This window comes from Stappia indica, from assembly GCF_001696535.1.
Classification (GTDB): Bacteria; Pseudomonadota; Alphaproteobacteria; order Rhizobiales; family Stappiaceae; genus Stappia; species Stappia indica.
Map to the genome: position 1 here is coordinate 1 of NZ_MBQE01000003.1, position 223,708 is coordinate 223,708.

At 67.7% G+C, this 223,708-nt stretch carries 213 protein-coding genes, 2 tRNA genes and 1 riboswitch (1 of these 216 cut by a window edge); of the genes, 126 read left to right on the top strand and 89 right to left on the bottom strand.

Translation table 11 applies throughout. The features are described from left to right. Positions 1 to 59 precede the first annotated feature (59 nt). Positions 60 to 2,495 (bottom strand): methyl-accepting chemotaxis protein, encoded by a 2,436-nt coding sequence (locus BBX35_RS23785; RefSeq protein WP_067220026.1) that lies wholly within the window; start codon positions 2,493 to 2,495, stop codon positions 60 to 62. A 190-nt stretch (positions 2,496 to 2,685) separates the two neighbouring features. Then, a complete protein-coding gene (locus BBX35_RS11305) occupies positions 2,686 to 4,401 on the bottom strand; it encodes a methyl-accepting chemotaxis protein (RefSeq protein WP_067220029.1) in 1,716 nt (571 codons plus the stop codon). Between the two features lie 513 nt (positions 4,402 to 4,914). Between BBX35_RS11305 and BBX35_RS11310 the strand changes: the two genes are divergently transcribed. Then, positions 4,915 to 5,148, top strand: a complete 234-nt coding sequence (locus BBX35_RS11310) for a (2Fe-2S)-binding protein (protein ID WP_067220031.1) — start codon at positions 4,915 to 4,917, stop codon at positions 5,146 to 5,148. Then, positions 5,138 to 5,623 carry a bacterioferritin gene (gene bfr, locus BBX35_RS11315; RefSeq protein WP_067220033.1) on the top strand — a complete coding sequence of 162 codons (486 nt, stop codon included), beginning with the start codon at positions 5,138 to 5,140 and terminating at the stop codon, positions 5,621 to 5,623. Before BBX35_RS11310 ends, bfr begins: the two co-directional genes overlap by 11 nt. Before the next feature lie 13 nt (positions 5,624 to 5,636). Here the strand turns inward: bfr and BBX35_RS11320 are convergent, their stop codons facing one another. The 4 genes from BBX35_RS11320 to BBX35_RS11335 all read right to left on the bottom strand — a co-directional run bounded on the left by BBX35_RS11320 (position 5,637) and on the right by BBX35_RS11335 (position 9,820). Beyond that, positions 5,637 to 6,272, bottom strand: a complete 636-nt coding sequence (locus BBX35_RS11320) for an ATP-binding cassette domain-containing protein (RefSeq protein ID WP_067220036.1) — start codon at positions 6,270 to 6,272, stop codon at positions 5,637 to 5,639. Further along, on the bottom strand, positions 6,269 to 7,951 hold the full coding sequence (locus BBX35_RS11325) for an ABC transporter permease (RefSeq protein WP_067220038.1): 1,683 nt from the start codon (positions 7,949 to 7,951) through the stop codon (positions 6,269 to 6,271). Before BBX35_RS11325 ends, BBX35_RS11320 begins: the two co-directional genes overlap by 4 nt. Positions 7,952 to 7,982: 31 nt before the next feature. Continuing rightward, positions 7,983 to 9,230: an ABC transporter substrate-binding protein gene (locus BBX35_RS11330; RefSeq protein ID WP_083206232.1), complete on the bottom strand. Its 1,248-nt coding sequence runs from the start codon at positions 9,228 to 9,230 to the stop codon at positions 7,983 to 7,985. Between the two features lie 104 nt (positions 9,231 to 9,334). Continuing rightward, entirely contained in the window at positions 9,335 to 9,820 is a 486-nt protein-coding gene (locus tag BBX35_RS11335; protein ID WP_067220041.1) for an Lrp/AsnC ligand binding domain-containing protein, read from the bottom strand. 158 nt (positions 9,821 to 9,978) lie between these two features. Between BBX35_RS11335 and putA the strand changes: the two genes are divergently transcribed. Then, positions 9,979 to 13,122 (top strand): bifunctional proline dehydrogenase/L-glutamate gamma-semialdehyde dehydrogenase PutA, encoded by a 3,144-nt coding sequence (gene putA, locus BBX35_RS11340; protein WP_067220043.1) that lies wholly within the window; start codon positions 9,979 to 9,981, stop codon positions 13,120 to 13,122. 26 nt (positions 13,123 to 13,148) lie between these two features. Here putA and hrpB read toward each other — a convergent pair whose 3' ends face one another. The 4 genes from hrpB to BBX35_RS11360 all read right to left on the bottom strand — a co-directional run bounded on the left by hrpB (position 13,149) and on the right by BBX35_RS11360 (position 18,202). Continuing rightward, positions 13,149 to 15,650, bottom strand: a complete 2,502-nt coding sequence (hrpB, locus tag BBX35_RS11345) for an ATP-dependent helicase HrpB (RefSeq protein WP_067220046.1) — start codon at positions 15,648 to 15,650, stop codon at positions 13,149 to 13,151. Further along, a complete protein-coding gene (gene glk, locus BBX35_RS11350) occupies positions 15,647 to 16,702 on the bottom strand; it encodes a glucokinase (RefSeq protein WP_067220048.1) in 1,056 nt (351 codons plus the stop codon). The genes hrpB and glk overlap by 4 nt, the downstream gene beginning before the upstream one ends. Further along, positions 16,702 to 17,112, bottom strand: a complete 411-nt coding sequence (locus BBX35_RS11355; protein ID WP_256431572.1) for a methylglyoxal synthase — start codon at positions 17,110 to 17,112, stop codon at positions 16,702 to 16,704. Before BBX35_RS11355 ends, glk begins: the two co-directional genes overlap by 1 nt. 217 nt (positions 17,113 to 17,329) lie before the next feature. Continuing rightward, positions 17,330 to 18,202, bottom strand: a complete 873-nt coding sequence (locus BBX35_RS11360; RefSeq protein WP_083206233.1) for a DUF1194 domain-containing protein — start codon at positions 18,200 to 18,202, stop codon at positions 17,330 to 17,332. Between the two features lie 578 nt (positions 18,203 to 18,780). Here BBX35_RS11360 and BBX35_RS11365 point away from each other — a divergent pair. The 19 genes from BBX35_RS11365 (at position 18,781) to BBX35_RS11455 (ending at position 37,471) form a co-directional block, all read left to right on the top strand. Next, positions 18,781 to 19,758 carry a sugar-binding transcriptional regulator gene (locus BBX35_RS11365; RefSeq protein WP_208979827.1) on the top strand — a complete coding sequence of 326 codons (978 nt, stop codon included), beginning with the start codon at positions 18,781 to 18,783 and terminating at the stop codon, positions 19,756 to 19,758. Positions 19,759 to 19,794: 36 nt separating this feature from the next. Beyond that, entirely contained in the window at positions 19,795 to 20,787 is a 993-nt protein-coding gene (locus BBX35_RS11370; protein ID WP_067221440.1) for a BMP family lipoprotein, read from the top strand. 79 nt (positions 20,788 to 20,866) lie between these two features. Next, positions 20,867 to 21,862 (top strand): BMP family lipoprotein, encoded by a 996-nt coding sequence (locus tag BBX35_RS11375; RefSeq protein WP_067220053.1) that lies wholly within the window; start codon positions 20,867 to 20,869, stop codon positions 21,860 to 21,862. Next, entirely contained in the window at positions 21,859 to 23,397 is a 1,539-nt protein-coding gene (locus BBX35_RS11380) for an ABC transporter ATP-binding protein (RefSeq protein WP_067220054.1), read from the top strand. The genes BBX35_RS11375 and BBX35_RS11380 overlap by 4 nt, the downstream gene beginning before the upstream one ends. Further along, positions 23,394 to 24,500 carry an ABC transporter permease gene (locus BBX35_RS11385; protein WP_067220057.1) on the top strand — a complete coding sequence of 369 codons (1,107 nt, stop codon included), beginning with the start codon at positions 23,394 to 23,396 and terminating at the stop codon, positions 24,498 to 24,500. The genes BBX35_RS11380 and BBX35_RS11385 overlap by 4 nt, the downstream gene beginning before the upstream one ends. Before the next feature lie 13 nt (positions 24,501 to 24,513). Further along, the gene (locus tag BBX35_RS11390) at positions 24,514 to 25,482 is read left to right on the top strand and encodes an ABC transporter permease (protein WP_067220060.1); all 969 of its coding nucleotides are present in this window, start codon (positions 24,514 to 24,516) and stop codon (positions 25,480 to 25,482) included. 20 nt (positions 25,483 to 25,502) lie between these two features. Continuing rightward, on the top strand, positions 25,503 to 25,913 hold the full coding sequence (gene cdd / locus BBX35_RS11395) for a cytidine deaminase (protein ID WP_067220061.1): 411 nt from the start codon (positions 25,503 to 25,505) through the stop codon (positions 25,911 to 25,913). Beyond that, positions 25,910 to 26,722 carry a purine-nucleoside phosphorylase gene (locus tag BBX35_RS11400; protein WP_067220064.1) on the top strand — a complete coding sequence of 271 codons (813 nt, stop codon included), beginning with the start codon at positions 25,910 to 25,912 and terminating at the stop codon, positions 26,720 to 26,722. Before cdd ends, BBX35_RS11400 begins: the two co-directional genes overlap by 4 nt. Next, complete coding sequence (gene deoC / locus BBX35_RS11405; RefSeq protein WP_067220065.1) at positions 26,715 to 27,491, top strand: deoxyribose-phosphate aldolase; 777 nt, start codon at positions 26,715 to 26,717, stop codon at positions 27,489 to 27,491. The genes BBX35_RS11400 and deoC overlap by 8 nt, the downstream gene beginning before the upstream one ends. A 4-nt stretch (positions 27,492 to 27,495) precedes the next feature. After that, the gene (gene deoA / locus BBX35_RS11410; protein WP_067220069.1) at positions 27,496 to 28,818 is read left to right on the top strand and encodes a thymidine phosphorylase; all 1,323 of its coding nucleotides are present in this window, start codon (positions 27,496 to 27,498) and stop codon (positions 28,816 to 28,818) included. Positions 28,819 to 28,902: 84 nt separating this feature from the next. Next, positions 28,903 to 30,123 (top strand): phosphopentomutase, encoded by a 1,221-nt coding sequence (locus tag BBX35_RS11415; RefSeq protein WP_067220072.1) that lies wholly within the window; start codon positions 28,903 to 28,905, stop codon positions 30,121 to 30,123. A gap of 91 nt (positions 30,124 to 30,214) precedes the next feature. Then, positions 30,215 to 31,078, top strand: a complete 864-nt coding sequence (locus BBX35_RS11420; RefSeq protein WP_067220074.1) for a phytanoyl-CoA dioxygenase family protein — start codon at positions 30,215 to 30,217, stop codon at positions 31,076 to 31,078. Positions 31,079 to 31,081: 3 nt separating this feature from the next. Beyond that, on the top strand, positions 31,082 to 32,104 hold the full coding sequence (locus tag BBX35_RS11425) for an adenosine deaminase (protein ID WP_067220077.1): 1,023 nt from the start codon (positions 31,082 to 31,084) through the stop codon (positions 32,102 to 32,104). A gap of 141 nt (positions 32,105 to 32,245) precedes the next feature. Then, on the top strand, positions 32,246 to 32,875 hold the full coding sequence (upp, locus tag BBX35_RS11430; protein ID WP_067220079.1) for a uracil phosphoribosyltransferase: 630 nt from the start codon (positions 32,246 to 32,248) through the stop codon (positions 32,873 to 32,875). Between the two features lie 48 nt (positions 32,876 to 32,923). Next, positions 32,924 to 33,688 (top strand): SDR family NAD(P)-dependent oxidoreductase, encoded by a 765-nt coding sequence (locus tag BBX35_RS11435; RefSeq protein WP_067220081.1) that lies wholly within the window; start codon positions 32,924 to 32,926, stop codon positions 33,686 to 33,688. A gap of 49 nt (positions 33,689 to 33,737) precedes the next feature. Then, positions 33,738 to 34,661: a ribokinase gene (locus tag BBX35_RS11440; protein WP_067220084.1), complete on the top strand. Its 924-nt coding sequence runs from the start codon at positions 33,738 to 33,740 to the stop codon at positions 34,659 to 34,661. A 148-nt stretch (positions 34,662 to 34,809) separates the two neighbouring features. Next, on the top strand, positions 34,810 to 35,322 hold the full coding sequence (locus BBX35_RS11445) for a retropepsin-like aspartic protease family protein (protein WP_067220086.1): 513 nt from the start codon (positions 34,810 to 34,812) through the stop codon (positions 35,320 to 35,322). 95 nt (positions 35,323 to 35,417) lie between these two features. Further along, a complete protein-coding gene (locus tag BBX35_RS11450) occupies positions 35,418 to 36,443 on the top strand; it encodes an aldose epimerase family protein (RefSeq protein WP_067220088.1) in 1,026 nt (341 codons plus the stop codon). Next, positions 36,440 to 37,471, top strand: coding sequence for a histone deacetylase family protein (locus BBX35_RS11455; protein WP_067220091.1), 1,032 nt, complete (start codon positions 36,440 to 36,442; stop codon positions 37,469 to 37,471). Before BBX35_RS11450 ends, BBX35_RS11455 begins: the two co-directional genes overlap by 4 nt. Before the next feature lie 8 nt (positions 37,472 to 37,479). Here the strand turns inward: BBX35_RS11455 and BBX35_RS11460 are convergent, their stop codons facing one another. Then, on the bottom strand, positions 37,480 to 38,097 hold the full coding sequence (locus tag BBX35_RS11460; RefSeq protein ID WP_067220093.1) for an HAD family hydrolase: 618 nt from the start codon (positions 38,095 to 38,097) through the stop codon (positions 37,480 to 37,482). A gap of 326 nt (positions 38,098 to 38,423) precedes the next feature. Here BBX35_RS11460 and BBX35_RS11465 point away from each other — a divergent pair, with 326 nt between their 5' ends. Continuing rightward, positions 38,424 to 39,263 (top strand): phosphate/phosphite/phosphonate ABC transporter substrate-binding protein, encoded by an 840-nt coding sequence (locus BBX35_RS11465; RefSeq protein WP_171901440.1) that lies wholly within the window; start codon positions 38,424 to 38,426, stop codon positions 39,261 to 39,263. A 7-nt stretch (positions 39,264 to 39,270) separates the two neighbouring features. Here the strand turns inward: BBX35_RS11465 and BBX35_RS11470 are convergent, their stop codons facing one another. Genes BBX35_RS11470 through BBX35_RS11480 form a run of 3 tightly spaced genes read right to left on the bottom strand, consistent with a single transcriptional unit; the run spans position 39,271 to position 40,989 of the window. Beyond that, entirely contained in the window at positions 39,271 to 39,885 is a 615-nt protein-coding gene (locus BBX35_RS11470) for a TadE/TadG family type IV pilus assembly protein (protein WP_171901441.1), read from the bottom strand. A gap of 2 nt (positions 39,886 to 39,887) precedes the next feature. After that, a complete protein-coding gene (locus BBX35_RS11475; protein WP_067220098.1) occupies positions 39,888 to 40,460 on the bottom strand; it encodes a TadE/TadG family type IV pilus assembly protein in 573 nt (190 codons plus the stop codon). 49 nt (positions 40,461 to 40,509) lie between these two features. Then, entirely contained in the window at positions 40,510 to 40,989 is a 480-nt protein-coding gene (locus BBX35_RS11480) for a pilus assembly protein N-terminal domain-containing protein (RefSeq protein ID WP_067220100.1), read from the bottom strand. 397 nt (positions 40,990 to 41,386) lie between these two features. Between BBX35_RS11480 and BBX35_RS22880 the strand changes: the two genes are divergently transcribed. The 9 genes from BBX35_RS22880 (at position 41,387) to BBX35_RS11520 (ending at position 50,483) form a co-directional block, all read left to right on the top strand. Beyond that, a complete protein-coding gene (locus BBX35_RS22880) occupies positions 41,387 to 41,563 on the top strand; it encodes a Flp family type IVb pilin (RefSeq protein WP_083206236.1) in 177 nt (58 codons plus the stop codon). A gap of 221 nt (positions 41,564 to 41,784) precedes the next feature. Beyond that, complete coding sequence (locus BBX35_RS11485) at positions 41,785 to 42,291, top strand: A24 family peptidase (RefSeq protein ID WP_067220102.1); 507 nt, start codon at positions 41,785 to 41,787, stop codon at positions 42,289 to 42,291. Between the two features lie 253 nt (positions 42,292 to 42,544). Further along, entirely contained in the window at positions 42,545 to 43,321 is a 777-nt protein-coding gene (gene cpaB / locus BBX35_RS11490; protein WP_067220105.1) for a Flp pilus assembly protein CpaB, read from the top strand. Positions 43,322 to 43,360: 39 nt separating this feature from the next. Continuing rightward, positions 43,361 to 44,770: a type II and III secretion system protein family protein gene (locus BBX35_RS11495; RefSeq protein WP_067220108.1), complete on the top strand. Its 1,410-nt coding sequence runs from the start codon at positions 43,361 to 43,363 to the stop codon at positions 44,768 to 44,770. Positions 44,771 to 44,781: 11 nt separating this feature from the next. After that, entirely contained in the window at positions 44,782 to 45,543 is a 762-nt protein-coding gene (locus BBX35_RS11500; protein WP_083206237.1) for a CpaD family pilus assembly protein, read from the top strand. An 18-nt stretch (positions 45,544 to 45,561) separates the two neighbouring features. Further along, entirely contained in the window at positions 45,562 to 46,884 is a 1,323-nt protein-coding gene (locus BBX35_RS11505) for a CpaE/TadZ family protein (RefSeq protein ID WP_067220111.1), read from the top strand. A 46-nt stretch (positions 46,885 to 46,930) separates the two neighbouring features. Then, positions 46,931 to 48,445 (top strand): TadA family conjugal transfer-associated ATPase, encoded by a 1,515-nt coding sequence (locus BBX35_RS11510; protein ID WP_067220114.1) that lies wholly within the window; start codon positions 46,931 to 46,933, stop codon positions 48,443 to 48,445. Further along, the gene (locus BBX35_RS11515) at positions 48,438 to 49,460 is read left to right on the top strand and encodes a type II secretion system F family protein (RefSeq protein ID WP_067220117.1); all 1,023 of its coding nucleotides are present in this window, start codon (positions 48,438 to 48,440) and stop codon (positions 49,458 to 49,460) included. The genes BBX35_RS11510 and BBX35_RS11515 overlap by 8 nt, the downstream gene beginning before the upstream one ends. A 42-nt stretch (positions 49,461 to 49,502) precedes the next feature. Further along, positions 49,503 to 50,483, top strand: a complete 981-nt coding sequence (locus BBX35_RS11520; protein ID WP_067220119.1) for a type II secretion system F family protein — start codon at positions 49,503 to 49,505, stop codon at positions 50,481 to 50,483. 93 nt (positions 50,484 to 50,576) lie between these two features. Here the strand turns inward: BBX35_RS11520 and BBX35_RS11525 are convergent, their stop codons facing one another. Then, entirely contained in the window at positions 50,577 to 51,404 is an 828-nt protein-coding gene (locus BBX35_RS11525) for a tetratricopeptide repeat protein (RefSeq protein WP_067220122.1), read from the bottom strand. A gap of 245 nt (positions 51,405 to 51,649) precedes the next feature. Between BBX35_RS11525 and BBX35_RS11530 the strand changes: the two genes are divergently transcribed. From BBX35_RS11530 to BBX35_RS11545, 4 genes are all read left to right on the top strand, one after another. Next, positions 51,650 to 53,041 (top strand): leucyl aminopeptidase family protein, encoded by a 1,392-nt coding sequence (locus BBX35_RS11530; protein WP_067220123.1) that lies wholly within the window; start codon positions 51,650 to 51,652, stop codon positions 53,039 to 53,041. A gap of 114 nt (positions 53,042 to 53,155) precedes the next feature. Next, the gene (locus BBX35_RS11535) at positions 53,156 to 53,506 is read left to right on the top strand and encodes a MarR family winged helix-turn-helix transcriptional regulator (RefSeq protein WP_067220126.1); all 351 of its coding nucleotides are present in this window, start codon (positions 53,156 to 53,158) and stop codon (positions 53,504 to 53,506) included. 61 nt (positions 53,507 to 53,567) lie between these two features. Continuing rightward, positions 53,568 to 54,449 (top strand): C40 family peptidase, encoded by an 882-nt coding sequence (locus BBX35_RS11540; protein ID WP_067220128.1) that lies wholly within the window; start codon positions 53,568 to 53,570, stop codon positions 54,447 to 54,449. Positions 54,450 to 54,826: 377 nt separating this feature from the next. Beyond that, a complete protein-coding gene (locus BBX35_RS11545; RefSeq protein ID WP_067220130.1) occupies positions 54,827 to 55,258 on the top strand; it encodes a response regulator in 432 nt (143 codons plus the stop codon). Positions 55,259 to 55,293: 35 nt separating this feature from the next. Here the strand turns inward: BBX35_RS11545 and BBX35_RS11550 are convergent, their stop codons facing one another. After that, the gene (locus BBX35_RS11550; protein WP_067220132.1) at positions 55,294 to 56,238 is read right to left on the bottom strand and encodes a 2-hydroxyacid dehydrogenase; all 945 of its coding nucleotides are present in this window, start codon (positions 56,236 to 56,238) and stop codon (positions 55,294 to 55,296) included. Here BBX35_RS11550 and BBX35_RS23420 point away from each other — a divergent pair. Both BBX35_RS23420 and BBX35_RS11555 read left to right on the top strand, forming a co-directional pair. Beyond that, a complete protein-coding gene (locus BBX35_RS23420; RefSeq protein ID WP_141687852.1) occupies positions 56,237 to 56,506 on the top strand; it encodes a hypothetical protein in 270 nt (89 codons plus the stop codon). The genes BBX35_RS11550 and BBX35_RS23420 overlap by 2 nt on opposite strands. After that, complete coding sequence (locus tag BBX35_RS11555; RefSeq protein WP_067220135.1) at positions 56,503 to 56,829, top strand: hypothetical protein; 327 nt, start codon at positions 56,503 to 56,505, stop codon at positions 56,827 to 56,829. The genes BBX35_RS23420 and BBX35_RS11555 overlap by 4 nt, the downstream gene beginning before the upstream one ends. A gap of 135 nt (positions 56,830 to 56,964) precedes the next feature. Here the strand turns inward: BBX35_RS11555 and BBX35_RS11560 are convergent, their stop codons facing one another. Continuing rightward, positions 56,965 to 58,236: a DNA recombination protein RmuC gene (locus BBX35_RS11560; RefSeq protein ID WP_067220138.1), complete on the bottom strand. Its 1,272-nt coding sequence runs from the start codon at positions 58,234 to 58,236 to the stop codon at positions 56,965 to 56,967. A 205-nt stretch (positions 58,237 to 58,441) separates the two neighbouring features. On the opposite strand from BBX35_RS11560, the gene def reads away from it, so the two are divergent. From def to truA, 5 genes are all read left to right on the top strand, one after another. After that, a complete protein-coding gene (gene def / locus BBX35_RS11565) occupies positions 58,442 to 58,960 on the top strand; it encodes a peptide deformylase (protein ID WP_067220139.1) in 519 nt (172 codons plus the stop codon). A gap of 41 nt (positions 58,961 to 59,001) precedes the next feature. Then, complete coding sequence (locus BBX35_RS11570) at positions 59,002 to 59,634, top strand: MarC family protein (RefSeq protein WP_067220142.1); 633 nt, start codon at positions 59,002 to 59,004, stop codon at positions 59,632 to 59,634. Between the two features lie 101 nt (positions 59,635 to 59,735). Then, positions 59,736 to 60,671, top strand: a complete 936-nt coding sequence (gene fmt, locus BBX35_RS11575; protein ID WP_067221450.1) for a methionyl-tRNA formyltransferase — start codon at positions 59,736 to 59,738, stop codon at positions 60,669 to 60,671. A gap of 100 nt (positions 60,672 to 60,771) precedes the next feature. Further along, positions 60,772 to 61,299 carry a GNAT family N-acetyltransferase gene (locus tag BBX35_RS11580; RefSeq protein ID WP_067220145.1) on the top strand — a complete coding sequence of 176 codons (528 nt, stop codon included), beginning with the start codon at positions 60,772 to 60,774 and terminating at the stop codon, positions 61,297 to 61,299. A 30-nt stretch (positions 61,300 to 61,329) separates the two neighbouring features. Beyond that, positions 61,330 to 62,160 (top strand): tRNA pseudouridine(38-40) synthase TruA, encoded by an 831-nt coding sequence (truA, locus tag BBX35_RS11585; RefSeq protein WP_067220147.1) that lies wholly within the window; start codon positions 61,330 to 61,332, stop codon positions 62,158 to 62,160. Here the strand turns inward: truA and BBX35_RS11590 are convergent. From BBX35_RS11590 to BBX35_RS11600, 3 genes are all read right to left on the bottom strand, one after another. Next, positions 62,100 to 62,990: a DUF2189 domain-containing protein gene (locus tag BBX35_RS11590; protein ID WP_083206238.1), complete on the bottom strand. Its 891-nt coding sequence runs from the start codon at positions 62,988 to 62,990 to the stop codon at positions 62,100 to 62,102. The two genes, truA and BBX35_RS11590, sit on opposite strands and share 61 nt — an antisense overlap. Positions 62,991 to 63,129: 139 nt before the next feature. After that, a complete protein-coding gene (gene dapE / locus BBX35_RS11595) occupies positions 63,130 to 64,302 on the bottom strand; it encodes a succinyl-diaminopimelate desuccinylase (RefSeq protein WP_067220149.1) in 1,173 nt (390 codons plus the stop codon). A 50-nt stretch (positions 64,303 to 64,352) separates the two neighbouring features. Next, a complete protein-coding gene (locus BBX35_RS11600; RefSeq protein ID WP_067220152.1) occupies positions 64,353 to 64,781 on the bottom strand; it encodes a DUF805 domain-containing protein in 429 nt (142 codons plus the stop codon). A gap of 206 nt (positions 64,782 to 64,987) precedes the next feature. On the opposite strand from BBX35_RS11600, the gene BBX35_RS11605 reads away from it, so the two are divergent. Beyond that, positions 64,988 to 65,653 carry a class I SAM-dependent methyltransferase gene (locus tag BBX35_RS11605; RefSeq protein WP_067220155.1) on the top strand — a complete coding sequence of 222 codons (666 nt, stop codon included), beginning with the start codon at positions 64,988 to 64,990 and terminating at the stop codon, positions 65,651 to 65,653. Positions 65,654 to 65,695: 42 nt separating this feature from the next. Here BBX35_RS11605 and dapD read toward each other — a convergent pair whose 3' ends face one another. Then, the gene (gene dapD / locus BBX35_RS11610) at positions 65,696 to 66,556 is read right to left on the bottom strand and encodes a 2,3,4,5-tetrahydropyridine-2,6-dicarboxylate N-succinyltransferase (protein ID WP_067220158.1); all 861 of its coding nucleotides are present in this window, start codon (positions 66,554 to 66,556) and stop codon (positions 65,696 to 65,698) included. A 164-nt stretch (positions 66,557 to 66,720) separates the two neighbouring features. Here dapD and BBX35_RS11615 point away from each other — a divergent pair, with 164 nt between their 5' ends. Further along, complete coding sequence (locus BBX35_RS11615; protein ID WP_067221455.1) at positions 66,721 to 67,626, top strand: EamA family transporter; 906 nt, start codon at positions 66,721 to 66,723, stop codon at positions 67,624 to 67,626. Positions 67,627 to 67,660: 34 nt separating this feature from the next. Here BBX35_RS11615 and BBX35_RS11620 read toward each other — a convergent pair whose 3' ends face one another. The 4 genes from BBX35_RS11620 to BBX35_RS11635 form a co-directional block, all read right to left on the bottom strand. Next, positions 67,661 to 68,185, bottom strand: coding sequence for an alkylphosphonate utilization protein (locus tag BBX35_RS11620; RefSeq protein WP_083206307.1), 525 nt, complete (start codon positions 68,183 to 68,185; stop codon positions 67,661 to 67,663). A 106-nt stretch (positions 68,186 to 68,291) separates the two neighbouring features. After that, complete coding sequence (locus BBX35_RS11625) at positions 68,292 to 69,308, bottom strand: zinc-binding alcohol dehydrogenase family protein (RefSeq protein WP_067220159.1); 1,017 nt, start codon at positions 69,306 to 69,308, stop codon at positions 68,292 to 68,294. A 5-nt stretch (positions 69,309 to 69,313) separates the two neighbouring features. After that, positions 69,314 to 69,670: a cupin domain-containing protein gene (locus tag BBX35_RS11630; RefSeq protein WP_067220162.1), complete on the bottom strand. Its 357-nt coding sequence runs from the start codon at positions 69,668 to 69,670 to the stop codon at positions 69,314 to 69,316. Further along, entirely contained in the window at positions 69,667 to 70,770 is a 1,104-nt protein-coding gene (locus BBX35_RS11635; RefSeq protein ID WP_067220165.1) for an alkene reductase, read from the bottom strand. Before BBX35_RS11635 ends, BBX35_RS11630 begins: the two co-directional genes overlap by 4 nt. 131 nt (positions 70,771 to 70,901) lie before the next feature. Here BBX35_RS11635 and BBX35_RS11640 point away from each other — a divergent pair, with 131 nt between their 5' ends. Beyond that, positions 70,902 to 71,822 carry a LysR family transcriptional regulator gene (locus BBX35_RS11640; protein WP_067220168.1) on the top strand — a complete coding sequence of 307 codons (921 nt, stop codon included), beginning with the start codon at positions 70,902 to 70,904 and terminating at the stop codon, positions 71,820 to 71,822. Here the strand turns inward: BBX35_RS11640 and BBX35_RS11645 are convergent. The 9 genes from BBX35_RS11645 to rpmH all read right to left on the bottom strand — a co-directional run bounded on the left by BBX35_RS11645 (position 71,782) and on the right by rpmH (position 81,098). After that, positions 71,782 to 72,681 (bottom strand): DUF817 domain-containing protein, encoded by a 900-nt coding sequence (locus BBX35_RS11645; protein ID WP_067220169.1) that lies wholly within the window; start codon positions 72,679 to 72,681, stop codon positions 71,782 to 71,784. The genes BBX35_RS11640 and BBX35_RS11645 overlap by 41 nt on opposite strands. Positions 72,682 to 72,696: 15 nt before the next feature. Beyond that, positions 72,697 to 73,434: a pyrimidine 5'-nucleotidase gene (locus BBX35_RS11650; protein ID WP_083202480.1), complete on the bottom strand. Its 738-nt coding sequence runs from the start codon at positions 73,432 to 73,434 to the stop codon at positions 72,697 to 72,699. Next, positions 73,431 to 74,345 (bottom strand): acetylglutamate kinase, encoded by a 915-nt coding sequence (argB, locus tag BBX35_RS11655; protein WP_083202481.1) that lies wholly within the window; start codon positions 74,343 to 74,345, stop codon positions 73,431 to 73,433. Before argB ends, BBX35_RS11650 begins: the two co-directional genes overlap by 4 nt. Before the next feature lie 112 nt (positions 74,346 to 74,457). Then, complete coding sequence (locus BBX35_RS11660; protein WP_171901442.1) at positions 74,458 to 76,707, bottom strand: putative bifunctional diguanylate cyclase/phosphodiesterase; 2,250 nt, start codon at positions 76,705 to 76,707, stop codon at positions 74,458 to 74,460. 196 nt (positions 76,708 to 76,903) lie between these two features. Beyond that, positions 76,904 to 77,614 carry a ribosome biogenesis GTP-binding protein YihA/YsxC gene (yihA, locus tag BBX35_RS11665; protein ID WP_410176289.1) on the bottom strand — a complete coding sequence of 237 codons (711 nt, stop codon included), beginning with the start codon at positions 77,612 to 77,614 and terminating at the stop codon, positions 76,904 to 76,906. Between the two features lie 37 nt (positions 77,615 to 77,651). Further along, positions 77,652 to 78,290 (bottom strand): CatB-related O-acetyltransferase, encoded by a 639-nt coding sequence (locus BBX35_RS11670; RefSeq protein WP_067220175.1) that lies wholly within the window; start codon positions 78,288 to 78,290, stop codon positions 77,652 to 77,654. Positions 78,291 to 78,597: 307 nt separating this feature from the next. Beyond that, complete coding sequence (yidC, locus tag BBX35_RS11675) at positions 78,598 to 80,463, bottom strand: membrane protein insertase YidC (protein ID WP_067220177.1); 1,866 nt, start codon at positions 80,461 to 80,463, stop codon at positions 78,598 to 78,600. 18 nt (positions 80,464 to 80,481) lie between these two features. Next, complete coding sequence (gene rnpA, locus BBX35_RS11680) at positions 80,482 to 80,928, bottom strand: ribonuclease P protein component (RefSeq protein WP_228187138.1); 447 nt, start codon at positions 80,926 to 80,928, stop codon at positions 80,482 to 80,484. Between the two features lie 35 nt (positions 80,929 to 80,963). Then, complete coding sequence (rpmH, locus tag BBX35_RS11685; RefSeq protein WP_067220180.1) at positions 80,964 to 81,098, bottom strand: 50S ribosomal protein L34; 135 nt, start codon at positions 81,096 to 81,098, stop codon at positions 80,964 to 80,966. Between the two features lie 411 nt (positions 81,099 to 81,509). On the opposite strand from rpmH, the gene BBX35_RS11690 reads away from it, so the two are divergent. The 5 genes from BBX35_RS11690 to BBX35_RS11710 all read left to right on the top strand — a co-directional run bounded on the left by BBX35_RS11690 (position 81,510) and on the right by BBX35_RS11710 (position 86,630). Further along, complete coding sequence (locus tag BBX35_RS11690) at positions 81,510 to 82,361, top strand: DUF547 domain-containing protein (protein WP_083206241.1); 852 nt, start codon at positions 81,510 to 81,512, stop codon at positions 82,359 to 82,361. 43 nt (positions 82,362 to 82,404) lie between these two features. Continuing rightward, on the top strand, positions 82,405 to 83,199 hold the full coding sequence (locus BBX35_RS11695; protein ID WP_067221473.1) for a TVP38/TMEM64 family protein: 795 nt from the start codon (positions 82,405 to 82,407) through the stop codon (positions 83,197 to 83,199). A gap of 59 nt (positions 83,200 to 83,258) precedes the next feature. Continuing rightward, positions 83,259 to 84,689, top strand: a complete 1,431-nt coding sequence (locus BBX35_RS11700) for a dihydrolipoyl dehydrogenase family protein (RefSeq protein ID WP_067220183.1) — start codon at positions 83,259 to 83,261, stop codon at positions 84,687 to 84,689. A gap of 102 nt (positions 84,690 to 84,791) precedes the next feature. Further along, positions 84,792 to 86,363 carry a sensor histidine kinase gene (locus BBX35_RS11705; protein WP_208979829.1) on the top strand — a complete coding sequence of 524 codons (1,572 nt, stop codon included), beginning with the start codon at positions 84,792 to 84,794 and terminating at the stop codon, positions 86,361 to 86,363. 190 nt (positions 86,364 to 86,553) lie between these two features. Next, positions 86,554 to 86,630 (top strand) — tRNA-Arg (locus tag BBX35_RS11710). 111 nt (positions 86,631 to 86,741) lie between these two features. Here the strand turns inward: BBX35_RS11710 and BBX35_RS11715 are convergent. Both BBX35_RS11715 and BBX35_RS11720 read right to left on the bottom strand, forming a co-directional pair. After that, complete coding sequence (locus BBX35_RS11715) at positions 86,742 to 87,422, bottom strand: class I SAM-dependent methyltransferase (protein WP_067220188.1); 681 nt, start codon at positions 87,420 to 87,422, stop codon at positions 86,742 to 86,744. Further along, positions 87,419 to 88,321 carry an NAD(P)/FAD-dependent oxidoreductase gene (locus BBX35_RS11720; protein ID WP_067220191.1) on the bottom strand — a complete coding sequence of 301 codons (903 nt, stop codon included), beginning with the start codon at positions 88,319 to 88,321 and terminating at the stop codon, positions 87,419 to 87,421. The genes BBX35_RS11715 and BBX35_RS11720 overlap by 4 nt, the downstream gene beginning before the upstream one ends. A 194-nt stretch (positions 88,322 to 88,515) precedes the next feature. Here BBX35_RS11720 and BBX35_RS11725 point away from each other — a divergent pair, with 194 nt between their 5' ends. Then, complete coding sequence (locus tag BBX35_RS11725; RefSeq protein WP_067220193.1) at positions 88,516 to 88,974, top strand: Rrf2 family transcriptional regulator; 459 nt, start codon at positions 88,516 to 88,518, stop codon at positions 88,972 to 88,974. Positions 88,975 to 88,997: 23 nt separating this feature from the next. Here BBX35_RS11725 and BBX35_RS11730 read toward each other — a convergent pair whose 3' ends face one another. Both BBX35_RS11730 and BBX35_RS11735 read right to left on the bottom strand, forming a co-directional pair. Next, positions 88,998 to 89,408 carry a hypothetical protein gene (locus BBX35_RS11730; protein WP_141687853.1) on the bottom strand — a complete coding sequence of 137 codons (411 nt, stop codon included), beginning with the start codon at positions 89,406 to 89,408 and terminating at the stop codon, positions 88,998 to 89,000. A gap of 147 nt (positions 89,409 to 89,555) precedes the next feature. After that, positions 89,556 to 90,449: a LysR family transcriptional regulator gene (locus BBX35_RS11735; protein ID WP_067220198.1), complete on the bottom strand. Its 894-nt coding sequence runs from the start codon at positions 90,447 to 90,449 to the stop codon at positions 89,556 to 89,558. Positions 90,450 to 90,592: 143 nt separating this feature from the next. Here BBX35_RS11735 and BBX35_RS11740 point away from each other — a divergent pair, with 143 nt between their 5' ends. The 3 genes from BBX35_RS11740 (at position 90,593) to BBX35_RS24040 (ending at position 94,375) form a co-directional block, all read left to right on the top strand. Beyond that, positions 90,593 to 91,246, top strand: coding sequence for a hydrolase (locus BBX35_RS11740; RefSeq protein ID WP_067220200.1), 654 nt, complete (start codon positions 90,593 to 90,595; stop codon positions 91,244 to 91,246). A gap of 110 nt (positions 91,247 to 91,356) precedes the next feature. After that, a complete protein-coding gene (locus tag BBX35_RS23910; protein ID WP_244271622.1) occupies positions 91,357 to 92,085 on the top strand; it encodes a nuclear transport factor 2 family protein in 729 nt (242 codons plus the stop codon). A 1,648-nt stretch (positions 92,086 to 93,733) separates the two neighbouring features. After that, positions 93,734 to 94,375: a ZinT family metal-binding protein gene (locus tag BBX35_RS24040; RefSeq protein WP_425274590.1), complete on the top strand. Its 642-nt coding sequence runs from the start codon at positions 93,734 to 93,736 to the stop codon at positions 94,373 to 94,375. Between the two features lie 60 nt (positions 94,376 to 94,435). Here the strand turns inward: BBX35_RS24040 and BBX35_RS11755 are convergent, their stop codons facing one another. Both BBX35_RS11755 and BBX35_RS11760 read right to left on the bottom strand, forming a co-directional pair. After that, on the bottom strand, positions 94,436 to 95,506 hold the full coding sequence (locus BBX35_RS11755; protein WP_067220203.1) for a D-alanine--D-alanine ligase family protein: 1,071 nt from the start codon (positions 95,504 to 95,506) through the stop codon (positions 94,436 to 94,438). Between the two features lie 135 nt (positions 95,507 to 95,641). Further along, the gene (locus BBX35_RS11760; RefSeq protein WP_067220205.1) at positions 95,642 to 96,538 is read right to left on the bottom strand and encodes a LysR family transcriptional regulator; all 897 of its coding nucleotides are present in this window, start codon (positions 96,536 to 96,538) and stop codon (positions 95,642 to 95,644) included. 87 nt (positions 96,539 to 96,625) lie between these two features. Between BBX35_RS11760 and BBX35_RS11765 the strand changes: the two genes are divergently transcribed. Beyond that, a complete protein-coding gene (locus tag BBX35_RS11765) occupies positions 96,626 to 97,369 on the top strand; it encodes a sulfite exporter TauE/SafE family protein (RefSeq protein ID WP_067220207.1) in 744 nt (247 codons plus the stop codon). A gap of 43 nt (positions 97,370 to 97,412) precedes the next feature. Here BBX35_RS11765 and BBX35_RS11770 read toward each other — a convergent pair whose 3' ends face one another. Continuing rightward, the gene (locus tag BBX35_RS11770) at positions 97,413 to 98,321 is read right to left on the bottom strand and encodes a LysR family transcriptional regulator (protein WP_067220210.1); all 909 of its coding nucleotides are present in this window, start codon (positions 98,319 to 98,321) and stop codon (positions 97,413 to 97,415) included. A gap of 186 nt (positions 98,322 to 98,507) precedes the next feature. On the opposite strand from BBX35_RS11770, the gene BBX35_RS11775 reads away from it, so the two are divergent. Next, the gene (locus tag BBX35_RS11775) at positions 98,508 to 99,692 is read left to right on the top strand and encodes an MFS transporter (RefSeq protein ID WP_067220213.1); all 1,185 of its coding nucleotides are present in this window, start codon (positions 98,508 to 98,510) and stop codon (positions 99,690 to 99,692) included. Positions 99,693 to 99,742: 50 nt separating this feature from the next. Here the strand turns inward: BBX35_RS11775 and BBX35_RS11780 are convergent, their stop codons facing one another. From BBX35_RS11780 to BBX35_RS11810, 7 genes are all read right to left on the bottom strand, one after another. Beyond that, entirely contained in the window at positions 99,743 to 100,498 is a 756-nt protein-coding gene (locus tag BBX35_RS11780; RefSeq protein WP_067220215.1) for a GntR family transcriptional regulator, read from the bottom strand. Between the two features lie 22 nt (positions 100,499 to 100,520). Beyond that, the gene (locus BBX35_RS11785) at positions 100,521 to 101,687 is read right to left on the bottom strand and encodes an alpha/beta hydrolase family protein (protein ID WP_067220218.1); all 1,167 of its coding nucleotides are present in this window, start codon (positions 101,685 to 101,687) and stop codon (positions 100,521 to 100,523) included. An 18-nt stretch (positions 101,688 to 101,705) separates the two neighbouring features. Next, positions 101,706 to 102,803: an ABC transporter ATP-binding protein gene (locus BBX35_RS11790; protein WP_067220221.1), complete on the bottom strand. Its 1,098-nt coding sequence runs from the start codon at positions 102,801 to 102,803 to the stop codon at positions 101,706 to 101,708. Then, entirely contained in the window at positions 102,800 to 103,903 is a 1,104-nt protein-coding gene (locus BBX35_RS11795) for an ABC transporter ATP-binding protein (protein WP_083206243.1), read from the bottom strand. Before BBX35_RS11795 ends, BBX35_RS11790 begins: the two co-directional genes overlap by 4 nt. Then, positions 103,903 to 104,808, bottom strand: a complete 906-nt coding sequence (locus BBX35_RS11800; RefSeq protein ID WP_067220223.1) for an ABC transporter permease — start codon at positions 104,806 to 104,808, stop codon at positions 103,903 to 103,905. The genes BBX35_RS11795 and BBX35_RS11800 overlap by 1 nt, the downstream gene beginning before the upstream one ends. After that, positions 104,805 to 105,770, bottom strand: a complete 966-nt coding sequence (locus BBX35_RS11805; RefSeq protein ID WP_067220226.1) for an ABC transporter permease — start codon at positions 105,768 to 105,770, stop codon at positions 104,805 to 104,807. Before BBX35_RS11805 ends, BBX35_RS11800 begins: the two co-directional genes overlap by 4 nt. Positions 105,771 to 105,880: 110 nt before the next feature. Then, on the bottom strand, positions 105,881 to 107,506 hold the full coding sequence (locus BBX35_RS11810) for an ABC transporter substrate-binding protein (RefSeq protein ID WP_067220229.1): 1,626 nt from the start codon (positions 107,504 to 107,506) through the stop codon (positions 105,881 to 105,883). 259 nt (positions 107,507 to 107,765) lie between these two features. On the opposite strand from BBX35_RS11810, the gene fahA reads away from it, so the two are divergent. The 3 genes from fahA to BBX35_RS11825 are packed head-to-tail and all read left to right on the top strand — an operon-like array spanning position 107,766 to position 110,616. Further along, complete coding sequence (gene fahA, locus BBX35_RS11815) at positions 107,766 to 109,043, top strand: fumarylacetoacetase (RefSeq protein WP_067220231.1); 1,278 nt, start codon at positions 107,766 to 107,768, stop codon at positions 109,041 to 109,043. Continuing rightward, complete coding sequence (locus BBX35_RS11820; RefSeq protein WP_067220233.1) at positions 109,043 to 109,894, top strand: fumarylacetoacetate hydrolase family protein; 852 nt, start codon at positions 109,043 to 109,045, stop codon at positions 109,892 to 109,894. The genes fahA and BBX35_RS11820 overlap by 1 nt, the downstream gene beginning before the upstream one ends. Positions 109,895 to 109,920: 26 nt before the next feature. Then, positions 109,921 to 110,616, top strand: coding sequence for a fumarylacetoacetate hydrolase family protein (locus BBX35_RS11825; RefSeq protein ID WP_067220236.1), 696 nt, complete (start codon positions 109,921 to 109,923; stop codon positions 110,614 to 110,616). A gap of 85 nt (positions 110,617 to 110,701) precedes the next feature. Here BBX35_RS11825 and BBX35_RS11830 read toward each other — a convergent pair whose 3' ends face one another. The 7 genes from BBX35_RS11830 to BBX35_RS11860 form a co-directional block, all read right to left on the bottom strand. Then, positions 110,702 to 112,402 (bottom strand): FAD-dependent oxidoreductase, encoded by a 1,701-nt coding sequence (locus BBX35_RS11830; RefSeq protein WP_067220238.1) that lies wholly within the window; start codon positions 112,400 to 112,402, stop codon positions 110,702 to 110,704. Next, complete coding sequence (locus BBX35_RS11835) at positions 112,399 to 113,160, bottom strand: SDR family NAD(P)-dependent oxidoreductase (RefSeq protein WP_067220240.1); 762 nt, start codon at positions 113,158 to 113,160, stop codon at positions 112,399 to 112,401. The genes BBX35_RS11830 and BBX35_RS11835 overlap by 4 nt, the downstream gene beginning before the upstream one ends. Before the next feature lie 26 nt (positions 113,161 to 113,186). Continuing rightward, positions 113,187 to 113,921, bottom strand: coding sequence for an SDR family NAD(P)-dependent oxidoreductase (locus BBX35_RS11840; protein ID WP_067220242.1), 735 nt, complete (start codon positions 113,919 to 113,921; stop codon positions 113,187 to 113,189). 82 nt (positions 113,922 to 114,003) lie between these two features. Beyond that, complete coding sequence (locus BBX35_RS11845) at positions 114,004 to 115,125, bottom strand: C4-dicarboxylate TRAP transporter substrate-binding protein (protein ID WP_067220245.1); 1,122 nt, start codon at positions 115,123 to 115,125, stop codon at positions 114,004 to 114,006. Between the two features lie 69 nt (positions 115,126 to 115,194). Continuing rightward, positions 115,195 to 116,499, bottom strand: a complete 1,305-nt coding sequence (locus tag BBX35_RS11850) for a TRAP transporter large permease (protein ID WP_067220246.1) — start codon at positions 116,497 to 116,499, stop codon at positions 115,195 to 115,197. Between the two features lie 10 nt (positions 116,500 to 116,509). Further along, positions 116,510 to 117,034: a TRAP transporter small permease subunit gene (locus BBX35_RS11855; RefSeq protein ID WP_088946094.1), complete on the bottom strand. Its 525-nt coding sequence runs from the start codon at positions 117,032 to 117,034 to the stop codon at positions 116,510 to 116,512. 2 nt (positions 117,035 to 117,036) lie between these two features. After that, positions 117,037 to 117,795 (bottom strand): SDR family NAD(P)-dependent oxidoreductase, encoded by a 759-nt coding sequence (locus BBX35_RS11860; protein WP_067220251.1) that lies wholly within the window; start codon positions 117,793 to 117,795, stop codon positions 117,037 to 117,039. 141 nt (positions 117,796 to 117,936) lie between these two features. Between BBX35_RS11860 and BBX35_RS11865 the strand changes: the two genes are divergently transcribed. Both BBX35_RS11865 and BBX35_RS11870 read left to right on the top strand, forming a co-directional pair. Next, the gene (locus BBX35_RS11865) at positions 117,937 to 118,680 is read left to right on the top strand and encodes a GntR family transcriptional regulator (protein ID WP_067220253.1); all 744 of its coding nucleotides are present in this window, start codon (positions 117,937 to 117,939) and stop codon (positions 118,678 to 118,680) included. 20 nt (positions 118,681 to 118,700) lie between these two features. Next, the gene (locus tag BBX35_RS11870) at positions 118,701 to 119,315 is read left to right on the top strand and encodes a glutathione S-transferase (protein ID WP_067220255.1); all 615 of its coding nucleotides are present in this window, start codon (positions 118,701 to 118,703) and stop codon (positions 119,313 to 119,315) included. Positions 119,316 to 119,395: 80 nt separating this feature from the next. Here BBX35_RS11870 and BBX35_RS11875 read toward each other — a convergent pair whose 3' ends face one another. Next, complete coding sequence (locus tag BBX35_RS11875; protein WP_083206244.1) at positions 119,396 to 120,049, bottom strand: LysE family translocator; 654 nt, start codon at positions 120,047 to 120,049, stop codon at positions 119,396 to 119,398. A 469-nt stretch (positions 120,050 to 120,518) separates the two neighbouring features. Here BBX35_RS11875 and BBX35_RS11880 point away from each other — a divergent pair, with 469 nt between their 5' ends. The 13 genes from BBX35_RS11880 to BBX35_RS11940 all read left to right on the top strand — a co-directional run bounded on the left by BBX35_RS11880 (position 120,519) and on the right by BBX35_RS11940 (position 136,749). Next, positions 120,519 to 121,496: an acyl-CoA desaturase gene (locus tag BBX35_RS11880; RefSeq protein WP_244271623.1), complete on the top strand. Its 978-nt coding sequence runs from the start codon at positions 120,519 to 120,521 to the stop codon at positions 121,494 to 121,496. A 33-nt stretch (positions 121,497 to 121,529) separates the two neighbouring features. After that, complete coding sequence (locus BBX35_RS11885; protein ID WP_067220260.1) at positions 121,530 to 121,817, top strand: acyl carrier protein; 288 nt, start codon at positions 121,530 to 121,532, stop codon at positions 121,815 to 121,817. 11 nt (positions 121,818 to 121,828) lie between these two features. After that, a complete protein-coding gene (locus tag BBX35_RS11890) occupies positions 121,829 to 122,716 on the top strand; it encodes an SAM-dependent methyltransferase (protein WP_067220263.1) in 888 nt (295 codons plus the stop codon). Between the two features lie 118 nt (positions 122,717 to 122,834). Further along, positions 122,835 to 124,127: a cytochrome P450 gene (locus BBX35_RS11895; protein WP_083206245.1), complete on the top strand. Its 1,293-nt coding sequence runs from the start codon at positions 122,835 to 122,837 to the stop codon at positions 124,125 to 124,127. Further along, positions 124,124 to 124,954, top strand: coding sequence for a thioesterase II family protein (locus BBX35_RS11900; RefSeq protein ID WP_067220268.1), 831 nt, complete (start codon positions 124,124 to 124,126; stop codon positions 124,952 to 124,954). The genes BBX35_RS11895 and BBX35_RS11900 overlap by 4 nt, the downstream gene beginning before the upstream one ends. Then, the gene (locus tag BBX35_RS11905; protein ID WP_067220271.1) at positions 124,930 to 126,729 is read left to right on the top strand and encodes a fatty acyl-AMP ligase; all 1,800 of its coding nucleotides are present in this window, start codon (positions 124,930 to 124,932) and stop codon (positions 126,727 to 126,729) included. The genes BBX35_RS11900 and BBX35_RS11905 overlap by 25 nt, the downstream gene beginning before the upstream one ends. 74 nt (positions 126,730 to 126,803) lie before the next feature. Then, a complete protein-coding gene (locus tag BBX35_RS11910; RefSeq protein ID WP_067220273.1) occupies positions 126,804 to 127,229 on the top strand; it encodes a PaaI family thioesterase in 426 nt (141 codons plus the stop codon). Positions 127,230 to 127,268: 39 nt separating this feature from the next. Continuing rightward, a complete protein-coding gene (locus BBX35_RS11915) occupies positions 127,269 to 128,294 on the top strand; it encodes a TauD/TfdA family dioxygenase (RefSeq protein ID WP_067220275.1) in 1,026 nt (341 codons plus the stop codon). Between the two features lie 71 nt (positions 128,295 to 128,365). After that, the gene (locus tag BBX35_RS11920) at positions 128,366 to 129,175 is read left to right on the top strand and encodes a class II aldolase/adducin family protein (protein WP_083206246.1); all 810 of its coding nucleotides are present in this window, start codon (positions 128,366 to 128,368) and stop codon (positions 129,173 to 129,175) included. A 51-nt stretch (positions 129,176 to 129,226) separates the two neighbouring features. Further along, on the top strand, positions 129,227 to 130,171 hold the full coding sequence (locus tag BBX35_RS11925) for a Pnap_2097 family protein (RefSeq protein ID WP_141687855.1): 945 nt from the start codon (positions 129,227 to 129,229) through the stop codon (positions 130,169 to 130,171). A 316-nt stretch (positions 130,172 to 130,487) separates the two neighbouring features. After that, on the top strand, positions 130,488 to 133,520 hold the full coding sequence (locus BBX35_RS11930; protein WP_083206247.1) for an AMP-binding protein: 3,033 nt from the start codon (positions 130,488 to 130,490) through the stop codon (positions 133,518 to 133,520). A gap of 174 nt (positions 133,521 to 133,694) precedes the next feature. Then, complete coding sequence (locus tag BBX35_RS11935; RefSeq protein WP_067220282.1) at positions 133,695 to 135,407, top strand: type I secretion system permease/ATPase; 1,713 nt, start codon at positions 133,695 to 133,697, stop codon at positions 135,405 to 135,407. Position 135,408: 1 nt separating this feature from the next. Further along, positions 135,409 to 136,749, top strand: a complete 1,341-nt coding sequence (locus BBX35_RS11940) for an HlyD family type I secretion periplasmic adaptor subunit (RefSeq protein WP_083206248.1) — start codon at positions 135,409 to 135,411, stop codon at positions 136,747 to 136,749. A 21-nt stretch (positions 136,750 to 136,770) separates the two neighbouring features. On the opposite strand, the gene BBX35_RS11945 is transcribed toward BBX35_RS11940, so the two are convergent. After that, positions 136,771 to 137,199 carry a type II toxin-antitoxin system VapC family toxin gene (locus BBX35_RS11945; protein WP_067220284.1) on the bottom strand — a complete coding sequence of 143 codons (429 nt, stop codon included), beginning with the start codon at positions 137,197 to 137,199 and terminating at the stop codon, positions 136,771 to 136,773. Next, positions 137,199 to 137,444, bottom strand: a complete 246-nt coding sequence (locus BBX35_RS11950) for a type II toxin-antitoxin system VapB family antitoxin (protein WP_067220287.1) — start codon at positions 137,442 to 137,444, stop codon at positions 137,199 to 137,201. The genes BBX35_RS11945 and BBX35_RS11950 overlap by 1 nt, the downstream gene beginning before the upstream one ends. Positions 137,445 to 137,573: 129 nt before the next feature. Beyond that, a riboswitch (TPP riboswitch) is annotated at positions 137,574 to 137,677 on the top strand. Between the two features lie 210 nt (positions 137,678 to 137,887). On the opposite strand from BBX35_RS11950, the gene thiD reads away from it, so the two are divergent. The 9 genes from thiD to BBX35_RS11995 are packed head-to-tail and all read left to right on the top strand — an operon-like array spanning position 137,888 to position 144,467. Continuing rightward, entirely contained in the window at positions 137,888 to 138,691 is an 804-nt protein-coding gene (thiD, locus tag BBX35_RS11955; RefSeq protein WP_067221489.1) for a bifunctional hydroxymethylpyrimidine kinase/phosphomethylpyrimidine kinase, read from the top strand. Further along, positions 138,688 to 139,698, top strand: coding sequence for a glycine oxidase ThiO (thiO, locus tag BBX35_RS11960; RefSeq protein WP_067220289.1), 1,011 nt, complete (start codon positions 138,688 to 138,690; stop codon positions 139,696 to 139,698). The genes thiD and thiO overlap by 4 nt, the downstream gene beginning before the upstream one ends. Then, positions 139,667 to 139,864 (top strand): sulfur carrier protein ThiS, encoded by a 198-nt coding sequence (thiS, locus tag BBX35_RS11965; RefSeq protein WP_067220291.1) that lies wholly within the window; start codon positions 139,667 to 139,669, stop codon positions 139,862 to 139,864. Before thiO ends, thiS begins: the two co-directional genes overlap by 32 nt. A 3-nt stretch (positions 139,865 to 139,867) precedes the next feature. Beyond that, on the top strand, positions 139,868 to 140,641 hold the full coding sequence (locus BBX35_RS11970) for a thiazole synthase (protein WP_067220293.1): 774 nt from the start codon (positions 139,868 to 139,870) through the stop codon (positions 140,639 to 140,641). Continuing rightward, positions 140,638 to 141,240, top strand: a complete 603-nt coding sequence (locus BBX35_RS11975; RefSeq protein ID WP_067220295.1) for a thiamine phosphate synthase — start codon at positions 140,638 to 140,640, stop codon at positions 141,238 to 141,240. Before BBX35_RS11970 ends, BBX35_RS11975 begins: the two co-directional genes overlap by 4 nt. 32 nt (positions 141,241 to 141,272) lie before the next feature. Then, positions 141,273 to 142,208: an ABC transporter substrate-binding protein gene (locus BBX35_RS11980; protein WP_067220298.1), complete on the top strand. Its 936-nt coding sequence runs from the start codon at positions 141,273 to 141,275 to the stop codon at positions 142,206 to 142,208. Next, entirely contained in the window at positions 142,205 to 142,933 is a 729-nt protein-coding gene (locus BBX35_RS11985; protein WP_067220301.1) for a TenA family protein, read from the top strand. The genes BBX35_RS11980 and BBX35_RS11985 overlap by 4 nt, the downstream gene beginning before the upstream one ends. After that, on the top strand, positions 142,930 to 143,688 hold the full coding sequence (locus BBX35_RS11990) for an ABC transporter ATP-binding protein (RefSeq protein ID WP_171901443.1): 759 nt from the start codon (positions 142,930 to 142,932) through the stop codon (positions 143,686 to 143,688). Before BBX35_RS11985 ends, BBX35_RS11990 begins: the two co-directional genes overlap by 4 nt. Then, complete coding sequence (locus BBX35_RS11995) at positions 143,685 to 144,467, top strand: ABC transporter permease (protein WP_067220304.1); 783 nt, start codon at positions 143,685 to 143,687, stop codon at positions 144,465 to 144,467. Before BBX35_RS11990 ends, BBX35_RS11995 begins: the two co-directional genes overlap by 4 nt. Here the strand turns inward: BBX35_RS11995 and BBX35_RS12000 are convergent. Further along, on the bottom strand, positions 144,464 to 145,120 hold the full coding sequence (locus tag BBX35_RS12000) for a thiamine diphosphokinase (protein WP_067220307.1): 657 nt from the start codon (positions 145,118 to 145,120) through the stop codon (positions 144,464 to 144,466). The two genes, BBX35_RS11995 and BBX35_RS12000, sit on opposite strands and share 4 nt — an antisense overlap. 93 nt (positions 145,121 to 145,213) lie before the next feature. Here BBX35_RS12000 and BBX35_RS12005 point away from each other — a divergent pair, with 93 nt between their 5' ends. After that, complete coding sequence (locus tag BBX35_RS12005) at positions 145,214 to 146,557, top strand: NAD(P)H-dependent oxidoreductase (RefSeq protein WP_067220309.1); 1,344 nt, start codon at positions 145,214 to 145,216, stop codon at positions 146,555 to 146,557. An 11-nt stretch (positions 146,558 to 146,568) separates the two neighbouring features. On the opposite strand, the gene BBX35_RS12010 is transcribed toward BBX35_RS12005, so the two are convergent. Then, positions 146,569 to 147,951: an L-serine ammonia-lyase gene (locus tag BBX35_RS12010; RefSeq protein WP_067220313.1), complete on the bottom strand. Its 1,383-nt coding sequence runs from the start codon at positions 147,949 to 147,951 to the stop codon at positions 146,569 to 146,571. Between the two features lie 195 nt (positions 147,952 to 148,146). Beyond that, a complete protein-coding gene (locus BBX35_RS12015) occupies positions 148,147 to 148,854 on the bottom strand; it encodes a GntR family transcriptional regulator (protein WP_067220315.1) in 708 nt (235 codons plus the stop codon). Between the two features lie 128 nt (positions 148,855 to 148,982). Between BBX35_RS12015 and kynU the strand changes: the two genes are divergently transcribed. From kynU to BBX35_RS12055, 8 genes are all read left to right on the top strand, one after another. Further along, a complete protein-coding gene (gene kynU, locus BBX35_RS12020) occupies positions 148,983 to 150,245 on the top strand; it encodes a kynureninase (protein ID WP_083206313.1) in 1,263 nt (420 codons plus the stop codon). 17 nt (positions 150,246 to 150,262) lie between these two features. Next, positions 150,263 to 151,120, top strand: a complete 858-nt coding sequence (gene kynA, locus BBX35_RS12025; protein ID WP_067220317.1) for a tryptophan 2,3-dioxygenase — start codon at positions 150,263 to 150,265, stop codon at positions 151,118 to 151,120. Positions 151,121 to 151,199: 79 nt separating this feature from the next. Further along, on the top strand, positions 151,200 to 151,829 hold the full coding sequence (kynB, locus tag BBX35_RS12030) for an arylformamidase (RefSeq protein WP_067220320.1): 630 nt from the start codon (positions 151,200 to 151,202) through the stop codon (positions 151,827 to 151,829). Between the two features lie 95 nt (positions 151,830 to 151,924). Then, entirely contained in the window at positions 151,925 to 152,695 is a 771-nt protein-coding gene (locus BBX35_RS12035; protein WP_067220323.1) for an ABC transporter ATP-binding protein, read from the top strand. Further along, positions 152,692 to 153,399, top strand: coding sequence for an ABC transporter ATP-binding protein (locus BBX35_RS12040; RefSeq protein ID WP_067220326.1), 708 nt, complete (start codon positions 152,692 to 152,694; stop codon positions 153,397 to 153,399). The genes BBX35_RS12035 and BBX35_RS12040 overlap by 4 nt, the downstream gene beginning before the upstream one ends. A gap of 5 nt (positions 153,400 to 153,404) precedes the next feature. Further along, positions 153,405 to 154,277, top strand: a complete 873-nt coding sequence (locus tag BBX35_RS12045; protein ID WP_067220328.1) for a branched-chain amino acid ABC transporter permease — start codon at positions 153,405 to 153,407, stop codon at positions 154,275 to 154,277. 14 nt (positions 154,278 to 154,291) lie between these two features. Next, complete coding sequence (locus BBX35_RS12050; RefSeq protein WP_067220330.1) at positions 154,292 to 155,275, top strand: branched-chain amino acid ABC transporter permease; 984 nt, start codon at positions 154,292 to 154,294, stop codon at positions 155,273 to 155,275. A gap of 187 nt (positions 155,276 to 155,462) precedes the next feature. Next, positions 155,463 to 156,662, top strand: coding sequence for an ABC transporter substrate-binding protein (locus BBX35_RS12055; RefSeq protein WP_067220332.1), 1,200 nt, complete (start codon positions 155,463 to 155,465; stop codon positions 156,660 to 156,662). Between the two features lie 125 nt (positions 156,663 to 156,787). On the opposite strand, the gene rirA is transcribed toward BBX35_RS12055, so the two are convergent. Next, positions 156,788 to 157,273: an iron-responsive transcriptional regulator RirA gene (rirA, locus tag BBX35_RS12060; RefSeq protein WP_067221496.1), complete on the bottom strand. Its 486-nt coding sequence runs from the start codon at positions 157,271 to 157,273 to the stop codon at positions 156,788 to 156,790. 729 nt (positions 157,274 to 158,002) lie between these two features. On the opposite strand from rirA, the gene BBX35_RS12065 reads away from it, so the two are divergent. From BBX35_RS12065 to BBX35_RS12085, 5 genes are read left to right on the top strand one after another with little or no spacing between them, the layout of a single operon-like run. Next, positions 158,003 to 158,602, top strand: coding sequence for a TetR/AcrR family transcriptional regulator (locus BBX35_RS12065; protein ID WP_067220334.1), 600 nt, complete (start codon positions 158,003 to 158,005; stop codon positions 158,600 to 158,602). Continuing rightward, complete coding sequence (locus BBX35_RS12070; RefSeq protein ID WP_067220337.1) at positions 158,599 to 159,405, top strand: enoyl-CoA hydratase/isomerase family protein; 807 nt, start codon at positions 158,599 to 158,601, stop codon at positions 159,403 to 159,405. The genes BBX35_RS12065 and BBX35_RS12070 overlap by 4 nt, the downstream gene beginning before the upstream one ends. Continuing rightward, positions 159,405 to 160,940 (top strand): AMP-binding protein, encoded by a 1,536-nt coding sequence (locus BBX35_RS12075; protein ID WP_083206249.1) that lies wholly within the window; start codon positions 159,405 to 159,407, stop codon positions 160,938 to 160,940. Before BBX35_RS12070 ends, BBX35_RS12075 begins: the two co-directional genes overlap by 1 nt. Next, a complete protein-coding gene (locus BBX35_RS12080) occupies positions 160,937 to 161,311 on the top strand; it encodes a MaoC/PaaZ C-terminal domain-containing protein (protein WP_067220341.1) in 375 nt (124 codons plus the stop codon). The genes BBX35_RS12075 and BBX35_RS12080 overlap by 4 nt, the downstream gene beginning before the upstream one ends. Beyond that, positions 161,308 to 161,676, top strand: a complete 369-nt coding sequence (locus BBX35_RS12085; RefSeq protein ID WP_067220343.1) for a hotdog family protein — start codon at positions 161,308 to 161,310, stop codon at positions 161,674 to 161,676. Before BBX35_RS12080 ends, BBX35_RS12085 begins: the two co-directional genes overlap by 4 nt. Before the next feature lie 98 nt (positions 161,677 to 161,774). Here BBX35_RS12085 and BBX35_RS12090 read toward each other — a convergent pair whose 3' ends face one another. The 7 genes from BBX35_RS12090 to BBX35_RS12120 all read right to left on the bottom strand — a co-directional run bounded on the left by BBX35_RS12090 (position 161,775) and on the right by BBX35_RS12120 (position 168,024). After that, positions 161,775 to 161,987 carry a cold-shock protein gene (locus BBX35_RS12090; protein ID WP_067220344.1) on the bottom strand — a complete coding sequence of 71 codons (213 nt, stop codon included), beginning with the start codon at positions 161,985 to 161,987 and terminating at the stop codon, positions 161,775 to 161,777. Between the two features lie 257 nt (positions 161,988 to 162,244). Next, positions 162,245 to 163,069, bottom strand: coding sequence for an alpha/beta fold hydrolase (locus tag BBX35_RS12095; protein WP_067220347.1), 825 nt, complete (start codon positions 163,067 to 163,069; stop codon positions 162,245 to 162,247). Further along, the gene (locus BBX35_RS12100) at positions 163,066 to 164,124 is read right to left on the bottom strand and encodes a branched-chain amino acid ABC transporter permease (protein ID WP_067220348.1); all 1,059 of its coding nucleotides are present in this window, start codon (positions 164,122 to 164,124) and stop codon (positions 163,066 to 163,068) included. The genes BBX35_RS12095 and BBX35_RS12100 overlap by 4 nt, the downstream gene beginning before the upstream one ends. A 7-nt stretch (positions 164,125 to 164,131) precedes the next feature. Further along, positions 164,132 to 165,115 (bottom strand): branched-chain amino acid ABC transporter permease, encoded by a 984-nt coding sequence (locus BBX35_RS12105; RefSeq protein WP_208979843.1) that lies wholly within the window; start codon positions 165,113 to 165,115, stop codon positions 164,132 to 164,134. A 41-nt stretch (positions 165,116 to 165,156) separates the two neighbouring features. Continuing rightward, entirely contained in the window at positions 165,157 to 165,882 is a 726-nt protein-coding gene (locus BBX35_RS12110) for an ABC transporter ATP-binding protein (protein ID WP_067220354.1), read from the bottom strand. Next, on the bottom strand, positions 165,875 to 166,663 hold the full coding sequence (locus BBX35_RS12115) for an ABC transporter ATP-binding protein (RefSeq protein ID WP_067220356.1): 789 nt from the start codon (positions 166,661 to 166,663) through the stop codon (positions 165,875 to 165,877). The genes BBX35_RS12110 and BBX35_RS12115 overlap by 8 nt, the downstream gene beginning before the upstream one ends. A gap of 164 nt (positions 166,664 to 166,827) precedes the next feature. Beyond that, positions 166,828 to 168,024 (bottom strand): substrate-binding domain-containing protein, encoded by a 1,197-nt coding sequence (locus tag BBX35_RS12120; RefSeq protein WP_067220359.1) that lies wholly within the window; start codon positions 168,022 to 168,024, stop codon positions 166,828 to 166,830. 311 nt (positions 168,025 to 168,335) lie between these two features. Between BBX35_RS12120 and BBX35_RS12125 the strand changes: the two genes are divergently transcribed. Further along, positions 168,336 to 168,677, top strand: coding sequence for a BA14K family protein (locus BBX35_RS12125; protein WP_067220361.1), 342 nt, complete (start codon positions 168,336 to 168,338; stop codon positions 168,675 to 168,677). 76 nt (positions 168,678 to 168,753) lie between these two features. On the opposite strand, the gene BBX35_RS12130 is transcribed toward BBX35_RS12125, so the two are convergent. The 3 genes from BBX35_RS12130 to BBX35_RS12140 all read right to left on the bottom strand — a co-directional run bounded on the left by BBX35_RS12130 (position 168,754) and on the right by BBX35_RS12140 (position 171,680). Continuing rightward, the gene (locus BBX35_RS12130; RefSeq protein WP_067220364.1) at positions 168,754 to 169,998 is read right to left on the bottom strand and encodes a BaiN/RdsA family NAD(P)/FAD-dependent oxidoreductase; all 1,245 of its coding nucleotides are present in this window, start codon (positions 169,996 to 169,998) and stop codon (positions 168,754 to 168,756) included. Between the two features lie 28 nt (positions 169,999 to 170,026). Then, positions 170,027 to 170,800: an FkbM family methyltransferase gene (locus tag BBX35_RS12135; protein ID WP_067220366.1), complete on the bottom strand. Its 774-nt coding sequence runs from the start codon at positions 170,798 to 170,800 to the stop codon at positions 170,027 to 170,029. A 67-nt stretch (positions 170,801 to 170,867) separates the two neighbouring features. Then, complete coding sequence (locus tag BBX35_RS12140; RefSeq protein ID WP_067220369.1) at positions 170,868 to 171,680, bottom strand: glycosyltransferase family 2 protein; 813 nt, start codon at positions 171,678 to 171,680, stop codon at positions 170,868 to 170,870. Positions 171,681 to 172,086: 406 nt separating this feature from the next. Between BBX35_RS12140 and BBX35_RS12145 the strand changes: the two genes are divergently transcribed. The 3 genes from BBX35_RS12145 (at position 172,087) to BBX35_RS12155 (ending at position 176,229) form a co-directional block, all read left to right on the top strand. Next, positions 172,087 to 173,277 carry a porin gene (locus BBX35_RS12145; protein ID WP_067220371.1) on the top strand — a complete coding sequence of 397 codons (1,191 nt, stop codon included), beginning with the start codon at positions 172,087 to 172,089 and terminating at the stop codon, positions 173,275 to 173,277. 294 nt (positions 173,278 to 173,571) lie between these two features. Further along, positions 173,572 to 174,762 carry a porin gene (locus BBX35_RS12150; RefSeq protein WP_067220373.1) on the top strand — a complete coding sequence of 397 codons (1,191 nt, stop codon included), beginning with the start codon at positions 173,572 to 173,574 and terminating at the stop codon, positions 174,760 to 174,762. Between the two features lie 300 nt (positions 174,763 to 175,062). Then, positions 175,063 to 176,229: an acetyl-CoA acetyltransferase gene (locus BBX35_RS12155; RefSeq protein WP_067220375.1), complete on the top strand. Its 1,167-nt coding sequence runs from the start codon at positions 175,063 to 175,065 to the stop codon at positions 176,227 to 176,229. 82 nt (positions 176,230 to 176,311) lie between these two features. On the opposite strand, the gene BBX35_RS12160 is transcribed toward BBX35_RS12155, so the two are convergent. After that, a complete protein-coding gene (locus tag BBX35_RS12160) occupies positions 176,312 to 177,013 on the bottom strand; it encodes an HAD family hydrolase (RefSeq protein ID WP_067220378.1) in 702 nt (233 codons plus the stop codon). Positions 177,014 to 177,577: 564 nt separating this feature from the next. Between BBX35_RS12160 and cysG the strand changes: the two genes are divergently transcribed. From cysG to BBX35_RS12205, 9 genes are all read left to right on the top strand, one after another. Further along, on the top strand, positions 177,578 to 179,023 hold the full coding sequence (gene cysG / locus BBX35_RS12165) for a siroheme synthase CysG (protein WP_067220379.1): 1,446 nt from the start codon (positions 177,578 to 177,580) through the stop codon (positions 179,021 to 179,023). 21 nt (positions 179,024 to 179,044) lie between these two features. Beyond that, entirely contained in the window at positions 179,045 to 179,350 is a 306-nt protein-coding gene (locus BBX35_RS12170; RefSeq protein ID WP_067220382.1) for a DUF2849 domain-containing protein, read from the top strand. Between the two features lie 76 nt (positions 179,351 to 179,426). Beyond that, the gene (locus tag BBX35_RS12175; RefSeq protein WP_067220384.1) at positions 179,427 to 181,085 is read left to right on the top strand and encodes a nitrite/sulfite reductase; all 1,659 of its coding nucleotides are present in this window, start codon (positions 179,427 to 179,429) and stop codon (positions 181,083 to 181,085) included. After that, on the top strand, positions 181,072 to 181,827 hold the full coding sequence (locus BBX35_RS12180; RefSeq protein WP_067220386.1) for a phosphoadenylyl-sulfate reductase: 756 nt from the start codon (positions 181,072 to 181,074) through the stop codon (positions 181,825 to 181,827). Before BBX35_RS12175 ends, BBX35_RS12180 begins: the two co-directional genes overlap by 14 nt. Positions 181,828 to 181,829: 2 nt before the next feature. Then, the gene (locus tag BBX35_RS12185) at positions 181,830 to 182,354 is read left to right on the top strand and encodes a DUF934 domain-containing protein (RefSeq protein ID WP_067220389.1); all 525 of its coding nucleotides are present in this window, start codon (positions 181,830 to 181,832) and stop codon (positions 182,352 to 182,354) included. 73 nt (positions 182,355 to 182,427) lie between these two features. Next, on the top strand, positions 182,428 to 183,249 hold the full coding sequence (locus BBX35_RS12190; protein ID WP_410176282.1) for a ferredoxin--NADP reductase: 822 nt from the start codon (positions 182,428 to 182,430) through the stop codon (positions 183,247 to 183,249). A gap of 78 nt (positions 183,250 to 183,327) precedes the next feature. After that, positions 183,328 to 183,957: an NUDIX domain-containing protein gene (locus BBX35_RS12195; protein WP_083206251.1), complete on the top strand. Its 630-nt coding sequence runs from the start codon at positions 183,328 to 183,330 to the stop codon at positions 183,955 to 183,957. 40 nt (positions 183,958 to 183,997) lie between these two features. Next, on the top strand, positions 183,998 to 185,002 hold the full coding sequence (locus tag BBX35_RS12200; RefSeq protein WP_083206252.1) for an NADP-dependent oxidoreductase: 1,005 nt from the start codon (positions 183,998 to 184,000) through the stop codon (positions 185,000 to 185,002). 73 nt (positions 185,003 to 185,075) lie between these two features. Continuing rightward, a complete protein-coding gene (locus tag BBX35_RS12205; RefSeq protein ID WP_083206314.1) occupies positions 185,076 to 186,323 on the top strand; it encodes a lytic murein transglycosylase in 1,248 nt (415 codons plus the stop codon). Between the two features lie 35 nt (positions 186,324 to 186,358). Here BBX35_RS12205 and BBX35_RS12210 read toward each other — a convergent pair whose 3' ends face one another. The 3 genes from BBX35_RS12210 to BBX35_RS12220 form a co-directional block, all read right to left on the bottom strand. Continuing rightward, positions 186,359 to 187,612 carry a diguanylate cyclase gene (locus tag BBX35_RS12210; RefSeq protein WP_067220393.1) on the bottom strand — a complete coding sequence of 418 codons (1,254 nt, stop codon included), beginning with the start codon at positions 187,610 to 187,612 and terminating at the stop codon, positions 186,359 to 186,361. 497 nt (positions 187,613 to 188,109) lie between these two features. Continuing rightward, positions 188,110 to 188,745: a CoA transferase subunit B gene (locus tag BBX35_RS12215; protein WP_067220394.1), complete on the bottom strand. Its 636-nt coding sequence runs from the start codon at positions 188,743 to 188,745 to the stop codon at positions 188,110 to 188,112. 17 nt (positions 188,746 to 188,762) lie between these two features. Then, positions 188,763 to 189,458 carry a CoA transferase subunit A gene (locus BBX35_RS12220; protein ID WP_067220397.1) on the bottom strand — a complete coding sequence of 232 codons (696 nt, stop codon included), beginning with the start codon at positions 189,456 to 189,458 and terminating at the stop codon, positions 188,763 to 188,765. A gap of 273 nt (positions 189,459 to 189,731) precedes the next feature. On the opposite strand from BBX35_RS12220, the gene BBX35_RS12225 reads away from it, so the two are divergent. Next, a complete protein-coding gene (locus tag BBX35_RS12225) occupies positions 189,732 to 191,507 on the top strand; it encodes an AsmA family protein (RefSeq protein WP_141687857.1) in 1,776 nt (591 codons plus the stop codon). 22 nt (positions 191,508 to 191,529) lie between these two features. Here the strand turns inward: BBX35_RS12225 and BBX35_RS12230 are convergent, their stop codons facing one another. The 5 genes from BBX35_RS12230 to BBX35_RS12250 form a co-directional block, all read right to left on the bottom strand. Further along, complete coding sequence (locus BBX35_RS12230) at positions 191,530 to 192,351, bottom strand: ABC transporter permease (protein ID WP_067220401.1); 822 nt, start codon at positions 192,349 to 192,351, stop codon at positions 191,530 to 191,532. Between the two features lie 52 nt (positions 192,352 to 192,403). Continuing rightward, positions 192,404 to 193,330, bottom strand: coding sequence for an ABC transporter permease subunit (locus tag BBX35_RS12235; protein ID WP_067220403.1), 927 nt, complete (start codon positions 193,328 to 193,330; stop codon positions 192,404 to 192,406). A 51-nt stretch (positions 193,331 to 193,381) separates the two neighbouring features. Continuing rightward, on the bottom strand, positions 193,382 to 194,530 hold the full coding sequence (locus BBX35_RS12240; RefSeq protein ID WP_067220405.1) for an ABC transporter ATP-binding protein: 1,149 nt from the start codon (positions 194,528 to 194,530) through the stop codon (positions 193,382 to 193,384). Positions 194,531 to 194,596: 66 nt separating this feature from the next. Then, the gene (locus tag BBX35_RS12245) at positions 194,597 to 195,688 is read right to left on the bottom strand and encodes a polyamine ABC transporter substrate-binding protein (RefSeq protein WP_067220407.1); all 1,092 of its coding nucleotides are present in this window, start codon (positions 195,686 to 195,688) and stop codon (positions 194,597 to 194,599) included. Positions 195,689 to 195,909: 221 nt separating this feature from the next. Then, on the bottom strand, positions 195,910 to 197,301 hold the full coding sequence (locus BBX35_RS12250) for a glutamine synthetase family protein (RefSeq protein WP_067220409.1): 1,392 nt from the start codon (positions 197,299 to 197,301) through the stop codon (positions 195,910 to 195,912). A gap of 108 nt (positions 197,302 to 197,409) precedes the next feature. Between BBX35_RS12250 and BBX35_RS12255 the strand changes: the two genes are divergently transcribed. The 4 genes from BBX35_RS12255 to BBX35_RS12270 all read left to right on the top strand — a co-directional run bounded on the left by BBX35_RS12255 (position 197,410) and on the right by BBX35_RS12270 (position 202,415). Next, positions 197,410 to 198,126 (top strand): GntR family transcriptional regulator, encoded by a 717-nt coding sequence (locus BBX35_RS12255; RefSeq protein WP_083206253.1) that lies wholly within the window; start codon positions 197,410 to 197,412, stop codon positions 198,124 to 198,126. Positions 198,127 to 198,208: 82 nt separating this feature from the next. Next, positions 198,209 to 199,633, top strand: a complete 1,425-nt coding sequence (locus BBX35_RS12260) for a glutamine synthetase family protein (RefSeq protein ID WP_088941719.1) — start codon at positions 198,209 to 198,211, stop codon at positions 199,631 to 199,633. A 57-nt stretch (positions 199,634 to 199,690) separates the two neighbouring features. Continuing rightward, on the top strand, positions 199,691 to 201,088 hold the full coding sequence (locus tag BBX35_RS12265; protein ID WP_067220416.1) for an aspartate aminotransferase family protein: 1,398 nt from the start codon (positions 199,691 to 199,693) through the stop codon (positions 201,086 to 201,088). A 34-nt stretch (positions 201,089 to 201,122) separates the two neighbouring features. After that, positions 201,123 to 202,415: an NAD(P)/FAD-dependent oxidoreductase gene (locus BBX35_RS12270; protein WP_067220418.1), complete on the top strand. Its 1,293-nt coding sequence runs from the start codon at positions 201,123 to 201,125 to the stop codon at positions 202,413 to 202,415. 13 nt (positions 202,416 to 202,428) lie between these two features. Here the strand turns inward: BBX35_RS12270 and BBX35_RS12275 are convergent, their stop codons facing one another. The 4 genes from BBX35_RS12275 to BBX35_RS12290 form a co-directional block, all read right to left on the bottom strand. Further along, entirely contained in the window at positions 202,429 to 204,141 is a 1,713-nt protein-coding gene (locus BBX35_RS12275; protein WP_083206254.1) for an ABC transporter permease, read from the bottom strand. Between the two features lie 159 nt (positions 204,142 to 204,300). After that, on the bottom strand, positions 204,301 to 205,353 hold the full coding sequence (locus BBX35_RS12280) for a Fe(3+) ABC transporter substrate-binding protein (RefSeq protein WP_067220420.1): 1,053 nt from the start codon (positions 205,351 to 205,353) through the stop codon (positions 204,301 to 204,303). Positions 205,354 to 205,573: 220 nt separating this feature from the next. Then, the gene (locus BBX35_RS12285; RefSeq protein ID WP_067220422.1) at positions 205,574 to 206,536 is read right to left on the bottom strand and encodes a threonine dehydratase; all 963 of its coding nucleotides are present in this window, start codon (positions 206,534 to 206,536) and stop codon (positions 205,574 to 205,576) included. A 132-nt stretch (positions 206,537 to 206,668) separates the two neighbouring features. Further along, complete coding sequence (locus BBX35_RS12290; protein ID WP_067221511.1) at positions 206,669 to 210,967, bottom strand: ATP-binding protein; 4,299 nt, start codon at positions 210,965 to 210,967, stop codon at positions 206,669 to 206,671. A 439-nt stretch (positions 210,968 to 211,406) separates the two neighbouring features. Here BBX35_RS12290 and BBX35_RS12295 point away from each other — a divergent pair, with 439 nt between their 5' ends. The 4 genes from BBX35_RS12295 (at position 211,407) to BBX35_RS12310 (ending at position 213,466) form a co-directional block, all read left to right on the top strand. Beyond that, on the top strand, positions 211,407 to 211,793 hold the full coding sequence (locus BBX35_RS12295) for a phasin (RefSeq protein ID WP_228187052.1): 387 nt from the start codon (positions 211,407 to 211,409) through the stop codon (positions 211,791 to 211,793). A 287-nt stretch (positions 211,794 to 212,080) separates the two neighbouring features. Then, positions 212,081 to 212,614 (top strand): phasin, encoded by a 534-nt coding sequence (locus tag BBX35_RS12300; RefSeq protein ID WP_067220425.1) that lies wholly within the window; start codon positions 212,081 to 212,083, stop codon positions 212,612 to 212,614. Between the two features lie 181 nt (positions 212,615 to 212,795). Further along, positions 212,796 to 212,872, top strand: a tRNA-His gene (locus tag BBX35_RS12305). Between the two features lie 186 nt (positions 212,873 to 213,058). After that, positions 213,059 to 213,466, top strand: a complete 408-nt coding sequence (locus BBX35_RS12310) for a hypothetical protein (protein ID WP_067220427.1) — start codon at positions 213,059 to 213,061, stop codon at positions 213,464 to 213,466. Positions 213,467 to 213,487: 21 nt separating this feature from the next. On the opposite strand, the gene BBX35_RS23665 is transcribed toward BBX35_RS12310, so the two are convergent. Further along, positions 213,488 to 213,625 carry a hypothetical protein gene (locus BBX35_RS23665; protein ID WP_171901444.1) on the bottom strand — a complete coding sequence of 46 codons (138 nt, stop codon included), beginning with the start codon at positions 213,623 to 213,625 and terminating at the stop codon, positions 213,488 to 213,490. Positions 213,626 to 213,638: 13 nt separating this feature from the next. On the opposite strand from BBX35_RS23665, the gene BBX35_RS12315 reads away from it, so the two are divergent. The 4 genes from BBX35_RS12315 to BBX35_RS12330 all read left to right on the top strand — a co-directional run bounded on the left by BBX35_RS12315 (position 213,639) and on the right by BBX35_RS12330 (position 217,329). Next, complete coding sequence (locus BBX35_RS12315; protein WP_141687858.1) at positions 213,639 to 214,061, top strand: helix-turn-helix domain-containing protein; 423 nt, start codon at positions 213,639 to 213,641, stop codon at positions 214,059 to 214,061. 251 nt (positions 214,062 to 214,312) lie between these two features. Next, positions 214,313 to 214,843 carry a GcrA family cell cycle regulator gene (locus BBX35_RS12320; protein WP_067220432.1) on the top strand — a complete coding sequence of 177 codons (531 nt, stop codon included), beginning with the start codon at positions 214,313 to 214,315 and terminating at the stop codon, positions 214,841 to 214,843. A gap of 307 nt (positions 214,844 to 215,150) precedes the next feature. Continuing rightward, positions 215,151 to 215,531, top strand: a complete 381-nt coding sequence (locus tag BBX35_RS12325) for a hypothetical protein (RefSeq protein ID WP_067220435.1) — start codon at positions 215,151 to 215,153, stop codon at positions 215,529 to 215,531. A 124-nt stretch (positions 215,532 to 215,655) separates the two neighbouring features. Beyond that, a complete protein-coding gene (locus tag BBX35_RS12330; RefSeq protein ID WP_067220437.1) occupies positions 215,656 to 217,329 on the top strand; it encodes a thiamine pyrophosphate-binding protein in 1,674 nt (557 codons plus the stop codon). 32 nt (positions 217,330 to 217,361) lie between these two features. Here BBX35_RS12330 and BBX35_RS12335 read toward each other — a convergent pair whose 3' ends face one another. Together BBX35_RS12335 and BBX35_RS12340 are read right to left on the bottom strand one after the other, a co-directional pair. Next, a complete protein-coding gene (locus BBX35_RS12335) occupies positions 217,362 to 220,073 on the bottom strand; it encodes a bifunctional acetate--CoA ligase family protein/GNAT family N-acetyltransferase (protein ID WP_067220439.1) in 2,712 nt (903 codons plus the stop codon). A 253-nt stretch (positions 220,074 to 220,326) separates the two neighbouring features. Beyond that, positions 220,327 to 221,157, bottom strand: a complete 831-nt coding sequence (locus BBX35_RS12340; RefSeq protein WP_067220442.1) for a universal stress protein — start codon at positions 221,155 to 221,157, stop codon at positions 220,327 to 220,329. 331 nt (positions 221,158 to 221,488) lie between these two features. On the opposite strand from BBX35_RS12340, the gene BBX35_RS12345 reads away from it, so the two are divergent. Next, a complete protein-coding gene (locus BBX35_RS12345) occupies positions 221,489 to 221,977 on the top strand; it encodes a fasciclin domain-containing protein (RefSeq protein ID WP_067220444.1) in 489 nt (162 codons plus the stop codon). Positions 221,978 to 222,059: 82 nt separating this feature from the next. On the opposite strand, the gene BBX35_RS12350 is transcribed toward BBX35_RS12345, so the two are convergent. Continuing rightward, the gene (locus BBX35_RS12350; RefSeq protein ID WP_067220446.1) at positions 222,060 to 223,214 is read right to left on the bottom strand and encodes an acyl-CoA dehydrogenase family protein; all 1,155 of its coding nucleotides are present in this window, start codon (positions 223,212 to 223,214) and stop codon (positions 222,060 to 222,062) included. 62 nt (positions 223,215 to 223,276) lie between these two features. Between BBX35_RS12350 and BBX35_RS12355 the strand changes: the two genes are divergently transcribed. Then, positions 223,277 to 223,708: the beginning of an ATP-binding protein gene (locus BBX35_RS12355; RefSeq protein ID WP_067220448.1), read on the top strand. It continues 1,503 nt past the right edge of the window; the window shows 432 of its 1,935 coding nt (coding positions 1–432); its start codon is at positions 223,277 to 223,279; the stop codon falls past the right edge of the window.

The window sequence follows — 223,708 nt, forward strand, 5'->3', positions numbered from 1 at the left end:
CGGGTGGATAAACCACCCGGGCTGTCTTGTATTCTCAAGCCGCTATCAGCTGACCGGGATCACGCCGCCGCAACGTCGTTCAGGAAGCGGTCGATCTGGGCGCGCAGCTGACGCGTCTTCTCGCCGACATCGCTGGACGCGACGAGAACCATGTCCGCCGAAGCGTTGGTTTCGGCGACCGCATTGGCCAGTTCGCCCATGTTGCTGGTGACCGACGTCGTGCCCTCGGCCGCGTTCTGGACGTTGCGCGAGATCTCGTTGGTCGCCGCACCCTGCTGCTCGACGGCAGCGGCGATGGCGGAGGTGTAGCTGTCGACCTCCTGCATCGTCTGGGTGATCGCGGCGATGGCCTCGACGGCCTCCTTGGTCTCGCCCTGGATCGCGGCGATCTGGGCGCCGATCTCCTCGGTGGCCTTGGAGGTCTGGTTGGCCAGTTCCTTGACCTCGGCCGCGACCACCGCGAAGCCCTTGCCGGCTTCACCGGCACGTGCCGCCTCGATGGTGGCATTGAGAGCAAGCAGGTTGGTCTGCTCGGCAATCGCCTGGATCAGGGTCACGACCTCGCCGATCTTCTGCGCGGCAGCTGCAAGACCGGAGATCTTCTCGTTGGTCTGGCGGGTGCCGTGGCTCGCCTGGTTGACGACCTCGGTGGTCTGGCCGACCTGGCGGGCGATCTCGGCGATGGACGCAGCGAGTTCCTCGGCGGCAGTGGCGACGCTTTCCACATTGTGGGTGGCCGCGCCGCTCGCCTGGGTGGTCTCCTCCGCGCGCCCGGCGCTTTCGCCGGCAATGCGCGTCAGGTCACGAGCGGTTGCTTCCATGCCGGCGGCGGTGTCGCCGACGGACGACAGCAGCTCCTGGACCTGCGCGCGGAAGGAGCCGATCAGCTCGTCGACGCGCGCCTGGCGGGCGGCGGCGGCCTGCTGCTCGAGCTCCTGCTCTTCGCGCATGCGGGCACGCTCGCGGGCATTGTCGCGGAACACTTCGACCGTGCGGCTCATCGCGCCGATCTCGTCGCCGCGCTCGGTTCCGTCGATCTCCACATCGGTGTCGCCTTCGGCAAGCCGACCCATGATCTCGGTCAGGCGGCGCGTCGGGCGGGTGATGGCGAGCGACAGGACGATGGCGACGGCGATGCCGAGGCCAACCACGCTGGCCAGGGTGACCGCAATGGTCCAGAAGCTGGCAGCGCCGGAGCTGGCAGCCCGCTCGGCCTGCTCGCTGGCGAGCGAGGTGATCTGGCCGCGCATGTCGGCGGTGACGCCGGCCAGCTGCTGCGACGACGTGCGAACGGCCTCAAGGCTCTTGAGCATGTTCTCGAAGGACGTGCGGTAGCCGTCGATCTCGGTCTGTGCGAGCTGGACCTTCTCGGCAACTTCCGGGAACTGGCTGGCCGAGGCGGCGAGCGTTCCGGCGACGAAGCTGAGTTCGGAAATGTCGCGCATCACGCCCTCGGCATCCGTGTCGCCGAAGCCGGAGAGGAAACCGAGCGTCGTCGACTTCACCGCAAGGGCCTGGCGCGACAGATCGCTGGCATTGGCCGAAACGAGGTCGACCTTGATCAAGGCGATGTCGCGGGACTGGACATCCTGCTGGATCGCATCGATGGCCTTGTAGGCGGAGGTCTGGACCTCCTTGGCCGCGGAGACGATGTCCTCCAGGGTCTTGTTGACCTGGCCGCGCAGCTTGTGAACGTCGGCGAAGGACGTGGTTGCGGCAAGCTGGGTGAACTGCTCCTGCAGTTCGCCGGACCGGCTCGCCAGCAGCTCGACGCTCGCCTGGTCGACGCCGTCGACGCGGGCATTGGTCAGCGCACGCGCATTGTCGCGCAGCTTCTGGGCTTCGGCCATCGCCTCTTCCAGCAGGCCGTCGGCGGTCGAGGTGGTCGAACGCAGGAACATGTACTGAGTGCGCAGCGCCTCTTCGCGCAGGGCCACGACGAAGCGGATGATGTCGTCTGCCTTGCGGCGGGTGGCGGCGGCCCGCAGGCTTTCGCGCTTGGCATCGCGGCGGACGATCTGCATGTCGCCGTTGATCTGCTTGGACAGCTCGCCGAGGCGGGCAATCGAGGCGGCCAGTTCGCCGTTCAGCTCCTGCTGGCGGCTGGTCTCGGTCCCGACGTCGGAGAAGTTGCTGCGCATCACCGAGACGGACTCGATGGCGGTGGACACTTCGCGGCTGGCGGTCTCATCGCCGGCAACCGAGGCCTTGAGAGCTTCCAGCTCCTTGGCGAGGTCACTCACGGCAGCCTGGGTCTTTTCGGCATCTTCCGCCTTGCGGCTCTGGAGGAAGCTTTCGCGTGCCGCGGAAACTTCCTGCAGGCTGGCGACGACGCCGGTTGCGATTCGCGACGTGTCCATCTGGCTGGTCAGGCCACCGATGGCCATGGTGCCGACACCACCGAGAACGGCTGCGAGAAGCAGCACGATTGCAAAGCCACCGCCGATCTTGGCGGCAAATCCGAGATTGCCAATGAGGCGCAACAGCCGGGACATTCATGATCCTCCACACCCGTTCGTTGTGGAACCCTAGGCGGACGTCTGTGAATCTTCGGTAAAATGCTGGCGAATTTTCTCCGGAAAACAACTTTAGCGATTCCAAGGGCTTGAAAAGGAACGGCGCGCCCGGGATGGGGCGCGCCGCATGATGCTGGATATAATCGGGGGTTGTCCCCGCAGGCGTGGCTCAGGCAGCGGAAACCCGTGCCAGGAACCTGTCGATCTCGCCGCGCAGAGCATCGGTGTTGCGGGCCATGGCGCCGGATGCGTCGAGGACGTTGTCGGCGGCGGCCGAGGTGCTGTCGACGGTATGCGCGAGCAACTCCATGTTGCGGGTCACCGCGCCGGTGCCTTCGGCCGCCTGCTGCACCGAGCGGGAGATGTCGCTGGTGGCGGCGCCCTGCTGCTCGACGGCGGAGGCGATGGAGGCGGTGTAGCCGTTCACTTCCTGCATGATCTGGGCGATCTCGCCGATGGCGGCGACCGCCTCGCCGGTCGAGCCCTGGATCGCGGCGATCTGGGCGCCGATCTCCTCGGTCGCCTTGGAGGTCTGGTTGGCCAGCTCCTTGACCTCGGCGGCGACGACGGCAAAGCCCTTGCCGGCCTCGCCGGCGCGGGCTGCCTCGATGGTGGCGTTCAGCGCCAGCAGGTTGGTCTGCTCTGCGATCGCCTGGATCAGCGAGACGACCTCGCCGATCTTGTTGGCGGCGGCGGCAAGGCCTGCGACCTTCTCGTTGGTGGAATGGGTGCCCTGGGTGGCCTGGTCGACGACCTGGGTGGTCTGGCCGACCTGGCGGGAGATCTCGGCGATGGAAGCGGAGAGCTCCTCGGCGGCGCTGGCGACGGTCTGGACGTTGCCGGTGGCGGCGGAGCTGGCCTCCGAGGTCTCGCTGGCACGCTCGGCGCTTTCCTGGGCGGAGGCGGAGAGGGCGCGGGCGGTCTCGTCGAGGCCGTTCGCCGTCTCGCTCACCGTGCCGATCAGCGACTGCACCTTGTCGCGGAAGTCCGCGATGAGCCCGTCGATCTCGCTCTGGCGACGACGGCTTTCGCCGACGGAGGACTCGCGGTCGGCCGCGAGCTTCTGCCGCTCGAGAGCGCGGGCCTTCAGCACGTCGATGGCCGAGCCGAGCTGGCCGATCTCGTCCTTGCGGGCGGTGTAGGGCACCTCGACGGCAAGGTCGTCGTCGGCGATGCGATGGGCGACTTCGGCGAGCTCGGGGATCGGCTTCAGCAGGCGGCGCGTCAGCAGCGCCATCGAGCCGACGGCAACGAGAAGGATCGGCAGGAAGGCGATGGCCAGCTTGGTGGTGACGGCGTCCATCAGCGCATTGATCGTCGACTTGCGCACGCCGGCATAGAGAATGCCGGAGATCTCGCCCGACGGCGAATAGATCGGTTCGTAGATCGTGTAGTAGGGCGTGCCGAGAATTACCGCCTCGCCGCGAAAGGTCTGGCCCTTGGTGACGACCGGGTAGACGGCGCCGTTCTGGCCGAGGGGAGTGCCGACGGCGCGCTTGCCGTCAGGCTTGATGATGTTGGTGGTCTTGCGCCAGAAGTCGCGGCTTTCTCCATCCCACTTGAATACGGTGACGGTCTCGCCGGTCATCCGCCCGATCGAGTCGATCATCGAATGCTCGGCGACCTCGTCGGGAATGCTTTCCATCACCACGCGCTCGACATTGCCGTCCGCGCCCCAGGTCACGGATGTGCCGGGCATGTCGCGGCTGACGATGGTTGCCGCGACGCGCAGGCTCGCATCCTGCCGTGCAACCGCGTCCTGCGTGATCCTGTCGGAGATGACCATGTAGATGACGGTGCCTACCGTGCCGAGTGCGGCAACAATCATCAAGGCGGCGGCCATCGAAACGATGGAGACCAGATTCAGGCGCGAAAGCAGGCCCATGACCGTTCTTCCCTTCCTTGCAGGATCATTCGTAATTCCACTAGGGAGAGAGTTATGGTGTCGAAGTGTAAAATTGTAGTTATTGCTTGAAAGCTTGCTTTGTTTGCCGAAAAGCGCCGCGATGCAGCATTCGGCCAGCCGCCTTGCACGCTGCTGCCGCACAGTTCCGGCGTCTCTGTATGAACAAGAGCAGTTCGATAAGCACTTGAAGACAGGACAATATTGCGCTCACTCTACGCTTGGAGGCAGGCAAGACGGCGAGCGGCACGGCGAATGCCGCGGCGCCGAAGGCCGGGCGAGCAGTCGCCTGTGATCCCTGCGGTTGTGAGCGTGAAGGAAAGTGCGACTTGGCGCTTTCGAGACCGGATGAGGCGGCATCGGTATCGCCGCGCGGCATGGTGTTGCGACAGACGCAAGGCAACGGGTTTGCATCGCGGCCGAGCGTCCCATATGTAGTGTCGAAAGTTCAACTTTATAAAGAGGGCCGGCCGGAGAGGCTGGCCGTGACCCAACGTGATCGTCTGTTCCTGCAATGTCCTGACGGACAAGGAGTTGCGCAAGGCCGCGCGCGAACTGCAATCGGGTCCCGACCGGGTGGTCGTGACGCCGGGGGCTGTTTTCCGTGCACTCGGCAAGCGTCCGCGTTGCGGCAGCTGCTTCAGCACCATTATACCGATCATTCACGAGGAAGCACCGGCGGACAAGGGCACGCCGCCGGCAGCGGGGGAGAACCGCGATGAAGGGTGATGCCAGGGTAATCGAGTATCTGAACAAGGCCCTTCGGCATGAGCTGACCGCCGTCAACCAGTACTGGCTGCACCATCGCATGCTGGACGACTGGGGCTACGGCAAGCTGGCAGCGAAGGAGCTGGAGGAGTCGATGGAGGAGCGGGCGCATGCCGACCGGCTCATCGCACGGATCCTGTTCCTGGGCGGCTTCCCCAACATGCAGAGCCTCGATCCGCTGCGCATCGGCCAGTCGCTGAAGGACGTGATGGAGGCGGATCTCGCCGGAGAGTATTCCGCCCGGGCCCTCTACAAGGAGGCGCGCGAGGTGACGCTTGCGGCCGGCGACTACGTCTCGAAAGTGCTCTTCGAGGAGCTCCTGACCGACGAGGAGGCCCACATCGACTATCTGGAGACGCAGCTCCAGCTGATCGAGCAGATCGGCATCGAACGCTACGGCCTGCTGCAGTCGGAGCCTGCCGACGCGGCCGGCTGAGCCGAAGGGCTTCTCAGGCGTATTCGACCACCGGGCCGCCAGCGGCGTCCGCATCGGCCCGGTCATGGGTGACGAGAAGCACGGGCAGGCCGCGCTCGCGCGCCTTGGCGAAGACGAGTTGGCGGATCTGGTCGCGCAGCGCGGCGTCCAGCCGGGAGAACGGTTCGTCGAGCAGCAGCGCCCGCGGCTGTGATTCCAGCACACGCATCAGGGCGACGCGGGCCTTCTGGCCGCCCGAGAGAGTGGCCGGATCGCGCGCCTCAAAACCGGCAAGGTCGACATCGGCAAGCGCGGCGGCGACCGCCTGTCGCCGCTTCGCCCGCCCGTGCAGTGCGGGCGGCAGGGCGAAGGCGATGTTCTCGCCGACGCTCATATGCGGAAACAGCAAGGGATCCTGAAACAGCAGCCCCAGCCGGCGCCGGTAAGGCGGCAGGCTGGTGAGATCCGTGTCGCCGGAGAGCACCCGGCCGCCGGCGGTGAAGGCTGGGTCGAGAAAACCGGCCGCGTGGGCGAGCAGCGTCGACTTGCCGATGCCGGAGGGACCCATCACCGTCAGCACTTCGCCGGGCGCAATCGCGCGGTCGAGCGAGATGAGGTCACGCCCTGCGAGTGTGATTGCAACCTTGTCGAAGATGAGGGCATCGGTCATGCGGTGGTCTCGTTCTCCCGCCGGCGCCGATGGGCGACACTGGGAACTGCCGCTGCCAGCAGGAAGGCGGCAAAGGGAAGCAGCATCTGCAAAAGAGCGTAGATGCCGACCAGTTGCCGGTTGCCGCCGGCGGCCAGCGCCACGGCCTCGGTCGTGACTGTCGACACCCGCCCCCCGCCGATCAGCAGCGTCGGCAGATACTGTGCGACGGAAACGGCAAAGCCGAGCGCGGCGGCGGTCGCCACCGCCTTGCGCGCCAGCGGCAGCCGGACCCGCCAGAAGGTGCGCGCGGGCGAGGCGCCGAGCGCCCCGGCCATATGGCCGTAACGGGGGTCTACCGCGCGCCAGGGGTCCGACAGGGCCAGAAAGACATAAGGCAGCACGAAGACCATGTGGCCGAGTGCGACGGCAAGGAGAGTGTCGTGTAGCCCGGCCATCAGGAACAGGACCTGCAGGCCGAAGACGAAAGCGATTTGCGGCACGATCAGCGGCAGATAGAGCAGCAGCAGCGACCGGCGCGGCCTGGCCCGGCCTTCGCGCGTTTCGTTCTCGAGACTGGCAAGCACGAGAGCGATGGCGACGGCGATCACCGGCAGTGCGATGGCAATGGTCGTGGCAATCGCATCGACTGCCGCATATCCGTGCATCGTCCAGGCGCGAAGAGTGAAGGAGAGCGGGAAGGTGTCCGGAAACCGCCAGGGGCCGGCCACCGACCACAGGGCCAGAAGCGCAAGGCCTGAGAGCATTGCCGCGGCGAGCAGCGCCATGGCGCTCCCTGAAAGGGCGGTTGCCAGATGCTCCGCCGCGCTGCGACGGCCGCTCTCGATCCAGCGGCGGCCGAGTTTCACCGCAAGTCGCTCGCCGACGATCCACACTGCTATGGCGAAAAGGCTGAGGCCGAGTTGCACCAGCGCACCGGCGGAGGCCATGAAGCGCAGCGACAGGTCGGGGTCGTTCATCCATGCGGTCAGGCGCACGGCCAGCGGCGGCGGTGTGGTGGGTCCGAGAATCAGCGCGACGTCGACGACGGAGGTGGCGTAGGCGAGCACGGCGAAGACCGGCAGGCGGATCTGCGGATAGATGCGCGGCAGCACGGTGGTCAGCCAGGCGGCGACCGGCGCATAGCCGAGGCTTGCCGCCACCCGCCGGCTGCGCACAGGGTCTGCCTGCGGTAGGGCGGCAAGAAGCATCAGGAACAGGAACGGGACTTCCTTCGCCATCAGCCCGAGCGTCATCGTCAGCCCGAGCGGGTCGCCGACGATCAGCACGTCGGGCGGGCGCTGGAAGCCGGTTGCCCAGGGCGACAGCAGCCGCATGACGAAGCCGGAAGGGGTGATGAGGAATGCGAGGCCGAAGGCGGCCGCCGCATGCGGCACGGCCATCAGCGGCGAAAGAAGCCGGCGCATCGCGCGAAAGAAGCGGGTGCCTTCGAAGGCGGCAGTGAACAGGACAACGGCTGCGAAGGCGCCGAGCGTTGCCGCCAGCCCCGTGCCGAGCGAGAGCGCGGCTGAAAGGCCGATACCGGGCTGGGCGAGGAACATGCGTAGCGGCGCGAGCGACACCGTCTCACCGCCGAGCGCCGGCACATAGCCGACGGCCGGCAGCAGCGTGCCGAAGAGCCCGGCTGCCACCGGTCCCAGCATCAGGGCCAGCGCAAGGAGGGGTGCCAGCCTCAACATGACCGGCCGGACCTGTCAGCGGGCTGCCGGCTCACTGCGAGGCGTAGCGAGCGGTCCAGGCGCGCTCCAGCTCCACCATCCAGCTGGCGTGCGGCTCTTCGATCACCGGCCCGAGCTCCTCCGGAGACAGGGTGGCGATGCCGAGATCGAGTGCGGCGAAGCGCTCGCGCTCCGCCGCCTCCAGCCGTTCGACCGCGAGCACGGTCGGGTCGCCCCAGATCGCCGGGTCCTGCTTGCGCGCCTGCGCTTCCGGCGACAGCAGGAAGTCGGCAAGGACGAGCGCGCCGGCCTTGGCATTGGCGTTGAACGGAATGGCGAGGAAATGGGCGTTGCCGATGGTGCCGCCGTCCAGCACGAAGGTGCGCACCGTCTCGGGCAGCTCGCCGGCGGCGATGGCCGCGGAGGCACCTGCGGGATTGAAGGTGAAGGCGATGTCGATCTCGCCGTCGGCCAGCAGCTGGCGCAGGGCCGGTTGGTTCTGCGGGAAGGCGCGACCCTGCCGCCACATGTTCGGATGCAACGCGTCGAGATAGGCGAAGAGCGGGGCGACATCGGCCTCGAAGCTTGCCGGATCGACAGGGCGCGACAGCTTGGCCCGGTCGGCGATGGTGGTGGCCAGCACCTGCTTCAGGAAGGTCGAGCCGTGGAAGTTGGGCGGCTGCGGATAGGTGAAGCGCCCCGGATTGGCCTTCACATGCTCGGCCAGCGCGTCCAGCGTCTTCGGCGGCTCCGCCAGTGTCGCCGTGTCATGCATGAAGACGAGCTTGGCCATGCCCCAGGGGCTTTCCTGGCCGTCGGTCGGCTCGGTGAAGTCGGTGACGACCGCGGGCTTGTTCTCCACGTCGACCAGCGGCCAGTTCGGCAGCTTTGTCGCCCAGCCCGGCGACATCAGCAGACCCGCCTTCTTCAGCGATACGAAATTCTCGCCGTTGATCCACACCAGATCGACGGCGCCGCCGCTCTCCTGGCCGGCGGCCTTCTCGGCGACGATGCGCGCGACCACATTGGCGGTGTCGTCGACCTTCACCTGCTCCACCTTGATGCCGTGGCGCTGCTGCAGCTGTTCGCCCGCCCAGGCGATATAGGCGTTGATGCGCGGCTCTCCGCCCCATGCGTGGAAGTAGACGGTCTGCCCTTTCGCCTTTGCCAGCACCTCCGTCCAGTCGGCCGGATCCACGGTCTCGTCGGCACGGCTTGCGAGAGGTGCGAGCGGCAGGGTCAGCGCTGCGGCCAGCAGGGCGCCGCGCACAGGCCGCGACAGCAGGCGAATGATGGTCATCTGGAGTTCCCCTTCCCGTTTCGCATGGTGTCGCAAGCGCTTGCGTTGACGGTCAACACACGGCTTCGTGACGCTGCCGTTCCTGCTTCCGGCACGGCCGGCAGCTACAGGGGCAGCACATGCGTGTCCTTGATCTCTTCCATCACCGCATAGGTATGCGTTTCGCGGACGCCGGGAAGATCCAGTACCGCATCCGCCAGCAGCTTGCGATAGGCGGCCATGTCGGAGACGCGCGCCTTCACCAGATAGTCGAAGCCGCCGGCCACCATGTGGCACTCCAGAACCTGCGGCACGCGCTTCACCGCCCGCGCGAAGGCGTCGAAGACGTCCGGCGTCGTCCGGTCGAGCTTGACCTGCAGGAACACCAGGAGCCCCTGGCCGAGACGCAGGGGGTCGAGCTCGGCGGAAAAGCGCAGGATGTATCCCTCGCGTATCAGCCTCTTCATCCGTTCGGCCGTGGCGGTCGGGGAAAGGTTCACTTTCGCGGCAAGGTCCGTGGTGGTGATGCGCCCGTCGACCTGCAGCACTTCGAGGATACGGCGGTCGATCCGATCAAGTTCCGTGGATTGTGCGGCAGTTTCCGATTTCACGGGTTATATTCCATTATGAATGCCAATCTTTGCCGGAATTCACGGCATATACGGCAGTATAATGGGATAAACCCCCGGGAGGCGAGCGTTTCTTCGGGGGTAATGCGGCCGGACGGATCGTCCGCCGCCTGCGTGTCCTCCCTTGTCCTGGAGCCGTCATGAGCCCTGCCCCGGAACGTGCGCCTGCTGCACTGTCGCAGACCGATATCTCTCCCTTCCGCGCCACTTTCGCGCCGTCCGACGACAGCGCCGTGCGCAGCCTGCTCGGCAAGGTCGCCTTCGACGAGGCGACCGAAGCACGGATCGACGACATCGCCTCCGGCTACATCCAGTCGATCCGCTCGGCCATTGGCGGTCTCGGCGGCGTCGAAGACTTCCTGCGCGAATACGGCCTGTCGACCCGTGAGGGCCTGGCGCTGATGGTGCTGGCCGAGGCGCTGCTGCGCGTGCCGGATGCGGCCACTGCCGACAAGCTGATCGAGGACAAGCTGGCCGCCGCCCGGTTCGACGAGTCCGAGGGCGGCCCATCCGACACCTGGCTGGTGTCCGCCTCGTCCTGGGCGCTTGGCGTTACCTCGCGCCTGCTGCATCCAGGCGAGCAGCCCAACACGATCCTCGCCTCGCTGGTCAAGCGCATGGGCATGCCGGCGGTGCGTGCGGCGACGCGTCAGGCGATGCGCATCCTCGGCCACCAGTTCGTGCTCGGCGAGACCATCAAGGGCGCCTTGTCGCGGGCGAAGGGGCAGGAAGCCAAAGGCTACCGTTACTCCTACGACATGCTGGGCGAGGGCGCCCGCACGGCTGGCGACGCCGAGCGCTACTTCCGATCCTATGCAGATGCGATCGAGGCCATCGGTGCGGCCGCCGGCAAGGGCGAACTGCCCGCCCGTCCCGGCATTTCGGTCAAGCTCTCCGCGCTGCATCCACGCTACGAGGCGGTCAAGGGCACCCGGGTGCGCGATGAACTGGTGCCGCAGCTGCTCAAGCTCGCCCAGGCGGCCAAGCGCCATAACCTGAACTTCACCGTCGATGCGGAAGAGGCCGACAGGCTGGAGATCTCGCTCGACATCTTCGCGGCTGTTGCGGCCGATCCCTCGCTCGCCGGCTGGGACGGCTTCGGCCTTGCCATCCAGGCCTACCAGAAGCGGGCGCTGGAAGCGGTCAACTGGATCATCAGCCTCGCCGAGCGGCTGGATCGCCGCTTCATGGTGCGCCTCGTCAAGGGTGCCTATTGGGACACAGAGATCAAGCGCGCGCAGGAGCGTGGCCTTGAGGACTTCCCGGTCTTCACGCGCAAGGCGGCGACGGACCTCTCCTATCTCGCCTGCGCCCGGGCGATGCTCGGCGCCCGGCCGCGCATCTATCCGCAATTCGCCACCCACAATGCGCTGTCGGTCGCGCAGATCATCGCCATGGCCGGCAACGAGGGCGGCTTCGAGTTCCAGCGCCTGCACGGCATGGGCGAGAGCCTGTACAAGACCGTGACCGAGCGCGACGGGCATCCCTGCCGCATCTACGCGCCGGTCGGCGGCCATCGCGATCTGCTCGCCTATCTGGTCCGCCGCCTGCTGGAAAACGGCGCCAACTCGTCCTTCGTCTCGGCGGTGGGCGATTCCTCCGTGCCGATCTCGCGGCTGCTGGCCCGCCCGCACGACCTCCTGGCCGGGGGTACCCGCGCCCGCAATCCACGTATCCCGCTGCCGGCCGCGCTCTACGGCGAGAGCCGCAACAACTCGAAGGGCCTGGAGTTCGGCCTTGCCCGCGACCGCTCCCGGCTGGTCGAGGACATGGCCAAGGCCCCGCGCCAGGTCGAGGGCGCAGGCCCGCTCTATCCAGGCGCCAAGGCGCGCGGCAACGAACGCTCGGTCCTGTCCCCGGTCGATGGCGCGACCCGCGCGGGCACCGTGCGCGAGGCCTCGGCCGACGAGTTGCCGGCGATGTTCGATGCAGGGCTGAAGGGCTTTGCCCGCTGGTCGCGCACGCCCGTCGACCAGCGCGCGGCGGCCATTGCCCGGCTCGGCGACATGCTGGAGGCGGAAACGCCCAGGCTGATGGCGCTGCTCGCCCGAGAGGCCGGAAAGACCTTGCCCGACGGACTGGCCGAAGTGCGTGAGGCGGTGGACTTCTGCCGCTACTACGCGGCCGAGGCGGTGAAGCAGTTCGGCGAAGGCACCTTGATGCCTGGACCGACCGGCGAGGAAAACCGCTACCGTCTGCGCGGCCGCGGCGTCTTCGTCTGTGTCTCGCCCTGGAACTTCCCGCTGGCGATCTTCCTCGGCCAGATCACCGCAGCGCTGCTGGCCGGCAATGCGGTGATCGCCAAGCCAGCGGAGCAGACCCCGCTGATCGCCTTCGAAGCGGCGAAGCTGATCCATGCCGCGGGCGTGCCGGAAGACGTGTTCATTCTTGCGCCGGGCGGGCGCGAGCTGGGCGCGGCGCTGGTGGCCGAGCCGCGCGTTGCCGGCGTCGCCTTCACCGGCTCGACCGAGACCGCCTGGGCGATCAACCGTTCGCTCGCAGCCAAGCGCGGTCCCATCGTGCCGCTGATCGCCGAGACCGGCGGCATCAACGCCATGCTGGTCGACGCGACGGCATTGCCCGAGCAGGTCTGCGACGATGTGATGATGTCGGCCTTCCGCTCCGCCGGCCAGCGCTGCTCCGCGCTCCGCCTGCTCTATCTGCAGGAAGATGTCGCGGACAAGCAGCTGGAAATGCTGAAGGGCGCGGCGAGCGAGCTGTCGCTCGGGGATCCGGCGGATCCGGCGACCGATATCGGCCCGGTGATCGATCTCGAGGCCCGCGACCGCCTGCTGACCCATGTCGAAGAGATGCGCCGGAGCCAGAAGGTGCTTTACGCCGGCGAGGCGCCCGGCGGCACCCTGGCGCGCGGAACCTGGGTGGCACCGCATATCGTCGAGCTCGACCGGCCCGACGCGCTGACCAGGGAGACCTTCGGCCCGATCCTGCATGTGGTGCGTTACAAGGCGTCCGACCTGCCGAAGATGCTGGAGACCATCGCGGCGACCGGCTACGGCCTGACGCTCGGCGTGCACAGCCGCATCGACGCGACGGTGGCGGCCGTCGTCGACCGGCTTTCGGTCGGCAATGTCTATGTCAACCGCAACACCATCGGCGCGGTGGTGGGCACCCAGCCCTTCGGCGGATCCGGCCTGTCCGGCACCGGCCCGAAGGCCGGCGGCCCGGCCTATCTCGGCCGCTTCGCGCTCGAACAGGTGGTCTCGATCAACACGGCGGCAGCCGGCGGCAATGCCAGCCTGATCGCCATGGCTGAGGAAGACTGAAAGACGCCGACCGGGCCAGGCTTGCGCTACTTGCGCGGCTTGGCCCGGTTGGTCGCGGCCGCCGACAACGGGTCGTCCGGCCAGGGATGCTTGGGATAGCGCCCCTTCATTTCCGCTTTCACCGCGGCCCAGGATCCGCGCCAGAAGCCGGGCAGGTCGCGGGTGATCTGGATCGGCCGGTGGGCCGGCGACAGCAGCTCCAGGATCAGCGGCACGCTGCCTCCCGCAATTGCCGGATGCCGGTCGAGGCCGAAAAGCTCCTGCACCCGGATGGGCAGAGTGGGCCCTTCCTCGCGGTCGTAGTCGATCGGGACATGCGATCCCGAGGGCGCGGAGAAATGGCTCGGCAGCAGCCGGTCGAGCTCCCCCAGCCGGTGTTGCGGCAGCAGGGCCGCGAGCGCATTACCGAGGATCTCCGCATCGAGCGCCGATGCGCTGCGCAGCCCGGCGAGATAGGGGCCGAGCCACGCGTCCATGGTTTCGCTCAAGACATCGTCGCCAAGGTCCGGCCAGGCCTCGGCTTCGGCGGCCGGCAGCAGCCCGCGCAACGTGGTGACGCGAGCACGCAGGGCCGCCTGGGCCTTGCTCCAGGGCAGGGCCCGCGCGCCGCGGGTCTTGAGAAAGGCGAGAAGGGCTGAGGCTATGGTTTCCGGATCGGGATTGGGTTCTACGGCCTCGCGCAGCACCAGCCGGCGATAACGGCGCACCCGCCGGGCCCGGACAGAGCCGGAGGCCTCGCAGGCGACCTGAACCTCGTCCTCGATCTCGCCGGCAAAAAGCTGTTCGATCTCCTCACGCGAGATCGGGGCGGCAAGCAGGATGCGTCCGCGCGCGGCATTGCCTTGCAGGTCGGCGACGACGAGAAACGGCTCGCGGGCCAGCGGATCGGCTTCGTCGACGCGGCCGCCCCGGCCATTGGCCATGCGAAAGCCGCCGCGCCCGTCCTGCGCCTGCGCCACACGGTCGGGATAGGCAAGCGCCAGCAGCCTGCCTGCCGCTTCCGTGTCGCCTGCCGCGGGCGGCTCGGTCTTTGCTTTCGATCCCTTGGCGATCAACGACTGCCAGCGCTGGGCCATGCCGCGCGCGGCCGTGCTGCGCGGATCGCGGGCGCGGCGGAAGTCTATCAGGCGATGGCGAATATCGGCCGAGCGCCCGCCGAGCCCCTGTTCGGAAAGGAGGGCCGCAATCTCGCAAGCAAGCCGGCCCTCTCCCGTTTCCGCTGCCCGCACCAGCATATGCGCGAGCCGGGGCGCAAGGGGCAGGGCGCGCATGCGCTCGCCCTCCGCCGTCAGGCGTCCTGTGTCGTCGAGTGCCTCCAGCCGCTGCAGCAGGCCGACCGCCTCGCTCCAGGCAGCCGCCGGGGGCTGGTCGGGAAAGCGCAAGCTGCCGGGATCGCTCACGCCCCATGCGGCCAGGTCGAGCGCCAGGCTGGAGAGGTCCGCCTCCAGGATCTCAGGCCTGTCGTCTGCCGGCAATGAGGCGGTCTGCGCCTCGTCCCACAGGCGATAGCAGATGCCCGGCTCCATGCGCCCGGCACGGCCGCGCCGCTGGTCGGCGGCGGCGCGCGAGGCCCGCACGGTCGCGAGCCTTGTCAGACCGGTTGCCGGCTCATGGACCGGCACGCGGGCGAGGCCGCTGTCGATGACGACGCGCACGCCCTCGATGGTCAGCGAGGTCTGGGCGATGGAGGTGGCGAGCACCACCTTGCGTCGGCCGTTTGCCGCCGGGCGAATAGCGGCATTCTGTTCGGCGCCGGTGAGGGCGCCGTAGAGCGGGGCAAGGTCGGCATCGGCCGGCAGTTGCGGGCCGAGCATGTCGGCGGCACGGCGGATTTCGCCCTGCCCGGGCAGGAAGGCGAGGATCGAGCCGGTCTCTTCCGCCAGCGCCTTGCGCACCGCACTTGCCACTTGAGCTGCGATGTCGCGGTCGCCATCGCGTCCGAGATAGCGGGTCTCGACCGGAAAGCTGCGACCCTTGCAATGGATCACCGGCGCACCGCCGAGATGGCTGGCAACGCCCGCCGCATCAATGGTCGCGGACATCGGTACGATGCGCAGGTCCTCGCGCAGGGCCCCCTGCGCATCGAGTGCCAGGGCAAGGCCGAGATCGCCGTCCAGCGACCGCTCGTGGAACTCGTCGAAGAGAATGGAGGCAATGCCCGAAAGCTCGGGGTCCTCGAGGATCATCCGGGTGAAGACGCCCTCGGTGACCACCTCGATGCGCGTGCGGGCCGAGACCTTCGTCTCCAGCCGCACCCTGAGGCCGACCCGTCCGCCGACCTCCTCGCCGAGCAGCGAGGCCATGCGGGCAGCCGCGGCGCGGGCCGCGAGCCGCCGCGGCTCCAGCACGATGATGCGCCCGTCGCCGCGCCATTTGGCGTCGAGCAAGGCCAGCGGCACGACCGTGGTCTTGCCTGCGCCGGGCTCGGCAACCAGGACGCAGGATGTGTGCGTATCGAGCGCGGCGAGCAGATCCGGCAGCACCGCATCGATGGGAAGCGGCGGGCGCGTTGCGGCAGTCTCGCTCATTCCGGGGTCGCGGCAGGGCCTGTTGCGCCGCCGAGGCTCCAGTGCCGGCCCTCAAGCTCCACCGCAAAGAGCGTCGGGGTGCGGGCGAAGCTTGCAAGGCCCTCCAGCGCCGGATTGCTGTGGCGGATCAGGAAGGTCGGGATCGTGGCGAGCAGCGCGGAATGCGGGGCCTTTGCCTCGAAGGAGGCGCGGAAGGCGGGATCGGCCAGATAGGTGTCGATGCGGCCGGGAATGCCGCCGCCGAGAAAGACGCCGCCACGCGCCAGGAAGGTGAGGGCGAAGTCGCCGGCGACCCGGCCGAGCGCCCGCACGAAGATGTCCATCGTGCGCAGGGCGATCTCGTCGCCGGCATCGGCAGCCTCGGTCACGTCGCGCGGGCGCTCGAAGGCGCGCTGGGTCCCAGCCTCCGCCGCCACGGCCCGCGACAGCCGCAAAAGGCCGGACCCGCTGATGATGCGTTCGGCGCCGATCCGCCCCTCCTGCCGCTCGATATGCGGCCACACCCGGTAGTCGGTCTCGGAGACGGGGCCGAGCTCCATGTGTCCGCCTTCGCCGGGGATCGGGATCCAGGTGCCGGCCGTGTGGATCATCGCCGCGGCGCCAAGTCCCGTGCCGGGGCCGAGAACCACCTTGGCTCCGTTCGCCTGTGCCGTCCCGCCGCCGATCTGGCGGACGTCGTCGCCCTCCAGTCCCGGCAGGGCCAGCGCCTGCGCCTCGAAGTCGTTGAGCACCACGACGCTTTCCAGGCCGAGCCGGCGGATCAGGTCCAGCGGTTCGATCACCCAGTCGGCATTGGTCATAGGAATGCGGTCGCCGGTGACCGGGCCCGCCACCGCCAGCACCGCGGTACGCGGCATCACCGAAGTGTGGTTCAGCACCGTGGCGATGGCGGCTTCGGCGAGGCCGGGAAAGCCGGCGGTCGGCACCGAGCCATAGACCCTGGTCGCCGCATGGGTGTCGGTGACCATCGCGAAGCGCGCATTGGTTCCGCCGATGTCGGCGACCAGCACGGGAAAGCGAAAACCGCGGAGACTGGGCGGGGAAAGGGTCATCACGCCTGGGGTATGATCTCGGGAGTTGTCGAGGTGGTGGGCAGGCCGGCAAGGCGCGCCGAGCGCAGCAGGATATCGGCCGTTGCCCGATTCAGCGCCATCGGGATGTTGTAGACGAGGGCAAGGCGCATCAACGCCTTGACGTCGACATCGTGCGGCATGGGCGACAGCGGGTCGACGAGGAAGATGAGCCCTTGCAGCCGTCCCTCGGCGATCATCGCGCCGATCTGCTGGTCCCCGCCGAGCGGGCCGCTTTTCAGCCGCTCGATGGTCAGGCTGGGACAGGCATCGAGGATCCGTCCGCCCGTGGTGCCGGTCGCGACCAGGCGAAAGGAGCCGAGCTTGTCCTCGTGCGACCTGGCGAAGGCGACCATCTCGTCCTTGCGCGCGTCATGGGCAACCAGCGCCAGTGCGGGCTTGGCGGGACGGGTGTCGGGCAGGGGGCTCGCGGGTCCGGTCAATGCGTTCCTGTTCGCTCTTCAAGGTCAGGTGCGTAAGCGGATATGTATCCTTTCCAAGGATGTACCCGCTTACGCGCCGGGTGGAAAGCCGGTCCTGCCCGGCTTCTCCTTGCGGGCCCGTCCGCAAGGCACCCTGCCTGCCGTTGCCAACAGGACAGTGCGGGGCTCAATCGTAGAGCCCGCAATTGACCGGCTTGCGTCCGCTCGCCCGGTGCACCAGCGCGGTCTCCGGCATCAGGCCGGCGATCTCCAGAACCAGCTTCATGCGGATGGCGTCGGCAAACTGCTCGCGCGAGCGCACCGGAATGAAGAAGTGGCCGGGGCCACCGATCACGCAGTCCTCGTAATAGGCGTCGACATTCAGCATGGACTGCCAGGCATCGCGCTCGGACTTCATCATCAAGGGAAGCCCGTTGATGGTGATGCCGGCGGCGATGGCCTGGTCGCGGAACAGCGCGACCTTGCCACCCTGGTTGTTGGGCCCGTCCCCGGAAATGTCGATGACCTTGCGCAGGCCCTCGAACCGGTTGGCGGCGACCATGGCGGTTGCCTGCGACAGGGCAGAAGCAATGGAGGTGCGCTGGCGCTGGCGCAGCGGGGCCTCGGCGATCTTGGCGGCAAAAGCCGCTGCGGAAGGGGCGTCGGTAATCACCGACCAGTCGGCGACGATGAACTGCTCGCCCGCGCCGCCCCATTCCATGTAGGTCACCGCGATCCGGCCGGTCGGGCCATAGCGGATCGCGTCGATCACCTGCGGCGAGGTGAGGGCAGCGACATAGCCGGCGCGCTGGACTTCCTGCTCTTCCCTGTCCATCGACTGGGAGATGTCGACGGCCAGAACCAGCTCGACATCGACCTCGCGATCGGGGTCGTAGCCATAGCCGAGCAGCGGGGCGTTGCCGGCAGCTGCGGCCGAAACGGCCGACAGTCCGGCAAGGACGAGGGCGGAGAAGAGCCAGCCGGCGAGTGCAAGGCACGAGCGGGCGATGCGGTCAGGCAGGCTGTGTCCTGCCGTCGGGGAGAGACGTGGCACGCACATGGTCGAAACTCCTTCAACCGATGAAGGGCTCCCGCCTTGTCCGACGCTCCTCGTTGTGTGCCTTATCTTGCGTCCGTTCCCTCTCCCGACCGCACCCCTGCGGCCTCCTTCCGGCGCTCTGGCGACAAGGACAGATCAGCAAGAGCCGTGCCAGACGCCGCGGAAAGCACGGGTCTGTGCGAGGGAGGGCACTCCGTCGGCGGCAGAGCCCGAGTGGCACCCTGTGCGCCTGCCAATAGCTCATGGCGATCAGCCGGTTAAGAAACCGACCCGACGATTCTCGGGCCGCATTCCGCAGCGTCCTTGGGGATGGAGGATGCCTGCCCTTTCGGCAAACTGCGGCGATCTGCAAGAAACCTGGGCAGTTCCTGCCGGGCGGTCGGCAAAATTTGCCGGGCGCCGCCAGCTTCTCTTGCGAAGGCGCTTGACCTCGGCTGGGGGCTCATGCAGTCTGAATGAAAGAAATCTCAAGAGCTGAAGAAATTTTCAGCCACGGGTGAGGGGTCCGGCGTTTCGTTCCGACGCGGCATGCGCTGCGCGGTGGCCGTCCCTGTTGATGCGGGACGACGGACACGGGCATGCAGGCTGGCGACTGGACAACAGACATGGCGATCCGCGCCGCGTGGATGTCCTTCGTCGGCGGAGCGACGCAGGGCGAGATCGCGGAGCGTCTCGGCATCTCGACAGCGCGTGTCCACCGGCTCATCGCCCATGCCCAGAAGACCGGGCTCGTCCGCTTCCAGATCGCCGACCGACCCTCGGACTGCCTGGAGATCGAAGCGGCGCTGGTGGATGCCCATGGCCTCTCCTCCTGCCTGATCGCTCCCGATATAGGCGGCGGCGACGATGCGTCCGCGATCCGGGCCATCGCCGAGGTGGCCGGCCCGCATCTTGCCAGTCTGCTTGCCAATCCTTCGCTCGTCCAGCTGGGCGTCGGCATGGGGCGCACGCTCAAGGCCGCGGTGGAGATGATGCCGCGCATCCAGCGCCCGGATCTCAGCATCGTTTCGATTTCCGGCTCGCTGACGCGAAAGCTCTCCGCCAACCCGTTCGACGTCGTCCAGCAACTGGCCGAACGCACGGGCGGCGAAGGCTACTATCTGCCCGTGCCGTACCTCGCCGAGACCGTCGCCGAGCGCGACACGTTTCTCGGCCAGCGCAGCGTCCAGGCGCTTCTTGAGCGTGCGCGCGCCTCCGATCTCTTCGTCATCGGCATCGGCTCGGTGGAGGATGACGGGCATCTCATCAGTCGCGACCTCATCTTGCGCGAGGAGCAGCGCGACCTGATCGCGACCGGCGCGGTCTGCGACCTGATGGGGCGTTTCATCGGCCGCGACGGGCGCCTTGTGCCGGCCAAGCTCGGCGACAAGGCCGTCGGGCTGCCCTTCGAGGCCGTTCGCGGCGCGCGCATCGTCGCGCTCGCCGGCGGGCTCGGCAAGCTTGAGGCCACGCGCGCGGCGTTGCGCGCGGGGCTGATCACGGACCTGATCGTCGACGAGAGCCTGGGCCGGGCCCTGTCCGTCGCGGAAGGAATCAGACAAGCCCGCTCGGCATGACGCCGGCGGCAGAACAGGTGGAGGTAAGTCATGGTGATGAAAAGCGTGATCCTCGGGGCGGCCGCGGCTGTCCTGCTCGCCGGTACGGCGCTGGCCCAGGAGATCCAGCCGGCGGTCGTCTATGATCTGGGCGGCAAGAACGACAAGTCCTTCAACGAGGCGGCCTTCATCGGCGCCGAGAAGTTCAAGGCCGACACCGGCATCGACTATCGCGATTTCGAGATCCAGAACGACAGCCAGCGCGAACAGGCGCTGCGCAACTTCGCGCGCCGCGGCGCCAACCCGGTGATCGCCATCGGCTTCCTTCATGCCAATGCGCTGACGAAGGTCGCCAAGGAATTCCCGGACACCCAGTTCGCCATTGTCGATGAAAAGGTCGACCTGCCGAACGTCCGCTCGATCGTCTTCAAGGAGCATGAAGGCTCCTATATCGTCGGCAAGCTCGCGGCGATGGCCTCGCAGAGCGGCAAGGTCGGCTTCGTCGGCGGCATGGACATCCAGCTGATCCGCAAGTTCGCTTGCGGCTACAAGCAGGGTGTCAAGGAAACCAACGCAGACATCGAGATCCTCGAGAACATGACCGGTTCGACCGGCGCTGCCTTCAACGATCCGGTCAAGGGCGGCGAGCTCGCCAAGTCGCAGATCGACCGTGGCGCGGACGTGATCTACCACGCTGCCGGCGCCACGGGTCTGGGTGTGCTGCAGGCCGCGGCGGATGCCGGCAAGCTCGGCATCGGCGTCGACAGCAACCAGAACGCCGTGCATCCGGGCAAGGTGCTGACCTCGATGCTGAAGCGCGTCGACGTTGCGGTCGAGAAGGCCTTCACTGACGCCAAGGACGGCAACTGGACCTCGGGCGTCTACTCGCTCGGTCTTGCCGAGGATGGCGTCGACTGGGCGCTCGACGACAACAACAAGGCGCTGATCACCGACGAGATGAAGGCGGCTGTCGACCAGGCCAAGGCCGACATCATCTCCGGCAAGATCGTCGTCCACGACTACATGGCGACCGAAAGCTGCCCGTTCTGACGGGAGAAGGCGCGCTGCGGGCCCCGTCCGCAGCGCGCGCTGCCTCGCATCGCGGGGCGAGCAACGCGGAACAGCGGTGATGACGCCTATCCAGAAAACCGTTGCGGTTCTCGCCCTTGCGGCAGGCCTTGTGGCGACACCCGCCCTGGGTGAGCCGGCCCTGGTCTACTCCGTCGGCGGCAAGTTCGACGGCTCGTTCAATGAGGCCGCGTTCCGTGGCGCCGAGCGGTTTTCGGCCGAGACCGGCGAGCCCTACCGGGACTTCGAGATCGTCCGCGACGCCGACAGCCTGCAGGCGCTGCGGGGCTTTGCCGCGCGCGGCGCCGAGCCGGTTGTTGCCATCGGCTACAATCAGGCCGCCGCGGTCGCGTCGGCGTCGAAGGACTTCCCGCAGACGGATTTCTCCATCGTCGACATGGTGGTCGAGGCTCCCAACGTGCGCTCGGTCGTCTTTCGCGAGCACGAGGGCTCGTATATCGCCGGCCTGCTGGCGGCGATGGCCTCGAAGACCGGGACCATCGGTTTCGTCGGTGGCATGGACATTCCGATCATCCGCCGGTTCCTCTGCGGCTACCGGCAGGGTGCGGCCTCCGTCTCCCCCGACATCCGCGTCCTCTTCAACATGACGGGCGATACGCCGGCGGCGTTTGCCGATCCGGCCCGGGGTGCCGAGCTCGCGCGCGGCCAGATCAACCGCGGCGCCGACGTCATCATCCAGGCAGCCGGCGGCACCGGCATCGGGGTTCTGCAGGCGGTGGCCGATGCCGGGGTTCTCGGCATCGGCACCGACAGCAACCAGAACGGCCTTTACCCGGGCCGGGTCCTTACCTCGATCCGCAAGCGTGTCGATGTCGCGGTCTACCGCAACTTCGCCGACGCAAAGGCCGGTACGTGGAGCGCCGGCATCGAGGTGCTCGGCCTTGCGGAAGGCGGCATGGACTGGGTGATCGACGACAACAACCGCGCGCTCGTCACCGCGCAGATGGAGGCGGCGGCCGGCGAGGCAGCTGCACGGATCGCAGACGGCACGATCACCGTGCACGATGCGGCCAGCGACGGGGAGTGCCCGCTGTGAGCGACCAGCTTGCCATCGAACTCGTCGGCGTCGACAAGCGCTTCGGACAGGTCCACGCCAACAAGGACATCCACCTGAAGGTCCGCAAGGGCTCGATCCACGGCATCGTCGGCGAGAACGGTGCGGGCAAGTCGACGCTGATGTCGATCCTCTACGGCTTCTATCACGCCGATTCCGGCGAGATTCGCGTCGACGGCAAACAGGTCTCGATCTCCTCCAGCCAGGCGGCCATCGCGCTGGGCATCGGTATGGTCCATCAGCACTTCATGCTGGTGGAGAACTTCACCGTGCTGGAGAATATCATTCTGGGCGCCGAGGGCGGAGCGCTGCTCGCCGGCGGCGTGTCCAAGGCGCGGGCCGAGCTGAAGCGCCTTGCCGACGATTACGACCTCAAGGTCGATCCCGACGCGCTGATCGAGGACCTTCCCGTCGGCCTGCAGCAGCGGGTGGAGATCCTCAAGGCGTTGTTCCGCAGCGCCGACATCCTGATCCTGGACGAGCCGACCGGCGTCCTCACCCCTGCGGAAGCCGATCACCTCTTCCGGATCCTGCGCGTGCTGCGCGACGAGGGAAAGACGGTGCTGCTGATCACCCACAAGCTGCGGGAGATCATGGCGGTGACCGACGAGGTCTCGGTCATGCGGCGTGGCGAGATCGTCGCCACCCGTCAGACATCGAAGACCTCGATGGGCGAGCTTGCCGAGCTGATGGTCGGCCGCCGCGTGCTGCTGGAGGTCGAGAAGGGGCCGGCCGAACCGGGACGACCGGTGCTCACCGTCGAGAACCTGACAGTGCGCGACACGCGCGGCGTCGATGTCGTGCGCAACGTCTCGCTGGAGGTGCGCGCCGGCGAGATCGTCGGCATTGCCGGCGTCTCCGGCAACGGCCAGTCAGAGCTGCTGGAGGCGATTGCCGGCATTCGTGCCGTGACTTCGGGAACCGTCACTGTCGACGGAACGCGGGTCGATCTTTCACGCGGAACCAAGGATCCTGCTGATATGCGCGAACTCGGGCTCGCGCATGTGCCCGAGGATCGCCACCGCATGGGGCTGGTGACCCGCTTTCCCGAATGCGAGAATGCCATTCTCGGCTATCACCGCGACCCGGCCTACGGGCGCGGTCCGTTCCTCGATTTCGACCGCATCCGCACGGCAGCGAAGGTCGAGATCGAGAAATACGACATCCGCCCGGCCGACTGCATGCTGAAGACTGCCAACTTCTCCGGCGGCAACCAGCAGAAGATCGTGCTGGCGCGCGAGATCGAGCGCGACCCGGTTATCCTGCTCGTCGGGCAGCCGACGCGCGGCGTCGACATCGGCGCCATCGAGTTCATTCACAAGCGCATCGTCGCCCTGCGCGATGCGGGCAAGGGCGTTCTGCTGGTGTCGGTCGAGCTCGACGAGATCCGGGCGCTTGCCGACCGGGTGCTGGTCATGTTCGACGGGCAGGTGGTCGGCGAGCGCGCACCGGAGACGGCGGAAAGCGAGCTGGGCTTGCTGATGGCGGGTGCAAGCGGACAGGAGGCGGCGGAATGACGGCGGGACAGCTTCCGCGCTGGGTCGACTACGGGCTGATGCCGGCGCTCAATGTCGCGGCGGCCTTTCTGGTCTCGGGCCTGGTGGTGCTGCTGATCGGCGAGAACCCGGTCGAGGCGGTCAAGGTTCTGGTGTGGGGCTCTCTCGGCTGGAACGAGGGCATCGGCTTCACCCTGTTCTACGCGACCAATTTCATCTTCACCGGCCTTGCGGTGGCCATCGCCTTTCACGCCGGCCTGTTCAACATCGGCGGTGAGGGGCAGGCGTATCTGGGCGGCCTCGGCGTTGCGCTGGCCTGTCTTGCGCTTGACCGCTACGTCCCCTGGTGGGTGACGCTGCCCGTCGCGGTGCTCGGGGCGGCCGCCTTCGGCGCGGCCTGGGCCTTCATTCCGGCGCTGCTGCAGGCCAAGCGCGGCAGCCATGTCGTCATCACCACGATCATGTTCAACTTCATCGCCGCCTCGATGATGGTCTACCTGCTGGTCAACCTGCTGTCGAAGCGGGGATCCATGCAGCCGGAAACCCGGACTTTCGAGAGCGGCGGCCGCCTGCCGCTGCTGCAGGATGTGCTTCCCGGAACGGACTTCGGATCCGCGCCGGTGAACCTCTCCTTCCTGTTGGCGCTCGCCGCCTGTCTGCTCGTCTGGGTCGTCGTCTGGCGCACCCGGCTCGGCTACGAGATCCGCACCTTCGGCGCCAACCCGGTCGCGGCCGTCTATGCCGGCATTTCGCCGCTGCGCATCACCGTCGTCACGATGCTCATGTCGGGCGGTCTCGCAGGCATGATGGCGATCAACGAGATCATGGGCTCGCAGCACCGGCTGCTCATCGAGTTCGTGGCCGGCTACGGCTTCGTCGGCATCGCCGTCGCCCTGATGGGCCGCGCGCATCCGATCGGCATCGTCTTCGCCGCCATCCTGTTCGGCATGCTCTATCAGGGCGGCGCGGAACTGGCCTTCGAGATGCCGACGATCACCCGCGACATGATCGTCGTCATCCAGGGGCTGGTGATCTTGTTCGCCGGGGCGCTGGAGCACATGTTCCGCCCGGTGCTGCTTCGCATCTTCGGCGTGCTGGCCGCCCGGCCGGCGCCGGTCGCGTGAGGGGAGGGGAGAGATGTTCGAAACCCTGATCTTCGTGCTCGACAGCACCGCCCGGCTTTCCACGCCGCTGCTGCTTGCGGCCCTTGCCGGCCTGTATTCGGAACGGTCCGGCATTTTCGACATCGGCCTTGAGGGCAAGATGCTGGGCGCGGCCTTCGCGGCCGGTGCGGCGGCCGCGGTCAGCGGGTCTGCCTGGATCGGCCTTGGCGCCGGCATTCTCGTTTCGGTGGCACTGGCGCTGGTGCACGGCTTTGCCTGCATCACCAATCGCGGCAACCAGATCGTCTCCGGCGTTGCCATCAACTTCCTGGCGATGGGGCTCACCGCCCTGCTCGGACAGGCCTGGTTCGGCCAGGGCGGGCGCACGCCGGCGGTCAGCGGGGACGGTCGCTTCGGCGACGTCACATGGCCCTTCGCGGCGGAGCTGCGCGACGTCCCGGTGATCGGCGGGCTCTATTCGGAGCTCCTGTCGGGTCACAACCTGCTCGTCTATGCCGCCTTTCTCGCAGTGCCCTTCTCCTGGTGGGTGCTCTACCGCACGCGCTTTGGCCTGCGCCTGCGCGCGGTCGGCGAGAACCCCGGCGCGGTCGACACGGCCGGGATCTCCGTAACCTGGCTGCGCTATCGCGCTGTGATCTGCACGGGCATCCTGTGCGGCTTTGCCGGCACCTATCTCTCCATCGGCCAGTCGGCGAGCTTCATCGCCAACATGACCGCCGGCAAGGGCTTCATCGCCCTGGCGGCCCTGATCTTCGCCAAGTGGAAGCCGGTGCCGGTGATGTTCGCCTGCCTGCTCTTCGGCTTCCTCGATGCCGTGGCGATCCGCCTTCAGGGCCAACAGGTCCCCGGCATCGGCGAGGTGCCGGTGCAGGCGATCCAGGCCCTTCCCTACATCCTGACCGTGATCCTGCTCGCCGGTTTCATCGGCAAGGCGGTTCCCCCGCGCGCCGGCGGCACCGCCTATGTCAAGGAACGCAGCTGAGTCACGGCAACGAGGACGACATGAGCCGTTTCGACGAATTGTTCGCCGCCGCCAGTGCGGCCCGAGAGAATGCGCATGCGAGATATTCCGGCTTTCGCGTCGGCGCAGCCCTTGTCACCCGCGACGGGCGCATCTTCGCCGGCTGCAACGTGGAAAATGCCAGCTTCCCGGAAGGCTGGTGCGCGGAAACCAGCGCGCTCGGCGCGATGGTGTCCGCCGGCGGGCGGCCGGGCGACGTCATCGAGGTGCTGGTTACCGCGAAGGCGGCGCTGTGCACCCCCTGCGGCGGTTGCCGCCAGAGGCTTGCCGAGTTCGCCGGCGACGACGTGCCGGTGCACATCTGCGACGACGCCGGGCTGCGCCGCACTCTGACCATGGCGGAACTGTTGCCGGCCCGGTTCGTTCTCAAGGACGAGGAGAGGGACGTATGAGCGGCTTCGGGACGGAATGCGCGGAGATCGTCCGCGCCGCAAGGCCCGGCGACTACCGCGTCGGAATGGTGCTGGGCTCGGGCCTCGGCCAACTGGCGGACGAGGTCGAGGATGCCGTGCGCATTCCCTATGCCAGGCTGACGGGCTTTCCGGTGTCCTCGGTCTCCTCTCATGGCAGCGAGCTGGTTGCAGGCCGCCTCGGCGACGTGCCGGTGGTGGTCCTGTCCGGCCGGGCCCATTACTACGAGGGCGGCGGTGCCGACGTCATGCGCACGCCTTTGGAGGCGCTGAAGGCGCTCGGCTGCGACACGCTGCTGCTGACCAATGCGGCCGGGTCCCTGCGCCAGGAGTTTGCGCCCGGCACGCCGATGCTGATCAGCGACCACATCAACTGGTCGGGCCTCAACCCCTTGATCGGCGAGGAAAGCGACCGCCGCTTTCTCGACATGAGCGCTGCCTACGATCCCGACTTCCGCGCCCGCTTGCGGGAGCTTGCTGCTGAAGAGGAGATCGCGCTGGGCGAAGGCGTCTACATGTGGTTTTCCGGCCCCTCCTTCGAGACGCCGGCGGAAATCCGCATGGCGAAACAGCTGGGAGCGGATGCAGTCGGCATGTCGACGGTGCCGGAAGTGATCCTCGCCCGCTATCTCGGCCTGCGCGTTGCCGCGATCTCCACCATCACCAACTATGGCGCGGGCCTGCAGGCGCACGGCCTGTCGCACGAGGAAACCAAGTCGACGGCGCTGATGGCCGTCGACGCGCTGAAGCGGCTGATCCGCCGCTTCGTCAAGGATCTTGGAAATGCCTGACATGACACCTGCCGAGGTGGCGCAGCGCGCGCTGCCGCTGGTCGACCTGACCAATCTGGACGAGACCTGCACCACCGCCGATATCGACGCGCTTTGCGCTCGCGCGGCCACGCCCCATGGTCCCGTCGCGGCGGTCTGCATCTGGCCGCGCTTTGTCACCCAGGCCGCGAGCCTGCTCGCCGGCTCCGGCGTGCGCGTTGCAACCGTCGTCAACTTTCCGCAAGGCGGTGACGACACGCTGGCCGTCGTGGCCGAGACGCGGCAGGCGATTGCCGACGGTGCCGACGAGATCGACCTCGTCATGCCGTACGGCGCCTTTGTGTCCGGCCGGCGCGGCTTTGCCGAGACGCAGATCGCCAGGGTGCGCGAGGCCTGCGGCGACCGGTTGCTGAAGGTCATTCTGGAGACCGGCGAGATCGGCGACCCGCTGCTCATCCACGCGGCCTCGCTGCTGGCCATCTCGGCGGGCGCCGACTTCATCAAGACCTCGACCGGCAAGGTGAAGATCAACGCCACGCTGGAAGCAGCCGAGATCATGCTGACCGTGATCGAGGAAATCCGCCGTGAGGCTGGTCCCGAGATCGGATTCAAGCCGGCCGGCGGTATCCGCACCGTTGCGGATGCGGCCGCCTATCTCGCGATTGCCGACCGCATTCTCGGGGCCAACTGGGTCGCCGCCTCGCATTTCCGCTTCGGCGCGAGCGGCCTGCTCGACGCCCTGCTCGCCGCGCTCGACGGGCGCGCGCCGACCACTTCCAAGGGATATTGACCGCATGCTGGCGCAGGAACTGATCCGAAAGAAGCGCGACGGCGGCACGCTTGCCGCGGACGAGATCGCCTTCTTCGTCAAGGGGCTGACCGACGACAGCGTGTCGGAGGGGCAGGTCGCGGCGCTCGCCATGGCCGTGTTCTTCCGCGGGTTGTCGCTGGACGAGCGCGTGGCGCTGACCCTGGCGATGCGCGACAGCGGCACGGTGCTGGACTGGTCGGACATCGACGCGCCGATCCTCGACAAGCACTCCACCGGGGGTGTGGGCGACAATGTCTCCCTGATGCTGGCCCCTGCGCTTGCCGCCTGCGGTGCGGCGGTGCCGATGATCTCGGGCCGGGGGCTCGGTCACACGGGCGGCACGCTCGACAAGTTCGATGCGATTCCCGGCTACAAGACGCAGCCCGACAACGCGCTGTTCCGCAAGGTGGTGCGCGAGGTCGGGTGCGCGGTGATCGGCCAGACGCCGGACCTGGCGCCGGCCGACAAGCGCTTCTACGGCATCCGCGACGTGACCGGCACGGTCGAAAGCCTCGACCTCATCACCGCCTCGATCCTGTCGAAGAAGCTCGCAGCCGGACTGCAGGGCCTCGTCCTCGATGTGAAATGGGGGACGGGCGCGTTCATGGCGACGCTGGATCAGGCCAAGGCGCTGGCCGAAAGCCTCGTGACAGTTGCCAATGGCGCCGGCTGTCGCACCAGCGCGCTGCTCACCGACATGAACGAGCCGCTCGCCTCCGCTGCCGGCAATGCGGTCGAGATGCGCAATGCGGTCGACTTCCTGACCGGCCGCACAATCGACAACCGGCTGTTCGACGTGACGGTGGCGCTCGGCGCCGAAGCCCTCGTTCTCGGCGGTCTTTGTGCCGATGCCGGGGAGGGCGCCGAGAAGATGCGCGAGGCCTTCGCCAGCGGCGCGGCAGCCGAGCGCTTCGCGAAGATGGTTGCGGCTCTCGGCGGCCCGGCGGACTTCATGGAAAAGGCGGAAGCCTATCTGGCCTCCGCCCCGGTTGAACTGCCGGTTTATCCGCAGGAGCGGGGCACGGTTGTCGGGGTCGACACGCGCGCCATCGGCGTTGCGGTGGTCGAACTCGGCGGCGGTCGTCGCCGCGCCAGCGACGTGATCGATCCGGCGGTGGGGCTGGTGCATCTCGCCGGCATCGGCCACTCGGCCGACAGCGATGCGCCGCTTGCCATCGTCCATGCCGCCGACGAGGCCTCGGCACGCCGGGCGGCGGAGGCGGTGCGCGCAGCCTATCGGCTCGGCTCGCCGCGCGACGTGGAAGATCGGCCCGTCGTCGTGGAGCGTATCGCGCCGTCTCTCTGACGGCGGCCCGGATCGGGAACCGGGTTTCGGAACTGCAACGGGGCGGGGCACAACCGCCCGGCAACGAGAGACGGGGGAAACCTCATGGCACGCGCGATCCTGTGCGTCTTGGACAGTTTCGGTATCGGCGGGGCGCCGGATGCCGCCCGCTTCGGCGATGAGGGGGGCGATACGCTCGGCCACATCGCGAGCGCCTGCATGCGCGGGCAGGGCGATCGCGAGGGCTTGCGCTCCGGTCCGCTGTCCCTGCCCAACATGACGGCGCTCGGCCTTGCCCGCGCGGCGCAGCTGGCCACCGGCAAGGTGCCGGAGGGCATGGACGGTTCCGTCGAGCCGGTCGGCATCTTCGGCGCTGCGAGCGAGACCTCGCACGGCAAGGACACACCGTCCGGCCACTGGGAAATCGCCGGCGTGCCGGTCGCCTTCGACTGGGGCTATTTCCCCGACACCGTGCCGACCTTTCCGGCCGAACTGACGCAGGCGATCATCCGCGAGGGCGGGGTGCCGGGCATCCTCGGCGACACCCACGCCTCCGGCACGGTGATCATCGCCGAGCTCGGCGAGGAGCATGTGCGCACCGGCAAGCCGATCTGCTACACAAGCGCCGATTCCGTCTTCCAGATCGCCGCGCATGAGGAGCATTTCGGCTTGGAGCGGCTTTACCGTCTCTGCGAGACGGTGCGCCGCCTGGTCGATCCCTACAATATCGGCCGGGTGATCGCGCGGCCCTTCATCGGCGACGCCGCCTCCGGCTTCGAGCGCACCGCGAACCGGCGCGACTATTCGGTACTGCCGCCGGAGCCGACCCTGCTCGACAGGGCCGTTGCCGCGGGGCGCCGGACGCTGACCGTCGGCAAGATCTCCGACATCTTCGCCCATCAGGGCGTGTCGGAAGTCCTGAAGGCGGCCGGCAACGACGCGCTGTTCGATCGCACGCTGGAGGCGATGGACAAGGCCGGCGAGGGCGATCTCGTCTTCGCCAATTACATCGACTTCGACAGCCTGTACGGCCACAGGCGCGACGTGCCGGGCTATGCGGCAGCGCTGGAGGCGCTGGACCGCAGGCTGCCGGAACTGCTGGAGCGGCTGCGGCCGGACGACCTGCTGATCCTGACCGCAGACCACGGCTGCGATCCGACCTGGCGCGGCACGGACCACACCCGCGAGCGGGTGCCGGTGATCGGCCTCGTCAAGGGCGGCGGGTCGAAGGAGATCGGTGTTCGCGACACGTTCGCCGATATCGGCGAGAGCATCGCGGCGCATCTCGGCCTTGCGCCCGGAAACCACGGGACGTCCTTCCTCTGATATCAGGCTCCGCCGAGCTGGAGCCCGTTCGGCCCTCCCGCTAGACTGTGCGGCATCGATCCGCACGAACGGTATCCCAACGGAGACGCGCATGACCGCACGATCCTTTCCTGCCCCGGCGGACGGAGTTCTGACGCCGGAGATGCAGGAGGCCTATGCGCAGGACGGCTTCCTCGTGCTGACTGGCTACAAGTCGGCGGAGGACTGCGATGCGTTGAGGGCCCGGATGTCCGAGCTGATCGACGCCTTCGATCCCGAAGAGCATGCCTCGGTCTTCGAGACCGGCGCCCAGAGCCATGCCCGCGACCGCTATTTCCGCGAAAGTGGCAACAAGATCCGCTTCTTCTTCGAGGAGGAGGCCTTCGACGAGGACGGCCGGCTGCAGCGCGACAAGCATGTGGCGCTGAACAAGGTCGGCCACGCCCTGCATGATCTCGATCCGGTGTTCGAGCGCTTCTCGCGCGATCCCCGGCTTGCGCGCACGGCAGAGGGTCTTGGCCTTGCCGCGCCGCTGCTGGCCCAGTCGATGTACATCTTCAAGCCGCCGGAGATCGGCGGCGAGGTCAACTGCCACCAGGATTCCACCTTCCTGCACACCGAGCCTTTGTCCTGCACCGGCTTCTGGTTCGCGCTGGAAGACGCCGACGAAACCAATGGCGGCCTGCTCGGCGGACCGGGCGGGCATCTGGCGCCGCTGCGCCAGCGCTTCCACTATGACGGCGAGGCGCTGGTGATGGAGCCGCTGGACGATACGCCGCTGGTCGGCGACGTGCCGCTGGTCGCCCCCAAGGGCACTTTGGTCGTGCTGCACGGTCTGGTACCGCACCGCTCGGCGCCGAACCGTTCGCCGCGCTCGCGTCATGCCTATGCTCTGCATCTCGTTGATGGGACTGCCCGCTGGTCGCCCGATAACTGGCTGGTGCGCGCACCGGAAAACCCGATGCGCGGGTTTTGAGGCATGCCGGCAAGCGCCAGCACGAAGGTGGTGGTTCCCAAGGCGGAGCTGCATGTGCATGTCGAGGGTGCCGCGCCCGCCGATCTGGTGCGCCGCCTTGCCAAGCGCCACGGTCAGGACGTGGAAGGGCTCTTCGACGAACGCGGCCGCTACCTGTGGAGCGACTTCTCGGAGTTCCTAGCCGCCTATGACCGTGCCAGCCGGGTGTTTCGCACGCCCGAGGACTACGCGCTGCTGTCCGGCACCTACCTGCGCATGCTGGCGGCGGAAGGGGCGATCTACGCCGAGCTGACGATCTCGCCGGATCATGCTGCCGGCGCCGGTCTTTCCTATCGCGACTATGTCGCCGGCCTTGCCGCCGGTATCGAGCAGGCTCGAGCCGACACCGGTATCGAGGCGCGGATGATCGCCATCGGCGTGCGCCATTTCGGGGCCCGCGCGGTCGAGCAGGTGGTGGCTCAGGTCATCGCCGCTCCCCACCCCCTGGTCACCGGCTTCGGCCTCGCCGGCGACGAGCGCGAGGGCCATCCGGCGAACTTTGCTCGCGCCTTTCGCATGGCCGGCGAGGCCGGCCTCGGCCTGACCGCCCACGCGGGCGAGGTCTGCGGTCCGGAGAGCGTGACCGCCGCGCTCGATTTTCTGCGCGTTCGGCGCATCGGGCATGGCGTGCGTGCCGTGGAGGACCGGGCCGTGGTCGAGCGGATCGCGGAAGAAGGCATCGTGCTGGAGGTGTGCCCCGGCTCCAATCTGGCGCTCGGGCTCTATTCCAACTTGCGCTTCCATCCGGTCAATCTGCTGCGCCGCGCCGGCTGCCGCATCACGCTGAATTCCGACGATCCGCCGTTCTTCGGTACGACGCTGGGGCACGAGTATCGCAGCTGCGCCGAGACCTTCGGCTGGCCGGAGGACGAGCTTCTGGCAATCACGCGCAATGCCATCGCTGCCGCATTCTGCGACGAGGACACGCGGCGCCGGCTTGTCCTGCGCCTGTCGGACCACGTGGGTCTGCGCGGCGGCGGGATCTGAGAAGGGAAGTCGGTGGACGGTACGGATGCGGCGATCTTGCGCCTGTTCCGATTGTCTGCCGGTTGATCTATGACAGGAAGGGAGCCGGATGGGGCTTCCGGGGGCGGCGGCCTCCTGACAGAACGAGCGGAGAGGCGCAAGATGAGCGGAGCAACCGTAATCGATCACCCGATGGTGCAGCACAAGCTGACGCACATGCGGATGAAGGAGACCTCGACCCAGGGCTTCCGCCGCCTGCTGCGGGAAATCTCGGTACTGCTGACCTATGAGGTGACCCGCGATCTGCCGATCACCACGGTAGAGATCGAAACCCCGCTGCAGACCATGTCCGCGCCGATCATCGAGGGCAAGAAGCTGGTCTTTGCCTCGGTCCTGCGCGCCGGCAACGGGCTGCTGGAAGGCATGCTGGAGCTGGTTCCGGCCGCCCGCGTCGCCCATATCGGCCTGTACCGCGACCCCAAGACGCTGCAGCCGGTCGAATACTATTTCAAGGCGCCGGAGGATCTCGCCGAGCGTCTGGTCGTCGTCGTCGACCCGATGCTGGCAACGGCCAACTCGGCGATTGCCGCCGTTCAGCGGCTGAAGGAACGCGGCGCCACCCAGCTGCGTTTCCTTTGTCTTCTGGCCGCGCCCGAAGGCATCGAAAAGTTCAATGCTGCTCATCCGGACGTGCCGATCTTCACGGCCGCCATCGACGAGCGGCTGAACGAGAAGGGCTATATCGTGCCCGGTCTCGGCGATGCGGGCGATCGCATGTACGGCACCAAGTAACGTCGCATCCCGGCGGCGCCGGTGTCTTGAGCTTACGGGAGGCGCGATATGACAGCCGAGGCGATCTATCCGGATCTCAACGGCCGGACGGTGCTGGTGACCGGTGGCGGTGGCGGCATCGGTGCGGAGATCGTGCGCCAGTTCGCGGCACAAGGCGCATCCGTCGGCTTCATCGATGTCGGCGAGGAAGCCTCCCTTCGTCTCGTGGCCGAGCTGGAAGGGGGCGGCGCCACCGTCCGCTTTGCCCGTGCCGATCTCACCGATATCGAGGCGACGCGCGCGGCAATCGCCGACCTGCGCGCGGAACTCGGCCCCGTCTCGATCCTCGTCAACAATGCGGCTCATGACGAGCGCCACCGGCTGGAAGAGGTAACGCCCGAATACTGGGACAGCCGCATGGCGGTGAACCTCAAGCATCAGTTCTTCTGCTCCCAGGCGGTGGTGGGCGACATGCGCGCGCTCGGCGGCGGCGCCATCGTCAATATGGGGTCGATTTCCTGGATGATCGGGCAGGGCGGCATGGCCGGCTACACGGCCGCAAAGTCTGCCGTCGTCGGCTTGACGCGTTCGCTTGCCCGCGATCTTGGTCCGGACAACATTCGGGTCAACTGTATCGCACCGGGCTGGATCATGACCGAGCGCCAGATCGCCCTGTGGCTCGACGAGGCCGGCGAGCGCGAGATCATGGACCGGCAATGCCTGAAGCGGAAGCTGGTGCCGGCGGATGTGGCCCGGGTTGTGCTGTTCTTCTGCTCGGATGCGGCCGCGGCCTGCACCAACCAGACCTACATCGTCGACGGCGGCTGGATCTGATCCGGCCACGACCGTCCCTCCCGCCAGCCAGACCGCAGGAGCAGGCCCAGTGATCACCGTATTCGGCTCCATCAACCTGGATCTCGTCGTCTCCCTGCCGCGCCTTCCCGCGCCCGGCGAGACGGTTGTCGGTCCGGACCACCAGACCTTTGCCGGCGGCAAGGGCGCCAACCAGGCGCTGGCCGCCGCACGTGCCGGCGCGCAAGTCCGGATGATCGGCGCGGTCGGGCGCGACGCGCATGCCGAGGCCGCGCTCGCCAATCTCGAGCGTGCCGGCGTTGATCTTTCCGGCGTCCGCCATCTCGACGGGACCACCGGCATCGCCATGATCGGCGTCGATGCGAAGGGCGAGAACCTCATCATGTGCGCCAGCGGCGTCAATGCCCGCGTCGTCGCGGAGTGGCTGGACGGCCGGCTCGCGCGGGGCGACCTCCTGGTGCTCCAGCGCGAATTGAGCCCGGGGCCGATTGCCGAGGCCATTGCCCGTGCGCGGCTCTGCGGTGCACGCATCCTGCTCAATGCAGCCCCCTCCGGCGATGCGGAGCTTGCCCGCCTGGTGCCGGATGTCGATGTCGTCGTGGCGAATTCGGTCGAGGCGGCCGAACTCGCCGGCGCGCTCGGAACCGGCGAAACGCCGGTGCCGGAGGCCCATTGCGCGGCGCTGTCCGGCGAAGAGCGGCTTGCTGTCGTTACCCTGGGTGCGCGCGGTCTGATCGCCCAGAAAGGCAAGACCCGCTGGCGGATTGCCGCGCCGGAGGTCGACGTGGTCGATACCACCGGTGCGGGCGATGCCTTTGTCGGTGCCCTTGCTGCTGCGCTCGACCGGGGGGCGGAGATCGCCCGTGCCCTTCAGGAAGGCACGGCGGCCGGTGCCCTTGCCTGTACGGCAAACGGCGCGCAGTCCTCCTCGCCCGACGCCAAGGCGATCGCAGCGCTTGCCGAGACGCTGGACTGCGAGACGCTGGAGGCCTGAGCGCCGCCGATCCGCTGAATTTTATCGTTTCTGGCAATGGAGCGGAAACCGCGTTTGAATGTGCCGCGCTGGGCTTCACCCCTTGCTAAGCGCTGACGTGTGATCTTTCCCGCCTGATCTTGACTGGGTAAGGGCAGGGAGCAGAGCCATGGCACGCTATCTGATGATCGCCGTAATCGCCGTCGTGGCCGCAGCTTTCGCGCCGGATTTCCTGCGCGACTATCTCGCGCAGGCGCCGGTCGTCGCGGCGGCACGTCAGGAGGCGCCCGAGCCCGAGCCCTCCTCCGGCCCGCGTACGCTTGTCTTGAAGGCGGGACGAAACGGCCATTACGAGGTCAGCGCCCATATCAACGGGCGGCCGGTCCATTCCCTGATCGACACCGGCGCATCGACGCTGGCCCTTCCGTCCGAGGTTGCGTCCCTGTCCGGCATTCGCCCGTCCCGTGCCGATTATGTCGTCAAGGTGCGCACCGCCAACGGTATCGCGCTTGCGGCACCCGTCACCTTGCGCGAGCTGCGCCTGGGCAGCATTCGCCTCAAGAATGTCGAGGCGCTGGTCATGCCGGAAGGGGCGCTGGAACTGCCGCTGATCGGCATGTCCGTGCTCGGGCGCCTTGCCAAGGTCGACATCCGCTCCGGCACGATGCGGTTGATACAGTAGCCCTTGCGGGTGATTTCGCAGCCCGTCCCGCTATAGTGTCCTGCGCCCGCGCATCGCGCGCCGGGCCGGCCAAGGCATTGCGGGAACCATCTGAAATGAGCGTCAGTCAGTTCGGCCAGCTTGCCGATGGAACGCCGGTCGAGCGCGTTGCCATCGCCCGCGGCGGGCTGTCGTTCAGCATCATGACGCTGGGAGCGGCCATCACGGACCTGCGCGTCGGCGGCCGCGGCGTGGTGCTCGGCTTCGACGACCTCGCCTCCTATCTGGCCCATTCTCCCTATTTCGGCGTGATCGCCGGCCGCCATGCCAACCGTATCGCCGGTGGTCGATTCCGGCTCGACGGCAATGAAGTCCAGCTTGAGCGCAACGACGGCGGGCGGAACCACCTGCACGGCGGAGCGCACGGTTTTGCCCGGCGGCTCTGGTCGCTGCGGGAAGCCGGGCCCGACCATGCGGTGCTGGTGCTGACCTCCGAAGATGGAGATGCCGGCTATCCCGGCCGGGTCGAGGCGAGCGTCCGCTACGAGATCCCGCCAGACGGAGACCGGCTGCGCATTGTGCTGGAAGCGTCGACCGACCGGCCGACGCTGGTAAACCTTGCGACCCACAGCTATTTCAATCTCGACGGCTCGCCCGACATCGGCGGCCATCTGCTGCAGATCGAGGCCGATGCCTATCTGCCCGTCGACGAGGAGGCGATCCCGACCGGCGAGGTGCGCCCCGTTGCGGGAACGCCGTTCGACTTCCGCCGTCTGCGCCGGATCGACGACCATGGGGACGATGTCGCCCATGACCACAATTTCTGCCTTGCTGCCGTGCCAACGTCCGAACCGCGCGTCGTTGCGCGCCTTGTCGGGCAGGAGAGCGGCCTTGCCATGGACGTTCTGACCACCGAGCCCGGCCTCCAGTTCTACGACGGCTACAAGCTCGCCGTGTCCTGTCCGGGGCTGGGTGGGCGCCGCTACGGGCCGCGCGCGGGTCTTTGCCTGGAGCCGCAGCGCTGGCCGGACAGTCCCAACCACCGGCACTTTGCCGGAGCCGTCCTGCGACCGGGCGATCTCTACCGACAGGTGACCGAGTATCGATTTTCTCAGATCGGGCATGAGGATTTGACGTCATGAAGACCGTGTTTTCCGCCGGGCAGCTGGCCCACGACCCCAAGCAGGAGATCTCCGACGGCATGTTGAAGCCGGCTGTCGAGATCCCTTCTCGCGCCGAGATGGTGCGCGAGGCAGTGCTGGCGCGTCGCCTCGGCGAGCTGCTGGAGCCGGACGATTTCGGCATGGAGCCGCTCGCGCGCGTCCATGACGCCGGCTATCTTGCGTTCCTGGAGAGCTTCTGGACCCGCTGGACCACCGCCGGGCGCAGCGGCGAGGCGTTTCCCTTCGTCTGGCCGGTGCGCGGGCTCAACATCGATCCGGTTCCCGATCACATCGACGGTCTGCTCGGCCGCTATTCCTTCGATGCCGGCACGCCGCTCGGCGAGCATACGTTCGCAGCAGCGCGTGCCAGCGCCAATTCCGCGCTGACCGGCGCCCGTCTCGTTGCCGGCGGCGAGCGCGCTGCCTTCGCCCTGTGCCGCCCGCCCGGGCATCACGCGGCGGCCGATTACTACGGCGGCTACTGCTTCCTCAACAATGCGGCGATTGCCGCGCAGTGGCTGCGCGATGCCGGCGCGGAGCGCGTTGCCGTGCTCGACGTCGACTACCACCACGGCAACGGCACCCAGTCGATCTTCTACGAGCGTTCGGACGTCATGTTCCTGTCGATCCACGCCGACCCGCGCGAGGAATATCCCTACTTCCTCGGTCATGCAGCCGAGACGGGCGCGGGCAAGGGCGAGGGCTTCACCGCCAACTATCCGCTGGAACTGGGCGTCGACTGGGATGTGTGGTCGCAGGCGCTGGCCGCCTCGCTCGACCGCATCGCGGCGTTCCGCGCCGACACGCTGGTCGTGTCCCTGGGCCTCGATGCCTACGAGAAGGATCCGATCTCGCGGTTTCGCCTCGTCCATGAGGATTTCACGCGCATGGGTGCAGCGCTCGCCGCCGCCGGCCTTCCGACCCTCTTCGTCATGGAAGGCGGCTATGCGGTCGACGCGCTCGGCACCAACTGCGTCAACGTGCTGGAGGGGTTCGAGGCCGGCTGAGCGCCGGCCTAGAGCGGGAAGCCGTGCTCGATGAGGGCCGCTTTCAGCGACACGGCATCGGTGAAGTGGATGGCATGCATCCCCACCGACCGGGCGGCTGCGACATTCGCAGGGCTGTCGTCGATGAAGACGGTGCGCTCCGGGGCGAGGTCATTGCGCGAGAACAGCACCTGGTAGATGCGCGGGTCCGGCTTGACGAGCCGCTCATGCGCGGAAACGACCACGTCGATGAAGCTGTCGGCAAGGAACGGAAAGCGCTGCTCGCACTCGGCGAACTTTTCGGACGAAAAATTCGTGATCGCGTAGAGCGGGACGCCCGCCTCCTTCAGCGCGGCGAGGATCGCGACGCTGCCGGGCACCTCGCCCGGCACCATTTCGTGCCAGCGCGTATCCCAGGCCAGGATCTCCTCGCGGTGGTCGGGACGCCGCGCCAGCGCCTCCGCGATGCCCTCGGCAAAGCTGCGGCCCCGGTCCTGCTCGAGATTCCACTCCGGCGGCAGCACCTCGGCGAGAAATCGGTCGGCATCCGCCTCGTTCTGGAAGATGCTGCGATAGAGCAGGCGCGGATCCCACTGGATGAGGACGTTGCCGATGTCGAAGACCACGGTGTCGGGGCGGTTTGCCATGCAGGGATCTCGGGATTGCGGGCGCCGCGGCCCTGGAACACACTGTCGGGATGAGAAGACTGGCGCGACGATCCGGTTCTGGGCAAGGGGTAATCGGCGGCACGGCGCGCCTCTCCCGCAGCTTTTCCCGTGGCCTTGCCGCAATGCTGCTGGGCGCGCTGGTATTCGGCGGTTCTGCCGGGCGGCCTGCGGCACAAGACGGCTCGCCTCCGCAGGCGGACGGTCCTGCCTTTCTGCCCTGGCAGGAAGACGTCGTTCCGACAGATGGCGACGGCGCCGGACAAGCGCCCGGAGAAACGCCGTTCGATCCTGCACGTCTTGTCCTGATGCCGGAGCTGCGCGTCGGCATCGTCATGGATCCGGCTGCCGGCGATTTCGGTCGTGCGGCTCCCTTTCGCGAATTGCTGGAGGCGGGCCTGCACATTCCGGTCCTGCTGATCGCCTATCGCGACCTGTCCCACCTGCAGCGGGCTGTCGTCACGGGGGAGGTGCACTATGCGCCGCTCTCGGCGTCGGCATATGCGGCAGCGCAAGGGGAGTGCGCCTGCCTGGAGCCGCTCGTTGCTCCGCGCCGGGACGATGGGGAGACAGGCTGGTACGCCATCGCACTCGCGCGGGCCGGAGAGGAGATCGACCGGCCCGCGGACATTGCGGGTCGGCGCATCGCCACCGGACCGCGCGAGGCGGTCGGCAGCCGGCTTGTCCAGCTCGCCGGCTTGTCGGCCCAAGGTGTCGATCTGGAAGGCAAGACGACCGCCGCCTCGCTCGTCGCTCATGACGATCCGCTGTCGGCCGCCTTGGCGCTGGTGCGGGGCGATGCCGATGTCGCTTTCGTCTGGTCGTCGTTGCAGGGCGCGGCGGAGGCGGGCTATTCGCGCGGCACCTTGCGCGATCTGGCCGAACGCGGCGTCGATGTCTCAGGGCTCGAAATCGTCTGGTCATCCGGCCTGATCGCCGGCGCCCCGCATGTGGTGCGCCGGGATGTGCCGCAGGAAATCCGCAGCGAGATCTCGGCGATCATGACCGGGCAGGGCGCAGCGCAGACCGCTTCCGGCGCCGGCTTCGTCGCCGTCGGCGCAGAGGACTACGCTCCCGTCCTGGCTGCTTTTCCGCCGGATGCAGGTGCGCCGCGCGGCCGTCTTCGGCCGCTGGGCGGCGGCGACTAGCGAGAGATCAGTTGCAGCACTCGACGCTCGTGCTGACGCGCGGACGCAGGTAGTAGGTGTCGCTGAGGGTGATGGTGGCGCTGTTGAACACGTCCTTCAGCACTGCCGCGAAGTTCGGGCGATGCTCGTATTCGGCATGAGCGACGACCAGGTAGGTGCCTTTCTGCCGGGTGAGTTCTTGCGGCAGCTCGATCGGCGGAGCAGAGTTGGTGCCCCACTGGGACGTGTTCATCGCCCGGCTCCACACGACGCGCGGCTGGTTCACTTCCTTCATCCAGACGCTTGCGACCACCACTTTCAGCGGCGCTTCCGGATAGGGGTCGAGCACGGCGCGCGACAGCTTCAGCAGATCGTTGACCTCCGACGACTTGAGCTTGTCGGCCTGGGCCACCAGATCGGCGACCGAGCTTGCAGCCTGGCTGACCTTGCGGTCGAGCGTCAACGCGGAGTTCAGCTCGGTCACGCCGAGGAACAGCACCAGCATGAAGGGCAGCACAAGAGCGAACTCCACCGCTGCGACGCCGCGCCGGTCGCGCATCAGGCCGCCGGCAATCCGTGCGACGGTCTTGCGCACGATGCGGCGCGGTTCCTGCTGGCGCTCCTGCCGTTTCGGGCTGCTCATGGTCACTTGCCCGCCTGTTGCGTGGTCCATGGGAAGGGTTCGTTTCTGAACACCGCGGTGGCGACCAGCAGTCGGTCGCCGGAGCTGAGGTCGCCATAGGCGGTCTTCATCATCGACGACAGCATCGGCCAGCGGTACAGCGCCCGCACTACGATGATCTGGCCGGCTTCGCCGTGATTGTAGCCGGTGTCGGCGACCAGCTCGCCGTCTTTGATGAGCGGCTTGGGAGTGAAGGACGAGAAGTCGTCGATCCGTTCGACGTCGATCGTGAGCCGATCCGAAGTGATCGGAAAGCCGGACAGATGCTCCAGCATCGCTTCCTTGAACTTGTCGGCGTTGAACCCTTGCGCATGGGCCTGGCCGGTGCGGATCATCCGCGCCGCATCCATTGTCGCGTTGCTGAGCACCTGGTTGGCGAAGAACGCCAGGCCGATCTCGATCACTCCGAACAGGAGCATCAGGAAAGGAACTGCGACAAAGGCGAATTCGATCGCCGTCGTTCCTTCGCGGTCTCGCACCACTGCACGCAGGGGACGCAGGCGAGCGAAGCGAGAAAGGAGACGATCTCTCAGCATCTGTCAGATACTCGTTGTCGGGAAGCGGTCAGGGCCGTGTGCCGGCAGGTCAGTTGGAAACGCCCGCTGCCTTTTCGGACATGTCGTTGCGCTGGTTGGACTGCTTGCTCAGCAGCTCGTAACCGGCATCGCCGTCGCCCACGCGCATCACGGGTTCGCAATTGGGTGCGCAGGAATAGCTGTAGCGCTCGCCCTTGCGCTGGACCGTCACGGTGTCGCCGGATGCGGCGGAGACCGTGATCACCTCGTCGATGATCGGCTCGCCCTTGCGGTCGAGGATCACGAGGTTCGTCGTGCCGTACAGCTTGCCGGTGACCACCACCGTCTGGCGGTCGTACATGGTCACATCGGCGATCGCCGGGTTGCCGACGATCACGGTGTCTGCGGGCGCGTCGATGCGGAACACCTTCGCCCGGTCGGTCATGACCTGGACGCCGCTCTCCTGGGCCTGGGCGCCCGTCACGGGAAGGGTAGCCAACAGGGCCGCAGCCGTGATCGACGCAAAAAAAGCCTCGCGAAAATGCGACATGGGCAAGCTCCTCAGCGAAAATTCCTTCCTGAGAGTGAAGGATATTGGTGAAGGAAGGGCTAACGCCCCGCCTGTTCCGAAGCGTTCTGCGAGCATCGTTAATGTCCGGGGGCCTCCGGCAAAGATCGCCCGACCGGCGGACTCCCCGGCCGCTTGCCGTCCTTTGCGGCAGGAACGGCGCATGAGGGAGATGCACCCTGTTTGGTTAAAATGCAGGCTCATGTATTTTTGAAGAATTAACTATAAGGTTGCTCGGTGAGAACTCCTGCATAGTCGGTGCTGAATTTAACCTTGTGGCAAGGTGTGGTTCCTATAGTGACAACATCTTCGAGCGACCGAAATAACAACAAGGTCGACGAGGTGGTGCAGACAAACAAGTGAAGTGTAGGAGCCAACCATGCAGAAGTTTCTTGCTCGTTTCGCCAAGGATGAGTCCGGCGCGACCGCCATCGAATACGGCCTGATCGCCGGCCTGATCGGCGTCGCCATCATCGCTGCGGTCACCCTCACCGGCACGAACCTCACGGGTCTTTTCAACCGTATCGCCGGCAAGCTGACGACCCCCGCCGTCTAAGGCCGGTTACCGCTTTCACGGCTTGTCCCGGCATCGCTGCCGGGACAAACGAAAGTGCTTGATGCGGGCGGCGTTAGCCGCCCGTTTCCGTTTGCGGCCGGGGTGCCTGTGCCAGATGCGGTGGCAACCGGCACATCATCAACCGGCCCTTGAGGGACACCGTTTTAGAACCGCTTCTGCCAGGGGATGCCCGGCGTGACGTCGATGCGGAGGATTGGTGCATGATCGAGGCAGCGCTGCTGGTCGTCTTTCCATGTCTCGTGGCTTTCGCCGGGGCATCCGACCTGTTCACGATGACCATCCCCAACCGGGTCTCGCTTATGATGATTGCCGGTTTCGCAATGCTTGCGCCGGCCATCGGCATGGCGCCGCTCGAAATCGGCTTCCACCTGATCGCCGCCGGCATCGCGTTGTCCTTCGGGCTCGCGTTCTTCGCGTTTGGCTGGATGGGCGGCGGCGACGCAAAGCTGATGACCGTCGTTGCACTATGGCTGGGCCTGACGCCGGCTCTTGGCGAGTTTTTGCTGCTGACGAGCGTCTACGGCGCAGTGCTGACGCTGGCCATCCTCGGATTCCGGAAAGACGTGCTGTTGCCGATCGCCGCTTACCGTGTGGAATGGATCGCGCGCCTGCATGACAACAAGACCGGCATTCCTTACGGCATCACCATCGCGATTGCCGCGTTGCAGGCCTACCCCGGATCGATCTGGTTCCGGGCGATCATGTAGGAGAAACAACGCAGTTCCGGGGTCTTGCGCGTACCCTGCGGTATCGTCGTCCTTCGGCAGCAGATGTCATAAGTTAACGAAATATAAATGATGCAGAAGCTTTGATTTCAATTTGCGAAATGTTCAAAGTCTGTTCATCGAAATTGATCATATCTGATTAACCATGTCTTGACCATTTTCCCGCCACAGTAGTCGCACGATGACCGAAGGCGCATCCGCGTCCGGTCCGCTACGATCCATGCGGGTATTGGCAATGAAGATCGCACGTTTCGCCATTCTGGGCATTTCACTCGCCGCCGGCGTACTGGTGGCGCGAATGGTGATGAGCAACAATCCCGAGCCGCCGAGCGCGCCGGTGGTCGTCACCGAGACGGTTGAGAAGGACGACGTCCTCACCGTTGCCAAGGACATCGCCCTCGGCGAGCAACTGTCGGCGGCGGACCTGTCCTGGACCAGCTGGCCCAAGGAGCTTGCCCCGGCGACGGCGGTGTTGCGCTCTCAGCGGCCCGACGCCATCACCGAGATCGCCGGCCGGATCGCCAAGGCGCCCGTCTATCAGGGCGAGCCGGTGCGCGAGGAGCGCCTGATCAGCAGCGATCGCGGCTTCATGTCGACCATCCTTCCCAAGGGCAAGCGGGCCATCGCCGTTTCGGTCGAGGCGCTTACCGCCGCCGGCGGCTTCATTCTGCCGGGCGACAAGGTCGATGTGATCCTGACGCGCCAGTCGTCCGCCCGCTCCGGCAATACGTTCACCAGCGAGACGATCCTGCAGAACGTGCGGGTGCTGGCCATCGACACCACCACCGCCGGCGAGCGCGACGAGAAGGCGCTGCCACCCGGACAGACCGCCACTTTGGAGCTCGAGCCGGCCGAGGCCGAGGTCGTCGCACAGGCCTCGCAGCTCGGCACCATCGCCCTTGTGCTGCGCTCGGCGCAGGATTCTGCGGACGATGCCGATCCGGGTCTCGTGGGCGGCGGAGTGAATTTCGTGAAGTTCGGCGTTGCCAGCCAGGCACGGACGCAGCGGTAACGGGCGTCGGGCGCGGTGATGACGGCAAGGAGTATTCGGATGTTGGCTCAACGTTTCTTCCGGATCGGTACGGCGATCTGCCTTGTCCTGACCGGCCTTGCCGGGATGGATGCAGCCCGTGCCGACGGCTATCCAAAGGCAGTCACCATCCAGGCCGGCGAGCGGGTCGCCGGTCGGTTGCTCAAGGTCGGGCTCGGCCGCTCCGTCGTCATCAATCTCGGCGAGGAAGTGAGCGACGTCATCGTCTCCAATCCGGAGGTGGCGGACGCCGTGGTGCGCTCCTCGCGCCGGGTCTTCATCATGGGCAACAAGGCGGGGCAGGCGAGCCTGTTCCTGTTCGGCCGGGCCGGAAACCAGATCGCCAGCTTCGATCTCGCCGTCGAGAACGACACGACCGACCTCAACATGATGATCCGCCGCGCCCTTCCGGGCGCCGACATCACGGCCGAGTCGGTCAATGGCAACATCGTCCTGAGCGGCACGGCCTCCAGCACCGTCGAAGCCCAGCAGGCCGCGGATCTCGCGGCGCGCTTCTCCAAGGTCGAGGGCAGCACGCTGCCGGTCCTCAACATGGTCTCGGTGAGCGGCAAGGACCAGGTGCACCTGAAGGTGACGGTCGCCGAGGTCGAGCGCTCGATCATCAAGCAGCTCGGCGTCAACCTGTCCGGCACCATCGGCATCGGCAATTACAGCGCCAATTTCAACAGCTCGCCCGGCTATTCGGTCAACTCGAACATCATCGGCCGCCCGAGTGCCGGCGGAGGCTTCCTTGCCGGCGGTTCGAGGCTGAATGCGGACCTGCAGGCGCTGCAGCGCGACGGTGTGATCCGGACCCTCGCCGAGCCGACGCTGACCGCGATTTCCGGCGAGAATGCCAGCTTCCTGGCCGGCGGCGAGTTCCCGATCCCGATTGCCGAGGACAACAACAAGCTCACCGTCCAGTTCAAGAAGTTCGGCGTCGGCCTCGACTTCACGCCGGTAGTTCTGAGCGGGGGACGCATTTCCCTGCGCATCAAGACCGAGGTCAGCGAGATCACCCAGGAGGGCGCGGTCTCGATCGGGACGCTGGTCATTCCCGCGCTGAAGGTGCGCCGGGCCGAGTCCACCGTCGAACTGCCCTCCGGCGGCACGCTGGTCATGGCCGGCCTGCTGAAGGAATCCTACAAGCAGGACCTCAACGGCGTGCCCGGCCTGATGCAGGTGCCGATCCTCGGCGCCCTGTTCAAGAGCCGCGACTTCCTGCGCCAGGAGACCGAACTCGCCGTCTTCGTGACGCCCTACACGGTCCGCCCGACGGCCCGCTCGGAGCTTGTCGAGCCGACCCGCAACCTGGCGCCGGCGACCGATGGCGAAACGATTTTCCTGAACCGTCTCAACCGCATGTACCGGGTGTCCGGCGATCCTGGACAGGGCGCCTATCACGGTCAGGTCGGCTATATCTACGAGTGAGGACCGGTCCCATGCATCCTGCATCCGCAAAGCGCACTGCCGCTTCCGCAACCCGGGTCCGCGCGCTCACGCCGACCCTCGCCGTTCTCGCCGCGCTGCTGGCGGCCGGCTGCCAGACCCAGCAGCCGACGGTGGAGACGCTTGCCACCAACGACTACCGCCTGCGTCATCCGATCGTGGTGAGCGAAGGGGTGAAGACGCTCGACCTGCCGGTGGGCAGCGACATGCGCCGCCTGTCGCCGCAGCTCTCGGCCGTCGTCTCGAGCTTCGCCGCTGAAGCCCGCTCGCGCGGCGGCGGCGCGATGGAGATTATCGTGCCGTCGGGCGCCTACAACGAGGCGGCCGTCCATGCGGTGCTGCCGCAGATCCGCACGGCCCTGGTGCAGGGCGGCGTATCGCCCAAGCGCATCGCCACCCGCGGATATCCGGTCCAGGATCCGGGCATCTCCGCGCCGGTGCGCCTGGCCTATTCCGGCCTGCAGGCCAAGACCGGTCCTTGCGGCCAGTGGCCCGACAACATCACCGGCGGCGGCGACGGCATGCGCCACAACCCGCATCTGAACAACACGCAGTACTACAATTTCGGCTGCGCCACGCAGTCCAACCTGGCCGCCATGGTCGACAACCCGACGGACCTGCTCTACCCGCGCGCCTCGACGCCGGCCGACCAGATCCGCCGTGGCACGGTCTACGGCAAGTATCGCGCCGGCGAGCAGACGGCGACCGACTACAAGGAAGGCGACGGTTCGCGCGTTTCCGACGCTGCAAACTGATCCGGAGGAGCTGGACGGATGAACACCCTCGCTTACGACCCGCCGCTCGACGAGGACGGGTATCCGCATGAGCCGGCGATGGGCGACTACCACGCCATCGCCGCGCCTGCCGATACGCTGGACATCAAGACAGTGCCGCGCATCGCCATCCAGGCCTTCTGCGAGAGCGAAGACGTCGCCCGGATGATCGAGAGCGCGGCCCAGGACCGGCGCATGGCCAAGGCTCATGTGAAGGTGCACAAGGGCGGGCTCGCCGCTGCCGTCGACTTCTACGGCTCGGCGCCGACGCCGAATCTGATCCTGCTGGAGACCCGCACGGAAGCGTCCAAGCTGATCCAGGGTCTGGAGCGGCTGGCGGAAGTCTGCGATGCCGGCACCAAGGTGATGATCATCGGCCACGTCAACGACGTGAAGCTCTATCGCGACCTGATCCACCGCGGCATCAGCGATTACCTCGTCGCCCCGATCAACCTGTTCCAGCTGATCGGCGCCATCGGCGAGCTCTACGTCAACCCGGACGCCGAGCCGCTCGGACGGACCATCGCCTTCGTCGGTGCCAAGGGCGGCGTCGGCTCGTCGACCGTGGCGCACAATGTCGCCTGGTCGATCGCCCGGGTCTACGAAAGCGACGTGGTGCTGGCCGATCTCGATCTCGCCTTCGGCACCGCCGGTCTCGACTTCAACCAGGACCCGTTGCAGGGCGTGTTCGAGGCCGTCTCCTCGCCCGAGCGCCTCGACGAGACCATGCTCGACCGCCTGCTGTCGAAATGCGCCGAGCGCCTCAGCCTTCTCGCGGCTCCCGCTTCGCTGGAGCGGACCTACGATCATGGCGAGACCAGCTTCGACGGTCTTCTCGACGTCATGAAGCAGGGTGCTCCGGCGATCGTGCTCGACCTGCCGCATGTCTGGTCGGGCTGGGTCCGTCGGATGCTGGCGGCTGTCGACGAGGTGGTGATCGTCGCCGAGCCGGATCTTGCCAACCTGCGCAACGCCAAGAACATGATCGACACGCTGCGGCAGCTGCGGCCCAACGATGCGCCGCCGCGCCTCGTGCTCAACCGGGTCAACGTTCCGAAGCGCCCGGAGATCAAGGCGGCCGAATTCGCGGACGCCCTCGAGCTCACCGCCGCTGCGGTGGTGCCGTTCGATCCGATGCTGTTCGGCACGGCCTCCAACAACGGCCAGATGATCGGCGAGCAGGATGAAAAGCACGCGACGGCTGAGATCTTCAGCCAGATCTCGCAGCTGGTCACCGGTCGCGGCGAAGTGGCGAAGCCCAAGGGCCTCGCGCTCGGTTCGCTGGTGTCCCGCTTCCTGAAGAAGGGCAAGGCCGCCGGCTGACCGGCGGTCCGGCATGTTTCTTCAAGACGATTGAAAGCAGGTAACGATGTTCGGTCGACGTGGCGCTTCCTCAGGTTCACAGACGTCCCGCCCCGCGGCGCCGCCCATGCAGGGCGAGCCGCAGGCCGCGCCGGCTGCACCGCCCCCGTCGGCCGCAGCCGATCCCGCACGGGCGCCCGAACGCGCTCCTGCTGCGGCGCAGCCCGCCGTAGCCGCCAAGCCGGCGCCGCCCCCGCCGCCGGTCGCCGAACCGCGCGCGCCGCAGCGCTCGGAAGGCTATTACGCGACCAAGTCGTCGATCTTCAACGCGCTTGTCGAGGCCATCGACCTGTCGATGCTGACACGCCTCAGCGCCGAGGATGCGCGCGAGGAGATCCGCGACGTCGTCAACGACATCATCGCGCTGAAGAACGTGGTGATGTCGATCTCCGAGCAGGAAGACCTGCTGGAAGACATATGCAACGACGTTCTGGGCTACGGTCCGCTCGAGCCGCTGCTGGCGCGCGACGACATCGCCGACATCATGGTCAACGGCGCCAACACGGTCTACATCGAGACCCAGGGCCGCATGCAGCAGACCAGCGTGCGCTTCCGCGACAACAAGCAGCTGATGAACATCTGCCAGCGGATCGTCAGCCAGGTCGGCCGCCGCGTCGACGAATCCAGCCCGATCTGCGACGCCCGCCTCGCCGACGGCTCGCGCGTCAACGTCATCGCGCCGCCGCTGGCCATCGACGGGCCGACGCTCACCATTCGTAAGTTCAAGAAGGACAAGCTGACCCTCAAGCAGCTCGTCCAGTACGGCTCGATCTCGCCCGAGGGCTCGACGGTGCTCGAGATCATCGGCCGCAGCCGTTGCAACGTGCTGATTTCCGGCGGCACGGGTTCGGGCAAGACGACGCTGCTCAACTGTCTGACGGCCTATATCGATTCCACCGAACGCATCATCACCTGCGAGGACGCGGCCGAGCTGCAGCTGCAGCAGCCGCATGTGGTGCGCCTCGAGACCCGCCCGCCGAACCTGGAAGGCGAGGGCGAGGTGACCATGCGCGATCTCGTCAAGAACTGCCTGCGTATGCGTCCCGAGCGGATCATCGTCGGCGAGGTGCGCGGACCCGAGGCCTTCGACCTGCTTCAGGCGATGAACACCGGCCATGACGGGTCCATGGGCACGCTGCACGCCAACAGCCCGCGCGAGGCGTTGTCGCGTCTGGAATCGATGATCACCATGGGCGGCTTCTCGCTGCCCTCCAAGACCCTGCGCGAGATGATCGTCTCGTCCATCGACGTGATCGTCCAGGCGCAGCGCCTGCGCGACGGTTCGCGCCGCATCACCCACGTTTCCGAAGTGATGGGCATGGAAGGCGACGTGATCATCACCCAGGACGTGTTCCTCTACGACATCCTGGGCGAGGATGCGAACGGCAAGCTGATCGGCCGGCATCGCTCCACCGGCATCGGGCGTCCGAAGTTCTGGGAAAAGGCCCGCTACTTCGGCGAAGAGCACCGCCTTGCCGCCGCCCTCGACGCCGCCGAAGCACCGGAGCCCGGACATGGCTGACCTGCAGTCCTTCCTCTCGCCGGAGGTGACGACGATCGCCATCGCCTTGCTGGCGACGTTCTCCATCGGCGGCATCATCTACGCCTTGTTCGAGCCGCAACTGAGCGGTCGGACTGCCCGCGAAAAGCGCATGAAGTCTGTCGCGGTCCGCAACAGCGCTGCCATCGACGCCACCCGCAAGGCGCGCGACGGCGACCGCCGGCGCAAGTCGGTTCAGGACCAGCTCAAGGAGTTCGAGGCCCGCGAGAAGAAGAAGCAGCAGCGCGCCGCGCGCCTGACGCTGGACGAACGCATCGACCAGGCCGGCCTGTCGTGGTCGAAGCGCGGGTTCATCGTCTTCTCGGTGATTTGCGCGCTGGTGCTGGGCCTTGTCGGCCTGACGGCCTCCGGCTCGCTGATCGTGACCCTGGGCCTGATGTTCGTCGGCGGTTTCGGCGTGCCGCGCTTCTATCTCGCGCGCCGCCGCAAGAAGCGGATCGAAGCGTTCCTCAACGAGCTTCCCAATGCGGTCGACGTGATCGTGCGCGGCACCAAGGCCGGCCTGCCGCTCGGCGAGTGCGTGCAGATCGTTGCTGCCGAGGCGCGCGAGCCGATCAAGACCGAGTTCCGTCGCATCGTCGAGGCGCAGACCATGGGCATCACCCTGGCGGAGGCCATCGCCAAGCTGCCGAGCCGCATGCCGGTCGCCGAGGCGAACTTTCTCGCCATCGTGGTGATGATCCAGTCGCAGTCGGGCGGCTCGCTGTCCGAGGCGCTCGGCAACCTGTCCAAGGTGCTTCGCGAGCGCAAGGCGATGAAGGGCAAGATCGTCGCCATGAGCCAGGAGGCCAAGTCCTCCGCCGCGATCATCGGCTCGCTGCCCTTCCTCGTCATCGGCGCGCTGTCGGTGCTCAGCCCCTCCTACATGATGCTGCTGTTTACCGATCCCGCCGGCAACATCATCATCGTCGCCAGCGGCCTGTGGATGCTGACCGGCATCTTCATCATGAAGAAGATGATCGCCTTCGACTTCTGATCTGCCGATCTCGGGCAGGAACGACGGACACGGAAAGAGACCATGGGACTGGATTTCTCCAATCTTCTCTCCCAGCAGGCGATGATCGCGATCCTGACCATGGTCGCCATCGCCGGCACGCTGTTTTCGCTCGTCGTGCCTCTGCTGGAAGGCGACAAGCTGAAGAGCCGGATGAAGTCCGTGGCGCTGGAGCGCGAGCAGATGCGCGCGCGCGAGCGGGCCCGTCTTGCCGACGACAAGGCGAATGCCCGGGTGTCCCTGCGCAACAAGCCGAAGAAGAACATGCAGAGGATCGTCGACCGGCTGAACCTCAAGAACCTTCTGTCGGACAACGAGACCAAGCTGCGGCTCATCCGCGCCGGCTATCGCGGCGTGCGTCCGCTCTACACCTATCTCTTCGCGCGGCTCGTGATGCCGGTGATCCTCTTCCTGTTCGCGCTGTTCTATACGTTCGTGGTGCTGCAGCTCGATCAGCCGGCGATGGTCAAGGTCTTCATTGCCTGCCTTGCCGCGTTCATCGGTTTCTACGCGCCCGACCTTTACCTGAAGAACAAGATTCAGAAGCGCCAGCTGTCGATCAATCGCGCCTGGCCGGATGCGCTCGACCTGATGCTGATCTGCGTCGAATCCGGCATGTCCATCGAGGTCGCCTTCCGCAGGGTCTCGGACGAGATCGGCATCCAGTCGATTCCGCTGGCCGAGGAGCTGACGCTGACCAATGCCGAGCTCTCCTATCTCGGCGACCGGCGCATGGCCTACGAGAACCTTGCCAACCGCACAGGCCTGGAAGGCGTCAAGAACGTCTCGCTGGCGCTGATCCAGGCCGAGCGCTACGGCACGCCGATCTCCACCGCATTGCGCGTGATGGCGGACGAGAACCGTATGCAGCGCATGCAGGCGGCGGAAAAGAAGGCTGCGGCCCTGCCGCCGAAGCTGACCGTTCCGATGATCGTGTTCTTCCTGCCCGTCCTGCTCGCCGTCATCATCGGCCCGGCGATCATCCAGGCTCTGGCGACCTTCTGACGGCGCGATCCCGCACCAATGAAAAAGCCACCCGCGAGGGTGGCTTTTGTCGTTTCGGCTGCCCGAAGAAGCGCCAGGCGAAGACGGGGCGTCTCAGCTGCCGGACTTTTTCTTCTTCTTGTCCTGCGCTGCGATCTCGGCCCACGAATTGCGCTGCGACAGCATCGATTTCAGATAAGCGATGTTCTGTGCCGCCTGGGCCGGGTCGATCTCGGCGGTGGCGACCTGCTCGGCCTCCTGGAAGCGGCCCTGCAGGCCGATCGCCAGCGCCAGGTTCTGGCGGATGCGGCTGTCGGCCTTGGGGCTGGCGGCGGCGCGGCGCAGCACGCCTTCTGCCTCCTTGGCCTCGCCTTCCAGCAGGTAGGACATGGCAAGATTGTTGAGCAGGCTCGGCTCGTCCGGAGCGATCTTGAGCGCCTGATTGTAGAGATCGCGCGCCTTCTGGGTGTTGCCCATCTGGTCGTGGATCGCGGCGGCCGCCGACATCAGCCGCCAGTCGGGGCGCGTCGGGGTCTGCGCGCCGTTGATCACCTGCAACGCCTCCGGCAGCCGGCCGTTCATCGCCAGCACCTTGCCATAGGCAGCGGCGATGTCGCGGTCGCTCTGATGGTCGATGATCGCCTGGCGCAGCACCGCCTCGGCCTGGTCGACCTGGCCGTTGCGGCGCAGGGCGGCGGCATAGTTGAGGATGTTCTCGCGGTCCTTCGGCGAGCGCTGGTAGGCCTGCCCCCAGTAACCGACGGCCTGCAGCGCGGCGCTGGATCCCGGCGCGGCATAGCCTTGCGGTGCGCCCGAATGGGTGCCGACGCTGCGCTTCGACGAGGCGCAGCCGGTCAGCGCGACCAGGGCCACCATCGAGGCCGCGAGCATCAGGCGCGGCGCGGCGGAAGAGCGGGAGAGGGCGTGGCGCGTGGATGGCATGGTGCCGGGCTCCTGGACACGGACGGACGTTGGACTTGCAGAATGCGCAAGCTCATCAATACGTCGTTAACCCTAATGCTTCGTTAAACGCCGCCCCGGTACAGGCCCGGTACAGGCCCGGAACAAGGCCTGGAGCAGCCCGCATGGCGGCGGCAGGGCGGCCCGGCGGGCGATTGCCGCTGCCCGTCCTTCGTGCTTAAAACGGAGCTCCAACCATCTTCTCCCGCCACACAAGGACCTCGCCCGTGCGCGCCTCCCTGATCGCCCATTCCGCCGACGCTGTTGCCATTCCCGTCCATGCCGTCGACCGCGACGGAACGCCGGCAACGCTCCAGGGCCTGGGTGCAAGGGCTGAGGCCTTTGCCGCGGCGAGCGGGTTCGACGGGACGGCCGGCCAGCTTCTGCTGGTTCCCGGTGCCGAAGGAGCGCTTGAGGCGGTGTTGTTCGGCGTCGCCAAGGCTGCCGACCCGGGCTTTGCCTTCGGAGACCTGGCCCGCAAGCTGCCGGGCGGCGACTTCCGCCTGGAAATCGCCGGCGAGGCGCAGGAAGAGGCCGCGCTTGCCTTCGCGCTCGGCTCCTACCGGTTCGAGCGCTACCGCAAGCCGTCCGGCCGCTCGGCGCCGCGGCTGATGGTGGGCGAGGGTGTCGACCTGGAACGGGTCGGCCTCATCCTCGACGGCATGACGCTGGCCCGCGATCTGGTCAACACGCCGGCAAGCGACCTCGGTCCTGCCGAGCTGTGCGAGGCGGCGCTGCGCCTGTTCGACGATCGGGGCGGGCGCGTGCGCGTCGTCGAGGGTGAGGCGCTGCTGTCCCAGGGCTTCCCGATGGTGCATGCGGTCGGCCGGGCGAGCTCCCGTGCGCCGCGCCTGCTCGATGCGACATGGGGCGAGGAGGGGCATCCGCGCGTCACCCTGGTCGGCAAGGGCGTCGTCTTCGACACCGGCGGCCTCGACATCAAGCCGTCCAGCGCCATGGCCTTGATGAAGAAGGACATGGGCGGTGCGGCGGCCGTGCTGGCACTGGCCTCGATGATCATGGCGGCGGGCCTGCCGGTGCGCCTGCGCGTTATCGTTCCTGCGGTGGAGAACGCGATTTCCGGCGCGTCCTTCCGTCCGGGCGACGTGCTGCCGAGCCGCAAGGGCCTCACCGTCGAGATCGGCAACACCGACGCGGAAGGCCGGCTGATCCTGGCCGATGCGCTGGCGCTGGCCGACGAGGAGGAGCCGGAGATCCTGATCGACATGGCGACGCTGACCGGCGCTGCCCGTGTCGCGCTCGGGCCCGACCTGCCGCCCTTCTACACCGACGACGAGGCCTTTGCGGCCGAGCTGGCGGAGCACGCGACTGCGGTGCGCGATCCGCTGTGGCGCCTGCCGTTGTGGCGTCCCTACGAGAGCTATCTGGAAAGCCGGATCGCCGACATCAACCACATCAACACCAGCGGCGCGGGCTTCGCCGGCTCGATCACCGCGGCGCTGTTTCTCTCCCGCTTCGTCGAAAAGGCGCGGGTCTGGGCGCATTTCGACATATACGGCTGGAATCCGGCCGATCGTCCGGGCCGGCCGCTCGGCGGCGAGGCGCAGGCCGCGCGCGCGCTGTTTTCGCTGCTGGCCGCCCGCTACCCGAAAGGCTGAGGCCCGCCGCGTCCGCGCCGCTCGCCGGTTTCGCCGTTTGTATAACGGAACCGAAACGAATTGCCTGCCACTATGGGGCAAGGCCGGCAACGGCGCGTGAGGCATGGGTGAGAGATGGGTATCGACTTGCGGCCGTCGCAGGCGCTGCGGCTCTGGCACGACGTGACGATGTCGCTGGTCACCGACGGCGACAAGGACCTCACCTCGCGCCAGATGGCGATCCTGATGACGGTCTATCTGGAGCCGCCGCCGCACACGGTGCGCGGGCTTGCCGCGCGTCTCGACGTCACCAAGCCGGTGATCACCCGCGCGCTCGACACCCTGGGCGCGATGAAGCTGCTGTCGCGCCGCCGCGACGAGGCCGACCGGCGCAACGTCGTGGTGACCCGCACCGTTGCCGGGGCGCTCTATCTGGAGCACATTGCGGATACGATCGTTGCCCGCGCCGCCGAGATAACTCGCTGATTGCGCGTGGCTGGGCACGGTCGCCGCAAGCCCGAAAAGCCCGGAAAATCTGGACTGCCGCATGACCAGCGAAGCTGACGCCACCCTCGACCGCCGCATCCATCCGGTTCGCCCCGATCTGGCGGCGAGCCGCTATCGCGGCAGGGTGGCGGCAGAGCGCTTCGCCGATCCGCTGCCGACGCGCATCGCGGTTGCCTCTGCGCCGCTGCGCCCCGCGCCGGATGCCGCCCGGTCCATCGATACCGAGACGCTTCATGGCGAGAGCTTCGATCTCTACGAGATCCGCGACGACGGCTGGGCCTGGGGCCAGCTGGCGACCGACGGCTATGTCGGCTACCTGCCGGCGGCAAGCATCGGCGAGGCCGGGGAGCCGGCCACCCACCGGGTCTGCGTGCCGCGCAGCTACCGCTATCCGGAAGCCGAGCTGAAGCGGCCGCCGCTTTCGCTGCTGTCGCTGGGGGCGCGCGTTCGCGTCGTCGGCACGGCCGTGACGCGCGGGCTCGACTACGCGCTGCTCGACGATGGCAGCGCCATGGTCGCCCGCCATCTGATGCCGCTCGGCGAGATCGTGGCCGACTGGGTGGCGGTGGCCGAAAGCCTGCTCGGCACGCCATATCTTTGGGGCGGGCGCACGTCGCTTGGCCTCGACTGCTCGGCGCTGGTGCAGCTCGCAGCAGCGGAAGCAGGCCATGTGCTGCCGCGCGACAGCGACATGCAGCAGGCAGGGGCGGGCGAAGCGCTCGACATCTCCGGGGGGCTGCCGGAGCTGACGCGCGGCGACCTGCTGTTCTGGCGGGGTCATGTCGGCATCCTGAGCGATTCCCGCACCTTGCTGCATGCCAACGGCCATACGATGAGCGTGGCGCTGGAGCCGCTGGATGCCGCGCTGGTGCGGATCGCCGCCACCGAATGGGGCGCGGTGACCGCCTGCCGGCGGCTCTAGGAGCGTCCGCGGAGCCAGGCGCCGAAGCGGATTTTCTTGGGCGTCCGCGGTCCGGTTTTTGCTGTTATTCGGTTTTTCAAGTTGTTTTGGAAATTTGCTGTCGCTTCCTTAAAAGGAAACACCTGAAACAAACCGGTTCCCCTAGCGCATCTGCTATGCAGGGAATGCATTTGTGTCGGTGTGCGAACACGACTATATCAGCGGCGACGATGCGCGAGTGTTTTTCGCGCCTTTGCAACGGACAGCGAAGACACCCCACGGGTCAATCCGAAGACTCGCCAGTCCGACCAGATCAGTAAAATTGGATGTTGCGCCTGGCCTCCCGAAGGGAAGCGGGTGACGACGTCTTTGCGCGTTCTACGGACAATTGATCAATCATGCTTCATGTCTTGCCGCATGCGGTCTTCCTTCACGTTGAAGACAACGTGAACGATGCCCTCGCCTTTCGTCTGGCGCTCGAAGGAGCGACGGGAAACATTCGCGTCCGCCGTGTCGGCTCGGTGGAGACGGCGCTCGAGCTGCTGTCGACGCCCGATGCGGCCGCCGGTCCGCCGTTCGACTGCGTCGTTGCGTCGTTGGACCTGCCCGCAGGGCGCGCCGGCGAACTGGCCCGGCGCGTGCGCCAGCGCTACGACAGCGCGACGCTGCCGCTCGTCGGCCTGACGCGCGGCACGCCGCCGGTTGCGGCGGAGGATGGCGACTGGTTCGATGCGGTCCACCAGAAGCCCGATGCCCCGCGCGAAATGAAGCGCATCGCGCGCGAGATCGTCGATCTGTGGTTCTCGCGCGCCCGCCGCTTCCATTGCTAGTTCATTGAAATAATTAAGACTTAGGCGATCCGGCTTCAGTAGCCGGTCGCCCGGTCGACGGTGTTGCGCAAGGCGCCGCCCGCCTCGAAGGCGAGGATCTGCTCGGCGACATAGGCCGAGATCGCCTCCGGGTCGCTGTCGGCGGCGACATGCGGCGTGATCACTACATTCTCCAGCTTCCACAGCGGGCTGCCTGAGGGCAGCGGCTCGGTCTCGAACACGTCGAGGCTGGCGCCCTTCAGCGTGCCGTCGGTGAGCGCGCGCAACAGGTCGGCCTCGACCTGGCTGCCGCCGCGCCCGCCATTGATGAAGACCGGAGCGCGGAGCGCGCCGTCGCGCGCCAGCCGCGACACGAGGGCGTAATCGACGAAGCCGCGCGTCTCCGGCGTCAGCGGCAGCAGGTTGACCAGAATGTCGGTGCGGGCGAGGAAGGCGTCGAGCTCGCCCTCGCCGGCATAGCAGGTGACGCCGTCGATCTGCTTGGACCCGCGCGCCCAGCCCGCCACGTCAAACCCCAATCGCACCAATACCTTGGCGGATTCCGCGCCGAGCACGCCGAGGCCGAGCAGGCCGACGCGCACATGCCGCGCGGCCGGCTGTTCGAGGTCGCGCCAGACGCCTTCGCGCTGTTGCGCGGCGTAGGCGAGATGCTGGCGATGGTGCAGCAGGACCTGCAGCGCCACCCACTCGGCCATGCGGGCGGTCAGGTCCGGATCGACGACGCGGACGACCGGAACGTCCGGCAGTCCGGGCTGGGCCAGCAGGTGGTCGACGCCGGCGCCCAGCGAGAAGATCGCCTTGAGATTGGGGCAGGCGGACAGCACCTCGGCGGGGGCCTTCCAGGCGAGCGCGTAGCGGATGTCGGCCGGGTCGCCGATGGCATCCGGCCAGGAGCGGATCTCGTGATGCGGCAGATGGCGGGCAAGGCGCGAGGCCCAGGCTGCGGGGTTCCAGCCCTTGACGGCAATCAGCAGGCTCATGCAGGTCCTCCAGACGGGTGTTTCCCTCCTTAGAGCATCTTCCGCCGATCTGTGCAGCACCGGGATCAAAAAAAGCGTCGAAACGCCAAGCCCCTGGCGGGTCAGCCGCGTGATTGTCCCCGTCTTCCGTAGCGTCAATTTTCTTGACAGGTGTGGAGCGCAATGGAATCAATTTTTGAGAGAAATTTTGCAAAATTCCGCGCTGAAATCGGGAGAAATTGATTTTTCCGTCTCAATCACGCTTTTTCCGGGGGGAATGGATCGATGAAGGTCGGAGATGTGAAGAGTGTGGTCGCCTGGGTCGACCTGATGCCGGGGCCGGGTCGCACGCCGACCCTGCATGTGACCGGCAAGGTGACGGCGCCGACGCCGTGCCACGAGGTGCTGGCGGAGTTCGCCGGGCTCGAGAAGTCGGAGCCGCCGGTCTACCTCGTCGAGGTGACGCTGCGCGAGGGCGCCGGCATCTGCCCGCAGGTGCTGACCGACCGGGACTTCCACTATATTGAGCGGAATTACGGCGGCGCGGCGAAGTCGGTGCGGGTGCTTTCGGACAGCGACAGCGAGACGGCGAAGATCGGCGAGGCGCACTGACGCGCGGCCGGCTTGTCCCCGCGCGCGCCCAGTCTCTATCCCCGCTCCGGACCGGAGCGGGCAGATGCTGTTATCCCCGCAGGGGGCGGGTCGGCGTATGATGCGCGGCAAGAAGAGGCGCGGCAAGAAGAGGCGTCAGTCGGCAGCAAAGGGATCGTGAAGCCCGGGCAGGGGCAGGGGGCGTGACGCCTCGTCCCGGCGTTCGCGCGGCCCGGCCGCCGGCGCGCCGCCGGCGGGACCCGGCCGGTCGATGGCGGCGTCGTCTGAAGCCTGCTCGCTGCGCCGCGGGGCGAGGTCGAGATCGCCGATGCTGCGGCCGCGCTTGCCGATCTTGTCGGTCGAGATCAGGATCTGCTCGATGTCGCGGCCGGCCTGGCCGAAATGCTGCTGCAGCTTGCGGACCCGCTCGTCCAGCCGGTCGACATCGGCGACGAGATGGCCGACCTCGGCCTGGATCCGGTGCGCCTCCTCGCGCAACCGGGCATCGCGCAGCACCGACTGCACCACCTGGATCGACAACAGCAGCAGCGAGGGCGAGACGATGACCACCCGGACCCGGTGCGCCTTCTGGACGAGATCGGCGAACTGTTCGTGGATTTCGGCGAAGATGCTTTCCGACGGCACGAACATGAAGGCCGTGTCCTGGGTCTCGCCCGGAATGAGATAGCGCTCGGCAATGTCCGAAAGGTGCTTGCCGATGTCGCGGCGGAAGCGGGCGCGCGCCTGCTTGAGCGGCTCCGGCCCTTCGGCCTGCTTCAGCTCGTTATAGGCCTCCAGCGGAAACTTGGCGTCGACGACGAGGGGCGGGGCGCCGTTCGGCAGGTGGATCAGGCAGTCGGGCCGCACGCGCGTCGACAGGGTCGCCTGAAAGCTGAAGGCGCCCGGCGCCAGCGCGTCCTGGACGATCGCCTCCATCCGGCCCTGGCCGAAGGCGCCCCGCGCCTGCTTGTTGTCGAGGATAGACTGCAGCGCCCCGACCTGGCCGGAGAGGTCGCGGATCGTCGCCTGCGCCCGGTCGATGACCGCGAGGCGCTCGTGCAGGTGGCGCAAGCCGTCATGGGTGCGCCGGGTGGTCTCGGCCATCGACTGGCCGAGCTTGTGGCTCATGCCGTCGAGCCGCTCGTTGACGGCGCGCATCAGGTCGCCCTGCCGCGAGCCGAAGACCTCGGCCATGGTCTGCATCCGGCCGGTCATCTCGGACTGGACCTTGAGCAGGTCGGAGACCCGCGCCTCGAGCTCGCGTGCGTGTTCGGCCGCCCGCCATTCGGCATCGCGCGCCCGGCCCGCCTGCCGCGACACGGAGACGAGCGTCAGCACCGCCGCACCGAGCAGCAGCACGGCAGCACCGACCAGCGCCTCGCCGAGCGACACGGGCCGGCCGAGCAGGGTGAAGAGAATCGTCTCCATGGAAACAAAGATAGAACATTTGTCGCAATTGCGAAACGGCGCAGGCGCGTGGGGCGGCAACCGGGCACAGCGAGCGGGCAGAGGAGCACCGGGGGCGCGGAGGAGGCCGCCGCCCCCTTCACCATGGGCTGCAAACCGCGGAAATCGTGCATTCCGGGCGCATCGGCGCGTTGACGCGGGCGGCCTTCTCCCATATCTCAGCACCATGACGAAACGAGACATCATCATCCTGCCGGATCCCAAGCTGCGCCTGGTCAGCGAGCCGGTCGCCAGCGTCGACGACGCCGTGCGCCAGCTGGCCGACGACATGCTGGACACCATGTACGACGCGCCGGGCATCGGGCTGGCGGCGATCCAGATCGGCGTGCCGACGCGCATGCTGGTGCTGGATGTGGCGCGCGAGGGCGAGACGCCCGCGCCGATGGTGGTGATCAACCCCGAGGTCGTGTGGGAATCCGACGAGCGCTCCGTCTATCAGGAAGGCTGCCTGTCGATACCGGAATATTACGAGGACGTGGAGCGGCCGCAGCGGATCGGCCTGCGCTTCCTTGACCGCGAGGGCGCGCAGCGCGAGATCGAGGCGGACGGCCTGCTCGCCACCTGCCTGCAGCACGAGATCGACCACTTGAACGGCGTGCTGTTCATCGACCACATTTCCAAGCTGAAGCGCGACCGCGTCGTGAAGAAGTTCCAGAAGCAGGCCCGGCTGACCGAAAAGGCTTGAGCCGCGCTGCAGCCTGAACCTGCGACCCGGGAGCCGGACGCATGGACATCGCCTTCTTTCTCAAGGTCTTCGCGGCGCTTTTCGCGATCATGAGCCCGGTCGCCAACCTGCCGGTGTTCCTGTCGCTGACCGGCGACCGCGATGCGGCCGGAAAGCGCGCCGTCGCCCTGACCGCAACGCTCGGCCTCGTTGCCGGTTCGCTCATCGTCTTCTTCGGCGGCGAGGCGATCCTGTCGCTGTTCGGCATCAGCATCGACGGCTTCCGCCTTGCCGGCGGGCTGCTGATCCTGCTGATCGCCCTGTCCATGCTGCATGGCGGGGAAAGCAGCGCGCAGGCCGGCACGGATGCGGAGAAAGAGCATCACCAGAGCGTCGACAATCCGGGCATCTACCCGCTGACCGTACCGATGTTGCTGGGGCCGGGCTCGATCTCGACCATCGTGATCTTCCGCGAGCAGGCGCGCGGGACGGGCGAGGAGATCGCCCTGGTGGCGGCGCTGGCCGCCATGGTCGTCGTGCTCTCTGCCACCTTTCTCGCCGCGCCGATGCTGTCGCGCGTCCTCAACTGCACCGCGATCAGCATCATGAGCCGGCTGATGGGCATGATCCTCGCCGCCATCGCCATGGAGATGATGGTGACGAGCCTCAAGGCGCTGTTGCCCGGTCTTGCATGAAACGTCTTGCATGAAGCGCCTCGCATGACGCGCCGCGCCTGATACGTTCAAACCCCTGAAAACCGAGCCCCGCTCGATCCGTCGAAGGAGAAATCATGACCTTGCGCATCGTCTTCATGGGAACGCCGGAGTTTTCCGTTCCGACCTTGATGGAGATCGTCGGCCAGGGTCACGATGTCGTCGCCTGCTACACCCAGCCGCCGCGCAAGGCGGGACGGGGCATGGAGGAGCGCAAGTCGGCAGTGCATCAGGCGGCCGAGACGCTGGGCATTCCGGTGCGCTGCCCGCAGTCGCTGAAAAGCGAGGAGGAGCACGCCGCACTTGCCGAGCTCGCCCCCGATGCGGCCGTCGTCGTCGCCTACGGCCTGTTGCTGCCGCAGGCGGTGCTCGACATTCCGGTGCATGGCTGTCTCAACCTGCATGCCTCGCTGCTGCCGCGCTGGCGCGGTGCGGCCCCGATCAACCGCGCGATCATGGCCGGCGACGCGGAAACCGGCGTCGAGGTGATGCGCATGGAAGCCGGGCTCGACACCGGTCCGGTCTACATGGCCGAGAAGCTGGCGATCGGGCAGGACATGACGGCCGGCGAGCTGCACGACCGCCTGTCGGTGCTGGGCGCGGACCTGATGGTGCGCGCGCTCGCGGCCCTGCCGCGCGGCGGCCTGGTGCCGACGCCCCAGGCGGAGGAGGGCGTCACCTACGCCCGCAAGCTCGACAAGGCCGAAACGCGGATCGACTGGACGCGGCCGGCCCGCGAGGTGCACGACCATGTGCGCGGGCTCTCGCCCTTTCCCGGTGCCTGGTGCGAGGTGGAGATTTCGGGGCGCAGCGAGCGGGTGAAGGTGCTGCGCAGCGCGCTGGACGAGAGCGCCTCGGGCGAACCGGGCACGCTGCTTTCCGCCGGCGACGAGCTGCTGGTCGCCTGCGGCAACGGCGCGGTGCGGCTGGTGCAGCTGCAGCGCGCCGGCAAGAAGCCGATGCCGGCGGCCGAGTTCCAGCGCGGCGCCCAGCTCGGTGCAGGTGCGCGCCTTTCGTAACCCCGACCCGTCCTCCATCGCCAAGCGGACGCCGGGCAGGCTATGATGCCGGGCGAACCAGACCGCTGTCAGGTGCCGCAAGGCCGAACGGACCATCCAGATGACCCATCCTGCGCTTGAACCCGCGATCCGCCCCGCAACGCCCGCCGACGAGGCGGACATTTCGCTGGTCATCGCCAGCGCCTTCGGCCAGGAGGGCGAGGCGCGGCTCGTCGACGAGCTGCGCTCCTGCGGCGCATTGGTGCTCGAGCTGGTGGCGGTCGACCGGGACGGGCGGATCGTCGGCCATGTCGCCTTTTCCCGGGTGACGGGAGCGGGCGCCGGGCACCGGCTTGCCATCTCGTGCCTGGCGCCGGTCTCGGTGAGCCCGGACCGGCAGCGCGGCGGCGTCGGCTCGGCGCTGATCCGCGCCGGGGTCACAGCCTTGCGCGAGCAGGGCGAGGATCTGGTTCTGGTGCTGGGGCCGCCGGCCTATTACCCGCGCTTCGGCTTCGACGCGGAGCTTGCGAAAAAGGTCGCCGCCCCCTATGCGGGGGCAGCCTTCCAGGCGCTGGCGCTGACCGAGGCCGCACGGGCGGCCCTGCCTATCGAGGTCACCTTCGCCACGCCCTTCGAGGCCTTCGAGTAACCGCGACAACCGGCGAGCCGTTTTCGTTCCATGCCCCGCTACAAGCTGACAGTCGACTATGACGGCCGCCCTTTCGTGGGCTGGCAGAGGCAGGACAACGGCCCGTCCGTGCAGGGCGTGATCGAGCGGGCGGTGAAGGCGTTTTCCGGCGAGACGGTGACCATCGGCGGGGCGGGGCGCACCGATTCCGGCGTGCATGCGACCGGGCAGGTGGCCCATCTCGATCTGGCAAAGGAGTGGCCGCCGGCGACCGTGCTGGGCGCGCTGAACTTCCACTGCCTGCCCGATCCGGTGGCGATCATCGACTGCCAGCAGATGCATGAGGGCTTCGATGCCCGCTTTTCCGCGATCCGCCGCCACTACCGCTATCGCATCGTCAACCGGCTGGCGCCGCTGACCCACGATCTGGGCCTGGCTTGGCACGTGAAGAAGCCGCTCGACGCAGAAGCGATGCACGAGGCGGCGCAGGTCTTCGTCGGCCATCACGACTTCACCACCTTCCGCCATTCGCGATGCCAGGCGAAGAGCCCGTGGAAGACGCTGGAAGCCTTCAGCGTGCGCCGCGAGGGCGAGAGCATCATCGCCGAGTGCTCGTCGCGCTCCTTCCTGCACAACCAGGTGCGCTCGATGGTCGGCACGCTGCGGCTGGTCGGCGAGGGCCGCTGGGGGCCGGGGGATGTCGCAAAGGCGCTGGCGGCCTGCAACCGCGAGGCCTGCGGCCCGGTGGCGCCGCCCGACGGGCTGTATCTGACGCAGGTCGACTATCGCCCGGCGGAAGATGACGCGGCGTCGCTGGCCGCCTATCGCGCCGGGCTTGCCGAGGCGGCGGGCGAAGAGGCCGACGAGGTGGTCGGCGACTGAAGGCCGGCCTCGTCCTCCTGCGGGGCGGGCGGCACCAGCTTACGATAGAGATGCCAGGTGGTGTGGCCGAGCACCGGCAGGGCGACCAGCAGCCCGGCGAAGAGCGGCAGCATCGACACGATCAGCGTCGCGGTGACGACCAGCGCCCAGCCGATCATCGGCTTCGGGCTGGTGACGACCGCGCGCACGCTGGTGATCATCGCGGTGATGAAGTCGACGTCCCGGTCGAGCAGCATCGGGAAGGAAACGACGGTCAGCGAGAACAGCAGGACCGACAGCACCGCGCCGATGGCATTGCCGATGACCAGGAACATCAGGCCTTCCGGCGTCGTCACCACCACCTCGACGAAGGCGCCGAAGGAGGCGAAGGACTTGAAGCCGAGGAACAGGGCGAGCAGCAGCCGCACCTGATACATCCACATGATCTGGACGAAGAGCACGACGAAGGCCATCCAGGCGATCTCGCGCTTGCGCTGCGCCCAGATGACCCCGAGGACGCCGGCCCAGCCGAGCGGCTCGCCCGTCTCCAGCCGGCGGCTGACCTCGTAGAGGCCGACGGCGATGAACGGGCCGATCAGCCCGAAGCCGATGGCCAGCGGATAGCTGAGATAGCTCATGTGCAGGGCGGAGGCGGTGAGCAGCACGAGGATGCCGCCGAGCGCATAGACGGCGCCGAAGAACAGGCCGAAGCGCGGCGCCTTGCGGAAGTCGCGCATGCCCGCGCCGAGCGCGTCGACGATGGCGTCGAAGCCGATGGCGTTGACCCGCGTCGGGTCCGGCCGCCGCACGGGCTGTCCGTCGATGGTGCCGCTGCCCTGTTCGCCCGTCATTGCCTGCCCCCCTGGCGTTCTTGTTTCCCGATGCTGCAACAAGCAGCGCTACTCAACCAAGAACGCACCGGCCCGTCATCTTCGGAAAGATACTTGTGGTCGAGCCTGATGTCTGTCCGGGAGGGGAGAGGTCTGTCGGTTAGCCGGCGAAATAGCTGTCGAGGAAGCGGCGATAGATCGCGGCGAGGCCGTCCAGCTCGGCCAGCGGCACGCGCTCGTCGACCTGGTGCATGGTCTGGCCGACGAGGCCGAACTCGACCACCGGGCAATAGTTCTTGATGAAGCGGGCATCCGAGGTGCCGCCGCCCGTCGAGAGCTCCGGCCGGCGGCCGGTCTCCGCTTCCACCGCATCGGCCAGCGCGTCGATCAGCTCCGCATCATGGGTGAGGAAGCTGTCGCTGGAATCGCTGGTGAAATCGAGCTGCCAGTCGCAGGCGAGCCCTTCGACGCCGGCCAGCGCATCGCGCAGATGCGCCTTCAGGCTGTCCACCGACCAGGTGTCGTTGAAGCGGATGTTGAAATTGGCGACCGCCTTGCGCGGGATGACGTTGAAGGCGGTGTTGCCGACATCGACGGTGGTGATTTCGAGATTCGACGGCTGAAAGCGCTCGTTGCCGGCATCGAGCACGAGAGCGTCGAGGCGGGCGAGCAGCGCCAGCATGTCGGAGACCGGGTTCTTCGCCAGATGCGGATAGGCGACATGGCCCTGCACGCCGGTGACCGTGACGATGCCCGACAGCGAGCCGCGCCGGCCGACCTTGATCGCATCGCCGAGCTGCGCCGGGTTGGTCGGCTCGCCGACGATGCAGGCGTCGAACCGGTGGCCGCGCTCGGCCGCCCATTCCAGCAGCTTGACCGTGCCGTTGATCGCCGGGCCTTCCTCGTCGCCGGTGATCAGGAAGGAGATGCGCCCGTCGAGCGCGTCGCCCTTGTCCGCCACATAGGCGATGGCGGCGGCAGCAAACGCTGCGATGCCGCCCTTCATGTCGACCGCGCCGCGCCCGTGCAGGATGCCGTCCTCGATGTTTCCGTCGAACGGGCCGTGCCGCCAGGCGCCCGCATCGCCCGCCGGCACCACGTCGGTATGGCCGGCAAAGGCAAGGTTCGGGCCCTTCGTGCCGATGGTGGCGAAGAGGTTTTCCACGTCCGGCGTGCCGCGGTCCGAGAACACCATGCGCTCGACCGTGAAGCCGGCTGCCGTCAGCCGCTCGTCCAGCAGCGCGAGCGCGCCGCCCTCTGCCGGCGTCACGGACGGGCAGCGCAGCAGGTCGCGGGCAAGGGTGGCAGCAAGGGAAAGGGGCTGGTCGGTCACGGGCAGGCGGCTTTCGGATGGAAGGGCGGGAACGAACGGGAGGTGGGGCGTCAGGATGGTTTCGCCCAGCGGCTGTTGGGGCGCGGGCCATAGGCGTTCGGCCCCGGCTCGCCCGGCATCAGGCCGAGACCGATGACGAAGAAGAAGTTGATCACCGGCACGAAGATCAGCACGGCGAGGAAACCGGTGAGGTTTCGGTCCTGCAGCCGCTTGATGGCGAGCGCCAGAACGACCCAGTGGCTGGCGAACAGCATGTAGGGCAGCAGCGGATGCGAATTGACGAAATCCTCCATCGTCACGACCGCCGTCTGGTCGCCGGGGATCTCCAGCGTCTGCACCCACAGGCTGACCGGGATGGCGAAGACCGCCCACAGGAAGCCGAGCGCCAGCATGTAGGGCTCGCGCGAGACGCGCCCGATCGGGCTGAAGAACAGCCAGAACGGCCCCAGCGGGCCCGGATATGCTTGCGGCTGCGACATGGAACTTCCTGGACGGGACAACTGTCTGCTGCCTTCGAAGTAGGCTGCCGGCGAGCGACAATCAAGCCGGTTGCCGGGATTGTCCTGCGATCGCGGCGTTTTGCCTGCCCGTTAATCGGCGGTTATGGGAATGCTGCTACGCAAAAGACCGTGGTCGGACGTCTGCCCGCACCGCCGACGACGCAAGAACCGCCGGGAGAGTATCCGTGTTCAGCCTTTCGCCCGCCTCCTCCAGCAATGTCTTCCGCAAGCGACGGGTCCAGCGCCTCAAGGCGATGGTCGCCGACCATGTCGCGGCAAAGGGCCGTTGCCGCATCGTCGATCTCGGCGGCACGCCGGAATTCTGGCACGTCTGGCGCGACGAGATGAATTTCGACGGCGTCACCATCACCTGCATCAATCTCGGCTTTACGGCGGAGACGGACGGCAGCCTGCCGATCGAGCTGGTATACGGCAGCGCCTGCGACCTGCCCGAGCATGCGGACAATTCCTTCGACGTCGCCTTTTCCAATTCGGTGATCGAGCATGTCGGCAACTGGGCCAACAAGTCGGCCTTCGCCCGCGAGGCGCGGCGGCTGGCGCCGAGCCACATGATCCAGACGCCGAGCTTCTGGTTCCCGATCGAGCCGCATGCGCGCTTCCCGCTGCTGCACTGGCTGCCCGATCCGCTGGTCTACCGGATCCACCTGGCCATGCGCACGGGCTTCTACCCGCGGGCGGCCAATCTCGACGAGGCGATGGTGTCGCTGGAGGACGCGCGCCTGCTGGACGGCCGGCAGATGCGCTATCTCTTCCCCGACTCCGAGCTGGTGACCGAACGGTTCATCGGCCTGCCGAAGTCGCTGATGGCGGTCCGCCACGCCGTCTCCTGACGGCGCGGCGACACGCGGATGCTTGCTCGACCTTGGCTGCGATCAGGCGCGCAGCAGCTCGTTGATCGAGGTCTTGGAGCGGGTCTTTTCGTCGACGCGCTTGACGATCACGGCGCAGTAGAGGCTCGGGCCCGGCTCGCCGTTCGCCAGCGGCTTGCCCGGCAGCGTGCCCGCGACCACCACCGAATAGGCCGGCACCTCGCCATAGAAGACCTCGCCGGTGGCGCGGTCGACGATCTTGGTCGACTGGCCGATGAACACGCCCATGCCGAGCACCGCGCCCTCGCGGACGATGCAGCCCTCGACGACTTCCGAGCGGGCGCCGATGAAGCAGTTGTCCTCGATGATCACCGGGCCGGCCTGAAGCGGCTCGAGCACGCCGCCGATGCCGACGCCGCCCGACAGGTGGACGTTGCGGCCGATCTGGGCGCAGGAGCCGACGGTGGCCCAGGTGTCGACCATGGTGCCTTCGCCGACATGGGCGCCGAGATTGACGAAGGACGGCATCAGCACGACGTTCTTGGCGATATGCGCCGAGCGGCGGACGATGGCGCCCGGCACGGCGCGGAAGCCGGCCTCCTCGAAATCGACGCCGCGCCAGCCGTCGAACTTGGACGGAACCTTGTCCCACCAGGTGGCATCGCCCGGACCGCCCTTGATGATCTCCATCGGGTTGAGGCGGAAGGACAGCAGCACCGCCTTCTTCAGCCACTGGTTCACGATCCAGTCGCCGCCCTCGGCCTTCTCCGCCACCCGCGCATGGCCGCGGTCCATCAGGTCGAGCGCGGCGTTCACCGCGTCGCGCACCGCACCCGTGGTCTGGGCGTTGACCGTGTCGCGGTCCTCGAAGGCGGCGTCGATGATGGAGGCGAGCTTCGCCTTGTCGGTATTGGCAGTGGTCATGCGCGCAGGTCTCCGGAGAATGTGTCTGGGAAAGCGTCGGAATTCTTCGCGCGGACCTAAGCGCCGCTCCTTCGCGAAGTCAAGGCCGGGCGGGCGGCGCGGGGGACCGGCCACTCGGCATTTTTGCCTGTTCCGTCCCGGCCGCTTCTTGTATGTGGCAGCGCATGGACTTGTGGATCCCCATCACGGTTTTCGCCGCCTTCTGCCAGAACGCCCGATCCGCCCTGCAACGCCACTTCACGGCGCGGCTCGGCACGACCGGCGCCACCTTCGTGCGCTTCGGCTACGGCGTTCCCTTCGCGCTGCTCTACCTTGCGGGGCTTCACTTCGTCGGCGGCATGCCGCTGCCCGAGCCGAACGCCTCCTTCGCGATCTTCGGCATGATCGGCGGCATCGCGCAGATCCTGGCGACCTTCCTGCTGGTCTACCTCTTCTCTCTGAGAAACTTCGTCGCCGGCACGGCCTATTCCAAGACCGAGCCGGTGCAGGCGGCGATCTTCGGCCTGGTGCTGCTGGGCGAGACGATCACGCCGCTGGCCGGCGTCGCCATCGCCGTCGGCGTGGTCGGCGTGATCTTCGTGTCGCTGGCCGGTAAGCCGGTGAGCGCGGGTGCGCTGCTGACGGCGCTGACCGGGCGGCCGGCGCAGATCGGCCTTGCCTCGGCGGCGATGTTCGGCATCTCGGCCGTGTGCTACCGCGCCGCCTCGCTGGCGCTGGGCGGCCCCGGTTTCCTGATGCAGGCAGGCTTCACGCTGGCCTTCGTCACCGCGTTCCAGACGCTGGCCATGGTCGCCTGGATGAGCCTGCGCGAGCCGGACCAGCTGCGCGCCAGCATGACCCATTGGCGCGGCGCCGTCTGGGTGGGGCTGGTCGGCGTTGCCGGCTCGGCCGGCTGGTTCACCGCGATGACGCTGGAAAAGGTCGCCTATGTGCGCGCGCTCGGGCAGGTGGAGCTGATCTTCACCTTCATCGTCTCGTGGTGGTTCTTCCGCGAGAAGCTGATGCCGGGCGAGATCGTCGGCACGGTGCTGATCGCCGGCGGCATCGTGCTGCTGCTGCTGGGCACCTGAGGGGCTCGGCAACCGGCCCCTCCGGAAATCCGGCTCAGGCCTTCTTGACGAACTGGCAGAGGATGACGATCCGCTGGCCCTCGACCTTGCCTTCCAGATGGTTGGCATTGTCGGGGACGAGGGCGATCTTGCGCACCGCCGTGCCGCGCTTGGCGGTGAAGCCCGCGCCCTTGACCGGCAGGTCCTTGATCAATGTGACGGTGTCGCCGGAGGCCAGCACCGTGCCGTTGCAGTCGACATGGACGATGGCGTCCTCGCCGCTTGCTGCGCCGCTGCCTTCCTCGGCCCAGGCCAGAACGTCCGGCTCGAGCCAGGCGATCTCCAGCGCCTCGCGCGCCCAGGGCGCTTCCGGCAGGGCTTTCAGAAGACGCCATGCCAGAACCTGCACCGCCGACTCGGGGCTCCAGATCGCCTCATTGAGACACCGCCAGTGCGGCCCGTCCTGCGGCCCTTCCTCCACGCCGGCCTGGCAGACGGGGCAAAGCGGCACGCTGTCCTCGCGCGGGGTCACGGCAAAGGCGGACGCGCCTTCGGCATTGCAAAGGGCACAAGCTGTCATGGGATGTCCTGTCGGAAGGCGCATGGAAGAGAGGTCACCGGTGGCATAGGCCACCGGCGCCTCCGCGTCCAGTTGGACGAACAGCGACACTTTCTCCCAAGCCGGGTTAGCCGGGGAGCCCTTCCACGACGATCTTGCCGCGCGCCGTGCCGGTCTCGATGCGCCGGTGCGCCTCGCGCAGGGTGTGGGCGTCGATCGGCGAGAGCGTTTCGGCGAGCGTGGTGCGCAGCCGGCCCGCATCGATCTCGTCCGCGACGAAGTCCAGCAGTCGGTGCTGCTCGATCATGTCGGGCGTTGCGAACATCGCGCGGGTGAACATCAGCTCCCAGTGCAGGCTCGCCGCCTTGGTCTTCATCTGCTCCATCGGCATGGGCAGATGCGTGTCGTCGATGGTGACGATGGAGCCCTGCGGCCGGATCAACTCGACCGCATCAAGCCAGTGTCGCATGTCGTTGAAGATCGCCACATGGTCGACATGCTCGATCCCGAGCGCGCGGACCTGCGGGGCCAGCGGCTCGCGGTGGCTGACCACGTGGTCCGCGCCGAGCTCTCGCACCCAGGCGACAGTTTCCGGGCGCGATGCGGTGGCAATCACCGTCAGCCCGGCGCGCTTGGCCAGCTGGATGCCGATGGAGCCGACGCCGCCGGCCCCGCCGATGATCAGGATCGACCGTCCCGCATCCGCCCCGTCCCGGTCGATGCGCAGCCGGTGGAAGAGGGATTCGTAGGCAGTGATGGTGGTGAGCGGCAGGGCCGCCGCCTCGGCGAAGGACAGGCTCGACGGCTTGCGGCCGACGATGCGCTCGTCCACCAGATGGAACTCCTGGTTCGTGCCGGGCCGGGTGATGTCGCCGGCGTAGTAGACCTCGTCGCCGGGCCGGAACAGCGTGACGTCGGGGCCGACCGCCTCGACCACGCCGCTGGCGTCGTAGCCGATGACGCGCGGGGCGTCCTCCACCTTTTCCTTGGGCGAGCGGACCTTGGTGTCGACGGGATTAACGGCGACGGCGCGCACGGCGACGAGGATGTCGCGGCCCTGCGGCGCGGGCTTGGGCAGGTCGAGATCGATCAGCGACTGCGGATCGTCGATGGGCAGATAGCGGGTGAAGCCGACGGCTTTCATGCTTGTCATCCTTGTGGGTGCGGATCGAACTCGGCAGTGACGAAGACAAGCTCCGCCGTGCCGGTATTGGTCAGGTCGTGAACGAAAGCCTTGTGCGGGCCGAGATCGGGGAAATATCTCGTGTCGCCGGCCTGGTAGGTGACGTCGGCAACGCTGCCGTCGCCGTAGCGCGAGCGCCCCTGGCCGGCGGTCAGGGCGGTCCAGAAATACGGCCGGTCATGACGGTGCGCGGCAAGCGTCTCGCCGGGCGCAAGGCGCAGGTGCCAGACCCGCATGCCGCGGTCTTCCAGCACCAGGGCCGTACCGATGCGGCCGTTGGCCATGCCGGCCGCGATCTCGGCGGTGGAGAGCGGCATCGTCATGCTGCCGCCTCCCAGGCCGGGTAGGTCGAATAGCCCTGCGCATCGCCGCCGAACAGCGTGGCCGGGTCGAACTGCGCAAGCGGCAGGTTCTCGTGCAAGCGCCGCGGCAGGTCGGGGTTGGCGATGAACGGGCGGCCGAAGCCGACAAGATCGGCATGGCCGGCGGCGAGGATCGCCTGCGCGCGGGCGAGGTCGTAGCGGCCGGCGACGACGATGCGGCCCGAATAGGCCTCGCGCAGCGCGATGCGGAAGCTGTCCGGCGTCTCGGGCGCATCGTCCCAGTCGGCTTCCGCCAGATGGATATAGGCAAGGCCGATCCGGTCGATCTCGCGCGCGGCCATCAGCATGGTCGGCATGATCTCGTCGTCGGCCATGCCGCGCTGGGTGATGACCGGCGACAGGCGAAGACCGGTGCGGGCAGGGCCGATGGCGCCGGCCACCGCCTCCGCGACCTCGACGAGGAAGCGGATGCGGTTTTCCTGCGAGCCGCCGTAGCGGTCGGTGCGCAGGTTCGACGAGCGGCGCAGGAACTGGTCGATCAGATAGCCGTTGGCACCGTGGATCTCGACGCCGTCGAACCCGGCGGCCATGGCGTTTTCCGCAGCGCGCGCATAGTCGGCGACGATGCCGGGGATTTCGTCGGTCTCCAGCGCTCGCGGCACCGGGCAGTCGGCCATACCGGCCTCGCCGGTGGCCGGATCGACGATCCAGACCTTTGCATCGGGCGCTAGCGCGGACGGGGCGACCGGCTTGCCATCGGCATGGAAGATCTCGTGGCTCATCCGCCCGACATGCCAGAGCTGCAGGAAGATGCGCCCGCCGGCCGCATGGACGGCATCGGTCACCAGCCGCCAGCCGGCGATCTGCTCGGGCGAATGGATGCCGGGGGTGAAGGAATAGCCCTGGCCCTGGGGCGAGATCTGGGTGGCCTCGCTGACAATCAGCGCCGCGCCGGCGCGCTGGGCGTAGTAGTCGGCCATCATCGCGTTGGGCACGTTGCCGGGCTGGGTGGTGCGGGCGCGGGTCATCGGCGCCATGGCGATGCGGTGCGGCAGCGTCAGCTCGCCGAGGGTCAGGGGATCGAACAGGTTGGATGTCACGGCCGGGTGCCTCCTGGACGTCGGAAAAGGATGCGGACGGGTCCGCACGGTTCGTCCCGGATCTAGTCCTTGCGGCGATTTCGGATAATCGGCTAGCATCCGAAATTATAATTCGAAGAAGCCGAAGAAGTATGCTCGACAACCTGGCACTGTTCCTGAGGATCGTCGAAAAGGGCGGCCTTGCCGCCGGCGGCCGCGATCTCGGCCTGTCGCCGGCCACCGTCTCCGAGCGGCTGGCTGCACTGGAGCGGCAATATGGCGCGACGCTGCTGCTGCGCACCACGCGGCGGATCGCCCTGACCGACGAGGGGGCGGTGCTGGTGGAGGGCGCGCGGCGGCTGCTGGCCGAGGCGGCGGAACTGCAGGACCGCATCCGCCACGGGGCGGAGCGGATTTCCGGCCCGATCCGCATGAGCGCGCCGGAGGATCTCGGCCGCCGGCGCATCGTGCCGATCCTCGATGCGTTTCTCGAAGAACATCCGGATGTGACCGTCGATCTCGATCTGACCGACGGCTATGTCGATCTCGTCGGCCGGGGGATCGACCTGGCGGTGCGTCACGGCACGCTGGCCGACAGCACGCTGCGGGCCCGCTCGCTCGGCGGCAACCGGCGCGCGGTCTGCGCCTCGCCCGCCTATCTGGCGGCGCACGGGGCGCCGGAGCATCCGGAGGATCTCGCCCGGCACGACTGCATCCTGATGCGTTTCGGCGGCAATCTCGACCGGGAATGGCCGTTCCTCATCGACGGCGAGATCCGCAGGGTCGCGGTGCGCGGCCGGCGCGTCGCCAATGACGGCGGCCTCGTGCGGGACTGGTGCCGGCAGGGGCGGGGGATCGCGCTGAAGTCGATCCGCGACGTCGACGAGGATCTGGCGAGCGGGGCGCTGGTGGAGCTGCTGGAGGACTACGCGGCCGGCAGCACGGCGCTGCAGATCGTCTATCCGCAAGGCACGGTGCAGCCGCGCCGGGTGCGCGTGCTGATCGAGCGGCTGGCGAGCGAGTTGTCGGTGTTCACCGATCCGCGGGCGCAGGCTCCCGGCGCGGACGGTTGACCAGCGACACCAGCACGAAGGAGATGATCATCAGGAGCACCCAGGCGTTCAGCTTGGCGATGGAAACCAGCGTCCAGCCGTCGGCCTGGTCCGGATAGCTCCAGGCGCGGGCGAAGGTGCCGATATTCTCCGCCAGCCAGATGAACAGCGCCACGAGGAAGAAGCCGAGCACCAGCGGCATGCGGTGGCGGTAGCGATAGACCGAGTAATGCACCCAGGTCCGTCCGTAGAGCAGGACCAGGGCGGCGAACAGGCCGAGCCGGATGTCGATCGTGTAGTGGTGGGTGAAGAAGTTCACATAGATCGCCAGCGCGAAGAGCCATGTGGTCCAGAGCGGCGGGTAGTGCGAATAGGCGAAGTCGAAGATCCGCGAGACGCGGGCGAGATAGCTGCCGACCGCCGCATACATGAAGCCGGAAAACAGCGGCACGCCGCCGATCCGGAAGAAGCTCTCCTCCGGATAGACCCAGGACCCGGCGGCCGTCTTGAACACCTCCATCGCCGTGCCGACGACATGGAAGATCAGGATGACCTTGGCCTCGTCGAGCGTCTCGAACCGGGCGGCGAGCAGCCAGACCTGGATCGCCAGCGCGGCGAGGAAGAGGAAATCGTAGCGCGCGAGCGCAGCTCCCTCCGGATACCAGAAGCGGGTGGCGAGGATCAGCGCCAGCAGCAGCGCGCCGTAGATGCAGGCATAGGCCTGCTTGACGCCGAAGGCGAGGAACTCGACTGCAGCGCGCGCCAGCACCCCGCCGCCGAGGCGCCGGTAGATGTAGGGCAGGGTCCGGTGCAGGGTGCGCTCGGTCCGCGAGGCCGCATTGGCCGGCCGAGCGAGCCGGCGCACGAGGTCAAGCCGCATCGCCGGTCTCCGGGCTCAGGCGCGCATCGCCCCGATGACGGCATTGAGGAAGCCGGTCAGGTCGTCGGTGACGAAATCGACATGGGGGGCGTTCTGGCCCTCCAGCTCCCACTCGTCGCGGAAGACGGCGCGCGTGCCCTCGGGCACCAGGAGCACCGAGCGCATGCCGAGCTTGTGCGGAACCTGCAGGTTGCGGGCGAGATCCTCGAACATCGCCGCGCGCGCCGGCGACACGCCGGTCTTTTCCAGGAACCGGTTGTAGGTCTCCAGGTTCGGCTTGGGCAGCAGGCCGGCGGCGACGATGTCGAAGATGTCGTCGAAATGCTCGGAAATGCCGAGCCGGGCGGCGGTGCGCTCCGCATGCGGCCGGTCGCCGTTGGTGAAGATGTACTTCTTGCCCGGCAGCTGTGCGATGGCCTTGCCGAGGTCCGGATTGGGCAGGACCGGCGAATAGTCGATGTCGTGGACATATTCGAGGAAGGCGTCCGGCTCGATCTCGTGCTCGATCATCAGCCCGCGCAGGGTGGTGCCGTAGTCGCGGTAGAACGCCTTCTGCTTCAGCCGCGCTTCCTCCGCCGCCAGCCCGAGATGACGCGCGATATAGTCGGAGATGCGCGCGTCGATCTGCGAGAACAGGTCGGAGCTGGCCGGATAGAGCGTGTTGTCGAGGTCGAAGACCCAGGCCTCCACGCCGGTGAAGACCCGCAGGTCCTGCTCGTGCGCGTGGCGGCCTTCGCTTTCGCTGACGGTCATGGGCGCAGCAAGGTCCCGGCGCCCTGGTCGGTGAACAGCTCCAGAAGCACCGCGTGCGGCACCTTGCCGTTGAGGATGACGACGCCCTCGACGCCGCGCTCCAGCGCCTCGATGCAGGTCTCGACCTTCGGGATCATGCCGCCGGAGATCGTGCCGTCCTCGATCAGCGCGCGCGCCTGCGAGACGGTCAGCTCCTTGATCAGCTTGCCGTTGGCGTCGAGCACGCCCGGAACGTCCGTGAGGAACAGCAGCCGCTTGGCATCCAGCGCGCCGGCGATGGCACCGGCGAAGGTGTCGGCATTGATGTTGTAGGTCTCGCCGTCGACGCCGGGGGCGACCGGCGCGACCACCGGGATCAGCTCTTCCTTCATGACCAGACGCAGCACGGTCGGATTGACCTCCGCCGGCTCGCCGACGAAGCCGAGGTCGAGGATCTGCTCGATCGCCGAATTGGGATCGCGCACCCGCCGCGTCAGCTTCTCGGCCGTGACCATGTTGCCGTCCTTGCCGCACAGGCCGACCGCCTTGCCGCCCTCGGCATTGATCAGATGGACGATTTCCTTGTTGATCGAGCCGGCGAGAACCATCTCGACGATCTCCACCGTCGCCTTGTCGGTGACGCGCAGGCCGTTGCGGAACTCGCTCTTGATGCCGAGCCGGTCGAGCATCGTGCCGATCTGCGGGCCGCCGCCATGCACCACCACCGGCAGCACGCCGGCAAGGCGCAGCAGGGTGATGTCGCGGGCGAAGGCATTGCCCAGGGCCGGATCGCCCATGGCGTGGCCGCCGTATTTCACCACCACGACCTGATCGTCGTAGCGCAGCATGTGCGGCAGGGCGGTGGAAATGACCTTGGCGGGATTGATCGGGGCGGTTTCGGTCATGGACGCAGTGGCACCTCGGCTGGACATGAGGAACGGCGGACGGGTATCCGCGCATCGTCGAAGGTCTATAGCTGCTTTCGGATATGGGCTCAATTGCGGCCCGGGAAAGGCTGGCGGTGCGAAAGCCGTGGGAAAGGCGTCAGGCGACGCTGGCCTTGAGCTGGGAAGAGGAGGCGGCAGTGGCGACGGCCGCGGCCTGCAGCGCGGAGGCCGGCGCCTCGGCGGCGCCGATCAGCTCGGCGATGCGCGCGGCGGCGACGGGGCGCGAGAAATGGAAGCCCTGCAGGTCGTTGCAGCCGATCAGCGCGAGGAAGTTCTTCTGCTCCTCGGTCTCGATCCCTTCCGCCGTCACCTTCAGCCCGAGATCGACGGCCAGCTTCACCACCGCATGGGTGACGGTGTTGTAGTCGACCTTCTCGCCGAGCCCGCGCACGAACTGGCGGTCGACCTTGATCCGGTCGATGGGGAACTGCAGCAGGTGATTGAGCGAGCCGTAGCCGGTGCCGAAATCGTCGAGCACGATGGCGATGCCGAGCAGCTTCAGCTTCTGCAGCGTCTCGGCGAGATCGCCGCCGGGGGCGAGCAGGATGTTCTCGGTGACCTCCAGGTCGAGATTGCGCCCGTCGAAGCCGGTGCGCTCCAGGATCGAGCGGACCCGGTTGACCAGCCGCGGGTCGCGCAGCTGGCCGGAAAACAGGTTGACCGACAGGCGGAAGCCGTGCGGCGCGGTCAGTGCCCAGGGACGAGCGGTGCGGCAGGCCTCCTCCAGCACCCAATAGCCGACATCGGCCGCCTGGCGGCTGCCGTCGAGCGCGGCGATGAAGGCGCCGGGCGGCAGCACGCCGCGCACCGGATGGTTCCAGCGCATCAGGGCTTCGCCGCCGATCACCGCCTCGTCGCTGATGCGCACCACCGGCTGGTAGAGCAGCTGGAACTGCTGCTGCTCGACCGCATCGACCAGCTCGCGCGCCAGCGTGTTGCGCCCGTCCGCCTCGCGCCGCATCGCGGTGTCGAACACCATGAAGCGCCCGCGCCCCTTGGTCTTGGCCTCGTAAAGGGCAAGGTCGGCATTGCCCATCAACTGGCTGAAGGAGCCGCCATGGTCCGGCAGCACGGCGATGCCCATGCTGCAACCGCATTCGACGTCCTCGTGCTCCTGCGTCCCAGCGACCGGGACCGCGATGGCCTGGGCGAGGCCGGCGGCATATTCGGCGATCGCTCCGTCGCGGGCGAGCGAGGGTTCGAGAATGGCGAATTCGTCGCCGCCGAGCCGGGCGACGGTCGCCTGCGGCCCGGCATGGGCGCGCAGCCGCTCTGCCGTCTCCATCAGCAGCCGGTCGCCGCTGGAATGGCCGAACGTGTCGTTGACCAGCTTGAAATGGTCGAGGTCGAGCAGGAACAGCGTCGCTTCCTCGCCGGTCTCCTGCCAGCGGCGGAAGGCGTCGGTGACGCGGGTCTCGAAGGTGGCGCGGTTGGCGAGCCCGGTCAGCGGGTCGTGGCGGGCGAGATGCTCGAGCTCCCGGTTGACCATCTCGATGTCGGTGATGTCGCGCGCCGTGCCGCGATAGCCGAGGAAAGTGCCGTCGGCGCCGAAGACCGGGCGGCCGCTGATCGAGTGAAAGTGCTCCCGGCCCTCCCGGTAGCAGCGGAAGCGCAGGTCGCGGAAGGGCATGTGCGCTTCCAGCAGCCGTTTGTGGTCGGCCCAGAACTCGGGGCTCTCGCCATTGCCGGAGGGGGCTTCCCAACGGGTCTTGCCGATGAACTTCCCGACCTCGAGAAGATGCTTGTCGGCGCTGGGCGACAGATAGGTGAAGCGGAACTGGGCGTCCTGCTCCCAGATCCAGTCGGAGGCGATCTCCAGATAGTCGGAAAAGCGCGCGTCGCGGCGGCGGCATTCGAGCAGGCGGACGGCGAGGCCGGCGAGATGGGCAAGGCTGGCGAATTCGTCCTCGGTGAGGCCTTGCGGGCGGATCTTGTCGTCGATGACGCAGAGCGTGCCGATGGGAAAGCCGTTGTCCAGCCGCACCGGAAAGCCGGCATAGAAGCGGTTGCCGCCTTCCATCTCGACATAGGGAAAGTGCTTGAAGCGCGGGTCGGCGGTCAGGTCGGGGACGATGAGCGGCTGATCGGCGCCATAGGCGACGCCGCACACGGAGGTCGCGGCCGGAACCTGCTTCGCATCGCTGCCCGTGCCGGCGAGCACGAAGACGTCGGGCTCATGCACGAAGGTGACGAAGGCCTTGCGGCAGCGGGTGATGCGGGCGGCGAGGCGGACGATCTCGTCCAGCGCCGGATCGGGAGAATGGCCGACGAGCTCCAGACTGGCGAGCTCGGCACGCAGCCGGGCATCGCCGGGCCGTCGTGTCGCCGTCCCGGACCTGCCGTCCATGGCATTCCCGCGTTCGACTTGCCCGCTTTCCATTTGCATGCGGTTGTCCCCTCGATTCCGCAGGCATAACGTATGTGACTTTACGCAGCGTTAAAAAATGGGAGGATTCGCAACCCCTGTCGATGCTGCCCCCGCAATCGGGCAACAGCATCCCTATTTTTCGCAGGTCGGCAAGAGCCGACTGCGGCCTGCCTGGTCAGCCGGCGGAAAGCTTGAAGATTTCCGCCCGGATCTCGCCGAGGCCGGTCGATTTTTCCGAGGAGGTGACGATGATCTGCGGATGGGCGGCCGGGCGCTTGCGGATCTTTTCCGCCGTCTCGTCGAGGACGCGCTTGAGCTGGCCGGGCTTGATCTTGTCGATCTTGGTCAGGACGATCTGGTAGTTCACCGCCGCCTTGTCCAGCAGGCCCATCACCTCCAGGTCGTTCGCCTTCAGACCGTGCCGGCTGTCGATCAGCACGAAGACGCGGCGCAGCCTTGCGCGGCCCTGCAGATAGGTGAAGACGAGGTCCGTCCAGGCATCGACCATGGACTTGGGCGCCTGCGCATAGCCGTAGCCGGGCATGTCGACGAGCGTCACCGCGCTTTCCGGCGCGGCGAAGAAGTTGAGCATCTGGGTGCGGCCCGGCGTGTTCGACGTTCGCGCCAGCCCGTTGACGCCGGTGATGGCGTTGATCAGGCTCGACTTGCCGACATTCGAGCGGCCGGCGAAGGCGACCTCGATCTCGCCCTCCGGCGGCAGCTGCTCCAGATGCGCGACGCTGGTGACGAAGGCCCAGGGCCGGCGGAACAGCAGGCGGCCGGCCTCGATGTCCTCCGGGCTGTGGGGACTGTCTGCGTCGGAGCTGTGGTCCGGCTGGCTCATGGCGGCGTCTGTCTCGGCTTGCGTGCGGTGGCGGCGCTGGATGCGCGGACCGGGCGGCGGCGCCGCCCGGTCCGATGCTCTAGACGGCCCGCTCCAGCTTGTCGAGGTCCGCGCCGCGGATCGCGCCGAGATTCCGGGAGATCTTGTCCGCCGGCCAGTCCCACCAGGCGACGGCCAGCAGCCTCTCGATCACATCCTCGGGAAAGCGCAACCGCAGGATGCGTGCCGGGTTGCCGACCGCGATGGCATAGGGCGGCACGTCCGAGGCCACCACCGACCCGGCGCCGATCACCGCCCCGTCGCAGATGGTGACGCCGGGCAGGATCATCGCCTCGCGGCCGATCCACACGTCGTTGCCGACGACCGTGTCGCCGCGATAGCCGACGCCCAGCTCCGCCATGTCGAACCCGTCCGACCAGCCTTCGCCGAAGATCGCGAAAGGGTAGGTCGAGAAGCCGTGCATGGGGTGGTTGGCGCCGTTCATGATGAAACGGGCGCCGGTGGCCAGGGCGCAGAACCGGCCGATCCGTAGCCGGTCGCCGATGAAGTCGAAATGGTAGAGCACGTTGCGGGTCTCGAACTCCGCCGCGTGGTCCTCGTCATGATAATAGGTGTAGTCGCCGACCTCGATGGTCGGGCGGGTGATCACCGTGTTGAGAAAGACGGTGTGCGCCTCCCCGGACAGGGGATGGCGGGTGCGCGGGTTCGGTCCGTGCATGGGGATGTCTCCGGGGTCGGATCAGGTATCGCTGGGCGTGTGCGCTGCTTCCGGCCGGTCCGTTGCCGGGATCCGGTGCAGCATGTCGGCACATGTCGGGCGCGTCTGGCGGCCATCGTCGCAGCCACCGTTCCGCGCCATCTTCAGGCGATCCTGTTCATCGGCCCTCTCCCCGGAATTGGTTCCGTTTTAATGGGTGCCCCGTGCCGCCGCCGCAACCCTTGTGCGGCGAGAAGAACAAAAATGGCCCCGGAGGGTTGCTCCGGGGCCACACTTCGATCTTGCGGTGCCTGCGAGGGCGGGCGGGTTACTTCGCCTTGGGCTTGTCGGCCTTGGCCTTGTCCGCCTTGGGCTTTTCCGCCGGCTCGTCCTTCTTTCGACTGAAGGTGCCCCGCAGGTTGTCCCAGAGCTCCACCTTGACGCCCTGACGGCGCATGATGATCCACTGCTGGGTGATCGACAGGGAGTTGTTCCAGGCCCAGTAGATCACCAGACCGGCTGGGAACGAGGCCAGCATGAAGGTGAACAGGACCGGCATCCAGGTGAAGATCATCTGCTGGGTCGGGTCCGGCGGGGCCGGGTTCATCTTCATCTGGACGAACATGGTGACACCCATGATCAGCGGCCAGATGCCGAGCATCAGCATGTGCGGCGGATCCCAGGGGATCAGGCCGAACAGGTTGAACAGCGACGTGGGATCGGGCGCCGAAAGGTCCTGGATCCAGCCGAAGAACGGCGCGTGCCGCATCTCGATGGTGACGAACAGCACCTTGTAGAGCGCGAAGAAGACCGGGATCTGCACCAGCACCGGCAGACAGCCTGCCAGCGGGTTGATCTTCTCCTTCTTGTACAGCTCCATCAGGGCTTGCTGCTGCTTCTGCTTGTCGTCCTTGTAACGGTCGCGGATCTCGACCATCTGCGGCTGCACGAGCTTCATCTTGCTCATGGAGACGTAGGACTTGTTGGCAAGCGGGAAGAAGATCGCCTTGATGACGACGGTCACCAGGAGGATCGCCACGCCGAAGTTGCCGACCAGGCGGAACAGGTAGTCGATGAAGAAGAACAGCGGCTTGGTCAGGAAGTAGAACCAGCCCCAGTCGATCAAGAGCTCGAACTGCTTGATACCGAGGTTCTCCTCGTAGGCGTCGAGCTTGGCCGTCTCCTTGGCGCCGGCGAACAGGCGCGTGGTGGCACTCGCCGTCGCGCCCGGCTCGACGCGCACGGCCGCGCCCAGATAGTCGGCCTGGAAGTTGTCGGTCGCCTGGGCATAGGAGAACTGCGGCTGGAAATCGCCGTCGCCCGTGGGAACCAGCGCCGCTGCCCAGTACTTGTCGGTGATGCCGAGCCAGCCCTGGTTGACGGCAGCCGGGCGGATGCGGCCGCTCTCCTGCAGGTCGTCGTAGTCGACCTCGGACAGGCCGGCATCGCCGAAGACGCCGATCAGGCCCTCGTGAAGGATGTAGAAGCCGGCGGTGTGCGGCGTACCGTTGCGCACGATCATGCCGTAGGGATAGACCTGCACGGCCTCGGCGCCGGTGTTGCGCACCCGCTGCTCGACGGTGAACATGTAGTCCGCGTCGATGGAGATGACCCGCTCGAAGACGAGGCCCGCGCCATTGTCGAAGGTCAGCGTCACCGGGGTCTGCGGCGTCAGCGTCGCGCCCTGCGGAGTCTGCCACACGGTGTTGGCGTCCGGCAGGGCGACCGAGGCGCCCGGATCGGCGGTGAGGCCGAAATCGGCGTAATAGGGGTTCGGCGCGCCCTTGGGCGAGAACAGCACGATGGTCGGGCTGCTGGGGTCGACGGTCTCGTGATAGTCCTTCAGGCGGATATCGTCGATGCGGCCGCCGACGAGATTGATCGAGCCGGCGACACGCGGGGTGTCGATGGCAACGCGCGATCCGGTCGCCAGAGCCTGCTCGCGGGTCATGCCGGTGGTGGCCGGTCCGGTGCTGCCGGGAACGCTGGCGCCGCCCTGGCCGGCGGCGGGGGCCGCGCCGGGCGTCTGCGGGGCCGGGGTCCCGTCTGCCGTGGTCTGCTCGCTCTGGGCCGCCTGCTGCTGGGCAAGCTCGCGCTGCTTGTCGAGCTGCGGCTGGGCAACGAAATACTGCCAGCCCAGCAGGACGATCAGCGACAGGACGATAGCCAGGATCGTGTTACGGTTTTCGGCCATTGTCGGCGTTCACCTTCGTTATTCGCTGGAAGTTTCGCTGCGGCGGTCGCTGCCGCCGCGACGCTGTTCGGGATGTCCCGGGGCGGGGCGCTTGCGGTGTCGCGGCCGCGGTGCGTCTCCGCCCGAAAGCGGGGCGCGGGCCAGGCACTGCCCGATCTCCCGCACAAGGTCGCCGAACTCGGCGGACAGGGCTCCGCGCCTGCCGACCAGAACATAGTCGACATCGCTGCGCGCCTGCTCTGCGGCGGCGCGCACGGCGGCACGAAAACGGCGGCGGATGCGATTGCGCTCCACCGCGTTGCCGGTCTTCTTGGTGACCGTGTAGCCGATGCGCGGGCCGTCCTCGCTGGCGGCTGCCTGCATGACAAAAGCACGCCGAGAGCTCCGGCCGCCCTTTGCGACGGCCAGGAACTCGGCGCGCTTCTTCAGCGTCGGCAATGTCGTGCGCGGCGGGGGCTGGATCACCGAAACGACTCCTTTGCCCGCCCGCCGAGCCCGCTTTACGCGCTCAGCCGCTTGCGGCCCTTGGCGCGGCGGCGGGCGAGAACCTGGCGGCCGTTCTTCGTGGCCATCCGGCTGCGGAAGCCGTGGCGGCGCTTGCGGACGAGGCGGCTCGGCTGATAGGTGCGCTTCATTGTCTTCTTCCCGCGCGCTGAGGGGCGCGCGGCCCTGGTTATCGAATTTTTCTGGTGGTCGACCCCCGCCGGCCCAGGCCTTAAAGACCGATCGGACGGAGGCGTCGTGGGCGCCGCATAAGTCAGCACGACCCGATTGCCGGGCTTATACGGGCCGAACCGGATGAAGTCAACGACAAGCGGTGCGTCGGGACAGCGCAGGAAGCGCAGGTTTTCCCCTCTTTGCGCAAGTTTCCGCCTCGTCGGTCGCGCAATCGGGTCCGTGCCCGGCTCAAGACCGGTTCACGCAGGGCTCACGGCCCCCGCCCGCGGGTTCACTTCCCGGTGAGAGCAACCGATTCTGCTACGATTCCGGGACCTCCTCGCCCCATATCGACGTTAGAACCACAGCAAGGCCAAGGGAGAGGCAAGATGGCGTGGAGGCGACGGACGGTGAAGACGCAGGGCGAGGCCGCCAACGATGCCGGCGGCACGCCGCTGTCGTACCGCCCCCTGTCGCGCCGCATGGTGGTGGCCGGGATCGGTGCCGCGGCCCTGGTCCGCGCGCCGCGCGCCGAGGCCGCGGAGCCTCCGCACGAGGCCTTCACCGAACTGCTGCAGCGCTACGTGGCGGCAGGCGGCGACGGGCTCAACCGGGTGCGCTACGCCCGCTTTCGCGAGGAGGGGCGCACAGCGCTCGACCGCTACATCGAGAGCCTTGCCGGGGTTGCCGCCTCCCGCCTGCCGCGCGACGAGGCCTTCGCCTACTGGGTCAATCTCTACAATGCGGTCACGTTGCAGGTGGTGCTCGCCCACTATCCCGTCGCCTCGATCCGCGACATCGATCTCGGCGGCGGTTTCTTCTCCCGCGGGCCGTGGCGCAAGGATCTGGTGCGCGTGGAGGGGCGGGACCTGTCGCTGGACGACATCGAGCACGAGATCCTGAGGAAGCGCTGGCGCGAGCCGCGCGTGCACTACGCGGTCAACTGCGCCTCCATCGGTTGTCCGAATCTCGCGCGGCGGGCTTATCGCGCCCGCGACCTGGAGCGGATGCTGGACGAGGGCGCGCGGGCCTTCATCAACCATCCGCGCGGAGTGGAGGCGAAGGCCGAGGGCCTGCGCGTGTCGCGCATCTACAGCTGGTTCGACGAGGACTTCGGCAGCGAGCGCGACCTGCGCCGCCACTGGCGCAGCCATGCGGACGGAACGCTTGCCGCAAGGCTCGATGCAAACCCGCCGGTCATCGGCTACGACTACGACTGGAGGCTGAACGATGCGCGCTGAGGCAAAGCCCTCGGCCGTCGCGGCGGAGGGGGAACGCGAGCCCATGGACAGCGGCAAGGGCCGGACGGAGACGAGGGAAAGGGCGGCGCACCGCTCCGCGCTGCGCCGTTTCCTGCCGCTGGCGGTGATCCTGGCGGCGATGGCGCTCGGCTATGCCCTCGGCCTGCACGAGCATCTGAGCCTTTCCGAGCTGATCCGCCGGCGTATGGAGCTCGCCGGAATCGTGTCGCAGAACCTGTGGCTCGCCATTGCCGGCTTTGCGGCCGTCTATGTGGCGGCGGTGGCGCTGTCCTTTCCCGGTGCCTCGCTGCTGACCGTGCTCGGCGGCTTCCTGTTCGGCTGGGCGCTCGGCGGCACGGTGGTCGCCTTCGCCGCCACCATCGGCGCGGGGCTGATCTTCCTGGCCGCGCGCATGTCGCTCGGCGAGACGCTGGCGGCGCGTGCCGGGCCGTTCCTGTCGCGCCTGGCGGAAGGCTTTCGTGAGGACGCGTTCCATTATCTCCTGTTCCTGCGCCTTGCCCCGGTCTTCCCGTTCTGGCTGGTCAATGTCGCCCCGGCGGTGTTCGGCATGCGGCTGCGCCCCTATCTGGTCGCGACCTTCGTCGGCATCCTGCCGGGCACCTATGCCTATGCCTTCATCGGCGCCGGGCTCGACAGCGTGATCGCGGCGCAGGAGGCGGCTTCGCCCGGCTGCGCGGCGGCCGGCACCTGCAGCATCGAGCTCTCCGCGCTGGTGACGCCGCAGCTGCTGCTCGCCTTTGCCGCACTCGGTCTGGCGGCGCTCATTCCCGTTGCCTTGCGAAAGTGGCGCGGCCGAGGAAAACCGCCCGGCACCTGACACCGCCGACTTGCCGTTCGTCCGTTTCGTGTTTCCTTCCTGTTGCAAGGGCCTATCCGATGTCCCGTCTCCTCACTCCCGATATCTGCGTCATCGGCGCCGGCAGCGGCGGGCTCTCCGTCGCGGCGGCGGCTGCCGCCTTCGGCGTCGACACCGTGCTGATCGAGAAGGGGGAGATGGGCGGCGACTGCCTGAACTACGGCTGCGTGCCGTCCAAGGCGCTGATCGCCGCCGGCAAGGCGGCGCGTCATGCCGAGGAGGCCGAGCGCTTCGGCGTCACCGTGCCGCGCGTCGATGTCGACTTCGCCGCGGTCAACGACCATGTCCGCAAGGTCATCGCCACGATTGCCCCGCATGATTCGCAGGAGCGTTTCGAGGGGCTGGGCGTCACGGTGATCCGCGCGCCCGCGCGCTTTCGCGATGCGACCACGGTGGTGGCGGGCGACACGGAAATCTGCGCCCGCCGCTTCGTCGTCGCCACCGGCTCCTCGCCGCTGGTGCCGCCGATTCCGGGCCTCGAGGCGGTGCCCTGGCACACCAACGAGACGATCTTCACCCTGCGCGAGTGCCCGGGCCATCTGCTGGTGATCGGCGGCGGGCCGATCGGCCTGGAACTGGCGCAGGCCCATCGCCGGCTCGGCGCCCGCGTGACCGTTGTCGAGGCGGCCCGCGCCATGCCGCGCGAGGATCCGGAGCTGGCCGCGCTCGTGCTGGAGCGGCTGCGCGCCGACGGCGTCGAGCTGATCGAGGGGGCGAGCGTCACCGCCGTGTCCGGCACGGCCGGCGCGATCCGGCTGACCATCGGCGAGGGCGACACGGCGCGGGAGATCGAGGGCACGCATCTGTTGCTGGCCGTCGGCCGCAAGGCCAATGTCGAGGGGCTGGGGCTGGAGGAGGCGGGCGTCGCCTTCGACCGGCGCGGCATCACCGTGGGCGCGGATCTGCGCAGCTCCAACCGCCGGGTCTATGCCATCGGCGACGTCGCCGGCGGCCTGCAATTCACCCATGTTGCCGGCTATCACGCCGGGGTGGTGATCCGGGCGCTGCTGTTCCGCCTGCCGGCGAAGGAAAACCGCGAGATCATTCCGCGGGTTACCTTCACCGACCCGCAGATCGGCCATGTCGGCCTCACTGCGGAGGAGGCGGGCGCGCGTTTCGGGACGGCGCGGGTGCGGGTGCTGGAGGCGGCCTTTGCCGGCAACGACCGGGCCCAGGCCGAAGCGCGCACGGACGGGCTGGTGCGGCTGGTCGCGGCACGCGGCGGACGGATCGTCGGGGCGAGCGTCGTCGGGGCGGATGCGGGCGAGATCACCAACCTGCTGTCGCTGGTCGTCGCCCGCAAGCTGGGCGTGCGGGATCTTGCCGGTTTCGTCTCTCCCTATCCCTCCCTTTCGGAAGCGGTTCGCCGCGCGGCGATTTCCTATTATGCTGACAGTGCGCGCAACCCGTGGATTCGCCGCCTCGTCCGCTTTCTCGCCCGGTTCGGCTGAGGCGGCAGGGGCGGGCCGAACGGGCCCTGCGGCAGGAACGGGGTGTGACGTTTTGGCCGACGGGCGGGCAGGCGCGGCGGCAAGACAGCGGCAGGGTGGCCATTGAGCGCACCGCATCATGACGAGACGTCCCGCGGGGACGGCGCGGCGCGAGGCCGGTCCGCGCCGGCAGCAGGCCTGCGCGCAGCTCCCGATCGCAAAGGTCGCCGCCGCTGGGGCGGGTTGTCGGGCAAGCTGCTGATTCTCACCGTGCTCTTCGTGATGCTGAGCGAAGTGCTGATCTTCGTGCCGTCCGTCGCCAATTTCCGCAACACCTGGCTCACCGACAAGCTGACCATCGCCGGCGTTGCCGCCAGCGTGCTGGTGGAGACCGACATGGTGTCCCCGGCGGTGCAGGCCGAACTGTTGCGCGCCACCGGTGCGCTGGCCGTCGCCCTCGACGAGGGCGAGCGCCGCCGCCTCATCGCCATGGTCGAGACGCCCGGCGAGATCGACCGCACTGTCGACATGGGCAAGGCCGATGCGATGACCTCGGTGCTGGAGAGCTTCGCCATCCTGCTGTCCTCCGGCGACGGGCAGATGCGCGTCATCGGCCCCACCCAGATGGGCATCGGCGGACGGGTCGACATCGTCATGCCGGAAGCCAAGCTGCGCAACGCGATGTGGGCCTTCTCCGTGCGCATCCTGGCGCTGTCGCTGGTGATCTCGGCGATCACGGCGGCGCTGGTCTATCTGTCGCTGCGCTGGCTCCTGGTGCGGCCGATGCAGCGGCTGACGCGCTCCATGGCCCGCTTCCAGGCCTCGCCCGAGGACACCGGGCTGATCATCGAACCCTCGCGCCGCGACGACGAGGTGGGCGATGCCGAACACAGCCTGGCCGCCATGCAGGCGACATTGACCGAAACGCTGAACAGCCGCCGGCAACTCGCCGATCTCGGCCTTGCCGTCTCCAAGATCAACCATGACCTGCGCAACCTTCTCGCGTCGGCGCAGCTGTTTTCCGAGCGCCTGGAGCATGTCGCCGATCCGACCGTGCAGCGGCTGGCGCCAAAGATCATCGCGACGCTCGACCGCGCCGTCGGCTACACCAGCTCGGTGCTGGCCTATGGCAGCGCCCGCGAGGCGCCGCTGCGCCGCCGGGTTGTGCGGCTCGACCTTTTGGTGCGGGATGTTGGCGAGGTGCTGGGCCTGTCGTCGGACGGGCCGGTCGCCTTCGAGAACCGGGTGGAGGAGGGGGCTGAGGTCGAGGCCGATCCCGAGCAGCTGTTCCGCGTGCTGATGAACCTGTGCCGCAATGCGGTCCAGGCGCTGCAGCAGTCGGGCTCCGACATGCTGGTGCGCCGGGTGATCGTCGAGGCCGACTGCCGCGCCGCCGAAGTGGCGGTGAGGGTGCGGGATACCGGTCCGGGCGTGCCGCCGGCCCTGCGCGAGAAGCTGTTCCGCCCGTTCCAGTCCGCTGCCCGGCGCGGCGGCACCGGCCTGGGGCTGGCGATTGCCGCCGAACTGGTGCGCGCCCATGGCGGCGAGATTCGCCTGGTCGAGCGGGCCGGGCCGGGCGCGGAGTTCGAAATCCGCCTGCCGCGCGTCACGCCGCACGATCCGCCAAACGTCGAGGGGGCCGGCGAAACGGCGGAATCCGGCCGCGTGTCGGCCACTGTCGACAGCGGCCGCTGAGCCTGTTCCGGCCGCTTATCAACAGGCTGTGGAAGCGCGCAAAAAAGTCGGAGAAAAAACGCGCGCCCTCGCTTGCAATCCTCAAAGGACCAGAGTAGAGATTGCGCGCTGTCCGGAGGCGATGCCACGGACGGACCGCCTCGCCTCGTGTCTGACACTTCTCGTCTGATACGCCGGCATGATGGCCTAAGCACCGGTAGCTCAGCTGGATAGAGCACCAGACTACGAATCTGGGGGTCGGGAGTTCGAATCTTCCCCGGTGCGCCACTTCCCAAGAAAATTTGATTTTTGATCGGCCTCGACGGGTAACGCTCGTGCGTTCGTGACGCCTGATCTCCGCTGTCCGGCTTCTGGTCTGCCGGTCGCATGTGCCTGCGCTCAGCCGGCGTAGGCGACCCAGCCGCGAAACGACAGGGCGGCGTAGAAGAGCGTCGGTGCCGCGAAGCCGGCCTGCCGCATAAGCGCTTCCTCTTCTTCCGGGGTGAGCAGCGGCAGGCGTTGCGCCATGATGCGTGCCGAGGCGCGGTCCTGTGCCGGATCGCTGGCGTCGCGCCTGGCGAAGGCGGCCGAGCGGGCGAGCCACCGCTCGCCATCATCGCCCGGCGAGGTGTGATGGGCGACGACGAGCGCAGCTCCCGGCGCGAGGCGCCGGCGAATCTCCCGCAAGCTGTGCAGCCGCTCGTCCCTGTCCAGAAAATGCAGCACCAGCAGGCAGGTCGCGCCGCCGAACGGGCCGGCAGGGGCCTGGTCGACGGTGCCGGTCATGAGTGAGATCCGGTCGGCATGGGCCGCGGTTCCGCGCCGCGCGATGTCGAGCATCGCCACAGACGGATCGACGCCGGTGAAGCGCCAGTCGGGCCGCGCCCGCGCCATCGCCTCCAGCTCCAGCCCGCCGCCGGCCCCGACCACGAGGATATCGGCGGGGCCTGGCGCGCGCTCGCCGACAAGCAGCGTCGTCATGCGGTGGAGATCGGCGAGACCCGGCACCTTGTTCAGCGCATCCTCGGCATAGGACGCGACCGCGGCCGGATCGGCGAACGCGGCAGGCCCGGCACTCACGAGAGGGGCCCGAACACCAGCGAACGGTGCATCGCCACGGCCGCCATGACGCCGTCGGCGCAGGCGAAGGTGACGCTGTGCATCTTGCGCGCGATGTCGCCGGCCGCGAAGACGTTCGGCACGCTGGTCATCTGCATCTCGTCGACGGTTACCGTCTGCCCGAGCGGGCCGGCCTCCAGCGCACAGCCCAGCCGTTCGGCGAGGGCGCTGTTGAGGCGGTTGCGCGGAGCGATGAAGAGGGCGTCCAGCGGGCGGGACCGGCCATCGGCCAGATGGACCTGCGACAGCGCCCCGCCTTCGCCGGCGAGACGCTCGACGGCCGCAGGTTCGATTCTGACGCCGTGCCGGGCAAGGGCCTCGCTGTGTTCCCGGTCGAGCTCGCCGCCGTCGAGATAGAGCGTCGTCGGACCCCACTCGCCGATCAGCATCGCCTGATGGTGGGACATCGGCGAGGTGTTCAGCACGCCGAGCTGCCGGTCGGCAAACTCGTAGCCGTGACAATAGGGGCAGTGGAGGACCGACGTGCCCCAGCGCTCGGCGAGCCCCGGCGTCTGCGGCATCTCGTCGGAAATGCCGAAGGCCAGAAGCAGGCGCTTGCCGGTGAGAAGCGCGCCGCTGCGCAGCGCCACGGAAAACATGCCGTCTTCCGCCTGCGCATCGACCGCTGCATCTTGCAGGAAGCTGACGGTCGGATAGGCGGCGACCTGCCGGCGCATGGTCTCCAGCATGACCTGCGGCTCGCTGCCGTCCTGGGCGAAGAAGCCGTGCGACCTGGCGGCGAAACGGTTTCTCGGCTCGCCCGTGTCCAGCACGCAGACCCGCTTGCGGGCGCGCGCCAGATACATGGCCGCTGACAGGCCGGCAAAGCTGCCGCCGACGATGATGACATCATGATGCATGGGAAAACCTCGTTGGGACAGGCGTCGCCGGCCATGCCGGAGCGGGCTGGACAGGGAAGGGCGGGAATCGTATCAGTTGGAGATACATAATCACAGACGTTTCATGTATCAATATCTGTTACGTGAAATCTTGCCGCTTTCGAGGGTATGACCGTCCCTGAAAGAGAGGTGCTGCACATGCCGGCGGGGACAGGATGAACAAGGATACGAGGATGTCGGACATGCTGCATATGCTGCTGCATATGGGCCAGGCCGACGAACCGCTGACCTCCGAGGTGCTGGCCAGGAGCATGGGCACCAACCCGGCGGTGTTCCGCCGCACCATGGCGGGCCTGCGCGAGGCCGGTCATGTCGTCTCGGGCAAGGGGCATGGCGGCGGCTGGCGGTTGGCGCGCCCGCTCAGCGAGATCACCCTGCTCTCGGTCTACGAGGCGCTGGGATGCCCGACCCTGTTCGCCATCGGCAATCGCAGCGACAATCCCGGTTGCCTGGTGCAGAAGAACGTCAATGCCGCGCTGGCCGACACGATGAAGCAGGCCGAGGCGCTGTTCCTCGCGCGGTTCGGCGAGGTGACGCTGGACACGTTGATGCCCTCATGCCGGGTGCCGCTGGCGGTGCATGGGGATGGGCCGGGAGAAGACCCGGCGACCTAGGCCGGACCGCACGGCGCCGGCGCTTACCAGTTGCCGCAGCCGCAGCCCTGCGCGCCGCCGGGCCGGCCAGGGGGAGCGACCCTTGCCGAAGTGGGGGCCGAAATGGGGGCCGAAGTCGGAGCCGTGCGCCGGGACTGCCCGGGCTTGCCTCTCGCATGGTGATAGAGACGGTTCCAGTGTTCCCGCAAGCCGGCATGGGCATCGACCTTGAGGATCTTGCCGAGCAGCAGGAAGTTCCGTCGCTGCGGGATGTGTACGCCCTGCCGCCAGTTGCGCAGGTTCTTCACCGCCGTGTCGAGCGCCGACGGGGTCCGGTTGCCGCTTGCCGCGCACAGCGCATCGGCCAGTCTCACATTGTCTCGATAGCCGTATTTCCGACACAGCGCATCCAGCAGGGCGTGCCACTGCCGATACGCCGTCCAGTCCTCTGACACCAATATCACGCTCCCAGTAAAAGGCGGGCCTGCGGGCAAGCATAATGGCAGGTGTCTGATATATCGAGGCAATCGCCCGATTTTTTAGCAGCCGCTCCGGCGTCCCCCTCGCGCGGCACGCCGGTCCGCCCGTCTTTCGCGGCGGGATCAGCGCTCCAGCCCCCAGATCTCCGGATTGCGCGCAAGGCTTGCCGACAGCATCTCGGCCAGCACGCGCACCTTGCGCGCCGGGTACTGGCCCGGCGGGCGCACGACGTAAATCCCGGCCGGAGGCGGCGGATAGCGCGTCATGATCGGCACAAGCTGGCCGGACTGCACGAACGGATAGGTGATGCAGTCGGGCAGCCAGGCGATGCCGAGGCCCGCGACAGCGGCGGCTGCGAGCGCGGTCGCGTTGTCGGCCTTGTACCGCCCTTGCGGCTGGACGGTGACGATCTTCTCGCCGTCGAGGAACTGCCAGGTCTCCGTGCCCTGCATCAGCGCCTGATGGGCGGCGATCCCGTCTGGCGTTTCGGGTGCGCCATGGGCGGCGAGATAGGCGGGACTGGCGACGAGCTTGCCGGTGATCGGCCCGATCCGCCGGGCGAGCAGGTTCGAATCGGGAAGGTAGCCGACGCGGATCGCGCAATCGAAGCCTTCGGCGATCAGGTCGACGAACCGGTCGCTGTAGGACGTGTGGATGTGAAGCTGCGGGTGCGCGAGCGCCATCTCCGCAAGCACCGGGGCGAAATGGGTCGGTCCGAACGACAGCGGCAGGGCAACGCGCAGCCGGCCGCGCAGGTCGCCGTCCGGCAGGATCGTCTCGCGCGCCAGGTCGATCTCGGCGCTGGCGCGGGCTGCATGATCGCGGAACGTCGCGCCGGCTTCAGTGAGCGCGGCGCCGCGGGTCGTGCGCGACAGGAGCTGGATGCCGAGTTCCGCCTCCAGGCGAAACAACCGCCGGCTGACGATGGACTTTGAGACGCCGAGCCGCCGCGCAGCCGCCGAGATGCCCCCCGAATCCGCCACGGCAACGAATGTCTGCAGATCCTCGATGTCCATCCGGCGTTCCTCTTTGCGCGACAGAGCGTGTCCGGCTGCGACGCTATCGCACCGGCTGCGGGAACGGCAAGTTGGCGCCGGAAAATCTCTGCCCCGGAGATTTCCTGCCGAAACCCGCTCACCCTTCAGGGAAGGAACATGCAGTGACCTTTCGCAATGGCCTTGATTCCCTTCTTCGTCCCGAAGACTCGGTCGTCGTCCTGATCGATCACCAGCCCTACCAGCTGACCAACGTGAACAGCCACGAGCCGCAGATGGTGGTGAACAACGCGGCGGCGCTGGCCAAGGCCGCCAAGGCGTTCCGCGTGCCGACGATCCTGACCAGCGTCATCGCGGAGCGGGGCGGCTACATCTTCCCGCAGATTACCGACGTGTTTCCGGGCCAGGAGGTGATCGACCGCACCTTCATCAACACCTGGGAGGACAGCAAGGTCGTCGATGCGGTCAAGGCGACCGGCCGCAAGCAGCTGATCATCGCCGGTCTGTGGACCGAGATCTGCGTCGCCATGCCGGTGATCCAGGCGCTGGGCGAGGGCTGGGACGTGACGGTGGTGACAGATGCGTCCGGTGCCGTCTCCACCGAGGCGCACAACGTCGCGATCCAGCGCATGATCTCCGCCGGCGCCAATGTGATGACGTGGCTGGCGGTCGCGGCCGAATGGCAGCGCGACTGGGCCCGCACCGAGCATGCGGCCGAACTCACGGACGTGCTGCTGCAGCATGCCGCCGGCAGCGGCATCGCCTTCCTGTGGGAGCAGCAGCTGCTCAACACGCCGGTCCCTGCCGCCAAGGGCTGATCCGCCGGCACGCAAGGGCGCGGGGGAGGATGGCGGCCTGCGCAAGGCACACCCTGCGCAGGCCGCGTCCCCCCCGTTGCCCGCCCGCTTCTCCGCCAAAGGACCCGAGAATGTCTGCAGAACGCTTTCCCGCCGGACTGAAGATCGACGTTACCTATCCGCAGTTCCGCGTCAGCCTGACATTCGTGTCGGCTTCGCAGCTGACATTCGAGATCAAGGACGGGCCCTTCGCCCGCACGGAGACTGTCGACATCGAGGTCGTGCCGCTCGGCAACAGCGTTTTCGCGCTGAGCTGGCAGGAGCGGGACGGGGCGACGGTGACCAACGTCCAGGACCACGACCGCGGCACGGTCCATTCCTGGGCGACGCTGCCCGGCGGCCGGTTCCTGCGCATGAGCGGAACATTCGTCGTCACCCGGCCGGCCGATGTCAGGAGCGACGACCGTCCGCGCTCCAACACCGCGCTGGTGCTGGAGGCGATGACCTCGCTGTTCCAGCGGCACGATGCGTCGGCGGTCGAGCGGCTCTATGCCGAGGACTACATCCAGCACAATCCCGAGATCCCGCAGGGGCGTGCGGCCCTCGAGGGGCTGGTCGAGAGCCTGTCGCCCTCGGTCCACTACGAGCCGGGGCTGACGATCGCGCAAGGGGATCTGGTTGCCATCCACGGACGGATCCGCGGCTGGTCGGAAAAGCCGCAGGTGGTGGTCGACATCTTCCGGGTCGAGAACGGCAGGCTGGCCGAGCACTGGGACGTGCTGCAGGACGAGGTGCCGCTGACGGCGGGTGTTGCCGGGCTGGCGATGTTCGAGCCACGGGAAGGCGAGCGGCACTCCTGAACTCCAGCTGTCGCGGAAGGCGGACCTTCAAAAGAGGATCCGGCCGAGGCTGAGCGCCGGCAGAGGAAGCCGCTGCGGAGCGAAGAGGACGCCCGGCGGCATGTCGGTCCAGCCGCGCGCATATTGTCCGAACACCTTCTGCCAGCCGTCGAAGCCCCGTCGTCGCGACCATGACGCCGGGTCGACCAGCGGACTGCGGAACAAATGCTGCGGAGCGACATCGCAAGGCCTTGCGAACGCGCCGTTCCGCCCTTGCATCTTCCCGGGATTTTGCCGCGTGCCGCGGGGCTATCAGCGCGCCGGGCATCGCGATTTGTGTGCGTGACGATATAACATTATTGACGAACGTAATAACATAACATAGTCGGTCTTGAGGGTGCCGCGAGGTGCCGACCCGGGCGCGCGCATCGGCCGCCCGGTCCTGCAAACGGCCAGCCACCGAACAGCCGGTCACCGAAGGAGACACGACATGTTGCGACGATTAGGCGTCACCACGGGCCTTGCGCTCATACTGACGAGCGGCGCCCTGGCGCAGGATGCGCCGAAGGATCCGGAGGACGTGACGCTCTATCGCGTCTTCGTGGGCGATCATGCCGATGCGAAGGTGACGGCCTTCGACCTCGACAAGCCGGACAATCGCTGGAGCTTCGAGACCAGCGGCCAGAACAAGCTCTACGGCGTCAACAACGGCGCGGCCGTCGTCGCCGTGCAGTCCGACAGCGATACGGTGCATTTCTTCAAGAGCGGCATCAAACTCGACTCCCACGGCGACCATTCCGACATCGAGGTCACCGATCCGTCGGCGCTCGATGAGACCCTGAGCGGACCGCGTCCGTTCCACCTGATCGACCATCACGGCAAGCTGGCGATCAATTTCGACCGCGGCGGCTATGCCGAGATCGTCGTGGCTAACGAGCTGTCGCATGGCGAGTTGGAGAGCCGCCGTATCCCGCAGGCGCGCGCCCATCACGGTTTCGTCGCGCCGCTCGGCAAGGGATGGGTGACGACGGTCGCCTCCGATGCGCCGGTCGAAGGGGACGCGGCGCCGACGCGGGTCGGCCTGCAGGCAATCGCGGCGGACGGCACGCCTGTCGGCGAGCTTGCGACCTGCACCGGCATTCACGGCGAGGCCTTTTCCGGCGCCAATCTGGCGGCCGGCTGCAAGGAAGGCGTGCTGACGGCGACGCCCGGCCGTGACGGGCTGAAATTCGCGATGCTGGACTATCCGGCCGACCTGCCGGCCGGCAAGACCACCGGCACCCTGCTCGGCGCGAAGAGCATGCAGGCCTTCCTCGGCAATTACGGCGCGGACGGGCTTGTCGTGGTCGATCCGGTCGACGAGCCGCATTTCCGTCATGTCGCCCTGCCGTTCCGCCGCATCGACTTCGCGCTCGACCCGGCCGACGCCCGCTTCGGCTATGTGCTGACGGAGGACGGGACGCTGCACCGGCTCGACATGCTGGGCGCCGCGCTGATCGAGGGCACAAAGGTCACCGAGCCCTATTCCATGGACGGGCACTGGAACGATCCCCGCCCGCGCATCGCCATGGCCGGCGACGAGATCGTCATCAGCGATCCGAGGGCCGCCTTGGTCCGCCGGATCTCCAAGGACACGCTCAAAGAGATCGGCACGGTCGCGGTCGAGGGCATGCCCTACAACATCGCCGTCGTCGGCGGCAGCGGCAAGGCCCATGACAAGGCGCACGACAAGGCCCACGACGACCACGCCCATGCGCACGGCCACAGCCACGGCGACGAGCAGATCTACAAGGGCTACTTCGAGGACAGCCAGATCGCGGATCGCCCGCTGTCCGACTATGCCGGAGACTGGCAGTCGGTCTATCCCTACCTGCAGGACGGCACGCTGGACCCGGTGATGGCGCACAAGGCCGAAAGCGGCGACAAGAGCGCCGAGGAGTACAAGGCCTATTACGAGGTGGGCTACCGCACCGATGTGGAGCGGATCACCATCGAGGGCGACACGGTCACCTTCTACAGGGACGGCAAGCCGTCCTCGGCCCGCTATGCCGACGACGGCTACGAGGTGCTGACCTACAAGAAGGGCAATCGCGGCGTGCGCTTCATCTTCAAGAAGAGCGAAGGCGACGAGGCGGCGCCGCAATACATCCAGTTCAGCGACCACCGGATCGCGCCGGCGAAGACCGATCACTATCACCTGTATTGGGGAGAGGATCGCGCCGCCGTTCTGGAAGAGCTGACGAACTGGCCGACCTACTATCCGTCCGGGCTTTCGGCCGGGGAGATCGTCCGGGAGATGACCGCGCACTGATCGCGCGTCGGATCATGCCTGTTGCGCCCGGCCGGCGACGGCCGGGCGTTTTCGTTTTATCTATCGTCCCGCGCGGGCAAGGCCGTGCTCGACCAGCCGGTCGATCAGCTCGGCATAAGGCACGCCGCTGGCCGCCATCACCTTGGAATACATGCTGATATCGGTGAAGCCGGGGATGGTGTTGAGCTCGTTGACGAGGATGCGCAGGTCGGCGGTGACGAAGAAGTCCGCGCGGGCCATGCCGTCGCAGCCAAGGGCCCGGAAGGCGCGTGCGGCCATGTCCAGCATCTCGGCCTCGACCTGCTCGGGAAGTTCGGTCGGCACCATCAGGGCGGCCCCATCCGCATCGATATACTTGGCGTCGTAGCTGTAGAAGCCGTGGCTTTCGGCCGGCACGATCTCGCCCGGACGGGAGACGAACAGCGTGCCGTCGGGCCGCTCCAGCACGGCGCACTCGATCTCGCGGCCCTGGATGAACTCCTCGGCCAGCAGCTTGCGGTCGTGCCGGAAGCCCTCCTGAAGCGCTGCGGCGTAGCCTTCGGCGCTGGTGACCTTGCTGACGCCGACCGACGAGCCCTGGCGCGCCGGCTTGAGGAAGACCGGCAGGCCGAGCGCTTCGGTGAGCTCCTCGAACGAGGGCACCGCGTGAGAATGCAGGGTCAGCGAACGGGCGGCGGACAGCCCGGCATCGCGGAACAGCCGCTTGGCGATATCCTTGTCGAGCGCGGTGGCCGAGCCGAGGATGCCGCAGCCGGCCAGCGGCACGTCGGCGACCTCGGCAAGGCCCTGAACCGAGCCGTCCTCGCCGTGCAGTCCGTGCAGCACCGGGAACAGGATGTCGATGGCGGGCATGTCCAGCGCGCCGCCCTCGGGGGGAAGCGCCAGCAGCCGGCCCTTGCCGCCGGGAACGAGCGCCAGCTGCATGCCGGTCTCGGGAAGGGCGAGCTTGCCGTCCTCGAAGCGGCTCAGCAGCCACGTGCCACGGGGCGAGACGTAAACCGGCACGGCGTCGTATTTCGCGGGATCGAGGGCGCTCATCACGTTGGTCGCCGACAGGATGGAGACGTCATGTTCGGCGGAACGGCCGCCGAAGAGCACGGCGATGCGCAGCTTGCTTGAAGAAGATCCCACGTATGGCTCCAGAAAATCGGTAAGGGGCAGGAGTTGCGATGATGGTCAGCCTGTCCGCCGATCGGGTCAAATGCAAGGCAGGCGGGCAGTGGATGTGCTCCGGTGCCTGTTCAGTCGGATCTTGCCGGTGGAAAGTCAACGCCGGCCCTGTTCATGCAGGTGCCGGGCGAGGCGCTGCGCCGCGTCCGGCAGCCGGCTTGTCGTGCTGACGCTGATGGCGAGATCGCGCCGGGCCCAGCCGTCGGACAGCGGCAGCACGGCGATGCCGGTGGCTGCCAGGTGCCGGTGCGCGGCCGCCTCGGGCAGGATGGCGATGCCGGCGCCCGCACCGACCATCTGGCACATGGCGTCGAAGCTGGTGACGCGGGCGCGCACCTTCAGCGTCTTGCCGATGCGCGCGGCATGACCGGCGATGTGACGCTGCAGCGCGCTGCCGCGCGACAGGCAGACAAAGGGGCGCCCGACGATCCCGGCAAAGGCGAGCGGCGCATCGCCGGCGCCCTGCGCCTCCGCCCCGGGCAGCGCGACGACCAGTCGGTCCTCCCGGAAGGGGAGCTTGTCCGGGGCGTCCGGTAGCTCGGAGGCCGAGGCGATGCCGATATCCGCGTCGCCGGCGGAAATCGCCGCGCCGATGGCCGTGCTCTCCATCTCCTCCACGTCGATGCTGATCGCCGGATTGGCGCGCAGGAACGCGGCAAGCAGCTCGGGCAGGTGTTCGCTCAAGGCGGAGGTGTTGGAGACGAGCCGCAAAGTGCCGGTGAGCCCGCGGGCGAAGGGGGTGAGCTCGCTGCGCATCGCCTCGGCCTGGCGCAGGATCAGCCGTGCGTGTCCGGCAAGGCACTCGCCGGCGGGGGCCGTGACCACCCCGTGGCGCTGGCGCACGAGCAGCGGCGCGCCGAGCGTTTCCTCCATGGCACGGATGCGGGCGCTGGCCGAGCCGACCGTCAGGTTGGACAGCTCGGCGCCATGGGTAATGCTGCCGGCGGCAACGACATTGAGGAACAGGCGAAGGTCGACGAGGTCGAACCGCATGGGTCATCCCCAGCTTATGGATTTGCCAAAGCCTAGCTTTGAAACCTCCGCATTGCGAGCCCGCCGCGTTTGGCGCAGGTTTGCCGCATGACAGTCTCGCTCCTCCTGCTCGTTGCCGCCGCCTTCTCGCTGGCCGGCTTTGCCAAGGGCGTCGTCGGCTTCGGCCTGCCGACGATCTCCATCGGTCTGCTGGCCATGGTCATGCCGCCCACCCAGGCGGCGGCGATCATGCTGCTGCCGTCCTTCGTCACCAACATCTGGCAGATGCTGCAGGGCGGGGCGCTGGGCGAGCTGGCCAAAAAGCTCTGGCCGATGCTGGTAGGCCTGTGCATCGGCACCTGGTCGGGCATGGGCTGGATGGAAGGGGCGGCCGGGCGCTACGGCACCTCCGTGCTCGGCGTCGTCGTCTGCCTCTATGCTCTGGTGACAATGGCCTCGCTGAAACTGGCGGTGCCGCGCCGGCACGAGCGGATCACCAGCCTCGTGGTCGGGGTCATCACCGGCCTGCTCAACGCGACGACCGGCGTCTTCGTCATTCCCGCCGTTCCCTACATGCAGGCGCTCGGGCTGGAAAAGACCCGCCTGGTTCAGGCGCTGGGCCTGTTCTTCGTCGTCTCGACGGCGGCGCTGGCGGTCAACATCGCGGCGAGCGGTGTGGTTTCCGCCGCGACGATGCCGCTCGCGCCGCTGGCGCTGGTGGCGGCCTGCATCGGCATGTATTTCGGCCAGGTCGCGCGCAAGCGCATGCCGGTCGAGACGTTCCGCGGGGCCTTTCTCGGCAGTCTGTTCGTGCTCGGCGTCTGGCTGACCTTCCGGCCGCTGTTTCTCTGACGGCGCGACAGCACTGCGCTGCCGGCGGCGGATGCCCTGTAGCTCAATGCCCTTCGGCAAGGAACGCGCGCAGGCGCGGCGTCATGAAGTCGAGAAACGCACGCAGGCGGTGGGGCAGGCGGTCGCCGCCGAGGAACAGGGCGTGGATGTCTTCCGTGTCGCCGGCGACCGCATCCGCGAGCACTTCGACGACGGCGCCGGATTTCAGGTCCTCGCGCACATGGAACTCGCCCATCCGCCCGAGCCCGACACCGGCAAGAACCATGCGCCGCACGGTCTCGCCATTGTTGGCGAGCAGCGTCCCGGCAACGCTCCGTTCGACCATCCGTCCGCCTTCGCGCAGCGGCCAGACCGGCGCCGAGCGGCGGAAGTTGAAGCCGATGCAGTTGTGATGCGCCAGATCCTCGATGGTCCTCGGCACGCCATGCCGTTCGAGATAGGCGGGCGAGGCGATGATCTTGCGCGGCGCGGTGCCGAGCTTGCGCGCCGTCAGGCTGGAATTCGCCAGGGTGCCGACGCGAAAGGCGACATCCGTGCGGTCGAGATAGAGGTCGACGATCTCGTCGGAGAGCGAGAGATCGATCACCACATTGGGATACTCGGCCCAGAAGGCGGGCAGCAGCGGCTCCAGCACGACGATGCCGAAGCCGACCGAAGCGCTGACCCGCACCGTGCCGTGCGGGCTTGCCGAGCCTTGCGTCAGGTCGCGCTCGATTTCCTCCAGATTCGCCAGCAGCGCCTGGCTGCGCTCGTAATAGGCCCGTCCCTCCGCCGTCAGCGACAGGCGCCGGGTCGAGCGCTCGAGCAGGCGCACGCCGAGCCGGGCCTCGATCCGGCCGATCAGCTTGGAAACGGTCGAGGGGGTCATCTGCATCTGGCGGGCGGCGGCGGAGAAGCTGCCGCTTTCCACCACCCGCAGGAAGACCTGCATTTCCCCCACGCGGTTGTCCATGACGACCTCATTTATGAAACAAGTTCACGGATGATGTGCTTTCGCGGGCGATTATCAAGCGCTTTTGCCGGCCGTATGTCTTCACCCATGAAAACGAGGAACGGATCCGGGGGCAGTGCTGCCGTGATCCCGGCCGAGCGCAAGCCCTGACGGCATCGCCGGCCGCTTCCGCATGAGGACACGACAATGACCGCAATTCCCGACCAGCGCGGCTCGCGCTGGCCGCTGCTGGCGCTGGCGATCGGCGCCTTCGGCATCGGCACGACCGAATTTTCTCCCATGGGCCTGCTGCCGGTGATCGCCGACGGCGTGGACGTCTCGATTCCCACCGCCGGCCTGCTGGTCAGCGCCTATGCCATCGGCGTGATGGCCGGCGCGCCGGTGATGACGCTGCTGTTCGCCCGTTTCGGCAAGCGGACGGCGCTGATGTGCCTGATGGCGATCTTCACGCTCGGCAACATCATGTCGGCGCTGTCGCCCGACTACTGGACGCTGCTGGCCTCGCGCGTCGTCACCAGCCTCAACCACGGGGCGTTCTTCGGTCTCGGCGCGGTGGTGGCCGCCAGCGTCGTGCCGCGCGAGCGGCAGGCGAGCGCCGTTGCGACAATGTTCATGGGCCTGACCATCGCCAATGTCGGCGGCGTGCCGCTGGCGACCTGGATCGGCCAGCAGATCGGCTGGCGCGAGGCCTTCGCCGGCACGGCTGTCCTCGGCCTCGTCACCATCGCCGCGCTCTGGCTGGCCCTGCCGAAGGGCGCTCCCGGCCAGCGTCCCGATGTGGCGCGCGAGGCGCGGGTGCTGGTGCAGCCGCAGGTGCTGGTCGCGCTGCTGACCACGGTCCTCGGCTCGAGCGCCATGTTCACGCTCTACACCTATGTCGCGCCGCTGCTCGATGTGCTGACCGGGGCTTCGGCCACCTTCCTGACCCTTGCGCTCGTGCTGGTCGGGCTCGGCTTCACCTTCGGCAACTGGCTGGGCGGACGCGTCGCCGACTGGTCGCTGGACGGGGCGACGGCGATCTTCCTTGCCGCGCTGGCCGCAATCATGCTGGCGATGCCTGTGTTGCTCGGCAGCCAGAGCGTTGCGGCGGTCACCTTGCTGGCCTGGGGCGCGGCGGCCTTCGCCATCGTGCCGCCGGTGCAGATGCGGGTGATGCAGGCGGCGGCGGATGCGCCGGGCCTCGCCTCGTCGATCAATATCGGCGCGTTCAATCTCGGCAACGCCATCGGCGCAGCCGTCGGCGGTGCGGTGATCAGCCTCGGCCTCGGCTATGCCGCCGTGCCGATTGCCGGAGGGTTGCTGGCCGCCTCGGCGCTGGGGCTGGTCTGGATCGGTCGCCGCAAGTCGGCCGCGCTCGCTTGCCCTGTCTGAAGAAGATGCGCCGGGCCGGATTTGCCGGTCCGGCCGCGGCGTGCGGGACCTCAGCGGGCGGAGGCGGCCTTGGCCGGCGTTGCCGCAGTGCTGTCGCCGCTTGAGGTGCCGATGCCGCTGCCAGTGCCGGTGTCGGGGAACATCCAGTCCTGCTTGCGCGGGGCCGTCTCGGGCGTGTCGGCGCTGATCCGGCGATAGGTGGCGCGCGATGACAGCAGGTGCGCGCGCATCGCCGCCTCCGCCCATTCCGCATCGCCCGCCGACAGCGCTTCCACCAGATCGCCGTGCTGGCGGTTGCTGCGCATCAGCTCGGCCCGCGTCCAGCTGTTGAAGGTCGGGCTGACCACCGGCTTGCGGGCCACAAGGTTGACCAGCTCCGCGAAGAAGGCGTTGCCGCCCTGCGACCAGATCACCCGGTGGAACCTGGCATTGAGGTCGCGGTAGAGCCGCCGGTCCGGCTCGCTCTCGTGGATCGCCTCGTCCATGCCGGCATGAAGCTCCCGCAATTCCTGCAGGAACGCCTCGTCGCGGTGGCGCGCCGCCATGCCCACGGCAATCGGCTCCAGCGAGGCGCGGGCGGTGAAGATGTGGATGACCTCGTTGGGGTCGACATCGACCACCACCGCCCGGCGGTAGGCCTCGCGCCGGATCACGCCTTCGGCCTGCAGGCGGCGCATCGCCTCGCGGATCGGCGTGCGACTGACCCCGAGGCGGGCGGCAAGCTCGCTTTCGGGAAGGACATCGCCGCCGAGATAGGCCCCGGAGGCGATCAGCGCCCTGATCCTGTCGTAGATATCCCCCGCCATGGCCGTTCCGATCCGGTTGAGACTAGTCGTAACCCCGCGTCCTCAGCCATTCCGACACGATGCCGGCGGCCGTGGCAAGCCTTTCGGGCTGATTGACGAAGTAATGATTGGCGCCTTCCACGAGCTTCATCTCGCGGTCGGCGGAGCCGACGGCGGCAAAGACCGCGGCCGTGTGCGGCTGCGGCACGGCATCGTCCGCGCCGCATTCGATGGCAAGGAACGGCACGCTGATATCGCGGGCGGTGATCAGCGAGTTGGCGCGCGAATGGGCCGGCGACCATTGCGACAGCCAGCTGCGCAGGGTCGAGAACCGGCCAAGGCCGGCCGGGCCGCTGTTCACCGTTTCCGGGTGGCCGAGATAGCTCCAGCCCGGCTTGCGGCCGTTCGGCTCAAGCGTCGGATCGAGGAAACGCGGATCGGCCATGGTGCGATAGGTGACGAAGGCGCGCTCCATCTCCTTGCCGCCGCGCCGGCGCAGATCCTCGAGCCGCTCCAGCACGCCGTTGGTGATGCGCTGCATGCGTGCAACCTGCGCCGCCCGGTAGCGGGCGACGAATTCCGGCGAATAAGGCTCGGTGCGCGCCTCGTATCCGGGCCGGTAGAGGTCGAGCTCGGGATCGCGGTCGTCCGGATCGGTCTCGTTGCGCATCGACGGGTCGAGCCATTCCTGCAGCAGCACCGAGCGCGAGGCATGGGCGGCAAGGCTGAGCACCGCATCGGCCGGGATCAGCCCTGCGCCGGCCACGTCGACGGGATCGCCGGCGGGCGTCTGCGTGATGCTCGGCCGCTCGGCCTGCGACTGGTAGAGCATGGTCAACGATCCGCCGCCGCTCCATCCGCACAGAACGATGCGCTCGTAGCCCCAGTCTTCCTTCGCCGCGCGGATATAGGCGCCGAGATCGAGCAGCACGTTCTCCATGATCAGCGCGGTGTCGTTGCGCTGGTAGCGGCTGCCGGCGCACAGGACATGGAAGCCGAGCTCGGCCATGGCCCGCGGCAGCGGCAGCAGCTGCAGGGTGGAGGAGGGATGCATGAAGATCAGCAGCGTGCGCGAGGGACGATCCACGGGGCGGATCACCACGCCCTCCAGATGGGTCATGCCCTGCGAGCCGTTGAAGCCGTAGGTCTCCGTGAAGGCCTGCTTCGCCGTGAAGGCGATATGTTTCCAGTCGAAGGCGAGTTCGCTCATCGCGTCTTGTCCTGTCGCTCAGCCGGCGGTCGTCTGGGCCAGCAGCCCGGCATCTTCCGTCTCGGTGATGCGGCCCGCCTGCGGGCGTTCCAGCTCCGGCCGGGCCTTGGCGGCGCTGTCGTCGTGGATGTGGCAGCGCACCCGCTGGCCGCCCGGCTGATCGGTGAGGTCCGGCTCCACCGCCCGGCACAGCTCGGTCGCATAGGGACAGCGGGACGAGAAGCGGCAGCCCGGCGGCACGTTCATCGGCGAAGGCACGTCGCCGCGCAGCTCCACGCGCTCGGGCGCCTCGCCGGGGTCCATGCGCGGGATCGCCGCCATCAGGCGCTGGGTATAGGGATGCAGCGGCTGGGCGAGGATGTCCTCGGCACGGCCTTCCTCGACGATGCGGCCGAGATACATCACCGCCACATGCTTGCAGATGTAGCCGACGGTCGCGATGTCGTGGGAAATGTAGAGAACGGCAAGGCCGAGCTCCCGCGACAGCTCGTCGAGCAGCTCCAGCACGCTCGCCTGGATCGACACGTCCAGCATCGACACCGGCTCGTCGGCGACGATGAAGCGCGGCTCGAGCACCAGCGCCCGGGCGATGGCGATGCGCTGGCGCTGGCCGCCGGACAGATCGCTGGGGAAGCGGTGGATGTTTTCCGCTGCCGGGATGCGCACCAGATCGAGCGCCCGTTCGACCTTGGCGCGGCGTTCGGCTGCCGAGCCGATGCCGTGGATGACCAGCGGCTCCTCGATGATCTGGCCGATGGTCAGGCGCGGATTGAGCGAGCTGTAGGGATCCTGGAAGATGATCTGCGCCTGGCGGCGGTAGTCCTTCAGCTTGCGCCCCTCGACATGGGTGATGTCGTCCTCGCGGAAGGTGATGCTGCCGGAGGTGGGCTGGTACATGCGCACCAGCGACATGCCGAGCGTGGACTTGCCGCAACCCGATTCCCCGACCAGGCCGACGATCTCCTTCTCGCGGATGGCGATGTCGACGCCGTCGAGCGCCCGGGCGACCGGCGGCGTGACGCCGGCCAGCGCGGTGAAGATGCCGGTGCGGCCCTGGAAATGGGTCTTGAGGTTGCGAGCCTCGATCACCGGGCGAGTGGCGGTGGTGTCGGTCATGCGCCTACCCTCATGTTGCGCCAGGTTTCGGGGCGGGCAGCGGCCGCACGGAACTCGTCGGCCCGGTCGGTGTAATGGCAGGCCGCCGACTGCTCGCCAACCTTGTGGACCTGCGGCGCGGTGGTGCGGCACAGGTCCGTCGCGAACGGGCAGCGGCTGGCGAAGCGGCAGCCCGAGGGCGGCAGCAGCAGGTTCGGCACCGTGCCGGGGATCGAGATCAGCGGCTGGCGCGGCTGACCGCGCACCGGCAGGCGCGGGAACGCGTTCTGCAGGCCCATCGTGTAGGGGTGCAAGGGGCGCTCCAGCACGTCGGCCGTCGGGCCGCTCTCGGCGACCTTGCCCGCATACATGACGACGACGGCCTCGCAGGTCTCCGCCACCACGGCGATGTCGTGGGTGACGAGGATCATCGAACGGCGCATGTGCTCGTGGATGCCGCGGATGCGCGACATGATCTGCGACTGCATGATCGGGTCGAGCGCGGTGGTCGGCTCGTCGGCCAGCAGCATGCCGGCGTTGAGCGCCAGCGCCATGGCGATGACCGCACGCTGGCGCATGCCGCCGGAGAACTGGTGCGGGAATTCGTAGAGCCGCTCCGCCGGCAGGCCGACAAGGGCGAACATCTCTTCCGCCCGCGCCCAGGCGACGGCCTTGCTGACCTTCTCATGCGCGAGGATCGCCTCGCAGATCTGGTCGCCGATGCAATAGACCGGGTCGAGCGAGTTCATCGCGCTCTGGGTGATGAGCGAGATGCGGTTCCAGCGGATCGGCTCGAGCTCCGCATCCGACAGGCCGAGAATGTTCTCGCCGTCGAGCAGCGCCTCGCCGGAGAGGGCAGTGAACTCCGGCAGGAGGCCCATCAGCGCCTTGACCACGGTGCTCTTGCCGCAGCCGCTCTCGCCGACAAGGCCGAGATTGGTGCCGGCGCGCACCTCGAAGCTGACATCCTCCACCGCGTGGAAGCGCCCGCGCAGGGTCGAGTAGCCGATGGACAGGCCGTTCACCTTTAGGTGCGCGGCCGGCTTTGCCGAGAGCCGTTCGTCGAGCCGGGCAAGGTCCCGTGCGACGGCGGCGGGTCGGGTGTTGGCGGACGTGGCCATCAGCGCCTCCTCAGCCGCGGGTTGGTCTGTTCCTCATAGGCGCGGCCGATGAGGTAGAGCGAGGAGACGAGCAGCACCAGCGCCAGCGAGGGCGGAACCACCCACCACCAGGCGGTGCGCAGGTTGCCGCTGCTGAAGGCGGTGTTCAGCATCTGGCCCCAGCTCACCACGGTCGGGTCTCCGAGGCCGAGGAAGGAGAGGCTGGCCTCTGTCAGGATCGCGAAGGCGACCGACATGGTCACCCACAGGAAGACGATGCGCACGATGTTCGGCAGGATGTGCCGCATGATGATGTGGAAGTGCGAGGCGCCGGCGGCGCGCGCCCACTTCACGTAGATGCGCTCGCGCTCCGTCAGGACGGCGGAGCGGATGATGCGCGCGCCGTTGCGCCAGAACAGGATGGTGATGACGAGAATGATGTTCTCGATGCTCGGCCCCAGCAGAGCCACCGCGACGATGGCGAAGGGCAGGGTCGGGATCGACAGCGCGATGTCGGTGAGGCGCATCAGGACGTCGTCGACATAGCCGCCGAAATAGCCCGACAGCACGCCGAACACCGTGGAGATGAACCCGACGGCGACAGCCGCGACCAGGCCGACGATCAGGGCCACGCGGAAGCCGTGCAGGAACTGGCTGAGCACGTCGTTGCCGAAGGCGGTGGTGCCGAGCAGATGGGTGGCGTTGGGCGGCGACAGGCGGTTGAGCCGTCCGGTTTCGGTCATCATCGCCTTGAACGGCTCGTACGGGGCGAGCCAGGGGCCGATGATGGCCAGCAGGATGAAGATCGCGAGGATCGCCACGCCCACGACCGCGAAATTGTCCTCCATCAGCAGGCGGAACGAGTCCCGCACCGAGCTGAAGAGGCTGCGCCCTCGAATGGCGCCCTGATCGGGAACTTGCGTCATTTGTAGACAACCCTGGGATCGAGCTTGCCGTAGACGAGGTCGGCGGCGAGGTTGGCCAGCACGATCATCACGGCGAGAAGGAAGAAGGCCGCCTGGGCGAGCGGATAGTCCTGGCGGGTCACGGCGAGCACGAGCTCGCGGCCCACGCCCGGCCAGGAGAAGACGATCTCGATGACCACGATGCCGGCGATCGTCTCGGCGAGCGCCGGGAACAGCCAGGTGATCAGCGGCAGCATCGAGTTGCGCGCGGCATGCCAGGCGACGCGCCGCTGCGGCACGCCCTTGGCGCGGACCAGCTCGATATAGTCCTCGGTCCGGTTCTCCACGACGCCCGAGCGCATCAGCAACAGGTTCTCGGGCATGAAGTAGATGATCACCGCGATCAGCGGCAGCGCCAGGTGATGCAGGAAGTCGAGGGTGAAGTAGCGGGCAAAGCCCGTCGTTGCCCCCGGATCGCCCATGCCGAAGCCGGGGAACCAGCCGAGCGTCGACGAAAACACGGTGAGCAGCGCGATGCCGATGACGAAGTTCGGCACGCCGCGGATGACGGTGGCAAGGAAGATGCCCGAGCGCTCGAGCTTGCCGCCGCGCCGGGCCCAGCCGACGGCCGTGCCGATGGCGGCGCCGAGCGCTGCGCCCAGCAGCAGGCCGGGAACGGCGATCCAAAGCGTGTTGACGATCAGCGGCCACAGCACCTCCCACACCGGCTTGCGGTAGAAGAAGGAAGAGCCGAAGTCGCCCTGGATGATGTTGCCCAGATAGGCGACGTACTGGTCCCACATGGAGCCGGTCAGGCCCCACTGTTCCAGCAGCGCCTGGCGCGCTTCGTCGGTGAGTCCGCGCTCCAGCAGGATGGCGGTCGGGTCGGCGGGCATCACGCGGAACATGAAGAACATGATCGTCGTGACGGCCCATACGACGAGCACGCTCTGGGCGAGACGTCGAAGGATATAGGCGCGCATGGCTTACTCGGGCTGGCTTGTGCGGGACCGCTCCCCGCCGCGACAGGGCGCGGCGGGTTGGTCAAGTCAGTCGGGGAGCCGGGGCGCGGAACGCCCCGGTCCGGGATGGCTTACTTCTTGGGGAAATGCAGGCGGCCCTGTCCGTCCCAGCCGTAACCCGCGTCCTCGAGGATCTTGCGGGCGGCGTCGACGTCGAAGGGAACCTGCGGCAGCTCGGAGTTGTGCCACATGCCGAGCTGGACCGGCACCGGGCCTTCGCCGGCCGGGACGGCAAAGCCGAGCCAGCCTTCGATCGCAGCGCGCTGCTTGGCGGTGGCAACGCGCAGGGCCTTGCGGAACGCCGGGTCGGTGAACGGAGCCTTCTGGTTGTTCAGCCAGATGAGCATGGAGCCGTGCGAGGGGATCTCGAGGAAGTCGAGATGGTTGTTCTGCGCGGCAAGGTCGCTCATCGCGGCAACCGGCAGCACCATGCTGGCGATATCGCCGGTTCCCGAGAGCATGGCCGAGCGGATCGCATCCGCCTGGCCGAGCGCCAGACGACGCACGCCGTCATATTCGGCAGCGTGGAAGTGCTCGGTGAAGGTCTCGAGCTCATGCGTCTCGTTGACCCGCCAGCTCTTGAACTTGAAGGGGCCGGAACCGATCACGGCGCCGTCTGCGACGACATCGCGAGCGACCTTGTCGCCTTCGTAGTTCGCCCAGTGATGCTCGGGCAGGATGAACAGGTAGGTGAGGACGGTGGTCACGAAGGACGCGTCCGGAGCCTTCAGCTTCACGTTGAAGGTGAGGTCGTCGACCTTCTCCGCGCCGGCCAGGTTGGCGATGCGCGAGGACATTGCCGGCGGCTGCAGCTCGACCACGGTGTTGACCGTGAACACGGCGTCGTCCGCGGTGACGGCTTCTCCGTCATGGAACTTCATGCCTTCGCGCAGGGTGATCTTCACCGTCTGCGGATCGGTGAACTCCCATGCGGCAGCGGCCCACGGCACGGTCTCGCCCTTGGAATTGTTCTTGGCGAACGTGTCGAAGATGAAGCGCACCCAGCCCACGGCACCTTCTTCGGCCATCGGGTTGTACGTGGTCACGTCCTCGTAGTGAGCCCAGTCGAGGATGCGGTCGTCGGTCTTCGGCTTGGCCGAAAGCCACGGGTCGACCAGGCCCTCATGCGCGGCGACCGGCGCCGGGCTGGTGACGTTCTCCCACTTGTCGCTGTTCCACAGGATGCCGTAGACGGTGTTCGTCGCCGGCCACCAGGGCGCGACGTCGTGGAAATACTTCTGCGCCTCATGCACCAGTGCCAGGCGCTCGTCCTGGTTCACCAGCTCGCGCTGCTTCTTGACCATCTCGGTATAGGCTTCGTCGCACCACTTGGCGCCGTTGCGCCGTGCGCCGCAGGCGCCGAGGTCGTGAAGCCAGTAGGTCGGGTCCACGCGGTCCGGGTCCGCACCGACGGTGAAGACGGCCATGTCCTCGAGGCCGCCGCCGACCATGATGTTGGAGATGAAGCTGCTGAACTGGACCGGCTGCATCTGGAACGAGAGGCCGAGCTTGGCCCATTCCTCGCTCAGGACGCGTGCGGACTGTTCATACATCGGGCCCATGTCGGCCGCGTAATAGGCGATCTGGAGCTGGGGAACCGGCTCTCCGAGATCCTGGGCCATGGCGGGTGCGCAAAGCGCAGCAATACCGGTCGACAGCGACAGCGTCGCGGCCAACCGCCTGATCTTGGCAGTCATAGCGTTGTTTCCTCCCACGCACCTTGCCTTGTTTCCTCCTCGGGACCGGAACGATGCGGCTCTGCCGCGCGCTTCGGACCCCTCGTTTCGGTAGGTGCTGATCAAAAGTGTATACGAAAATGCCGAGTGTCAATGATTTCCATCTTGATTTCCTGCCCTCAATGTCAAAAGTGAATGCAATACAACGTTGCCAGCTGGCGCAAGCCGGAGGACGGACAGGGGGCAAACACCCCTTGGGCAGCGGTTTTGGGAGGAAAAAATGCAATCTTCTTGGGTGCCTGGGGCCAATTCGCCCTCGGGAGACTTCCCCTTGGCGAATCTGCCATACGGGGTGTTTTCGCGTGGCGGGGATACGCCGCGCTGCGGTGTCGCCATCGGCGATCATGTGGTCGATCTCGCTGCGCTGGCGGCATCCGGCCTGCTCGGCGAGGCAGCCCGCGGCTGGGGACTGGACGAGCCGGGCATCAATTCCTTCATGGCGGCCGGCCCTGAGGCCTGGGCCGCGCTGCGCGCCCGCCTGATCGACCTGCTGGCCGAGGACGGCTCGGCGGACCTGCGCGACAATGCGGAGCTCCGCGCGCGGGCCCTGGTGCCGATGAACGGGGTGTCCATGCACCTGCCGTTCCGCGTCACCGGCTACACGGATTTCTATGCCGGCCGGCAGCACGCCTTCAATTCCGGCTCGATCCTGCGCGGTCCCCAGAACGCGCTGACACCGAACTGGCCGCACATGCCCATCGGCTACAACGGCCGGGTGTCCACCGTCGTCGTGTCGGGCACGCCGGTGCGCCGGCCGCTCGGCCAGGTGCGTGCCGAGGGCGCCGAGATGCCGGAGCTGACCGCCTGCCGCCGTCTGGACATCGAGGTCGAGTTCGGGGCCGTTGTCGCCATGCCGACGCAGATGGGCGAGACCCTGTCGGTCGCCGAGGCGTGGGAGCACCTGTTCGGCTTCGTGCTGCTGAACGACTGGTCGGCGCGCGACATCCAGCGCTGGGAGGGCCAGCCGCTCGGGCCGTTCCAGTCCAAGGCCTTCGCCACGTCGATCAGCCCCTGGGTCGTGACCCGTGCGGCGCTTGAGCCGTTCCGCTGCGGTCCGCCGGAGCGCGACACTCCGCTTCTGCCCTATCTGCAGGAGCCGGAAGACTATTTCTTCGATTTGACGCTCGAGGCGCATCTGACGCCCGAGGGTGGTGCGCCGAGCCGTATCGTGCGCACCAACACGAAGCATCTCTACTACTGCGCGCCGCAACTGCTGACCCATCACGCCCTGTGCGGGTGCCGGATGCAGGCCGGCGACCTGCTCGGCTCCGGCACCATCTCCGGCCCCGAGCGCGAGGCATTCGGCTGCCTGATGGAACAGACCTGGGGCGGCCGCGACCCGGTGGAGCTGTCCGCCGGTGGCTCGCGCGTCTTCCTGGAGGATGGCGACAGCGTGACGCTGACCGGCTGGGGCGAGGTGAACGGCCAGCGGATCGGATTCGGACGGTGCGAGGGAACGATCCTTCCCGCGCCGCAAAAGGTCGGGAGGACCGGATAATGAAACTGTGTCGTTTTGGAGAAAATCGCCTCGGCGTGGTGCGCGGCGAGGGCGTTCACGACGTCTCCGCCGTGCTGGAGGCGCTGCCGGCCCACACCTATCCGCTGCCCGAGCATGATCCGCTGATCGCCGCTCTGGACGAATTGCGTCCGAGGATGGAGGCGCTTGCCGACGAGACGCCGGCCGTGCCGCTCTCCAGCGTGCGCCTGCTGCCGCCGGTCGCCTCGCCGCGCAAGATCATCGGCGCGCCGGTGAATTACCGGCTGCATCTCGACGAGGCGCTGGAAGACCCGAACATCCACCATGGCACCAACATCATGCCGATCGACAAGGCGGGCCTCTTCCTGAAGGCGACGAGTTCGCTGATCGGACCGAGCGAACCGGTGACGATCCGCTTCCCGGAGGTGCGCAACGATCACGAGGTGGAACTGGTCGCAGTGATCGGCCGCAAGGCCGACCGGGTGTCGCGCGAGAGCGCGCTGGACCATGTCGCCGGCTATGCGATCGGGCTCGACATGACCGTGCGCGGCACGCAGGAGCGCAGCATGCGCAAGTCCTGCGACAGCTACTCGGTGCTCGGGCCCTGGATGGTGACGGCGGACGAGATCGCCGACCCGTCCGACCTGGACCTGGAGCTGAGCGTGAACGGCGTGACGCGCCAGAAGGCCCGCACCGCGGACCTCATCCGCGATCTTGCGACGCTGATCGAGCGCGCCTCGTCCTTCTACACCCTGATGCCGGGCGACCTGCTGTTCACCGGCACGCCCGAGGGCGTCAGCGAGGTGAAGGCGGGCGACGAGATGCGCGCCACCATCAGCAGCATCGGAACCATGACGGTCGCGGTCCGCTGACCGCGACGACAAGGGAAGGAAAAACCATGGATTACATTTTCGAGCCGACGCCGGTCAGCAGCCTGCCGGTCGCCGGTGAGACTGGGCGGTTTCCGGTGCGCCGGATCTTCTGTGTCGGCCGCAACTATGCCGACCACATTCGCGAGATGGGCTTCCAGCCGGAGCGCGAGCCGCCGTTTTTCTTCACCAAGCCGGCCGATGCGCTGGTGCAGGACGGCGAGACGGTCGCCTATCCGCCGCTGACCGAGAACTTCCACCACGAGGCCGAGCTGGTGATCGCCATCGGCAAGGAAGGTGCGGACATTCCGGTCGAAAAGGCGCTGGAGCATGTCTACGGCTATGCGACCGGCAACGACCTGACGCGCCGCGACATCCAGATCGCGCTGCGCGACCGCGGCCGCCCGTGGGACTGGAGCAAGGCCTTCGACCGTTCCGCTGTCTGCGGTGAGATCACTCCGATGCCGGGCAAGGCGCTGCCGGACGAGACCCGCGTGCTGCTCACCGTCAACGGCGAGACCCGTCAGGATGCAACGCTCGACCTGCTGATCTGGTCGGTGCCGGAGATCATCGCGGCGCTGTCCTCGTCGGTGACCATCCGCCCCGGCGATCTCGTCTACACCGGCACGCCGGCCGGCGTCGGCGCGATGGTGCCGGGCGATGTCTGCCGTGTCGAGATTTCCGGCCTTGCGCCGGTGACGACCACAATCGGACCGCGCGGCTGATCGCCCGGACAGTGCGCGCGTAACGGCTGCGGCCTGCCCTGGAAACGGGGCAGGCCGCAGTCGTTTCAGGGGCTTGTCGACGAGCTCAGGGCTCCAGCCCTGCCGCGGTGTGGCCGACGATATAGCCGAAGGTGAGGGCGGGGCCGAGCGTGATGCCGGCGCCCGGATAGCTGCCGGCCATGATCGAGTTCATGTCGTTGCCGCAGGTATAGAGGCCGGGGATCGGCGTGCCGTCGGTGGCGAGAACCTCGCCGCGCCCGTTGGCCGAGAGGCCGATGCTGGTGCCGATATCGCCGGGGAAGATCTCGATGGCATAGAGCGGCGCCTGATCGAGCGGCCGCAGGCAGGGATTGGAAGCGTTTTCCGCATCGCCCAGATAGGTCTGGTAGGCGGTCGATCCCTTGCCGAAGGCGCGGTCGGTGCCTTCCGCCGCATCCGTGTTGAAGCGGGCGATGGTCTGCGCCAGCGCTGCCTCCGGCACCTTCATCGCACGGGCAAGTTCCGCCGCAGTGCGGCCGCGCTTCAGGTAGCCTGAGCGCAGGTGCTGGCCGAACGGTGCGGGGAACGGGCGCACCGCACCCATGCCGTAGCGCCGCAGTGCCTGGTGATCGCAAACCAGCCAGGCCGATGTGTTGCCGCTCGACAGCATCGCCTGGACGAAGTCGTGATAGGACGTCGCCTCGTTGGCGAACCGCTTGCCGTTTGGCCCCACCGCGATGACGCCGGGCTTTGCCCGGTCGAGGAAGAGGTGGGGGAAGGGGCGGGGGCCGCCCTTGCCCGGCAGCAGCGAGACCGGCGTCCAGAAGGCGGCGTTGCTGTTGCCTTCGGTGATCGCCGCGCCGACCCTGGTTGCAAGGTCCAGCGTGTCGCCGGTGCTGTCTGCCGGCGACATGGAATAGTGCGGGGCACCGGCCGCGACATGCGGCATCACCTCCTTGCGCCGGGCCGCGTTCTGCGGAAACCCGCCTGCCGCCAGCACCACGCCGCGCCGCGCGGCGAGCGTGCGTGTCGCACCGCCATGGGTGACGTCCACTCCGTCGACCCGGCCGTCGGTGCGGCGAATGCCGGCAAGCGGCGTTTCCAGGAAGATCGGGATGTCGAGCGCCAGCACGCTTTCCGCGAGCCGGCCGGCGACGGCCTGACCCAGCACCAGCCGGGTGCCGCGCGGATGGGTCAGCCGGTCGCGAAGATGCCGGGCCATCACCCGCGCCGCATACATGGCGGAGGGGAGCGAGCGCGTCATCTTCATGAAATGGCCGATGTCGAACCGGTTCAGCAGCAGCCCGCCAAAGATGGTGAAATCGGCGATTGGCGGGCGCAGCTTCGAGAACCAGCGGCCGAGCCGGCGGCCGTCATAGTCCTTGGCGTCCAGCACGCGGCCGCCGAGCGCGGCGCCCGGCGTGTCGGGATGGTAGTCCGGCGAGTAGGCCCGGTAGTCGAACTGCAGGGCGGTGTGCTTCTCGAAGAAGTCGACCATGCGCGGGCCGTTGTCGAGAAAGGCGCGCACCACATCCGCGTTGAGCCGGTTGCCGGTCTCGGCCTCGATGTAGCGGAAGGCTTCCTGCCTGTCGTCGCTCATGCCGCCGGCGCGCATCTTCGGATTGTCGGGGATCCAGATCGCCCCGCCGGAGACCGCCGTCGAGCCGCCGAAATGGGCCGACTTCTCGATGATCGCCACGTCGAGACCGGCAAGCCGGGCGGCGATGGCGGCCGCCATGCCGGCGGCGCCCGAGCCGACGACGATCAGGTCGTACGTATCCTTCAGGACCGGATCGTTGCGCGTCATGCGGCGTCTCCCGGGCGCGGGTAGCGGCCGACGGCCCAGCCGCCGTCGACGCGCAGCGTCGCGCCGGTGATGAAGGCGGCCTCGTCGCTGGCGAGGAAGGCGACGGCGTCGGCCACCTCGCCCGGCGTTCCGACCCGGCGCAGCGGCGCCTGCTCGATGAAGACATGCTTGCGCCAGGTCTCCGTGCGGATCCGCTCGGCGGTCAGCGGCGTCTCGATCAGCCCGGGGGCAACTGCGTTGACGCGGATGTTCTCCGGCCCGAAGTCGGTCGCCATCTGGCGGGTCATGCCGTCGACGGCGGCCTTGCTGGTGCTGTAGCCGGCGCTGCCGGTCGCCCCGACGATGGCGTAGATCGAGGCGATGTTGACGATGGCACCGCCGCCCGCGCGGCGCATCTCGCCGACCGCGAACTTGCTGAGCATGAAGACCGGCAGCACGTTGATCTCGAAATAGCGCCGCACGTCCTCGGCGCTGGTCTCGTCGGCGCGCCCGCCGCCGCCCACTCCCGCATTGTTGACCAGAATGGCGAGCGGGCGCCCGGCAAGCGCTGCGGTCAGCATATCGGGCAGTGCCGGATCGGTGACGTCGGCGGTCACCGTCTCGATGCCCTCAGGCAGCCGGGACAGCCCGTCCGCATCGCGGTCGACGGCAATGACGGTGGCCCCTTGCGCGGCGAGGCGCTCGGTGATGGCGAAGCCGATGCCGGAAGCGGCACCGGTGACGATGGCCAGGCGGCCAGAGAAACGATTGGTGTCCATGATCCCGTCCTCGGGTCGGGGGATGGTCAGAAGCCGGTGGTGCCGCCGAGCGAGCGGCCGCCGTCGACGAGCAGCACCTGGCCCGTGATGAAGCCGGCCTGCGGCGAGCCGAGAAAGGCGACGGCATGGGCGATGTCGTCCGGCGCGCCGAGCTGGCCCATGGGCTGCTGCGCCCGAAGGCCGTCCAGATCGGTGTCCGAGCGGGCCTTCAGCATGTCGGTCTCGATGACGCCGGGGGCGACCGCGTTGACGCGGATCTTGCGCTCGGCCAGATCCAGCGCCATGGCGCGGGTCAGGCCCGCCACGGCCGCCTTGGAGGCGACGTAATGGGCGTAGTGGCGCGCGCCGAGCATTGCCCGCGAGGCGATGTTGACGATGGCGCCGCCGGGCTGCATGCGCGCGGCGATCTTCTGCGACAGGTCGAACAGGGCAACGAGGTTGACCTCGTACATCCGCCGGAAATCGTCGGGTGCCAGCTCGAAGAAGCCCTTCACGTTGAAGATGCCGGCATTGTTGACGAGCAGGCGTACGTCTCCGGCCTCCTCGGCAAGGCGGGCGACGGCAGCCGCGTCCGTGACGTCGAGCGCATGGGCGCGGGCGCTGCCGCCGCTTGCGCGGATGGCGGAGGCAACGGCTTCCGCGTTGTCCGCGGCAAGATCGGCGACGATGACCTGATGGCCGTTCTCGGCGAGGACACGGGAAATGGCCGCGCCAATTCCCGCGCCGCCGCCGGTCACGATGGCGATGGGGTTCTGTGTCATTGGCAATGATCCGTCAGGTCGAAGGGGAGGCAGAAAGGCAGCGGGCGCCGTGGGGAGAGGTCCGGCGCCCGCCGCTGCGTCGTCAGTTCATGCCGAAGCTGTTCTCGTCGATCTTCGAGTACAGGTTCTCCTGGAGGATCTTGGCCAGCGCATCAGCGTCGGTACGGTCGACCCCTTCAAGCAGCCCCTTCCACTTCGTCTGAAGCGCCTGGAACTCTTCGATGAGATCGGTCGGATCCTCGACCTTGCGGTCGTCCATGGACTTCTTCGGCAGGCCTGCGACGAAGTTGGTCTGGAACTCCTTCAGCTTGGCGGTCAGGTCCTCGGACGGCTCGATGATCTCGAGGCCGCGCTCCTTGGAGCCTTCCATCGCCGCGGCGACGCCGACGTGATAGGCGACCTGCGCACGGGCGTTGCCGACGGCCATGTTGTCGAGCAGCACGCGGCGCTGTTCGGGGGCGAGCCCCTGCCAGAAGCCCGGGTTGATCACGTAGTTGGCGCCGAGCACCACGCCCATCGGCAGGGTGGTCACGGACTTGGCGACTTCCCAGAACTTGTTGCCCTTGTCGAGGTTGGTCGGGTCCGACATGGTGCAGTCGATGGAACCGCGGCTGAGGCCGGAATAGACGTCGCCGATCGGCACGGACACCGGAACGCCGCCGAGGTTCTCGACCCAGGAAGTCTGGGCGCCGCCGGCGGTGCGGATCTTCAGGCCCTTGGCGTCGGCCGCCGCGCGGATCGGCTTCACGCAGATGAAGTTGTAGACCGGGGTCGAGTAGCCGCCGGCGAAGATGCCGCCGTTCTTCTTCCACTCGCCGACGATGCGCGCGTTGGTCATGCCCATTTCGGTATAGGCGAAGGCCGAGGCGATATCGTCGTCGGAAACGAAGACGAGGTCGTTGAGCACGTTGTTCAGCGGCAGCTCGGACGGGGTGTAGCCCGGATAGACGATGCCGAGCTGGGCGACGCCGTCGCGGATCGCCTGCATGGTCGACTTGGCCGGCACCAGCGCGCCGCTGGAATAGACCTCGAAGGTGATGGCGCTGTCGGTCGCGGCGGCCACGTCCTTGGAGAACTTCTGGTAGGTCTCCTCGTTGAGGATGTGGACCGGCGCCATCCAGTTGGTGGCCTGGTACACATCCGCATAGGCGGCCGAGCCCATCAGGCCGGCAGTCAGGGTCGCAAGGGCGAGCAGTTTCTTCATGTCTTCCTCCCATGTTCCGGCGCTTCTTGTCGGGCGCCGATCGGATCAGGCGAACGAGGTGTTCGGGGGTCAGTTCGCCATGATTGCGGGCAGCCACAGGCTGATGGCCGGGAAGGCGATCAGCAGGGCCAGCGTGATGAAGTCGGCCAAGATGAACCAGCTGACGCCGGCAAAGATCTGGCCGAGGGGTATGGTGCTGCCGAGACTGGATCTGATGACGTAGACGTTCATCCCGACCGGCGGCGTGACGAGGCCGATCTCCAGCAGCTTCACCGTCAGGATGCCGAACCAGATCAGGTCGACGCCGAGCAGGGCCAGCATCGGCGCCAGCACCGGCAGGGTCAGCAGCATGATCGAGATGCTTTCCAGGAAGCAGCCGAGCACCAGGTAGAGCGCGCCGATCATCAGGATCACGGTCAGGGCGCTGTAGCCGTCGAAGAAGTTGGTGACCCAGACCGGCACCGTCGACAGGGCGATGAAGCGGGCGAACAGGGCCGCGCCGACGACGATGATGAAGATCGCGGCGGTGCCGAGCGCGGTGTCGATCAGCGCGCAGCGCATCACCCGGATATCGAGCTGGCGACGGGCCGCGGCGATGATGCAGGCGAGGAACGCGCCGATGGCGCCGGCCTCGGTGGCCGTGAAGATGCCGGTGAAGATGCCGCCGAGCACGCCGGCGATCAGCACCGGCAGCGGCCACACGTCCTTGATCAGCTCGAGCTTCTCCGCCCAGCTGTAGACCTCGTCGCTCTTGGGCGCCAGCTGGGGATTGAGCATGGTGCGCAGCGAGATCATGCCGACGAACATCACGGCCGACAGCAGGCCGGGGATGAGGCCGGCGATGAACAGCTCGCTGATCGACACGTCCATCATCAGGCCGAAGACGATCAGCAGGACGCTCGGCGGGATCAGCGACCCCAGCGTGCCGGCGGCCGCGACCGAACCGGCCGCGAGCGAGGGAGCATAGCCGGCCTTCAGCATTTCCGGGATGGCGATGCGCGAGAAGGCGGCGGCGGTTGCGACGCTCGACCCGCTGGCCGAGGCGAACAGCGCGCTGGAGGCGACGGTCGCGGAGGCGAGACCGCCCGGCACCCGGTTGAGGAACACGCGGGCCGCGGCGAACAGGCCCTTGGTGAGCCCGGCGCCCGAGGCGATGTAGCCCATCAGCAGGAACATCGGCACGGCCGACAGGTTCCAGTCGCCGACGAGCTCGTAAGGCACGGCCTTGACGATGCCGATGGCCGGCATGGCACCGAGCATGGCGAAGATGCCGCCGATGGCGACCGCGCCCATGGCAACGCCGATGGGAACGCGCAGGCCGATGAGGACGAGCGTCAGGACGATGCCGACGAAACCGATTTCGAGACGGTCCATGATCGGGGCCTCAGACTGGATCTGCGTGCTGGGGCTGGTCTTCCGCCGGCAGGACATCGCGGCCGGAGAGGATCAGCACGAGGCGGGTGAACTGGGCAAGGCACGCAAGGCCGAGGCCGAGCGGCAGCAGGAACTTGGTCGGCCAGACGACGACCTTCCATGCGCCTTCGACGATCTCGCCGATTTCCCAGGCATAGATGGCCGGCTGCCAGGAAAGCCAGGCGATCAGCCCGTAGACGGCAAGCGACAGCAGCGTGCCGAGCAGCAGCATCACGCGCCGCGCCGTGGGGTTGGCCATGTCGAAGAACAGCTCCACGACGATCGGGCCGTTCTTCACCTCCAGCCAGGCCAGCGGCAGGAACACGACCGAGATCATGTAGTAGCTGGCCACGACCTCGGCGGTGCCCGGGATCGGGGCGTTGAGGAAGTACTTGCCCGCGACGTCCGCCGTCACGTGCAGCATCATCGCCAGCAGGGCGAGGGCTGCGAGCCCGGCGAGCAGGGCTGCGATCTGGTTGAGGGCGCGCTCCAGCATGGTCATTGCATCCGGTAGCCGCCGTTGATGTCCAGCGTGGCGCCGGTCACATAGGCACCGTCCGGACCGGCGAGATAGGAGACGGCTCCGGCCACATCCTCCGGCGTGCCGATCCGGCCCATCGGGATGTTGCGGGAAATCTCAGCGTCCTGGGAAGGATCGAGCGACAGGCGCAGCATCGGCGCGTCGATCAGGCCGGGAGCGACCGCGTTGACGGTGACGCCGAGGGGCGCCGCCTCGCGGGCACCGGCCTTGATGAGGCCGAGGATCGCGCTCTTGCTGGCGATATAGGCCGAGCTGGAGCGGTAGCCGCCGAGCTGTGCCGCGACGGAGGAAAAGCCGACGAAGCGCGCGTGATCCAGCGGGGCACGGGTGCGGTGGCGCAGATATTCGCGCAGCAGCAGGAACGTGCCGGTGCTGTTGATCGTCTGCGTCTTGTCCCACTCCTCGAAGCTGGTCTCGGTGAGGGGGCGGCGCTGGCCGTTCTCGTCGAGGATCAGGATGCCGGCGGCGGCCACCAGCACGTTGACCGGTGCGATGTCCGCTTCGACCTCGCGAAGAGAGGCGATCACCGCCTCTTCGCTGCTGACGTCGAGCGCGAGCCCGACATGGCCGGTGCCCGGCAACGAGGCGACAAGCTCGTGCGCCCGGTCGGCATCCATGTCGGTGGCAATGATCGAGAAACCGTCTGCGGCGAGCCGCTTGGCGACAGCGCGGCCTATACCGCCTGCCGCGCCGGTGACGAACGCTGTGAGCGCCATCCGTACCCTCCCTTATTTCGCCTCAGGATTGGATACATTATCGCGACTGTCAATCTAGTTTCAGCCGGTTTTTGATTGTTTTGGATAAATTCCTGGGAGGTCCCGCTTGTCACGTCGCGTGAAACAGGTCATTTTGGATCCATGACACCACTCGATCAGGCTCCGGCACCGACAGCCGACGTCACCAGCGCGGATGCAGCGGCGACCGCCATTCGCGAGATGATCCTGGAAGGCCGCTTCGCGCCCGGCGAACGGCTGCATCAGGACCAGCTCGCGGAAATCCTTGGCGTTTCACGCACGCCCCTGCGCACCGCGCTGGCCCGGCTCGCCCAGGACGGGCTGATCGACTACGAACCCAATCGCGGCTATCGCATCCGCCGTTTCCTGGTCGCCGACATTCGCCAGGCCTTCACTGTCCGCGCGAACCTGGAAGGGCTTGCCTGCCGGCTGGCGGCGGAGGCGGGGCTGAACAAGGCGCAGCTCGCCCGCATGGAGGCGCTGGTCGACGAGGGCGACGCGATCCTGTCCGTCGGGCGGCTCGATCCCGATCAGCTGCCGTCCTACCGGCGCATGAACGTGGAGTTCCACGAGACCATCATCGGCGCGGCCGGCAACCGCTGGATCGGCCGCTTCGTCCATCAGTCTCACAACGTGCCGCTCGTTTCCGACCGCGTGATCCTCTGGGACGATTTCGAGGTCATCCACCGCTCCCACGACGACCACCGCCGTATTCTCAAGGCGCTGGGCGACAGGGACGGTACGCGGGCGCAGAACCTGATGAGCGAACATGTCATATTCGCCGGCCAGCTCCTTGCCGACCGGCTGGAGGCCGACCCGGAAGCCGCGCTGCGCCAGGCGAGCCAGGCACAGGCCGGACATTTCTGAAACCCTACTGGAGAGTGTTGATGAAGCTCTATTTCTCCCCCGCCTCGCCCTATGTGCGCAAGGTCATGGTCGTTGCCCACGAGAAGGGCGTCGTGGACCGGATCGAACTGCTCGGCTCGGCGGCCAACCCGGTCAACCGCGACAAGACCATCGTCGCCAGCAACCCGTCCGGCAAGGTGCCGACCATGCTGCTGGACGACGGGTCCGCGATCTACGACAGCCGCGTGATTTGCGCCTACGTGGATGCGCAGGCCGCCTCGCCGGTGCTGGTGCCGACCGAGGGCAACGAGCGCTTTGCCGTCATGACGCTGGAGGCGCTGGCCGATTCGATCCTCGATGCGGCGTTGCTCGCCCGCTACGAGAAGATCATGCGGCCCGAAGCGCTCTACTGGGCCGACTGGCATCGCGGCCAGATGGAGAAGATCGACAGCGGCCTCGATGCGCTGGAGACGACCTGGCTGTCGCACCTGCAGGGACCGCTGTCGATGGGGTCGATCGCGGCGGCCTGCACCCTCGGCTATCTCGACTTCCGTTTCCCCGACAAGGATTGGCGCAGCGCCCATCCGGGCCTTGCGGCGTGGTTCAAGACCGTCTCCGAGCGCCCATCCATGCAGGCGACGATGCCGAAGGGCTGAGCCCACAGGCGCTGGCACACCGCCGGCTCTCATCGATCAGGGGCGCGGATCCGGAAAGGGTCCGCGCCTTTTTCGTGGTGTCAGGCCGAGACTTTCAGACTGTCGACGATCAGCCACAGGCCGGACAGGCCGTAGACGGCCGCCAACGCGTAGCGGAACCCGGTCGAGTTCGCGACTTCCTCGCGGTTCAGCACGCGCGAGGAAAACAGCAGCACATAGGCCGAGAAGATGCACAGGCCGAGGACGAGGCAGCCGAGCACGATCACCAGCGGCGCATACCAGGGCGAATCCGGCCGCACTCCGGCCGTGATGATGAGGATCCAGCCGACGCTCGCCTTGGGATTGAGGATCTGGATCAGGAAACCACGCCGGAAATGGCCGGCGAGCCCGATCCGGGCGCCGTTCTGCCCCGCCTCCTGATCCCGGGTCGGTCCCGTCGAGGGTTTCCACTGGCGAAAGGTCTTCCAGGCCAGCCATACGAGATAACCGCCGCCGGCCACGCCCACCGCCATCATCGCCGTTGGCATGGCGACCAGCACCGAGGACAGGCCGAAGGCCGCAAGCAGCGCCCAGGTCTGCCCGGCGGCCATCACCCCGGCCATTACCGCAAAGCCCGAGGGGCGACCCTGCCGGATCGCCGTGGTCGCGATCGTCATGTTGCCGAGCCCGGGGCTGGCCGCTCCGACGATATAGATGAGAAACGCCGAGAGCATGTTCGCGTCATCGTAAGTCATGGCCGGCCGGAGCTCTTAAGCGGGAGGGAGGGGCGTTCCGCGGCGCCTGCTTTACAGGGCTGCCAGCGGTTGATGCAAGCTTGGATTGCAAGGTTTCTCTTGCTCGCGTGACCTGGTGGCCGGCTTGTTTCTCGGCCGGGTCCGGTGGCGGGGTGGAGGCTGCATCGCGTGACGCGTGAAACACTTCTTCGCGACAAAGAAGAAATCAATATCGTAAATAATGACAATATTGATAAATTTACGTAAGGAATCATTCTTCAACTTTCTTGTAATGGTCTTCATATTTGAAGTGACTCACTCGATATATTTAAAGAATTTCGGCAAAAACATCCTCACTGTTAGCGTGATCAAGTGATAAATAGCTATTTTTCGTTCGAATACGATGTATTTGTGCGAGAAATACTTCATGTACACAGGTCATCCGACGGTCCGTTCCGGCGACTTGCGGGCTGCGATTGGAGGAAGAGTGATGCTCAACAGAGGCGACCAGATCGCTCATCAGATGTTCCAGCAGGCGCAACTGCCCGGGCAGCCGCGCCAGAAGGTCATCGACAGTCCGCACCTGCACAAGATGCAGAGAATGCACTTTTTCCTGTTCGATGTGTTGCCGATCCTCGGCACCGCCTGTGCGATCGTGTTGCTGTTCTTTCACCCGATCACGACCGTCGACCTGACGTTGTTCTTCGTGTTCTGGATGCTGAGCGGGCTCGGGATCTCGATCGGCTACCACCGCCTCTTCACCCATCGCAGCTTCAAGGCGTCGGCGCCCGTTCGCGCCGCTCTCGGCATCTTCGGCTCGATGGCGGGGCAGGGCGGCGTGATCTCCTGGACGGCGATGCACCGGCGCCACCACGAGCTGGGCGACCAGGAAGGAGACCTGCATTCGCCGAACCTGCATGGCAGCGGTTTTTCGGGGAAGATCAAGGGCTTCATCCATGCGCACTTCACCTGGATGGTGGCGCATCCCTATCCCAATGTCGTGCACTATGCGCCGGACCTGCTCAAGGACCGGGTGATGATCTGGGTGAATCGCCACTACTACACGTGGATCATCCTCGGCCTGCTCATTCCGACCGTCATCGGCGGGCTGGTGAGCCAGTCCTGGATGGGGGCCCTGACCGGCTTCCTGTGGGGCGGCATGGTGCGCATGTTCATCGTCGAGCAGGGCATCTTCGCGCTCAACTCACTGTGCCACCTGATCGGTCGCCGCCGCTTCGTCACCGACGACCAGAGCACCAACATCAGCTGGCTCGCCCCCTTCATCTTCGGCGAGTCCTGGCACCACAACCACCACGCCTTCCCCGGTTCCGCGTCCTTCGGGCTCGCCTGGTACCGCATCGATCCCGGTTACTGGGTCATCCGCTTGCTCGCTCTCTTCGGCCAGGCCTGGGACATCAAGGTCCCGACGAAGGAGCAGATCGAGCGCCGGGAAATTCGCAGCGCCTGACCCGACGCACTTGCAGGAAGAGGAGGAGTTCCCATGGATCACGTTCAGATCGCGGAAAAGGTCGACGAGGCCGCCGTATTTGCCTGGCTCAAGACCTACATCTCCAACGTACTCGGAATGGACCAGGCGTCCATCAAGGGCAGCGACGGCCTCGATTCCCTCGGCCTCGACTCCGCCCTGACCACGGCGCTGGCGATGGACCTGGAGACCTGGCTCGGCGTCGAGATTCCGCTGGCGATCCTGTTTGAGGCGGAAACGCTCGACAACATCGCCACCGGCGTCGCCCGTGAGGCCGAGCGCCAGCACGCGACGGCAGGATGAGGGCAGAGACCATGAAGACGGAACAGCCCGACTACGGCGGCTCGATGGCCGCGGTCCAGTACCACTACGATGTCAGCCGCGACTTCTACCGCCTGTGGCTCGACGAGTCGCTCACCTACTCCAGCGCCCTGTGGGAGGGCGAGGACGACACGCTGGCCGCCGCCCAGCAGCGCAAGATCGACCATCACCTGCGCGAAGCCCGGGCGGACAAGGCGGAATCCCTGCTCGACGTCGGCTGCGGCTGGGGCGCGCTGGTGCGCAAGGCCAGCAGCTATTCCGGCCTGAAGCGGATCGTCGGCCTGACGCTGAGCGAGGACCAGGCGGACAATGTGCGCAGCTTCGGCATCCCGCAGATCGAGGTGCGCCTCGAGAGCTGGACCCAGCACAAGCCCGACCGGCCCTATGACAGCATCATCTCGGTCGGCGCCTTCGAGCATTTCGCCAAGCCCGAGGACAGCCGCGAGGTGAAGATCGAGACCTATCGCGACTTCTTCGCCACCTGTTCCAAGTGGCTGACGCCCGGCGGGCGCATGTCGCTGCAGACCTTCGTCTACGGCACCATGCGCAACGAGGAAGCCAGCCAGTTCATCAACGAGGAGATCTTCCCGGCCGCCGACCTGCCGCGGCTGGACGAGATCGCCGCGGCGGCGGACGGGGTGATGGAGGTGACCTATCTGGTCAACCACCGCCTGCACTACGCCCGCACCTACGATGCGTGGGCGCGCAACCTGCGCCGGCGGCGCGACGAGGCGGTGAAGTTGGTCGGCGAGACCGTCACCGAGCGCTACGAGCGCTACCTCAAGCAGACCTCCATCGGCTTCTACACGGGCAAGATCGGCCTGCTGCGCATCTCGCTGCGTCCGACCGACCGTCCGGTTTCCGAAACCTCGAGGATGTGAGTGGAGCCGGGCCGGCCTGTTTCGCCGGCCCGCAGCCCGCGTCGAACACCACCGGCGGCGCCAGCCGTGCCGCCGGGCGACCCCGTCTTGCCCGCGTCCAGCAACAGGGAACCGTGCCATGACCGTCACCGCCCCAGCAGCAGAACCCCGTGCAGGCAGCGCCTCTGCCCGCGTGCCGGCCGGCCAGGACATCGTCTTCAACCCGCTCGACCCGGCCTTCCGTGCCGATCCCTATCCGGTCTATGCGCGCCTGCGCCGCGATGCTCCGATCCTGCGCACCAAGGGCACGCTCATCCTGTCGCGCTACGAGGACGTGCTCGCCGTCATGCGCAGTCGCAAGTTCAGCGTCCGCCTGATCCCCGACACCGTGGTCAAGCAGGCCGCCCGCCTGCGGTTCGAGGACTACGGCCAGATGCTGCGTTTCCTGCAGACCTCCATCGTCTTCACCGACAATCCGGAGCACATGCGCCTGCGCCGGCTGGTCAACCAGGCCTATTCCAACGAGGCGATCACCGCTCTCCTGCCGGTGCTGACCGACCGGATCGAGCGCCTGCTCGCGACCCATGCCGCCCGCGGCGGCTGCGACATCATGGCGGACATCGCCGTGCCGCTGCCCATCGACATCCTGTGCGACTGGATGGCGGTGGATGACGAGGCCCGGCCCGGCATCGCCGAGAAGGTCCACGCGGTGCGCTACCTGCTCGACCCGGGCATGATGAACCGCTCCGCCTTCCAGAAGGCGGCGAGCAGCATGCGCGAGCTGACCGGCTATTTCGGCGAACATGCGGCCCGCATCCGCAAGTCGGGCAAGGACACCATCATCGCTCGCCTGTGCGAGGCGCAGGTGGACGGCGCCGGCCTGACGGAGGAGGAGATCGCCTTCGCCTGCGTGATGTCCTTCGTCGCCGGCACCGAGACGACCCAGTGCCTCATCGGCAATCTCGTCGATGCCATCCTCGATCACCGCGAGAAATTCGAGGCGCTGGGCGACGATCCGGCCTCGATCCGCTCCGCAATCGAGGAAGTCACCCGCTACGAGACGCCGCTGCAGTTCACCAAGCGGCTTGCCGTCGAGGATTGCACCGTCGGCGGCATCGACATCTCCGCCGGCGAGCAGATCCTGCTCTGCCTCGGCTCGGCCAATCGCGACGGCGAGGTGTTCGAGGCTCCCGACGAGCTGCGCTTCGACCGCAAGGGAACCGCTCATATCGGCTTCGGTTTCGGCATGCACTCCTGCCTCGGCGCATTGCTCGCCCGTGTCCAGGGCGATGCCTTCCTCAAGGTTCTGCTGAACGGCTACGGCGACTTCGAGCGCGTCGATCCCGAGCGCCGCTGGCAGGCGAACAGCCTGATCCTGCGCGGCCCCGAGCGCCTCGACATCCGCTTCTCCAGTCAACGGGGGACGGCGTGAGCGCGCAGGCGGAGATCTTTGCCAGCGACCGGTCGCGGGCGGCGGTCGATCTCTACGTCTTCCACCATGCCGGTGGCAGCAGGCATTCCTTTGCGGCCTGGCAGTCGAAGTTTCCCGCCGAGGTCGCGCTGCACCGGGTGCAGCTTCCCGGCCGAACGGCGGAGACCTGCAACGTCCTGCCGAAATGGGCGGGCGCGCTCGTTCCCGGCCTCGTCCGCAACTTCCTGGCGTCCCGTGCCGGATCCAGGCGGCCTTTCGTCTTCTACGGCCATAGCCTCGGCGCACTGATCGCCTTCGAGCTGACCCGCTTCCTGCGGCTGATCGGCGAGGAGATGCCGGCCGGTCTCGTCGTCGCCAGCCGGCGCGCGCCCCACTGCGAGCTCAGCCATGGCGAGCTGTTCAGCCTGCCCGACGACGAGCTGGTCGCCGCGCTCCATCGTCTCGGCGGCGTGCCGGCGCACATGCGGGGCAAGGAGGATTGGCTGCGCCAGGTGTTGCCCGTCATCCGCGCCGACCTGCAGCTGTCCGACATCTATCGCTACGCCGGGCAGCCGCCGCTGGACTGTCCGATGCTGGCGGTGAAGGGCTCCGACGACCCGATCATGTCGCTGCGCGAGCTCATCGAGTGGTCGGCCCACACCACCGGCAGTTTCACCTGCGGCGAGCTGCCGGGCGCGCATTTCTTCGATGCAGAGGGCACGCGCCGCCTGGAGACGATCCTCGTCGGGACCCTGGCCCGCTGGGCCGATTTCGAACCTGCGGGCATGTCCGCCCGCCCCACAAGCTTTCCGGAGGAGAGAACATGCTCGACAAGAACCGGGATCTGAGCAGCGTCGGCGTTCCCACCCTGTGGGGCCTCCTCGACACCTATGCGGCCGCGCGGCCCGACGACCGGGCCTTCCTCTATCTCGGCCCGGAGAATGTCGAGCAGGAGGCGCTCACCTATGCCGAGCTGCACCGGCTGGCGCGCATCTACGGCCAGCGTCTGCGGCAGCACACGCGCCCCGGCGACCGGGCGATCCTGATGTTCCCGACCGGCCTTGCCTTCGTGGTCGCCTTCTTCGCCTGCCATTTCGCCGGTGTGGTGCCGGTGCCGATGGTGCCGCTGAAGGGCGCGCGCCTGCGCAACACGGTGCATGCCATCGCCGAGAATGCAGCGGCCTCCGTCGTCTTCAGCAATCTCGACCAGGCCTCGCTGGTCCATGCCCAGCTGAGCCCGCTGCCCAGCTACCGCAACGCCACCTTCATCGCCATCGATCTCGACGAAGGCGGGCCCGCACCGACCGCCGATCCGCACGAGGCGCTGCCGCACGAGCTCGCCTTCATCCAGTACACGTCCGGCTCTACCTCGGTGCCGCGCGGCGTGATGGTCAGCCATGCCAATCTGGCCGCCAACCTGGAGATGATGGCCGAGGCCTTCGGCAACGACGACAATCCGACCTATGTCGGCTGGGCGCCGCTCTATCACGACATGGGGTTGATCGCGAACGTGCTGGAGCCGTTCTATCTCGGTACGTTCTGCATCCTGATGTCCCCCAACCTCTTCGCCCACCGGCCTTGGCTGTGGCCGAAGGCGATCAGCGATTATCGCGCGGTGGTCAGCGGCGGGCCGAACTACGCCTACGACCTGTGCATTGAGCGCCGCGACCTGATCGTCGATGCCGGCCTCGACCTGTCGTCGTGGAAGCTCGCGTTCAACAGCGCCGAGCCGGTGCGCGCCGGCACCCTGCAGCGCTTCACCGAGGCCTTTGCCGGCATCGGCTTCCGCCCGCAGACTTTCTACCCCTGCTTCGGCATGGCGGAGGCGACGCTCCTGATCACCGGCGGCAGCCGGAGCGAGGTGCCGATCCTGCGCCCGGTCAGCCGCGTTGGCCTTGCGCGGGGCGCGGCCGTCGCACCCGCCGACGAGAAGGACGAGACGCAGGCGATCGGTTGCGGCCGCGCCCTGCGCGACGAGACGCTGCGCATCGTCGATCCGGAGACCTTCGACGCCATGCCCGATGGCGAGATCGGCGAGATCTGGGTGGCCGGCCCGCATGTGCCGCTCGGATATTTCGACAATGAGGAAGTCTCGCAGCGCACCTTCCACGCCCGCATCACGGGCGAGGAAGCCGGCGAGCGCTACCTTCGCACCGGCGACCTCGGCTTCGTGCTGGAGGGCGAGCTCTATGTCACCGGCCGCCACAAGGACCTGATCATCGTCCGCGGCCACAACGTCTATCCGCAGGACATCGAGTATGTGGCGGAGCGTGCCTGGCCGGGGCTGAAGAACAATTCCGGCGCCGCCTTCGCGGTCGAAGATCCCGACAGCGGCATCCAGACGCTGGTGCTGGCCCAGGAAGTGCGGATCGGCAACCGCCAGTCGATCGATATCGACGCGGCGACCCGGGCGATCCGCCAGGAGATCCTGCGTGAGGCCGATGTCACCTTCCACAAGATCATCCTGCTGGAGCCGGGCTCCATCCCCAAGACCTCGAGCGGCAAGATCCGCCGGGCCGAGACCCGCAAGCGCTACCTAGACGAGACGCTCGCGATCCTTGCCCGCCGGCCGTCCCAGGCTGCCGAGGCCGAACCGGCAAAGGCGGCAAGCGGCGACGACTGACCGAATGCGGACCGGGCCGGCAAGGCCCGCCCGGTCCGCGGATTTTGCAGACGTGACGAGGTGAAGACAGGTCCATGTCCGAGGAAAAACTGCCGGTTCTCTCGCGCGACGAGATTGGAGCGGTGATCGGCAAGACGCCGTTTGCGGTCTGGGTCGGGGCGAGCCTCGATACCTATCGCTACGGCGAGGTGGAAATCAGCATCCCGATGCGCCGCGAGCTGACCCAGCATCACGGCTTCGGCCATGGCGCCATCATCGGGTTTCTGGCCGACAGCGCCTGCGCTTGGGCGGCCGCCTCCGTCGCCGGCGATGTCGTCACCTCCGAATACAAGCTCAACATGTTCGCGCCCGCCGTCGGCCAGACGCTGGTCGGCCACGGCCAGGTGCTCAACTACGGCGGTCGCCACGCGGTCTGCCGCGCCGATGTCTATGCCCTGTCGGGCACGCGCAAGAAGCTGGTGGCGACGGCGCTCGCCACGATCTTCCAGGTCAAGCCGTAAGGCCGACCTTCCGCCCCCCCCCAACCAGGAGTTCGCGTCATGCAGCACGTTGAAAGCACTCTCGGTCCCGACGTTCCGATCGTGGTCTGGTCGCCGCGCGACGGCGCCCGTTTCAGCCTCGACGAGCTCGCCGCCTATCTTGCCGAGTCCAAGGACCGGATTTCCGCGCAGCTCGACGAGAACGGCGGCATCCTGCTGCGCGGGTTCGATTGCGTGCACACCTCGCACGACTATCAGAAGGTGCTCGACGTGGTCGCGCCCGACCTGATGGACTATGTCGGCGGCACCTCGCCGCGCAAGGTCGTCAACGGCCGCATCATGACCGCGACCGAGATTCCGGGCTCCTACTCGATCCCGCTGCATCAGGAGATGTCCTACACGGACAATTCGCCCGACCGCATCTCCTTCTTCTGCGAGCGTCCGCCTTCCGAGGGCGGGCAGACGACCATCGGCGACATGCGCGCGATCACCCGGGCCATCGACCCCAAGGTCCGCGAGCGCTTCGAGACCCATGGCGGCGTCCAGCTCTGCCGCAACCTGCCGCTGCCGGAGAAGGTCGCGTCCCGTCCGGGCGTGCCCAAGACCTGGCACGAGGTGTTCGCGACCGACCGGCGCGAGGAGGCCGAAAAGGTCGCCGCCAAGTCCGGCTGGCGCTTCGAGTGGCTGGACGACGGGTCGATGCAGCTCTGGCAGGAAGTCCGTCCGACCACCCGGCAGCACCCGCGCTCCGGCGACGATGTCTGGTTCAACCAGGTCCACATCTTCTCGCCGGTCTCCGCGCTGAAATGGGCGCGGCTCGATGGCCGCACCGAGGCCGCCGACCGGCTGGCTCGCGCGCTCGAGGAGGCGCCGCAGCTTCTCGACCACATGCGCTACGGCGACGGCACGGAGATCGCGGCCGAAGACGTGCTGCACATCTACGACGTGCTGCTGGAGAACGAGAAGCCGGTGCAGTGGCAGAAGGGCGACGTGCTCGTCCTCGACAACATCCTTGTCGCTCACGGCCGCAAGCGCTTCTCCGGCGACCGCAGCGTCCTGACCGCGCTGATCCAGCACGCCCACTGACACGAGAGCCCGGGACCGCGGCCTTGACCGCCGGCCCGGGTCCCCATCGCCCATCCGAACGGGAGACAGCCATGCTCAAGACGGTTTCCAGCACGAAGTCCGGCGAGGCACGGGACGAGATGGCCGCCGAAGAGCGGCGCATGCGCGTCCAGCTTGCCGAGTTCTACCATCTCGTTGCCTATCTCGGCTGGACCGAGATGATCTTCAACCATATCTCGCTGCGCGTGCCGGGCCCGGACCGCCACTACCTCGTCAATCCGTTCGGGCTGCATTACGAGGAGATCACGCCGGACAACCTGGTGAAGGTCGATGTCGAGGGCAATCTCGTCGAGCCGTCGGACTATCCGGCCAACCGGACGGGCTTTGCCCTGCACGGCGCGATCCACGAGGCGCGCGACGACATCCACTGCATCGCCCATACGCACACGACGCCGATTTCCGCCATCGCGCTGAAGGAAGGCGGCTTCACCTATGACGACTTCTATGGGGCGCAGCTCTTCGGCCGCGTCGGCTATCACGCCTTCGAGGGTGTGACGGTCTTCGCCGACGAGCGTCCGCGCATGGTCGCCAGCCTTGGCGACAAGAACGTGCTGGTGCTGCGCAACCACGGCATTGCGGTCGGCGAGCGCGATGTGCCGCGCACTTTCTGGCTGCTCTACAACGCGCAGCGCGCAGCCGAGATCCAGTGCCAGGCCGGCATGCTGCCCGGTGCCAATACCCCGCTCACCGACGAGGTGCGGCTCCGCAGCGCAGCGGCGGCCGAAGAGCTGGTCGCGGGCGATGCCTTCGCCGCCAAGCTCTTCGACGCGATGGTGCGCAAGGTGCGGCGCGACCGCGGCCCGCTCTGGGCCCGGGACACCGCAACCGACCGGCTGGAGTAGCCGGCCGTCAGCCCGGCCTGCCGACCCCGAAATCGCGGAGGATCTTGTCCCGTGACACTGCAAGAGAGAAACCGGCCCCGGCCCCAGTCGGGGGTGCCGTCCCACCGGGATCGGGCGACAGGCTGGGCGAGCACCCACCGCGTCCACCTCGGCATGCCGCATCTCGCCTTCAGCGGGCTGTCGGAGGCGTGGCTGCTGAAGGAACTCGGCCATCGCCACTGGATCCAGCTCGCGCGCATGGCCGAGTACGACTTTCCCGATTTCTACGACGAGGCGGGACACACAGTCTATGCCGCGTTCCGCTCCGTGCGGATCGAGGGCGCGCGCTTCGATCTGGCCAAGGAAAACGACACGCTGGTGATCCGCTCCAGCCTGTTCCGCCTGTCGCGCACCCAGGTGCAGAGCGAGCATCGGCTCAGCATCGGCGGTGCCCTGCTCGGTGTGGTGCGCATGGTCTCGGTCTTCGTGCACCGCAACGGCCAGACGTCGAACCGCTCGGTCGTGCGCGTCGAGATCCAGGGCCTGCCGCCGGTCTCCGAGGCCAGCAAGCCGGATCTGGCAAATGGCGGCGTCGACGGCACCGTGTGGACCTGGGACGAGGGGGCGATCGTCGCCGCCGATCACCGGCCGCAACTGTTCTTCCCCTGTCCCTCGCAGGACTTCAACGGTGCGGGCTTTCTCTACTTCGCCAATGTTCCGGCCTTCGTCGACCGGGCGGAGTGGAACGTCGATCCGGACTTCGCGCGCAACGCCATCACCCGCTGGCGCAGCGTCGCCTATCACGCCAACATCGATCCGGGCGAGGCGATCTCCATCGAGCTCGTCGATTTCGAGCGCGACGACCTGCTGTGGCGGCACCGCTGCCGGGTGACCCGGGCAACCGACGGCAAGCACATGGCCGATGTCCTGAGCGTGCGCAGCCGCGTCGAGGTCGCCGGCTCGCGGCGCGTGGCCGTCGGCCAAGAAGTCGGCTGCGCCGATCGGCCGGACTGTTGAGCCCTTCTCGGCGCATGGGGGCAAGCCTGGTGGCGCCGGGGACGGGCGCGGCGCGCCCGGTGCAAGGTCGCCCGTCCACAGGTTGCACATCCTGAAATACGGAGTGCAGAGAGCGGTTGGTGGTGCGGATATTTTACATCGCCACGTTGTCGTGATACCCCTCTTCAGATCCTGCAAGTACGCGGAACATCTGTAATCTCAAATATTTTCAAGAAAAAATCCGTTCAGGGCGCCACGAGACCGAAATGATGTCCGGTTGCATCATGGTGTCTTCCGTTCTGGCGAAGGATTCGGTTGCGGCCATCGGGAGACGGGCATGACATATTTGGTATTGCGGCGGATCGAGGAGCTCGCCTTCGACCAGGGCGACCGCGTCGCAATGGAGGAGGGCCAGCGCCGGCTCACCTATGCCGGGCTCTACGAGGCGATCCGCAGGGCCGGGCGCCAGGGTCTTGCCCGCTCGGGCTCCGGACTTGTCGGGATCAACGGACGCCCGTCCATCGAAGCGGGCGTCGGCATTCTCGCCGCCATGGCATCGGGCGATGTCGCGGTTCCGGTCGACGGCCGCCTGCCGCTCGCCCGGCAGCAGGCGCTGCTCGACTGGTGCGACAGCTTGAGCGACTCCCGGGAGATCGCCGGCATCGTCGCGGATCTCGACGGCAAGGTGCCGCAGCCGCATGCCGGAGGCTGTATCGCACCGCGCGCCCCGCGTCAGGCCGCCTATATCGCCTTCACCTCCGGCACCACCGGCGAGCCCAAGGCCATCGAGGGCACGATGGACGGGATCGACCATTTCATGGCCTGGCAATCGGGCCTCGTCGGCAGCTTCTGCGAGGCGTCGCGCGTCTCCTGGCTGACGCCGCTCTCGTTCGACGTGATGTATCGCGACCTGCTGCTGCCGCTGGTGACGGGGGGCACGCTGGTCATTCCCGATGCCGAGGCCGGCTTCAACATCGCCTCGGGCTGGCACTGGCTGGCGAGCGAACGGATCGACGTCGCCCATGTCGTTCCGTCCATCGTCTCCGCCTGGCTGTCGGCCGGCGAGCTGCCGGAGCTCGACCTGCGCGCGCTGTTCTTCGCCGGCGAGCCGCTGAAGGTGCCGCTCGTCGCCGCCCTGCGCCGCCGCTATGCCGGGCGCATCTACAATCTCTACGGCCCGTCCGAGGGCACGATGGCGAAGTTCTGCCGCCTGATCGACGACGACTGCCCGACCAACGGGACGCTCTATCCGGTCGGGCGCCCCATCGCCGAAGACGTGACGTACGAACTCGCCGACAATGGCGAGATCGTGCTCGCCTCGCCGCATCTGACCAACGGCTATCGCCAGCGCGACGGCAATGCCGAGCCGTTCCCGCAGATCCGGCCCGGCTGGTACGCCTATCGTACGGGCGACAGGGGAGATGTCATCGGCGGCGATCTCTTCCTGCTCGGCCGTCTCGACAACCAGATGAAGGTCAACGGCATTCGCATCGAGGCCGGCGAGGTGGAGCGCCTTGCCGAAGGATGCGAGGGCGTCGAGCGGGCGGTCGCGGTCAAGCTGTCGCCGCCCGAGGTGCCGGGCGAGACGCTGGCCCTGTTCTGGCAGGGCGCCTTGGACCGGGAACCGGCTCTGCGCGAGCGCCTTTCGGACGCTTTGCATCCGGCGGTGATGCCCTCGCTCTACACGCATCTTGCCAGCTTCCCCGTCACCTTGAACGGCAAGGTCGACCGCAAGGCGCTCGTCGCGGACGCAGCCGCCCTGTTTGCCGCCGGGCAGGCGGACCTTTCCGCCGACATCCATGGCGATCCGGCCGAACGCCATGTCCAGCAGGTGATCTCGCGGGTGCTGCGCCGCCCCTGCGGCCTCGATACGGACTTCATCGGCCTTGGCGGCAATTCTCTGATGTTCGGCCTTGTCGCCTTGCAGCTGGAAACAGCCTTCGGCATCGCCATTCCCCAGCCTCGTTTCTACGAGGCCGGCACGCCGCGCGCGATTGCGGCATGGTTCGTGGAAAACGGCGGCCAGCTCCGGCAGGTCGCCGAAAGCGACAACGGAGGCGGCACGTCCCCCTTGCCGGACGCGGCGGGCGGGGACTACCGGCCGCTCACCAGCCGTCAGCAGACGATCTTCGACATCTTCTGCAAGGATATCTTCGGCGCGGCGATCAACATGACCCTGCAGATGCCCTTCCGCGCGGGCGATGCCGAGCGGCTGAAGCGTGTCCTGCTGCGCCTGATCGAACTCAACGACTGCTTCCACCTGCGCTTCCGCCGCGAGGGCGAGACGTTGCTGCAGGCCATGGTCCCGGACGGCTTCGGGGCGGACGATTTCGAGGAGATCGCGGCGGACGATGCCGAGTTCGACCGCCTGTCGACCGCCTTTGGCGAGCGGACCTTCGATCTCGACGGCGAGCGACCCTTCCGGATCCTGCTGCTGACCAGCCCGTCCGGCGCCGGCCGTCTCGTCCTGTCCATGCATCACCTCATCAGCGACGGCATGTCGCGCGAATATATCCGCCGCGACATCGAGGATGCGCTGGCCGGGGCGCCGGTGCCGGTGCGCAGCCCCTTCCGCTCGGTCATCGCCGCCGAGACCGGCGAGAGCCGGGCCCGCGCCACCGCCTTCTGGCATGCGCATATCGAAGGCGCGCCGCCGATGCCGCGGTTCGTCTCCGGCCTCGACAGGAAGAACCTGTCGGCGCGCATGCTCACCGTGCCGCTCGGCGTCGATCACGACGCCCTGCTGGCCCGCGCCCGGGCGCTCAATGCCAGCGTCTTCCCCTACCTGATGGCGCATTTCTACCGGGCGATGGCCGCACATTGCGGGGCCTCGGACCTGGTCATCCGCGTGACGACCCACGGGCGCTACCGCCCCGAACTGCTGGATACGCTGGGCCTGCTGTTCAGCGCCGTCCCGCTGCGGATCGACGGGGCCGGGAAGAGCACGCCCGCCATCGTCGCGGGCCTCTCGCGCATGCTGGAGGCCGCGCCCGCGCATCAGGACGTCTGCTTCCGCGATCTTGCCCGACTGATCGGCGAGCCGGACGACGAGCATGTCCACCCGGTCACCGGCATCAGCTTCGCGCTCGACGGCTACGACGTCAGCGAGGCGATGCCCGCCGGTCTTTCCCTCGATGCGCGTTCGCAGGTCATCCGCGCCTCGCTGCCGCATGAGGCGCTGGTCTTCGCGCGGACCTACAGCGATGGCTGCGTGCTGCGGTTTCTCTACCGCTCCAAGGCGTTTTCCGACAGCGACATCCAGTCGATTGCCGCGCATATGCGCGGCACGATCTCCCGGGAGCTGGCGGAGGCCGAAAGCGAGGACCTGGCGGAAATCGAGATGGGCCGCCGCGCGGCGCAGTGCTCCTAGCGCGGCAGCGAAAAGATCCGGGAGGCGAGGTTGAGCCGAGACGGAACCAGCTAAAAAATCGCCCGATGGAAGCCAGAAAGTGCTAGTTTCCCGTCGGATAGCGTGGCATGCGACCACGGTGTCGGGTGCTGTAGCGATGTGGGCTGGGACGGAATCTTGCGCAAGGACAAGTCGATGACGCAGGCGCCTGCGGGCGCGACGGTGGTGGACCGGGTTTTCCGTGCGGTGCGCTCCGCGCTTTTCGGCGTCGCTCTGGTCAGTCTGCTGGTCAACCTCCTGATGCTGACCGGGCCGGTCTACATGCTGCAGGTCTACGACCGGGTCCTGGCCAGCGGCTCCGTGCCCACGCTGCTGGTGATCAGCGGGTTCGCCCTGCTGCTCTACACCGTCTTCGGCCTTCTGGAAGGCCTGCGCTCGCGCATTCTCTCGCGCATCGGCCAGCGTATCGACGCCCAGCTGTCGGGCCTTGCCTTCGCCGTCTCGTCCCGGTTGCCGCTGCGCATGGGCTCCGGCGCGGCGAGAGTGCGGCCGGTCCAGGATCTCGATGCGGTCCGCACCTTCATGTCCGGCCCCGGCCCGGCGGCGATCTTCGACCTGCCGTGGATGCCGGTCTATTTCGCCCTGCTCTTCCTCTTTCATCCGCTGCTTGGCTGGCTCGCCGTCGGCGGTGCGGCGTTGATCTGCATCCTCATCGGTCTCAACGAGGCGACCTCGCGCAAGCCGGCGACGGACGCCGCACGCGCCGCCAGCCGCCGGGCTTCGGTGGAAGAAGCCGGCCGCCGCAATGCCGAGGCACTGGGCGCCATGGCGATGGACGGCCCCTTGATGCAGCGCTGGGAGCGGGAGAACGAGACCTTCCTTGATGTCCAGCGCCGCGCGCAGGACTGGTCCGGCTTCTTCGCCACCGCGATCAAGACCGTGCGCTTTCTGCTGCAGTCGGCGGTGCTCGGCCTCGGCGCCTGGCTCGCCATTCTCAGCGAAGTGACGCCGGGCGTCGTCATCGCCGGGTCCATTCTCACCTCCCGCGCGCTCGCCCCGGTCGAGCAGGCGGTCGGCCACTGGCGGTCCTTCGCCGCCGCGCGCCTCGGGCGCCGGCGCCTGCGCGAGGTGTTCGCCCAGCTTGCCGAGCCGGAGACCCCGCGGCTCGAACTGCCGCTGCCCGAGCGCTCGCTTGCGGTCGAGCAGCTTGCCTGCGGCCCGGCCGGCGTGCCGCGCCCGGTGGTCCAGGGCGTGGCGCTGGAGCTTGCCGCCGGCGACGGCCTCGGCATCATCGGCCCCTCCGGCTCGGGCAAGTCGACGCTGGCCCGCGCCCTTGTCGGCCTGGTGCCGCCGCTGCACGGCTCGGTCCGTCTCGACGGCGCGGAGCTCTCCCAATGGGCGCCCGCCCGCCGCGGCCGCATCATCGGTTACCTGCCGCAGGACGTGCAGCTGTTCGACGGTACGGTGGCGGAAAACATCGCCCGCTTCGAGCCGGATGCGGAGGCAGAGGCGGTGATCGAGGCCGCGCGCATGGCCGATATCCATGATTTCGTCACCGGCCTGCCGGATGGCTACAACACGCTGATCGGCTCTGAAGGAATGGCCCTGTCCGGCGGTCAGCAGCAGCGCATCGCGCTCGCCCGCGCGCTGTTCCGCAAGCCGTTCCTGGTGGTGCTGGACGAGCCCAATTCCAATCTCGATTCCGATGGCGAGGCCGCCTTGACCCGGGCGATCCGCGAGATGCGCCATGCCGGTTGCATCGTCGTCGTCATCGCCCACCGGCCGAGCGCCATCGCCGCCGTCGACAAGGTCCTGTGCCTGCGCGACGGGCGGATGGCGGCCTTCGGGCCGAAGGACGAGGTGCTGAAGCGCGTCGTTGCGCCGGTGCCGCAGGCGGGGGTGGCCTGAGATGACCCGTCCCGACAAAGACACCCGCCGCACGCCGCCGTCCATCGACCGCCAGCTCACCCGCAGCGTCCGCCGCCATCTGCTGGCCTCGCTGCTGGTGGCGGCGCTGTTGCTCGGCGGCTTCGGCGGCTGGGCGGCGATGGCGCGCATTTCCGGTGCGGTCGTTGCGCCCGCCACCGTGGTGGTCGAGACCAATGTCCGCCGCATCCAGCATCAGGAAGGCGGCATCGTTCGCGAGATCGCCGTGCAGAACGGCGACCGCGTCGCCTCCGGCGATCTTCTGGTGCGCCTGGACGACACGGTGACCCGCGCCAACCTGGCCGTTGTGACGCGCCAGCTTGTCGACCTGTATGCGCAGGAGGCACGCCTCGTCGCCGAGCGCGACGAGAGCGCGGATATCGCCTTCAACGACCGGGCCCGCGGTCTTGTCGACGACGACCAGCTGGGACTGGTCGAGGACAGCCAGAAAAGCCTGATGGATGCGCGGCGCAAGTCCGTCACTGGCCGCAAGGATCAGCTGGCCGAGCAGATCGTCCAGTATCGCCGGCAGATCGAGGGGCTCGACGCGCAGCTCTCCGCCAAGGGCGAGGAGATCGAGCTGATCGAGGACGAACTGAAGGATCTCATGGGGCTGCTGGAAAAGCGCCTCGTCGCCCGAGCCCGGGTGACGGCGCTGCAGCGGGATCGCACTCGCCTCAAGGGCGAGCATGGCGGTCTCGTCGCCAAGATCGCCGAGGTGAACGAGGCGATCAGCGAGCGGCGCATCCTGATGCTTCAGATCGACGAGCAGTCCCGCGCCGAGGTGCTGGAGCAGTTGCAGGACACCCGCGCCCGCATCGCCCGGCTGGAAGAGCAGAAGATCGCCGCCGAGGATCAGCTGCGCCGCGTCGAGATCCGCAGCCCGCAGGCCGGCACGGTGCACCAGCTTGCCGTCCACACGATCGGCGGCGTCGTCGGGCAGGGCGAGACCCTGATGCTGATCGTGCCGAAGGGCGACCTGCTGGTGATCGAGGCGCAAGTCCAGCCGCGCGACATCGCCCAGATCGTGCCGGGGCAGGAGGCGCGCGTGCGCTTTCCCGGCTTCGACCAGCGCACGACGCCCGAGCTTGCCGCCCGCGTGCGCACCATCTCGGCCGATCTGGCCCGGGACAACGTGACCGGTGCCCGCTACTTCGTCGCCCGTCTCTTCATCCCGGACGAGGAGCTGGCGCGCCTCGACGGCGAGCTCCTGGTTCCCGGCATGCCGGCGGAGGCCTTCATCACCACGCAGGAGCGCACGGTGCTCTCCTATCTGGTGCGGCCGGTCACCGACCAGATCGCCCACGCCATGCGCGAGCGGTAGGCGAGGCGCATTCGGACGAATTCAGGCGAGGTCGGTGCGGGCAAAGTCGTCGCCCTTGTAGAGGAGGGCGGTGCCATGGGCCTTGACGCAGGCGTGCGAAAAGCAGTCGCCGAAGTTGAGCGCGGCGGGATGGCCGACCACCTTGCCGTAGGTCGCTGCCGCTTGGAGGGCTGCCTCGCCGATCTCTCGGGTGATGGGCACGTCTCTTGCCCCGATTTCCAGCAGGAAGTCGTCGACAAGGTCGCGGGCCGCGGCAATGACTGCGGCATCGGATCGCTTCTGGACGCTTCCGTCGTGCGAGGCGGCGCGCGCCAGCGCGAGCACCGCCTCGAAGCGCACGAGGGGCGAGGCCAGCAGGACGCTCGGGCTGTCCGCCATGCGCCGCGCGATCTCTTCCCATCCCGGCTCCTGGTTGAGAACCGCGACGATGGCCGATGCGTCGACGAACATCACGCGTCGTCCCACATGTCGTCGCTGAAGCGCTTCATGTCGAAGTCGGGATTGGGCAGGCCCAGCCGGGTCGCGCGCTCCTGCAGTCCGGCCAGCCGTTCGGCCAGGGGCACGGACCTGCGCCGTCGCTCGATCTCGTGACGCAAGGCGGACCGGACAGCTTCCGTCTTGCTCGGAGCGTTCGTCAGCTTCGCCAGTTCCTCTGCGAGCGCAGCCACGCCGTCGTCGCGAATATAAAGCGGCATTGAGGCCTCCGGCAGTCGATCTGTCACAAGACAATATTGTATATCCCCTTTGAATATACAACTGCCGTCGGGGTTTTCCGCTTCGGTTGAGCCCGCTTGACGTCCCCTTTCTTCCCTCCTATCGTGCCGCAAAATTCGTTGGGGTGCCTTAACCGGCTGAGAGACGCGAACCGCGTTAACCCACTGAACCTGATCCGGGTCATGCCGGCGTAGGGAACGAATGCCAGCCCGAACGGCCGCGAGGCCGGGCTCTGCCGCAAGATCGACGCGGCCATCCGTCTCCCCGAAACCGCAGTCCGGATCGTGCCTTTCATGCGGCGCGTCGCTTCCCTTTGTCGGAGCCGCGCCCGGCAGGAGCGGGGACTACCGTGGCCAGGGACACGAAACCGGACTATGCCGCGGGCGGATCGGCCAGATCGGGCAGATCGGGCAGGGGCCCGGCCATCGCGCTGACCATCGCCGGCTCGGACAGCGGCGGCGGCGCCGGCATCCAGGCGGATCTCAAGACCTTTTCCGCGCTCGGCGTTTATGGCGCCAGTGCGATCACGGCGATCACGGCTCAGAACACCCGCGCGGTGACGCATATCCACGACATCCCGCTCGATGTGGTCGCAGGCCAGATCGCCGCCGTGCTCGACGATCTCGACGTCGGCGCGGTGAAGATCGGCATGCTGTCCTCGCCGGACATCGTCGCCTGCGTCGCGGCCGCGCTTGCCGACTATGCGGGGCCGGTGGTCGTCGATCCGGTCATCGTCGCCAAGTCCGGCGCCAAGCTCCTGCGCGAGGAGGCCATCGCCGCGCTGAAAGAGCAGCTGCTGCCGCGCGCGACGCTGATCACGCCGAACCTGCCGGAGGCCGCCAGCCTGCTCGGCGAGGACCCGGTGCGCGACACCGGTGCGGCGGAGCGACAGGGCCATGCCCTGCTGGCGCTCGGCCCCGGCGCCGTGCTGATGAAGGGTGGCCATGCGGAAGGGGCCGAGTGCACCGACCTTCTGCTCGTTGCCGGCGAGCCGCCGCTCGCCTTCACGGCGGAGCGGCTTCACACCCGCAACACCCACGGCACCGGCTGCACGCTGTCGTCGGCCATCGCCGCGGGCCTTGCCAAGGGCTTGCCGCTCGCCCGCGCCGTCGCCGAGGCCCATTCCTGGCTGCATGCGGCCATCGCTGCCGCCGACACGCTGCAGGTCGGCTCCGGGCACGGTCCGGTGCATCACTTCCATGCCCTGTGGCGGGAGGAGGCACGATGAAGATCTCCGTCATCGGCGGCGGTGTCGTCGGTCTTTGCGTCGCCACCGTGCTCGCCGAGCGCGGGCAGGAGGTGACGCTGTTCGAGCGTGCCGAGGCACCCAGTCCCGCCTCCTGCTCCTGGTGGGCGGGCGGCATGCTCGCCCCCTGGTGCGAGGGCGAGAGCGCCGAGGAGCCGGTGGTGCGGCTCGGCCGCGACGCCATCTCCTGGTGGTCTGAGCGCGTCGGCGGCGTCGTCCTCAACGGCAGCCTGGTGGTTGCCCCGCCGCGCGATACCGCGGACCTGCGCCGCTTCGCACGGATGACCGAATGCCATGAGGCGGTCGACTGCGAGCGCATCGCCGAGCTGGAGCCGGACCTTGCCGGCCGCTTCCGCCAGGGGCTGTTCTTTGCCGGCGAAGGACATCTCGATCCGCGCCGGGCGCTGGCCGATCTCGTGGCCCGGCTGCAAGGGCTCGGCGTCGACCTGCGCTTCGGCACCGAAGTCCTGCCGCAGGACGCGCCGGGCGACCGCGTGGTCGATTGCCGCGGCCTCGGTGCGGCCGCCGACGTGCCGGACCTGCGCGGGGTCAAGGGCGAGATGCTGGTCCTGCATGCGCCCGACATCTCGCTGTCCCGGCCCGTGCGCCTGCTGCATCCGCGCATCCCGCTCTATGTGGTGCCGCGCGGCGAAGGCGTCTTCATGGTCGGTGCCACCATGATCGAAAGCGGCGAGCGCTGGCGCATCACCGCCCGCTCGATGATGGAGCTGCTCGGCTCCGCCTACACGCTGACCCCCGCCTTCGCCGAGGCCGAGATCCTGGAGACCGGCGTCGATGCGCGCCCGGCCTTCCCCGACAACCTGCCGCGCCTGTTGCGCGACGGCCGCATCCTGCGGGCCAACGGCACCTATCGGCACGGTTATCTGCTGTCGCCGGCGCTGGCCCAGCAGGCGGCCGATCTGCTTCTCCACCCTGAAACCGAACCGGAGTTCTTCCATGGCCATAACCGTCAACGGCGCTCCGCTTGAGCTTGCGCCGGGGTCGCTGGCCGCGATCCTCGAGGCGCTCGAGTATGGCGATGCCATCGTCGCCACCGCCCTCAACGGCGATTTCGTCCCCGCAGAGGAGCGCGCCGACACTCAGGTGCGCGACGGCGACCGGGTCGAGGTCCTCGCCCCCATGCAGGGAGGCTGACCCATGCCCGTCTTCTACGGCGAAACCATCGAGAGCCCGCTGCTGCTCGGCACCTCGCTCTATCCCTCCCCGGCGATCATGGCCGAGGCGGTACGGGCCTCTGCCTGCGACATCGTCACCGTATCGCTGCGGCGCGAGTCCGGCTCGGCCCGTGCGGGGCAGGACTTCTGGGGCTTCATCCGCGATCTCGGCGTCCGCGTCCTGCCCAACACCGCCGGCTGCCATTCGGTGCGCGAGGCGGTGACGACGGCGAAGATGGCGCGCGAGGTCTTCGGCACGCCCTGGGTCAAGCTCGAGGTCATCAACGATGCCGAGACGCTGGCTCCCGACGTCTTCGGCCTTGTCGAGGCGGCGCGCATCCTCTCCGGCGAGGGGTTCCAGGTGTTCCCCTATTGCACCGAGGATCTCGGCGTTGCCGAGCGGCTCGTCGAGGCGGGCTGCGAGGTCCTGATGCCCTGGGGCGCGCCCATCGGCTCGGCCCGCGGGCTCAACAATGTCTACGGCCTGCGCTCCCTGCGCGCGCATTTCCCGGACATCCCGCTGGTGGTCGATGCCGGCCTCGGCGTGCCCTCCCATGCCGCGGCCGCCATGGAGCTCGGCTACGACGCGGTGCTGCTCAACACGGCGGTGGCCAAGGCCGGCGATCCGGTCGCCATGGCCCGTGCCTTCGCACAGGCCGCGGAGGCCGGACGCCTCGCCTTCACGGCCGGGGCGATGGAGCCGCGCGACATGGCTGCCCCCTCCACGCCCGTTCTCGGAAAGGCTTTTCTGGAATGACCGCCCTCGACCGCTTCTATCCCATCGTCGACAGCGCCGCCTGGATCGACCGCATCGTGCCGCTCGGCGTGCGGCTCGTGCAGCTGCGGATCAAGGACCGCAGCCCGGCGGAATTGCGCGCCGAGATCCGCGCTGCCGAGGCGACCTGCCTTGCGCATGACTGCCTGCTGGTGGTCAACGATTATTGGCAGCTTGCCATCGACGAGGGCTGCCGCTTCGTCCATCTCGGTCAGGAAGACCTTGCCGATGCCGATGTCGGCGCGATCCGCCGCGCCGGGCTCGGCCTTGGCCTCTCCAGCCACGACGGCGAGGAGCTGGAGACCGCGCTCGCCGCCTCGCCGGACTACATCGCGCTCGGGCCGGTCTATCCGACCATCCTGAAGAAGATGAAATGGGCGCCGCAGGGGCTGGAAAAGCTCGGCGACTGGAAGCGCCGGATCGGCGACATCCCGCTCGTCGCCATCGGCGGAATGAGCGTGGAGCGCGCCGCCGACGCCTTCGCCGCCGGGGCCGACATCGTCTCCGCCGTCACCGACATCACCCTCAACCAGGATCCCGAGGAGCGGGTCCGGCAATGGCTCGCGGCAACGCGCGCCTGATGTTGCACACCTTCAGCCGAGGTTCGTCACCAATGCGTATCCTGACTTTCGTTCTCGCCCTTCTCGTTGCCCTGCCGGCCGCTGCCGCCGACAGGATGACGCTGCTGCTCGACTGGTACGTGAACCCCGATCACGGCCCGATCATCATCGCCAAGGAGAAAGGCTTCTTCGCCGACGAGGGCCTCGACGTCGAGGTCGTCGCCCCGGCGGATCCGTCCGCGCCGCCGAAGCTGGTCGCCGCCGGCAAGGCGGACCTTGCGGTCTCCTACCAGCCGCAGATCCACCTGCAGGTCGCCGAAGGTCTGCCGCTGAAGCGCGTCGGCACGCTGATTGCCTCGCCGCTCAACTGCCTGATGGTCAAGGACGACGGCCCGGTGAAGACCATCGCGGACCTCAAGGGCCGCAAGGTCGGCTACTCTGTCGCCGGCGTCGAGGAGGCGCAGATGCGCGCCGTGCTCTCCCGTCACGGGCTGACGATGGACGACATCGAGATGGTCAACGTCAACTGGTCGCTCGCCCCGTCCGTCATGTCCGGGCAGGTCGATGCGGTCATCGGCGCCTATCGCAATGTCGAGCTGCACCAGATGGAGATCGAGGGTGTGAAGGGCCGTTGCTTCTTCATCGAGGAAGAGGGCATGCCCTCCTATGACGAGCTGATCTACGTTGCCAATCCGGAGCTGATGGACAAGGCGAAGATCGTCCGCTTCCTGGCCGCGACCGAGCGCGCCACCCAGTACATCGTCAACCACCCGGAAGAGAGCTTCGAGATCTATGCCGGCACCGCGCCGGAGCTGAACGACGAGCTCAACAAGCGCTCCTGGGCCGACACGATCCGCCGCTTCGCCCTGCGCCCGGCCGCGCTCGACCATGGCCGCTATGCCCGCTTCGAGGAGTTCCTGAAGGAGAACGGCCTGATCGAGACGATCCGCCCGGTGTCCGACCTCGCCATCGACGTGAGCGTCCAATGAGCGGCGCGGAGCGGATCCTGGAGGCGCCCTACGGCTCGCCGGTCTACGGTGCCTGGCGCCAGGAGGCGGCCGGCGACTGGCAGGCCTACACCCACCATGCCTTCGTCGAACAGCTCGGCGCCGGCACGCTGCCGCGGGAGATTTTCCTGCATTACCTGACGCAGGATTACATCTTCCTGTTCCACTTCGCCCGCGCCTGGGCGCTGGCGGTGGTGAAGTCCGAGACGATTGCGGAGGCGCGCTTTGCCGCCTCCATCGTCGACGGGCTGATGAACACCGAGATGAGCCTGCATGTCGACATCTGCGGCAAGGCCGGCATCTCGGAGGCGGCCCTGCTTGCCGCCGCCGAGGAGCGGGAGAACCTCGCCTATACGCGCTTCGTGCTGGATGCCGGCATGTCGGGCGACTTCCTCGACCTCGTCGCCGCGCTGGCACCTTGCGTCATGGGCTATGGCGAAATCGGTGCGCGGCTTGCCCGCGAGGGTGCGGCCGATACGCCGTATCGCCAGTGGGTCGACACCTATGCCAGCGACGACTACCAGGGCCTTTGCGCCAGCGTCGGAGAGCTGATCGAGACCGCCGTGCGCGGGCGGCTCGGCGATGCACCGGCAGCCCTGCCGCGCTGGGCCAGCCTGTCGAAGCGCTTCCGCACCGCCACGCGGCTGGAAATCGGCTTCTGGGAAATGGGCCTGCGCGGCCCGACCGTTGCCCCGGACCTGACGTGAGCACGGCAGCAGCTCCGGCCCCGGCGCCCGCCTCGGCCCCGGCCCTGCGCCTGACCGGCGATTTCCACCACGCCGGCCGGCCGCTGTTCTCCGGTCTCGATCTGCCGATCGCCGCAGGAGGCTGGACCTGCCTGCTCGGCCCGTCCGGCGTCGGCAAGTCGACGGTCCTGCGCCTGTTTGCCGGGCTCGACACCGGCGGCACCTTCGACGGCGAGATCTCGGCGAGCGACGGCACCCCCGTCGCCACCCGCATCGCCTTCATGGCCCAGTCCGATCTTCTGGCGCCCTGGCTCGATGTGCTCGGCAATGTGACGCTCGGCGCGCGGCTGCGCGGCGAGGCGCCCGACCTTGCCCGCGCCCGCGCCCTGATCGAGCGCGTCGGCCTTGCCGGCCATGTCGACAAGCGCCCGGCGAGCCTGTCCGGCGGCATGCGCCAGCGCGTGGCGCTCGCCCGCGTGCTGATGGAGGACCGTCCCATCGTGCTGCTGGACGAGCCGTTCGCCGCGCTCGACGCCCGCACGCGGGCCGAGATGCAGGAACTTGCCTTCGAGGTTCTGGAAGGGCGCACCGTGCTGCTCGTCACCCACGATCCTGCCGAGGCCGTCCGCCTCGGCCATCACCTCTTCATCCTCGCAGAGGACGGGCTGACGCGGGTCGAGGCCCCGGCCTCGCCGCCGATCCGCGAGGTGGACGCGCCCGAGACGATGGAGATGCAGGCGCGCCTGTTCCACGCCTTGCGGGGGAGGCCGGCATGAGCGCACCCAGCCGTCTGACGCCGATGCAACGGCTGCGCGATGCGCTCGTTGCGGTCGCGGTGGCCCTGTCGCTGTGGCAGGCCATCGTCTGGATGAGCGGCGTCCCGCCCTTCATCCTGCCGGGCCCCTGGCGGGTGGCAGTGACGCTCGCCGACAATATCGGGCTGATCGCCGACCACGCGCTCGTCACCATCGCCGAAGTGCTGATCGGCCTCGTCTTCGGCGCCCTGCTCGGCGCCGCCACGGCGCTGCACCTGATGGTCTCGCCGGCCGCGCGCCGCATCGCCCTGCCGATCATGGTGTTCAGCCAGGCCGTGCCGGTCTTCGCGCTGGCGCCGCTGCTGACCCTGTGGCTCGGCTACGGCATGGCCTCGAAGATCGCCATGGCGTTGCTGATCATCTATTTCCCGGTGGTCTCGACCTTCTATGACGGGTTGCGCCGCACCGATCCCGGCCTGCTCGACCTTGCCCGCACCATGGGCGCAACGCCCACGCGCACCCTGCTGCATATCCGCCTGCCGGCGGGCCTGCCGGCCTTCGGCTCGGGGCTGAGGCTTGCCGCCGTCTATGCGCCCATCGGCGCGGTGATCGGCGAATGGGTGGGGGCGTCCAACGGCCTCGGCTACCTGATGCTGCTGGCCAACGGGCGCGCCAAGACCGACTTGATGTTCGCCAGCCTCTTCGTGCTGGCGGCCTTTGCGGTGGCGCTTTACGCGCTGGTCTCGTGGGCAACGCGGCGGATGACGTCCTGGTCGCGCGAGAGCCTCGACACGCTCTAGGGCCTGCCGAAATGCGGCCGGGCGAGCAACACCGCGTTGCCGCGCCCGAGCCCGACCTTCAGGCCCTCGCTTCCCGCCACCCGGTTGGAAAGGGTGAGGGACGAGCCCATCGGCACGTCGCGGTTCGTCAGCGGCCACTCGACGCCGCGCAGGGTCAGGCCGGCAAGATCCGACAGCGCGAGCACGGAAAACAGCGAGCCGGCAGGCAGGTCGATCTCCTGCTCGCCCGGCAGCAGCGGCCAGCCTTCTTCGTCGCCGCTGGTCATCAGCACGGGAATGCCGCGGGCCCTGAGCGCTGCCCCCTGCAGCAGGTTGCCCATGGCGTGGTCCGAGCGCGCGCCGCCGAAGACGCCGGCGATCACCAGCCCGCTGGCGCCGCGGGCGATGGCCTCCGCCGCCGCCAGCTCGCCGTCGGTCATGTCCTTTGCCGGCGGGTGGCTCTGGCGCGGCACGTCGCGCCACGCGGCCGCCATGTCGCTGCCGCTGGAGTCGAAGTCGCCGACCCACAGCTCCGGACGGACGCCGAGAGGTCCCGCATGACGGATGCCGCCGTCGGCCGCGATGGTGCGCGCGCCGGCGATCTGCCGCAGAAGCCGCGGCGTCGGGTCGAGATCCCCGCCGAGCAGGATCAGGAACGGCATCGTTCCGATCATCGGTCAAGCCTCCTGTCCGATATGACTTATTGCGAAATCAGCCTTGTAATATCGGTTTTTTCCCGTCCATGCTCGCGCAAAAGGGAGGACTTCATGAATCTGTCCAACATGCTTGCCCACCGTGCGGAGACGGGCAGCCCGGTGCGTGTCGCGCTGATCGGCGCCGGAAAGTTCGGCTCCATGTACCTGACCCAGGCGCGCCTGACGGTCGGTGTCCATATCACCGCCATCGTCGATCTGGATCCGGCGCGTGCGCGCCGCACGCTGGCGACCTGCGGCTGGCCGGAGGAGCAGTCGCGGGCGATGTCGCTGGACGATGCCTGCGCTGGCGGTGCCACCTTCGTCACCGACGATCTGGCCGCCGTGCTCGCCGACGAGCGCATCGAGCTGGTGATCGAGGCGACGGGCGATCCGTCGGTCGGCATCCGCCATGCGCTGGCGGTGATCGAGGCCGGCAAGCATGTGGTGATGGTCAATGTCGAGGCCGACGTCTTGGCCGGACCGCTGCTCGCCCGCCGGGCCGAACAGGCCGGCGTCGTCTACTCGCTGGCCTGGGGCGACCAGCCGGCGCTGATCTGCGAGCATGTCGACTGGGCGCGCGCCTGCGGCTTCAAGGTCGTGTGCGCGGGCAAGGGCACCCGCTACCTCCCCACCTATCACCAGCTGACGCCGGAGACGGTCTGGGACGTGCTGACCCAGTATCTCGGCATCACCGACCGCAGCCTGATCAATCCGAAGATGTTCAACTCGTTCCTCGACGGCACCAAGTCGGGCATCGAGATGACGGCGGTGTGCAACGCCACCGGCCTGCTGCCCCAGCCGGATGGACTGTCCTTCCCGCCGGCCAGCCGCTTCGAGCTGTCCACCGTGCTGCGGCCGAAGGAAGCCGGCGGCACCCTGCCGATCACCGGCACCACCGAGGTCGTCTCATCGCTGACGCGCGATGGCGCCGACGTGCCGCATCACCTGGCCATGGGCACCTTCGTGGTGATCGAAGGCGAGACGGACTATGCCCGCCAGTGCTTCCGCGAATATCACATGCTGGAGGATGAAACCGGCCGCTACGCCGCGCTCTATCGCCCGACCCACATGATCGGCATGGAGCTCGGCCTGTCGGTCGCCTCCGCCGTGCTGCGCAAGGAGCCGACCGGCATGCCGCGCGGCTTCGTCGCCGATGTGGTGGCGACCGCCAAGCGCAATCTGAAGGCCGGCGAGATGCTGGACGGCGAGGGCGGCGCGACCGTGTGGGGCAAGCAGCAGCCGGCCTCCGTGTCGCTGGATCGCGGCCTGCTGCCGCTCGGCCTTGCTGCCCATGTGAAGCTGGTGCGCGACATCGCCGAAGGCGAGATGCTGCGCTGGGACGATGTCGCCATCGACATGGACCAGACCGCCGTGCGCATCCGCCGCGAGATGGAAGCCGCCTTCAGCGCCGGCTGAGGCGCCGGCCGTCAGCAGGCCACGACATTGACCGCAAGTCCGCCTTTCGAGGTTTCCTTGTACTTGTCGGTCATGTCGAGGCCGGTCTGGCGCATCGTCTCGATGCAGCTGTCCAGCGGCACGAAATGGACGCCGTCGCCCCTCAGGGACAGGGAGGCGGCGGTCACCGCCTTGACCGCGCCGAAGGCGTTGCGCTCGATGCAGGGCACCTGCACCAGCCCGCCGATAGGGTCGCAGGTCATGCCGAGATGGTGCTCGAGCGCGATCTCGGCCGCGTTCTCCACCTGCTCGTTGGTGCCGCCGAGCGCTGCGCACAAGCCCGCCGCGGCCATCGCCGAGGCCGATCCGACTTCGCCCTGGCAGCCGACTTCCGCCCCCGAGATCGAGGCATTGGCCTTGATGATGCCGCCGATCGCCGCCGCCACCAGCAGGAAGGAGCGGATGCCCTCCTGATTGCAGTCCGGGCAGTGGTCGAGATAGTAGCGCAGCACCGCCGGCACCACGCCCGCCGCCCCGTTCGTCGGTGCGGTGACCAGCGTTCCTCCGGCTGCGTTTTCCTCGTTCACCGCCATCGCATAGACGCCGAGCCAGTCCATCACCGTGTGCTGGAACGGGCGGTTCTGGCCGGCTTCGCCCACCAGCTTGGCGTGGATCTGGTGCGCCCGCCGCTTGACGTTCAGCCCGCCGGGCAGGGTGCCGCCGCGCGACAACCCGCGCTCAAGGCAGGCATTCATCACGCTCCAGATGCGGTCGAGCCCGGCATCCAGGTCGCCGTCGGGGGTACGTGCCACCTCGTTGCGCCGTTTCATCTCGGCGATGGGCAAGCCGCTGTCGCGGCCCATCTGCAGCATTTCCGCCGCGCTCTTGAAGGGGAAGGGGACGCCGGTTTCCACCGTGCCGGCCATCGGCTCGTTCTGCGCGGCCAGCTCCGCCTCGCTGACGACGAAGCCGCCGCCGACCGAATAGAGCGTTTCCTCCGCCAGGACGGCGCCGTCCGCATCGAAGGCGCGGAAGATCATGCCGTTGGCATGGCCCGGCAGCGGCGGGCCATAATCGAAGACGAGATCGGCCGCCGGATCGAAATCCATGTGGCCGACGCCTTCGACGGCGAGGCGCTTGTCGCGCGTGAGGTTCGCAATCTCCTCCTCCACGCAATCGGGGTCGATGGTCGCCGGATCATGGCCGAGCAGCCCGAGGCAGATCGCCCGGTCGCTGGCGTGGCCCTTGCCGGTGAAGGCGAGCGAGCCGTGCAGCGACACGGCAAGACGCGCCGGCTTCAGGCCCTGTTCGCGCAAGAGGTCCAGAAAGCGTGCCGCCGCCACCATCGGCCCCATCGTGTGCGAGGACGATGGACCGATCCCGATCTTGAAGATGTCGAAAACGCTGATGAACACGGTGACCCTCCCGAAACCGCCGGCATTCAGCCGGTGCGCGCGGGTCTCTCCCGAACCCGTCGCGCGGTGGCGATCATGCGTCGGGATGCGGCCCGTGTCACCCGCTGCAGGAGCCGGTGACGGTTAGGGGAAAATCGCTGTCGTTTTCGAAAGGCTGCCAGGGCGACGTCACGCGTCCCCCCTCTGGCGTCCCCCTCAGGCGTCTTCAGGCCACAGGAAGGCGTAGACGGCCAGCGAAAAGCCGATGTGCTCGACGAGCAGGGCGACCGCGCGGGCGCTGTCGCGCGCCAGCGCCGCGTCCATCAGCTCCGTGTGATGGGCAAGGCCGAGCGTGCGTTCCACCAGGGCGCGGAAGTCGGCCATCGCCGCCTGCGGCAGGCCATGGCGGGCCTGCGGGTCGAACAGCATGTGGCGATGGTGACGCTGCAGCTGCTCGGTGATCTGCTGCTGGAAGCGGGAGAGGCTCTCGGAGCGCCCGGCCGACAGCAGCGCCGCGTGGAAGGCATCGTGCCGCTCCTCCCACAGCGACATGCCGGCATCGTCGATGCCGGGTTCCGGGGCGGGCGTCAGCGACAGGCGGTGATGGGCGGCGACGATGCGCGCTTCCCAGTCGGCATCGCCTGCCTCGATGGAGCGCACCAGCAGCGCTTCCTCCACCGTGCGCCGGGCGAGCTGCAGGTCGCGGATCGCGGCGGCGGAGACCGGCGCGACCCGGTAGCCGCGATTGCGCTCGGAGATCACCAGCCCTTCCGCCTCCAGCCGCGACAGCGCCTCGCGCAGCGGCGTCCAGCCGAGGCCGTAGCGCGCCTTCAGGCCGGCAACGACCAGCGGCGCGCCCGGCGCGATGCGGCTGCGCAGCAGGTCGGCCTTCAGCCGCTCATAGGCTTCCTCGGTCTTGGCCATCGGCTCCCGGGTCCGTCGCCGCACACGGCTCGCGGCGGCATTTCGATATAATCAGACAGATTATATATAATTCTTGGCACCCTCCGTCCACCCTGTTAGGATCGCCCGCGCTACGACAGGAGATGGACATGCCGACAGGCCATCGCGCGACCGGCGCAGCCCCGAACGGGGCGCCCGACATTGCCGCACTCGACCGCAACGATCCGCTCAAGGACCGGCGCGAGCTCTTCTCGATCCCGGACGGCGTGCTCTATCTCGACGGCAATTCGCTCGGCGTGCTGCCCAAGTCCGTGCCCGCCCGCCTTGCCGAGGCGGTAACGAAGGAGTGGGGCGAGAGCCTCATCCGCGCCTGGAACGAGCATGGCTGGATCGACCTGCCGCAGCGCGTCGGCGACCGCATCGCCCGCATCATTGGCGCTGCGCCCGGACAGGTGACGGCCTGCGACAGCACCTCGATCAACGTGTTCAAGGTGCTGGCCGCCGCACTGGCGCTGCGCCCCGACCGCAAGGTGATCCTCTCCGACAGCGGCAACTTTCCGACCGACCTCTACATGGCGCAGGGTCTGCGCGACCTGCTCGGCCAAGGGCACGAGTTGAAGATCGTCGCGCCGGAACAGGTCGAGGCGGCCATCGGCGAGGATGTCGCCGTCGTCATGCTGACCCAGGTCGACTACCGCAGCGGCCGCCTGCACGACATGGCGGCGATCACCGCGATCGCCCATGCCGCCGGCGCGCTGACCATCTGGGATCTTGCCCACTCGGCCGGTGCCCTGCCGGTGGAGCTGGACGCGGCCGGTGCGGATTTCGCCGTCGGCTGCGGCTACAAGTATCTGAACGGCGGCCCCGGCGCCCCGGCCTTCCTCTATGTCGCGCAGCGCCATCTCGATCATGTCGCGCCGCCGCTGACCGGCTGGATGGGTCATGCCGCGCCCTTCGCCTTCGATCTCGACTACCGCGCCGACACCGGCATCGGCCGCATGCGGGTCGGCACGCCGCCGATCCTGTCGCTGGTGGCGCTGGAGGCGGCGCTCGCCGCCTTCGAGGGCGTCGACATGGCCGCGCTGCGCGCCAAGTCGATCTCCCTGTCCGAGCTGTTCCGCGCCGAGGTCGAGCGCCGCTGTCCCGATTTGGAGCTCGCCAGCCCGCGCGATCCGCAGGCACGCGGCAGCCAGGTCTCGTTCCGTTTCGAGCACGGCTATGCCCTGATGCAGGCGCTGATCGCCCGCGGCGTCATCGGCGATTTCCGCGCGCCGGATGTCGTCCGTTTCGGCTTCACCCCGCTCTACCTCTCCCATGCCGACGTGATGGCCGCTTGCGACATCCTGCAGGAGATCATGGAAACGCGGGCCTGGGACCGGCCGGAATTCCACAAGCGGGCCAAGGTCACATGAGGGGGACGGGGGGAGAGATGGAAACGCGCAGCCCTTATGCGAGCGGGCCTTTCGATCCGGCCGAGGACGGCGCGGAGATGGAATTCGACGGTCGCATGTCCTATGGTGACTATCTCAATCTCAACCGCATCCTGACGGCGCAGAACCCGCTGTCCGAGGCCCATGACGAGATGCTGTTCATCATCCAGCATCAGACCTCGGAACTGTGGATGAAGCTCGCCATCCACGAGCTGGCCGCGGCCAAGGGGCGCATTGCTGCCGACGACCTGCAGCCGGCCTTCAAGATGCTGACCCGCGTCTCGCGGATCTTCGAACAGCTGACCGGCGCCTGGCAGGTCCTGCGCACCATGACGCCCTCGGAATACACCCTGTTCCGCGGCGATCTCGGCCAGTCCTCCGGCTTCCAGTCGCACCAGTACCGGGCCATCGAGTTTCTTGCCGGCAACAAGAACGCGGCGATGATGCGCCCGCACGCCCATGTGCCGCGCGTGCACCACTGGCTCGACCAGATCCGCCGCGACACCAGCATCTACGACGAGGCGATCCGCCTGCTCGCCCGCTCGGGCCTGCCCATCGACGAGGCGCATCTCGCCCGCGACATCTCGCAGCCTTACGAGCGCAACGACAGCGTCGCGCGCGCCTGGCTGGAGGTCTACCGCGACCCGCACCGCCATTGGCCGCTCTACGATCTTGCCGAGAAGCTGGTCGACTTCGAGGACTATTTCCGCCGCTGGCGCTTCAACCACGTCACCACCGTGGAGCGCATCATCGGCTTCAAGCGCGGCACCGGCGGCACGTCCGGCGTCATGTATCTGCGCCGCATGCTGGAAGTGGTGCTGTTTCCCGAATTGTGGGAGATCCGCGCCGACATGTGAGCACGGCGCGCCATATGCCGTATCGGACAAGGCCGGCCTTGGGAGAGGCCGATGGGGACGGGGTCATGGGGAGGACTTCATGCCGACGGGACTGATCGACATCACGCCGCCGCTGCGCCCTGGCGCTGCGGTGTTTCCGGGCGATGCGCCCTACCGGGTGGAGAGAACCTTCGCCATCGGCCCCGGCTGCCCGGTCAACGTCACCTCCGTCTCGCTTTCCACCCATTGCGGCGCCCATGCCGATGCGCCGCTCCATTACGACGCGGACGGCGCTTCCATCGACGCCCTGCCGCTGGAGGACTTCATCGGTCCCGCGCGGGTGATCGATGCGCGGGGGGAGGGACCGCTCTGCCTGCCGGGAGAGATCGAGGGATATCTGGAGGGGACCCCGCCGCGCGTGCTGCTGCGCCTTGCCGAGGCGCTCGACCCGCAGGTCTGGCCCGAGGGCTTTCGTGCGCTCAGCCCGGAGACGGTCGAGCTGCTTGCCTCCCGAGGCGTGCGCCTCGTCGGCGTCGATGTTCCTTCGGTCGATCCCGAGACCTCGAAGGACCTGCCGGCGCATATGGCATTTCGGCGTCACGACATGCGGATTCTGGAGAATCTCGCCCTACGGCATGTCGAAACCGGGGATTATGAGTTGATCGCCCCGCCATTGAAGCTAGAAGGGCTGGACGCGGCGCCGGTGCGCGCCCTGTTGCGGCGCCTTTAGCGCGCACAATGCCACCGGCAGGGAGAGCGGCCGGAAAGGCCGCCACATCGGACCGGGGAGGTCCCGGCGAGGGTACGATGAGCGGACAGGACACGATGCTTGAGGTCGAGGACCTCGTGATGACCTATGGCGGCTTCCGGGCCGTCGACGGCTGCAGTTTCTCCGTGCGCGAGGGAACGATCACCGGCTTGATCGGCCCGAACGGCGCCGGCAAGACGACGATGTTCAACCTGGTGGCCGGCGCCTTTCCGCCGACCTCCGGGCGCATCCGCTATCTCGGGCGCGACGTCACGGATCTTTCCACCGACAAGCGGTTCCATCTCGGCCTCGTGCGCACCTTCCAGATCCCGCACGAGTTTCACCGGCTGACCGCGCTGGAGAACCTGATGATGGTGCCGCCGCGCCAGTCGGGCGAGGGGCTCCTGGCCAACTGGCTGTCGCCGGGGCGGGTGCGCGCCGACGAGGAGCGTGTGCGGGCTAGAGCGGTCGAGACGCTCGCCTTCCTGGAGCTCTCCCATGTGTCGGACGAGCGCGCCGGCAACCTGTCGGGCGGCCAGAAGAAGCTGCTGGAGCTCGGCCGCACCATGATGACGGATGCCAAGCTGGTGCTGCTCGACGAGCCCGCCGCCGGCGTCAACCGTACCCTTTTGCGCAAGCTGGAGGAGAAGATCGCCATTCTCAACCGCGAGCGCGGCTACACCTTCGTCCTCATCGAGCACGACATGGAGATGATCGAGAAGCTCTGCGATCCGGTCATCTGCATGGCCGAGGGGCGCGTGCTGATCCAGGGCGATTTCGCCACCGTGCGCTCCGATCCGCGGGTGCTCGAAGCCTATCTGGGTGAGACCGTGGGAGACGCCGCATGAGCGACATTCTCGACATGCGCGATGTCGTCGGCGGCTATGGCGAGGCCGACATCCTGCAGGGCGTGACCCTGCGCGCGGCGAATTCCGAGATCGTCGTCATCGTCGGCCCGAACGGCGCCGGCAAGTCGACGGCGATGAAGGCGATCTTCGGCCTGCTGCATGTGCGCGGCGGCTCGATCCGCGTCGACGGCGCCGACATCACCGGCCTGGAGCCCAACCGCATCGTCGAGGCGGGCGTCTGCTACGTGCCGCAGGTCAACAACGTCTTCCGCGAGATGACGGTGCACGAGAACCTGGAGATGGGCGCCTTCCTGCGCTCCGGCGACCTGTCGGCCGCCTATGACCGGGTCTATGCCCTGTTCCCGGACCTGAAGGAGCGGCGCAAGGCGCTCGCCGGCAACCTGTCCGGCGGCCAGCGCCAGATGGTCGCCATGGGCCGCGCCCTGATGCTGGAGCCCAAGCTGCTGCTGCTCGACGAGCCGACGGCGGGGCTTTCGCCGAAATACATGGAGCAGATCTTCCAGATCTGCCGCGACGTGCGCGACACCGGGGTGACCATCCTGCTGGTCGAGCAGCACGCCAAGCAGGCGCTGGCCTTCGCCGACCGCGGCTACGTGCTCGCCTCCGGCGCCAACCGTCACGAGGGGACGGGCGCCGAGCTCCTCGCCGACGAGGATGTCGCCGCCATGTTCCTGGGAGGCTGACCGCCATGGATGCGATGGAACTGATCAACTTCTATCTGGTGCCGGGCATCGTCGTCGGCTCGATCTATGCGCTCGGCGCGGTCGGCATCACGCTGGTCTTCGCGATCCTGCGCTACGCGCATCTCGCCCATGGCGACCTTGCCACCTTCGGTGCCTTCCTGGCGCTGGGCGTCGTCACGCTGGGCGGCGTCTCGCCTTACGTGGCGCTGCCGGTCGCGATGGCGGTGACGGCGGCGGTCGCCGTCGGCATAGACAGGACCTTCTACGCCTATCTGCGCGAGCGGCCGAAGATCGTCACGGTGATGGCCTCGCTCGGCGTCGCCCTGATGGTGCGCGCGGTGGTGCAGATCGTCTGGGGCGTAGACTCCGAGACATACACCCGCGGCATCGTGCGCCCGGAAAACTGGTTCGGCATCCGCATCCGCGACCGCGAGATCGTCACCGTGCTGGCGATGATCGGCCTGGTCGCCGCGCTCCAGCTCTTCCTGAAATACAGCAAGTGGGGCAAGGCCATGCGGGCCATGTCCGACAATCCGGACCTGGCGCTGCTGTCGGGCGTCGACAACCGCAAGGTCGTCCTGCTCACCTGGACGATCGTCGGCGGCCTGTGTGCGGCAGCCGGCGTGTTCCTCGGCCTCAATTACGAGCTGAAGGCGCTGATGGGCTGGACCATGCTGCTGCCGATGTTCGCCGCGGCGATCCTCGGCGGTGTCGGCCGGGTCGAGGGCGCGGTGCTCGGCGGGCTGATCGTCGGCATCGCCGAGGAGATGTCGGCCCTGTTCCTGCCGACCGAGTACAAGGCGGCCACCGCCTTCGCCATCCTGCTGTTGATGCTCCTTGTGCGGCCGACCGGCCTGCTCAAGGGCAAGGTCCTGTAAGGAGGTCGCGCGCAATGGAATGGCTCGGCTTCGTCAACTACGCCGTCTTCATGGCGATCTTCATCGGCATCTATGCGCTGCTGGCGCTGGGGCTGAACATCCAGTGGGGCTATACCGGCCTCTTCAACGCGGGCATTGCCGGCTTCTTCGCCGTCGGCGCCTATACCTCGGCGATCCTGACCACGCCCTTCGTGGAGGGGCGCGTCGGCGGCTTCGGCCTGCCGGTGCCGGTCGGTTGGCTGGGGGCGATGGTGGCCGCCGGGCTGATCGCCTGGCCCATCGGCAAGATCTGTCTGCGCCTGCGCTCCGATTATCTGGCCATCGCCACCATCGGCGTCGCCGAGATCATCCGTCTGGTCGTCAAGTCGGAAGGCTGGCTGACCAACGCCGCGCGCGGCATCACCAACATCCCGCGTCCCTTCGGCGATCTCGCCTACACCATGTCGCAGCTGGCCTATCTCGCCATCGTCTTGGGCGTGCTGCTGGCCGCTTACCTCCTGGTCGAGCGGCAGTTCGCCTCGCCCTGGGGCCGGATGATGCGCGCAATCCGCGACAACGAGGATGCCGCTCGTGCCATGGGCAAGGACGTGCCCTACCGGCGGCTCGAGGCCTTCATCTTCGGTTCGGCGCTGATGGGGCTGGGCGGTGCGCTCTTCGCTCATTTCAACCGCACGATCACGCCCGAGGCGATTGATCCGATGGTCGCGACCTTCCTGGTCTGGATCATGCTGATCCTCGGCGGGTCGGGCAACAATCGCGGCGCCATCCTCGGCGTTGCGGTGGTCTGGATCATCTGGTCCATGTCGGAGATCGTCACCGACCGTCTGCCGCACGAATATGCCGTGAAGGCCAAGTACCTGCGCGTCTTCCTGATCGGGCTGATGCTGCAGGTGGTGCTGCGCTTCCGGCCCGAGGGACTGCTGCCCGAGCCGCAGAAGCGCACGCACCGGCCGGATCCCGCGACATCCGGTGCACGCCCCCCGGCGGCATCCGATTGAGGCTTGTGAGGGCGGCGCGTTTCGGTTGAAACTGCCGCCACCTGGCAGCCGGGCGTCCGGCTGCCGCAAGCGCGGAAGGCGCCGTTCCGGGCAGGGCCGTTTGGCCCGCGGACAGTGCCTCCGCGACAAGAGAGAACGGCCGGCGAGAGTTCGTATCGGCCGGACAACCACAAGGTGGAGGTTTATCATGAGGACGTTCCGTATCGCCGCGGCTGCGGCTCTCCTGGGAGCGACGGCGCTTGCGGCGCCCGCCCATGCGGACGTGAAGATCGGTCTGCTCGGCGGCGTTTCCGGTCCGATCGCGGCGATGGCGCCGGCGATGATCGACAGCGCCAATCTCGCCATCAAGCAGGTGAACGATGCCGGCGGCATTCTCGGCGGCGAGAAGCTGGTCGGCGTGGTCGGCGACAGCGCCTGCAACCCGCAGAACGCCACCGACGCGGCCACCAAGGCGGTCAACATCGAGGGCGTCGTCGCCATCGTCGGCCCGCATTGCTCGGGCGCGGTGCTCGCTGCCGCCAACTCGGTGACGATCCCCGCCGGCATCGCCATCGTCACCCCGTCGGGCACCTCGCCGGAGATCACCTCGCTGCAGGACAACGACACCGTGTTCCGCACCGTGCCCTCCGACGACTACCAGGGCCGGGCGCTCGCCCGCACCCTGCTGGAGCGCGGCACCAAGAAGGTGGCGGTCGCCTATCTCAACAACGATTACGGCAAGGGTCTTGCCGAGTCGTTCCGCGCCGAGTTCGAGGAGAAGGGCGGCGAGATCGCCGGTTTCGCCGCGCATGAGGGCGAGAAGGCCTCCTACCGCTCGAACCTTGCGGAGCTCGCCTCCGGCGGCGCCGATACGCTGGTCATCCTCGACTACGGCGACGGCTCGGGCCTCACCATGCTGCGCCAGGCGCTCGAGAACGGCTTCTTCGAGAACTTCATCGGCGCCGACGGCATGAAGTCCGACGCCCCGATCAAGGAGCTCGGTGCCGAGAACCTGGAGACCTTCCTCGCCTCGGCCCCGGTCGGCGAGAAGTCCACGTCGCTCGATGCCTTCAGCAAGGCCTTCTCCGACGTCGGCGGCGATCCGAGCGCGATCTTCGTGACCACCTCCTACGATGCGGCCTTCATGCTGGCGCTCGCCATCGAGAAGGCGGGCGGCGACAAGGCCAAGGTGGCCGCGTCCCTGCGCGAGATCTCCAACGGCGAAGGCGAGCCGATCCTGCCGGGCGAGTGGGCCAAGGCCAAGGAGCTGATCGCAGCCGGCAAGGCCATCGACTACAAGGGCGCGGCCGGCGACCACAATTTTGACGAGGCCGGCGACGTTCCGGGTGCCTATGCCCTGTTCAAGGTGTCGGGCACCGGCTTCGAGGTCGTCTCGGAAATGAAGTAAGCCTTCGCGGCCGGGGCGTTCGCGTCCCGGCCGGATCCTCCCCTTGGCGGGGAGCGGAAACGCGAAACGGCGGCCCTGCGAGGGGCCGCCGTTTTCATGTCGCGGTCATAAAACTGTTTCGCGCCTCAGGCGCCGGCGCCCTGCAGGCTCGCCATCTTGCCGGAGGCGGCGATCTCGCCGTCCATCTTCAGCAGGAAGCGGATCTCGGTGCGGTCCTCGGCCAGCTCGGCGATGGTGTGGGAATCGAGCACCGTCATGAAGGCTTCGAGCGCCTCGTGCAGCAATCCGTTGAAGCCGCAGGAGGTGATCAGCGGGCAGTCCTTGCGGCCCGATTCGAAGCACTCCGCTAGCAGGAAGCTTTCTTCGGCTGCGCGCACCACCTCGCCGACGGAAATTTCCGCCGCCGGTCGCGCGAGCAGGATGCCGCCGTTGCGGCCGCGCAGGGTGCGCACGAAGCCGCCGTCGACAAGAACCTTCAGGATCTTGAAGAGATGCGTCTCCGACATCTCGAAGCTGGCCGCGATATCCGCGACACGGCTCGGGGATCCGGGATTTGCCGCACAGTAGATGAGCGTGCGGACGGCGTAGTTGGTCTGCTGGGTCAGGCGCATGTGCATAGATATGCGGTGCCGGAACGGGAACGTCAACGGCTTTGATGGAAAAACTTGACGTGGAAAGTCAACTTTGATGACGCCTTCTTGCCGCTACGTCGGATCGGGGTCGCGCGGGGGCAGATCGGGGTGAGACGGGAACGCATTGCCATCCCCAAGGCTGTCACGCCTGCGCAGGCAGGCGTCCAGTATCCGCCGGGTCGGGTGATGGCGCGAAGCCAGCCGCCACCGGCGGTCCGGCGGCAGCTCCACGGCCTGAACACTACCATTCGGGGTTACTGGTTCCCGGTCTTCGGCTTTGCCGAAACCGGGATGACATCCTGCGTGCGGGGGGGGGCGTCGGAGGGGTGTTTCTCCCGTTCCACGCCCCAACCCCTCCTTTCGTCGTCCCGGGCAAGCGAAGCGCGACCCGGGACCGGCGAGCCGCCGCCCCTGCCTTTCCTGCCGGAGCGCATCCGCCAACACCGCCCATACCCCTGCTTTGCGCTTGAAACTCTCCCTCGGAACATGAATAGTGATTCATAATTCATATTATGCGGGGGAGACGTCGTGGGCGAAGCGGAAACGGGCAGGGGCGCAGGGCGGGCCACAGGCCGCGGCACCGCCGCGCGCGGACGCAAGGCGCCGGGCGGGGCAGGTGGCGCCAGGCCACGCGTACCCAAGAATGACGCTAGGGGAGCCGATCCCGCAAGTGCCGTTGTCGCGGGCGGCGAGGATGCCGCCTCCGGCATGCCGAAAACCGCGCGTGGTGCGGCCACCCGGCGGGCGATCCTCGAGGCGGCCGAGCGGGTCATCGGCCGCCAGGGCTTCAACGAGGCTTCCATCGGCTCCATCACCCGCGAGGCCGGCGTCGCGCAGGGCACGTTCTACATCTATTTCGCCAGCAAGGACGAGGTCTTCTCCGAGCTCGTCGCCGAAATGGGCCGCATGCTGCGCCATGCGATCAGCGAGGCGACATCGGGCTACACCGACCGCCTGCAGGCCGAGCGCGAGGGCCTGCGCGCCTTCCTCGCCTTCGTCTCCGCCCATCCCGAGCTCTACCGCATCGTCCAGGAGGCGCAGTTCGTCGACCGCGACGCCTATCTCGCCTACTTCCGCACCTTCGCCGAAGGCTATCGCGAGGGGCTGGAGCGGGCGGCGAGCAGCGGCACGATCCGTCCCGGCGACGCCGAGATCCGCGCCTGGACGCTGATGGGCATCGCCCGCTCGCTCGGCGAGTTCCAGGTGGTGTTCGGCGGCGACATCCCGGTCGACACCATGGTCGATGTCGCCCACGACCTTATCGAGAACGGCCTCAAGGTCGACGCCGGCAAGGGGGCGGGCGAATGAGTGCTGCCGCCGACGGTGCCGTGCATCTCGACTGGCGGGAGGGCGCCGCGTGGCTGACGCTCGACCGACCGGGGCGCGGCAATGCGCTGGTGCCGGAGCTGCTCGCCGCCTTGCGCGCGCGGATCGAGGAGGCGCGGCAGGCAGGGGCCGCCGCGCTGGTGCTGACCGGCCGCGGCCGGGCCTTTTCCGCCGGCGGCGATGTCGCCCGCTTTGCCGCGCTCTCCCGGGACAGCAGCGACCTGCTGCACTTCGCGCGCGAGATCGTCGGCGCGCTCAATGCGGCGGTCCTCGACCTTCTCGATTTTCCGATGCCGGTGATTGCCGCCGTGAACGGTCCTGTCACCGGCGGCTCGGCTGGGCTGATGCTGGCCGCCGACATGGTGGTGATGAGCGAGGAGGCGTTTCTCCAGCCCTATTATGCGCAGATGGGCTTTGCGCCGGATGGCGGCTGGACGGCGCTGCTGCCGGAGCGCATCGGCACCGCGCGGGCGCTGGAGGTGCAATATCTCAACCGGCGCCTCACGGCCGCCGACTGCCTGCGCCTTGGGCTTGCGAGCGAGACCTGTCCGCCGGCCGAGCTGGAAGAGCGCGTGCATGCGCGGCTCGCGGTCCTTGCCGGGATGGACCCCGGCACCCTTGCCATGACCCGCGCCAATGTCTGGAGCGAGGATCGCCGGGCTCTCGTCTCCAGGGCGCTGGAGCGCGAGCTCCGCGGCTTCCTCGCGCTGATCGCGCGGCCCGAAACGCGGGAGCGGATGCAGGCCTTCGTGGCGCCGGCAACAGCCGGGAGGGGAGGGCGATGATGTCCTGGGTCACCGACATGGCGGCCAGGCGCGCCGAGCTGACGCCCGCGCGCATCGCCTTCACCGATCACGAGACCGGCGTGCAGCTGACTTTCGCCGAGGTCGAGGCGAAGGCCAACCGCACCGCCCGCGCCCTGCTGGCCCGCGGCATTGCGGCCGGCGAGCGTGTCGCCGTCCTCTGCCACAATCACGCGGACTTCTTCGTCCTGCTCTTCGCCGCACAGAAGACCGGCATCGTGCTGCTGCCGCTCAACTGGCGCCAGCCGCCGGCCGAGCTTGCTCCGGTCGTCGCCGCCTCCGGCGCGCGGCTGTTGTTGCACGACGGCGCGACGGCCGCGACCGCACAGGCGCTCGCCGGCACTCTCGCGCTGGATCTCGTAGGGTTCGCCGATGCCCTGCTCGGCGGCGAGGCGCCACATCTTGATCAGCTTGCTGCAGACCTTTCCTCGGCCCCGCTCGGCGATACGCGGATCGAGGCTGCCCGCCCCTGGTATCTGCTGGCCACCTCCGGCACCACCGGCACGCCGAAACTGGTGATCCAGACCGCAGAAATGGCCTGGGCCAATGCCGTCAACTACACCCAGGCGACCGGTCTTGCCGGCACCGATCGCACGGTCAACTTCCTGCCGCTGTTCCACACGGCCGGCATCAACCTGATGACCCTGCCGCTGTTCCTCGCCGGCGGCGAGAGCATCGTTCTGCGCAAGTTCGATGCCGCAGCGGTGCTGAAGCTGATCGGCGCCGGCCGGCTCACCGCCTTCTTCGGCGTGCCGGCGATCTACCAGGCGATCGCGCTGGAGCCCGGCTTTGGCGAAACGGACTTTTCCGCCCTGCGCTCGCTCGGCTGCGGCGGTGCGCCGATGCCCGCGCCCTTGCTTCAGACCTATCTGTCGCGCGGCGTCACCGTGTGCAACGGCATGGGCATGACCGAGACCGGGCCGACGGTGTTCCTGTCCGATCCGGAGAACGCGCCGCGCAAGATCGGCTCCGTCGGCAAGGCGCAGATCCTCGCCGAGGTGCGTCTCGTCTCCGTCGCCGGCGAGGTGGTCGAAGGGGAAGGCGAGGGCGAATTGCAGATCCGCGGGCCCGGCGTCACGCCGGGCTATTTCGGCAATCCGCAGGCAAGCGAGGCGGCCTTCGCGCCGGGCGGCTGGCTGCTGTCGGGCGATGTCGCCCGCCGCGATGCCGACGGCTACTACTACATCGTCGACCGCATCAAGGACATGTACATCTCCGGCGGCGAAAACGTCTATCCGGCCGAGGTCGAGCGGGTGCTCATCGCCCATGAGGATGTGCTCGACGCGGTGGTGATCGGCGTTCCGGACGAGAAGTGGGGCGAGGTCGGTGCCGCCTGGCTGATCGCCCGCCCCGGTGCGGAAATCGATATCGACATGCTCGGCGCCTGGTGCCGGGAGCGGCTCGCCGGCTACAAGGTGCCGCGCAGCTTCCGCGTCGTCGACGACCTGCCGCGCACCGCCGCCGGCAAGGTCCAGAAACACATCCTGAAGACACGGCATGGGGAGAGCAGCCGGTGACCACGGCAACGGACCATTGGACGGCGCGCTGGGTGCCGACACAGGCGGATTTCGACGCCTTCGCGGAACTCTCGGGCGACGACAATCCCATCCATGTCGATGCGGACTTTTCGGCGCGCACCCGCTTCGGGCGCACCGTGTCGCACGGCATGCTGCTCTATTCGCGCCTCTGGGCCCTGCTGCGGCAGCGCTATCCGGAGCACCGCCACGCGGTGCAGGCGCTGATGTTTCCCAACCCCGCCTATGCGGAGGAGGAGCTGGAGCTCGCCTTCGCGCCGGGCGAGGCGGGCGAGGTCGCCATCACCGTTTCGCGGGTCGCCGACGGGGCGCCCGTGCTTGTCGGGCAGTGCAGGCTGGAGGCGGGACGATGAAGCTGGACGTGGGACAGAGCGCCGAGGTGAGCCGCCGCTTCCCGGCATCGGATGCGGCCGTCTTCGCCGGACTTGCCGGCATGGATGCGCTCCCCGAGGCGGTGCCGCAGCCGCTGATCGGCGGGCTCTTCTCCTATCTGCTCGGCGTCCGGCTGCCGGGCTTCGGCACCAACTACCTGAAGCAGGAGATGCGGTTCCTCTCGCCCGCGCGCTTCGGCGAGACGCTGACGGCACGCGTCACGATCACGCGCCTGCGCCCGGAAAAGCACCTCGTCGACCTTGAGACCGTGTGCCTCGGCGAGGACGGGCGGCGCGTGTGCGAGGGCCGCGCGCTGGTCTATGTCGAGGACGCGGTTGCCGCCTGAGCAGGGCTCGCCTGCGTTCGGACGGCTGAAACGAAAAACGCCGCCGGCGGTGCCGGCGGCGTCAAAACCGGTTCCTCGCGGAACGGCCCGTCTCGTCGTTAGGCGAGCTCGAGCTGGGCGGCCTGGAGGCCGCGACCGCGACGGTCTTCCTCAGTCACGAAGGTGAGCGTGGTGCCCTCGGCCGGCACGGCCAGGCCCGAACGCTCGAAGGCGGTGATGTGGACGAACACGTCCTTGCCGCCCTCGGCCGGGGTCACGAAGCCGAAGCCACGATCATGGTTGAAGAACTTCAGGGTGCCGGTCTGGCGCATGGGAGAACTCCTGTCCCGTGTCGATAGTTAAGCGCAAGTAAGCGCGCTTGCTTGCGCGAGCGTGGCATTCAGAAACGGGAAAGGCAGTTCTGTTCGACAGAACCGGTCGACTGGACCAGGAAGCGCCGCATACCGAAACTTTCTTAACCGGGTTCGAATTTTCAAGCCCGCTGGGGCCGGTCCGAAAACCGACCGGGCGAAGTGTATGCGAAAACCCTGAGACCGGCAAGCGCCGCCGCAGCGTCCGCAGCGGTTCGTCATGCGTTTGCAGCGCCTTGCGCGCGTCCCCGGCGCTCGATCAGGCCCGCCAGCATGTCATTGAACCTGCTTGCTTCCTCCAGATGCGGCGAGTGGCCGGACTGCGCGAAGGTCTCGATGCGGGCATGGGGCAGGTGCGCCGCCTGCCACTCGGCGGCGGCGAGGCTGTAGAGCTGGCTGCGCGCGCCCCGCGCCAGCACCACGGGCACGTCGATGTGCGGCGTCAGCGGGCGGAAATCCTGGATCGTCAGCGAGCGCCACATGGCGGCGAGCAGCCGCGGGCTCGCCTTGCGCATCTCCCTCTCGGCGAACTCGACCAGCTCCTTTCGTGCGTCCAGCGCGAAGCTCCGCCGGGCGGTTGCCGGCGCCAGCAGCGGCCACTGGCTCTCGATGGCCTTGAGGAACACCGCGTTGCGCGGCCCGTCGAGCCCGTTCAGCGTGCCCAGCGTCCAGTCCGGCCCGTTGATCACCCGCGGCGCCATGTCCTCCACCACCAGCGCGGCCAGCCGGTCGCTGCCGTGGCGCTCGATCATCGACCAGGCGACCAGCGCGCCCATCGACCAGCCGACCAGCACCGCCTCCGCGATGCCCTCTTCCTGCATCAGGGCGGCGAGAGCATCCGCACCCGCCTCGATGCGGGGCGTCACCGCGTCGGCGGTCTTGCCGTGGCCGGGCAGGTCCGGGGCGATCACTTCGGTGAGGCCGCCAAGGGCCTCCAGCTGCGGCGCGAAGAAGCCGCCATGGCAGGACCAGCCGTGCAGCAGGATCAGGACGGGCACGCCCGGTCGGCGCCGGCCGGCCCGGTGCAGATGCAGCCTGCTCATCCGCGGTTCCTCAGCCGGCCGACGATGCCGTCCGGAAAGAAATAGACCGACAGGATGAACAGCGTGCCGAGCCACAGCAGCCAGCGTTCCGGCGCCACCAGGTCGGGCAGCAGCGGCAGGCCGCGCGTTGCCGCTTCGGCGCTGGCCATCAGGCTCTGCAGATAGGTCTGGGCGAGGATGAACAGGCTCGCGCCGATCACCGCCCCGTACATCGTGCCCATGCCGCCGATCACCACCATCAACAGGATGTCGATCATGATCTCCATGGACAGGGTCGTCGCCGGTCCCGTGTAGCGGATCCAGATCGCGAGCAGCGCGCCGGCAAGGCTCGCCATGGCGGCGGAGAGCACCGTCGCCGTCGTGCGGTAGAGCACCACCCGGTAGCCGATCGCCTCGGCGCGGAAGGCATTGTCGCGCACGGCCTTCAGCGTGGAGCCGAAGGGCGAGTTGACGATGCGCAGCATCACGAGGAACAGCACAAGGGCGCTGAAGAAGACGAGGTAATAGGCAAGCAGCCGTCCGTCGATCCGCACGTCGAAGATCCGCATGTCGGTCAGGCGGAAGGCCGGCGTCAGCTCGCGCGGGATCCGGTAGGTCAACCCGTCCTCGCCGCCGGTGAGGAAGGAGAGCTGCGAGACCAGCACGGCGAAGGCGCTGGCGACCGCCAGCGTCACCATGGCGAAAAAGATCGCCTTCACCCGCAAGGAGAACAGGCCGATGGCGAGCGCCAGCGCGCAGGACAGCGCCGTTCCGGCCAGCACGCCGACGAGGATCGCCCCGAACGAGGCCCCGAGACTGCCGAGCGCCAGCGCCACGCCATAGGCGCCGATGCCGAAGAACATCGTGTGGGCGAAGGAGACGATGCCGGTATAGCCGAGCAGCAGGTCGTAGCTCGCCACCAGCACGATGAAGATGCAGATGCGCGCGGCCGTATCGAGCGGCTTGGTGCCGGGAAACAGGAACGGCGCGAAGGCAAGGCAGAGGCCGATTCCGATCAGCAACAGCGCCAGCGGCCGGCTGTGCGGGCGGTCGCCGGAAAGGAGGGTGTCGATCATCTTGCGCCTACTTTGCCTTGACCACGGGGTAGAGGCCCTGCGGCCGCCACATCAGCACGCCGACCATCAGCGCGATGGTGGAGACCAGCGCCACCTTGGGCGCCAGGAACGCCATGTAGTTGGACAGGAGACCGACCAGCAGCGCGCCGATGAAGCAGCCCTCGATGGAGCCGAGCCCGCCGATGATCACCACGACGAAGACCAGCACCATGATCTCCGAGCCCATGTGCGCGGTGATCGTCTCCTGATAGAGGCCCCACATGATGCCGCCGAGGCCGGCGAGCGCGGAACCTGCCATGAACACCAGCAGGAACAGCCGGTTGATCCGGTAGCCGAGCGCCTCGACCATCTCGCCGTTTTCCACCCCGGCCCGCACCAGCAGGCCGAGCTTGGTCGCCCGCAGCACGTGGCGCATGGCGACGAACAGCACCAGCCCGATGGCCACCGCCAGCATGCGGTATTTCTCGATGGCCGCCTCGCCGACGATGAACGAGCCCTGCAGCGAGGGCGGGCGGGCGACATGGATCGCGTCCGGCCCCCAGACCACGTGGATCAGCTGCTGGGCGACGATCAGCCCGCCCATGGTCACGAGGATCTGCTTCAGGTGGTGGCCGTAGACCGGCTTGACGATCACCCGCTCGAAGGCGAGCCCGAGCGCGCCCGTCACCGCCATGGAGGCGAGGATCGCCAGGAACACGGCGGCAAGGTTCAGCACCACGGCCGGGTTCTGCGTCCAGCCGGACAGCCAGGCGAGCACCGTGAAGCCGACGAAGGCGCCGACCGAGACGAAGGCGCCATGGCCGAAATTGATCACGTCCATCAGGCCGAAGACGACGGTGAGCCCCGAGGCCATGATGAAGATCATCAGCCCCATGGCGAGCCCGGCGACCGTCAGCGTCAGCCACACGGACGGATCGCCGACGGCGACAAGCCCGGCGAGCGCCAGCACCGGCGCCAGCAGCAGCGGTGCCGCCTTGCCGAGCCGTTCCATCGCCGTCGGCCCCACCAGGCGGGGGCGGATCGCGGTTTCGCTCACTGGTGCACCTCCAGGCTGAGGCCCATCAGCTTCTCCTGCAGCGACGCGTCGGCGGCAAGCTCCGCCATCGCGCCCGCATGGACGATGCGCCCGTCATCCATCACCGCCACCGTGTCGCCGAGCGCCGAGGCCATGGCGAAGTTCTGCTCCACCAGCAGGATCGTGGTGTCGGTGTCCTTCAACTCTTTCAGCGCTGCCGTCATCGCACCGATGATCGCCGGCGCCAGGCCCTTGCTCGGTTCGTCGATCAGGATCAGCCGGCGCGGTTCGATGATCGCCCGGGCGACCGAGAGCATCTGCTTCTGCCCGCCCGACAGCGTGCCGGCGGCCTTGTCCCAGAACGTGCCGATGGGCGGAAACAGCTCCTTGATCCAGGCAAGGCGCTTTTCGTCGAACGGCCCGCTCGTGGCGGCAAGGCGCATGTTCTCCGCCACCGTCAGGTCGGCGAAGATGCCCATGTTCTCCGGCACATAGGCGATGCCGGCGCGGGCGATGTCGGGGGTTGCCAGTGCCTGGATCTGCCGCCCGTCGAACGTGATGGTGCCCCGGCTCGCCTTCCACAGGCCCATGATGGTGCGCAGCGTCGTCGACTTGCCGGCGCCGTTGCGCCCCAGCAGCATGGTCACCCCGCCGCGCGGCACCGCGAAGCTCACCTCATGCAGGATGTGATAGGGGCCGATATGGGTGTGGACGCCCTCCAGCGTCAGCAGCGCATCAGCCATGAGCTGTCTCCGTTGCAGCCGTTTCCGGCGCCTTGCCGAGATAGGCTTCCTGCACGATGGCCGAGCGCATCACCTCGCCCGGCTCGCCGTCGGCGACCAGCGCGCCGTTGTGCAGCACGACGATGCGGTCAGCCAGGGTGCGGATCACGTCCATCTTGTGCTCGACCAGGAGGATCGTGCGGTCCTTGTCGGCCTTCAGCTCCCGGATCAGGTCGAGGATCACCGGCACCTCGTCGACGCTCATGCCGGCGGTCGGCTCGTCGAACATCAGCACCTGCGCGCCGAGCGCGATCATCAGGGCTACCTCCAGCTTGCGCTGGTCGCCATGCGGCAGGGCGGAGACGGTGACGTCGCGCTTGTCGGCAAGCCGGACCTCGGCCAGCACGTGCTCGGCCCGCTCGATCAGTTCCACATGCGAGCTTGCCCGCGAGAACAGGTCGAAGCCGCGCCGCGCGCGCGATTGCGCCACCAGCCGCACGTTCTCGCGCACGCTGAGGCTGGGAAACAGGTTGGTCAGCTGGAACGCCCGGCCGATGCCGCGCTCGCAGCGATCGGCAACGCCAAGGCGGGTGATGTCCTCGCCGTTGAGCCGAACCCTGCCGGCGCTGGCCTTCAGCTGGCCCGAGACGAGGTTGAAATAGGTGGTCTTGCCGGCGCCGTTCGGTCCGACGATGGCGGTCAGCGTGCCGCGCTCGAAGGCGCAGGTCACCGCGTCGACCGCGACATGGCCGCCGAAGCGGATCGTCAGGTCCTCGGTCGCAAGAACGGGCGGTTCGCGCATGAGGGCTCGGCTCCGGGAAAGGGCGCGGGAAAGGCTCGGTGTCGGAACGTTCGGGCGGCCCGGCCGCGGCGAAGGGGCCGGGCCGCCTCGCGTGGCGGAATTCGGAACACGCTTTGGGAGTGCCGCCGAAACGGCGCGTATTCCAAACCCGCCACGCCAGAGCGTCAGCGCGTGTTGCGGATCGGGATGTTCATGTCCTCGATCTTCAGCTCGCGCACCAGTTCCGGAATGCCCCACTCGACCTCCGGGTCGACCCGGATCTTGAAGTGGTACATCGACTGCAACGCCTGGTGATCCTCCGCGCGGAAGGTCATCGTGCCCTTCGGCGTTTCGAAGGACATGCCCTCCATCGCCGCGATCAGGTCTTCCGTGTCGGTCGACCCCGCCTTGCGGATGCCCTCGACGACGGCGATGGCGGCCGACATGCCGCCGGCGGTGAAGAAGTCCGGCGGCGAGCCGTGGCGCTTCTGGTGCTCGGAGACCAGCCAGTCGTTCGCCGGGTTCTTCGGGATGTCGTGGTAGTAATAGGTGGCGCCTTCCATGCCCGGCAGCGCCTTGTAGGCCTTCATCGCCGCCAGGATGTTGCCGCCGGTGGCGATCTCGATGCCGAAGCGCTCCGGCTCCATCGCCTTGATCTTGCCGATCGGATTGTTGGCGCCGGCCCAGATCACGAACAGGAACTTGCGTCCCTCGATGTCCTTCATCGCGTCGAAGATGCGTTGGGCGCTGGCGGTGAAGTCCTGGGTGTCGGTCGGGGCGTATTCCTCGAAGGCGAGCTTGGCACCGGTATCGGCCAGCGCCTCGCGGAAGGCGGCGACGCCGTCGCGGCCGAAGGCGTAGTCCTGCGCCAGCGTGGTGATGGTGACGCCGTCCTTGCCGAGCGCGACCGCGTTGGCGATGGCGTCCTGCGAGGAGTTGCGCCCCGTGCGGAAGACGTAGCGGTTCCAGTTCTCGCCGGTGATGGAATCGGCGACCGCCGGCTCGACCAGGAGCAGCTTGCCGTATTCCTCGGCGACCGGCAGCATCGCCAGCGCAACGCCGGAGGACACCGGCCCGACGGCCAGATGCACGTCGTCGTCGCCATAGGCCTCGGCCAGCGCGGCGCGGCCGATATCCGGCTTCAGCTGGGTGTCCTTCTCGATGACGACGATCTTGCGGCCATCGATCTCCATCGTGCCCTCGGTCGCGTATTCCAGCCCCATCATGAAGCCGATATGCGACTGCTTGGCATAGGCCTCCAGCGCACCGGTCTTGCCGTAGACATGGGCGATGCGGATGTCCTCGGCCTTGGCCCCGGCGCCCAGCGGCGCGGCGGCAAGGGCTGCGGCGAGCAGCGCGGCCGCGGTGGCATGTCTGATCATGGTGTCCTCCCTGTGGCGCGGGTCGCGGGCTGCTCCTCCAGCCCGCCGGCAGCCTGCCGGTCCGTATCGCCGCCCACATATGACGCATGATTCATGTTTCATGTCAATTCGGGCGCGCGGAAGCTCCCGCTGCGTCCGGCCTGCCAGGGCCGGGCCGCTACGTCCGGAAAAAGCCGGTTGTGCGGGATGCGTCATCCCGTGATGGCGATCACAGTTGTCTTGGCAAAACCCGTCTATCTTCTGATCATGGACGCAGGGAAAAGCGGCGTCACGAAGAACAGGAATAACAATCTAGCAGAGGGAATGGAGTCATGTTCAAGAAGATCGCAGTCACAAGTCTTGCAGTCGCCCTGACCGCCGGTGCGGTTCTGGCATCCGGCACCACCGGCGCCGAGGCCAAGAAGGGCTGGCACCACAACAACGGCTGGGCCGCTGCCGGCGGGTTCGTCGCCGGTGCCGTGATCGGCTCCGCCCTGTCGCAGCCGCGCTACTACGAGCCGGCCCCGCGCTACGAACCGGCTCCGGTCTATTACGGCCGTCCGGCCCCGTGGACGCCGGAATGGTATCGCTACTGCTCGTCCAGGTACCGCTCGTTCAACCCGGACACCGGCTACTTCCGCACCTATTCGGGGCGCTACCAGTTCTGCAACTGAGCGGAACAATCCTCCCGGGAGGACCAGAAGAGGGCCGGCCTTTGCCGGCCTTTTTCCGTTTTGCGAAGGGGAGGGGTCAGCGCCCGGCCAGCGCCCGGGCGATTCCGTCGGCAGCCGCAATGCCGCTGGCGAAGGACGCCTGCAGCAGGTAGCCGCCCGTCGGGGCTTCCCAGTCGATCATCTCGCCGGCCACATGGACGCCCGGCAGCTTGTTGAGGCCGAAATCCGCGTCGATCTCGCTCCAGGCGATGCCGCCGGCCGTCGAGATCGCCCGGTCCATGCCGGAAAATCCTGTCGCGGCCAGCGCCAGCCCCTTGATCCGGCGGGCCAGCTCGAGCGGATCGCTGGTGCGCTCGCCCGTTTCCGACAGCAGCGCGATGGCGCTTGGGGGCAGGCCTGCCGCCTTGCGCAGGTGGTTGGACAGCGACTGCTTGCCGCGCGGGCGGGCAAGCCGCGTCGCCAGCGCCGCCTCGTCGAGATCCGGGCGCAGGTCGAGCACCAGCTCCGCCGACCCGTGCGCCTCGAAAGCCGCCCGCAGTTCCGCCGACAGCGCGTAGACCGCACCGCCCTCCAGCCCGCGTGCGGTGATCATCGCCTCGCCGGCAATGCGCGTGCCGCCGACGCTCACCGCGATTCGCTTCAGCGGCGTTCCGGCGAAGCGCTGCTTCAGCAGCTCCGACCAGTTGATGAGAACGCCCGCATTCGCCGGCGTCAGCGGCGTCACCGTCACGCCGTGCCGTTCGAGCAGCGGCACCCAGCCGCCGTTGCTGCCGAGCCGCGGCCAGCTCGCGCCGCCGAGCGCCAGCAGCACCGCGTCGGCCTCGATGTCCTTTGCCCCGTCCGGCGTCTCGAAGGAGAGGCACCAGCGCGCGGGCGCTTCCGCGCTCTGCTTCAGCCCCGTCCAAGTCCAGCGGGTGTTGAGCTCTACGCCGCGCGCGGCGAGCCGGCCGAGCAGCGCCCGCACCAGCGGCGAGGCTTTCATTGCAGTTGGAAACACCCGGTCGCTCGAACCGACGAAGGTCTCGATGCCGAGCTCCGCGCACCATTGCCTCAGCGCTGCGGGATCGAACGCCGCGATCGCCGGTTCCAGATGCGTTGCCGCGTCCCGGTAGCGGGACAGGAACGCCGGCATCGCCTCGCCATGGGTGAGGTTGAGCCCGCCGCGCCCGGCCATCAGCAGCTTGCGCGCCGGCGAGGGCATGCGCTCGATGATGGTCACCGCAAGGCCGGCTGCCGACAGCCGGTCGGCGGCGATCAGCCCGGCCGGCCCGGCGCCGACGACGACCACCTGCGGGACCGTCCGCGTGCCGTTCTCGCTCATTGTATATGTCCCGTTTCGGCCCGCGCGCTCAGCGCAGCGGCGCCCGGCCCTTGGAGAACAGGAAGCCGCGCTTGGCCTCGAACAGCCACAGGCCGAGCTTGGCGAGCAGCCTCACGTCGCCCGCCGGCAGCAGCGACTTGCGCCCCACGCGGGTGAGATTGAAGCCGGGGAAGGTCTTGAACACCCGCCGCGTCATGGCGAAGGTCTTGTGGAAGCGCGGATGCCCGCCGGCCGCAAAGCGCGGATGGAAGGAGACGAAGCAGTCGACCCGCTCGCGCTGCAGGAGCGGCGCCAGCATCGGCGCCACGTCGTATTCCGCGCCCTCGATGTCCATCTTGATGAACAGCTTGTCGTTCGGCCCGATCATCGCGGCGATCTCCTCCACGGAGATGCAGTCGACGTCGAAGGTGACGCTGGCGTCCTTGTGCACGAAGGAGGACATCGAATCGCCCGGCGCGGTCTTGGCGGCCATCTTGCGGCTGCCGCTCTGCGTCCACACCGCCTTGCGTAGGACCGTGACCTTGTCGCGGATCTGCGGGTTGAGCGCGAGATTCGCCTCCAGTTCGTCGGCCGCCGTCGGATCCGGCTCGAAGGCGATGACCTTGCGCGCCCGGTGCGCCTCGTACAGCACGGTCGGGCCGACCCAGGCGCCGAAGTCGAGGCACACGGTGTCCTCGTCGACGCAGGCGTCGAGAATGTCGTAGGTCGGCTTTTCCCAGTTGCCGTTTTCCGCCTGCCGCCAGAAGCCGGGGCGCGCATCGTTCACCTGGAAGGAAATGTCGCGGATCGTCACGCTGTGCATCTGGAGGGTACCGGCTCTCTTTATCTATATGTGTCTTGCAAGGGCTCTTGCGGAATTGGTGCGGGGCTCAGCCTTCCCGGCGCCTGTCCGCCGCCTCGCCCAGTTCCCGCTCATACGCCTTCGCAAGCCGCAGGAACCTCGTATAGGCGAAATTGACGGAGATCACGATCCCCCACCAGCCATAGAGCGCATAGCGGCGGATCGCATAGGCCTTCAGGAAGGCGAGGGGAAACTCGGTGGCGATGCGCCAGCGGGCGATCCGCCGCCCGCGCGCGGCCATGTCCTCGGCCTGCATCGTCGAGTAGCGGTTCATCTTCTCCACGTGGAAGGCGACGGAGCGGATCGAGCGGTGTTCCATCGCGCCCTTCAGCCGGGACGGCCTTGCCTCGGCCGGCGGGCGCACCGTGTCGTGCACGGGCGAATCGGAGAAACGGCCCGCGCGTCGGTCGTAAAGGCGGATCTGGATATAGCCATAGGCCCAGGGGGCGGGGCCGTCCTCATGGGCGAAGACATCCTTGATCGCCACGGTCCAGAACGGATTGGCCGCAAGCTTGCCGGAGGCGGCCAGTTGCGCGATCTCGCGCGCCAGCGCGGGCGTTGCCGCCTCGTCGGCATCGAGGTTGAAGATCCAGTCGTTGCGGCACTGGTCCTCGGCAAAGCGCTTCTGCGGCCCGTAGCCCGGCCAGGCGTTCTCTATGACTCGCGCGCCGTGCGCGCGCGCGATGTCCTGCGTCCCGTCGGTGGAGCCGCTGTCGACGACGACGACCTCGTCCGCGAATCCCGCCACGCTGTCGATGGCGCGGGCGATGCGGTCGGCCTCGTCATGGGCGATGATGAAGACCGATATGGCGACGGGCGTCCCGCCCGTTGTCGTCTGCATCCGTTCACATCCCCGTTTTGGCCGTTCGGGCCGCTTGACTGCTGCGAATCGAGGCAGCCGCCTGCCTGCGAAAGCGGCTTTCGGCTGCGGTCGGGCTCTCTTTACGGCCCGCGGCGGACCGCTTCAAGGCTCTCGCAGCGCAGCATCCTGCGGAAGCCCCTAAAGTCGCCTCTGGGCCCGAAAACGGCAGAACCGCAGGAAACCTAGGGCATTTGCTAACAGAGGTTTAACGGGGTGTCACCGCAAAGACACACTGTGTCCGTCGAGTGCCGCATTCGGGTATTTGCCGGTTGCGAGCCGCCGACGGCCTCGCTTAGAAAAGGATCGAGCTCGCGGGGAAGCTTGCTCAACTCTTCATCTCCCGTTGGCCACTAGGTCACACAGGGAATAACGACGAGGTCAGGAAATGAACATCAAGAGCATCCTGCTCGGCGCTTCCGCTGCCGCCCTGGCGGCCACGGGCGCTCAGGCCGCCGATCTTCCGGTGGCTCCGGAGCCGGTCGACTACGTTCGCGTTTGCGACGCTTTCGGCACCGGCTTCTTCTACATCCCGGGCACCGAGACCTGCCTGAAGATCGGCGGCGGCGTTCGCGTCGAGTTCCGTCTGTTCGACATGCTGGACAACGGTGGTTCCGCTTGGGACGCCCGCACCGACACCTCCACCGGTATCCGTGCTCGTGGCTACCTGAACTTCGACAGCCGCACCAACACCGAGTACGGCCTGCTGCGCACCTACGTCGCGGCCTGGTCGACCACCGACAACGCCGGTGCGTCTGACTTCTACCTCGACGAAGCCTTCATCCAGCTGGGTGGCTTCGTTGCTGGTCGTACCGCTACGTACTTCCAGTTCTACACCGGCAACAACTGGGGTTCCGTCCTCGACCAGGGCTTCACCGATTACGGCGAGACCAACCTGTTCGCGTACACCGCCCAGTTCGGCAACGGCTTCTCGGCCTCGGTGTCGGCTGAAGTCGCCAACAAGCGCGGTACGATCGTTGGCCCGCTCGCCGGCGTCGACTACTACGGCGGCCACAAGGTCCCGGACTTCGTCGCCAACCTGCGCGTCGACCAGGGTTGGGGTTCGGCCCAGATCATGGGTGCCCTGCACCACGTCTACGGCGTGAACGTCGCTGGTGTGACCGCTGGCAAGAGCAAGCTCGGCTGGGCGATCGGCGCTGGCGCCACGTTCAACCTGCCGATGATCGCTCCGGGCGACAACATCTCGCTGCAGGCGACCTACTCGCAGGGCGCGATCGGCTACGTCAGCTCGGCTTGGGACGGCGTGTTCTCTGACGCTGCTTACAACGCTGCTGGCTCGCTGAAGATGTCGACGGCTTGGGGCATCGGCGGTGGCTTCACCCACTTCTGGACCCCGGCGATCTCGACCGCGATCACCGCTTCGTACAACAGCCTGGATCAGGCTGCGAGCGCTGGTCTGGCCGACATCCGCGACCTGAACGTCCAGGGTAACATCATCTGGCGTCCGGTCTCCGGCCTGTACCTCGGTGCTGAGCTCGAGTACCGCAACCGCGACATCAAGGGCGGCGCCAACGACGACGCTCTGGTCGGCGTGTTCCGCGTGCAGCGCACGTTCTAATCTGATCCTTTAGGATTGGATTGAAAGGCCCGGCAGGCAACTGCCGGGCCTTTTTCTTTGTCCGCATCCGGGCGGCGAGCTCGCGCAGGACCCGTCGCGATCGCGGTTGCCGTCGCGTCCCGATACCCCCTTCTGTCACCGCAAAGACACACATGCTGCACTGCGTGCATCCAGGTGGCTATTGGCGATTGCGGCGCTGCAGCACCGTCGATTACAAAAAGGACAAGAGCTAGGGGGGAACTATTCCTTCTTTCCCGCGGCTAGCTCCTGCGGGACTAACGACGAGGTCAGGACATGAACATCAAGAGCATCCTGCTCGGCGCTTCTGCAGCTGCCATGGCAGCCACGGGCGCTCAGGCCGCCGATCTGCCGGTCGCTCCGGAGCCGGTCGACTACGTTCGCGTTTGCGACGCTTTCGGCACGGGCTTCTTCTACATCCCGGGCACCGAGACCTGCCTGAAGATCGGCGGCGGCGTTCGCGTCGAGTTCCGTCTGTTCGACATGCTGGACAACGGTGGTTCCGCTTGGGACGCCCGCACAGACACCTCCACCGGTATCCGTGCTCGTGGCTACCTGAACTTCGACAGCCGCACCAACACCGAGTACGGCCTGCTGCGCACCTACGTCGCGGCCTGGTCGACCACCGACAACGCCGGTGCGTCTGACTTCTACCTCGACGAAGCCTTCATCCAGCTGGGTGGCTTCGTTGCTGGTCGCACCGCGTCCTACTTCGACTTCTACACCGGCGACAACTGGGGTTCCGTCCTCGACCAGGGCTTCTCGGACTACGGCGAGACCAACCTGTTCGCGTACACCGCCCAGTTCGGCAACGGCTTCTCGGCCTCGGTGTCGGCTGAAGTCGCCAACAAGCGCGGCACGATCGTTGGCCCGCTCGCCGGCGTCGACTACTACGGCGGCCACAAGGTTCCGGACTTCGTCGCCAACCTGCGCGTCGATCAGGGTTGGGGTTCGGCCCAGATCATGGGTGCCCTGCACCACGTCTACGGCGTGAACGTCCCGGCTGTGACCGGCGGCAAGAGCAAGCTCGGCTGGGCGATCGGCGCTGGCGCCACGTTCAACCTGCCGATGATCGCTCCGGGCGACAGCTTCTCGCTGCAGGCGACCTACTCGCAGGGCGCGATCGGCTACGTCAGCTCGGCTTGGGGCGGCGCCTTCTCTGACGCGGCCTACAACGCTGCCGGCCAGCTGAAGATGTCGACCGCTTGGGGCATCGGCGGTGGCTTCACCCACTTCTGGACCCCGGCGATCTCGACCTCGATCACCGCTGCCTACAACAGCTTGGATCAGGCTGCGAGCGCTGGTCTGGCCGACATCCGCGACCTGAACGTCCAGGGTAACGTCGTGTGGCGTCCGGTCTCCGGCCTGTACTTCGGTGCAGAGCTCGAGTACCGCAACCGCGACATCAAGGGCGCTGCCAACGACGACGCTCTGGTCGGCGTGTTCCGCGTCCAGCGCACGTTCTAATTCGATCCTTTAAGGATTGGATTGAAAGGCCCGGCAGGCAACTGCCGGGCCTTTTTCTTTGTCCGCATCCGGGCCCGAGGGTTTGTGCGGGCCACCTCATGTCTTTTCGGCATTCCGATAAGTCCATATAAAAAAACATGAAATGGAGATGCGTTGACGTTTCCGTAAATAACGCGCTTGCAAGCCAGCCTGTGAAGTGGAATCTTCCCCTCCATCGAAAGACACGGCCCGGGATCCGGACAGGTCCGCCCGCAGGGGCGCAGCCGGCGATCCGCCTCAGGGCATTTCGCGGAGGTAGTCATGACTGCAGCAATTGTCGGCTGGGCCCATACCCCCTTTGGCAAGCATTCCGACGAGACGGTCGAGAGCCTGATCGTCCAGGTGGCGCGCGATGCCATCGCCGATGCCGGCTTCGAGCCGGCGGATATCGACGAGATCGTGCTCGGCCATTTCAATGCCGGCTTCTCGGCCCAGGACTTCACCGCCTCGCTCGTGCTGCAGGCCGATCCTGCACTGCGCTTCAAGCGCGCGACCCGCGTCGAGAATGCCTGCGCCACCGGTTCCGCTGCCGTGCACCAGGGCGTGCGCGCCATCGCCGCGCGCGAGGCGCGGGTGGTGCTGGTCGTCGGCGTCGAGCAGATGACCACGACCCCGGGGCCGGAGATCGGCCGCAACCTGCTCAAGGCCTCCTACCTGCCCGAAGACGGCGATACGCCGGCCGGCTTTGCCGGCGTCTTCGGCAAGATCGCGCAGGCCTATTTCCAGAAATACGGCGACCGCTCCGACGCGCTGGCCGCCATCGCCGCCAAGAACCACAAGAATGGCGTCGGCAATCCGTATGCGCAGATGCGCAAGGATCTCGGCTTCGACTTCTGCCGCGCCGAGAGCGAGAAGAACCCTTTCGTCGCCGGCCCGCTCAAGCGCACCGACTGCTCGCTCGTCTCGGACGGCGCCGCGGCGCTGGTTCTGACCGACATCGAGACCGCGCTCGGTCGCAAGAAGGCGGTCGCCTTCCGCGGGCTTGCCCATGCCCAGGACTTCCTGCCCATGTCGAAGCGCGACATCCTCGCCTTCGAGGGCTGCGGCGAGGCCTGGCGCCGGGCGCTGGGGGCCGCGGGGCTCTCCATCGGCGACCTGTCCTTCGTCGAGACCCATGACTGCTTCACCATCGCCGAGCTCATCGAATACGAGGCGATGGGCCTGACCGCGCCGGGCGAGGGGCATCGCGCCATCCTCGAGGGCTGGACCCAGATGGACGGTCGCCTGCCGGTCAATCCGTCCGGCGGTCTCAAGGCCAAGGGCCATCCGATCGGTGCCACCGGCGTGTCGATGCACGTTCTGTCGTCGATGCAGCTCACCGGCACGGCCGGCGACATCCAGGTGAAGAATGCCGAGATCGGCGGTGTGTTCAACATGGGCGGCGCCGCGGTTGCCAACTACGTGTCGGTGCTGCAGCCGCTGCGCTGAGGCTGTGCCCTACGCATGAAAGAGGCGCGGGGGCCCGGCTCCCGCGCCTTTTGTTTGCCGGCGTCGGGTCTCGTCGGTGCCGTCAGTAGACGGCCGATTCCATGTAGCGGGCCAGGTCGAGCAGGTCGAAGGCGACGATGTCCCAGCTGTCGCGCGGGGCGAGATCGTTGCGCTGCTCGGGCCCGAACTCCTTCGGCCTGGCAAAGAAGGCGGTCTTCAGCCCCACAGCCCGCGCGGCGGCAAGGTCCGCATTGTGGGCGGAGGCATACATCACTTCGGACGGCAGCAGGTCCAGCGTCGCCGCCGCCTTGAGGAACAGGCTGCCGTCATGCGCGCGCCCGTCCAGCAGGTCCGATCCCAGCACCAGGTCCCACGGCAGGCCGGCATGTTTGGCAAGCCACGTCATCGGCGCCGTCGGCAGGTCGGTGCACGACGCGATGACATACTCGCGCCGCAGGGCGCGCAAGCCCGGCACGCTGTCCGGCCAGGCGGGAAACCGCTGCCAGCAGGCCAGCAGCAACTCCTGCTCGCGGCTGCCCGCAGGCGCCTCGAGATCTGCATCCGCCAACACCTGCGCAAGGCTTTCCGCCAGGTGTTCCTGCGCCTGGATTGCCCCCGCGCTGGAGGCCAGCCGGGCGCGATAGGTCCTGTACCATGCAGTTGCCAGGGTGCTGGCCGCAATGTCCTTGCCGCTTTTTGCGAAGGCCCGATCGAAACCGCCCGATAGCCCCCTGTTCCAATCGACAATGGTGCCCAATACATCAAAGAAAATAGCTTTTACCACGGGTTTTCACTCGATACCGATATGTCTGAAACGCTTCTGGGGTAACCAGTATTAGTTGCTTGACTGGGGGAATCAACCAAGAGTCTTCCTTGTCGGAGGCACAGTAACACCTCCCATCTGGATTTTCCGAAGAAAGCAGAATTATGGATAAGGAGCAAAAATCAAAAAGAAATCATGGGAAATCTCGCCGCGCCTGAACAAAAAACGATAATTTTTTGAAATTAAGGCAAGGCGGTTGCAAAGCCTCGCAACAGCGCGCCAAAGACTATGGTTCTGAATTCCGTAAACGGAAAACCTCCCTCATGGGTTGTAGTCGGCAGGTGGACCGCCTTTTCGTCTTGGGCCGGCAACCCGGCGCCGTCTCCGGCAAGCATTTCGCCTCCCGTTCCGGCTCTGCTCCTGGACGTCCTGCCGAGCGTTCCGGCCGGGCAAACGCGTCGGACGGCCGATCCGTAGCATGATTTTTCCCTGCCGCTTCCCTCGATTGAAACGCCATGCCCGGCGCAAGGACGACGGACGCTTTATCTCTAGGGCTGTTTCAGGATCGTCCGGAGATCGCGCCAGATGGCACGCCACGCACAGGCATCGGATCGCAAGCTCGCCGTCTTCCCGGCCTTTCACAAGGTCGAGGGCAGGCGCGTCGTCGTTGTCGGCGGCGGTGACGAGGCGGCCGCCAAGGTCCGCCTCCTCGCCGAGACGCTTGCCGACATCGTGGTGATCGCGCCGCATGTCGAGGACGTGCTGACGGACGCCGTCGCCCGCGCCGGCGGCACCATCCTTTCTGAAGCCTTCGCTCCCGCCCATCTCGACGGCGCGGCCCTCGTCTTTGCCGCCAGCGGCGAGGAGGCGGAGGACACTGCCGTCGTCGCCGCTGCGCGGGCGCTCGGCATTCCGGCCAATGCGGTCGACCGGCCGGAGATCTGCGACTTCTATGTCGGTGCGCTGGTCAACCGCGCGCCGGTCGCCGTCGCCATCACCTCCACCGGCGTCGGCCCGGTGCTCGCCCGCCACATCCGCGCGCGCATCGAGGCGATGCTGCCGCGCGAGACCGGCGACCTCGCCCGTCTTGCCGAGAGCTTCCGCGACACGGTCGTGCGCGTGATTTCCAGCGGCGTCGAGCGTCGCCGCTTCTGGGCCCGCTTCTTCTCCGGCCCGGTCGCTGCGCATCTGCAGTCCGGGCGGCCGGATGCGGCCCGCGCCGAGGCGCAGCGCCTGCTCAACACCCGCAACGAGGAAGCCGGCTTCGTCTGGCTCGTCGGTGCCGGTCCCGGCGCCGAGGACCTGCTGACGCTGCGCGCGCAGCGCCTGCTGCAGGAGGCCGACGTCATCGTGCACGATGCGCTGGTGCCGGAGGCCGTCGTCGCCATGGGCCGGCGCGATGCCGAGCGCATTTCCGTCGGCAAGCGCAAGGGGCGTCATTCGGTCTCGCAAGCCGAGATCAACGAGATCCTGGTGCGCGAGGCCTCGCACGGCCGCCGCGTCGTCCGGCTGAAGGCGGGCGATCCGCTGGTCTTCGGCCGCGCCGGCGAGGAGATCGCCGCCCTGCGCGCCGCCGGCATCGCCCATGACGTGGTGCCCGGCGTCACCGCGGCCCTGGCCGCCGCCGCCAGCACCCGCATTCCGCTCACCCTGCGCGGCGTTGCCTCCGACCTCGTCTTTGCCACCGGCCACGACCGGGACGGCGAGACGCTGCCGTCCTGGGGCGCGCTGGCGCTGCAGGGCGCGACCGTCGCCGTCTACATGGGCCGCACGGTCGCCGTCCGCGTCGCCGACCGCCTGCTGGAGGCCGGGCTGTCGCCCGCCATCCCCGTTGCGGTGGTCGAGAACGCGGCGCAGCGCAACGAGCGTTTCTTTGCCGGCACGCTCGCCGACCTGCCGGCGCTTGAGGACCGTCACGAGATCGACGGCCCGACCCTCATCATCATCGGCGAGGCCGTCGGCCATGCCGATCTCGCGAACAGCCAGCCCCTGCGCGTCGTGCCGGCCGAAAGGGCCGTGGTCGCCGCATAGCCCCCCTGAAGGAGCGATTGCATGAAGGCTTTGACAGCCAACCGACTGATCGATGGCGAAGTGGTGTGGCTCGGCCGCTCCGGCCAGTGGGTCGAGACCCTGGCCAGCGCGTGGCTGCTGGAAACGCCCGAGGCCGTCGCCGAGGCGGAAGCTGCCGGCGCCGAGGCCGAGGCGTCCCGCCTGATCGTCGAGCCCTATCTCATCGACCTGACGCGCGAGGAGGGGGAGATCCGTCCCGTCCGCTTCCGCGAGAAGATCCGCGCCAGGGGGCCGACCGTGCGCCCTGACCTTGGCAAGCAGGCCCGGCGCGAGGTGTCGGCGGCCTGACCCGGCCGCGACGCGCCAACCGACGAATACCCAGAACCCGGACGCGAAGCGATCCGCCGTTCCAGGAGTTGCAAGCATGTACCGCTATGACGAGTTCGACGCCCATTTCGTGTCTGCCCGCGTGGACCAGTTCCGCGACCAGGTGCAGCGCCGCCTTGCCGGCGACCTGACGGAAGAGCAGTTCAAGCCGCTGCGGCTGATGAACGGCGTCTACCTGCAGCTCCACGCCTACATGCTGCGCATCGCCATTCCCTACGGCACGCTGAATGCCGTCCAGATGCGGCGCCTTGCTCATGTCGCGCGCACCTACGACCGGGGCTACGGCCATTTCACCACGCGCCAGAACATCCAGTTCAACTGGCCGCGGCTGAAGGACATTCCCGAGATCCTGTCGCAGCTCGCGGAAGTCGAGATGCACGCGATCCAGACCTCGGGCAATTGCATCCGCAATGTCACGGCCGATCACTTCTCGGGCGCGGCCGCCGACGAGATCCTCGATCCGCGGCCCTATGCCGAGATCCTGCGCCAGTGGTCGTCGCTGCATCCGGAGTTCTCGTACCTGCCGCGCAAGTTCAAGATCGCGGTCACCGGCGCGCCGCACGACCGCGCGGCGGTGCAGGTGCACGACATCGGCCTGCAGGCGGTGCGCGATGCGGACGGCAATGTCGGCTTCCGTGTCTTCGTCGGCGGCGGCCTCGGCCGCACCCCGATGGTCGGCCGGCTGGTGCGCGAGTTCCTGCCCGAGGCGGACCTGCTCGCCTACAGCGAGGCGATCCTGCGCGTCTACAACCGCTACGGCCGCCGCGACAACAAGTACAAGGCCCGCATCAAGATCCTGGTCCACGAGACCGGCCTCGAAGAGCTGAAGGCCGATATCGAGGCGGAGTTCGCCGAGATCCGCGACGGCGTGCTGAAGCTGCCGGCGTCCGAGATCGAGCGCATCACCACCTATTTCGATCCGCCGGCCTTTGTCGCGGCCGATGGCGACGAGGCGGTGCTGGAGGCGGCCATCGCTGCCGATCCGCAGCTCGAGGCCTTTGCCGCGCGCAACGTCCACCCGCACCGCGCGCCCGGCTATGCCAGCCTCACCATCTCGCTGAAGCCCATCGGCAAGGCGCCGGGCGATGCCACGGCCGAGCAGATGGAGGTCGTCGCCGACCTTGCCGAGCGCTACGGCCATGACGAGATCCGCGTCAGCCACGAGCAGAACCTCGTGCTGCCGCATGTGCGCCGTCGCGACATCCCGGCGATCCACGCCGCGCTGGTCGAGGCGGGCCTGGGCGAAGCCAATGCGGGCCTGGTGACGGACATCATCGCCTGCCCGGGCCTCGACTATTGCGCCCTTGCCACCGCCCGCTCGATCCCGGTCGCGCAGCGCATTTCCGAGCGCTTCGGCTCGCCCGAGCGCCAGCGCGAGATCGGCGATCTCAAGATCAAGATCTCGGGCTGCATCAATGCCTGCGGCCATCACCATGTCGGCCATATCGGCATTCTCGGCGTCGAGAAGAAGGGTGAGGAATACTACCAGATCACCCTCGGCGGCTCGGCGGACGAGAACACCTCGGTCGGCGAGATCATCGGTCGCGGCTTCTCCTACGACGAGGTCGTCGATGCGATCGAGAAGGTCGTCGACACCTATGTCGGCCTGCGCGAGACCCCGCAGGAAGACTTCCTCGCCGCCTATCGCCGTGTCGGCGATCAACCCTTCAAGGAGGCGCTCTATGGCACTGCGTGAGGCCTATGCGGTCCGGCAGGACCCGCCGACGCCGGCTATCGATGCGGCCTGGCTCGCCGACCGGTTCGTCTCGGCTTCCGCCGAGGCGGTGATCGCCGCCGCGCGCGGGCGCTACGGCGACCGGCTGGCGATGGTGTCCTCCTTCGGCGCGGAAGCAGCGGTGCTGCTGCACCTCGTTTCGCGCGTCGACCGGACCATCCCCGTGCTGTTCATCGACACCGGCAAGCTGTTTCCCGACACGCTGCGCTACCGCGACCTCCTGGTCGAGCTGTTCGGCCTTTCGGACGTGCGCACCCTTGCGCCCGATCCGGCGGATCTGGAGGCCATCGACCCGGCCGGCATGCTCTGGATGAGCGATACGGACGCCTGCTGCGACATCCGCAAGGTGCGCCCGCTGGCCCGCGCGCTCAAGGGCTTCGATGCCTGGATCTCCGGGCGCAAGCGCTTCCAGGCGAGCAGCCGGTCGAACATCCCGGTCTTCGAGGCCGACGGCGAGCGCATCAAGGTCAATCCGCTGGCGGACTGGGACCCGTCGGACCTGCGCGCTTATGCGCAGGCGCAGGACCTGCCCGGCCATCCGCTGGTCGCCAGGGGCTACCCGTCCATCGGCTGCATGCCCTGCACCAGCCCGGTGGCCGAAGGCGAGGACCCGCGCGCCGGACGCTGGCGGGGGCGCGACAAGACCGAATGCGGCATTCATCTGGCCCTGCCGATGGAGAACGAACAGGGAGCCGGGATCTGACCATGGCGGCAAGACTTTACCGGAACGGCGGCTTCGTCGCCGACGAATGGACCCATCTGGACGACGAGGCCGAGCTTCCGGCGGAAGGCGCCTTCGTCGTGCCGCTCGCCCGCTTCCTGGCGGCGGCGGCCGATCTGCCGCAGGGCGTCAGGCTTGCGCCGCTGGTCAAGGCGAGCGACGATCCGGCCAGCCTTGCCGGCCACCTCGCGGCGCTTGAGCTGGTGGTGGTCGACTTCGCCAAGTTCTCGGACGGACGCGGCTACTCCACCGCCCGCCTGCTGCGCCAGCGTTACGGCTTTGCCGGCGAGGTCCGGGCGAGCGGCGACGTGCTGCTCGACCAGATCCCGTTGATGCGCCGCGTCGGCTTCGACGCCTTCTCGGTCGTCAACGAGCCGACGATCCGCGCGCTGGAGGCTGGCCACGACGTCGACGTGCCACTATACCTCCAGCCTGCGGAACGGGCGGGCGAGGTGCCTGCCGGGGCGCGCTACTGGGCCCGGCGCCCGGCGGGTGCGCAGCTTTCCTGATGTCGGCGGCGCGCCGTTTGGCTATGCTGCCGCCGGACATTCCGGTACACGTATTGTTCGACATGTAGTGAGGATGCAACGCATGAATGTGGTCAATCTTGCCGGCGATCTCGCCGACGCCGTACCCGCCGGCGCCACCGCCGAGACGGTGACCGAGGTTCAGCACTACACGGACGACCTGTTCCGCTTCCGCATGACGCGCCCGGCGAGCTTCCGCTTCCGCTCCGGCGAGTTCGTGATGATCGGCCTGATGGTCGGCGAAAAGCCGGTCTTCCGCGCCTATTCCATCGCCTCTCCGTCCTGGGACGAGGAGCTGGAATTCTTCTCGATCAAGGTTCCCGACGGTCCGCTGACCCAGCATCTGCAGAAGATCAAGGTCGGCGACAAGGTCCTGATGAAGAAGAAGCCGACCGGCACGCTCGTCAACGACGCGCTGATCTCCGGCAAGCGCCTCTACATGTTCTCCACCGGCACCGGCTTTGCGCCGTTTGCCAGCCTGATCCGCGATCCGGAAACCTACGAGAAGTTCGAGGAGGTGATCGTCACCCACTCGTGCCGCTTCGTGCCCGAGCTCGCCTATTCGCAGCAGACGGTCGCCGCCACCCGCGAGGATCCGCTGATCGGCGAGCTCGCCGCCAGCCAGCTGCGCCTGTTCACCTCCACGACGCGCGAGCCGCACGAGCACACCGGCCGCATCACCACGTTGATCGAGAACGGCGACCTCTTCCGCGCGCTCGGCGTGCCGCCGCTCGACCCGGAAACCGACCGGGCGATGATCTGCGGCTCCATGGCGATGCTCAAGGACACCAAGGCGCTGCTCGAGGCTGCCGGCCTCACGGAAGGTGCCAACAACCGCCCGGCCGAGTTCGTCATCGAGAGGGCCTTCGTCGGCTGACGACTTTCGCCCCCCTTGCGCCCATCGCCTTCGGCTGACATGAGTGTGAAGCCGCCTTGCGGCGCATCGGGAGTGTTTATGCAAAAAGAAGACAGGCAGGACCCGGTCGAACGGGAAGGGGAAGAGGCTGTGCGCGTGATTTCCGAGCGCAGCCTCTATGAGGGCTTCGGCACCTACCGAGAGATGGTTGTCGAACAGCCGCTGGCCTCCGGCGGCAATATTGAGATTTCAAGAGAATTTCAGGCGCGGCGCGATGTGGTCGCCGTTCTTCCCTACGATCCGGTCCGGCGCGTTGCGTTGCTGGCCCGCCAGCTCCGGGTGCCGTTGTTCGCTCGTGGCGATCACGACGGTTACCTGGAGGAAGTGCCGGCCGGTTACATCGACGAAGGCGAGGTCGCCGACGAGGCCGCCCGCCGCGAGGCCGCCGAGGAAGTCGGCGTCAAGGTCGGCGAACTGGTCCATGTCGGCGACATTTATCCCTCGCCCGGCTCCTCCACCGAACGGCTCAGCCTCTATCTCGCCCGCTACGGTGCCGGCGATGTCGTCTCCAGCGGCGGCGGCCTTGCCGAGGAGGGCGAGGAGATCGAGGTGCTCGAATGGCCCATCGCCCGTCTCGGCGAGGCGGTGCAGGAAGGCAGCCTTTCCGACGCCAAGACCCTGATCCTCGTTCAGGCCCTGATGTTGCGCGCGCCCGAGCTTTTCTCGTAGCCTTGCGGCCGTCTTCGTCTCCAACGCAAGAAGGACCGCCATGCCGATGAACCGCGTCGTGCGTCTGGTCAAGCGCCCGGCCCCGGGCCTTGTCACGCCGGATTGTTTCGAGATCCGCGACGAACCGCTGCCGGAACCGGGGGAGGGCGAGTTCCGCGTCCGCATCAGCCATGTCTCGCTGGACCCGGCGATGCGCGGCTGGGTCAACGACGGCAAGTCCTATGTGCCGCCGGTCGGGCTGGACGATGTCATGCGGTCCTTTTCCGCCGGCATCGTCGAGGCCTCGCGCCATCCCGACTTCCAGGAGGGCGAGGCCGTCGTCGGCCTGTTCGGCGTGCAGACCCACGCCCTGTCGGACGGCAAGGGCGTGCAGCGCGCCGATACCTCCATCGCCCCGCTGCAGAGCTGGATCGGCGGCCTCGGCATGCCGGGCCTCACCGCCTATTTCGGCCTCTTGCGCGTCGCCGAGGCGAAGGAGGGCGACACGGTGGTCGTGTCCGCCGCCTCCGGCGCGGTCGGCTCCATCGTCGGCCAGATCGCGAAGATCAAGGGTTGCCGCGCCGTCGGCATCGCCGGCGGGCCGGCCAAGTGCCGGGCGCTCATCGAGGAAGACGGCTTCGACGCCGCCGTCGACTACAAGGCCGGCAATCTCGCCGCCGATCTAGCCGCCGCCTGTCCGGACGGCATCGACGTCAATTTCGAGAATGTCGGCGGCGAGATCCTCGACGCCGTGCTGGCGCGGATGAACCCGTTCGGGCGCATCGCCGTCTGCGGCCTGATCTCGGCCTACAACGCGACCACGCCGCAGCCCGGTCCCGCCAACCTGCGCTTCCTGCTGACCCAGCGGCTGCGCATGCAGGGTTTCATCGTCTTCGACTTCATCCGCGAAAATCCCATCGCCCTCGCCGACCTGTCGCAATGGGTCTCGCAAGGCCGGCTGAAGTTCCGCGAGGATGTGCGCGAGGGCGGGGTGGACGCCTTCCCGCAGGTGCTGAACCTGCTCTATACCGGCGAAAATTTCGGCAAGCTCTCGCTGAAAGTCTGAGGCTTCCGCCATCCTGCTGACACGATGTCGCGGCCTGATGATCCTCGTCTTTTTCGGGCGTTGGGAGCGCAGGATGCGGCGGATCGGGCTGGGGGCGTTTGCGAGGGTGGGGTGCGTTCGCACGGGCGCTGCGACGGTGCGGCGCGCGGCGCAGCTGCTTGCCGCCTCATTGCTGGCGCTGCCGCTCGCCGTCTCGCCCGCTGCCGCCTCGCTGGAGAGCTGCCTGCCGCAGATGCGCGCCGAGGCCGTGAAGGCCGGCGTCAGCCAGCGTACGGTGGACGCCGCGCTCGCCGACGTTCCGTATGACGAAAAGGCGGTGCGCTTCTCCACCAGCCAGCCGGAATACAAGACGCCGATCTGGGACTACCTCGCCTTCCTCGTCGATGCCGAGCGCATCGCCGACGGCCGCAAGATGCTGTCGCGCCATGCCCGCGTGCTGGAGCAGGTCGAGAAGACCTACGGCATCGACCGCCACATCGTCGTTGCCGTCTGGGGCGTCGAGAGCGATTTCGGCCAGTTCCGCGGCGACTTCCATGTTCCCCATGCGCTGGCCAATGTCGGCTGCTCCGGCCGGCGGGCCAAGTATTTCCGCTCCGAGCTGATCGAGATCCTCAAGATCGTCGACCGGGGCGACGTGCGCCTTTCCGACCTTCGGGGCTCCTGGGCCGGTGCCTTCGGCCAGACCCAGTTCATGCCCTCGACCTATCGCCGTCTTGCGGTCGACTTCGACCGGGACGGGCGCAAGGATCTGGTCAACTCGGTGCCGGACGCGCTCGCCTCCACCGCCAACTACCTGAAGAATGCCGGCTGGGTCACCGGCATGCCCTGGGGCTACGAGGTCAAGGTGCCGGCCGGCTATCGCGGTCCGTCGGGCCGCAAGTCGAAGGTCTCGGTCACCGAATGGGGCAAGCGCGGCATCCGTCATCTCGACGGGGCGGAGCTCACCGGCGCGGCGAAGGCCGGCCTGCTGCTCCCTGCGGGGGCGGAAGGTCCCGCCTTCCTCGTCTTCAGCAATTTCGATGCGATCTACACCTACAATGTCGCGGAAAGCTATGCGCTGGCGATCTCGCATCTGGCCGACCGGCTGCGCGGCGGCGGGCCGTTCCAGGTCGCCTGGCCGACCAGCGATCCGGGCCTGTCGCGCAAGGAGCGGCTGGAGTTGCAGAAGCTGCTGCTGCGCGCCGGCTACGACATCGGCGAGGCCGACGGGCGGGTGGGCGCTGCGACCCGCGAAGGCATCGGCAAGGCCGAGGCACGCTTCGGCATGCCTGTGACGGGCCGTCCGGGACAGCGCATCTACAAGGCGCTCGGCGGCCGCTGAGCCGTCGCCGGCTCGCTTTCAGCAGGGTCCGGAAATCACGAGGCGACGGTGCGGTTGCGCCCGCCATGCTTGGCCTCGTAGAGCCGCATGTCGGCGATCCGCATCGCCGACTGCAGGTTGGCCTCGTTGCCGTTCGACAGGCCGACGCTGATCGTCACATTGCCGAGCGTGCGCAGCGGCCCCTCGCGTCCGGTCAGCTCGGCCAGCCCCTTGCGCACCTTGTCGATGAAGGCGACGCCTTCGGCGGGCAGCAGGCCCGGCAGCAGCACGCAGAATTCGTCGCCGCCGAGACGCGCGGGGAAGGCGCGCTGCGGGCAGTGCTCGCGCAGCAGCATGCCGAACAGGCGGATCAGTTCGTCGCCCTGCTCGTGGCCGAACCGGTCGTTGACCGACTTGAACGTATCGATGTCGATGGCCGCCACTGTCACGTCCTCGCCTGCCCGGCGGCAGCGCTCGAAGGTCGCATTGCCCTCGGAAAACAGGTGCCGGCGGTTCGACAGCCCGCTCAACGCGTCGTTATGCGCCATGCCCGACAGGGTCTGGATCCGGTCCAGCATGTCGAGGTTCTGCGAGATCCGCAGCATGAACTCTTCCGGCGTGCAGGATTTCGGCAGGAAGTCGTTGGCGCCGGACTTCAGGAAGCGGGCGATCACCTCGGGACCTGCCTTGCCCGACAGGCCGATCACGGCCAGCTCGTTCATGGTGAAGCGCCCGCGCACCGCGCGCAGCACCTCGAAGCCGTCGACCCGCGGCATCACGTAGTCGAGCACCACCAGCCGCAGGTTCTCGAACGTGTCGAGCATGTCGATGGCGGTCGTGTGGTCGGGCGCCGTATGCACTCGCAGCTGGTAGAGCGACAGGCGACGGGCGATCACCTCCGTGTCGACCCGGCTGTCGTCGATCACCAGCGCATCGATATGGCGGTTGGCATGAACGCGCTGCACCAGCGTCGTCAGGTAGGTCAGGCTCGCCGGGCTGTCCTTCAGGATGTAGTCGACGACGCCCTTGTTCAGCAGCGTGTGCCGCAGCTTCTCGTCGAAGCGTCCGGAAAACACGATGGTCGGCAGGTTGGCGCTCAGCGTCACGTCGACGATCTCGCCGTCGGGCGCGTCCGGCAGGGTCAGGTCGACCAGCGCCACCACCGGCTTGAAGTCCGGTCGCGCCAGCAGCGCCTCGGCCTCAGCCCGCGTCGCGGCGGAAACGACCTCCAGCCCATGCAGCTCGCTCAACTGACGACGAATGACCCGCTCGAAGAATGACGCATCCTCTACAAGCAGAACTTGTCCCATCTCGCACGCCCCAACTCTCTCCCAGGGACCTCGACCATTGTCCGGGACCGGTGAAGGAAACGTTTACCGAATCACGTTTCCGCCGATTGGATCGGCTGCCGCTTGCGCCGGAATTCGTCTGAAATCCGTCGCTTGGCCGTGAGGGGGGATAAGACCGGGCGAGGGCGGGGATAGGCCGCGCGGGAGGTCGCATTCGTCGGTCGGTGCCGGAAGCGCCCTCGTTCCGGCAATGGCCCGGGGACAAGTCGCCGCGCCCGCGCCGTCGCGCTGCATCCGCAGATTGTCGTGTTTGCGTGCCGGAATGCAATTTTGGCGGATATTGAGACGGGATTTTGCAAAATCCTGCGCAACTTTTCTCGAAATCGCGCGGCGCAGATCCGCATGGTCCGCGCTTGAGCGCCCGCCGGAGGTTCCGGCGCAAACAAAAAGGCGGACGGGAGATCCCGTCCGCCTTCGCGTTTCTTGCAAAAAGGGTCCGGCCGATCAGGCCGAACCGATCAGGCCGGAATGGTCAGCTTGGCCGCCGTGCTGGCCTTGACCTCGTCCGCGGTCACGTCCTTGGCCAGTTCCACCAGCACCAGGCCGTCCTCGGTCACGTCGAAGACGCCCAGATTGGTGATGATCCGGTGCACGCAGTTGACGCCGGTCAGCGGCAGGGTGCACTCGGGCAGCAGCTTCGGGTCGCCCGACTTGGACGTGTGGTCCATGATCACCACGACGCGCTTGACGCCGGCGACCAGGTCCATGGCGCCGCCCATGCCCTTGACCATCTTGCCCGGAATCATCCAGTTGGCGAGATCGCCCTTCTCGGACACTTCCATGGCGCCCAGGATCGACAGGTCGATATGGCCGCCGCGGATCATGCCGAAGCTGTCGGCGGACGAGAAATAGCTCGTCTGCGGCAGCTCGGTGATCGTCTGCTTGCCGGCGTTGATCAGGTCCGCATCCACCTCGTTCTCCGTCGGGAACGGGCCCATGCCGAGCATGCCGTTCTCCGACTGGAGCGTGACGTGAACGCCCTCGGGAATGTAGTTCGAGACCAGCGTCGGGATGCCGATGCCGAGATTGACGTAGAAGCCGTCCTCCAGCTCCTGCGCGGCCCGCTGGGCCATTTCGTCGCGAGTCCAGGCCATTGTTCTTCTCCTTGTCCTCAGGCGGCGCGGGTGGTGCGCTTCTCGATCCGCTTCTCGTGCTGGCCGAGAATGATGCGGTCGACGAAGATGCCCGGCGTGTGGATGGTGTCGGGATCGAGCTCGCCGAGCCCTACGATCTCCTCCACCTCGACAAGGGTCGTCTTGCCGGCGGTCGCCATCATCGGATTGAAGTTGCGGGCGGTCTTCCGGTAGATCAGGTTGCCTTCCGGATCGGCTTTCCAGGCCTTCACCAGCGACACATCGGCGACCAGTCCGGTCTCCATGATGTAGGTCTCGCCGTTGAAGTCCTTGTGCTCCTTGCCTTCCGCGATCAGCGTGCCGACGCCGGTCTTGGTGTAGAAGCCCGGGATACCGGCGCCGCCGGCGCGGATGCGCTCGGCCAGGGTGCCCTGCGGGTTGAACTCCAGCTCCAGCTCGCCGTTGAGGTACTGACGCTCGAATGTAGCATTCTCGCCGACATACGAGGAAATCATCTTGCTGATCTGGCGCGTCTGCAGCAGCAGGCCGAGGCCGAAATCGTCGACACCGGCATTGTTGGAAATCGCCGTGATGTTCTTCGTACCGCTGTCGCGCAACGCCGCGATCAGGTTCTCCGGAATGCCGCAAAGACCGAACCCGCCGGCCATCACAGTCATGCCGTCAAACGTCAGTCCCTCAAGCGCGGCGGCCGCGTTGGGGTATACCTTATTCATCTGGCGTCTCCTCGCATCAGCGTCTCCTCGCAACGGATCGTGCGGACGGTGCACGGCGCTCGGCCGACCGTCCAACATGAACCTTTCGTCAGGCGCCCTGTGATACCTTCCCTCACCGGTGATCTCAAGCGCCATCCATTCGCCCCGGGATTTCCGCCGGTTTCGTCTTGAACCGCGTGCCGCGACCTCCTATCCCCTTGCAGGAGGCAACGCGTTGCGCCGCTGCCCCTACATAGATGACGACGCGCCATGCGGCGCCGGCCGGATTTTGTCATGAAGCGCCTTCTGGCGATCCTCCTTGCAGCCCTTGTCCTCGTCGCGGTCGCCGGCATCGCCGGCTATCTGATGATCGCGCGCGAGGTCTCGCGCGAGCGCGTCGAGGCGAGCCTGTCCGCCCGGCTCGGCGGCGCGGTGCAGCTCACCGGCACGCCCGCCGTCTCGTTCGCGCAAGGGCCGGCGCTGATGCTCGGCGAGGTCCGCTGGCAGGGGCGGGACGGCCGCTGGATACTGGCTGCCGAGCGTATGAGCGCGGGGATAGATCCCGCCGGCCTCTTCCTGGGCGAGGTTCGCCTCTCGTCGTTCCAGCTTCAGGGCGCGCGCCTGCACCTGGCCGGCGTTCCCGCCGAGGGCGCGCTGGCGGGCCTTGGCCGCGACCTGTCGCAGCTCATGGGCGTGCCGGTTTCGGTTGCTGGCGATGCGATCAGCTGGGGCGCGTCGGAGGCCCCGCGCCTCGGCGCCTTCACCCTGCGCCTTTCTCCCTCCGGCGAGGGCGGCAGCTTGCGCGGCTCCGTGGTCGCCGGCGACCAGACGGTCGAGTTCAGCACCACGCTGGCGGATCGCGGCATCCTGACCGGAACCGCCAGCGGCCCGGTGGCCGTGTCGGTCGTCTCGCCGCTTGCCAGCTTCCGGATGACCGGCGCCGTCCGCAACCCGGAAGCGGCCCGGATCGAAGGCAATTTCGATTTCAATACCAGCGACTTGCGCGGGCTTGCCGTGCGGTTCGGCAAGACGCTGGTCGGCGAGGCGAGCTTCGGCGCGCTGCGCATCACCGGCGATGGCGCGCTCGACTTCTCGCGTTTGGTGCTCGACACCGCCCGGCTGGAGCTCGACGGCAATGTCGGCGAGGGCCGCCTCGGCTTCGAGCTCGGCAGCCAGCGCCCGCGGCTGGAGGGAACGCTCGCCTTCGAGCAGTTCGACCTGTCCGCCTATCTCGGCGAGCTGGGCAGCCTGGCCGGGGTGCCGGACGACACGCCGCAGGGCGACAGCCTGCGCGACAGGCCCTTGTCGGCCCTGCTGCAGGCGGCCGACATCGATCTGCGCCTGTCGGCGAACCGCTTCATCGCCGGGCCGCTGTCGGGCGGTCCGAGCGCCATCGCGCTGCTGCTGCGCGATGGCGATCTCTCGCTCGATCTCAGCGAAACCGCAGTGTCTGGCGGCAAGCTGGAGGCGACCGCCCGGCTGAAGCCTGCCGGAGACGACATGTTCGATCTCGCAGCCAATGCGATTGCCGAAAAGCTGGATGTGCGCGGGCTTCCCTCGCCCGATGTCGTGACGTTGCCGCAGGCCGGGGCGCTGACCTTCCGCCTCGGCCGTACCGGCAAGGGGCCGACGCTTGCCGCGATTCTCGAGGGCGCCGGCGGCGAGGTTCAGCTCACGCTGGAAAACGCGACCTATCCGGCCGGCGGCGAGGCATTGGCCCGGCTCGCCTCCTCGACGGGCGAGGCAGGCGCCACCGCCGCCACCTCCCTGGTGCTGGACCGGTTGACCGGGCGCGGCGGCATGGAAGGGCATGAGATGCGTCTCAGCGATGTCGAGGCGCTCGCCGGCAAGCATCTCGTGCGGCTCGCCGGCCGTCTGTCGCTTGCCGATTTTTCGCTGTCTCTGCGCGGCCGGCTGTTGCCGCGTCCCGCTGCCACGCCCGCCGGGACCCCGGCGCCGGAGGAGCCTGCGGAGCCGCAAGGCGCCGACCAGGGCATCCCGGTGCTGGTGCGCGGCACGCTCGCCCGCCCCAGCCTGCTGCCGGACATGACCGGCGTCCGCGCGCCGTAAACCGGCACTCGGAAGCCGCGTATCAGCCCTGCGCCTCGGCCCGCCGCATGTCCTGCGCCCGCCGCACTTCGCGCCGCTTGGTCAGCAGCGAGGTGCAGACCACCACCACCGTCACCACACCGACCAGGATCGTGCAGACCGCGTTGATCTCCGGCGTCACGCCGAGACGGACCTGCGAGTAGATCTTCATCGGCAAGGTCGTGGCTTCCGGCCCGGTGGTGAAGCTGGCAATGACCAGGTCGTCGAGCGACAGGGTGAAGGCCAGCATCCACCCGGCAACGACGCCGGGAAGGATGATCGGCAGGGTGATCGAGAAGAAGGTGCGCGCCGGCGGGCAGCCGAGATCCTGCGCCGCTTCCTCCAGCGACCGGTCGAAGCCGGCAAGGCGCGATTGCACCACAACCGCCACGTAGCACATGGCGAAGGTCGTGTGCGCGATCATGATCGTCCAGAAGCCGCGGGCCTGGTCGATGGCGACGAAAAGCAGCAGCAGGGAGAGGCCGAGGATCACCTCCGGCATCACCAGCGGCGCGTAGACCATGCCGGAAAACAGACTGCGGCCGGCGAACCGGCCCGAGCGCACCAGCACCAGGGCGGCCAGCGTGCCCAGGACCGTGGCGATGGTTGCCGAGGCGAAGGCGACCCGCACGGTCACCCAGGCGGCATCGAGGAGCTGCTGGTTGCCGAGCAGCGTGCCGTACCAGCGGGTCGAGAAGCCGCCCCACACGGTGACGAGCCGCGAGTCGTTGAACGAGTAGATCACCAGCAGCACGATCGGCAGGTACAGGAAGGAAAATCCCAGCACCAGCGAGGTGACGTTGAACCAGCTCGGCCCCTGTCTCATCGTGCCGTCCTTTCGCGCGTTCCGGCCGCGTGCGGATCCGTCGGTCGGGTGCTCACAGGCCTCTCTCCGCGGCTTTCTGCTGCTGGTTCTGGAACAGCACGATCGGCACCACCAGGATGAGCAGGAGAATGACGGCAACCGCCGAGGAGACCGGCCAGTCGCGGTTGGTGAAGAATTCCATCCACAGCGTCTTGCCGATCATCAGGGTTTCCGAGCCGCCCAAAAGGTCGGGAATGACGAACTCGCCGACCGCCGGAATGAACACCAGGAAACAGCCGGCGATGACGCCCGGGATCGCCAGCGGCACCGTGATCGTCCAGAAGCTGCGCCACGGCGGGCAGCCGAGATCCGCGGCCGCTTCCAGCAGGCTGGTGTCGAGCTTTTCGAGGTTCGCGTAGAGCGGCAGCACCAGGAACGGAAGGTACGAGTAGACGATGCCGATATAGACCGCGATGTTGGTGTTGAGGATCGTCAGCGGCTGGTCGATCAGCCCCAGCCACAGCAGGAACTGGTTGAGCAGGCCCTCGTTCTTGAGGATGCCGATCCAGGCGTAGACGCGGATCAGGAAGCTGGTCCAGAACGGCAGGATCACAAGCATCAGCAGCGTCGTGCGCCATTCTTTCGGCGCCCGCGCCATGCCGTAGGCGATCGGAAAGCCGACCAGCAGCGTGATCAGCGTCGACACGCCGGCGATCGAGACGCTGGACAGGTACGACTTCCAGTAAAGATCGTCCTGAGTGAGCCAGACATAGTTCCCGAACGACAGCCCGTCGATCATCTTCATCAGCCCGTCCCAACCGGCGGACGGGTCGAAGGTCGGCATGTATGGCGGGATCGCGACGGCGATCTCCGACAGCGAGATCTTGAAGACGATGAAGAACGGCGCCAGGAAGAAGAACAGCAGCCACGCATAGGGAACGGCGATCAGCAGCCAGCCGCCGAGGCTGCGCCGTGGTTTCGTGCTCACCTGCTCGGGCATCGTGTCATCTCCCCGTTGAGGTCCGGTGGCCTTGCGCCCCGCCGAACGGCGTTACTTCGTCAGAACGACCCCGGCATCCGCATCCCAGGTCAGCCACACCTTGTCGTCCCAGCCGACCGGCCGTTCGACGACGCGCGACCGGTTGGCAACGGTGGCCCGCACGGTCTGCTCGTTGGCGATGTGCGTGTGGTAGATCGAGACGTCGCCGAGATAGGCGATGTCCCAGACCTCGCCGGTCACCGCGTTCACCTTGCTGGCGGGTTCCTCGAAGGAAATGCGCACCTTCTCGGGGCGGATCGCGAACCACACCGTGTCGCCGATGCCTGCCTCGACAGGATGCATTACCTCGATCTCGCAGCCGAACTCGACCGACGTCATGCGGCAGATGTCGCCGTCCTTGGCGGTGACCTTGCATTCCATCAGATTGATATCGCCGATGAAATCGGCCACGAACCGCGAGTTCGGCAGCTCGTAGATTTCCGCCGGCGTGGCGATCTGGATGATCCGGCCGCGGTCCATGACGGCGATGCGGTCGGCCATGGTCATGGCCTCTTCCTGGTCGTGGGTGACGATCAGGAAGGTCATGCCGAGCTCGTATTGCAGGTCGGTGAGCTCGAACTGGGTCTCCTCGCGCAGTTTGCGGTCGAGGGCGCCGAGCGGCTCGTCGAGCAGCAGCACCTTGGGCTTCTTGGCCAGCGAGCGGGCCAGCGCGACGCGCTGCCTCTGGCCGCCGGACAGCTGGTGCGGCTTGCGCTTGGCGAAGTCCTGCAGCTTCACCAGCTTCAGCATTTCCTCGACGCGCGCGGTGATCTGGTCCTTCGGCATGCCCTCCTGCTTGAGGCCGAAGGCGACATTCGCCTCCACGCTCATGTGCGGGAACAGCGCGTAGGACTGGAACATCATGTTGACCGGGCGCTTGTAGGGCGGCACGCCAGCCAGGTTCTGCCCGTCGAGATAGATCTCGCCCGCGTTCGGCGTCTCGAAGCCGGCGAGCATGCGCATCATCGTCGTCTTGCCGCAGCCGGAGCCGCCGAGCAGGGCGAAGAACTCGCGCTCGTAGATCTTGAGCGATAGGTTGTCGACGGCGGTGAAGTCGCCGAAGGTCTTGGTAACGTTCCTGAACTCGATATACGGCTTCGCCTGCGGGTCGTCCCAGGGTGCGAAGTCGCGGCGCACCGGCCCGATCGGTTTCTTTGCCAAGTCAGCCCCCTCGTCGACGGGAGGAAAGGGCCCGGCCGCCGGTCGGCGGCCGGACGAGCGTTTCGCTTACTGGCCGGTCTTGACCCGGGTCCACTCGCGGGTGCGTGCCCGCATGGCCTGGGGCGACTTGGTGGTGGTGGTGAACAGCTTCTCGACGGTCTCCTCGCTCGGGTAGATCGCCGGATCGTCCAGCACTTCCTTGTCGACGAACTCCTGGCTCGCCTTGTTGCCGTTGGCGTAGAAGACGTAGTTGGTCGCCTTGGCGACGACTTCCGGCTTCATGATGAAGTTGAGGAAGGCATGGGCCTCCTCCACATGCGGCGCGTCCGCCGGGATCGCCATGTTGTCGAACCACATCATCGCACCTTCCTTGGGGATGACGTATTCGACCGTGACGCCGTTATTGGCCTCCGAGGCGCGGTCGCGCGCCTGCAGCACGTCGCCGGACCAGCCCACGGCCAGGCAGATGTCGCCATTGGCCAGCGCGTTGATGTACTCCGACGAGTGGAACTTCTGGATGTAGGGACGGATCTTCATCAGAAGTTCGCCGGCCTTCTTGAAGTCTTCCGGATCGCCGCTGTCGGGGTCGAGCCCGAGATAGTTCAGCGCTGCCGGAAAGATCTCGTCGGCGGTGTCGAGCAGGTGCACGCCGCAATCGGCGAACTTGGAGATCACTTCCGGCTTGAAGATCATGTCCCAGCTGTCGAGCGGGGCGTCGGGCATGCGCTCCTTGATCTTGTCGACATTGTAGCCGAAGCCGGTGGTTCCCCACATGTAGTTGATGGCGTGCTCGTTGCCCGGGTCGAACTTCTCGATGCGGCTGGAGATCTGCGGCCACATGTTCTTCAGGTTCGGCAGCTTCGACTTGTCGAGCTTCTGGAAGACGCCGGCCTGGATCTGGCGGCCGAGGAAGGTGCCGGTCGGCACGACGACGTCGTAGCCGGTCCCGCCGGCCAGCAGCTTGGTCTCCAGCATCTCGTTGCTGTCGAACACGTCGTAGACGACCTTGATGCCGGTCTCCTTGGTGAACTCCTCGAGCACGGACTCGTCGATATAGTCCGACCAGTTGTAGACGCGCACTTCCCGGTCCTGGGCGGATGCCGCGGTGGCGGCGATCACGCCGAGCATTGCGACGCTGGTGAACAGCAGCTTCTTCATCAGTCCCTCCGTCTGGCCTTCGCCGGCGCGGCTCGCACCCCGGCCCCTGTCGTTTCCGGTTACGGACGCTGGGTCCCGTCCCGGATCGTGTCTTTCGTTCGGCCGCGTGCGGCCCCTCTGCCCCGCAGCCTAGAAGCGATGCCGTCCGTCCTCAAGAGAGCATCCGCGTCAATCTCCACGAACTGCCTTTGCGGACAGGCATTTCCCCAACCGCAGGCGCATCACAGATATGTCTGACGCTCCAGCGACGAAATCTCGCGCCCGAATGCGAAGAGCTCGTGACGCTTGATATCGACCAGCACCTTGTGCATCTCCTCGCCGACCGCGTCCTTCATCCGCTGCGAGGCGGCGAAGGCGTCGATCGCCTCGTCCATCCACGGCGTCAGGCGCGGCGCGGTCTTCTCATAGGCATTGCCGTCGACGGCCGGGGGCGGCGGCAATTCGCCGAGCACGCCCTGCATCATCCCGGCCAGCACGCCGGTCAGCACCAGATACGGATTGGCATCGGCGCCGGCGATCCGGTGCTCGATCCGCGCCGAGGCCGGCGTTCCGGCCGGCACGCGCAGGGCGACCGAGCGGTTGTCGTAGCCCCAGCAGATCGAGGTCGGCGCATAGGAGCCCGGCTGCATCCGGCGGAAGCCGTTGAACGTGGAGACGAACAGGAGGTGCGCCTCCGGCATCGTGTCGAGCAGCCCGCGGATCGCGTAGCCGAGGCGCGTCTCGCCCGTCTCCGGATCGGCGAAGATGTTGCCCGTGCCGTCCTCCATCGAGACATGGACGTGCATGCCGTTGCCCGGCCATTCGACGAAGGGCTTGGCCATGAAGGAGGCCTTGAGATTGTGCTTGCGGGCAACGCCCGCGACCAGCCGGCGCAGCAGCACCGCATCGTCCGCGGCGCGCAAGGGATCGCGCTGGTAGTGCAGGTTGAGCTCGAACTGCCCGGGCGCTGCTTCCGATACCGCGGCATCTGCCGGAATGTCCTGCGCATCGGCAGAGCGGCGGATCTCGTCGACCAGCGGCATCAAGGCCTCAAGGTCCGACAGCGCATACATGTTCTGCCGCGCCGGACCGAGATGGGTGGAGAAGATCGGCGTCGGCGCGCTGCTCCAGTCGCCGTCGTCCTTGTCTTCGAACAGATAGAACTCCAGCTCGAAGGCTGCCGTCGCCGTCAGCCCGTGCTCGCCCAGCCGGTTGGCCATGCGGGCCAGCACGTGGCGCGGATCGCACATGAAGGCGGTGCCGTCGCGGTCGTGCATCGACAGCAGCACCTGCGCCGTCGGACGCTCGGCCCAGGGCACGGCGCGCAGCGAACCGGGCACCGGCCAGCACACGCCGTCCTTGTCGCCGGTCTCGATGTGCATTCCGGTCTCTTCGACCTCACGGCCCCACACGTCGAGGCCGAACAGCGAGAAGGGCAGGGCGACGCCGCTCTCGAACACCTTGCGCAGCGCGCTTCCGGGCAGCCACTTGCCGCGCAGGACCCCGTTGCTGTCGGGCAGGATCACCTCCAGCGTGTCGAGGTCCGGATATTCCGCCTCGAAGCGGGCCACTTCTTCCTGCCAGTCGACGCCGCCGGCCGGGCGCTGCCAGGCCGTGCGATGGGTCTGCAACATCAGATCCTCCAGGGCGCGAACCTGTCGTTCGCGCGAATTGCTGTTTACGCAAAAATGTGATCACGTAGCGGCAAGGCTGTCAAGCAAGGCCGGGAGGAACCAAGGAAAATGGCTGGCCAAAGCCGCCCGCAACAGGTGAAGGACGCGCAGGAGACTGCCGCCGCGCCCGGCCGGCATTCGCTGCGCGACACGGTCGAGGAGGCGCTGCGCGAGGCGCTGCTGACCGGGCGTTTCGTCCCCGGACGGGCCGTGACGCTGCGCGGTCTGGCGCAGGAGCTGAAGGTCAGCCCGATGCCGGTGCGCGAGGCGGTGCGGACGATGGCGGCCGGCCATGCGCTGGAAATCCGCGCCAACGGGCGCATCCAGGTGCCGACGATGACGCCGCCGCGCCTTGCCGAGATCGTCAAGGCGCGCCTGCTGCTGGAGCCGGAGCTGGCGCAGGCTGCGGCAGCGCAACTGGGGCCGCGCGATGCGGCGCGGCTTGCCGCGATCGACGACCGGATCGACGCCAGCCTCGATGGCGGCGACGCGGAAACCTACATGCGTCTCAACCATTCCTTTCATTTCGCGATCTATCGTGCGGCAGGCTCGCAGGTGCTGCTGCCCCTTGTCGAAAGTCTGTGGTTGCAGTTCGCCCCGTTCATGCGCACCGTCTACGGGCGGGTGGGAACGTCGGCCCTCGTCGATCACCACAAGGAGGCGATCGACGCCGTGCGGGCCCGCGATGCCGCAGCCCTGCGCGAGGCGGTGGCGGCGGACATCCGCTGCGGAATGGACCTGCTCGACACCGGGCTTCCCGATGGCGGGCCGTCGGTTGCCGAATGATCGCCGGCGATTGACTCGATGAAAATGTGATCACAAAATGCAGCGATGCGGTGAGGAGGCGGGCAGGTGCCCGCTGCCCCGCATGCCCTGCGCCCGAAAGGCGAGACCCGTGAGCAAGAAGAAGAAATCCGCACCGAAGATTGCCAGCCGCCGGGGCGTCGAGAGCTTCGACGCGGCCCAGCTGTGGCTGTCCGAGCGCGGGATCGAGGACATCGAGTGCATCGTGCCCGACCTTGCCGGCGTGGCGCGCGGCAAGATGATGCCGACGGAGAAATTCTTCTCCGGCCCGGTGATGACGATGCCCGCCTCGATCTTCGCCCAGACCATTTCCGGCGACTATCCGCCGGACGACGAGCGGTTCCAGCACAACACCACCGACGGCGACCTGTTCTTCCGCGCCGACTATTCGACGCTGACCGCCGTGCCCTGGGAAAGCGACCCGACCGCCCAGCTGATCCACGACGCCTATACCCGCGAGGGCATTCCGGTGGAGACGGCGCCGCGCAACGTGCTGAAGCGCGTGCTGCAGCTCTACGAGGACGAGGGCTGGGCGCCGCTGGTCGCCCCGGAGATGGAGTTCTACCTCGTCCGCCCGAACACCGATCCGGACTATCCGCTGGAGCCGCCGACGGGCCGCTCGGGCCGGCCGGAGGTCGGCCGCCAGTCCTATTCGATTTCCGCGCTCAACGAGTTCGACGACCTGATCGACGACATCTACGACCTGTCGGAGGCGCAGGGCCTGGAGATCGACACGCTGATCCACGAGGAGGGCGCCGCGCAGATGGAGATCAATCTCCGGCACGGCCATCCGCTCGAGCTTGCCGATCAGGTGTTCCTGTTCAAGCGCACGATCCGCGAGGCGGCGCTGCGCCACGACATGTACGCCACCTTCATGGCCAAGCCGATGTCGAACCAGCCCGGCTCGTCCATGCACATCCATCAGTCGGTGATGGACGCGGACAAGGGCACCAACATCTTCTCGCGCGACGACGGCGAGCCGACCAGCGAGTTCCTGTCCTTCATCGCCGGCCACCAGGCCTATCTGCCGGCGGTGACCTGCATCCTGGCGCCTTACGTGAACTCCTACCGCCGCTTCACCCGCGGCACCACGGCGCCGGTCAACGTGCACTGGGGCTACGACAACCGGACGGTGGGCCTGCGCGTGCCGAACTCCAAGCCCGGCGCCCGCCGGCTCGAGAACCGCGTTCCCTCGTCCGACGCCAATCCGTATCTGGCCATCGCCGCCTCGCTCGCTTGCGGCTATCTCGGCATCAAGCAGCGCCTGACGCCGGACGAGCCGCGCAGCGGCAACTTCAGCGAGGACATGCACGCCCTGCCGCGCGGCCTGCTGGAAGCGGTGGCGCTGTTCGGCGAGTGCGAGGAGCTGATCGACGTGTTCGGCGAGAAGTTCGTCGCCACCTACCGCGCCATCAAGCAGGAAGAATTCGAGACCTTCATGAAGGTCATCAGCCCATGGGAGCGGGAGTACCTGCTGCTCAACGTCTGACGCGCGCGTCTGGCGGGGCAAAGAGATCGACAACCAGAAAAACCGGGAGACGCCACCATGACCGGTGCCTCGAACCTTTACCCGACCGCCGACCTGCGCGCCCGCGACGCTGCACATCACTTCCACCCCTTCACCGACACGGGTGCGCTGAACCGGGAGGGCGTGCGCGTCATCACCTCGGCCGAGGGCGTGTGGCTGACCGACAGCGACGGCAACCGCTATCTCGACGGCATGGCCGGCCTTTGGTGCTGCCAGGTCGGGCACGGCCGCGGCGAGATCGTCGACGCGGTCGAGAAGCAGATGCGCGAGCTCGACTATTACAACACCTTCTTCAAGACCAGCCATCCGCCGGTCATCGCCCTGTCGGAGCGCCTGGCGCAGCTCAGCCCGCCGCAGTTCAACCGCGTGTTCTTCACCTCCTCCGGCTCGGAGGCGAACGACACCGTGTTCCGCATGGTCCGCACCTATTGGGACCTGATGGGCAAGCCGGAGAAGAAGACGATCATCGGCCGCTGGAACGGCTATCACGGCTCCACGCTGGCCGGCACCAGCCTCGGCGGCATGACCGGTATGCATGCGCAGGGCGACCTGCCGGTGCCCGGCGTCCATCACATCCCCCAGCCCTACTGGTTCGGCGAAGGCGGCGAGATGTCGCCGGACGAGTTCGGCCTGTGGGCGGCACGCGAGCTGGAGCGCGCCATCGACGTCCTCGGCGAGGGCAAGGTGGCAGCGTTCATAGCCGAGCCGATCCAGGGCGCGGGCGGGGTCATCATCCCGCCGGACAGCTACTGGCCGGAAGTCGCCCGCATCTGCCGCGAGCGCGACATCCTGTTGGTCGCCGACGAGGTGATCTGCGGTTTCGGGCGCCTCGGCAGCTGGTTCGGCTCGCAGCATTACGGCATCGAGCCGGACCTGATGCCGATCGCCAAGGGCCTGTCCTCCGGCTACCTGCCGATCGGCGGGGTGATGATCGCCGACCGGGTGGCCGAGGCCTTCATCGACAAGGGCGGCGAGTTCTATCACGGCTACACCTATTCCGGTCATCCGGCCTGCTGCGCGGCGGCGCTTGCCAATCTCGACATCATGGTGCGCGAGCGGCTGGTCGAGCGGGTGGCCGACGATATCGGCCCCTATCTGCAGCAACGCTGGAAGGCTTTGGGCGACCATCCGCTGGTCGGCGAGGCGCGCATGGTCGGTCTCGTCGGCGCGCTGGAGCTGGTGCCGGCCAAGGGCGACCGCTCGCGCAAGTTTGCGCCGGTCGGCGAGGTCGGCACGCTCTGCCGCGACATCTCCTTCGGCAACGGCCTGGTCATGCGCGCGGTGCGCGACAGCATGATCATCTCGCCGCCTCTGGTGCTGACCCACGAAGAGGCGGACGAACTCGTCGCCCGGGCCGCCCGCACGCTCGACGAGACCTATGCAGCGCTGAAGAAGGACGGCCGGCTCGCAGCTTGAGGCGCGCTGCACACCAGACCGCGGGGAGGCGGACGTGACCGAGATCGCCCATGCCCATGCTCCGTCCTACTACGCGACCAGCGCCGAGGACCGCCCCGTCCGCCCGGCGCTGGCCGGCACGATCCAGGCGGACGTCGCCATCGTCGGCGGCGGCTTCACCGGCCTCAACGCGGCGATCACCCTTGCCGAGGCGGGCCGTTCGGTCGTTCTGATCGAGCAGAACCGCATCGGCTGGGGCGCCAGCGGGCGCAACGGCGGCCAGTTGCACAGCGGCCAGAGGCGCGACCAGGCCTATCTGGAAAAGCAGTACGGTCTCGACACCGCCCGCAGGCTTTGGACCTTCGCCGAGGAGGCCAAGGCCCTGTTGCACGACCGGGTGCAGCGCTTCGGCATCGACTGCGACTGGACGGAAGGTCTGATCCACGCCGCCCACAAGGAGCGGTTCGTTGCCGAGGAATGGGACTATGCCGAAAAGCTCGCCCGCGACTACGGCTATGACGCGGTCACGCCGCTCGACCGGGCGCAGCTGACGGCGGCCATCGGCACCAAGCGGTATTACGGCGGCGTGCGCGACGGCGGGGCAGGGCACCTGCATCCGCTGAAGCTGGCACAGGGGCTGGCAGATGCGGCGGAAGCGGCCGGCGTCGTGCTGCATGAGGCGACTCGTGCCGTCTCCCTGCGCCACGAGGGCGGCCGGGTTCTGGTCGGCAGCGGGCAGGGCGAGATCGACGCCGGCAGCGTGCTGCTGGCCGGCAACGGCTATCTCGCGGGGCTCGACCGGGACAGCGAAGCCCGGGTCATGCCGATCAACAACTACATCCTGACCACCGAGCCGCTGTCGCGCGAGGCGGCCGATCATCTGATTCCCGGCCGCGAGGCGGTCTCCGACAGCCGTTTCGTCGTCTATTACTGGCGCCTGACCCGCGACCTGCGGCTGCTGTTCGGCGGCGGCGAGACCTATCGGCGCGGTTTTCCGCCGGACCTGCGCGCGTTCGTGCGCTCGCATTTGAGCAATGTCTATCCGCAGCTTGCGACCGCGCCCGTCTCCCATGCCTGGGGCGGCACGCTCGGCGTCACGACCTCGCGCATGCCGTGCCTGCGGCGCACGGCGCCGGGCGTCTATGTCGCGGCAGGTTTTTCCGGCCACGGTGTCGCGATGGCCGGCTTTTGCGGCCATGCGGCGGCCTGCGCCATGCTGGGCGACGATGAACGGTTCGACGTGTTCGAGAAGCTTTCGCCGCCGAAGTTCCCCGGCGGGCGGGCGTTCCGCTGGCCGATTCTGGTGCTGGCGATGAGTTGGTTCGCCCTGCGCGACCGGCTCTGGTAGCCGGCCGGAGCCGTCAAAGCCGCGTGCTGCCCTTGTCGCGGAAGCTGCGGGCGGAGGTGCGCGCCAGCAGGATCGAGGGCACCAGGCCTACCAGCACGATCAGCAGCGCCGGCAGGGCGCCTTCGCCGAAGGCCTCGCGCGAGGCGGCGTTGTAGACCGTCGTCGCCAGCGTCTCGAAATTGAACGGCCGCAGCAGGATCGTCGCCGGCAGCTCCTTCATGCAGTCGACGAAGGCCAGCAGCAGCGCCGTCAGCAGCACCGGGCGCAGGATCGGCAGGTGCACCTGGAACAGGATCCGTCCGGAGCTGCGCCCCAGCGTGCGCGCGGCCATGTCGAGATGCGGCGTCACCTTGCCGAAGCCGCCCTCGATCTGGCCGTAGGAGACGGCCAGGAAGCGGACCATGTAGGCATAGACCAGCGCCGTTCCCGAGCCGATCAGCAGCAGCCCGGTCGAGAAGCCGAAGGTCGAGCGGGCGATGCCGTCGATGAAATTGTCGAAATTCGCCAGCGGGATCAGGATGCCGACGGCCAGCACCGTTCCCGGAATGGCATAGCCGATCGAGGCGATGCGGCCGAAGAGCTGCGTCGTCCGGCTGGCCTGGACGCGGTGCGCATAAGTGAGCACCACACCGATCACCACGGTCAGCAGGGCAGCCGAGACCGACAGCACCAGCGTGTTCTGCATTGCCGACAGCAGGCGCGGATCGAACAGGTCGTCGAGCCGGCGGCTGGCATAGTCGGCAAGCAGCGCCGCCGGGAAGACGAAGCCGATCAGGATCGGCAGGGCGCAGGCGGCGGTGGCGAGCCACGCGCGCGGCCCGCTCAGCCGGTAGCTCGGCAGGGTCTTGTAGTTGGCGGACGTGGTGTGGAACCGCTGGCCCTTGCGAGCGCGCCGCTCCATCCACAACAGCGCGAAGACCAGCGCCAGCATGGCGCAGGCGATCTGCGCCGCGCCGGCCAGGCTCGAGCGGTGGACCCAGGTGTCGTAGACGGAGAAGCTGAGCGTGTGGACGCCGAAAAAGGTCACCGCGCCGATGTCGTTGAGGCACTCCATCAGGGCGAGCGAGATGCCGACGACGATGGCCGGACGGGCGAGCGGCAGCGCCACGCGGAAGAACAGGCGCATCGGGCCGGCGCCGAGCGTGCGCGACACGTCCAGCGTCGAGGCGGACTGCAGCAGCAACGAGGCGCGCGTCGTCAGGTAGACATACGGGTAGAGCACGAAGCCCATTACGAAGATCGCGCCGCCGAGCGAGCGGATCTCCGGGAACCAGTACTCCCGCGAGGTGCGGAAGCCGAAGATCTCGCGCACGAGGGTCTGAACCGGCCCGGTGAAGGTGAGGATCTCCACATAGGTATAGGCGATGATGTAGGTCGGCACCGCCAGCGGCAGCAGCAGCGCCCAGTCGAACAGGGCCCGGCCGGGAAACCGGCACATGGTGACGAGCCAGGCAGTGCCCGTGCCCACGACGAAGGTGATCAGGCCGACACCCAGCAGCAGCAGGAACGTGGTCTGGAGTGATCGCGGCAGCACCGTGCCGATCAGATGGCTCCACACATCGCCCGTCGGCTGGGCGGCAAGAACCAGCAGGGCGCCGATCGGCAGCAGCGTCAGGGCGGCGACGAGGAGACCGGCCACGAGCCATAGCCGGTCGGCGAGGCTGCGCGAGGCGCGCGGTGCGACCGGGATCGCGGTCATGTCGTCGAGGCGGGCAGTGTCGCTCATGGGTGCTTCTGACGGGGCTCGATCGGCAAGACCCGGTGTGGCGGGCCCGGATCTTGCTGGTCTGTAGGCCGGTTCCGGTCTCGTCCGGAAACGGAGAACGGCGCCCGGTCACAAGGACCGGGCGCCGCGGGTTTCAAGCCTGCAGGCGAGGAGGCGTCCTCAGCTCTGCGGACCGTCGTTGAAGCCGACCTTGTCGACCAGCTCGCTGGCGGTCTTGCGGTTCTTGGCGATCTCGTCGAGCGACAGGGTGTCCGGCTTGAACGCGCCCCACGAGGCGACCAGCTCGGAGATCTCGACGCCCGGCTTCACCGGGTACTCGTTGTTGGCCTCGGCGTAGATGTGCTGGGCCTCTTCCGAGGACAGGAACTCGATCAGCTTGACGGCCGCTTCCGGGTTCGGAGCGTTCTTGGCCATCACGACGCCCGAGATGTTGACGTGGGTGCCGCGATCTTCGGTGTTCGGGAACAGGATCTTGACCGAGTTGGCCCAGTCCTTCTGCTCCGGCTCCTTCTCGTTGTTCAGCATCGCACCCATGTAGTAGGTGTTGCCGAGCGAGATGTCGCATTCGCCGGCGAAGATCGCCTGGACCTGGCTGCGGTCGTTGCCGGTCGGCTTGCGGGCGAGGTTGTCGCGCACGCCGGCGAGCCACGTCTCTGCTTCCTCGGCACCCTTGTGGGCGACGATGGAGGCGAACAGGGCGACGTTGTAGACGTGCTGGCCCGAACGGGTGCAGATCTTGCCCTTCCACTTCGGGTCGGCCAGCTCCTCATAGGTGATGCTGTCCTGCGCCACGCGCTCCTTGGAGGCGTAGATGATGCGCGCGCGGGTGGTCAGGCCGATCCAGTGGCCCTCCGGGTCGCGGAACTCCGCCGGCACGTTCGCGTTGACGACCTCGGACGTCACCGGCTGGGTGATGCCGGCTTCCTTGGCGCCGTCGAGGCGGCCGATGTCGACCGTCAGCAGCACGTCGGCCGGCGAATTCGCGCCCTCGGCCTGGATGCGCTCGGCAAGGCCGTCGGCAGCGAAGATGACGTTGGTCTTGATCCCGGTTTCCTTGGTGAAGGCCTCGAGCAGCGGTTCGATCAGGAACGGCTGGCGATAGGAATAGATGTTGACCTCACCCTCGGCAGCGGCCGGCGTTGCGATCGCGGCGGATGCGAGAAGCGCAGCGGACAGAACGCCGGTGCGCAGAGCGGAAACCTTGTGGAACATGGAACTCTCCCAGCGATCAGGGGACAAGGCCCTGATGTCGGTTGCATTGGCCCGCGGAACTACCGTTGCGGCAGCTCCTCGTCAGGCGCCCGCATCCTATAAACAGGAGTTTCTGTGTCAAGAATAATCGCCTGCAAAATCAATATTTTAGAATTATTCTAAGTTAAGGTGAGTGAATCTGGCAAGTTTTCGCAAGGTACCGGACCGGGGGCGGCCTTCGTCAGGGAGCGGGGGTGCCGCCGGCCAGGATCTCGGCCATCCAGGCGGTGTCGATATTCTGCCCGCTGAGCACGATGCCGGCGACTTCTCCGCGCCTTTGGTCCTGCAGCAAGGCGGCAAGGGCCGCTGCCCCGGAGCCTTCGGCAACGGAGTGCGTGGTGCGGTAGAGCAGGCGCACGGCCTCCGCAATCGCCTCGTCGCTGACGCGCAGGATGTCGTCGACGCCGGCGCGGATCATCGCCAGGGCGGTCTCGTCCGGCCCGCGCACCGCCATGCCGTCGGCGAAGGTGACGGCGCTCGCCGTCTCCACCCGCTGGCCGCTTTCCAGCGACAGCGCATAGGCGTCGGCCTTGTCGGAAACCACGCCGACGATCCGCGTGCGCCGGCCCAGCAGGTCGCGCGCCGAGATCATCCCGCAGATGCCGGAGCCGAGGCCGATCGGTACATAGACGACGTCGAGATCGTCGGCTGCCCGGAAGAACTCCATCGCATAGGTGGCAACGCCGCGCACCAGATCCGGGTGGAAGCTCGGCACCATCATCAGGCCCCGCTCGTCCGCCAGTGCCATCGCATGCTGCTTGGCCTCGTCGAAATCGCCGCCGGCCTCCACCAGCTCGGCCCCGAAGGCGCGCATCGCGGCGTTCTTCTCGGCCGAATTGCCGTGCGGGACGACGATGGTGCAGGCCAGCCCGTTGCGGGCCGAGGCGAAGGCAAGGCTCTGGCCGTGATTGCCGCGGGTGGCGGAGATGATGCCGGTGCCGGCGGGCGAATTGCGTGCGATGCCGCTGGTGATCACCAGTCCGCCGCGCACCTTGAAGGCGCCGGTCGGCGTGTGGTTCTCGTGCTTGACCCAGACCTTCCGTCCCACCGCGTCCGCCAGCAGCGGCCAGGCATATTGCGGGGTCGGAGCCATCGACCGGTAGACGGTCTCGGCGGCATCCTCGATGGCGGCAAGGGTAAGCATGGCGGATCCGGAAGATGATGGCGGACCCGCGCGACAGGCCCGCCCGATGGCGAGGCCGGTAGAGTGGCGCGCCCGGAAGGGCGGGTCAATCCCCGCCCATTCCGCACCCAGGGCCTTCGCGAAAGGTCCCGGTTACTCCGCCAGCACGCGCTGCGGCGGGAAGGTGACCTCCACCAGCGTGCCGTGATTGACCTCCGAGTCGATCCGGAAGCTCGCCCGGTTCGCCTCGACCAGCGCCTTGGTCAGCGGCAGGCCGAGCCCGGTGCCGCCGCCGTGGCGGGCAGTGTGCAGCTGGCGGAACGGCTCCATCGCCGCGGCCAGGTCCTGGTGGCTCATGCCCATCCCGGTGTCGCGCACCCGCAGGATCACCTCGCCTGTGTCCTCCAGCGCCGTCGAGACGATCACCTGTCCGCCCGGCTGGTTGAACTTGATGGCGTTGGACAGAAGGTTCAGCACGATCTGGCGCACCGAACGGCCGTCGGCGACGATCTTCGGCACCGAGGTCGGCAGGCTGGCGCGGATGATCACTCGCTCCCGGTTGGCCTGCGGCTGCATCAGGGCGACGCATTCGCGGATGATGTCGTTGGCCGACACCGCCTCGAAGGTCAGGTCCAGCTTGCCCGCCTCGATCTTCGACAGGTCGAGCAGGTCGTTGATCAGGCTCATGATATGCGAGCCGGAATTGTGGATGTCGCGCAGGTAGCCCTTGTAGCGGTCGTTGCCGACCGGACCGAAGCGCTCCTCCATCATCACTTCCGAAAAGCCGATGATCGCATTGAGCGGCGTGCGGATCTCGTGGCTGATCTTGGCCAAGAAGTCCGACTTCTGCGAGCTGGCGTTTTCCGCCTGCCGCTTGGCGTCGGTCAGTTCCTCCTCGGCCGTCTTCCACTGGGTGATGTCGCGCAGCACCGTGCAGAAGCGCGGCCCTTCCGAGCCGTGGCCGACCCGGCCGATGGTCATGAACAGCGGGATCAGCCCGCCGGAGCGCAACTGGCCGATCACCTCGCGTCCGTCGTTCAGCACGCTGGCGACGCCGTTGCGGGCGAGCCCGTCCAGATAGTCGTTGGCGTCGCGGTGGCTTTCCGGGGCCAGGAAGTCGGTCAGCGGCGCGCCGATCATGTTCTCGCGGGCCCCGTCGAACAGCGCCTCGGCGGAGCGGTTCACCTTCATGATGCGGCCGCCCTCGTCGAGGATCAGCACCCCGTCCGTCGCGGTTTCCAGCACCGCATCCATCTCGGCCAGGTGCTCCTCGGCCAGCGCCAGCGCCGACTGGGTCTCGTGCAGCCGGTCGAGCGCGGCTTCCTGCGCCGGGTCGTGCCGGTCGAGCAGCGACATCATCAGCGCTGTGCCCTCCTTCCACGGCACCGTGTGCAGCCGCGCCTTTACCGGCTTGGTGCTGCCGTCGGCGACGCGGATGCGCATCGTCCGTTCGGTCATGGCGCCGGGCAGGGCGCTCGGCCAGTCCTCGGGCTCGGCGAAAACCGTATCGAGCCCGCCGACGGATTTCAGCGTGTCGAGATCGGCATAGCCCAGCAGGTCGAGCAGCGTCGCGTTGGCATAGTCGACATCCTCGCCGGCGATGATCGCGACGCCGACCGGCAGCTTGTCAAGCAGGCTGGTGCGTGCGGCGCGCGGCGCTGCCGGCGTCTGCATCCGCGGAATGATTCCGAGGCTGGCAACGTTGGGGGCGTCGCGGCCGTCGATCGTGGTGGTCGTCGTCGGCGGGAGGGGCGCTGCCGCCCCGGATCCGGAACCGGCCGGTTCTTCCGCCGTGTCGCTGACGGGCGCATCGGTTGCCGGAGGAGACGGATCGGCAGGCGTGCGGATCGCCTCTGCCGGGGCAGGGGCGGCCTCGTCCAGCTCGCTGCGGGCGCCGAGCGCCTCGGCGATCTTGCGGAAGGCCTCGCGCTCGGGCTTGGACAGGCGCGAGGTGTCGAGGTCCTCGTCGCGCCGCGGCGCTGCCGTCGTTTCCTGCGCAAGCGTGCGGGCCTGGGGCTCCCGGGTGTCCGGCGTGACCACCGGCGCCTGCGGCTCGATCAGCGGCAGCAGGCCGGCCTCCGCCGGAGCGACGGGCTTCTCGGCTTCGGCTTCTGTCGCCGTCTCGGCTGCATCGTCCGAGACGGCGTCAAGATTGTGCGTCCCTGCGGCATCCTCCGCGGCAGCCGAAAGCTCCGGCTCCGCGGGCAGGTCCTCCTGCAGATCTGCCTGCACGGCAGGCGCCTCGTCGGTGCCGGCCTCCACGCTCGGCTCGTCCGCGTCGGCCGTTTCGGTTTCGGCCTCCGAGATCGCGGTCTCTTCCGCTTCCGCGTCGGCTTGGTCCGCAGTATCTGCGGCAAAGATGTCGTCGATCTCCCGCGCGCCCGGCAGGTCGAGCAGGTCGGCGACATCGGCGGTCAGGTCTCGCGGCGCCGGCTCGGCGGCCTGCTCCTCGGGAGCGGGAACCAGCAGGGAGGCCGGTACGGCGGCAAGGTCTGCTGCGTCCTCTTCGGCCTGCGGAGCGGCGTCCGCCGTGGTCTCTGTCTCTGTCGCGGTTTCCGGCTGCGGCTCGTGCGTTTCGCTCTCGCGGATCTCGTCGAGCTCCGCCGGGCTCTTCGTGCTGTCCGCGTCTGCCGCCGGCTCCTCGGTTTCCTCGGCCGCAATTTCCTGCGGCTCTGCCGCCACCTCCTCGCGCAGCGTCAGCGCCAGGCCGGTCGCTGCCGGATCCTCCGACGCTTCGCCCGTCCGGCAGACGCCGAAACCGCGGAAACCCTCGAATACCCGCTGGCGATCAAAGGCCGGGAGCGCTGCCATGTCGACGGGCACGCGCAGGGCGGCGCCGCTGACCGGCCAGTCGACGGTGCGCCCGCTCCAGGTGTCGCGGCGGCGCAGCGCGGCCGCAACCCGGCCGTCGCCGTCGAGGTCGAGCCGCTCGGCGACCTCTTCCCAGCTGAGGCCGACCACATCGGCGGCCTGCGGGCCGAGCGCCTCGGCGAACTCGGGCGAGATGAAGGTGAAGCGCCGGTCGACATCCATCTTCCAGGCAAAGCGCACCGGGCGCTCGCGCGCCTCGAAGGCGAAGCCGGGCACGGCAGTGGGCAGTGTCTCGTCAAGAGCCGTCGCATCACCGGTCGGGCCCGCAGTCGGCTCGTCGGCGGGCGCCTCGTCGCTCTCCGTCGCAGCCTCGGCCTCGCTCTCGTCCTGCATGACCGCCTCGTCTGCCGCCAAGGGCAGGGCAGGGTCCGCGTCCGGATCGCGGGTCTCGTCGATGTCGTCCGTCTGCGGAGCGGTTCCGGACAGGAGTTCGGCCGGGACCTCGTCGGCGATGACGATGGCCTCCGCCGCGGCCACCAGCGTCTCGGTCGTTTCGAGCGCGCCGGTTTCCTCCTGCGCTTCCTCGTGGAGCTCCGCGTCGGCCGTCGCCTCCACCGGGGCCTCGGCCTCGACTTCGGCCTCCGCCGCCTCGTTCAGTGCCGTTTCGATTGCCAGCTCTGCCGGGCGCTCTTCGGCGACATCGTCAGAGGCGGGCGTCGCCTCGGCGCTCGGGCCGGGCGTCTCGGCTGCGGTGTCGGTCGTCCGGCCAGCCGGGAGGAACCGCGTGCCGCTGGCAAACGCGAAAAGGCCGCCCATGCTGAGGCGGCTGCGCGGCGGGGGCGCCGGTGCGGGCGGTTCGGTCACGGGCGCGGCCGGGACGGTGTCCTCTGCCGTATCCTCTGCCCTGTCCTCTGTCATGCCCTCGGCCGCATCCGCGGCATCGTCGAGAACCGGGCTGATATCCGCAGCGATTGCGGGTGCGGCGTCCTCGGCGAGGGGGCGCCCCTTCGCGTCCGCCACCATCAGCACCGAGCCGCTGTCCAGCGTCAGCACGGCTGCCTGGTGCAGCGCTTCGCCGAAGGTGAAATCACGGCGCAGCGGCGCATGCTTGGCCTGGCGCAGGGCGGCGCGAACGCTGTCCGCGTCGGGCAGCTCCAGCTCGCCCGCGCCGCCGGTCAGCATCGTGCCGTCGCGCCGGTAGAGCACGGCGACGTGATCCTCGCCGCCCAGGAAATCGAGAAGGGCGGTTTCCTCGCCGTCGGCCGCATTGGCCGGGGCGTCCAGCGCGACGATCAGCGCGCCGCTGGAACCGTTCGGCAGGTCGAGCCGGCGGCAGGCGCAGGTCAGCAGCATCACCCGCAGGCCGCGATAGAAGCGCAGCCGGTCGATGGTGTCGCGCTCGGTCGGGCCGCTTGCGGCGACGCGCGCGATGTGCGGGCGCGCAGGGGCGCGGCCGAGCCCCGAGAGCTCGGACAGGGCCGCCAGGGTGCCGACGCCGAAGAAGGCCGCGCCTGCCGGGTTCGCCCACAGCAGCGTCTTGCCGTCCTCGGCCCAGATCCAGGCCGGGCGCGCATCCGTCAGGTGGCTGCTGGCGGCCGCCAGGCCGCTCAACGCCATGAAGGTGCTCAACTGGCTGTTCATGGGCATGCTCACTCCGCCATTGCAGCCTTGTCGGCATCTCGACCGCCGCGCCCCGCCGTCCGGTTGGGGCACATTCCGGCAAGATCCTGTTTCCTCAGGTCTTTGCCGGCGGGCACACGAGATTGCGCCGAGCTTTCAAAATCCGACGCGGTAAACAAACAGTAAATATCGTTTCGCATCCGAGTCGTCCACGTCAGCCACTGTAAATGGCCGGTTTCTCTTGAACTGTGGTTAATCCGGATGTGGGGCGTCGATATGACTTTGTAAGGTCCTGGTCATGCTAGGGGCTCCCGATCGGCCCGATTTCCTCCAGGCCGGATTTCCTCTAGGATCGCATGGGTCGCAGGCATCGCGGGTTTCGCGTGCGTGCAGCGCGCCGGGTCTTCCGGGTTCCGGGGCCGGATCAGCGTCAATGAGATCAGCGTAAAGGAGAGGCATCGTGACGAAAAGCGGCAAGACAGGCTTTGAAATTCCCGAGCAGATGCGCGACTTCGCCGACCAGAGCGTCGATCAGGCCCGCAAGGCCTTCGACGAATACATGTCGGCGACCCGCAAGGCGGTGGGCAGCGCCGAGGAAACCGCCCAGACGGTCAAGGCCAGCGCCAACGACATGGGCCGCACCGCGCTCGAATACACCGAGGAGCACGTCTCCGCGGCCTTCGATCTCGCCCAGAAGATGGTCCGCGCCAAGGACCCGCAGGAAATGATGCAGCTGCAGAGCGAATATCTGAAGAAGCAGATGGAAGCGCTCGGCGAGCAGGTGCGCGAGCTCGGCGACAAGGCCGCCCGCACCGCACAGGACGTCGCGCGCAAGACCCGCGACTGACCGCTCTGCCGGCGCCCGGCTTCGCTTTCGGTCCGCTCCGGGCGCCGCTTTCTCCCCCCTTCAGATCCCGCAACCTCATCCGCTCCCTGCGGCCGGCAGGGCGCGCGAATGCATGGCTGCTGCGCGGCCCGCGCATTGTGCGATGCAATAGTTATGTTGCAATGCACAATGAACGTTGCTATATAGGGATCTGTAGATGGCGACCAGCGCATCTGGCGTTCAGGTCGCAGGCTTTCCCCGCAAGGCAGGGCCGCCCCAGGGCGAGCGAGCTGCCAAAGGAGCATACCATGACCGAGACCAAGACCGCTGCTGCGGCGCCGAAGGCGCCGCGTGCCAAGACCGCCAAGGCCGCCGACGCGACCATTGCCGCTTTCCCGAACTTCGAGGCTTTCACCATGCCGAACATGCCGAACATGCCGAAGATGGAAATCCCTGCCGTGACCCGCGAGATGGCCGAGAAGAGCATCGAGCAGGCCCGCGAGGCCTATGCCAAGCTCAAGACCGCTGCCGAGGACGCGACCGACCTCATCGAGGACGGCTTCGAGACCACCCGTCGCAGCGTGCTCGACTTCAACCACAAGGCCGTCGACGCGGCCCGCGCCAACACCGACGCCACGTTCCAGTTCGTCAAGGACATGTTCGAGGTGAAGACGCTGGCCGAGGCGATCGAGCTGCAGACCTCCTTCGCCCGTGCCCAGTTCGACGCGTTCGGCGCCCAGGCCAAGGACATGCAGGAGCTGTCCACCAAGCTGGCCGGCGAGATGAACGAGACGTTCAAGGGCGCCGTCGAGAAGGCCTCCAAGGACTTCAAGGCGGCCTGATCCGCCTCCGGTCTTCGGCCGGAACAGACATCGAGCCCGGGCCGCAAGGTCCGGGCTCTTTGCGTCGCGACGGGGGCTTTGCCCGGTCCGATGCCAGCCTGTGGACGAGCGGACGGAAAGGCGGTTTGCGCCTCTTGCAATCACCGTCGTTTCAAACTAGGTTCCGCCACCGAATTGACGTGCAGACGTAGCTCAGTTGGTTAGAGCGTCGGATTGTGGCTCCGAAGGTCGTTGGTTCAACTCCAACCGTCTGTACCATTCGCCTCCTCCTTTCTTCTCCCTTCATTCCTCTCCCGTGAACAACGGTCCGACCGCGATGCCGCCGCGCATCCCGCCGGCCCGCGCCGCGCGTCCGTCCGACTGTTCTTGCCTCTGTCCCGCATCTTGAGGCACCCTGCCAGGGGAGCCGCCGGAACAACTAGACACGCAGGCGGATTGGGGGAGATGGCAGAGGACACCGGACACATCGGTCACGCCGGCGATGCGACCGCCTATCGGACGCGTCGACTGCTCGAGACCTATTACGACCTGACGCTGCAGCTCGGCGAGCGTCTCGACGTGCACGACGTGTCCGATGTCCTGATGCTGGTGCTCGTTGCGATCGCGGACCTGCGCGGCGCACCGATGGACGCCGAACTCCTCGCCGAGAAACTCGAGTCCTCCCGCTCCACCATCGAACGGCGCCTCAAGCCCTATCTGGACAATGGCCGCATCGCCAAGGAACGGCGAGGCAAGTCAGTAGTTTACCTATGGTCGGGCGATGCCGGACAAGGCGAAGGCGCGCCGGCGGACATGAGCGTCGACATGGTTCGGGCGGTGATGTCGATGGTTTTCGACATTGCCAACGATTGAGCCGACGCAAGGGCCTTATGGTTAAAATTTGTGGAAAATCTGTCGAACTGCACAAATTACCCAGGGGATTGCCCGCCGCGTTTGCGCCTTGCCGCTTGAGTTGCCGGGAATCGCTGCCGAAAGCAGGCCTGTTTCGTCAAAATGACGAATGATCAACATCGGGAGGTCCTTCATGTCGCATGCAGATGATGAACTCCCGACTCAGGCCCACCGGATCCTCCGTCTCTACGAGATGTTCTTCAGCCTCATGTTCCGCTTCATGGAGGAGTATGAAGTAAATGATCTCGGAAACTTGATGATCATTACGACTATCTCGATTGCGAATGCCAACCGTATCGAGGCGGATATTGAAACTATCTCTGAGGAAACCGATATCCCGTACTCGACAGTACGTAGAAAGATCGAAAAAATGTGTGCCGACGGCATTCTCGAGATGCGGAAGGAAAATCAGAAGCTTGTCTTTTCTATCTCTGATCAGATGAACTTTGCCCATCCAGGTCAGGACAAAGAGGAGATAAGCAGAAAATTCCAGAAAGATGTAATGGATATTGTTGTAAAGTCTATTAATGCAATAATACTTGAGAAGAAGAAGTAAATTTCAGAATGGAAATTCCATTCAATTGACCTGTTAAGGTGTTGTTAACTATACAATACCCATACTCGTTGACAGGTTCATCGAGTGAACAGGCCGGTGGGCGAAAGTGCCCGAAAGGCCGTCACCGCGATGAGAGTCGCTACCGAACAATCAGGATGTGGCAGCCGCCGGCGCCCGAAAGGGGCTCTGGCGGAACAGGGAACCTGCGTGTCCGCACCCAGGTTGCTTATAAAAGGAAAGCGGGGCTGAACATGGCTTGGACTCAGGAACGCGAAGATCTGCTCAGGAAGCTGTGGCTGCAGGGGCTCAGCGCCAGCCAGATCGCCTATGTGATGGCAGGCATCACCCGCAACGCGGTGATCGGCAAGGCCCATCGCATGGGGCTTCCCAAGCGTTCGCCCGCCACCAGCCACCGTCCCAAGCCCCGGGTCCAGCGCGGCCAGCCGTCGCTCGCCCTGGTCGGCGCCCGCCCGGCGCCGCGCGAGAGCATCATCGAGAAGCAGTTCCAGCGCAGCCTCGGCCTTGGCTATGAGGCCGGCTTCCAGGCGGAGCAGGGCGACCGCGTCACGCTGATGACGCTGACCAGCCGCACCTGCAAGTGGCCGATCGGCGACCCGGCGGATGCCGACTTCCACTTCTGCAGCCATGACGCGGAAAACGGTCGCTCCTATTGCGAGTTCCACCACAGCCTCGCCTATCAGGGTGTCCGCCGCCGTCGCCAGGTCGCCGAGCGCCGGGCCGCTCCGGTCGAGGCCCTGCCGCTGCGCGCAATCGCGGTCTGACCGCTACGGTTCAGGGTTCGACGCGGGGGCCTCCCCCCTCCCAGGTACTTCGCGTTTGACCCCCGGGGCGGGGCCGGCAACGGCCCCGCCCCTTTTTCTCGCCTCGGGGTGGCGGGGCCGGCAACGGCCCCGCCCCTTTTTTCGTCTTCCGGGTGCGGGGCCGGCAACGGCCCCGTTCCGATTGTGTGTCGAGGGGCAGTCCTCTCCCGGCTTGATCCTGCTCATTGCCGTTCCCGTCGATTGGCGCAAACTGCATGCGACATCGACAGGACCGCCGGCTCCGCCCGGCACGACGGGAGCACGCCCCATGACCCACTCTTCAGGTCTCAAGAAGATCCGTCTCAACCTCGCCCGCACCCACGACTTTCCCAGCGGGTCGTCGCGCCACGGTTACGAGTTCGTCGCCCCGTTGGGGGAGGACCGGCATATCGATGCGGCGCAGTGGAAGGCGCATCGCGAGGCCTGCCGCGTGCGCCGGTTCTGGGCGGACGAGGAGGAGGACATCGGCCACCTCCTGCACCGGCCGGGCGGCTCCTGGGCGTTCCGCTACGATATCGACGGCGACGAGGACGACGAGGCCGGCTATCGCTTTGCCGCCCATGCCTTCGTGCCCGGCGAATACGTCTCCATCCGAGACGAGGACGGCGACCTGCACACCTTTCAGGTGGTGACCGTCCAGGACGTCTGAACGGTTGTTCCGGCCGAACTCTCATTCCGTTTCGGAATGACGTGCCGACACTCGTGCCTTTGCGTGCAGGGCAGCCGGCGGGTATACCGTGAGGTATACAACACCTGGATCGGGATGGAGTGACATGCAGGGGAACGAGACGCGCCGGATTGCCGGTACGGGCGGATTTTTGCTGGTCAAGGCACTGGAGCAGCTGGGTGCGGGCCGCGTCTTCTGTGTGCCGGGCGAGAGCTACCTGCCGGTGCTGGACGCGCTGCATGACGCGGCCATTCCCGTGACGGTCTGCCGCCAGGAAGGCGGCGCGGCGATGATGGCCGAGGCCTGGGGCAAGCTGACCGGCCGGCCCGGCATCTGCATGGTCACCCGCGGCCCCGGCGCCACCAATGCCGCCGCCGGCCTGCATGTCGCCCAGCAGGATTCCACGCCGATGATCCTGTTCGTCGGCCAGATCGAGACCGGCATGCGCGGCCGCGACGCCTTCCAGGAGGTCGACTACCGCCAGATGTTCGGCGGCATCGCCAAGTGGGTCGCCGAGATCGAGGACCCCGCCCGCATCCCCGAGATGCTGTCGCGCGCCTATCATGTCGCGACCTCCGGCCGCCCCGGCCCGGTGGTGCTCGCCCTTCCCGAGGACACGCTCGCCCGCACCGCCGAGGTGGCGGAGCTGCCGCCCTTCCGCCCGGTCGAGACCCATCCCTCGCTCGCCCAGATGGCCGAGCTGCAGAAGCGGCTGTGGGCGGCGCGCCGGCCGCTCGCCATTCTCGGCGGCAGCCGCTGGAACGATGCCGCGCGCGCGGCCTTCGCCCGTTTTGCCGAGCGCTTCCGCCTGCCGGTCGCCTGCTCCTTCCGCCGGCAGATGTTGTTCGACAACCTGCATCCCAACTATGCCGGCGACGTCGGCATCGGCATCAACCCGGCGCTGGCCGAGCGGGTGAGGGAGGCGGACCTGCTGCTTCTCGTCGGCGGGCGCATGTCGGAGATGCCGAGCCAGTCCTACGAACTGCTCGACATTCCCGCCCCGCGCCAGGCGCTGGTGCATGTCCATGCCGGCGCAGAGGAGCTCGGCCGCGTCTATCTTCCCGATCTGGCGATCCACGCGACCCCGATCGGCTTCTGCGCCGCGCTGGAGGGCCTCCAGCCGCCGAACGAGATTTCCTGGTCGGGCAGCGCGGACGAGGCGCACAAGTCCTATCTCGGCTGGTCGGGCGCCCGCCCGCAGGTGCCGGGTGCCCTGCAGATGGCGCAGGTGATGGACTGGCTGGAGGAAAACCTGCCGGAAGACGCGGTGCTGACCAACGGCGCCGGCAACTACGCCACCTGGGTGCACCGGTTCCACCGCTTCCGCCGCAACAACACGCAGCTCGCGCCGACCAGCGGCTCGATGGGCTACGGCCTTCCCGCGGCCGTTGCCGCCGGGCTGCATTCGCCCGGCCGCCGCGTCGTCTGCTTCGCCGGCGACGGCTGCCTGCAGATGACCATGCAGGAGTTCGGCACGGCGGTGCAGGACGGGTCGGCGATCATCGTCGTCGTCGTCGACAACGGCATGTACGGCACCATCCGCATGCACCAGGAGCGGGAGTTCCCGGGCCGGGTCTCGGCGACCACGCTGGTCAATCCCGACTTCGCCGCGCTGGCCCGCGCCTATGGCGCCCATGCGGAGACCGTGCTGACGGCGGACGAGTTCGGCCCGGCCTTCGAGCGGGCCGCCGCTTCCGGCGGGCCGGCCCTGCTGCATCTCAAGCTCGACCCGGAGGCGATCACTCCTGTGCGCAGCCTGAGCCAGATTCGCGCCGGCTGAGCGAACAGGCGGAGCCCGCCGCGGGCGGGCTCTCAGGCCCCTTGGCTGGCCGAGGCGACCGGCAGCGTCACCTTGGCGATGGCGTCGTCGTCGACCGACGACTTCACGGTGAAGCCGAGCGCGGTGCACATCGCCAGCATGGTGGTGTTTTCCTTCAGGACCTCGCCGGTGATCGTCTCGATGCCGTCCGAGCGCGCATAGTCGATGATCAGCTGCATCAGGGCCCAGCCGAGGCCGCGCCCCTTCAGGTCCGACTGGACGATGATCGCGTATTCGCCCGTGCGGTGGTCCGGGTCGGCATGCAGGCGCACCACGCCGAGGATCTCGTCCGTGCCCGGCGTCAGCGCGGCAAAGGCCATGGCGCGCGAATAGTCGAGCTGCACCAGCCGCTGCATGAAGGCGTGGTTGAACTCCTTGACCGGCGCGAAGAAGCGCAGCCGCAGGTCGTGCGGCGACACGTTCTCGAAGAAGCGGCGATAGCGCTCCTCGTCCTCCGGCCGCACCGGGCGGATGTCGACGGTGCTGCCGTCCTTGAGCTGCAGCTGCTTTTCCCATTCCTTCGGATAGGGCGCGATGGCGAGCCGCGAGGTCGGGCGGCGCCCGCGATGCACTTCCGGCTCGCGCAGGGCGATCCGCGCGTCCAGCGCGGTGACGCCGGCCGCGTCCGCCACCAGCGGGTTGAGATCGAGCTCGCGCACCTCCGGCAGGTCGACGGCGATCTGCGCCACCTTGACGAGGGTCAGCGCGATGGCGTCGAGATCGGCGGCCGGCCGGTTGCGGAAGCCGGCGAGCAGCCGGCTCACCCGCGTCTGGCGGATCAGCGCCTGGGCAAGGTTGAGGTCGAGCGGCGGCAGGGCCAGCGCCACGTCGCCCATCACCTCCACGCCCGTGCCGCCATGGCCGAACAGCAGCACCGGCCCGAAGCCCGGATCGTCGGCAAGGCCGATGAAGATCTCCGTACCGCTGGCCGAGCGCACCATCGGCTGCAGCAGGATGCCGGTGATCTCGGCCGCCGGATGCGCCGCGCCGATCCGCTCCAGCAGCGTGGCAGCGGCGATCCGCACCGCCTCGGGCGAGGCAAGGTCGAGCACGACCCCGCCCACATCCGACTTGAAGGGGAGCTGCGGCGAGACGAGCTTCAGCGCCAGCCGTTCGGCCTGCATCAGCATGCCGCGCGCCAGCACCTCGGCCTCGTCCGGCGTTGCCGCCAGCTTCCCGGGCGCCTGCTTGATGCCATAGCAGGAAAGCAGCTCGGCGATCTCGCCCGGGGTGAGCCAGGTCCGCCCGCTGTCGAGCGCGCCGCGCACCAACCGCCGGGCGCTCTCGCTGTCGGTGGTGAAGCCGGCCGGCAGGCTCGGCGGGGCGGCCATCAGCATCTCGCGGGCATCGGCATAGCGCACCAGATGCATGAACGAGCGCACCGCTTCCGAGGCGCTGCCATGGCAGGGAATGCGCGCGGCATCCAGCGGCTGGCGCGGCAGCGGCGCCCCGGCGGCCAGTGCCACCAGCAGTGGCTTGCGCCGACCGTAGCCCGACTGCGTCTCGCCATGCGCCTTCGCCAGTTCGCCGGCGATCTCCTCCAGGTTCACGAAGGCGGAGGGCGCGGCAACCGCCAGCACCGCATCGACATTCGGGTCCGTCAAGAGCACCTTGGCAGCCTCGCCGTAGCGGGCGGGCGGCGAAGTCTCGTGCAGGGTCAGCGGGTTGGCTCGGCTCTGGCCCTCGCGCCGCAGCGGCGCGAGCTGCCCGGCCGTGTCGCTGTCGAGATCGGCCAGCTGCCCGCCCTGCCGCTCCAGCTGGTCGGCGGCCAGCGTCGCCAGGCTGCCGCCGGTTGCCAGAATGGCAAGGCGCCGTCCGGCCACCGGCTTCACCCGGCTCACCGTTTCCACCGCCTCGAACATCTCGTCGATATCGCCGACGCGCAGCACGCCGGCGCGCGCCAGCGCCGCATCGTAGACCGCGTCCTGCATGGCGATGCGGCCGGCATGGGTGACGCGCTCGCCGATCCGCTCGCGGCTGGCACCCGAGCGCAGCACCACGACGGGCTTGGAGCGGGCGGCGACACGGGCCGCCGACAGGAACTTGCGCGGATTGGCGATGGTTTCCAGATGCACCAGGATCGCCCGGGTGCGGTAGTCGAGCGCGAACCAGTCGAGCAGGTCCGAGACGTCGACATCCGTGCGCTGGCCGAGCGAGGCGATGGCGGAAAAGCCGATGCCATTGGCCTTGGCCCAGGACAGCGTCGCGTTCACCACCGTGCCTGAGCGGGCGATGAAGGCAAGGTCGCCCTTGCCGGCCTCGCACACGCCCAGATGCGCGGCCAGGCCGGCCGCCGGCGCGGCGATGCCCAGGCTCCCTGGGCCGAGCAGGCGCAGCGTGTGGGGGCGGGCGGCCTGCAGCGTCGCGGTGACGGTGGCCTCGTCCCAGCGGTCGTAGCCGGGCGACAGGGCGGCGACGGCACGGGTGCCGGCAGCGCCGAGCGCCGCGACCGCGGCCGGGGCGTTTTCGGGGCGTCCCAGATAGAGCGCAAGGTCGGGGGCGAAGGGGAGCTCGGCAATGGTGCTGACCGCGCGGATCCGGCTGCCTTCCTCCGCCGGACAGGCGACCGTTGCCATCTCGCCGGAAAAGCCGCCGCCGGCCAGGCGCGACAGCAGCAGCTTCGGCACCTCGCCGCCGAAGCGGTCGGGCCCCACCACGGCCAGCGAGGCCGGGCGGAAAAGCGCTTCGAGATTGCGGATCGTCATCGGCAATCACCCGGTGTTCGTCGGCGGCGCTTGCGTCCGCATGAAGCCGCGTCGCGGCCGGTCCTGCCGGAGAGTGTGGTCCGAAAGACGGGGATGTCAAAGGCCGCTGCGAGAGAAAGCGGTGAGAGAAAGCCGCAGAGAGAGGAAGGCGCCGCCACTTCCCCCGATGTGGCGACGCCTCGCTTCCGGGCGGCAGGCCGAAAGCCGCGCCCGAAAGCACCTTGGTGCCGGCAGAAACGCTCTGCCCGGCGGATCAGTGCGCCATCAGCACCGGCACGGTCATCGAGGCGAGGATCTCGCGCGTCGCGCCGCCGAACAGGAACTCGCGCATGCGCGAATGGCCGTAGCCGCCCATCGCGATCATGTCGACGTCGTGGTCGGACACGTAGTTGAGGATCGCATCGGCAACGCCCGAACCGGGCCGCGGCACCACGTCGACGGTGACCGACAGGCCATGCCGGGCAAGGTACGTGGCGATGTCGGCGCCCGGTTCGCCGCTGGTGCTGCGGCGGCCGGTCTCGACGATCATCACCGTGACCTTCTTGGCCATCTGCAGCATCGGCATGGCCGCATGGACCGCGCGGCTGGCCGTCGGGCTGCCGTCCCAGGCCACCATGACGTTGTTCATCTTCAGGCTGCCGCCGATATAGGGCACCACCAGCACCGGCACGCCGGCCTCGAACAGCACCGTCTCGATCAGCAGCTCGCGCATGGGCTCCGGCGCGTCCGGGTTGTCCTGGCCGATGACGACCAGGTCGGTCAGCCGGCAATGGGCCAGCACCGCCTCGGCGGAACCGCCGGTGATGATCTCGGCCGTGCGCAGCTCGGCTGCGACGCCGGCCTTGCGGGCCATTTCGGTAAAGGCCTCGCCGGCGCTCTTGGCTGCCTTCAGCGCCTGGTTGCGGGCGATCTCGATATAGTCCGCCGGCATCGGGCCGGCGATGAAGCCCGGTACGACCGGCTCGAAGGCGACCGTCAGGCCGGTCGCATGCGCGCCGGTGCGGGTTGCCAGGTCGAGCGCTGCCTGCGCCGCGTGCTGTTTGCCGGCCAGATCGACCAGCGTGAGAATGTCCTTGATAGCCATGGATCGCGTCCCTCCATCTCACACCGTGCCGTTGCAGCCGGAAAGGCTGCCGCGGGGGTTGTGCCGAAATTAGGACGTCCGCTCCCCCCGATCCTTGACCGGGATCAATCTTCGGATGCGGACCCTAGCGCGCGCGTGTCCCGACCCGGGCGCGCAACTACGCATCGTTGCACAGGATGGATCAGATTTAAATCGGCGATGATTTTAGCCGATCAGTATTTCATCCGAAATTCGATGTCTGCGTAAGAGAAACCGGACGCTGCGGTACGTCGTGTGCGGCAGTATCCCGACAATTGACAGTGGATACGAAGCAATCGTTACGGAGGCTAGAATGCGCAAGTACTTCATGGGTGCGGCTCTCGCGACGGTCCTGGCAACGGCCGGCACCGCGAATGCGGCAAACATCGTCGAGACTGCCCAGCAGGCCGGCACGTTCAACACGCTGATCGCGGCCGCACAGGCCGCCGGCCTGGTCGAGGCGCTGTCCGCGCCCGGTCCGATCACGGTGTTCGCGCCGACGGACGAGGCCTTCGCCGCACTGCCGGAGGGCACGGTCGAGAACCTGCTGAAGCCGGAGAACAAGGGCCAGCTCGCCGCGATCCTGAGCTACCACGTGGTCGGCCAGGAGATCACCTCCGACGAGATCCCGGCCGCCACGACCGAGGTCGAGACGCTGAAGGGCGAGGGCGACCGCACGATCACCGTGGTGAAGTCCGACAGCGGCGTCACCGTCGACGGGGCCAATGTGGTCACCGCCGACATCAAGGCCGACAACGGCGTCATCCATGTCATCGACAAGGTGATCATGCCGTCCGAGTGACCTTGCCGTAAGCGTTGCATGGAAAGGCCGGCGTCTGCGCCGGCCTTTTCGTTCGGTGGCCCGTGGCGGGCACCGCGTTCGCCTACTGGTCGCGCAGCGCCTCGCGGGCGATGATCAGCCGCTGGATCTCCGAGGTGCCCTCGTAGATCGTGGTGATGCGTGCATCGCGCGCCAGCCGCTCCAGCGGATATTCGCGGATGTAGCCGGCCCCGCCATGCAGCTGCAGCGCCGCATAGGTGGCGCGTTGGGCGGCTTCCGAGGCGAAGAGCTTGGCCATCGAGGCCTGGCGGGAGAAAGGCTTGCCCTCGTCCTTCAGCGCGGCGGCCTGCAGGATCAACAGCCGTGCCGCCTCCAGCTCGGTCTCCCGGTCGGCGATCATCCACTGCACGCCCTGCATGTCGGAGATCGCCTTGCCGAACTGCCGGCGCTCCTTCACATAGGCTTTGGCCCGATCCATCGCCGCCCGGGCGATGCCCAGCGACAGGGCGGCGATGCCGATGCGCCCGCCCGCCAGCTCGCCGACGGCAATGCGGAAGCCGTCGTTCTCGCGGCCCAGCAGCGCGCTCGCCGGCACCCGGCAATTCTCGAAATGCACCTCGTTGGTCGCCGAGCCGGTCTGCCCCATCTTCTTCTCGGCCTTGCCGATGACGAGGCCCGGCGTGCCGGCTTCCACCAGGAAGCAGCTGATGCCCTTGCCCTTCGGGGCATCCTTGTCGGTGACGGCCCACACCACGAAGACGCCGGCATATTCGGCGGAGGTGATGTAGAGCTTGGAGCCGTTCAGCACGTAGTCGTCGCCGTCGCGCTCGGCGCGCGTGCGCATGGAGGCCGGGTCCGAGCCCGCGCCCGTTTCCGTCAGGCAGAAGGCACCGGCGGAGTAGGTGCCGTCGGTCAGCAGCGGCAGGTAGCGCGCGCGCTGCTCGTCGTTGCCCACCGCCTGGATGACTTCCGCCACCATGTTGGAGACCGAGACGGTGACGCCGGTGGAGGCGCAGGCCTTGCCGATCTCCTCGACCGCGATGGCGAAGGCGACGCTGCCCGCGCCCGTGCCGCCATGGTCGGGCGAGATGTTGAGGCCCATGAAGCCGTTTTCGGCAAGCAGCTTCAGATTGGCGAGAAAGGCTTCCCGGCCGCCGCCCTGGTCCAGTTCCTCGGCCAGCGGAGCGATCTTGTTCTCGGCGAGCTTTCGCGCCGTGTCCTGGATGAGATACTCTTCCTCGCTCAACGAAAACTGCATCGGCGTTCCTCCCAGAACAATGATGTCGCCAAAGGGTTGGATCAGGACCGCAAGAACCGGCCATGACAGGTGCAAAGACATACGGCCCGGCGGCCCCGCTGTCCACGGTCGAGGAGACGTCGGACGGCGCGCTCAGGTTGCAGGAGCGCTCGCGCCACATCCCGGGCCGGCTCGGTCTGCGGCTGCCGGCGCAGGTCCGCCGCGTCCTGCTGTTCCTGCCGCCGGTGCTGGTGCTGCTGCTCGCCGTCTTCGCCGCCGACTGGGCGGAGGTGCAGTCGGGCCTGCGCAGCGATGCGGTGGCGCGCGAGCGCCTGACGCTTTACCGCGAGACCATTCTGCGCGAGCTCGAGAAGCATCGCTACCTTCCCTATATCGTCGCGCGCGATCCGCGCGCCGTCGGCGTGCTGTCGGACCCATCCACCGCGCCCATGGCCAACCGCTTCCTCAAGGATCTGGCGGCAACCACCGGCGCGGACGCGCTCTATGTGATGAAT

Coding starts and splice junctions, on each gene's coding strand:
- BBX35_RS11810 (WP_067220229.1), bottom strand. CDS start 107,506: ATGACTGCCAAGATCAGGCGGTTGGCCGCGACGCTGTCGCTGTCGACC.
- BBX35_RS12245 (WP_067220407.1), bottom strand. CDS start 195,688: ATGAAGAAGCTGCTGTTCACCAGCGTCGCAATGCTCGGCGTGATCGCC.
- BBX35_RS12000 (WP_067220307.1), bottom strand. CDS start 145,120: ATGATCGGAACGATGCCGTTCCTGATCCTGCTCGGCGGGGATCTCGAC.
- BBX35_RS11735 (WP_067220198.1), bottom strand. CDS start 90,449: ATGGACATCGAGGATCTGCAGACATTCGTTGCCGTGGCGGATTCGGGG.
- BBX35_RS11850 (WP_067220246.1), bottom strand. CDS start 116,499: ATGGACCGTCTCGAAATCGGTTTCGTCGGCATCGTCCTGACGCTCGTC.
- BBX35_RS11550 (WP_067220132.1), bottom strand. CDS start 56,238: ATGAGCCTGCTGATTGCCGTCAAGGGCTGGAACCCCGCAGCCTGGGCC.
- BBX35_RS11795 (WP_083206243.1), bottom strand. CDS start 103,903: ATGGCCACGTCCGCCAACACCCGACCCGCCGCCGTCGCACGGGACCTT.
- BBX35_RS11480 (WP_067220100.1), bottom strand. CDS start 40,989: ATGTCGCATTTTCGCGAGGCTTTTTTTGCGTCGATCACGGCTGCGGCC.
- cpaB (WP_067220105.1), top strand. CDS start 42,545: ATGAAGATCGCACGTTTCGCCATTCTGGGCATTTCACTCGCCGCCGGC.
- dapD (WP_067220158.1), bottom strand. CDS start 66,556: ATGACCACTGCCAATACCGACAAGGCGAAGCTCGCCTCCATCATCGAC.
- BBX35_RS11950 (WP_067220287.1), bottom strand. CDS start 137,444: ATGCCGCTTTATATTCGCGACGACGGCGTGGCTGCGCTCGCAGAGGAA.
- BBX35_RS11970 (WP_067220293.1), top strand. CDS start 139,868: ATGCCCGTCTTCTACGGCGAAACCATCGAGAGCCCGCTGCTGCTCGGC.
- BBX35_RS11645 (WP_067220169.1), bottom strand. CDS start 72,681: ATGCGGCTTGACCTCGTGCGCCGGCTCGCTCGGCCGGCCAATGCGGCC.
- BBX35_RS23420 (WP_141687852.1), top strand. CDS start 56,237: ATGCAGGTCCTCCAGACGGGTGTTTCCCTCCTTAGAGCATCTTCCGCC.
- BBX35_RS11555 (WP_067220135.1), top strand. CDS start 56,503: ATGAAGGTCGGAGATGTGAAGAGTGTGGTCGCCTGGGTCGACCTGATG.
- BBX35_RS11945 (WP_067220284.1), bottom strand. CDS start 137,199: ATGTTCGTCGACGCATCGGCCATCGTCGCGGTTCTCAACCAGGAGCCG.
- BBX35_RS11600 (WP_067220152.1), bottom strand. CDS start 64,781: ATGTCGCAGCCGCAAGCATATCCGGGCCCGCTGGGGCCGTTCTGGCTG.
- BBX35_RS12090 (WP_067220344.1), bottom strand. CDS start 161,987: ATGCGCCAGACCGGCACCCTGAAGTTCTTCAACCATGATCGTGGCTTC.
- BBX35_RS12115 (WP_067220356.1), bottom strand. CDS start 166,663: ATGCGCGAACCGCCCGTTCTTGCGACCGAGGACCTGACGATCCGCTTC.
- truA (WP_067220147.1), top strand. CDS start 61,330: ATGCCCCGCTACAAGCTGACAGTCGACTATGACGGCCGCCCTTTCGTG.
- BBX35_RS11485 (WP_067220102.1), top strand. CDS start 41,785: ATGATCGAGGCAGCGCTGCTGGTCGTCTTTCCATGTCTCGTGGCTTTC.
- BBX35_RS11780 (WP_067220215.1), bottom strand. CDS start 100,498: ATGGCGGGGGATATCTACGACAGGATCAGGGCGCTGATCGCCTCCGGG.
- BBX35_RS11915 (WP_067220275.1), top strand. CDS start 127,269: ATGCAGCACGTTGAAAGCACTCTCGGTCCCGACGTTCCGATCGTGGTC.
- BBX35_RS22880 (WP_083206236.1), top strand. CDS start 41,387: ATGCAGAAGTTTCTTGCTCGTTTCGCCAAGGATGAGTCCGGCGCGACC.
- BBX35_RS12310 (WP_067220427.1), top strand. CDS start 213,059: ATGGCAGAGGACACCGGACACATCGGTCACGCCGGCGATGCGACCGCC.
- BBX35_RS12050 (WP_067220330.1), top strand. CDS start 154,292: ATGGAATGGCTCGGCTTCGTCAACTACGCCGTCTTCATGGCGATCTTC.
- BBX35_RS11885 (WP_067220260.1), top strand. CDS start 121,530: ATGGATCACGTTCAGATCGCGGAAAAGGTCGACGAGGCCGCCGTATTT.
- BBX35_RS11385 (WP_067220057.1), top strand. CDS start 23,394: ATGACGGCGGGACAGCTTCCGCGCTGGGTCGACTACGGGCTGATGCCG.
- fahA (WP_067220231.1), top strand. CDS start 107,766: ATGCAATCTTCTTGGGTGCCTGGGGCCAATTCGCCCTCGGGAGACTTC.
- BBX35_RS12255 (WP_083206253.1), top strand. CDS start 197,410: ATGGCTGGCCAAAGCCGCCCGCAACAGGTGAAGGACGCGCAGGAGACT.
- BBX35_RS11905 (WP_067220271.1), top strand. CDS start 124,930: ATGCTCGACAAGAACCGGGATCTGAGCAGCGTCGGCGTTCCCACCCTG.
- BBX35_RS12320 (WP_067220432.1), top strand. CDS start 214,313: ATGGCTTGGACTCAGGAACGCGAAGATCTGCTCAGGAAGCTGTGGCTG.
- BBX35_RS11720 (WP_067220191.1), bottom strand. CDS start 88,321: ATGCATCATGATGTCATCATCGTCGGCGGCAGCTTTGCCGGCCTGTCA.
- BBX35_RS12215 (WP_067220394.1), bottom strand. CDS start 188,745: ATGGCCTGGACTCGCGACGAAATGGCCCAGCGGGCCGCGCAGGAGCTG.
- BBX35_RS11985 (WP_067220301.1), top strand. CDS start 142,205: ATGAGCGGCGCGGAGCGGATCCTGGAGGCGCCCTACGGCTCGCCGGTC.
- BBX35_RS24040 (WP_425274590.1), top strand. CDS start 93,734: ATGCCCTACAACATCGCCGTCGTCGGCGGCAGCGGCAAGGCCCATGAC.
- BBX35_RS12035 (WP_067220323.1), top strand. CDS start 151,925: ATGCTTGAGGTCGAGGACCTCGTGATGACCTATGGCGGCTTCCGGGCC.
- BBX35_RS12180 (WP_067220386.1), top strand. CDS start 181,072: ATGGCACTGCGTGAGGCCTATGCGGTCCGGCAGGACCCGCCGACGCCG.
- BBX35_RS12300 (WP_067220425.1), top strand. CDS start 212,081: ATGACCGAGACCAAGACCGCTGCTGCGGCGCCGAAGGCGCCGCGTGCC.
- BBX35_RS23665 (WP_171901444.1), bottom strand. CDS start 213,625: ATGTTGATCATTCGTCATTTTGACGAAACAGGCCTGCTTTCGGCAGCG.
- upp (WP_067220079.1), top strand. CDS start 32,246: ATGAGCGGAGCAACCGTAATCGATCACCCGATGGTGCAGCACAAGCTG.
- BBX35_RS11995 (WP_067220304.1), top strand. CDS start 143,685: ATGAGCGCACCCAGCCGTCTGACGCCGATGCAACGGCTGCGCGATGCG.
- BBX35_RS12340 (WP_067220442.1), bottom strand. CDS start 221,157: ATGGCTATCAAGGACATTCTCACGCTGGTCGATCTGGCCGGCAAACAG.
- BBX35_RS12065 (WP_067220334.1), top strand. CDS start 158,003: ATGCCGAAAACCGCGCGTGGTGCGGCCACCCGGCGGGCGATCCTCGAG.
- rirA (WP_067221496.1), bottom strand. CDS start 157,273: ATGCGCCTGACCCAGCAGACCAACTACGCCGTCCGCACGCTCATCTAC.
- BBX35_RS12045 (WP_067220328.1), top strand. CDS start 153,405: ATGGATGCGATGGAACTGATCAACTTCTATCTGGTGCCGGGCATCGTC.
- BBX35_RS12260 (WP_088941719.1), top strand. CDS start 198,209: ATGCCCTGCGCCCGAAAGGCGAGACCCGTGAGCAAGAAGAAGAAATCC.
- BBX35_RS11785 (WP_067220218.1), bottom strand. CDS start 101,687: ATGAGCGAACTCGCCTTCGACTGGAAACATATCGCCTTCACGGCGAAG.
- BBX35_RS12100 (WP_067220348.1), bottom strand. CDS start 164,124: ATGATCGACACCCTCCTTTCCGGCGACCGCCCGCACAGCCGGCCGCTG.
- BBX35_RS11445 (WP_067220086.1), top strand. CDS start 34,810: ATGGCACGCTATCTGATGATCGCCGTAATCGCCGTCGTGGCCGCAGCT.
- BBX35_RS11455 (WP_067220091.1), top strand. CDS start 36,440: ATGAAGACCGTGTTTTCCGCCGGGCAGCTGGCCCACGACCCCAAGCAG.
- BBX35_RS11390 (WP_067220060.1), top strand. CDS start 24,514: ATGTTCGAAACCCTGATCTTCGTGCTCGACAGCACCGCCCGGCTTTCC.
- BBX35_RS11830 (WP_067220238.1), bottom strand. CDS start 112,402: ATGACGCGCAACGATCCGGTCCTGAAGGATACGTACGACCTGATCGTC.
- BBX35_RS11790 (WP_067220221.1), bottom strand. CDS start 102,803: ATGACCGACACCACCGCCACTCGCCCGGTGATCGAGGCTCGCAACCTC.
- BBX35_RS11510 (WP_067220114.1), top strand. CDS start 46,931: ATGTTCGGTCGACGTGGCGCTTCCTCAGGTTCACAGACGTCCCGCCCC.
- BBX35_RS11765 (WP_067220207.1), top strand. CDS start 96,626: ATGACAGTCTCGCTCCTCCTGCTCGTTGCCGCCGCCTTCTCGCTGGCC.
- BBX35_RS11475 (WP_067220098.1), bottom strand. CDS start 40,460: ATGCTGAGAGATCGTCTCCTTTCTCGCTTCGCTCGCCTGCGTCCCCTG.
- BBX35_RS11880 (WP_244271623.1), top strand. CDS start 120,519: ATGCTCAACAGAGGCGACCAGATCGCTCATCAGATGTTCCAGCAGGCG.
- BBX35_RS11930 (WP_083206247.1), top strand. CDS start 130,488: ATGACATATTTGGTATTGCGGCGGATCGAGGAGCTCGCCTTCGACCAG.
- BBX35_RS11370 (WP_067221440.1), top strand. CDS start 19,795: ATGAAAAGCGTGATCCTCGGGGCGGCCGCGGCTGTCCTGCTCGCCGGT.
- BBX35_RS11920 (WP_083206246.1), top strand. CDS start 128,366: ATGCTCAAGACGGTTTCCAGCACGAAGTCCGGCGAGGCACGGGACGAG.
- BBX35_RS11465 (WP_171901440.1), top strand. CDS start 38,424: ATGCCGGAGCTGCGCGTCGGCATCGTCATGGATCCGGCTGCCGGCGAT.
- BBX35_RS11650 (WP_083202480.1), bottom strand. CDS start 73,434: ATGACCGTCAGCGAAAGCGAAGGCCGCCACGCGCACGAGCAGGACCTG.
- BBX35_RS11305 (WP_067220029.1), bottom strand. CDS start 4,401: ATGGGCCTGCTTTCGCGCCTGAATCTGGTCTCCATCGTTTCGATGGCC.
- BBX35_RS11895 (WP_083206245.1), top strand. CDS start 122,835: ATGACCGTCACCGCCCCAGCAGCAGAACCCCGTGCAGGCAGCGCCTCT.
- BBX35_RS11415 (WP_067220072.1), top strand. CDS start 28,903: ATGGCACGCGCGATCCTGTGCGTCTTGGACAGTTTCGGTATCGGCGGG.
- BBX35_RS11460 (WP_067220093.1), bottom strand. CDS start 38,097: ATGGCAAACCGCCCCGACACCGTGGTCTTCGACATCGGCAACGTCCTC.
- BBX35_RS11670 (WP_067220175.1), bottom strand. CDS start 78,290: ATGCACGGACCGAACCCGCGCACCCGCCATCCCCTGTCCGGGGAGGCG.
- BBX35_RS11625 (WP_067220159.1), bottom strand. CDS start 69,308: ATGAAAGCCGTCGGCTTCACCCGCTATCTGCCCATCGACGATCCGCAG.
- BBX35_RS11535 (WP_067220126.1), top strand. CDS start 53,156: ATGGGTATCGACTTGCGGCCGTCGCAGGCGCTGCGGCTCTGGCACGAC.
- BBX35_RS11980 (WP_067220298.1), top strand. CDS start 141,273: ATGCGTATCCTGACTTTCGTTCTCGCCCTTCTCGTTGCCCTGCCGGCC.
- bfr (WP_067220033.1), top strand. CDS start 5,138: ATGAAGGGTGATGCCAGGGTAATCGAGTATCTGAACAAGGCCCTTCGG.
- hrpB (WP_067220046.1), bottom strand. CDS start 15,650: ATGAGCGAGACTGCCGCAACGCGCCCGCCGCTTCCCATCGATGCGGTG.
- BBX35_RS12120 (WP_067220359.1), bottom strand. CDS start 168,024: ATGATCAGACATGCCACCGCGGCCGCGCTGCTCGCCGCAGCCCTTGCC.
- BBX35_RS11800 (WP_067220223.1), bottom strand. CDS start 104,808: ATGACGCAAGTTCCCGATCAGGGCGCCATTCGAGGGCGCAGCCTCTTC.
- BBX35_RS12225 (WP_141687857.1), top strand. CDS start 189,732: ATGAAGCGCCTTCTGGCGATCCTCCTTGCAGCCCTTGTCCTCGTCGCG.
- BBX35_RS12285 (WP_067220422.1), bottom strand. CDS start 206,536: ATGCTTACCCTTGCCGCCATCGAGGATGCCGCCGAGACCGTCTACCGG.
- BBX35_RS11590 (WP_083206238.1), bottom strand. CDS start 62,990: ATGACGGGCGAACAGGGCAGCGGCACCATCGACGGACAGCCCGTGCGG.
- BBX35_RS12145 (WP_067220371.1), top strand. CDS start 172,087: ATGAACATCAAGAGCATCCTGCTCGGCGCTTCCGCTGCCGCCCTGGCG.
- BBX35_RS12345 (WP_067220444.1), top strand. CDS start 221,489: ATGCGCAAGTACTTCATGGGTGCGGCTCTCGCGACGGTCCTGGCAACG.
- BBX35_RS11820 (WP_067220233.1), top strand. CDS start 109,043: ATGAAACTGTGTCGTTTTGGAGAAAATCGCCTCGGCGTGGTGCGCGGC.
- BBX35_RS12135 (WP_067220366.1), bottom strand. CDS start 170,800: ATGCACAGCGTGACGATCCGCGACATTTCCTTCCAGGTGAACGATGCG.
- putA (WP_067220043.1), top strand. CDS start 9,979: ATGAGCCCTGCCCCGGAACGTGCGCCTGCTGCACTGTCGCAGACCGAT.
- BBX35_RS11940 (WP_083206248.1), top strand. CDS start 135,409: ATGACCCGTCCCGACAAAGACACCCGCCGCACGCCGCCGTCCATCGAC.
- BBX35_RS12175 (WP_067220384.1), top strand. CDS start 179,427: ATGTACCGCTATGACGAGTTCGACGCCCATTTCGTGTCTGCCCGCGTG.
- BBX35_RS11640 (WP_067220168.1), top strand. CDS start 70,902: ATGCTCGACAACCTGGCACTGTTCCTGAGGATCGTCGAAAAGGGCGGC.
- BBX35_RS11695 (WP_067221473.1), top strand. CDS start 82,405: ATGGACAGCGGCAAGGGCCGGACGGAGACGAGGGAAAGGGCGGCGCAC.
- BBX35_RS12140 (WP_067220369.1), bottom strand. CDS start 171,680: ATGCAGACGACAACGGGCGGGACGCCCGTCGCCATATCGGTCTTCATC.
- BBX35_RS11435 (WP_067220081.1), top strand. CDS start 32,924: ATGACAGCCGAGGCGATCTATCCGGATCTCAACGGCCGGACGGTGCTG.
- BBX35_RS11760 (WP_067220205.1), bottom strand. CDS start 96,538: ATGCGGTTCGACCTCGTCGACCTTCGCCTGTTCCTCAATGTCGTTGCC.
- BBX35_RS12230 (WP_067220401.1), bottom strand. CDS start 192,351: ATGAGACAGGGGCCGAGCTGGTTCAACGTCACCTCGCTGGTGCTGGGA.
- BBX35_RS12280 (WP_067220420.1), bottom strand. CDS start 205,353: ATGTTCCACAAGGTTTCCGCTCTGCGCACCGGCGTTCTGTCCGCTGCG.
- BBX35_RS23785 (WP_067220026.1), bottom strand. CDS start 2,495: ATGTCCCGGCTGTTGCGCCTCATTGGCAATCTCGGATTTGCCGCCAAG.
- BBX35_RS11615 (WP_067221455.1), top strand. CDS start 66,721: ATGGACTTGTGGATCCCCATCACGGTTTTCGCCGCCTTCTGCCAGAAC.
- BBX35_RS12190 (WP_410176282.1), top strand. CDS start 182,428: ATGCAACGCATGAATGTGGTCAATCTTGCCGGCGATCTCGCCGACGCC.
- BBX35_RS12005 (WP_067220309.1), top strand. CDS start 145,214: ATGAATCTGTCCAACATGCTTGCCCACCGTGCGGAGACGGGCAGCCCG.
- thiO (WP_067220289.1), top strand. CDS start 138,688: ATGAAGATCTCCGTCATCGGCGGCGGTGTCGTCGGTCTTTGCGTCGCC.
- BBX35_RS12105 (WP_208979843.1), bottom strand. CDS start 165,115: ATGGAACGGCTCGGCAAGGCGGCACCGCTGCTGCTGGCGCCGGTGCTG.
- deoC (WP_067220065.1), top strand. CDS start 26,715: ATGCCTGACATGACACCTGCCGAGGTGGCGCAGCGCGCGCTGCCGCTG.
- BBX35_RS11325 (WP_067220038.1), bottom strand. CDS start 7,951: ATGTTGAGGCTGGCACCCCTCCTTGCGCTGGCCCTGATGCTGGGACCG.
- BBX35_RS12055 (WP_067220332.1), top strand. CDS start 155,463: ATGAGGACGTTCCGTATCGCCGCGGCTGCGGCTCTCCTGGGAGCGACG.
- cysG (WP_067220379.1), top strand. CDS start 177,578: ATGGCACGCCACGCACAGGCATCGGATCGCAAGCTCGCCGTCTTCCCG.
- BBX35_RS11525 (WP_067220122.1), bottom strand. CDS start 51,404: ATGCCATCCACGCGCCACGCCCTCTCCCGCTCTTCCGCCGCGCCGCGC.
- yidC (WP_067220177.1), bottom strand. CDS start 80,463: ATGGCCGAAAACCGTAACACGATCCTGGCTATCGTCCTGTCGCTGATC.
- BBX35_RS12250 (WP_067220409.1), bottom strand. CDS start 197,301: ATGTTGCAGACCCATCGCACGGCCTGGCAGCGCCCGGCCGGCGGCGTC.
- BBX35_RS12325 (WP_067220435.1), top strand. CDS start 215,151: ATGACCCACTCTTCAGGTCTCAAGAAGATCCGTCTCAACCTCGCCCGC.
- BBX35_RS12085 (WP_067220343.1), top strand. CDS start 161,308: ATGAAGCTGGACGTGGGACAGAGCGCCGAGGTGAGCCGCCGCTTCCCG.
- BBX35_RS11825 (WP_067220236.1), top strand. CDS start 109,921: ATGGATTACATTTTCGAGCCGACGCCGGTCAGCAGCCTGCCGGTCGCC.
- BBX35_RS12210 (WP_067220393.1), bottom strand. CDS start 187,612: ATGGGACAAGTTCTGCTTGTAGAGGATGCGTCATTCTTCGAGCGGGTC.
- BBX35_RS11500 (WP_083206237.1), top strand. CDS start 44,782: ATGCATCCTGCATCCGCAAAGCGCACTGCCGCTTCCGCAACCCGGGTC.
- BBX35_RS12015 (WP_067220315.1), bottom strand. CDS start 148,854: ATGGCCAAGACCGAGGAAGCCTATGAGCGGCTGAAGGCCGACCTGCTG.
- BBX35_RS12070 (WP_067220337.1), top strand. CDS start 158,599: ATGAGTGCTGCCGCCGACGGTGCCGTGCATCTCGACTGGCGGGAGGGC.
- BBX35_RS12330 (WP_067220437.1), top strand. CDS start 215,656: ATGCAGGGGAACGAGACGCGCCGGATTGCCGGTACGGGCGGATTTTTG.
- BBX35_RS11835 (WP_067220240.1), bottom strand. CDS start 113,160: ATGGACACCAATCGTTTCTCTGGCCGCCTGGCCATCGTCACCGGTGCC.
- deoA (WP_067220069.1), top strand. CDS start 27,496: ATGCTGGCGCAGGAACTGATCCGAAAGAAGCGCGACGGCGGCACGCTT.
- BBX35_RS11560 (WP_067220138.1), bottom strand. CDS start 58,236: ATGGAGACGATTCTCTTCACCCTGCTCGGCCGGCCCGTGTCGCTCGGC.
- BBX35_RS11975 (WP_067220295.1), top strand. CDS start 140,638: ATGACCGCCCTCGACCGCTTCTATCCCATCGTCGACAGCGCCGCCTGG.
- BBX35_RS12170 (WP_067220382.1), top strand. CDS start 179,045: ATGAAGGCTTTGACAGCCAACCGACTGATCGATGGCGAAGTGGTGTGG.
- BBX35_RS11505 (WP_067220111.1), top strand. CDS start 45,562: ATGAACACCCTCGCTTACGACCCGCCGCTCGACGAGGACGGGTATCCG.
- BBX35_RS11870 (WP_067220255.1), top strand. CDS start 118,701: ATGAAGCTCTATTTCTCCCCCGCCTCGCCCTATGTGCGCAAGGTCATG.
- BBX35_RS11375 (WP_067220053.1), top strand. CDS start 20,867: ATGACGCCTATCCAGAAAACCGTTGCGGTTCTCGCCCTTGCGGCAGGC.
- BBX35_RS11620 (WP_083206307.1), bottom strand. CDS start 68,185: ATGACAGCTTGTGCCCTTTGCAATGCCGAAGGCGCGTCCGCCTTTGCC.
- BBX35_RS11910 (WP_067220273.1), top strand. CDS start 126,804: ATGTCCGAGGAAAAACTGCCGGTTCTCTCGCGCGACGAGATTGGAGCG.
- BBX35_RS11700 (WP_067220183.1), top strand. CDS start 83,259: ATGTCCCGTCTCCTCACTCCCGATATCTGCGTCATCGGCGCCGGCAGC.
- BBX35_RS11805 (WP_067220226.1), bottom strand. CDS start 105,770: ATGCGCGCCTATATCCTTCGACGTCTCGCCCAGAGCGTGCTCGTCGTA.
- BBX35_RS11630 (WP_067220162.1), bottom strand. CDS start 69,670: ATGACGATGCCGCTCTCCACCGCCGAGATCGCGGCCGGCATGGCCAAC.
- glk (WP_067220048.1), bottom strand. CDS start 16,702: ATGACCCTTTCCCCGCCCAGTCTCCGCGGTTTTCGCTTTCCCGTGCTG.
- BBX35_RS11860 (WP_067220251.1), bottom strand. CDS start 117,795: ATGGCGCTCACAGCGTTCGTCACCGGCGCGGCAGGCGGTATAGGCCGC.
- BBX35_RS12220 (WP_067220397.1), bottom strand. CDS start 189,458: ATGAATAAGGTATACCCCAACGCGGCCGCCGCGCTTGAGGGACTGACG.
- BBX35_RS11845 (WP_067220245.1), bottom strand. CDS start 115,125: ATGAAGAAACTGCTCGCCCTTGCGACCCTGACTGCCGGCCTGATGGGC.
- BBX35_RS23910 (WP_244271622.1), top strand. CDS start 91,357: ATGTCTGCAGAACGCTTTCCCGCCGGACTGAAGATCGACGTTACCTAT.
- kynU (WP_083206313.1), top strand. CDS start 148,983: ATGCCGACAGGCCATCGCGCGACCGGCGCAGCCCCGAACGGGGCGCCC.
- BBX35_RS11495 (WP_067220108.1), top strand. CDS start 43,361: ATGTTGGCTCAACGTTTCTTCCGGATCGGTACGGCGATCTGCCTTGTC.
- BBX35_RS11515 (WP_067220117.1), top strand. CDS start 48,438: ATGGCTGACCTGCAGTCCTTCCTCTCGCCGGAGGTGACGACGATCGCC.
- BBX35_RS12235 (WP_067220403.1), bottom strand. CDS start 193,330: ATGCCCGAGCAGGTGAGCACGAAACCACGGCGCAGCCTCGGCGGCTGG.
- BBX35_RS11470 (WP_171901441.1), bottom strand. CDS start 39,885: ATGAGCAGCCCGAAACGGCAGGAGCGCCAGCAGGAACCGCGCCGCATC.
- BBX35_RS11420 (WP_067220074.1), top strand. CDS start 30,215: ATGACCGCACGATCCTTTCCTGCCCCGGCGGACGGAGTTCTGACGCCG.
- BBX35_RS12095 (WP_067220347.1), bottom strand. CDS start 163,069: ATGAGCAGGCTGCATCTGCACCGGGCCGGCCGGCGCCGACCGGGCGTG.
- BBX35_RS12205 (WP_083206314.1), top strand. CDS start 185,076: ATGCGGCGGATCGGGCTGGGGGCGTTTGCGAGGGTGGGGTGCGTTCGC.
- BBX35_RS11540 (WP_067220128.1), top strand. CDS start 53,568: ATGACCAGCGAAGCTGACGCCACCCTCGACCGCCGCATCCATCCGGTT.
- BBX35_RS11935 (WP_067220282.1), top strand. CDS start 133,695: ATGACGCAGGCGCCTGCGGGCGCGACGGTGGTGGACCGGGTTTTCCGT.
- BBX35_RS12075 (WP_083206249.1), top strand. CDS start 159,405: ATGTCCTGGGTCACCGACATGGCGGCCAGGCGCGCCGAGCTGACGCCC.
- BBX35_RS11400 (WP_067220064.1), top strand. CDS start 25,910: ATGAGCGGCTTCGGGACGGAATGCGCGGAGATCGTCCGCGCCGCAAGG.
- BBX35_RS12265 (WP_067220416.1), top strand. CDS start 199,691: ATGACCGGTGCCTCGAACCTTTACCCGACCGCCGACCTGCGCGCCCGC.
- BBX35_RS11580 (WP_067220145.1), top strand. CDS start 60,772: ATGACCCATCCTGCGCTTGAACCCGCGATCCGCCCCGCAACGCCCGCC.
- BBX35_RS11770 (WP_067220210.1), bottom strand. CDS start 98,321: ATGGACAACCGCGTGGGGGAAATGCAGGTCTTCCTGCGGGTGGTGGAA.
- BBX35_RS11725 (WP_067220193.1), top strand. CDS start 88,516: ATGAACAAGGATACGAGGATGTCGGACATGCTGCATATGCTGCTGCAT.
- BBX35_RS11570 (WP_067220142.1), top strand. CDS start 59,002: ATGGACATCGCCTTCTTTCTCAAGGTCTTCGCGGCGCTTTTCGCGATC.
- BBX35_RS12315 (WP_141687858.1), top strand. CDS start 213,639: ATGTCGCATGCAGATGATGAACTCCCGACTCAGGCCCACCGGATCCTC.
- BBX35_RS12275 (WP_083206254.1), bottom strand. CDS start 204,141: ATGAGCGACACTGCCCGCCTCGACGACATGACCGCGATCCCGGTCGCA.
- BBX35_RS11545 (WP_067220130.1), top strand. CDS start 54,827: ATGCTTCATGTCTTGCCGCATGCGGTCTTCCTTCACGTTGAAGACAAC.
- BBX35_RS12195 (WP_083206251.1), top strand. CDS start 183,328: ATGCAAAAAGAAGACAGGCAGGACCCGGTCGAACGGGAAGGGGAAGAG.
- def (WP_067220139.1), top strand. CDS start 58,442: ATGACGAAACGAGACATCATCATCCTGCCGGATCCCAAGCTGCGCCTG.
- BBX35_RS11365 (WP_208979827.1), top strand. CDS start 18,781: ATGCAGGCTGGCGACTGGACAACAGACATGGCGATCCGCGCCGCGTGG.
- BBX35_RS11875 (WP_083206244.1), bottom strand. CDS start 120,049: ATGACTTACGATGACGCGAACATGCTCTCGGCGTTTCTCATCTATATC.
- cdd (WP_067220061.1), top strand. CDS start 25,503: ATGAGCCGTTTCGACGAATTGTTCGCCGCCGCCAGTGCGGCCCGAGAG.
- BBX35_RS11360 (WP_083206233.1), bottom strand. CDS start 18,202: ATGTGCGTGCCACGTCTCTCCCCGACGGCAGGACACAGCCTGCCTGAC.
- BBX35_RS11890 (WP_067220263.1), top strand. CDS start 121,829: ATGAAGACGGAACAGCCCGACTACGGCGGCTCGATGGCCGCGGTCCAG.
- BBX35_RS12155 (WP_067220375.1), top strand. CDS start 175,063: ATGACTGCAGCAATTGTCGGCTGGGCCCATACCCCCTTTGGCAAGCAT.
- rpmH (WP_067220180.1), bottom strand. CDS start 81,098: ATGAAGCGCACCTATCAGCCGAGCCGCCTCGTCCGCAAGCGCCGCCAC.
- BBX35_RS11865 (WP_067220253.1), top strand. CDS start 117,937: ATGACACCACTCGATCAGGCTCCGGCACCGACAGCCGACGTCACCAGC.
- BBX35_RS11320 (WP_067220036.1), bottom strand. CDS start 6,272: ATGACCGATGCCCTCATCTTCGACAAGGTTGCAATCACACTCGCAGGG.
- kynB (WP_067220320.1), top strand. CDS start 151,200: ATGCCGACGGGACTGATCGACATCACGCCGCCGCTGCGCCCTGGCGCT.
- BBX35_RS11690 (WP_083206241.1), top strand. CDS start 81,510: ATGGCGTGGAGGCGACGGACGGTGAAGACGCAGGGCGAGGCCGCCAAC.
- BBX35_RS11520 (WP_067220119.1), top strand. CDS start 49,503: ATGGGACTGGATTTCTCCAATCTTCTCTCCCAGCAGGCGATGATCGCG.
- BBX35_RS12290 (WP_067221511.1), bottom strand. CDS start 210,967: ATGAACAGCCAGTTGAGCACCTTCATGGCGTTGAGCGGCCTGGCGGCC.
- BBX35_RS11450 (WP_067220088.1), top strand. CDS start 35,418: ATGAGCGTCAGTCAGTTCGGCCAGCTTGCCGATGGAACGCCGGTCGAG.
- BBX35_RS11330 (WP_083206232.1), bottom strand. CDS start 9,230: ATGACCATCATTCGCCTGCTGTCGCGGCCTGTGCGCGGCGCCCTGCTG.
- BBX35_RS12130 (WP_067220364.1), bottom strand. CDS start 169,998: ATGAGCGAGAACGGCACGCGGACGGTCCCGCAGGTGGTCGTCGTCGGC.
- BBX35_RS12125 (WP_067220361.1), top strand. CDS start 168,336: ATGTTCAAGAAGATCGCAGTCACAAGTCTTGCAGTCGCCCTGACCGCC.
- BBX35_RS12040 (WP_067220326.1), top strand. CDS start 152,692: ATGAGCGACATTCTCGACATGCGCGATGTCGTCGGCGGCTATGGCGAG.
- BBX35_RS11660 (WP_171901442.1), bottom strand. CDS start 76,707: ATGGACGGCAGGTCCGGGACGGCGACACGACGGCCCGGCGATGCCCGG.
- BBX35_RS12185 (WP_067220389.1), top strand. CDS start 181,830: ATGGCGGCAAGACTTTACCGGAACGGCGGCTTCGTCGCCGACGAATGG.
- argB (WP_083202481.1), bottom strand. CDS start 74,345: ATGTCCAGCCGAGGTGCCACTGCGTCCATGACCGAAACCGCCCCGATC.
- BBX35_RS11855 (WP_088946094.1), bottom strand. CDS start 117,034: ATGCTGGAGCGCGCCCTCAACCAGATCGCAGCCCTGCTCGCCGGGCTC.
- kynA (WP_067220317.1), top strand. CDS start 150,263: ATGGAAACGCGCAGCCCTTATGCGAGCGGGCCTTTCGATCCGGCCGAG.
- BBX35_RS11425 (WP_067220077.1), top strand. CDS start 31,082: ATGCCGGCAAGCGCCAGCACGAAGGTGGTGGTTCCCAAGGCGGAGCTG.
- BBX35_RS12335 (WP_067220439.1), bottom strand. CDS start 220,073: ATGACGATCCGCAATCTCGAAGCGCTTTTCCGCCCGGCCTCGCTGGCC.
- BBX35_RS12200 (WP_083206252.1), top strand. CDS start 183,998: ATGCCGATGAACCGCGTCGTGCGTCTGGTCAAGCGCCCGGCCCCGGGC.
- thiS (WP_067220291.1), top strand. CDS start 139,667: ATGGCCATAACCGTCAACGGCGCTCCGCTTGAGCTTGCGCCGGGGTCG.
- BBX35_RS11840 (WP_067220242.1), bottom strand. CDS start 113,921: ATGACACAGAACCCCATCGCCATCGTGACCGGCGGCGGCGCGGGAATT.
- BBX35_RS12110 (WP_067220354.1), bottom strand. CDS start 165,882: ATGGCTGATGCGCTGCTGACGCTGGAGGGCGTCCACACCCATATCGGC.
- BBX35_RS11775 (WP_067220213.1), top strand. CDS start 98,508: ATGACCGCAATTCCCGACCAGCGCGGCTCGCGCTGGCCGCTGCTGGCG.
- BBX35_RS12150 (WP_067220373.1), top strand. CDS start 173,572: ATGAACATCAAGAGCATCCTGCTCGGCGCTTCTGCAGCTGCCATGGCA.
- BBX35_RS12350 (WP_067220446.1), bottom strand. CDS start 223,214: ATGCAGTTTTCGTTGAGCGAGGAAGAGTATCTCATCCAGGACACGGCG.